The 230,686-nt window shown below is 71.9% G+C and carries 187 protein-coding genes and 6 pseudogenes (2 of these 193 running past the window's edge); 105 read left to right on the forward strand and 88 right to left on the reverse strand.

The features are described 5' to 3' along the window. From ACFYNL_RS04475 to ACFYNL_RS04490, 4 genes are all read left to right on the forward strand, one after another. Window positions 1–4,757: the final stretch of an SDR family NAD(P)-dependent oxidoreductase gene (locus ACFYNL_RS04475; RefSeq protein WP_388796240.1), read on the forward strand. The gene continues 9,169 nt to the left of window position 1, outside the view; the window shows 4,757 of its 13,926 coding nt (coding positions 9,170–13,926); its start codon lies beyond the left edge, outside the window; the stop codon is at window positions 4,755–4,757. A 72-nt stretch (window positions 4,758–4,829) separates the two neighbouring features. Then, entirely contained in the window at window positions 4,830–7,499 is a 2,670-nt protein-coding gene (locus tag ACFYNL_RS04480) for a thioester reductase domain-containing protein (protein WP_388796243.1), read from the forward strand. Next, window positions 7,496–8,635 carry an alpha/beta hydrolase gene (locus tag ACFYNL_RS04485; protein ID WP_388796246.1) on the forward strand — a complete coding sequence of 380 codons (1,140 nt, stop codon included), beginning with the start codon at window positions 7,496–7,498 and terminating at the stop codon, window positions 8,633–8,635. Before ACFYNL_RS04480 ends, ACFYNL_RS04485 begins: the two co-directional genes overlap by 4 nt. 66 nt (window positions 8,636–8,701) lie before the next feature. Further along, a complete protein-coding gene (locus tag ACFYNL_RS04490; protein ID WP_388796249.1) occupies window positions 8,702–9,481 on the forward strand; it encodes an alpha/beta fold hydrolase in 780 nt (259 codons plus the stop codon). Window positions 9,482–9,504: 23 nt separating this feature from the next. Here ACFYNL_RS04490 and ACFYNL_RS04495 read toward each other — a convergent pair whose 3' ends face one another. Then, window positions 9,505–10,215: a lipoprotein gene (locus ACFYNL_RS04495; protein ID WP_388796252.1), complete on the reverse strand. Its 711-nt coding sequence runs from the start codon at window positions 10,213–10,215 to the stop codon at window positions 9,505–9,507. 104 nt (window positions 10,216–10,319) lie between these two features. Between ACFYNL_RS04495 and ACFYNL_RS04500 the strand changes: the two genes are divergently transcribed. Then, a complete protein-coding gene (locus tag ACFYNL_RS04500) occupies window positions 10,320–11,108 on the forward strand; it encodes a maleylpyruvate isomerase family mycothiol-dependent enzyme (RefSeq protein WP_388796254.1) in 789 nt (262 codons plus the stop codon). Between the two features lie 69 nt (window positions 11,109–11,177). Here ACFYNL_RS04500 and ACFYNL_RS04505 read toward each other — a convergent pair whose 3' ends face one another. Next, window positions 11,178–11,795 carry an NADPH-dependent F420 reductase gene (locus ACFYNL_RS04505; RefSeq protein ID WP_388796257.1) on the reverse strand — a complete coding sequence of 206 codons (618 nt, stop codon included), beginning with the start codon at window positions 11,793–11,795 and terminating at the stop codon, window positions 11,178–11,180. Between the two features lie 224 nt (window positions 11,796–12,019). On the opposite strand from ACFYNL_RS04505, the gene ACFYNL_RS04510 reads away from it, so the two are divergent. After that, window positions 12,020–12,658 carry a class I SAM-dependent methyltransferase gene (locus tag ACFYNL_RS04510; RefSeq protein WP_388796260.1) on the forward strand — a complete coding sequence of 213 codons (639 nt, stop codon included), beginning with the start codon at window positions 12,020–12,022 and terminating at the stop codon, window positions 12,656–12,658. Window positions 12,659–12,678: 20 nt separating this feature from the next. Here ACFYNL_RS04510 and ACFYNL_RS04515 read toward each other — a convergent pair whose 3' ends face one another. Next, window positions 12,679–14,265: a glycerol-3-phosphate dehydrogenase/oxidase gene (locus ACFYNL_RS04515; RefSeq protein WP_388796263.1), complete on the reverse strand. Its 1,587-nt coding sequence runs from the start codon at window positions 14,263–14,265 to the stop codon at window positions 12,679–12,681. Then, window positions 14,262–14,861, reverse strand: a complete 600-nt coding sequence (locus ACFYNL_RS04520) for a TetR/AcrR family transcriptional regulator (protein ID WP_388796266.1) — start codon at window positions 14,859–14,861, stop codon at window positions 14,262–14,264. The genes ACFYNL_RS04515 and ACFYNL_RS04520 overlap by 4 nt, the downstream gene beginning before the upstream one ends. Before the next feature lie 72 nt (window positions 14,862–14,933). Here ACFYNL_RS04520 and ACFYNL_RS04525 point away from each other — a divergent pair, with 72 nt between their 5' ends. Both ACFYNL_RS04525 and ACFYNL_RS04530 read left to right on the forward strand, forming a co-directional pair. Next, a complete protein-coding gene (locus ACFYNL_RS04525; RefSeq protein ID WP_388796268.1) occupies window positions 14,934–16,532 on the forward strand; it encodes an FAD-binding oxidoreductase in 1,599 nt (532 codons plus the stop codon). A gap of 140 nt (window positions 16,533–16,672) precedes the next feature. Further along, window positions 16,673–17,554: a YegS/Rv2252/BmrU family lipid kinase gene (locus ACFYNL_RS04530; RefSeq protein ID WP_388796270.1), complete on the forward strand. Its 882-nt coding sequence runs from the start codon at window positions 16,673–16,675 to the stop codon at window positions 17,552–17,554. Window positions 17,555–17,614: 60 nt separating this feature from the next. Here the strand turns inward: ACFYNL_RS04530 and ACFYNL_RS04535 are convergent, their stop codons facing one another. Then, window positions 17,615–17,980, reverse strand: coding sequence for a helix-turn-helix transcriptional regulator (locus tag ACFYNL_RS04535; RefSeq protein WP_388796273.1), 366 nt, complete (start codon window positions 17,978–17,980; stop codon window positions 17,615–17,617). Between the two features lie 130 nt (window positions 17,981–18,110). On the opposite strand from ACFYNL_RS04535, the gene ACFYNL_RS04540 reads away from it, so the two are divergent. From ACFYNL_RS04540 to ACFYNL_RS04550, 3 genes are all read left to right on the forward strand, one after another. After that, the gene (locus tag ACFYNL_RS04540) at window positions 18,111–18,833 is read left to right on the forward strand and encodes an ANTAR domain-containing protein (RefSeq protein ID WP_388796276.1); all 723 of its coding nucleotides are present in this window, start codon (window positions 18,111–18,113) and stop codon (window positions 18,831–18,833) included. A 58-nt stretch (window positions 18,834–18,891) separates the two neighbouring features. Continuing rightward, window positions 18,892–19,344: a flavodoxin family protein gene (locus tag ACFYNL_RS04545; protein WP_388796279.1), complete on the forward strand. Its 453-nt coding sequence runs from the start codon at window positions 18,892–18,894 to the stop codon at window positions 19,342–19,344. A gap of 220 nt (window positions 19,345–19,564) precedes the next feature. Continuing rightward, window positions 19,565–21,580: a DUF1996 domain-containing protein gene (locus ACFYNL_RS04550; RefSeq protein WP_388797317.1), complete on the forward strand. Its 2,016-nt coding sequence runs from the start codon at window positions 19,565–19,567 to the stop codon at window positions 21,578–21,580. Window positions 21,581–21,690: 110 nt separating this feature from the next. Here ACFYNL_RS04550 and ACFYNL_RS04555 read toward each other — a convergent pair whose 3' ends face one another. Further along, entirely contained in the window at window positions 21,691–22,359 is a 669-nt protein-coding gene (locus tag ACFYNL_RS04555; RefSeq protein ID WP_388796282.1) for a TetR family transcriptional regulator, read from the reverse strand. Between the two features lie 69 nt (window positions 22,360–22,428). Between ACFYNL_RS04555 and ACFYNL_RS04560 the strand changes: the two genes are divergently transcribed. Then, window positions 22,429–23,115, forward strand: a complete 687-nt coding sequence (locus ACFYNL_RS04560; protein WP_388796285.1) for a class II aldolase/adducin family protein — start codon at window positions 22,429–22,431, stop codon at window positions 23,113–23,115. Further along, a complete protein-coding gene (locus tag ACFYNL_RS04565; protein ID WP_388796287.1) occupies window positions 23,112–24,041 on the forward strand; it encodes a carbohydrate kinase family protein in 930 nt (309 codons plus the stop codon). The genes ACFYNL_RS04560 and ACFYNL_RS04565 overlap by 4 nt, the downstream gene beginning before the upstream one ends. A gap of 43 nt (window positions 24,042–24,084) precedes the next feature. Here ACFYNL_RS04565 and ACFYNL_RS04570 read toward each other — a convergent pair whose 3' ends face one another. Together ACFYNL_RS04570 and ACFYNL_RS04575 are read right to left on the reverse strand one after the other, a co-directional pair. Further along, window positions 24,085–25,026, reverse strand: a complete 942-nt coding sequence (locus ACFYNL_RS04570) for a hypothetical protein (protein WP_388796289.1) — start codon at window positions 25,024–25,026, stop codon at window positions 24,085–24,087. Beyond that, window positions 25,014–25,226, reverse strand: coding sequence for a hypothetical protein (locus ACFYNL_RS04575; RefSeq protein WP_388796291.1), 213 nt, complete (start codon window positions 25,224–25,226; stop codon window positions 25,014–25,016). Before ACFYNL_RS04575 ends, ACFYNL_RS04570 begins: the two co-directional genes overlap by 13 nt. 73 nt (window positions 25,227–25,299) lie before the next feature. Here ACFYNL_RS04575 and ACFYNL_RS04580 point away from each other — a divergent pair, with 73 nt between their 5' ends. After that, window positions 25,300–26,490, forward strand: a complete 1,191-nt coding sequence (locus ACFYNL_RS04580; protein WP_388796294.1) for an MFS transporter — start codon at window positions 25,300–25,302, stop codon at window positions 26,488–26,490. Between the two features lie 35 nt (window positions 26,491–26,525). After that, window positions 26,526–26,902: pseudogene (locus tag ACFYNL_RS04585) on the forward strand (DUF1275 family protein). Window positions 26,903–27,233: 331 nt separating this feature from the next. Here ACFYNL_RS04585 and ACFYNL_RS04590 read toward each other — a convergent pair. The 5 genes from ACFYNL_RS04590 to ACFYNL_RS04610 all read right to left on the reverse strand — a co-directional run bounded on the left by ACFYNL_RS04590 (window position 27,234) and on the right by ACFYNL_RS04610 (window position 34,565). After that, window positions 27,234–29,279, reverse strand: a complete 2,046-nt coding sequence (locus ACFYNL_RS04590; protein WP_388796297.1) for a spermidine synthase — start codon at window positions 29,277–29,279, stop codon at window positions 27,234–27,236. 93 nt (window positions 29,280–29,372) lie between these two features. Then, window positions 29,373–29,996: a histidine phosphatase family protein gene (locus ACFYNL_RS04595; protein WP_388796300.1), complete on the reverse strand. Its 624-nt coding sequence runs from the start codon at window positions 29,994–29,996 to the stop codon at window positions 29,373–29,375. A gap of 149 nt (window positions 29,997–30,145) precedes the next feature. Then, window positions 30,146–32,158, reverse strand: a complete 2,013-nt coding sequence (locus ACFYNL_RS04600; protein ID WP_388796303.1) for an RICIN domain-containing protein — start codon at window positions 32,156–32,158, stop codon at window positions 30,146–30,148. A 290-nt stretch (window positions 32,159–32,448) separates the two neighbouring features. Continuing rightward, a complete protein-coding gene (locus tag ACFYNL_RS04605) occupies window positions 32,449–33,441 on the reverse strand; it encodes an alpha/beta fold hydrolase (RefSeq protein ID WP_388796306.1) in 993 nt (330 codons plus the stop codon). A gap of 173 nt (window positions 33,442–33,614) precedes the next feature. Next, entirely contained in the window at window positions 33,615–34,565 is a 951-nt protein-coding gene (locus ACFYNL_RS04610) for an alpha/beta fold hydrolase (protein ID WP_388796309.1), read from the reverse strand. Window positions 34,566–34,664: 99 nt separating this feature from the next. Between ACFYNL_RS04610 and ACFYNL_RS04615 the strand changes: the two genes are divergently transcribed. Continuing rightward, window positions 34,665–35,282 carry a TetR/AcrR family transcriptional regulator gene (locus tag ACFYNL_RS04615; RefSeq protein WP_388796312.1) on the forward strand — a complete coding sequence of 206 codons (618 nt, stop codon included), beginning with the start codon at window positions 34,665–34,667 and terminating at the stop codon, window positions 35,280–35,282. A 57-nt stretch (window positions 35,283–35,339) separates the two neighbouring features. Then, window positions 35,340–36,842, forward strand: coding sequence for a HEAT repeat domain-containing protein (locus ACFYNL_RS04620; protein ID WP_388796315.1), 1,503 nt, complete (start codon window positions 35,340–35,342; stop codon window positions 36,840–36,842). A 119-nt stretch (window positions 36,843–36,961) separates the two neighbouring features. On the opposite strand, the gene ACFYNL_RS04625 is transcribed toward ACFYNL_RS04620, so the two are convergent. Continuing rightward, on the reverse strand, window positions 36,962–37,849 hold the full coding sequence (locus ACFYNL_RS04625; protein WP_388797320.1) for a DMT family transporter: 888 nt from the start codon (window positions 37,847–37,849) through the stop codon (window positions 36,962–36,964). 518 nt (window positions 37,850–38,367) lie between these two features. Here ACFYNL_RS04625 and ACFYNL_RS04630 point away from each other — a divergent pair. Beyond that, window positions 38,368–39,462, forward strand: a complete 1,095-nt coding sequence (locus ACFYNL_RS04630) for a glutamate--cysteine ligase (RefSeq protein WP_388796318.1) — start codon at window positions 38,368–38,370, stop codon at window positions 39,460–39,462. Between the two features lie 60 nt (window positions 39,463–39,522). Here ACFYNL_RS04630 and ACFYNL_RS04635 read toward each other — a convergent pair whose 3' ends face one another. After that, the gene (locus tag ACFYNL_RS04635) at window positions 39,523–40,656 is read right to left on the reverse strand and encodes a hypothetical protein (RefSeq protein ID WP_388796321.1); all 1,134 of its coding nucleotides are present in this window, start codon (window positions 40,654–40,656) and stop codon (window positions 39,523–39,525) included. 197 nt (window positions 40,657–40,853) lie between these two features. Between ACFYNL_RS04635 and ACFYNL_RS04640 the strand changes: the two genes are divergently transcribed. From ACFYNL_RS04640 to ACFYNL_RS04680, 9 genes are all read left to right on the forward strand, one after another. Beyond that, a complete protein-coding gene (locus tag ACFYNL_RS04640) occupies window positions 40,854–41,354 on the forward strand; it encodes an SRPBCC family protein (protein WP_388796324.1) in 501 nt (166 codons plus the stop codon). Further along, window positions 41,347–42,966 carry a phytoene desaturase family protein gene (locus ACFYNL_RS04645; protein ID WP_388796327.1) on the forward strand — a complete coding sequence of 540 codons (1,620 nt, stop codon included), beginning with the start codon at window positions 41,347–41,349 and terminating at the stop codon, window positions 42,964–42,966. Before ACFYNL_RS04640 ends, ACFYNL_RS04645 begins: the two co-directional genes overlap by 8 nt. Window positions 42,967–43,017: 51 nt before the next feature. Continuing rightward, window positions 43,018–43,497 (forward strand): hypothetical protein, encoded by a 480-nt coding sequence (locus tag ACFYNL_RS04650; protein ID WP_388796330.1) that lies wholly within the window; start codon window positions 43,018–43,020, stop codon window positions 43,495–43,497. A 126-nt stretch (window positions 43,498–43,623) separates the two neighbouring features. Beyond that, entirely contained in the window at window positions 43,624–44,526 is a 903-nt protein-coding gene (locus ACFYNL_RS04655) for an SDR family oxidoreductase (protein WP_388796333.1), read from the forward strand. A 39-nt stretch (window positions 44,527–44,565) separates the two neighbouring features. Then, window positions 44,566–44,811: a DUF2945 domain-containing protein gene (locus tag ACFYNL_RS04660; protein ID WP_388796336.1), complete on the forward strand. Its 246-nt coding sequence runs from the start codon at window positions 44,566–44,568 to the stop codon at window positions 44,809–44,811. A gap of 11 nt (window positions 44,812–44,822) precedes the next feature. Beyond that, window positions 44,823–45,311, forward strand: coding sequence for an MSMEG_6728 family protein (locus ACFYNL_RS04665; protein WP_388796339.1), 489 nt, complete (start codon window positions 44,823–44,825; stop codon window positions 45,309–45,311). Between the two features lie 67 nt (window positions 45,312–45,378). Then, window positions 45,379–46,239 carry an oxygenase MpaB family protein gene (locus tag ACFYNL_RS04670; RefSeq protein WP_388796342.1) on the forward strand — a complete coding sequence of 287 codons (861 nt, stop codon included), beginning with the start codon at window positions 45,379–45,381 and terminating at the stop codon, window positions 46,237–46,239. Window positions 46,240–46,328: 89 nt separating this feature from the next. Further along, window positions 46,329–46,946: a TOPRIM nucleotidyl transferase/hydrolase domain-containing protein gene (locus tag ACFYNL_RS04675; RefSeq protein ID WP_388796345.1), complete on the forward strand. Its 618-nt coding sequence runs from the start codon at window positions 46,329–46,331 to the stop codon at window positions 46,944–46,946. Between the two features lie 227 nt (window positions 46,947–47,173). Then, the gene (locus ACFYNL_RS04680) at window positions 47,174–48,892 is read left to right on the forward strand and encodes a SpoIIE family protein phosphatase (protein WP_388796348.1); all 1,719 of its coding nucleotides are present in this window, start codon (window positions 47,174–47,176) and stop codon (window positions 48,890–48,892) included. A gap of 178 nt (window positions 48,893–49,070) precedes the next feature. On the opposite strand, the gene ACFYNL_RS04685 is transcribed toward ACFYNL_RS04680, so the two are convergent. Beyond that, window positions 49,071–49,820 carry a restriction endonuclease gene (locus ACFYNL_RS04685; RefSeq protein WP_388796351.1) on the reverse strand — a complete coding sequence of 250 codons (750 nt, stop codon included), beginning with the start codon at window positions 49,818–49,820 and terminating at the stop codon, window positions 49,071–49,073. A gap of 166 nt (window positions 49,821–49,986) precedes the next feature. Between ACFYNL_RS04685 and ACFYNL_RS04690 the strand changes: the two genes are divergently transcribed. The 3 genes from ACFYNL_RS04690 (at window position 49,987) to ACFYNL_RS04700 (ending at window position 52,014) form a co-directional block, all read left to right on the forward strand. Next, complete coding sequence (locus ACFYNL_RS04690) at window positions 49,987–50,532, forward strand: AAA family ATPase (protein WP_388797323.1); 546 nt, start codon at window positions 49,987–49,989, stop codon at window positions 50,530–50,532. Between the two features lie 86 nt (window positions 50,533–50,618). Then, window positions 50,619–51,299, forward strand: a complete 681-nt coding sequence (locus ACFYNL_RS04695; RefSeq protein WP_388796354.1) for a maleylpyruvate isomerase N-terminal domain-containing protein — start codon at window positions 50,619–50,621, stop codon at window positions 51,297–51,299. Between the two features lie 118 nt (window positions 51,300–51,417). Beyond that, window positions 51,418–52,014 carry a DinB family protein gene (locus ACFYNL_RS04700; protein ID WP_388796356.1) on the forward strand — a complete coding sequence of 199 codons (597 nt, stop codon included), beginning with the start codon at window positions 51,418–51,420 and terminating at the stop codon, window positions 52,012–52,014. Between the two features lie 263 nt (window positions 52,015–52,277). On the opposite strand, the gene ACFYNL_RS04705 is transcribed toward ACFYNL_RS04700, so the two are convergent. The 3 genes from ACFYNL_RS04705 to ACFYNL_RS04715 are packed head-to-tail and all read right to left on the reverse strand — an operon-like array spanning window position 52,278 to window position 55,401. After that, window positions 52,278–53,051 (reverse strand): hypothetical protein, encoded by a 774-nt coding sequence (locus ACFYNL_RS04705; RefSeq protein WP_388796359.1) that lies wholly within the window; start codon window positions 53,049–53,051, stop codon window positions 52,278–52,280. Window positions 53,052–53,101: 50 nt separating this feature from the next. Then, a complete protein-coding gene (locus tag ACFYNL_RS04710) occupies window positions 53,102–53,533 on the reverse strand; it encodes a hypothetical protein (RefSeq protein WP_388796362.1) in 432 nt (143 codons plus the stop codon). Continuing rightward, the gene (locus ACFYNL_RS04715) at window positions 53,530–55,401 is read right to left on the reverse strand and encodes a hypothetical protein (RefSeq protein WP_388796365.1); all 1,872 of its coding nucleotides are present in this window, start codon (window positions 55,399–55,401) and stop codon (window positions 53,530–53,532) included. Before ACFYNL_RS04715 ends, ACFYNL_RS04710 begins: the two co-directional genes overlap by 4 nt. Window positions 55,402–55,803: 402 nt before the next feature. Between ACFYNL_RS04715 and ACFYNL_RS04720 the strand changes: the two genes are divergently transcribed. The 4 genes from ACFYNL_RS04720 to ACFYNL_RS04735 all read left to right on the forward strand — a co-directional run bounded on the left by ACFYNL_RS04720 (window position 55,804) and on the right by ACFYNL_RS04735 (window position 61,199). After that, a complete protein-coding gene (locus ACFYNL_RS04720; RefSeq protein ID WP_388797366.1) occupies window positions 55,804–55,953 on the forward strand; it encodes a hypothetical protein in 150 nt (49 codons plus the stop codon). A gap of 248 nt (window positions 55,954–56,201) precedes the next feature. Continuing rightward, entirely contained in the window at window positions 56,202–56,666 is a 465-nt protein-coding gene (locus ACFYNL_RS04725) for a cell envelope biogenesis protein OmpA (RefSeq protein WP_388796368.1), read from the forward strand. A gap of 897 nt (window positions 56,667–57,563) precedes the next feature. After that, entirely contained in the window at window positions 57,564–58,016 is a 453-nt protein-coding gene (locus ACFYNL_RS04730; RefSeq protein ID WP_388796371.1) for a MarR family winged helix-turn-helix transcriptional regulator, read from the forward strand. Between the two features lie 168 nt (window positions 58,017–58,184). Continuing rightward, window positions 58,185–61,199 (forward strand): BTAD domain-containing putative transcriptional regulator, encoded by a 3,015-nt coding sequence (locus ACFYNL_RS04735; protein ID WP_388796374.1) that lies wholly within the window; start codon window positions 58,185–58,187, stop codon window positions 61,197–61,199. Between the two features lie 476 nt (window positions 61,200–61,675). On the opposite strand, the gene ACFYNL_RS04740 is transcribed toward ACFYNL_RS04735, so the two are convergent. Further along, window positions 61,676–61,870: a hypothetical protein gene (locus ACFYNL_RS04740; RefSeq protein ID WP_388796377.1), complete on the reverse strand. Its 195-nt coding sequence runs from the start codon at window positions 61,868–61,870 to the stop codon at window positions 61,676–61,678. Window positions 61,871–62,066: 196 nt separating this feature from the next. Here ACFYNL_RS04740 and ACFYNL_RS04745 point away from each other — a divergent pair, with 196 nt between their 5' ends. The 6 genes from ACFYNL_RS04745 to ACFYNL_RS04770 all read left to right on the forward strand — a co-directional run bounded on the left by ACFYNL_RS04745 (window position 62,067) and on the right by ACFYNL_RS04770 (window position 71,120). Continuing rightward, the gene (locus ACFYNL_RS04745) at window positions 62,067–63,950 is read left to right on the forward strand and encodes a BTAD domain-containing putative transcriptional regulator (protein WP_388796379.1); all 1,884 of its coding nucleotides are present in this window, start codon (window positions 62,067–62,069) and stop codon (window positions 63,948–63,950) included. 96 nt (window positions 63,951–64,046) lie between these two features. Beyond that, a complete protein-coding gene (locus tag ACFYNL_RS04750) occupies window positions 64,047–67,310 on the forward strand; it encodes an amino acid adenylation domain-containing protein (protein WP_388796382.1) in 3,264 nt (1,087 codons plus the stop codon). Window positions 67,311–67,370: 60 nt separating this feature from the next. Then, window positions 67,371–68,771, forward strand: a complete 1,401-nt coding sequence (gene glyA, locus ACFYNL_RS04755) for a serine hydroxymethyltransferase (RefSeq protein ID WP_388796385.1) — start codon at window positions 67,371–67,373, stop codon at window positions 68,769–68,771. Then, window positions 68,768–69,451 (forward strand): DUF2461 domain-containing protein, encoded by a 684-nt coding sequence (locus tag ACFYNL_RS04760; RefSeq protein WP_388796388.1) that lies wholly within the window; start codon window positions 68,768–68,770, stop codon window positions 69,449–69,451. The genes glyA and ACFYNL_RS04760 overlap by 4 nt, the downstream gene beginning before the upstream one ends. After that, window positions 69,448–70,539, forward strand: coding sequence for a threonine aldolase family protein (locus ACFYNL_RS04765; RefSeq protein ID WP_388796391.1), 1,092 nt, complete (start codon window positions 69,448–69,450; stop codon window positions 70,537–70,539). Before ACFYNL_RS04760 ends, ACFYNL_RS04765 begins: the two co-directional genes overlap by 4 nt. Next, complete coding sequence (locus tag ACFYNL_RS04770) at window positions 70,539–71,120, forward strand: GNAT family N-acetyltransferase (protein ID WP_388796394.1); 582 nt, start codon at window positions 70,539–70,541, stop codon at window positions 71,118–71,120. The genes ACFYNL_RS04765 and ACFYNL_RS04770 overlap by 1 nt, the downstream gene beginning before the upstream one ends. A 65-nt stretch (window positions 71,121–71,185) precedes the next feature. Here ACFYNL_RS04770 and ACFYNL_RS04775 read toward each other — a convergent pair whose 3' ends face one another. The 14 genes from ACFYNL_RS04775 to ACFYNL_RS04840 all read right to left on the reverse strand — a co-directional run bounded on the left by ACFYNL_RS04775 (window position 71,186) and on the right by ACFYNL_RS04840 (window position 96,892). Then, window positions 71,186–72,316 (reverse strand): acyl-CoA dehydrogenase family protein, encoded by a 1,131-nt coding sequence (locus ACFYNL_RS04775; RefSeq protein WP_388796397.1) that lies wholly within the window; start codon window positions 72,314–72,316, stop codon window positions 71,186–71,188. Continuing rightward, entirely contained in the window at window positions 72,313–73,503 is a 1,191-nt protein-coding gene (locus ACFYNL_RS04780) for an acyl-CoA dehydrogenase family protein (protein ID WP_388796399.1), read from the reverse strand. Before ACFYNL_RS04780 ends, ACFYNL_RS04775 begins: the two co-directional genes overlap by 4 nt. 15 nt (window positions 73,504–73,518) lie before the next feature. Then, window positions 73,519–74,934 carry a condensation domain-containing protein gene (locus ACFYNL_RS04785; protein ID WP_388796402.1) on the reverse strand — a complete coding sequence of 472 codons (1,416 nt, stop codon included), beginning with the start codon at window positions 74,932–74,934 and terminating at the stop codon, window positions 73,519–73,521. After that, window positions 74,934–78,287 (reverse strand): amino acid adenylation domain-containing protein, encoded by a 3,354-nt coding sequence (locus ACFYNL_RS04790; RefSeq protein ID WP_388796405.1) that lies wholly within the window; start codon window positions 78,285–78,287, stop codon window positions 74,934–74,936. The genes ACFYNL_RS04785 and ACFYNL_RS04790 overlap by 1 nt, the downstream gene beginning before the upstream one ends. Further along, on the reverse strand, window positions 78,280–82,362 hold the full coding sequence (locus ACFYNL_RS04795) for an amino acid adenylation domain-containing protein (RefSeq protein ID WP_388796408.1): 4,083 nt from the start codon (window positions 82,360–82,362) through the stop codon (window positions 78,280–78,282). The genes ACFYNL_RS04790 and ACFYNL_RS04795 overlap by 8 nt, the downstream gene beginning before the upstream one ends. A gap of 251 nt (window positions 82,363–82,613) precedes the next feature. Further along, window positions 82,614–83,921 carry an MFS transporter gene (locus ACFYNL_RS04800; protein ID WP_388796411.1) on the reverse strand — a complete coding sequence of 436 codons (1,308 nt, stop codon included), beginning with the start codon at window positions 83,919–83,921 and terminating at the stop codon, window positions 82,614–82,616. Window positions 83,922–83,984: 63 nt separating this feature from the next. After that, entirely contained in the window at window positions 83,985–85,082 is a 1,098-nt protein-coding gene (locus ACFYNL_RS04805) for a winged helix DNA-binding domain-containing protein (protein WP_388796414.1), read from the reverse strand. 214 nt (window positions 85,083–85,296) lie between these two features. Continuing rightward, window positions 85,297–89,244: an amino acid adenylation domain-containing protein gene (locus tag ACFYNL_RS04810; RefSeq protein ID WP_388796417.1), complete on the reverse strand. Its 3,948-nt coding sequence runs from the start codon at window positions 89,242–89,244 to the stop codon at window positions 85,297–85,299. Further along, on the reverse strand, window positions 89,241–90,470 hold the full coding sequence (locus ACFYNL_RS04815; protein ID WP_388796420.1) for a cytochrome P450: 1,230 nt from the start codon (window positions 90,468–90,470) through the stop codon (window positions 89,241–89,243). The genes ACFYNL_RS04810 and ACFYNL_RS04815 overlap by 4 nt, the downstream gene beginning before the upstream one ends. Before the next feature lies 1 nt (window position 90,471). After that, a complete protein-coding gene (locus ACFYNL_RS04820) occupies window positions 90,472–90,678 on the reverse strand; it encodes an MbtH family protein (RefSeq protein WP_388796423.1) in 207 nt (68 codons plus the stop codon). A gap of 129 nt (window positions 90,679–90,807) precedes the next feature. After that, window positions 90,808–91,557 (reverse strand): thioesterase II family protein, encoded by a 750-nt coding sequence (locus ACFYNL_RS04825; protein WP_388796425.1) that lies wholly within the window; start codon window positions 91,555–91,557, stop codon window positions 90,808–90,810. A 4-nt stretch (window positions 91,558–91,561) separates the two neighbouring features. Next, window positions 91,562–93,415 carry a non-ribosomal peptide synthetase gene (locus ACFYNL_RS04830; RefSeq protein WP_388796428.1) on the reverse strand — a complete coding sequence of 618 codons (1,854 nt, stop codon included), beginning with the start codon at window positions 93,413–93,415 and terminating at the stop codon, window positions 91,562–91,564. Continuing rightward, entirely contained in the window at window positions 93,412–94,965 is a 1,554-nt protein-coding gene (locus ACFYNL_RS04835; protein ID WP_388797326.1) for an aldehyde dehydrogenase family protein, read from the reverse strand. Before ACFYNL_RS04835 ends, ACFYNL_RS04830 begins: the two co-directional genes overlap by 4 nt. 88 nt (window positions 94,966–95,053) lie before the next feature. Beyond that, entirely contained in the window at window positions 95,054–96,892 is a 1,839-nt protein-coding gene (locus ACFYNL_RS04840) for a BTAD domain-containing putative transcriptional regulator (RefSeq protein WP_388796431.1), read from the reverse strand. A gap of 277 nt (window positions 96,893–97,169) precedes the next feature. On the opposite strand from ACFYNL_RS04840, the gene ACFYNL_RS04845 reads away from it, so the two are divergent. The 3 genes from ACFYNL_RS04845 to ACFYNL_RS04855 all read left to right on the forward strand — a co-directional run bounded on the left by ACFYNL_RS04845 (window position 97,170) and on the right by ACFYNL_RS04855 (window position 100,865). Next, on the forward strand, window positions 97,170–98,768 hold the full coding sequence (locus tag ACFYNL_RS04845; RefSeq protein ID WP_388796434.1) for a tryptophan halogenase family protein: 1,599 nt from the start codon (window positions 97,170–97,172) through the stop codon (window positions 98,766–98,768). 188 nt (window positions 98,769–98,956) lie between these two features. After that, on the forward strand, window positions 98,957–99,598 hold the full coding sequence (locus ACFYNL_RS04850) for a flavin reductase family protein (protein ID WP_388796437.1): 642 nt from the start codon (window positions 98,957–98,959) through the stop codon (window positions 99,596–99,598). Next, window positions 99,585–100,865, forward strand: a complete 1,281-nt coding sequence (locus tag ACFYNL_RS04855; RefSeq protein WP_388796440.1) for a cation:proton antiporter — start codon at window positions 99,585–99,587, stop codon at window positions 100,863–100,865. The genes ACFYNL_RS04850 and ACFYNL_RS04855 overlap by 14 nt, the downstream gene beginning before the upstream one ends. Window positions 100,866–101,057: 192 nt before the next feature. Here the strand turns inward: ACFYNL_RS04855 and ACFYNL_RS04860 are convergent, their stop codons facing one another. Together ACFYNL_RS04860 and ACFYNL_RS04865 are read right to left on the reverse strand one after the other, a co-directional pair. After that, window positions 101,058–101,879 carry a hypothetical protein gene (locus ACFYNL_RS04860; protein WP_388796443.1) on the reverse strand — a complete coding sequence of 274 codons (822 nt, stop codon included), beginning with the start codon at window positions 101,877–101,879 and terminating at the stop codon, window positions 101,058–101,060. Next, window positions 101,876–102,766 carry an alpha/beta fold hydrolase gene (locus tag ACFYNL_RS04865; protein ID WP_388796446.1) on the reverse strand — a complete coding sequence of 297 codons (891 nt, stop codon included), beginning with the start codon at window positions 102,764–102,766 and terminating at the stop codon, window positions 101,876–101,878. Before ACFYNL_RS04865 ends, ACFYNL_RS04860 begins: the two co-directional genes overlap by 4 nt. Window positions 102,767–103,040: 274 nt before the next feature. Between ACFYNL_RS04865 and ACFYNL_RS04870 the strand changes: the two genes are divergently transcribed. The 4 genes from ACFYNL_RS04870 to ACFYNL_RS04885 all read left to right on the forward strand — a co-directional run bounded on the left by ACFYNL_RS04870 (window position 103,041) and on the right by ACFYNL_RS04885 (window position 106,635). Further along, window positions 103,041–104,240 (forward strand): acetyl-CoA C-acyltransferase, encoded by a 1,200-nt coding sequence (locus ACFYNL_RS04870; RefSeq protein ID WP_388796449.1) that lies wholly within the window; start codon window positions 103,041–103,043, stop codon window positions 104,238–104,240. A gap of 97 nt (window positions 104,241–104,337) precedes the next feature. Then, window positions 104,338–105,003, forward strand: coding sequence for an HAD family hydrolase (locus ACFYNL_RS04875; RefSeq protein WP_388796452.1), 666 nt, complete (start codon window positions 104,338–104,340; stop codon window positions 105,001–105,003). Window positions 105,004–105,066: 63 nt separating this feature from the next. Continuing rightward, a complete protein-coding gene (locus tag ACFYNL_RS04880) occupies window positions 105,067–105,759 on the forward strand; it encodes a TetR/AcrR family transcriptional regulator (RefSeq protein ID WP_388796455.1) in 693 nt (230 codons plus the stop codon). Window positions 105,760–105,930: 171 nt separating this feature from the next. Beyond that, window positions 105,931–106,635 (forward strand): FAD binding domain-containing protein, encoded by a 705-nt coding sequence (locus ACFYNL_RS04885; RefSeq protein ID WP_388796458.1) that lies wholly within the window; start codon window positions 105,931–105,933, stop codon window positions 106,633–106,635. 81 nt (window positions 106,636–106,716) lie between these two features. Here ACFYNL_RS04885 and yidD read toward each other — a convergent pair whose 3' ends face one another. After that, window positions 106,717–107,157: a membrane protein insertion efficiency factor YidD gene (gene yidD, locus ACFYNL_RS04890; protein WP_388796461.1), complete on the reverse strand. Its 441-nt coding sequence runs from the start codon at window positions 107,155–107,157 to the stop codon at window positions 106,717–106,719. 217 nt (window positions 107,158–107,374) lie between these two features. On the opposite strand from yidD, the gene ACFYNL_RS04895 reads away from it, so the two are divergent. Both ACFYNL_RS04895 and ACFYNL_RS04900 read left to right on the forward strand, forming a co-directional pair. Beyond that, a complete protein-coding gene (locus tag ACFYNL_RS04895) occupies window positions 107,375–107,671 on the forward strand; it encodes a GlsB/YeaQ/YmgE family stress response membrane protein (protein ID WP_388796464.1) in 297 nt (98 codons plus the stop codon). Between the two features lie 303 nt (window positions 107,672–107,974). Further along, window positions 107,975–108,394 carry a hypothetical protein gene (locus ACFYNL_RS04900; RefSeq protein ID WP_388796466.1) on the forward strand — a complete coding sequence of 140 codons (420 nt, stop codon included), beginning with the start codon at window positions 107,975–107,977 and terminating at the stop codon, window positions 108,392–108,394. A 23-nt stretch (window positions 108,395–108,417) separates the two neighbouring features. Here the strand turns inward: ACFYNL_RS04900 and ACFYNL_RS04905 are convergent, their stop codons facing one another. The 4 genes from ACFYNL_RS04905 to ACFYNL_RS04920 all read right to left on the reverse strand — a co-directional run bounded on the left by ACFYNL_RS04905 (window position 108,418) and on the right by ACFYNL_RS04920 (window position 116,149). After that, window positions 108,418–113,040, reverse strand: a complete 4,623-nt coding sequence (locus ACFYNL_RS04905) for a trypsin-like peptidase domain-containing protein (protein ID WP_388796469.1) — start codon at window positions 113,038–113,040, stop codon at window positions 108,418–108,420. A gap of 3 nt (window positions 113,041–113,043) precedes the next feature. Further along, the gene (locus tag ACFYNL_RS04910) at window positions 113,044–113,460 is read right to left on the reverse strand and encodes a CU044_2847 family protein (RefSeq protein WP_388796472.1); all 417 of its coding nucleotides are present in this window, start codon (window positions 113,458–113,460) and stop codon (window positions 113,044–113,046) included. A 125-nt stretch (window positions 113,461–113,585) separates the two neighbouring features. Next, a complete protein-coding gene (locus ACFYNL_RS04915) occupies window positions 113,586–114,500 on the reverse strand; it encodes a hypothetical protein (protein WP_388796475.1) in 915 nt (304 codons plus the stop codon). Further along, complete coding sequence (locus ACFYNL_RS04920; RefSeq protein WP_388796478.1) at window positions 114,497–116,149, reverse strand: serine/threonine-protein kinase; 1,653 nt, start codon at window positions 116,147–116,149, stop codon at window positions 114,497–114,499. The genes ACFYNL_RS04915 and ACFYNL_RS04920 overlap by 4 nt, the downstream gene beginning before the upstream one ends. 693 nt (window positions 116,150–116,842) lie before the next feature. Here ACFYNL_RS04920 and ACFYNL_RS04925 point away from each other — a divergent pair. From ACFYNL_RS04925 to ACFYNL_RS04940, 4 genes are all read left to right on the forward strand, one after another. Continuing rightward, a complete protein-coding gene (locus ACFYNL_RS04925; RefSeq protein WP_388796481.1) occupies window positions 116,843–117,649 on the forward strand; it encodes a calcium-binding protein in 807 nt (268 codons plus the stop codon). Window positions 117,650–117,730: 81 nt separating this feature from the next. Beyond that, the gene (locus ACFYNL_RS04930) at window positions 117,731–118,510 is read left to right on the forward strand and encodes a calcium-binding protein (protein ID WP_388796484.1); all 780 of its coding nucleotides are present in this window, start codon (window positions 117,731–117,733) and stop codon (window positions 118,508–118,510) included. Window positions 118,511–118,665: 155 nt separating this feature from the next. Then, entirely contained in the window at window positions 118,666–119,232 is a 567-nt protein-coding gene (locus ACFYNL_RS04935) for a PadR family transcriptional regulator (protein WP_388796488.1), read from the forward strand. A gap of 80 nt (window positions 119,233–119,312) precedes the next feature. After that, on the forward strand, window positions 119,313–121,031 hold the full coding sequence (locus ACFYNL_RS04940) for an acyl-CoA dehydrogenase family protein (RefSeq protein WP_388796491.1): 1,719 nt from the start codon (window positions 119,313–119,315) through the stop codon (window positions 121,029–121,031). Between the two features lie 163 nt (window positions 121,032–121,194). On the opposite strand, the gene ACFYNL_RS04945 is transcribed toward ACFYNL_RS04940, so the two are convergent. The 3 genes from ACFYNL_RS04945 to ACFYNL_RS04955 form a co-directional block, all read right to left on the reverse strand. After that, window positions 121,195–122,166 (reverse strand): L-threonylcarbamoyladenylate synthase, encoded by a 972-nt coding sequence (locus tag ACFYNL_RS04945; protein WP_388796494.1) that lies wholly within the window; start codon window positions 122,164–122,166, stop codon window positions 121,195–121,197. A gap of 114 nt (window positions 122,167–122,280) precedes the next feature. Further along, window positions 122,281–122,910, reverse strand: a complete 630-nt coding sequence (locus ACFYNL_RS04950; RefSeq protein WP_388796497.1) for a GyrI-like domain-containing protein — start codon at window positions 122,908–122,910, stop codon at window positions 122,281–122,283. Between the two features lie 376 nt (window positions 122,911–123,286). Further along, window positions 123,287–124,444, reverse strand: a complete 1,158-nt coding sequence (locus ACFYNL_RS04955) for an FAD-dependent monooxygenase (RefSeq protein WP_388796500.1) — start codon at window positions 124,442–124,444, stop codon at window positions 123,287–123,289. 89 nt (window positions 124,445–124,533) lie between these two features. Between ACFYNL_RS04955 and ACFYNL_RS04960 the strand changes: the two genes are divergently transcribed. Continuing rightward, window positions 124,534–125,091, forward strand: coding sequence for a TetR/AcrR family transcriptional regulator (locus ACFYNL_RS04960; RefSeq protein ID WP_388796503.1), 558 nt, complete (start codon window positions 124,534–124,536; stop codon window positions 125,089–125,091). 120 nt (window positions 125,092–125,211) lie between these two features. On the opposite strand, the gene ACFYNL_RS04965 is transcribed toward ACFYNL_RS04960, so the two are convergent. Further along, window positions 125,212–125,946: an alpha/beta fold hydrolase gene (locus tag ACFYNL_RS04965; protein WP_388796506.1), complete on the reverse strand. Its 735-nt coding sequence runs from the start codon at window positions 125,944–125,946 to the stop codon at window positions 125,212–125,214. A gap of 424 nt (window positions 125,947–126,370) precedes the next feature. Here ACFYNL_RS04965 and ACFYNL_RS04970 point away from each other — a divergent pair, with 424 nt between their 5' ends. Further along, a complete protein-coding gene (locus tag ACFYNL_RS04970; protein ID WP_388796509.1) occupies window positions 126,371–127,717 on the forward strand; it encodes a PHB depolymerase family esterase in 1,347 nt (448 codons plus the stop codon). Window positions 127,718–127,962: 245 nt separating this feature from the next. On the opposite strand, the gene ACFYNL_RS04975 is transcribed toward ACFYNL_RS04970, so the two are convergent. Next, window positions 127,963–129,150, reverse strand: coding sequence for a PQQ-binding-like beta-propeller repeat protein (locus tag ACFYNL_RS04975; RefSeq protein WP_388796512.1), 1,188 nt, complete (start codon window positions 129,148–129,150; stop codon window positions 127,963–127,965). A 355-nt stretch (window positions 129,151–129,505) separates the two neighbouring features. On the opposite strand from ACFYNL_RS04975, the gene ACFYNL_RS04980 reads away from it, so the two are divergent. The 10 genes from ACFYNL_RS04980 (at window position 129,506) to ACFYNL_RS05025 (ending at window position 141,958) form a co-directional block, all read left to right on the forward strand. Further along, complete coding sequence (locus tag ACFYNL_RS04980) at window positions 129,506–131,014, forward strand: DUF4246 domain-containing protein (RefSeq protein WP_388796515.1); 1,509 nt, start codon at window positions 129,506–129,508, stop codon at window positions 131,012–131,014. An 827-nt stretch (window positions 131,015–131,841) separates the two neighbouring features. Next, complete coding sequence (locus tag ACFYNL_RS04985) at window positions 131,842–132,009, forward strand: hypothetical protein (protein ID WP_388796518.1); 168 nt, start codon at window positions 131,842–131,844, stop codon at window positions 132,007–132,009. Between the two features lie 130 nt (window positions 132,010–132,139). After that, complete coding sequence (locus ACFYNL_RS04990) at window positions 132,140–133,723, forward strand: radical SAM protein (RefSeq protein WP_388796521.1); 1,584 nt, start codon at window positions 132,140–132,142, stop codon at window positions 133,721–133,723. 109 nt (window positions 133,724–133,832) lie between these two features. Beyond that, window positions 133,833–135,716: a carbamoyltransferase C-terminal domain-containing protein gene (locus ACFYNL_RS04995; protein WP_388796524.1), complete on the forward strand. Its 1,884-nt coding sequence runs from the start codon at window positions 133,833–133,835 to the stop codon at window positions 135,714–135,716. A 50-nt stretch (window positions 135,717–135,766) separates the two neighbouring features. Continuing rightward, window positions 135,767–136,669 carry a phytanoyl-CoA dioxygenase family protein gene (locus ACFYNL_RS05000; RefSeq protein ID WP_388796527.1) on the forward strand — a complete coding sequence of 301 codons (903 nt, stop codon included), beginning with the start codon at window positions 135,767–135,769 and terminating at the stop codon, window positions 136,667–136,669. Beyond that, a complete protein-coding gene (locus ACFYNL_RS05005) occupies window positions 136,662–137,936 on the forward strand; it encodes an MFS transporter (protein WP_388796530.1) in 1,275 nt (424 codons plus the stop codon). The genes ACFYNL_RS05000 and ACFYNL_RS05005 overlap by 8 nt, the downstream gene beginning before the upstream one ends. Before the next feature lie 23 nt (window positions 137,937–137,959). Further along, window positions 137,960–138,895 carry an NAD(P)/FAD-dependent oxidoreductase gene (locus tag ACFYNL_RS05010; RefSeq protein ID WP_388796533.1) on the forward strand — a complete coding sequence of 312 codons (936 nt, stop codon included), beginning with the start codon at window positions 137,960–137,962 and terminating at the stop codon, window positions 138,893–138,895. 55 nt (window positions 138,896–138,950) lie between these two features. Then, the gene (locus ACFYNL_RS05015) at window positions 138,951–139,868 is read left to right on the forward strand and encodes an Inducer of phenazine A (RefSeq protein WP_388796536.1); all 918 of its coding nucleotides are present in this window, start codon (window positions 138,951–138,953) and stop codon (window positions 139,866–139,868) included. Between the two features lie 10 nt (window positions 139,869–139,878). Further along, complete coding sequence (locus ACFYNL_RS05020; RefSeq protein ID WP_388796539.1) at window positions 139,879–140,067, forward strand: hypothetical protein; 189 nt, start codon at window positions 139,879–139,881, stop codon at window positions 140,065–140,067. A 1-nt stretch (window position 140,068) separates the two neighbouring features. Beyond that, complete coding sequence (locus tag ACFYNL_RS05025; protein WP_388796542.1) at window positions 140,069–141,958, forward strand: carbamoyltransferase; 1,890 nt, start codon at window positions 140,069–140,071, stop codon at window positions 141,956–141,958. A 158-nt stretch (window positions 141,959–142,116) separates the two neighbouring features. Here the strand turns inward: ACFYNL_RS05025 and ACFYNL_RS05030 are convergent, their stop codons facing one another. After that, window positions 142,117–142,740, reverse strand: coding sequence for a class I SAM-dependent methyltransferase (locus ACFYNL_RS05030; protein WP_388796545.1), 624 nt, complete (start codon window positions 142,738–142,740; stop codon window positions 142,117–142,119). A 423-nt stretch (window positions 142,741–143,163) separates the two neighbouring features. Between ACFYNL_RS05030 and ACFYNL_RS05035 the strand changes: the two genes are divergently transcribed. From ACFYNL_RS05035 to ACFYNL_RS05050, 4 genes are all read left to right on the forward strand, one after another. After that, window positions 143,164–143,589 (forward strand): WXG100 family type VII secretion target, encoded by a 426-nt coding sequence (locus ACFYNL_RS05035; protein WP_388796548.1) that lies wholly within the window; start codon window positions 143,164–143,166, stop codon window positions 143,587–143,589. Window positions 143,590–143,652: 63 nt separating this feature from the next. Further along, the gene (locus ACFYNL_RS05040) at window positions 143,653–145,269 is read left to right on the forward strand and encodes a WXG100 family type VII secretion target (RefSeq protein WP_388796551.1); all 1,617 of its coding nucleotides are present in this window, start codon (window positions 143,653–143,655) and stop codon (window positions 145,267–145,269) included. Between the two features lie 17 nt (window positions 145,270–145,286). Beyond that, a complete protein-coding gene (locus ACFYNL_RS05045; RefSeq protein ID WP_388796554.1) occupies window positions 145,287–145,727 on the forward strand; it encodes a protease inhibitor I42 family protein in 441 nt (146 codons plus the stop codon). Window positions 145,728–145,744: 17 nt separating this feature from the next. Continuing rightward, complete coding sequence (locus ACFYNL_RS05050; RefSeq protein ID WP_388796557.1) at window positions 145,745–146,134, forward strand: hypothetical protein; 390 nt, start codon at window positions 145,745–145,747, stop codon at window positions 146,132–146,134. Window positions 146,135–146,245: 111 nt separating this feature from the next. Here the strand turns inward: ACFYNL_RS05050 and ACFYNL_RS05055 are convergent, their stop codons facing one another. The 3 genes from ACFYNL_RS05055 to ACFYNL_RS05065 form a co-directional block, all read right to left on the reverse strand. Next, the gene (locus ACFYNL_RS05055; RefSeq protein ID WP_388796560.1) at window positions 146,246–147,817 is read right to left on the reverse strand and encodes an oleate hydratase; all 1,572 of its coding nucleotides are present in this window, start codon (window positions 147,815–147,817) and stop codon (window positions 146,246–146,248) included. 197 nt (window positions 147,818–148,014) lie between these two features. After that, a complete protein-coding gene (locus tag ACFYNL_RS05060) occupies window positions 148,015–148,389 on the reverse strand; it encodes a hypothetical protein (RefSeq protein ID WP_388796562.1) in 375 nt (124 codons plus the stop codon). 44 nt (window positions 148,390–148,433) lie between these two features. Then, a complete protein-coding gene (locus ACFYNL_RS05065) occupies window positions 148,434–149,648 on the reverse strand; it encodes a globin domain-containing protein (RefSeq protein WP_388797330.1) in 1,215 nt (404 codons plus the stop codon). Between the two features lie 1,032 nt (window positions 149,649–150,680). Here ACFYNL_RS05065 and ACFYNL_RS05070 point away from each other — a divergent pair. After that, window positions 150,681–151,673 carry an Acg family FMN-binding oxidoreductase gene (locus tag ACFYNL_RS05070; RefSeq protein ID WP_388796565.1) on the forward strand — a complete coding sequence of 331 codons (993 nt, stop codon included), beginning with the start codon at window positions 150,681–150,683 and terminating at the stop codon, window positions 151,671–151,673. Between the two features lie 84 nt (window positions 151,674–151,757). Here ACFYNL_RS05070 and ACFYNL_RS05075 read toward each other — a convergent pair whose 3' ends face one another. Further along, a complete protein-coding gene (locus ACFYNL_RS05075) occupies window positions 151,758–153,473 on the reverse strand; it encodes a GAF domain-containing protein (protein WP_388796568.1) in 1,716 nt (571 codons plus the stop codon). 136 nt (window positions 153,474–153,609) lie between these two features. Continuing rightward, a pseudogene (gene gap, locus ACFYNL_RS05080) lies at window positions 153,610–154,651 on the reverse strand (type I glyceraldehyde-3-phosphate dehydrogenase). A gap of 371 nt (window positions 154,652–155,022) precedes the next feature. Between gap and ACFYNL_RS05085 the strand changes: the two are divergent. The 3 genes and pseudogenes from ACFYNL_RS05085 (at window position 155,023) to adhE (ending at window position 159,494) form a co-directional block, all read left to right on the forward strand. Next, the gene (locus ACFYNL_RS05085; protein WP_388796571.1) at window positions 155,023–155,931 is read left to right on the forward strand and encodes a universal stress protein; all 909 of its coding nucleotides are present in this window, start codon (window positions 155,023–155,025) and stop codon (window positions 155,929–155,931) included. Window positions 155,932–156,144: 213 nt separating this feature from the next. Continuing rightward, window positions 156,145–156,562: pseudogene (locus ACFYNL_RS05090) on the forward strand (putative PEP-binding protein); the annotation flags it as partial. A gap of 232 nt (window positions 156,563–156,794) precedes the next feature. Continuing rightward, window positions 156,795–159,494 (forward strand): bifunctional acetaldehyde-CoA/alcohol dehydrogenase, encoded by a 2,700-nt coding sequence (gene adhE, locus ACFYNL_RS05095; RefSeq protein WP_388796574.1) that lies wholly within the window; start codon window positions 156,795–156,797, stop codon window positions 159,492–159,494. Window positions 159,495–159,935: 441 nt separating this feature from the next. Here the strand turns inward: adhE and ACFYNL_RS05100 are convergent, their stop codons facing one another. From ACFYNL_RS05100 to pflB, 9 genes are all read right to left on the reverse strand, one after another. Next, window positions 159,936–160,574: a universal stress protein gene (locus ACFYNL_RS05100; protein WP_388796577.1), complete on the reverse strand. Its 639-nt coding sequence runs from the start codon at window positions 160,572–160,574 to the stop codon at window positions 159,936–159,938. A 263-nt stretch (window positions 160,575–160,837) separates the two neighbouring features. Next, window positions 160,838–161,107: a hypothetical protein gene (locus tag ACFYNL_RS05105; protein WP_388796580.1), complete on the reverse strand. Its 270-nt coding sequence runs from the start codon at window positions 161,105–161,107 to the stop codon at window positions 160,838–160,840. A 325-nt stretch (window positions 161,108–161,432) separates the two neighbouring features. Further along, complete coding sequence (locus ACFYNL_RS05110) at window positions 161,433–162,125, reverse strand: response regulator (RefSeq protein WP_388797333.1); 693 nt, start codon at window positions 162,123–162,125, stop codon at window positions 161,433–161,435. Window positions 162,126–162,492: 367 nt separating this feature from the next. Further along, on the reverse strand, window positions 162,493–163,386 hold the full coding sequence (locus ACFYNL_RS05115) for a universal stress protein (protein WP_388796583.1): 894 nt from the start codon (window positions 163,384–163,386) through the stop codon (window positions 162,493–162,495). A gap of 228 nt (window positions 163,387–163,614) precedes the next feature. After that, on the reverse strand, window positions 163,615–163,842 hold the full coding sequence (locus ACFYNL_RS05120; protein WP_388796586.1) for a hypothetical protein: 228 nt from the start codon (window positions 163,840–163,842) through the stop codon (window positions 163,615–163,617). Beyond that, entirely contained in the window at window positions 163,839–164,459 is a 621-nt protein-coding gene (locus ACFYNL_RS05125; protein ID WP_388796589.1) for a CBS domain-containing protein, read from the reverse strand. The genes ACFYNL_RS05120 and ACFYNL_RS05125 overlap by 4 nt, the downstream gene beginning before the upstream one ends. A 159-nt stretch (window positions 164,460–164,618) precedes the next feature. Continuing rightward, a complete protein-coding gene (locus ACFYNL_RS05130) occupies window positions 164,619–165,470 on the reverse strand; it encodes a universal stress protein (protein WP_388796591.1) in 852 nt (283 codons plus the stop codon). Between the two features lie 40 nt (window positions 165,471–165,510). Further along, window positions 165,511–166,308 (reverse strand): pyruvate formate-lyase-activating protein, encoded by a 798-nt coding sequence (gene pflA / locus ACFYNL_RS05135; RefSeq protein WP_388796594.1) that lies wholly within the window; start codon window positions 166,306–166,308, stop codon window positions 165,511–165,513. A 53-nt stretch (window positions 166,309–166,361) separates the two neighbouring features. Continuing rightward, window positions 166,362–168,632: a formate C-acetyltransferase gene (gene pflB / locus ACFYNL_RS05140; protein WP_388796597.1), complete on the reverse strand. Its 2,271-nt coding sequence runs from the start codon at window positions 168,630–168,632 to the stop codon at window positions 166,362–166,364. Between the two features lie 476 nt (window positions 168,633–169,108). Here pflB and ACFYNL_RS05145 point away from each other — a divergent pair, with 476 nt between their 5' ends. Together ACFYNL_RS05145 and ACFYNL_RS05150 are read left to right on the forward strand one after the other, a co-directional pair. Beyond that, window positions 169,109–169,732 (forward strand): hypothetical protein, encoded by a 624-nt coding sequence (locus tag ACFYNL_RS05145; protein WP_388796600.1) that lies wholly within the window; start codon window positions 169,109–169,111, stop codon window positions 169,730–169,732. A gap of 297 nt (window positions 169,733–170,029) precedes the next feature. Next, a pseudogene (locus tag ACFYNL_RS05150) lies at window positions 170,030–170,377 on the forward strand (universal stress protein); the annotation flags it as partial. A 151-nt stretch (window positions 170,378–170,528) separates the two neighbouring features. Here ACFYNL_RS05150 and ACFYNL_RS05155 read toward each other — a convergent pair. Further along, a complete protein-coding gene (locus tag ACFYNL_RS05155) occupies window positions 170,529–171,725 on the reverse strand; it encodes a cation:proton antiporter (RefSeq protein WP_388796602.1) in 1,197 nt (398 codons plus the stop codon). Between the two features lie 3 nt (window positions 171,726–171,728). Then, window positions 171,729–172,208 (reverse strand): cation:proton antiporter regulatory subunit, encoded by a 480-nt coding sequence (locus ACFYNL_RS05160; protein ID WP_388796605.1) that lies wholly within the window; start codon window positions 172,206–172,208, stop codon window positions 171,729–171,731. Window positions 172,209–172,354: 146 nt separating this feature from the next. Between ACFYNL_RS05160 and ACFYNL_RS05165 the strand changes: the two are divergent. The 4 genes and pseudogenes from ACFYNL_RS05165 to ACFYNL_RS05180 all read left to right on the forward strand — a co-directional run. Continuing rightward, a pseudogene (locus tag ACFYNL_RS05165) lies at window positions 172,355–172,786 on the forward strand (hypothetical protein); the annotation flags it as partial. A 234-nt stretch (window positions 172,787–173,020) separates the two neighbouring features. Continuing rightward, window positions 173,021–175,714, forward strand: a complete 2,694-nt coding sequence (locus ACFYNL_RS05170) for a GNAT family N-acetyltransferase (protein WP_388797337.1) — start codon at window positions 173,021–173,023, stop codon at window positions 175,712–175,714. A 15-nt stretch (window positions 175,715–175,729) separates the two neighbouring features. Further along, window positions 175,730–176,464, forward strand: coding sequence for a CBS domain-containing protein (locus tag ACFYNL_RS05175; protein WP_388796608.1), 735 nt, complete (start codon window positions 175,730–175,732; stop codon window positions 176,462–176,464). 16 nt (window positions 176,465–176,480) lie between these two features. Further along, on the forward strand, window positions 176,481–176,978 hold the full coding sequence (locus ACFYNL_RS05180; RefSeq protein WP_388796611.1) for a flavodoxin domain-containing protein: 498 nt from the start codon (window positions 176,481–176,483) through the stop codon (window positions 176,976–176,978). 348 nt (window positions 176,979–177,326) lie between these two features. Here ACFYNL_RS05180 and ACFYNL_RS05185 read toward each other — a convergent pair whose 3' ends face one another. Then, a complete protein-coding gene (locus ACFYNL_RS05185) occupies window positions 177,327–178,193 on the reverse strand; it encodes a GNAT family N-acetyltransferase (protein ID WP_388796613.1) in 867 nt (288 codons plus the stop codon). A gap of 284 nt (window positions 178,194–178,477) precedes the next feature. Between ACFYNL_RS05185 and ACFYNL_RS05190 the strand changes: the two genes are divergently transcribed. Together ACFYNL_RS05190 and ACFYNL_RS05195 are read left to right on the forward strand one after the other, a co-directional pair. Next, on the forward strand, window positions 178,478–179,557 hold the full coding sequence (locus ACFYNL_RS05190) for a MerR family transcriptional regulator (RefSeq protein WP_388796616.1): 1,080 nt from the start codon (window positions 178,478–178,480) through the stop codon (window positions 179,555–179,557). Window positions 179,558–179,928: 371 nt separating this feature from the next. After that, window positions 179,929–180,096 carry a hypothetical protein gene (locus ACFYNL_RS05195; RefSeq protein WP_388796619.1) on the forward strand — a complete coding sequence of 56 codons (168 nt, stop codon included), beginning with the start codon at window positions 179,929–179,931 and terminating at the stop codon, window positions 180,094–180,096. Window positions 180,097–180,527: 431 nt separating this feature from the next. Here the strand turns inward: ACFYNL_RS05195 and ACFYNL_RS05200 are convergent, their stop codons facing one another. Then, window positions 180,528–181,349 (reverse strand): NmrA family transcriptional regulator, encoded by an 822-nt coding sequence (locus ACFYNL_RS05200; protein WP_388796622.1) that lies wholly within the window; start codon window positions 181,347–181,349, stop codon window positions 180,528–180,530. Window positions 181,350–181,436: 87 nt separating this feature from the next. On the opposite strand from ACFYNL_RS05200, the gene ACFYNL_RS05205 reads away from it, so the two are divergent. Next, window positions 181,437–181,856, forward strand: coding sequence for a winged helix-turn-helix transcriptional regulator (locus ACFYNL_RS05205; protein ID WP_388796624.1), 420 nt, complete (start codon window positions 181,437–181,439; stop codon window positions 181,854–181,856). A 180-nt stretch (window positions 181,857–182,036) separates the two neighbouring features. Here ACFYNL_RS05205 and ACFYNL_RS05210 read toward each other — a convergent pair whose 3' ends face one another. The 6 genes from ACFYNL_RS05210 to ACFYNL_RS05235 all read right to left on the reverse strand — a co-directional run bounded on the left by ACFYNL_RS05210 (window position 182,037) and on the right by ACFYNL_RS05235 (window position 186,598). Beyond that, window positions 182,037–183,155, reverse strand: coding sequence for a Gfo/Idh/MocA family protein (locus tag ACFYNL_RS05210; protein ID WP_388796627.1), 1,119 nt, complete (start codon window positions 183,153–183,155; stop codon window positions 182,037–182,039). After that, window positions 183,152–184,168 (reverse strand): Gfo/Idh/MocA family protein, encoded by a 1,017-nt coding sequence (locus tag ACFYNL_RS05215; protein ID WP_388796630.1) that lies wholly within the window; start codon window positions 184,166–184,168, stop codon window positions 183,152–183,154. The genes ACFYNL_RS05210 and ACFYNL_RS05215 overlap by 4 nt, the downstream gene beginning before the upstream one ends. Further along, window positions 184,165–184,929, reverse strand: coding sequence for an HAD family hydrolase (locus ACFYNL_RS05220; protein ID WP_388796633.1), 765 nt, complete (start codon window positions 184,927–184,929; stop codon window positions 184,165–184,167). Before ACFYNL_RS05220 ends, ACFYNL_RS05215 begins: the two co-directional genes overlap by 4 nt. Beyond that, window positions 184,926–185,390, reverse strand: a complete 465-nt coding sequence (locus ACFYNL_RS05225; protein ID WP_388796635.1) for a PTS glucose transporter subunit IIA — start codon at window positions 185,388–185,390, stop codon at window positions 184,926–184,928. Before ACFYNL_RS05225 ends, ACFYNL_RS05220 begins: the two co-directional genes overlap by 4 nt. Beyond that, window positions 185,387–185,617, reverse strand: a complete 231-nt coding sequence (locus ACFYNL_RS05230) for a glucose PTS transporter subunit EIIB (protein WP_388796638.1) — start codon at window positions 185,615–185,617, stop codon at window positions 185,387–185,389. The genes ACFYNL_RS05225 and ACFYNL_RS05230 overlap by 4 nt, the downstream gene beginning before the upstream one ends. A gap of 252 nt (window positions 185,618–185,869) precedes the next feature. Further along, on the reverse strand, window positions 185,870–186,598 hold the full coding sequence (locus tag ACFYNL_RS05235) for a GntR family transcriptional regulator (RefSeq protein ID WP_388796641.1): 729 nt from the start codon (window positions 186,596–186,598) through the stop codon (window positions 185,870–185,872). 313 nt (window positions 186,599–186,911) lie between these two features. On the opposite strand from ACFYNL_RS05235, the gene ACFYNL_RS05240 reads away from it, so the two are divergent. From ACFYNL_RS05240 to ACFYNL_RS05270, 7 genes are all read left to right on the forward strand, one after another. Next, window positions 186,912–188,162, forward strand: a complete 1,251-nt coding sequence (locus tag ACFYNL_RS05240) for a PTS transporter subunit EIIC (protein ID WP_388796644.1) — start codon at window positions 186,912–186,914, stop codon at window positions 188,160–188,162. Window positions 188,163–188,211: 49 nt separating this feature from the next. Continuing rightward, a complete protein-coding gene (locus ACFYNL_RS05245; RefSeq protein ID WP_388796647.1) occupies window positions 188,212–188,478 on the forward strand; it encodes an HPr family phosphocarrier protein in 267 nt (88 codons plus the stop codon). Continuing rightward, on the forward strand, window positions 188,475–190,163 hold the full coding sequence (gene ptsP / locus ACFYNL_RS05250; protein WP_388796651.1) for a phosphoenolpyruvate--protein phosphotransferase: 1,689 nt from the start codon (window positions 188,475–188,477) through the stop codon (window positions 190,161–190,163). Before ACFYNL_RS05245 ends, ptsP begins: the two co-directional genes overlap by 4 nt. 1 nt (window position 190,164) lies before the next feature. Continuing rightward, window positions 190,165–190,944 carry a glucosamine-6-phosphate deaminase gene (locus ACFYNL_RS05255; RefSeq protein ID WP_388796654.1) on the forward strand — a complete coding sequence of 260 codons (780 nt, stop codon included), beginning with the start codon at window positions 190,165–190,167 and terminating at the stop codon, window positions 190,942–190,944. A 240-nt stretch (window positions 190,945–191,184) separates the two neighbouring features. Further along, window positions 191,185–192,180 (forward strand): hypothetical protein, encoded by a 996-nt coding sequence (locus ACFYNL_RS05260; protein WP_388796657.1) that lies wholly within the window; start codon window positions 191,185–191,187, stop codon window positions 192,178–192,180. Between the two features lie 353 nt (window positions 192,181–192,533). Continuing rightward, window positions 192,534–192,893 carry an ATP-binding protein gene (locus ACFYNL_RS05265; RefSeq protein WP_388796660.1) on the forward strand — a complete coding sequence of 120 codons (360 nt, stop codon included), beginning with the start codon at window positions 192,534–192,536 and terminating at the stop codon, window positions 192,891–192,893. Between the two features lie 433 nt (window positions 192,894–193,326). After that, window positions 193,327–193,878 (forward strand): hypothetical protein, encoded by a 552-nt coding sequence (locus ACFYNL_RS05270; protein WP_388796663.1) that lies wholly within the window; start codon window positions 193,327–193,329, stop codon window positions 193,876–193,878. Between the two features lie 176 nt (window positions 193,879–194,054). Here ACFYNL_RS05270 and ACFYNL_RS05275 read toward each other — a convergent pair whose 3' ends face one another. After that, window positions 194,055–194,639 carry a PIN domain-containing protein gene (locus ACFYNL_RS05275; RefSeq protein WP_388796666.1) on the reverse strand — a complete coding sequence of 195 codons (585 nt, stop codon included), beginning with the start codon at window positions 194,637–194,639 and terminating at the stop codon, window positions 194,055–194,057. 631 nt (window positions 194,640–195,270) lie between these two features. On the opposite strand from ACFYNL_RS05275, the gene ACFYNL_RS05280 reads away from it, so the two are divergent. After that, window positions 195,271–196,284 carry a terpene cyclase gene (locus ACFYNL_RS05280; protein WP_388796669.1) on the forward strand — a complete coding sequence of 338 codons (1,014 nt, stop codon included), beginning with the start codon at window positions 195,271–195,273 and terminating at the stop codon, window positions 196,282–196,284. 255 nt (window positions 196,285–196,539) lie between these two features. On the opposite strand, the gene ACFYNL_RS05285 is transcribed toward ACFYNL_RS05280, so the two are convergent. The 8 genes from ACFYNL_RS05285 to ACFYNL_RS05320 all read right to left on the reverse strand — a co-directional run bounded on the left by ACFYNL_RS05285 (window position 196,540) and on the right by ACFYNL_RS05320 (window position 205,820). Next, window positions 196,540–197,892: a tol-pal system YbgF family protein gene (locus ACFYNL_RS05285; RefSeq protein WP_388796672.1), complete on the reverse strand. Its 1,353-nt coding sequence runs from the start codon at window positions 197,890–197,892 to the stop codon at window positions 196,540–196,542. Window positions 197,893–198,352: 460 nt separating this feature from the next. After that, entirely contained in the window at window positions 198,353–199,591 is a 1,239-nt protein-coding gene (locus ACFYNL_RS05290; RefSeq protein ID WP_388796675.1) for a beta-ketoacyl-[acyl-carrier-protein] synthase family protein, read from the reverse strand. Further along, window positions 199,591–199,878, reverse strand: coding sequence for an acyl carrier protein (locus ACFYNL_RS05295; protein WP_388796678.1), 288 nt, complete (start codon window positions 199,876–199,878; stop codon window positions 199,591–199,593). The genes ACFYNL_RS05290 and ACFYNL_RS05295 overlap by 1 nt, the downstream gene beginning before the upstream one ends. Then, the gene (locus ACFYNL_RS05300; RefSeq protein ID WP_388796681.1) at window positions 199,824–200,999 is read right to left on the reverse strand and encodes a beta-ketoacyl-ACP synthase 3; all 1,176 of its coding nucleotides are present in this window, start codon (window positions 200,997–200,999) and stop codon (window positions 199,824–199,826) included. Before ACFYNL_RS05300 ends, ACFYNL_RS05295 begins: the two co-directional genes overlap by 55 nt. 43 nt (window positions 201,000–201,042) lie before the next feature. Further along, on the reverse strand, window positions 201,043–201,900 hold the full coding sequence (locus ACFYNL_RS05305; protein WP_388796684.1) for an SDR family NAD(P)-dependent oxidoreductase: 858 nt from the start codon (window positions 201,898–201,900) through the stop codon (window positions 201,043–201,045). Continuing rightward, a complete protein-coding gene (locus tag ACFYNL_RS05310) occupies window positions 201,897–202,982 on the reverse strand; it encodes a 3-oxoacyl-ACP synthase III family protein (protein ID WP_388796687.1) in 1,086 nt (361 codons plus the stop codon). Before ACFYNL_RS05310 ends, ACFYNL_RS05305 begins: the two co-directional genes overlap by 4 nt. Then, window positions 202,979–204,841 (reverse strand): acyl-CoA dehydrogenase, encoded by a 1,863-nt coding sequence (locus ACFYNL_RS05315; protein WP_388796690.1) that lies wholly within the window; start codon window positions 204,839–204,841, stop codon window positions 202,979–202,981. The genes ACFYNL_RS05310 and ACFYNL_RS05315 overlap by 4 nt, the downstream gene beginning before the upstream one ends. Before the next feature lie 52 nt (window positions 204,842–204,893). Then, complete coding sequence (locus ACFYNL_RS05320) at window positions 204,894–205,820, reverse strand: acyltransferase (RefSeq protein WP_388796694.1); 927 nt, start codon at window positions 205,818–205,820, stop codon at window positions 204,894–204,896. Between the two features lie 597 nt (window positions 205,821–206,417). Between ACFYNL_RS05320 and ACFYNL_RS05325 the strand changes: the two genes are divergently transcribed. Continuing rightward, entirely contained in the window at window positions 206,418–206,597 is a 180-nt protein-coding gene (locus ACFYNL_RS05325) for a hypothetical protein (protein ID WP_388796697.1), read from the forward strand. A 188-nt stretch (window positions 206,598–206,785) separates the two neighbouring features. On the opposite strand, the gene ACFYNL_RS05330 is transcribed toward ACFYNL_RS05325, so the two are convergent. Together ACFYNL_RS05330 and ACFYNL_RS05335 are read right to left on the reverse strand one after the other, a co-directional pair. Then, a complete protein-coding gene (locus tag ACFYNL_RS05330) occupies window positions 206,786–207,196 on the reverse strand; it encodes a hypothetical protein (RefSeq protein WP_388796700.1) in 411 nt (136 codons plus the stop codon). A 141-nt stretch (window positions 207,197–207,337) separates the two neighbouring features. Next, window positions 207,338–208,051, reverse strand: a complete 714-nt coding sequence (locus ACFYNL_RS05335) for a class I SAM-dependent methyltransferase (RefSeq protein ID WP_388796703.1) — start codon at window positions 208,049–208,051, stop codon at window positions 207,338–207,340. A gap of 791 nt (window positions 208,052–208,842) precedes the next feature. On the opposite strand from ACFYNL_RS05335, the gene ACFYNL_RS05340 reads away from it, so the two are divergent. The 5 genes from ACFYNL_RS05340 (at window position 208,843) to ACFYNL_RS05360 (ending at window position 214,691) form a co-directional block, all read left to right on the forward strand. Further along, a complete protein-coding gene (locus tag ACFYNL_RS05340; protein ID WP_388796706.1) occupies window positions 208,843–210,051 on the forward strand; it encodes a tol-pal system YbgF family protein in 1,209 nt (402 codons plus the stop codon). Between the two features lie 493 nt (window positions 210,052–210,544). Next, a complete protein-coding gene (locus ACFYNL_RS05345; RefSeq protein ID WP_388796709.1) occupies window positions 210,545–211,681 on the forward strand; it encodes a type III polyketide synthase in 1,137 nt (378 codons plus the stop codon). Further along, entirely contained in the window at window positions 211,678–212,622 is a 945-nt protein-coding gene (locus ACFYNL_RS05350; RefSeq protein ID WP_388796711.1) for an aldo/keto reductase, read from the forward strand. Before ACFYNL_RS05345 ends, ACFYNL_RS05350 begins: the two co-directional genes overlap by 4 nt. Continuing rightward, window positions 212,619–213,050: a nuclear transport factor 2 family protein gene (locus ACFYNL_RS05355; RefSeq protein WP_388796714.1), complete on the forward strand. Its 432-nt coding sequence runs from the start codon at window positions 212,619–212,621 to the stop codon at window positions 213,048–213,050. The genes ACFYNL_RS05350 and ACFYNL_RS05355 overlap by 4 nt, the downstream gene beginning before the upstream one ends. A gap of 285 nt (window positions 213,051–213,335) precedes the next feature. Continuing rightward, entirely contained in the window at window positions 213,336–214,691 is a 1,356-nt protein-coding gene (locus ACFYNL_RS05360; protein WP_388796716.1) for an FAD-binding oxidoreductase, read from the forward strand. An 855-nt stretch (window positions 214,692–215,546) separates the two neighbouring features. On the opposite strand, the gene ACFYNL_RS05365 is transcribed toward ACFYNL_RS05360, so the two are convergent. Then, on the reverse strand, window positions 215,547–215,771 hold the full coding sequence (locus tag ACFYNL_RS05365; protein ID WP_388797340.1) for a hypothetical protein: 225 nt from the start codon (window positions 215,769–215,771) through the stop codon (window positions 215,547–215,549). Between the two features lie 243 nt (window positions 215,772–216,014). Between ACFYNL_RS05365 and ACFYNL_RS05370 the strand changes: the two genes are divergently transcribed. Continuing rightward, window positions 216,015–216,554, forward strand: a complete 540-nt coding sequence (locus ACFYNL_RS05370) for a GNAT family N-acetyltransferase (protein ID WP_388797343.1) — start codon at window positions 216,015–216,017, stop codon at window positions 216,552–216,554. Between the two features lie 380 nt (window positions 216,555–216,934). Here the strand turns inward: ACFYNL_RS05370 and ACFYNL_RS05375 are convergent, their stop codons facing one another. Next, entirely contained in the window at window positions 216,935–217,288 is a 354-nt protein-coding gene (locus ACFYNL_RS05375) for a hypothetical protein (RefSeq protein ID WP_388796719.1), read from the reverse strand. Between the two features lie 429 nt (window positions 217,289–217,717). Between ACFYNL_RS05375 and ACFYNL_RS05380 the strand changes: the two genes are divergently transcribed. The 3 genes from ACFYNL_RS05380 to ACFYNL_RS05390 are packed head-to-tail and all read left to right on the forward strand — an operon-like array spanning window position 217,718 to window position 220,271. Beyond that, a complete protein-coding gene (locus tag ACFYNL_RS05380; protein WP_388796722.1) occupies window positions 217,718–217,999 on the forward strand; it encodes a polyprenyl synthetase in 282 nt (93 codons plus the stop codon). Further along, window positions 217,992–219,047: a polyprenyl synthetase family protein gene (locus ACFYNL_RS05385; protein ID WP_388796725.1), complete on the forward strand. Its 1,056-nt coding sequence runs from the start codon at window positions 217,992–217,994 to the stop codon at window positions 219,045–219,047. The genes ACFYNL_RS05380 and ACFYNL_RS05385 overlap by 8 nt, the downstream gene beginning before the upstream one ends. Window positions 219,048–219,107: 60 nt before the next feature. Beyond that, entirely contained in the window at window positions 219,108–220,271 is a 1,164-nt protein-coding gene (locus ACFYNL_RS05390; protein ID WP_388796728.1) for an oxygenase MpaB family protein, read from the forward strand. Window positions 220,272–220,488: 217 nt separating this feature from the next. On the opposite strand, the gene ACFYNL_RS05395 is transcribed toward ACFYNL_RS05390, so the two are convergent. Then, window positions 220,489–220,965: a hypothetical protein gene (locus tag ACFYNL_RS05395; protein WP_388796731.1), complete on the reverse strand. Its 477-nt coding sequence runs from the start codon at window positions 220,963–220,965 to the stop codon at window positions 220,489–220,491. Window positions 220,966–221,000: 35 nt separating this feature from the next. Between ACFYNL_RS05395 and ACFYNL_RS05400 the strand changes: the two are divergent. Then, window positions 221,001–221,748, forward strand: a pseudogene (locus ACFYNL_RS05400) (transposase); the annotation flags it as partial. Here the strand turns inward: ACFYNL_RS05400 and ACFYNL_RS05405 are convergent. Both ACFYNL_RS05405 and ACFYNL_RS05410 read right to left on the reverse strand, forming a co-directional pair. Then, window positions 221,748–222,152, reverse strand: a complete 405-nt coding sequence (locus ACFYNL_RS05405; protein WP_388796734.1) for a type II toxin-antitoxin system PemK/MazF family toxin — start codon at window positions 222,150–222,152, stop codon at window positions 221,748–221,750. The pseudogene ACFYNL_RS05400 and the gene ACFYNL_RS05405 overlap by 1 nt on opposite strands. Window positions 222,153–222,493: 341 nt before the next feature. Continuing rightward, window positions 222,494–223,654 (reverse strand): serine hydrolase domain-containing protein, encoded by a 1,161-nt coding sequence (locus ACFYNL_RS05410; protein ID WP_388796737.1) that lies wholly within the window; start codon window positions 223,652–223,654, stop codon window positions 222,494–222,496. A gap of 131 nt (window positions 223,655–223,785) precedes the next feature. On the opposite strand from ACFYNL_RS05410, the gene ACFYNL_RS05415 reads away from it, so the two are divergent. Continuing rightward, window positions 223,786–224,337, forward strand: a complete 552-nt coding sequence (locus ACFYNL_RS05415; protein WP_388796740.1) for a hypothetical protein — start codon at window positions 223,786–223,788, stop codon at window positions 224,335–224,337. A gap of 278 nt (window positions 224,338–224,615) precedes the next feature. Here ACFYNL_RS05415 and ACFYNL_RS05420 read toward each other — a convergent pair whose 3' ends face one another. Next, window positions 224,616–228,398, reverse strand: coding sequence for a helix-turn-helix domain-containing protein (locus tag ACFYNL_RS05420; protein ID WP_388796743.1), 3,783 nt, complete (start codon window positions 228,396–228,398; stop codon window positions 224,616–224,618). A 260-nt stretch (window positions 228,399–228,658) separates the two neighbouring features. On the opposite strand from ACFYNL_RS05420, the gene ACFYNL_RS05425 reads away from it, so the two are divergent. The 3 genes from ACFYNL_RS05425 to ACFYNL_RS05435 all read left to right on the forward strand — a co-directional run. After that, on the forward strand, window positions 228,659–229,123 hold the full coding sequence (locus ACFYNL_RS05425; protein ID WP_388796746.1) for a peptidase inhibitor family I36 protein: 465 nt from the start codon (window positions 228,659–228,661) through the stop codon (window positions 229,121–229,123). Between the two features lie 73 nt (window positions 229,124–229,196). Further along, window positions 229,197–230,249: a hypothetical protein gene (locus ACFYNL_RS05430; RefSeq protein WP_388796748.1), complete on the forward strand. Its 1,053-nt coding sequence runs from the start codon at window positions 229,197–229,199 to the stop codon at window positions 230,247–230,249. Continuing rightward, window positions 230,246–230,686, forward strand: the 5' portion of a protein-coding gene (locus ACFYNL_RS05435) for a hypothetical protein (RefSeq protein ID WP_388796751.1). Its footprint extends 333 nt past the window's final position; only the first 441 of its 774 coding nucleotides appear in the window; its start codon is at window positions 230,246–230,248; the stop codon falls past the right edge of the window. The genes ACFYNL_RS05430 and ACFYNL_RS05435 overlap by 4 nt, the downstream gene beginning before the upstream one ends.

Genomic DNA, 230,686 nt, shown 5'->3' on the forward strand with positions numbered 1-230,686 from the left:
GGGGCGAGGAGTTCGCCGCCGAGGGCGCCGGCCGCTACGTCCTCGACCCGGCCGATCCGAGGCATCTGACCCGTCTCCTCGACGAGGCCTTCGCCAACGAACCGCCCGAGCGGATCGTGCAGTTGTCCGCGCTCGACGCGCCCGCGATCGAGGACGCCGGCACCGCCGAGGAGGCGGCCCGGTTGTGCTGCCTGAGCACCCTGCACCTCGTGCATGCCCTCGCGGACCGGACCCACGGTCGCGCACCTCGCCTCTTCGTCGTCGTCCGGGGCAGCCAGGCAGCGGGCGACAGCGGCCAGGTGACTCGTCCTCAGCAGGCGCTGGCCTGGGGCTTCGGCCTCGCCCTGGCGCAGGAGCACCCGGAACTGCGGACCACCCTCGTCGACCTGCCGCCCACGGACGGCGGCGACGCCCTGTGGACCCAGCTGCGGCACGCCGACGACGAACGGCTCGTCGCCCTGCGCGGCACCGGCCGGCTGGTGCCCAGACTGACCCGGACCCGCCCCGACGACGGCGGTCACGGCGCGATCGCCGAGGACGGCGGGTACCTGATCACCGGCGGCCTGGGCGGACTCGGGCGGGTCGTCGCCGAGCGGCTGGTCCGCCGAGGCGCACGCCGACTCGCCCTGATGAGCCGGAGCGCGCCCACCGCGGACGCCCAGGAGTGGATCCGGGGGCTCGAAGAACGAGGCGTGACCGTGGCCGTGGCCCGCGCGGACGTCGCCGACCGCGCCGCTCTCACCGCAGCCCTGGACGCCGTACGCCGCACACTCGGCCCGATCGCCTCAGTCGTCCACGCGGCGGGTGTCCTCGACGACGCCACGATCGCCAATCTGACGGACGAGCGCGTCCTGCGCGTCCTCGCCCCCAAGGTCCTCGGCACCGCACTGCTCACCGAACTGATACCGGAGGCACGGGACTTCGTGCTGTTCGCGTCGGCGGCCGGTCTGCTCGGCTCGGCCGGGCAGAGCCCGTACTCGGCGGCGAACGCCTTCCTCGACGCCTGGGCCCACCACCTCTCCCACGACGACCGCCGGGCCCTGAGCCTGGACTGGGGCGCCTGGTCGGGAGTCGGCATGGTGGCCGAGTCCGGCACCCGCGAGACCCAGACGGCCCGCTCCGGGCTGGTCGCCTTCTCCGCCCAGGACGGCGGCGAACTCCTCGACCGCGTCTGGCCCACCGCCCGCCGTCAGCTCGCCCCCCTGGCCCTCGACCGGGAACTGCTGTCCCTCGACCCGGACGCGGCCCGCACCCGCCCGATCCTGGCCGAGCTGGTCACCGCCCCCACGGGCACGCCCGGCACGGACGACCTCGTCGCGAAGGTGTTCGCGGCGACGACCGACACCGAGCGGACCGTACGACTTCAGGCATACGTACGCGCCCGCGTCGGTGAGGTCTCCGGCGGCGCCGTCCAGGTCTCGGCGACCACGGCGCTGAAGGAACTCGGCCTCGACTCCCTGATGCTGGTGCGGTTGCGCAACGCCTTCGCCCGCGAACTCGGCGTCGAACTGCCCGCCGCGACCGTCTTCTCCGCCGCCGACGTCCGCGGCCTCGCCCAGAGCCTCGCCGCGGCGCTGCCCGAACGGCGGACCACCCGGCCGGACGAACCGCACGACGCCCCTGACGTACCGGCCACCGAACTGCACCCCGCCACCCGCGACGTCGTACGGCTCCTGCGCAGCGCCCCGCCCGGCATGCCCGGGGCCGCCCACGCCGTCGGCCTGGCCGTACGTCTGACCACGCCGACCACCCGGGAGACGCTCACCGGCATCCTCACCCGCCTCGGGGCACGTCACGCCGCCCTGCGCACCGCCGTCGTCACCGACGAGGGCGGCCGCCGACTGAGGGTGGAGCGCGAACTGCCCGAACCGCCGCTGCGCTGGACGGCCGTGGCCGACGACGCCGGTTTCGACGCCGCCCACCGGCTGCGCGAGCTGCTTGAGCCGCCGTTCGACCTGGCGACCGCGCCGCTGTGGCGTTTTGAGCTGCTGGACGGCGGCGGGCGCGGCCAGATCCTGGTCTACGGCGCCCACCACGTCGTCAGCGATCTGCAGTCGCTGCTGCTCGTGGCCGGCGAGATCGACGCCGAGCTGTCGGGTGCCACCCTCGACGACACGGTCGACAACCGGGACATCGCCCTGCTGATCCAGGCCCAGCAGGGCGGTGATCAGGCCGCCGGGGAAGCCGACGGCCCGGCCGGGGCGAGCCACTGGCGAGCGGCCTTCCAGGGCAGTGAGCGGCTCGACCTGACCCTGAGCCGGCCCCGCCCGCAGACCCGTTCGTACCGCGCGGGCAGCGTCACCGTCGCGATCCCCGACGGACTCATGGACCGCGTCTCGGCCGCGGCGAGCCGCCTCGCCGTGACACCCGCCGCGTTCTGCCTCGGCACCCTGACCGTCCTGCTGGCCAGGAAGCGCGAGCGTGAACGCTTCGTCCTGGCCGTGCCCGTGGACACCCGCATCCACGCCGACGCCTACGACGCGGTGGGCTTCTTCGGCGTGCCGGTGCCCTTCCCCGCCGAGGCGAACGCGGGGGAGCGGATCGACGAGGTGCTGCGCCGCACCGACGGGCGTCTGGAGAGGATCCTGACGAAGGGCGCCATGTTCTCCGACGTGCTGCCCGCGTTGGCCCGGGAGGGGCTGCACCGGGCGAACGCACCGCTGGTGGAGGTCTACTTCAACTATGTCCGAGCCGCGGGGCGGCTGTCCCGGCTGGAGGTGCTCCCGGCCGGTACGGGCTACTCCGACCTCGACCTGATGATCACCATGACGCCGGACGCGGGCCGGATCCGCCTCGACCACAACCTCGACATCCTGGACGCCGAGACGGTCGCAGGGCTGGGCGAGGAACTGCTCGGCCTGCTCGCCCGGACGGCGGACGACCCGACGGGACCGGTCCGTACGGAGCCGGTGGCGGCCGAGGTCGCGGATCCGACGGCGGCCGGGGTCAGGGAGCCGGTGGCGGCCGAGGTCGCGGATCCGGCGGCGGCCGCGGTCGCGGATCCGACGGCGGCCGGGGTTATGGAGCCGGTGGCGGCCGAGTTCGCGGAGCCGGCGACGGCCGGGGTCACGGATCCGAAGGCGGCCGGGGTCACGGATCCGAAGGCGGCCGAGGCCACCGAGCCGACGACGGCCGAGGACGCGGAGACGGACCCGACCGCCGTGCCGACCCGCTCCCTCGCCCTCGCGGCGACTTTCGCCCTCGGCAACCTGCCCCGGATGTGCGGGACGGCGGTCGACGAGTCCGCCGGGGACGGCAGCCGGACGACGGTTGCCGAGGCCCCCTACCACCACGTGCTCGCGAGCCTGCGCGACCCGTCCGGCGTGTTCGCCGACCGGGCCACGACGGTGGGCGTCGTCCTGCTGCGGGCGGCGGATCTGCAACGCTTCGGCCCGGTCGAGGACGCGCTGCTCGCCGAACTGCGCACCTCCTACCCGGCCGCCCTGCGCGCCGTGGCCGAACGCACCCGCACTCCGCTGATCGTCGGCTTCCTGCCCACTGCGCAGCCCGAGGACCGCTTCGAGCGATGGGAACAGCAGGTCGCCGCCGACCTGGCCGACACACCCGGCATCGCCGTCCTCGGCCCCGACGAATGGACCCGCCACCACGCCGTGGCGGACCGGTTCGACGCGCGGACCGAACGCCTGGCCCACCTCCCGTTCACCCCGCACTTCCAGGCGGCCGTGGCGCTGCGCCTCGCCGAGGTCGTCCGATCGGTGCTGCGGCCCGCGCCGAAGGTGATCGCGGTCGACGGTGACGAGACCCTGTGGGGCGGCGTGGCCGGTGAGAGCGGCCCCGAGGCCGTCGACCCGACCGGCCCGCGGGCCCTGCTCGCCGGCAGACTGCTGCGGTGGCGGGCGGCGGGCGCGCTGTTGATGCTGGTCAGCAACAACGACGAGGACACGGTCCGGGCCGTGCTGGAGCGCCCGGACAGCCCGTTGAAGGCGGAGCACTTCAGCGTGCTCTCCGCGGCCTGGGGCCCCAAACCGGACCGCCTGGCGGAGGCGGCGCGCACGCTCGGCCTCGGCCTGGACAGCTTCCTGTTCCTCGACGACAACCCGGCCGAGATCGCCAGGATGCGCGCCGCACTGCCGCAGGTGCTCTCGGTGACCTGCCCGCCCGCGCTCGAACTGCCCGACTTCCTGGACCGGTTGTGGCCGCTGGTCCCCGCGGCGACCACTGCCGAGGACGCGCTGCGCGCACGGTTCTACGAGCAGGAGCGGGAGCGGGACGCGATCCGTGAGCAGGCCGGTTTCGAGGAGTTCCTGGACCAGTTGGAACTGGAGGTCGACATCCGGCCGCTGTCCGATGCCGATGTCGAACGGGCGGAGCAACTCGTCCGCCGCACCAACCAGTTCACCCTCCGCGCCCGCTCCGCCGACGGCGGCGACGTCACCCGGTGGCGGGAAGGCGGGGAGGTCTGGACGGCCGCGGCCCGCGACCGGTTCGGCGACTACGGCCAGATCGGCCTGCTCGCCCTGTGCCGGGAGGGCGACCGGATCGACGTGCGGGCCTGGCTGATGAGCTGCCGGGCGCTCGGCCGAGGCGTCGAGGAACGCCTCCTCGGCTGGCTGGCCGACCGCGCCGAGGAACTCGACTGCGCGAAGGTCCGCCTCACGGCGGAACGCACCCCGCGCAACGCTCCGGCCCGCCGCCTGCTGGCGGCACTGGGTGGCGGCGACCAGGACGACGACCGGCTGGAGGCCGTGGTCACGCCGGAGCAGCTTCGGATGTTCCGTTCCTGGCGGCGGCCATGAGGCCATGGGCGCCGCCGGGGACCGTCCGGACGGCATCGACGAAGGGGCAGGGCAACACCGTGAAGGGCTCTCATGCGTGAGATGAACGACAACGTGGCAGCGGCCGCGGACCAGCGGGCGATCGCCGAGGCGATAGAGCGGGGCGGTGGCGGCCTGACCGTGACCGACCTGCTGGCCAAGGTGACGGGATCGGCGGAGCCGCCGTCCACGCGGCCGGAGTGCGCGCTCTCGGCCCCCGCCGAGGGGACCGGATCCAGCACGCCCGCGTCCGCCGGGCCCGCCGTCCTGCCTGCGTCGGACGACGTGGACGCACTCGCCGCCGCCGTCGCCGAGGTGGCGTCCCGGTACGTCCCGTCAGGGCAGTTGGCGCCCGACGCCGACTTCTTCGACGCCGGCGGCACCTCCGTCGGCGCGGTGGAACTGCTCGCGGCCCTTGAGGACGACCTGGGCATGGAGATCGACCTGGACGAGGTGTTCGCCGACGCCAGGCCGGTCAACCTGGCCAGGCGAGGGCTGGCGAGCGCTCGGGTCACGGCAGTCGCACCCCCGACACCCGCTCCGCACGCGAGCAGCGCCCCGGTCGACCGACCGGCCCCGCCGGGGACCGGAGCCCCGGGTGTCTCGTCGGTTCCGTCCGCGGTGGTCGGCCCGGCTGCCGCGTCGGTTGCGGCGGTGTCGGCTGCGCCCGGGGCACGGCAGGCTCCCTCGGGGACCAGCGTTCCGGGAGCCGCCTCGGTTCCGTCCGCGGTGGTCGGCCCGGCTGCCGCGTCGGTTGCGGCGGTTCCGACCGCGCCCACCACACGGCCGGCCCCGGGAGCTGCCACCGCCCCCGCCAGCTCCCCGACCTCCGCCCAGCCGACCACTCCGGCCGCCGCCGCCGTGGCCGCGCACTCCGTGGCCCGCCCCGAAGACCTCGCCCAGATCCTCGCCGACCTGGCCCTCGCCGACCGCCTCCCCTTCATCGCCTCGCCCGAACCCCTGCCGCCCCGCCGCGTCCTGCTGACCGGAGCCACCGGCTTCCTGGGCAGTCACATGCTCCTGGACCTGCTGCGCCACAGCGACGCCCATGTCCACTGCCTGGTCCGCGCCGCCGACGAGGAGGCGGCCGTCGCCCGGCTCGGCGAGGCGCTCAAGAGCTATGCGCTGCCGTGGTCCTCCGAGGTCCGCCGCCGCATCACCGTGCTTCCCGGCGACATCCGCCACCCGCGCCTGGGCCTGGCCGAGGACGTCTGGCACCGTCTCGCCCACGAGCTGGACAGCGTCGTCGGCGTCGCGGCGGCCGTGGACTTCCTGCGCGGATACCAGTCGCTGCGGGCCGGCAACGTCCTCGGCGCCCTCACCCTCGCCGAACTCGCCGCGACCGGCCGCCCCAAGCCGCTGCACCACATCTCCTCCATCGCCGTCTTCAACGAGGTCGGCATCCCCTCCATGGGCGAGGACGACCCGCTCGCCCACGTCGACCGCCTCGTCGCCGGCTACGACCAGACCAAGTGGGCAGCCGAGGTGGCCCTGCGCCGCGCCCGCGACCACGGCCTGGTCGTCACGGCCCTGCGCCCCGGCGGCATCGGCGGCCACACCAGAACCGGCGCCTACAACCCCCAGGACCTCAGCAGCGGCCTCATCTCCGCCTTCGGCCGGTTCCGTACCGTCCCCGCGTTCCGCCACCTCAACGCCGCCCCCGTCGACTGGGTCAGCCGCGTCGCGGTCGCCGCCGTCTGCGAACCGGACGCCTGGGGCTTCGACTACAACCTCACCGGCGTCCCCAACACCCTCGACGACGTCGTACAGGACATGGCCCTCGGCGGGATGCATGTGCGCGTGCAGGACTGGGACGAGTGGCGTGCCGACACCCTGGCCCGCCTCCAGGCCGACCCGGTCCCCGAACTCGCCTTCCTCACCCGCGTGTTGCACAGCCCCACCGCGCTGAAACTCTGCGAGGCGACCCTCACGGGCCCGGCCGCCACGTCCGACCGCACCACCGCCCTGGTCGAGGCCCTCGGCCTGCCGCCGGCCTCCCGCTACGACGCCCGCGCCCAGCTGAAGACGTTCGAACGCCTCGCCCAGGACGGTCTCGCCCGCCTCCCGGACAAGGAGGACCAGCCCTACCTGTGGTTCGCCGAGACCACCGAAGGCAGCGTCGGTCCCGTCGGCGCCGACCCGGCTCCCGGCGCTCCCGCCACGCCCTGCTCGATGTCCCTCACCCTCTCCATCGCGAGCATGCACCAGCTGGTCACGGACCGCCGCGTCGACGTCCGCGGCGAACTCACCTGTCCCGCCCTGCACCCCGAGCCGCTGACCGTGGAGCGCGGCGACATCTGGATCCGCCCCGAGGAGGGCATCCCGCACCAGCACGGCCTGCGCCACCCGCTGCTGCGCTACCGCCTCGAGCTGACCGACCGCGACGGCGGCCGCTGGTGGCTGGAGGGCCACAAGTACGCCCGCGCCCGCCGCGACGTCTGGCGCCAGACCCGCGCCCTGACCGTGGAACTGGGCAGGGAAGGCGAACCGGCGACCCTGGCCGGTGAGGTCGTCGTCCCCGCCGACTCCTACGTGCGCGACCAGATCGACGGCATCAAGGTCGACCCGCGGCTGACCGGCCAGGAGAAGCGCGCCGCGAAGCTGACCTGGCTCGCCTGGTTCGGCCTGGAGATGGGCCGCGGCCTGCTCGGCCCCTTCGCCCGGGCCGCCGCGGACCTCCTCGACCTGCGCCGCACCCCGACCCCCACGGAGTCCCGCCGATGATCTTCCGCACGACGAACCCCGCGACCACCCGGCCGACCCTGCGCAGGGTCAGGACCACCACGGCTCTGCGCCCGCTGCACCACCGCCTCGACCCGGCGACGGTCGAGGAGATCCCGTTCCACGCCCCCGACGGCGTACGCCTCGGCCTGACCCGCATCGCCACCGGCGACGACGACCGCCCCGCCGTCCTGCTCCTGCACGGACACACCGCGTCCGCCGACATGTTCCTGCTGCCCGAGACCCGCAACCTGGTCGACGTGCTGCTGGACGACGGGTACGAACCCTGGCTGCTCGACTGGCGCGGCAGCTGCCGACTTCCGTACAACGAGACGGGCCGCCGCTACACCTACGACGACGTCGCCCTGCACGACATCCCCGGAGCCGTCCGCCACATCCGCGAGCGCATCGGCGACCGCCCCCTGTTCGTGGTCGCCCACTGCATGGGCTCCCTCGCCCTCTCCCTGAGCATGACGGCGGGCCTGGTCCCCGGTCTGGCCGGCGTGGTGTCCCAGGGCGTGTTCCTGACCCCGCGACTCGCCGGGCGCACCTCCCTGCGGATGACCCTGGCGGGCGAACTGCTGAAGTCCCGCATCGACCACATCCCGGTCGACATCCGCAAGGTCGGCCTGTGGTCCAGGTACACCCCGCTGTTCGCCCTGGCCTCCCGCAAGGCGACCTGCCCGGACCCCACCTGCCAGATCCTGCACAATTCGGCCTGGGGGACCGGAGCCTCCCTCTTCGTCCACGAGCACCTGACCGAGACCACCCACGACCGCCTCGCCGAACTCCTCGGCCCCGCCCCGCTGTGGATCCTGCCGCACCTGCGCCGCATCGAACTGGCCCGCACCGTGGTGCGCTGGCACGACACCGACCGGCGCTACCGGGCCCTCCCGCAGAACGCCCTGGACGCGGCGGCCCGTATCGACACCCCGGTCCTGCTCCTCGCGGGCAGCGAGAACGGCCTGTGGCTCGACTCCCAGAAGCTCTGCCACGACGTCCTCGCCCGCCGCCAACCCCAACTGGACGTCCGATACACCGAGATCCCCGGCTACGGCCACCTCGACACGTTCCTCGGCAGGGGAGCGGCCCTGGACGTGTTCGGCCACATCCTCGACTTCCTGGGGGAACGCCGGTGACGGAGGTCGCCACGGCCGGATACCGTACCGATCAGTAACCCGTATGCGCACCCCAGGAGGCCCCTCATGCCGCAGCTCGAAGTCGACGGCGCCACGCTGACGTACGACGACGAGGGCCCCCGCGACGGCGGGGGTGTGCCCCTGGTGTTCGTCCACGGCTGGACGGCGAACCGGCACCGCTGGGACCACCAGATGGCGCACTTCGGCGAGCAGCGGCGGGTCGTCCGCCTCGACCTGCGCGGGCACGGCGAGAGCACGGGGTCGGGAGCGCGGGCGATCGACGACCTGGCAAGAGACGTCCTCACCCTGCTCGACCACCTGGGGATCGAGCGGTTCGTGATCATCGGCCACTCGATGGGCGGCATGATCGCCCAGACCGTCGCGCTCGCCCACCCGGAGCGGGTCGAGCGCATGGTGCTGGTGAACTCCATCGGCAGGATGGCCTACAACCGGGGCCGCGCCCTGCTGATGGCCGCCTCGACGCTGGCCCCCTTCAAACTGTTCGTCGCCGCCAACATCCAGCGTGCCTTCGCGCCCGGCTACCCCCGCGAGGAGATCCGCGAGTACATCCGCGCCTCGGCCGACACCCCCCGGGAAGTCGTCATGACGCTCTACGGCGCCATGCGAGCCTTCGACGTCCTGGACAAGGTCGGCGACATCCGTACGCCCACCCTGATGGTGCACGGCTACCACGACATCCAGCTGCCCGTCGCCCAGATGCTGCGCATGGCCAAGGCCTATCCGGACGCGGTGATCCGCATCCTGGACGCCGGCCACGAACTGCCCGTGGAGAAGCCGGCCGAGCTGACGACGGCACTCGACCGGTTCCTCACCGGCCCCGCGTAGCCAGGATCCGCCCGAACCTCGGCTCAGACGGCGCGCAGGGTCCGCTTGGCCAGTTCGTACGCCGGCAGCATCGCCCGGTGCTCCTCGGTGTCCATCCCGCCGAGGTGTATGACGACCGGACCCCGCTCGGTGACGACGGCCACGGCGGCCTCTTCCTTCGTCTCCTCCAGGAGCTCGCTCGTGTGGAGGTACCTCACCTCGGCGCCGGCGAGGCCGCCCGCCTCGAACGAGCTGTACTCGGCCTTGCTGGTGTTGTCCTCCGCGGCGACGAAGGCCTTCAGGACGGCGCGGGCGTCGTCGTCACCCCGCTCGCCCGTCCAGACGCGCAGGAAACCTATGTTGCCCGCCGGCTTGGCGTCGACCTCGCAGGCCGCCGTGACCGGTCCCTGACGCAGCAGCGCGTCGGCGATCTCCTGGGCCAACTCGCCCTCCCCGGGATCGGCTGAGCCGTCGCCGGCCGCCTTCTCCTTCGCCTTCCCGGCGTCCACGGCCTCCGCCTCCCAGTGCTCGGCGATGTCGAAGGCGACCGGAAGCTCGCAGGCCGATCCGGCGGCGCCGATGGTGCCGCCGCTCTTCACCGCCGTACCGCCGCCGGCGGCCTCCTCGGTCGCCTTGGAAGCGCTGCCCGACGGCTTCGCCTCGTCCTCGGCCGTCCCCGAACAGCCCGTCAGCACCACGACCAGCAAAGCGGCCTGGGCCACTGCGCGCCGTGCCCGACCCGCCCCCATCGGCATCGCTCACTCCCCACCCTGATCCCATTTCCCTGATCTTGCTCAGGCGGCACACAGTATCCGAGACCACTGACAAGCGGGCCCCGCGTCTGCGGCATCATGAGGCGATGACCTCGCTGACCTTCGAGCGCTACTGCGACGAGATCGTCTCCCAGACCGAGCTGCTCACGGCCCATGTGCGGGGCGCGGACCTGACCGCCCCGGTGCGCTCCTGCCCCGGCTGGGACCTCGGCCGGCTGCTGCGGCACGTGGGCGGCGACCACCGCTGGTCCGAGGAGGTCGTGCGGACCCGGGCCACCGGGCCGGTCCCCGGCGGCCTGGTGGACGACGTACCCGCCCACCCGCACGAGGACGAGTCGTTCCTGGTGCCCTGGCTCGTCGAAGGAGCCAAGGCCCTCAGCGTCACCCTGCGCGCCGCGGGCCCGGGCGCGCAGGCGTGGAACCCTTCCGTGGACCGGCCCGCCGCGGTGGCGTTCTGGGCCCGCCGCATGACGCACGAGACCGTCGTCCACCGAGCCGACGCGGCCGAAGCGACCGGTGCGCACTTCGCTGTGGAGACCGATCTCGCCGTCGACGCGGTCGAGGAGTGGCTGGAGTACTCGACCTTCCCCGAGGCCCACGAGCCCCGACCGGACCTGCCCGACCTGCTCGCCCCGGGCCGCACCCTCCGCTTCCACGCGACCGACGCCGGGAACTGGCTCGTCGACCTCACCGGCGAGCGCCCCGCCTGGCGTCCGGCCACGGACGAGGCGCCCGCCGGCGCAACCGTCCGGGGCCCGGTGAAGGACCTGCTCCTGTACTGCTACCGGCGACCCGCGCCGGCCGTCGAGACACAGGGGGACGAGGGCCTGCTCGACCTCTGGCGGACCCGCGCGGGCTTCTGGCTGGAGGCCTGACCTCACGACGGGCCGCGGCCACCACCCCCGGCAGCCGCCAGGTTGTGTCCGGCCCAGGTCGTGTCCGACCTAGGGGGTCACCACCCTGATGTTGAACGTGTGGCCGCCCAGCCCGCCCGCGATCCCCATGAAGAGCAGCGCGAAGTGCTCCTGCCCCCGCGCGGTGGTGATGCCGCCGATGTCCAGCTGGGACGACGGGGGCCAGCCGAGGTCGGTGAGGAGCCGGCCGGTGGTCCGCTTGGCGTCCGGGTCGTCACCGGAGAGGAAGACGGTGCTGGGACCGTCGAGACGCTGCGGGGCGATCATCACGGTGGAGTCCATCGTGCACAGCGTCTTGACGACGGGGGTCGACGGAAACGCCTCCTGGATCTGTTCGCCCAGGCTGCTGTTGGGGTGGGAGAGCTCGGCGTAGTCGTCGGAGAGACCCACCCCGACGTCGATCAGCAGTGTGCCGGCCAGCGCCGGGGCTCCGATGGAGCGCAACAGCTCGACCGAGACGGTGCCCGGCGTGGCGTTGACCAGTACCTCCGCGTGGTCCGCCGTCTCCCGCAGACCTGCCACGGGGAATTCGAGGTCCGTCCGCTCCTTCGGACGGCGCGAGCCGAGGAGCACGTCGTGCCCCGCGGCACTCCAGCCCTGGGCCAGTGCTCGTGCGACATTTCCGGTGCCGAGAAGTCCTATACGCATGGCTGTGACGCTAGCCGTGTGCCGGGGCGGCGCGGATCGGACCGCAGGCCCAGGGGGACCGGCTCCGAGGTCGTAGGACCGTGGTCCCACGCCACCAGCTGTTTGCCGAAACGGCAAGGTTGATTGCCTCAAGCGGGTCTCGCTCGCAGGCTCTTGAGCATGGACCGCGCGGCCCCGCACCCGCCCGAACCTTCCCACGACCCCCAGCATCCGGGAGGCATCACATGACCGAGAGCTCCGCCCTGAAGGCGGCCGACTTCTGGGAAACCCGCTACCGGGACGGCGGGCGCCTCTGGAGCGGTCGCCCCAACGCGCTGCTGGTACGCGAGGCCGGCGACCTCGCCCCGGGCACCGCCCTCGACCTCGGATGCGGAGAGGGCGCCGACGCGGTGTGGCTCGCCTCGCGGGGCTGGCGGGTCACCGGCGCCGACATCTCGTACACGGCCCTGGAACGCGCCGCCCGGCACGCCGCCGAGGCCGGCGTCGGCGAGCGTACGGCCTGGGAACGGCACGTACTGGGCGAGTCGTTCCCCGAAGGCTCCTACGACCTCGTGAACGTGCAGTATCTGCAGTCGCCGGTCCCGCTGGACCAGCAGCGCGTCCTGCGGCAGGCCGCGGCCGCGGTCGCGGTGGGCGGCACACTGCTGATCGTCCTGCACGCCGACTGGCCGTCCTGGCAGACCGAGCCGCCCTTCGAGGCGACGTTCCCGACGCAGCACAGCGTCCTGGACGAACTCGCGCTGCCGAAGCCGCAGTGGAGCCTGGAGACGCTGGACACGGTGCGCCGGGCGAGCGTGTCACCCGAGGGCGCGCAGGGGCACCGCGACGACCACGTGTGGCGGTTGCGGCGCACCGACGCCTGACGCGCGGATCCCGTGCGCAGTCACCCCCGCGGTGCCCACGCCTCCCCGAGCACCTCCCGCGCCGCACCCACCGCCGCCTCGCGGTCGGCCGGCACCAGCCCGATGCGGGTACGCCGGTCGAGCACGTCGGCCTCGTCCAGGGCGCCTTCGTGCCGTACGGCCCACAGCAGTTCGGCGGCGGTCACGGGATGGCCGGGCAGGACCGGTTCGCCCAGCCGGGGATCCCGCGCGGCGAGTTCCTGGACGGCCGCTGCCTCGACGCCGTAGCGCTGGACCAGGCGGCGGGGCGCCCGGACGGCCCCGAGCGCGGCGGGTGACGCCGCGCCGACCAGGGGGAGGGAGGCCGTGGGGGAGGGGCCGGCGGTGAGCCGGCGGGCGGTGACGGCGGCGTCCACCGCGTCCTCGGCCATGCGCCGGTAGGTGGTCAGCTTGCCGCCGACCACGGTGATCACGCCCTCCGGCGAGGTGAGGACCGCGTGCCGACGGGAGATGTCGGCGGTCCTGGGGGAAGCGCCGGACCCGTCGGCCGGTGCGGTGTCGAGCAGGGGGCGCAGTCCGGCGAACGCCCCGACGACGTCGTCGCGTCGGACGGGGGCGTCCAGGACGGAGCCGAGGACGTCGAGCAGGAAGCCGATGTCCGTCTCGGGCACCTCGGGGACGTCGGGGATGTCGCCCTCGACGGGCTCGTCGGTGAGCCCGACGTAGACCCGGCCGTCGCCCTGGGGCAGGACGAGGACGAAGCGGTTGGTCTCCCCGGGGACCGGCACGTGCAGCCCGGCCGGCAGCGGGCCGAGGTGGTCGGAGCGCAGGACGAGGTGGGTGCCGCGCGAGGGCCGGATCCGGATGCCGTCCACCAGGCCGCCGGCCCAGACGCCGGAGGCGTTGATCACCGCCCGCGCCCTGATCTCACCCTCCTCGCCGGTGAGTTCGTCGCGGACGTGGGCGCCGGTCCCGGTCAGCCGCAGGGCCCTGACCCGGGTCAGGATCCGTGCTCCGCGGGCGGCGGCGGTGCGGGCGATCGCGGTCACCAGCCGGGCGTCGTCGGTGAGGCGGCCGTCCCAGGACAGCAGGCCGCCGCGCAGCCCTTGGGTGCGCAGGCCCGGAGCCAGGTGCCGGGTCTCCACCGTGGAGAGGCGGCGCGGGGCCGGCAGGGTGGCGCGCGCCGTGCGGGCCGCGAGGCGCAGGGTGTCGCCGGCCCGGAAGCCGGCCCACGCCAGGGCCGACTGCCCGCGGGAGACCAAGGGCGTCAGCGGCAGCACGAAGGGCTGGGCCCGTACGAGATGGGGGGCCGTGCGCTCCATCAGCACCCCGCGTTCGACGGCGCTCTCGTGGGCCACGTCGAGTTGCGCCGAGGCGAGATAGCGCAGTCCGCCGTGGATGAGCTTGCTGCTGAAGCGGGAGGTCCCGAACGCCAGGTCGTGGGCGTCGACGGCGACGACGGACAGCCCGCGGGCCGCGGCGTCCAGGGCCACCCCGGCGCCGGTCGCGCCGAGCCCGACGACCAGGACGTCCACGGCGGGACCACCGACGGACTCGGCCAGTTCACGCGAGCGCCGGGCGGCGCAGAGCGACGATCCGGGGGCCGGTGCTGAAGGGGTGGGGCTCATGGCGTCAGGGTCCTCTCCAGGATGCCGCGCAGCTCCGCGAGGAACGCCTCGCCGCTCAGCTCGGCGTCGTCCTCGTCGGTCATGGTGCGCAGGGACAGCGTGAAGGACTGCACGATCAGCAGCAGGGCCCGTGCCTGCCTGTCGACATGGCCGGCGCGCACCGATCCGTCGGCGTGCCCCTCGCGCAGGGCGTCGGCGAGCAGGGCGAGGAGGGCCTCCTGGCTCGCACCGCGGCGGTCGAGGACGTAGGGGAGGAGCAGTTCCGGATCGACGTCCACGATCTTCCGGAAGAGCGGATGGGCGCGGAAGGACCTCGCCCCGGCCACCAGCCCCTCGACGATCAGGCCGCGGGTGTCCACGCCGGCGCGCCGCTCGGGCATGGCCGCGGTGGCCACCGCGACCCACTCCCGGGTCATCAGGTCGCCGACCAGTGAGCGCACATCGGGCCAGCGCCGGTACAGCGTCATGCGGGAGACACCCGCGCGGCGGGCCACGTCGGTCAGCGTCGTGCGGCGGACACCGACGGCCAGGACGCAGTCGCGTACCGCGTCGAGCACGGCGTCGCCGTCCGAGTGGTTGTGACGAATAGGCGTCATGTGTCACAGTGTAACGCCTGCGAGGCCGTCCGGACACGGCATCGCCCGAATCGACCGGTGAGGACGACAGTCATGGACATGCTGTGGAGCGGCTGGGGCGACCCGGCCAAGGCGGCCCCGCTGCCCGAGACCGTGACCGGGCTGCTGCGCGACCTGCTCGGCGTCAAGCCGCGCACCGCCGGACCCGTCGCCCTGGAGGACATCGCCGTGGCCGACCCGCGGCTCGAACCGGCCGCGCGCGAGGCGCTGTCCGCGGCCGTCGGCGGCGCGGAACACGTCCGCACCGACCCGGAGACCCGGGTCCGCCACACCCGCGGCAAGTCCACCCCCGACCTGCTGCGCATCCGTGACGGCGAGGTCGACGACATCCCCGCGGCCGTGGTGCTCCCCGCCGACCACGACGAGGTGCTCGCCGTGCTGCGCGCCTGCGCCGAACACGGCCTGCCCGTCGTCCCGTTCGGCGGCGGCACCTCCGTCGTGGGCGGTCTCGCCCCCGCCCGGCGCGACTCATTCGTCGCCCTGGACCTGCGCCGCATGGACCAACTGCTCGCTCTCGACCCGGTCTCGCGCACCGCCACCCTGCAACCGGGACTGCGCGCGCCCCGGGCCGAGGCACTGCTGGCCGAACACGGCTTCACCCTCGGCCACTTCCCGCAGTCCTACGAGTGGGCCACCATCGGTGGCTTCGCCGCGACCCGCTCCAGCGGCCAGGCGTCCGCCGGCTACGGCCGCTTCGACGAGATGGTCCTCGGCCTCACCCTCGCCACGCCCGAGGGCACCATCGACACGGGCCGCGCACCACGCTCGGCGGCCGGACCCGACCTGCGCCAGCTCCTGCTCGGCTCCGAAGGCGCGTTCGGCGTCATCACGTCCGTCACGGTGCGGATCCGGCCCGTCCCCGACACCCGCGTGTACGAGGGCTGGCGGTTCGCCTCCTTCGAGGAGGGCGCCGCCGCACTGCGCCGTCTCGCCCAGGACGGGCCGCGCCCTACGGTGCTGCGGCTGTCCGACGAGACCGAGACGCTCATCGGCCTCGCCCAGCCCGACGCCATCGGCGGCGACGGAGCGGGGCTCCGGTCCGCGGGCTGCACGGCGATCGCCGGCTACGAGGGCACCGACGAGGACACCGCGTACCGCAGGGAGCGGGCCGCCGCCGTCCTGCGCGAGTGCGGCGGAACCCCCCTCGGCGAGGAACCGGGACAACGCTGGGCGCACGGCCGCTACTCGGCTCCCTACCTGCGCGACTCCCTGCTGGACGCCGGGGCGTTCGCCGAGACGCTGGAGACGGCGACGTTCTGGTCACGGGTGCCCGAGCTGTACGCCTCCGTCCGCGACGCGCTCACCGGCACGCTCACCGAGGCGGGCACACCGCCCCTGGTCATGTGCCACATCTCCCACGTCTACGAGAACGGCGCCTCGCTGTACTTCACCGTCGTCTGCGCCCAGGGCGACGACCCGGTGCCGCACTGGGAGCGCGCCAAGCACGCCGCCAACGAGGCGATCCTCGCCGCGGGCGGCACCATCAGCCACCATCACGGCGTGGGCACCGACCACCGGGACTGGTACGTCCGCGAGGCGGGCCCCCTGGGCATCGAGGCGCTGCGCGCCGTGAAGCACCGACTCGACCCGACGGGCCTGCTCAACCCCGGCGTCCTCCTGCCCCTCGACTGAGGACCCCCACCGGGCCCCCCGAGCCCCCTGAGCCGCCCTGGGCACCCCGACCCGGGCCACAGAGAACCCCCTCGTAGCCTGCCCCACCACACCCACCCCGCCTCCGGCAGCATCCTTCCCTCGGCCCGAAAGGCACTGCGATGCGACAGTTCACCGCCATCGTCAACCCCACGGCGGGCGGATCCGCCTCAGCTGCCGCGCTGCTGACCGTGGCCCGGCCGCTGCGGGAGGCCGGGGCCGACCTGGAGACCGAGTACAGCCGCAGCCTGGAACACGCCCGGGAACTCGCCCGGGAGGCCGGAGAGCGCGGCCGGGTGGTGCTCGCGGTCGGCGGCGACGGGATGGCCGGCGGTGTCGGCGGGGCCCTCAGCGGCACCGACGCCGTGCTCGGTCTCGTCCCGGCCGGCCGCGGCAACGACTTCGCGCGGGCGCTGGACCTCCCCGCCGACCCGACCGCCCTCGCACAGGTCCTGCTCCACCACGAACCCCGCGAGGTCGACACCATCGAGGTCGAGTCGGCCGTGCACCCCCGCACGGTGGTCCTCGGCAGCGTGTACGCGGGCGTGGACGCGCTCGCCAACCGCCACGCCAACAACGCCAACCTGCTGCGCGGTGCCGCCTCCTACTACGCCGGCGGCCTGCGGGCCGTCACCACCTGGCGCGCCGCCCGTTACCGGGTCACCGTCGACGGCGTGGAACACCCGCACACCGGCTACACGGTCGTCGCGGCCAACTCCGGCTACTACGGCTCCGGCCGCCTCATCGCGCCCGACGCCAGGGTGGACGACGGCCTGCTGGACGTGGTGATGATCCGCGAGGCTCCGCGCCGGCTCTTCTTCGCCCTGATGAACGACCTCAGGACGGGCGCCCATGTGCACCGCCCCCAGGTGAGCATCCTGCGGGGCAGGGAGATCCGCATCGAGGCCGACCGCGAGGTGCCCTACGGCGCCGACGGTGAGGTCGAGGCGACCCTTCCGGTCACGGTCAGAGTGCTGCCCGGGGCGCTGCGTGTACTGAGCTGAGCCCGCACGGCGCGTGGAGCGCCGGCGGGGCCTGCTGTCCCGCACCGCCGCCCGCTCGCCTCACCCGCCGTCCACCGGTGTCGGCGCACGCGCGGCCCCCACCTGCTGCGGTGGGGTGTTGCGGTCCGCCTCGGCCTGGACCAGCAAAGAGAGCAGCTCGGCCACCTTCAGGCCGGCTTCGGCCGGGTGACGCAACACCTTGCCGGGGTCGATGCGGTAGGTGTTGGTACGTCCCTCGCGGGTGTGGCTCAGATAGCCGTCCCGCTCCAGGTCGGCGATGATTTTCTGGACGGCTCGTTCGGTGAGCCGGCAGTGCGCGGCGATGCTGCGAATGCGGACGTTGGGGTTGTCGGCGATCGACGCCAGCACGCGGGCATGGTTGGTGAGGAACGTCCATCCGGTGTGCGGCTCAGGGACTCCGTCCATGCCCCAAGACTACGACTCAGTTTTCACGTATACAAAAACACGCACGGCATTTCATGTATCTGTTGACGTGTCCCGCGGTTCGGGTTCAGTCTGATGACGGAGACGGGGAGCATCTGAGGGAGAGGCGGTCATGCCGGAGCTCACGTCCGTTGCACACGCCGCGGAGGCCGCCGCCGACCGGGTGGACACCGACCTCCCACCAGCGGTGAGCGCGCCGTGCCCGCTGGTCACCACCTTCCACCTCGACGGCGACCGGGCCGTGGTGAAGGTGCGCGGGGAACTCGACCTCGACAACAGTGAGCGGCTGGGAAGCGTCCTGCGTGAAGCGTTGAGCCGCTCGGCCCGCGGTGTCCACCTGGATCTGGCGGACGTCTCCTTCTGTGACTGCTCCATGCTCAACATCCTGCTCACCCTGCGCCGGCAGGCCCTGAAGCAGGCCAAGACGGTCACCGTCCACTCCGCCGGTACGGTGGTCGACCGGCTGCTCGCCCTGACCGGGACACGGACTCTGTTCGCCGGCTCCGGCCCGGACGGGGAGTGCGCCTGGGACCCGCACCCCCAGGACGCGGAGGTCGCCGAGGGACTGCGCATGGAAGTCGCCCAGCTGCGGCGGGCCATGCAGACCCGGCCGACCATCGACCTGGCCCGGGGCATCCTGATGGCCTCGTTCCGGCTGAACTCCGACGAGGCCTGGACCGTGCTGGTCTCGGCCTCGCAGAACACCAACACCAAACTGCACTGCCTGGCCGGCGAGCTGGTCACCGCGGTCAAGGGCGGTCCGCTGCCCGACGAGATGCAGGAGCATCTGTCCGCGGCGATCGACAAGGTCACGTCCGCCGCCCCTGAGCGTTGAGGACCACACCCCGAGCGGCGGGTTGCGTCGTGGACGGGCACGACGGCAGGGTGCGGGTGTGCCCACTTTGCTGATCGTGCATCACACGCCCTCACCCAACTGCCAGGCCATGCTCGAAGCCGTCGTCTCCGGAGCCACCGCGCCCGAGATCGAGGACGTCCAGGTCGTCCGGCGTCCCGCGCTGTCGGCCACGGCGTCCGACGTGCTCGACGCCGACGCCTACCTTCTCGGCACCCCGGCGAACCTCGGCTACGTGTCCGGCGCGCTCAAGCACTTCTTCGACCAGATCTACTACCCGTGCCTGGACGCGACGCAAGGCCGCCCCTTCGGCTACTACGTCCACGGCGGCAGCGATGTGACGGGAGCGGTACGGGCGATCGACTCCATCACGACGGGTCTGGGCTGGCGCCGCGCGGCGAAACCGGTGACCGTGACGGGCGAACCCGGCAAGGCCGACACCGAGGCGTGCTGGGAGCTCGGAGCCACGCTGGCGGCCGGCCTGATGGGCTGACCGGTCACGACTCCCGTGCGACGACGGTGCGTTCGCCCTGTTCATGAAAGATTTCTGTGAATCCGTGATGCCTTTGAACACGGAGGTGCCCGCGTCCGTATAGGGCCAGGGGATTTTCATGCCCTGACCGACCACGAGGCGTAGGAGTACTTCCTTGGGACGCAGCACGCGAAGACGCCCCACAGGCGCACGGCGCGCGACCTTTGCAGCGGTCGCGCTGATGTTGGGCGGCGGCGGCCTGGTCGCGGCCAACGTCTATGCCTCGGCCACCGAGGACGGCGGCGGGGAACCCGTCCAGACCCGATCCGGGCCGGCCGGCACCATCGACTGCCCGGACGTGGGCGCTCGGCTGACCGCGGTTCCGGAGGGTGCGACGGAGGACGTCGCCAAGGAACTCGCCCTGCTCGACCAGCAGATCGCCGAGGCCTACCAGCGACTGCAGAAGTCGGCGCAGGCCGTCCAGCAGGACGAGGGCTTCGCCGACAGCGCGATCATGACGCCGCTGAAGGACAAGCGCACGGCGACGATCGAGCGCGTCGCCATCGCCATCGACCGCGTGGGGGACCGGCCGCAAGGCCTTGAGTCCCTCGCCCCGTGCACGCTGCGCGCGGCCGACGACGACAACGGCGACGCGGGCAACGGCCAGGACGCGGGCGCCGAGAACCAGGAAGGCGCCGACCAGGGCGGCGCCGAACAGGCCGGCGGGCAGCCGGACAACGGGGGACAGCCCGGAAACGGCGGTCAGGCCGGCAACGGCCCCGTCGCCGCGGACTACGTGGACATCAAGTCCGTCCAGCCGAACGTGTCCGCGCCGGCCCTCCAGAAGGGCGCCTCCCGCGGCACCTTCGCCACCAGCTGCGGCGTCAACGACAACGGGCTGTTCAACTCGGACAACGTGATCGTGGCCCCGGGCGTCTCCAACGGCGCCCACCACTTCCACGACTACATCGGCAACCAGTCCAACGACGCCTTCGCCAGCGACGAGGACCTCGCGAACGCCGAGACGACCTGTGTCGACCAGGGCGACAAGTCCACGTACTACTGGCCCGTGCTGCGCCTGCAGAACGGAACGCAGGAACAGGACGCCAACAAGCCCGGTGGCGGCATCGAGGGCAACGCCGGTGAGATCGTCACGCCCAAGGACGTGACGCTGACGTTCGTGGGCAGCCCGCGCGGCAAGGTCACCGAGATGCCCCGGCTGCTGCGCATCATCACCGGTGACGCCAAGGCGTTCGTGAACGGCCCCGGCAACGCCAACGCCTCCTGGAGCTGCACCGGCTTCGAGGACCGGCAGCTGAAGGACAAGTACCCGCTGTGCCCGCAGGGCAGCGACGTGGTGCGCTCGTTCAAGTTCCAGAGCTGCTGGGACGGCCAGAACATCGACAGCGCCAACCACCGCACCCATGTGGCGTTCGCCGCGGCCGACGGCAGCTGCCCCAACGGCTTCCAGGCCATCCCGCAGCTGGTGCAGCGGATCGTGTACGACGTCGACGCGCCCAGCCTCCAGGACGGCGGCCGCACGACCCCGCTGTTCGCGGTGGACTCCTTCCCCGAGCAGCTGCACAAGCCGGTGACGGACCACGGCGACTTCATCAACGTCTTCGACGAGGACCTGATGAAGCAGATGGTCGACTGCATCAACGAGGGTCGCACCTGCGGTGCGGGCGCCGGTGACGGCGGCGAGGACCCGGCTGAGGAGGAGCCGACCGAGGAGCCCCGGCCGACGCAGCCCGCGGGCACGCCGCCGGCGGACAACGACGACCCGAAGCCCGGTGACGGGAAGGGCGACGAAGACGCCGACGCTGGCAAGGGCGACGGAGACGTCGACGGCGGCAAGGGCGACCAGCCGACCGGGGCACCGGCGACCGAGAAGCCCGCGACGCAGGAGCCCGAGACCGGCGAGCCCGAGCCGCAGGCGCCGGCGACCGGCCCGGCGAAGGACGACGAGCCCACCCTGTCGAGCACGGTGGCACCCAAGGCCGAGGGCACCCCGCCGTCCACCGGGTCGGCTCCGGGCGGCTCGGCGAACGACGACGCCGAAGCCATCGGCACTCCGGCGCAGACCGCGCCTCCCGCGGGCGGCGACGACTCCATCGGCGGGTCCGCGGCGCAGGCCCAGACCTCCGGCGGCAGCCTCGCCGAGACGGGTGCCAAGCTGTGGCCCGCCGCCGCCGGAGCGGTCCTGCTGATCGCCGGGTTCCTCCTGCTCATGCGCACGAGGCGACGTACCGGCTGACGGTGACGACACCCGGGAGCGGCGCCCGACACCGGGGTGTCGCCAAGGGGCCCGGACCGGTCAGCCGGTCCGGGCCCCGGGCATGAGAGGGCCGTCGCAGGGGCCCGGCCTCAGGCGCCGGTGCCTGGTGCCCCCTGGCGCGCGACCACAGCGCCGAGATATCCGCGGAGCATGATCTTGGCCTCGTCGAGGAAGCCCGGATCGCCCTGCGGGTCGCGCCGGAAGGCGTCCTGGGCGAGGGCGTCCGCGGCGAGCACGGCGGCGTGGCAGGCCCGGCGGAGGGCCTCGTCGTCGCCCTCGACCCCGAGGGCCCCGAGCACGCGCCGGACACCGTCCGCCATCCGCCGTTTGTGTTCGCGGTCCGCGGCGCGGGTCTGCTCGGTCAGGCTGCTGCCGAACCACAGGGCCCGAAAGCCGTGTTCGGCGCGGTAGATCGCGGCGTAGGCGTCGATGAGCACGCCGACGGGGTCCTCCCACCGCTCGGCCGCCGCCGCATGGACGAGCTGGTCCATGGCGCCTTCCAGGCGGGCGAAGTACCCGGCCGCGAGAGCGTCGATGATGGCGTCCCGGTCGGGCAGGTACTGGTACAGCGAGCCGATCGAGACCTTCGCCTCCGCCGCCACGCGGGTGGTGGTCAGCGCCTCGACGCCCTCATCCACCAGGATGCGCTCCGCGGCTTGGAGGACCCGGGCCAGCCGGGCCTTGCTGCGGGCCTGCCGGGGCGTGCGGCGCAGGGGGACGGGCCAGGAGCCGTCGGGCTGTTCGGTCGTATCGCCCATGGACGGCCTTTCGAACGGGGATCGAACCTGAAGGTGACTTTGATTCATGTTTAGGTTACCGTCGCGTCCATGACGGACTCAAGCTCGGAGCTGGGTCAGGAGCGCGCAGCCGTGGCCGAGGCGTGCCGTCGCCTGGGGGCGCAGGGGCTGCTCATCGGCACGTCCGGCAATGTCAGCGTGCGGGTCGACGACCGTGTCGCGGTCACGGCCACCGGCGCGGTGCTCGCCGAACTGACGGCCGACCAGGTGACCGTGGTCGATCTCGACGGACGCGTCGTGTCCGGAACCCTGCGCCCCACCTCGGAACTCGATCTGCACCTGGGCGTCTACCACCGCTACGGCACCGCGGCGGTCGTCCACACCCATGCCCCCATGGCCACCGCCCTGTCCTGCGTCCTCGACGAACTGCCCTGTATCCACTACCAGTTGCTGGCGCTGGGCGGCTCGGTACGGGTGGCGCCGTACGCCACGTTCGGTACGCCCGCCCTCGCCGAGTCCGTCCTGGACGCCCTGGAGGGCCGCGGCGCCGCCCTGATGGCCAGTCACGGCGCCCTCACCCACGCCCCGACGCTGGACAAGGCGGTCGAGCACGCGCTGCTGCTGGAGTGGGCGTGCGGCGTCCACCAGCGCGCGGCCGCCCTCGGAACGCCCCGCGTCCTGGACGAGGACCAGCAACTCGCGGTGATCGAGGCCGCCCTCGCCCGTGAGTACGGCACCACTCACCCCGTAACGCCTGCGCAGGAGGGAAACCGATGAAGGTCGTCACGCTGGGCGTGCATGTGCTGGACGTGCTGGTGCGACCGGTGGAGGCGATACCGGAGGGACAGGGCGCGACGCTGGTGGAGGACATCAGGATGACCGCCGCCGGGACGGCCGGCGGCACCGCCCTCACCCTCGCCAAGCTGGGCGCCCAGGTGCACAGCGCCGGCGCGATCGGCGCCGACCCCACCGGCGACATGCTGGTCGCACTGCTGCGACGGGCGGGCATCGACACCCGCCACCTCGTCCGCCGCGCGGACACCCCCACCTCCGCGAGCGTCCTGCCCATCCGCCCCGACGGAGGCCGCCCGTCCCTGCACCTGCTCGGCGCGAACATCACCTACGGCCCCGACGACGTGCCCTGGGACACGATCGCCGAAGCGAGCCATCTGCACCTCGGCGGCCCCGAGCTGATCGGCGTCGACACCGCCGCGCGCATCCTGAAGCACGCGAAGGAACACGGTGTCGTCACCTCGGTGGACCTTCTCGCGCCCGGCGCCCTCGGGAGCTTCGAGCAGCTCGCGGCGGCGCTGCCGTACGTCGACCACCTGCTGCCCAACGAGGACCAGGTCCTCGGATTCTCCGGCGAACCGGACCTGGTGGCGGGCGCGCGCAAGCTCCTGGACGCAGGGGCCGGCCTGGTCGCCGTCACCTGCGGCGCCGAGGGCGCGCTGCTCGTGACCCGCGAGGGCACCGACGAGGTACCCGCCTTCTCGATCGACGTGGTGGACACCACCGGCTGCGGCGACGCCTTCTCGGCCGGCTTCGTACGCGGCATGGGCCTCGGGCGCACCCCGTACGAGTCCGCCGTCCTCGGCAGCGCCGCGGCGGCCCTGGTGGCCCAGGGCCTCGGCAGCGATCACGGGGACTTCGACCTCGCCACCGCCGACTCCTTCGCCACCAGGGGCAAGCCGCGCTCGTGAACCGAGGGCACGGACGCGAGGAGCGGTCCGTCGTCGGTCCCGGCTACCCACGGCGTCCGCTCAGGCGTTTGACCTCCTGCGCGGCCTCCCGCGCCCGGCGCTCGGCCCGCGCGAGCGCGTCGGCTCTCCCGCGGCTGCGTTTCTCGGCCTCCTGCTGCTCCCGCTCCGCGGCCTGCAGCTCCTCCCGCACCCGACGCAGCTCCTCCTGCGCGGCGGACACCTCCTGCCGGGCCAGGTCGCACCGGTCACGGGCCCGCGTCAGCGCGTCCTCGGCGTCGGCCTGTTCGGCACGGGCGTCGCGCAGCAGCGCAGCGGCCTCGTCGGCTGCCGCGCGTGCCCGCGCGAGTTGCTCCTGCCGCAGGCGGCGCCGCTCGGCGACCTCGTCCTTCGCCCGTGTCCGGGCCGACGGCCGCGGTGTCCTGGGCGAGGTCCGCTCAGGCCCGGGGCCACTCGTCGTGGCGACGGCGCTCGGAAAGTCCGACGGCGGGGTGAGGGCGCTCTCCAGCCGGCCCTCGGCCCACAGGTCGGCCGCCCGCGGGTCGGCGAGTACGGCGCGCAGGGTGGATTCGACGTCCTGCCGCACACTGTCCGACAGCCGGTGCCCGGCCTCTTCGGCCAGCCGACCCGCCTCCCTGGACAAGGCCGAGACGATGCTCCGCCGCTGCCTGGACAGCTCGGCGACCTCGGAGGCGTCCAGGGTGCGGTAGGCCTCCCGCAGCGCCCGCCCCAGCTCCAGGAACCGCCGGCTCTCCTCCGGATCTGAGCGCAGCAGCAGGTTCGCCGCCCAGGCGGCCAGGGTGGGCCGGCGGGCGGCACCGATCCGTCGGGCGTCCTCCACATGGCCGGCCGTCTTCGCCGCGGCCGCCAGCACGGCCCGCCGGGCGACGAAGTCGGACGGGGGAGTGCCGTACAGCTCGTCGAGCACCGCCTCCACATCGTGCTCCGCGCCGGCCCGCCCGCGCTTGCGCCCGCTCAGGGTGCCCACACCTCCGGGCCGCCCTCGTGCCACTCGATCAGCCCGGACTCGGCGACGTCCAGCTCGTCCCAGTCGGTCAGCCCCGCGTTCTGCAGGAACACCGTCAGGTCGCGGAGGCTGTACGCGGTACCGAGCACCTCGTCGTCGACACGCACCTTGCGGCCGCCCCTCTCGGACGGCGGGTAGACGATCACTCGGCGCTCGGACATGACACCAGGGTCGCCCGCGGCGGGCGGCCCCGCATCCCGGCCGCCCCCTCCCGCGCGGGCTAACGTCGGTGGCATGGCCGGTGATCGCCGAGGATGGCGCGCGTGTCTGCTCAGCGGTGCGGTGTTCGCCGTCTGCATGGCCGGCACCACGCTGCCCACCCCCCTCTACCCCCTCTACCAGGAGAAGTTCGGCTTCTCCGAGTTGACGGTGACCGTCGTCTACGCCGTGTACGCCTTCGCGGTCATCGGCGTCCTGCTGCTGGCGGGCAACGCCTCGGACACCGTGGGCAGGCGTGCGGTGCTGCTGTGGGGCCTGGGCTGCGCCGCGGCGAGCGCGGTCTGCTTCCTGAGCGCGGACGGGCTGGAGTGGCTGTACGCGGGACGGCTGCTGTCGGGACTGTCCGCCGGCCTCTTCACCGGGGCCGCGACGGCCTACGTGATGGAGCTGGCACCTCCGGGCGGTGCCTCGCGGGCCACGTTCGTGGCGACGGCCGCCAACATGGGAGGGCTGGGCTGCGGTCCGCTGCTCGCGGGCGTCCTCGCCCAGTACGCCGACCATCCGCTGTACCTCCCCTTCGTCGTGCACCTCCTCCTGGTGGCCGGCTCGGCCGCCGTGCTGCTGCGCCTCCCGGAGACGGTGGGGGAGCGGCAGCCGCTGCGCGCCGTACGGCCGCGGCGCCCCGCGCTGCCGCCGCAGGTCCGGTCGGTGTTCGGGCCCGCGGCGACCGCCTCGTTCGTGGGGTTCGCGCTCTTCGGGGTGTTCACATCGGTCAGTCCGGAGTTCCTCGCCCAGTCCCTCGACGTCGACGACCACGCCGTGAGCGGACTGGTCGTCGCCTTGGCCTTCTTCTCCTCGACCGCCGGACAACTGGCCGTCGGCAAGGTCGGGGTGGGGCGTTCGCTGCCGCTGGGCTGCGCCGGGCTCCTCACCGGGCTGGCACTGCTCGCGGGGGCACTGCGAGGGGACCTGATGTCACTGGTGGTGCTGAGCGCGCTCGTCGGCGGCATCGGGCAGGGGCTGGCGTTTCGCGGGGCACTGTCCGCGGTGGCCGGGGTGTCCCCGGCCGACCGGCGCGCGGCGGTGATCTCGACACTGTTCGTGGTGGCCTACGCGGGCATCTCCGTGCCGGTGATCGGCGTGGGACTGCTGACGGGCCCGATCGGTCTGGAGAACGCGGGACTGGTGTTCATCGCCTGCATGGCCGTCCTGGTGTCGATCGCGGCCGCCTACCTGCTCCGGCGGCCGGTTCCGGCGCGGACGTGAACGGCCACGAAGGACGTCCCCGGAAACGACGGCCCATGCCCGTGCCGGACAGGCCCGATCCGCTGCCGAAGGCGCTGGTCGCCCTGACCCTGGTCACCGGGATCGTCGACGCGGTGGCCTTCACGGGACTCGGGCAGGTCTTCACCGCGTTCATGACGGGCGACATGGGTCGCTCACGGCACTCGCCGCTTTCGCGGTCGGCGCGGTGGCCGGCAGCCGCCTGGGCGTCGCCGAGGCCGGCCGCCACCGCCGCCGGCTGCCGGCCTCCGCCACGGTCGCGTCCCTCTTGCTGGTGACCGCCGCCCTGGCAGCGGTCGGACTGCGCACGACGACCGGTCATCTCGTGGCGAGGCATGACGCGGTGGTCGCGTCGACCGCGCTGGCGATGGGAGTGCGCAGCGCGACGATGTGACGGCTCGGGGCGATCCTCAACACCACGCCGGTGACCGGCACGCTCGTCACCTGGATCAGGAAGTCGGCACTGGGCGGCGGCACAGCCGACTCCGCCCAGCCGTTCCGTGCCGCCGCCGTCCTTGCGGTCTTCGGCGGCGCTGCCGTCGGCACACTTGCCGCGGGTGGGCCTGACCGCGGCGCTGCTGGTCGCCGCGGCCGGGGTCCTGGCCTCCATCGGCGGCTATGTGGCCCACCCTGCGTCCCGACGGGCACCCGGCCCCTGAGCGCCGCCGGCTCCGCCGACCACCCGGGCCGCCGTCCGGGCCGGGTGTGCTGTCCCGGGACGCGACCTAGGTCTTGGCGGCCAGCGTCTGGTCCGGTTCCGCAGTGGCCTGACCGCCCGGCCCCCGCCCGGCGTAGCGCATGGCGACGCACGCCCCCAGGTACAGGGCGGCGACGATCAGCAGCAGCGCCTGATAGCCCGTCAGCAGAGCCAGGTACTCCAGCGCGCCGCCGGTCAGCGCCCCCAGCAGGTTGGCGCCGAACGCCGATGTCGGGTCGGAGGCCTGCGCGAGGCGGTCGGAGAAGATGAGGTTGGCGCAGAAGATGGGCGCGAAGGCCAGGGCGATGGCCGCGGCGAGCCGCCCCGCGAACGGCAGCGAGAGCACGGCCTGCGTCGGCACGAGCCAGGCCACCGCGAGGGAGCCGAAGAGCATGAACTGCAGGAGCAGCATGTTGACCCGGCGCAGTCGGCGGCGCACCTCGACCGCGGCCAGGACCGAGAGCAGCACCCCGAAGAACACGAGGGCGTTGACCAGCCAGGTGGTACCGAAGTACAGCGCGAAGCCGATCACGTTCTTCGTTTCGAGCAGCATGAAGGCCGCGCCGAGCAGGAACATGTCGACATAGCGGAACGTGCTGCGGATCCGTACCCCGGTCAGCCGTACCGACAGCAGCGTCACCAGCAGGATCGCGCCCAACGCGCCCAGGTAGATGGTGGGGATCGTCCGGTGCAGCAGATACGGGAAGGGATGGTCGTCGGTCGCGGCTGCCGGAACCGGGCCGCTGGGCTTCCAGGTCTGCTTGCAGGACTGGTCGGCAGGTGTCATTCCGGCCACCAGGACGGCCGCGTTCCGCTTGAACGTCGTCATGCAGGGGGCGTGACCGTACAGTTCGTCGAGATCACCGGCGAAGCGGTCCACCAGCCAGGCCTGACGGTAGTAGTTGTACATGGCGAACGCGCCGTTCGGCGCCAGGTGGTCGCGGGCGGCCTCGAACGCCTGACGGGTGAACAGATAGCTCTCCAGCCGCAGATTGCTCGCGCCCGACACCAGGGTCAGGGAGTCCGGGAGCGCCAGGACGATGAGGTCGTACTTGGCGTTCGTCCGCTCCAGGAACGCTCGCCCGTCGTCGATGTACACGTGCACCCGGGGGTCGTCGTAGGGCCGGGCGGGGTGCAGGGTGGCGCCGATCTCCTGCAGCCGGGGGTCGATCTCGACGGCGTCCACGCGCTCCGCCCCCTGCGCCAGCGCGACCGCGACGTCGTTGCCGTTCCCGGCGCCGATGACCAGCACGCGCTTGTGGGGATTGCGGGGTGTCTGGTCGTACGCCTGCCGGTACGGCGAGTTCTCCCTCAGCAGCACCTGGAGCGGCGCGGTGCTCTGGTGCGGGACGCCGTTGGCGGAGATGTAGTACGTCCGGGTCGTCGTCGGCGAGGGCTTGAGCTCGATCTTGTAGTACGGCGACCAGGAGATGCCGGTCGTGGTCGTCTCCAGGAACAGCGCGGCGACCATCGCCGTGAGGGGGATGCCGTACAGCAGGGTGTTGCGGCGCCCGCCGAGGATCAGCAGCGCCACGGCGGCGAGGACGCCCCACACCACCGAAGGGGCCCGCAGCCAGGACAGCACGGCGAAGGAGACCGACCCGGTGATGCTGCCGAGCAGGTCGTAACGGTAGGCGTCGAGCGAGGGGAGCTGGCGGAAGAGGTCGGCGGTGATCTTCCCGATGCCGGCCATGATCACCGCGGTGAGCAGGAAGATGGCCGGCAGCGTCACCCACTGGGGCAGTCCCGTGGTCTTCACGGCGGTGAAGTAGATGACCTCGCTGCTGCTCTGACGCACCTGCACCGGGTACGCGCGGACGAGGACGACGAGGAGTGCGAGCGGGATCGGCGTCCAGCGTTTGAGCCACTGCCCGCGCGCGGCGGGGATCAGGAACCCGATGCCGATGCCGAGGAACGACCCCAGCAGGATGAAGTTCGAGAAGTAGCTGAGGTGGACGACGTTCGCTCCCGCCCATCTGATCAGCGCCAGCTCCACGAAGAGCATGGTGGTGCTGGCCAGCACGAGCCTCCAGCGCACCGAGCTTGCCTTTTGCCCGGTTTTGGTCAGATTCATGGGCGTTTACGGTGCCAGCTTCCGCCCGGTGAGTCGAGATGCCTTGCCGGTCGACCGGGACTTCAGCCGTGTGCCGGGGCTCGGCAGGGCCGGTCAGACGTGCATCTCGGGGGGAAAACCGGTCCAGCGCAGCTCGGCGGGAAGGTGCCGCATGTCGTTGGCGACCAGGACGGCGGCCGGGCGGCCGGGCGCGTAGCGGATGACGGTGAGTGCGGCGTTGGCGTGGTTGAGGCCGAGCCAGCGCCACTTCGGCGCGTGCATGGCGTCCCGGACGAGCCAGGCCACCAGGAAGTTGTGTGTGACGACCAGTTCGTGTCGGTCCTCCTCGCCTTCCACCGGTCCGGTGAACAGCTCCAGGGCGCGGCGGGCCAGCGCGGGTCCGTGCCGCCGTTCCTCCTCGGAGGCGTCGGCGAGAAAGCGGAGGTAAAAGTCGGCCGACTCCTCCGGGGGCTCGTCCCTGGCGGGCATGTGGGGGACGTAGTCACCGGCGACGTCCGAGACGTGCAGTGGAACGTCCTTCAGTTGATCACCGATCAGCCGTGCGGTCTGCTCGGCTCGGGGCAGCGGACCGTGGTGGACTGCGGCGAACGGGATGTCCTTGAGCCGCTCGCCGAGCAGCGTCGCCTGCCGACGGCCCGCATCGGTCAGGCCGCTCCCGTCCGCGGACGCCTCCGCGTGCCGGACCAGATGGAGGAAACGGGTGGCTGTGCCGGTCATCCCAGGACTCCTTCGCGTCAACCGACGATCTTGTGCGGATCGATGGACGCTGCCGTCCTGGGTGTCGGTTCCACTGCCCGGTCCACGGCCCGCCGCCTGCCGCGCCCCTGGGGGACGCGGCAGGCGGCACCGCGACGGCGCCCCGCGGTTCAGGTGCGCGGCGTCGTCTCGTCGGTCACGGCCCAGCGCTGGTTCGCGCCCGACGTGGGCGTCCATGTCGTCACCCGGGAGCCGTCCGCCGTGGCGTGTCCGGAGACGTCGAGCAGTCGGCCGGTGGCGGCGTTGACGAACGTCCATGTGCCGTCACCCGTCGTGGACATGATCCACTGCGCCTGCGGGCCGGGCGCCCCGGGGCCGGGGTCCTCCAGGACCGCTCCACCGTCCCGCACCGCGAGCTGCTTGCCCGTGGCGGCGTTGACGACGGCGTAGCGCGCACGGTTGTCGTGGCCGCGGGTCAGTTTGCGCACGGACCAGAGCTGGTCGTCGGCCGCGCTGTCGTCCGTGCGGATGACGAGCCCGGTGCCCGCGTCGTCCGGTGCCAGCGACCTGCCGCTCTGCACGCCCTGCAGCCGGTAGACATGCCCGGGCTCGACGAGGGCGGCGTCCCGCGCGATCCCGCCGACACCGGACACCCGGAAGGTCGTGACCGACTTCGCGGGGACGGTGAGCGTCGCGCCGCGGCCGGTCACCGGCACCGGATCGCCCTCCACGAGGGCGCCGTCGGCGCTGGTCACCACCGGTGTCACGGAGGCCCACGGGGTGACGTACCCGAAGCGGGAGAGGTCCAGGGTCACCGAGCGTGCCGTGGTGCCGTCGTTGACGTGCACGACCGTGGCCCCGGTGCCGGACTTCTTCACGGCGGCGACGCTGGAGGGGTCGTCGGTGGCGACGAAGCGGTCGCCGGGACGGATGTAGTGGGTGAAGTTGCGGATCGTGTGGAACTTGCTGTTGGCCTTGACGGGGCAGCTCTCCAGCGTGTCCTCGGCCGTGCAGTCGAACGGGACGTGGATGCTGCCCCAGTTCTTCCCTGCGGCCGCCTGCGGCACGGCGTCCTCGACGGGCTGCCAGAACACCCAGGCGGACGGCTCCAGTTCCCGGATGTCGCCGACCATGCGCGTGGCGATGCCCAGCCCGGGCTCCATGCTCGTGAAGTCGGTGCCGGTGCCCCAGGTGCCCTCGACCTCGCTCATCCACAGCTTCTTGCCCGCACCCTTGGCTCCGTCGCGGGCGCTGGTGCGCATGCCCGTGCCGTAGGTGTGCACGTTGAGCTGGTCCACGGCGGCCCGCGCCGTCGTGTCGTACGCGTTCCAGTTGTCCGTGAAGATCTTCGGGTTGGTCTCGTCCATCGCGGACACCGTGGCCCGGGTCCTGGCGTCATCGAGGGCGCGCCGCAGCGCCACAATCACCTTCTGCTGGAGTGCGGGACCGGCGTGCGCGCCCTCCTGGCGACCGCCCGTGGGCTGTCCGTCGGCACCCAACCGGGTCCCCCAGTACGGGGTGTTCGGCTCGTTGAGAGGGGCGATGGTGTCGAACCTGATGCGGTGCTTCTTCTCCAGATGGTCGGTCACCTTCACCAGGTAGGCGGCGAAGTCGTCGACGCGGTCGGCACGAATCTGGTCCGTGCTCGCGTCGAAGCCGCCGGAGACGTATCCGCTGACCGTCTGGAACCAGGGCGGCGAGTTGCTGAACGCCTCCCAGCGGGTCACCTTCTTCTTGACCTGGTCGACCCACCAGCGCTGGTTCGCGTCGGCGGCCCAGTCCCAGTGCGCCGGGTTCTGCGGGTCCCACCAGTCCATGTCGTCGCGGGTGGTTCCCTCGGGGGCCTTCCAGAAGCCCTCCATGGTCGCGCCGACCTTCATGTAGTCCTTGCGGACATCGGGTGCGTTGCCGCCGCCGATGTTGTAGCGCGCGATGTTCAGGCGCAGGCCGTCATGGCCGAACAACATCTCGACGAGCTTCTTGCGGATGGGGTCGGGGTAGCCGCCGGTGATGTTGGCGAACCAGACCAGACTCGTGCCCCACCCTTCGAACGCCTGCTGCTGATAGGAGGGATCGAGCCGTACGGTCACCGCGCTCGGCGGGTCGGCCGCGGTCGCGGCGGGTAAGGCGACGAGGCCCGCGCCGAGCGCCAGGGGAACGGTGAGCGCCAGGGCTCGGGACATGGGACGTCTGTGGGGCATGACCATCCGTTCGTGACGTGGGGGATGACACGAGGACATCTGCTCTGAACCCCGCCCGCCAACGAGAGCAAACAAAAGCAGGCAGAAGTGATCGGACGGAAGGGATGCTGGACGACAGTATCGAACACGTCAAGACATGGCGCAGGGTTCGATCTGATCGCCCGTCACAAGACGGTGGGGAAGGGGAATGCCGCCCGGGGGAACGGGACGCCCCCGCCGGTGAGCTGTGCACCGGCGAGGGCGTGCGGGCGGTCTGGAGGAAGGCCCCGTTCTCAGCCGCCGATCAGGGGTCCCGAGAAGCGGCAGTGCACGGGTTCGGCGTGGGCGGGGTCGAGTGCGTTGAGGACGAGTTGGTGGGCGTTGGAGTCGTAGGCGATCGAGATGTGTTCGGAGAGGTCCTGGGGGCAGATCTCCTGGATCGTGATGTTCCGCACGGTCGCGCCCCGCCCCGGGGTGAGGAACTGGTTGTGATACGGCGTGACGACCTCGTCGTATCTGGTGGCGATCACGGTGTAGGCGACTCCCGGCTGCGTGTCACCGCCCCGGTCGAGCGTGGTGTGCACCCTGGACCCGACCATCTGGTCCGCGTACGCCTGCCCCGCCACGAGGGACACCGTGGGATTGAGGCCCAGTTCTGTCGTGAGGGTGCCCAGGCCGGAGACGGTGGCGCCGTGGTTCGACGGCGCCAGCCCGATGAGTCGGCGCACCTTGTTGCGTGCCGGCTTCGCGGGGTTCGTGCCCCCCTCGAAGCGCAGGTACCACCGAGGCAGCACACCACCGCCCTGGGAGTGCCCCACCAGGTCGACCTGCCGGGCACCGGTGGCGGCGAGCACCCGGTCGACGTAACGGGCGATCTCGCGGGCGGAGTCGGGGATGTGCCGCGTGGCCTTGAACGGAACTCCCGGTTCCCCGCCGTAGTTCGGAGCGAAGACGCAGTATCCGGCCCGCTTCAGCAGGGGGGACAGCATGCTCCAGTTCATGTGGGCGTTCGTGTAGGTGGCGTGCAGCAGGACGACGGGGCGGGGGTGCGCGGCGCGCGGCCGGCACGTCCAGTCGTTCGCCCCGGCCGGCGGGGCGTCCGGCCGGAGGGTGCCCCGGACGAAGGCCGTGGGGGCGGAGAGGACCGTCCCCGCGGGCGGGTTCGGGGCGTCGGCCGCGACCGACTCACCCGGCAGGCCGAGCGTCAGGGCCGTCACCGCGCTGACGGTCGCCCACCAGGTGAGCAGTCGGGAACGCGGCGTGGGTCGGGCAAGGCGATGTGACATTCTTCCGCTCCTAGTCGGATCAGGTCACCAGCGGACGACCAAGATCCTCAAGGAGCGATCGCCGGGACTCCGGCCAACCCGCACCCGGCCCACCCGTTGGAGTAGTGCCTTTCAGCCGTGCGGGTCTGCCCGGTGGGCAACCGCAGTCTTCGCGGAGCCGGGGCTCTCCGGCCTCACTCCTCCCGCTCGGCGCGGGCCGCGGACGCCGTGTGACGCAGGATCTCGCCGGCCAGGCGGTCGTCCAGGGCCGCGGGCAGGGCGTGGCCCATGCCCTCGATCAGGACCAGACGGGCGCCCGGTACGGCGGCCGCGGTGGCCTTGGCGTGCGCGGGCGGGAACATCGGGTCCTCGGTGCCGTGCAGCACCAGCGTCGGCGCGGTGATCGAGGACAGCTGTGCCGTGTCGTCCCCGCCGGCGGCCCCGGCGAGCGTGTGGTTGAGCGCGGCCTGGAGGTCGGGCGCCCGCTCGTACACCCGCCGCTCCATCGCCCGGTACTCGTCCTCAGGGAACGGCAGCACCGGGCCGTGCAGCACACGCCACAGCGGCAGCCGGGCGGCGAGATACGCCTCCGGTCCGGCCTCCGGCTCGGGAAAGGCGCACGCGAGGGCTGCCAGCAACTCGGCTCGGGGCGGGGGAAGTTCGCCGGGAAGCGGCGGTGCTCCCGCCAGGGCGCGCTGCACCGCCGACGCCGTGTCCGTGCCCAGCGGCTGCGACGACAGGCTGGTCAGGGTCACCACCCGGTGCGGGTGGGTGACCGCCAGGCGCTGCGCGATGACACCGCCCAGGGACGCGCCGACCAGATGGGCTCGGCCCACGTCGAAGGCGTCCAGGACGGCGAGAGCGTCGGAGGCCATGTCGGCGACGGTGTACGGCCGGGCGGCGAAGTCGACCCTGGAAGATCGCCCCGTGTCCCGGTGGTCGTAGCGGATGACCCGCAGACCCCCCTCGACCAGGCGGCGGACGATGCCGTCGTTCCACTGGACGCCCTGCGCCTGGGCTCCCATCACCAGCAGTGCCGCGGGGTGACCGGTGTCCCCGAAGTCCTCCGCCCACAGCTGGAGTCCGTCCGTGCGGACGATCCGCTCGCGGCCCGTCAGGTATTCGTTCGTCTTATTTTGCTGCATGGTCGTTCAAGATAATGGCTCGGTGTGAACCTCGCACCCGATTTCCCGGCGCGACCGCCGAGTTGGACGTACCGGGGCCGCCCGGGCACCCTGATCCCCATGGCCGGAGTCAAGGGGCAGGTGCAGAAGCGGGGCGTGGAACGTCGCCGCGCCATGGTGGACGCCGCGATCGAGCTGTTCGCGCGCCAGGGGGTGCGGGGCACCGGGGTGGCGGCGATCGCCGAGCGGGCCGGTGCCACCCCTTCCGCCCTCATCCACCACTTCGGCAGCAAGGACGGACTCGTACGAGCCGTCCTGGAAGAGGCCGACCGGCGCGCCCTCGAACGGCTGTCCATCACGCCGGACACCGAACCCACCCTCGACCAGGCATTCGACTGGTTCGTGCGGGACGCCGCGCACACCGCCGCCGCCGAACGCGAACTGGCCGCCCTGCACACCACGCTCACCGCGGAGAACCTGGAGCCCGGTTCCGTGCTCCACACCTGGTTCCGGGACCGCGGCCGGGCGCTGCGGACCCATCTCGCCGCCCTGTTCACCCGCGCCGCGGCCGACGGCACGGCCCCCGCGGACCTGGACGCGGTCACGCTGGCCGCGGAGACGGCCGCGTTCATCGAGGGCGCCCACCTGCTGTGGCTGCTGGATCCCGAACAGGTGGACCTGATCGCGGTGCACCGCAGCTACTTCGAAGGGCTGGCCGCCAGGCTGCGGATGAAGTGACGACGGCCCCGCGTACAACCCCGGGCCCGCTCACCGGTCTGACTCACCGGGGTGCTCATGGGGTCGGAACAGCAGATCGCCTTCTTCCTGCGCGAGTTGAAGGACGGCGACACCTGGCGGCGCGCGGCCGCGGCCAAAGGGCTGAGCAGGGTCGGGCGCCACGAACACGCCGCGGTGCTCGTCGCCGCGGCGGACGACGGTGCCCCCGAGGTACGTGAAGCCGTGGCCACGGGGCTCGGCCGCCTCGCGGTCGCCGAGGTGGGCCGTGCGGTGCTGACCGCCCTGATGCGGGACGAGGATCCCTGGGTACGGCGCCGGGCCTCGCGCGCCGCGATCCTGCTCGGCCTCGACGGCCCGGAGGTCGTGGACGCCTTCTCCCGACTGCTCGGCGATCCCGACCACCACCTGCGGATCAACGCCCTGGACGGCCTGGAGGCCCTGGGCGTGCCGGGCGACGCACGTCAGCTCGTGGCACTCCTGGGCGACCCGGAAGGAGCAGTGTGGGGACGGGCCCGCGGCCGGGTGTACGGCCTGCGCGACGATCCGGCCGTGCACGCCGAACTGGTCCGAGCGGCCGAGCGGGGAGAGGGAGCCACCCGTGCGCAGGCTCTCGGACTGCTTCCCGGGGAATGGACCGAGCGCCTCATCGACTCGCTGGTCACGGGGCTCCGTGACGACTCGGCCCGGGTGCGGATCGCGGTGGCGCGCCGGTTGCTGGACGTGGAGGCGGCGCGGACGCGGGACGCCCTGGTCGAGGCTCTGGAGGCCGAAAGGGACGCGCAGGTCGCGTCCTGGCTGCTGGACGGGCTCGGCCGACGGGGCGAGGAACGCGTGCTGGAGCCGGCGACCCGCTGGCTCGACGATGCCGTCGTCGGTCCGTCGGCCGCGGACGCGCTGGGAGCCGTGGGGACGTGGGCCACCGTCCGGGTGCTGCGTACGGCCGTCGCCGACTCCTCGCTTCCGGGTCGTACCCGCGCGGCCGCCGCCAAGGCCATCGGGCGGGCGGGGCGCTGGGACGCCGTCTGGCTGCTGCTCCCGCTCCTGGACCACGGCGACGGCGATGTGCGCGCGGGAGCGGTGGACGGCCTGGACGCGCTGGTGGAGAACGGGCTCCGCCCCTGGGAACGCCGTCCCGTGGCCCGGGCGCTGGTGGCCCACCTCGCCGCCGACCCGAACACGACGTGGCGGACCCACAACGCGCTCATCGGCCTCGCGGAAGCGCTGCCCCTGCTGCGGCGGACGGCGGAGCGGACCCCGTCGCCCGCCGTCCGGGCCGCCGCGCTCTCGCTCCTCGACACGGACAACGCCATGGACGAGGACACCGAGCGGGACCTGCCCCGCTTCGCCCGTGCCCTGGACGACCCCGACGAGACGGTCCGCGAGCACGCCGCGGAGAGCCTCGCCCACTGGCTGGCGGCCACCGGGCAGCGACCGCGGGACGAGGAGCGGCTGCGCGCCCGGCTCACCGCCCTCGCCTCCAAGGACCCTGGGGCGGCGACCCGAGCGTCGGCCGAGGAGGCGCTGCGGGTGCTGGACGGAGACGGCCACGGCCCGTCGTGACGGTGGACGGTGCCAGGTCCCGCGGCGCCGGCAGGACGCGAACGACAGACCCCGCAGGGTGGTGCAGAACGCACCGATCACGGCGGGAAGTCGGCACTCGTCCCGTCGGGGAACGGCCATCAAGGCGCCTGGTGCACCTCCTCCGGCGCCACCACCGCCTGGGTGAGCGGAATCCGCGCCAGGGCGAGGACCCCGGCGGCGACCAGCGCGACACCGACGAGCTGCGGCACCAGCCACCACCCGGAGCGGATCTCCTCCTCGTACAGCGTGACGCCCAGGGCGAGACTGACCAGCGCGTCACCGAGGGTGAGGGCGGGCTGGGAGGCGACCAGCGGGCCGGCCTGCATCGCGTTCTCCAGCAGGAACAGGGCGCACACGCCGGTCGCCGCGAACGCGTAGGTCTGCCACGCGGAGAAGAAGGCGCCCAGCCCCTGCTCTTCGAGGATGTGCACGGCGGCCTTCATCAGCGCCGCGGTCACCGCGTAACTGATCGCCGTCGCGGCGCCCAGGAACGCCGCCCTGGCGCGTCCTTCGGGCCGCCGCAGCGCCGCGAGAGCGAGCATGACGACCAGTCCCGTGCACACGGCGAGCGCGGGGATCCACCGGTCCAGTGCCACATGGGTGCGATCGCCGGTGGGGGAGGCGGCGAAGAGCGCGAGCGCCAGCCCCGCCACGACCGCCGCCACTGCCCGCCAGCCCGCGCCCGCCAGTCGCCGGTGCATCAGCAGCGAGGCGACGATCAGGGTGAGCGGCAACTCCAGCACGAACAGCGGCTGCACGATCGTCAGCGGCCCCGTGGCCAGCGCCAGTGCCTGGCAGACGGCCGCGGCGATCACCGCGAGGATGCCGGCCAGCCAGACGGGGCGGCGCAGCAGATCGAGGATCAGCCCCGCCCGCAACCCCTCCGAGCGCGGCACGGTGAGCGCCGCCTTGCGCTGCAGCACCGTTGCGACGGCGTTGCTGAACGCCGCGCACAGCGCGAAGAGGACGGAGAGCGGGGTGTGCAGCGGACACCTCCGGGATCCACGGGCCTGTCACGTCGGCCGGCCGGCTTCCCCGCCGTGAACGATGCCCGGCAGGTCTTTCCTCGCAATGTCACTCCTGCGGTCGGACCGCGCAACTCACAGCCCGTCGCCACCTGCGGGCCCCGGTGCCCGCACCCCGATCCGCGGGCCTGCGGAACCGGGGCGGGTGCCTCCCGTGCGCCGCCGACGCGGCCGACGTGCCCGCACGGTCGGCTGCCGCATGCGGCCCGTTCCCGTACCCGCGGAGCGGACGCGACCCCGCCCGCGCCCGCCCGCGCCCGGCGCCGCGACGGCGGTCTGCCGGACCGTCTGCGCGACCGGCTCGCCGGGCGACTTCGGGTCAGCGGTCTTCTCCCGGCTGTCCCATGGTTTGTAGTGCGTCGGTTGCGGCACTCGGACACCCACATGCGAGACCCCTTCCGAGGAGGTCACCGCTGTATGTCGTGCGTCGAGCAGACGCGTCGGGGACCGGCGGTGCCGGGTGGAACAAAGGGCGGTCGATGACGACGATCGGCGTGGAAGAGGAGTACCTGTTGCTCGACCCGGCCACGGGTCTGCCGGTGCCACAGGCGGAGGAGGTACGTGCCGCGGCGGGGCTTGGGCCCCTGGTGGCCGACCAGGAGGTGCAGCACGAGCTGCTCCAGGCCCAGATCGAGGTGGCCACTCCCGTGTGCGACACGTTGGAGGAGGCGGGCGGTCACCTGCTGCGGCTGCGGCACGCCGTCGCGGTCGCCGCCGAGGAACGCGGCTGCCGACTCGCGGCCTGCGGCACCTGGCCGCTGCGGCGGGCCAGTCCCGTGGCCGTCACCGACGAGGCCCGCTACCGGGCCATGGTCGTCCAGGCGCCGCAGCTGGTGGCGGAACAGCTGGTGAACGGCATGCACGTGCACGTCGCCGTGCCGGACCCCGAGGCGGGCGTACAGGCCCTGAACCGGATCCGGTCCTGGCTGCCGACACTGACCGCCATGTCGGCCAACTCCCCGCTGTGGGAGGGCCATGACACCGGCTTCCGCAGCTGGCGCACCGTGGTCTTCAGCCGCTGGCCGGTCAGCGGCATGCCCCCGTCCTTCCAGGACGCCGGGGACTACGAGCGGCGCGTGAAACGGCTGTCGGACGCCGGTCTGATCGCCGACACCGGCCAGCTGTACTGGCAGGCCCGTCTTTCGCCCCGCTACCCCACCCTCGAGGTGCGGTGCTCCGACGTCCAACTGGGCGCCGACGAGGCGGTCATGCTCGCCGGGACCATCCGTGCGCTGGTGACGACCGCCCTGGCCGAGGCGGACGCCGGAACGCCGACCCTCGACCAAGACCCCGAACTGCTCCAGGCTGCCATGTGGCACGCCGCCCGCCACGGCCTCGGCGACACCCTCGTCGACCCCGGCGGCACCCTGCGTCCGGCAGGCGACGTGGTGAACCGGCTGCTGAGCCATGTGGGCGACGCGCTGGACGAAGCCGGCGACACCCGCCAGGTGACCGCGCTGGTGGACCGGCTGCTGCGCGACGGCACCGGCGCGGACCGCCAGCGCGCCGCTCTCGCCGACGGCGGCCTCCCGGCGGTGACCGACCTGATCAGCGTCCGGAGCACCGTGCCCTGACCTCCCCTGGGGCCTCGGCCGCACCGGCGTCGTGCTCGTCGCCCCGTGCGGAGCCCACCGTCACCGACCGATGTCGAGGCGTTCGGTGTAGGCCTCGGTCGGTGGCGCCGGGGCCGGGCTCGTCATGCCCGCCGACCAGAACCCCGAGGTGCCCGGAACGGGCGTCACGTCGTTGAGGTACGGCGCCGGTGCCGCACCGGCCGGGCCCCGGACGGCCGTCCAGGTGTCGCCGTCCCGGCGCAGGTACGTACTGCGGCTCTGGTCCTGGTGATTCCACCCCGAGATCCACGCCGCGCGCCCCTGCGTGTCACCTGCGATGCCGGTCAGGGACCCGGCGACGAAGCCCGCTTCCAGCCGGGTCCAGGCCGTGCCGTCCCAGTGGCTCAGGGATGGGTTGCCGGGGCGGCCGGGCGGCCCGCCGACACCGGCCTCGGTGCCCACCGCCCACACGTCGTCCGGACCGGCGGCGTGCACATCGGCCGTGCTCAGGCGCAGACCCGCAATCGGCGGGAGGACCGTCCACGCCCCGTCCCAGCGGGCCACGAGCCCCGACCAGCCGCCGCCGGTCGACCGGTCACCGCACACCCAGAGCTCACCCGGCGCGGTCACGACGATCCGGTACAGGTTCGCGCCCGTGACGGGCAGCGGGTCCAGCCAGCGCCAACGCCGCCCGTCGCCGTGCAGCAGCCGGACGGCGTCGCCCCGGGTGCCGCAGACCCACACCTGCCGGTCGGATCCGACCGCGACCGCGCTCAGTCGGACGCCGGGCTCACCCAGGCCCGGGAAGGTGGCCTCTCGCCAGGTGCTCCCGTCCCAGCGCAGCAGCGGGCTGCCGTTCCCGGCCGGCTGCGCCACGCTCCAGGCGGCGCCGGCGCAGACACCGGCGACATCGGTCAGCCGGGTGTGGTTCAGATGCGTCAGGTCGGTCTTCGTCCAGGCGCCGCCGTCCCACAGCATGCCCAGCCCTCGCCCCCGGGACGGTCCGGCGAGCCCCTCCTCACCCACGGCCCAGGCCAGGTCGGGCCCGGCGGCGGCGATGCGGCGCAACTGCGCCGCCGGAGTGCTGCCGGGCGCCGGGACGGCCTGCCAGCCCTCGGCCCGCAGCGCCGGCCCGTCGGCCCTGGACGGAACCGGGCCGAGCGCGATCCCCGAGGCCGCGCCGATCGCCCCTGCCAGTAATCGCCTTCGTCTCACTTCTGGTTCCCCCTCCAGGAGGATCGGGCGGACAGGAGGGACCACCGTGGACCAGCACGGCTCAGGGGTCCAGACACCCGCGTGACAAAACGGGAGGTCCGCGAGGACCCCGAGCATCCGGTCCGGTTGGATCAGCGCTGCGGGGGCACTCGGGGCCGGCCGACGGACAACCCCGGCCAGACACCCTGGAGGTCTCCGTGGCCGTACGCCACCGTCTGATCCGAGTCACCCCGAGCGTCGTGTGGGCCGTCCTCGCCGACGGCAGCCGTTACGCGGAGTGGGTGGTGGGAACCTCACGGTCCGAGCCGGTCCGCGGGCAGTGGCCGCACCTGGACGCGGCCATCCGCTACGAAGTGCGGCTCGGCCCCGCCAGGCTGACCAACGAGACCGTCGTACGCCACTGCGAGGAGGGCGTCCGCCTCGAACTGGAGGCCCAGGCCGGTCCCCTGGGCAGCGCGCGCGTCGCGTTCGAGCTGCGGCCGTGGGGCGAGCACTGCCTGGTGATCGTGGACGAACACCCCCTGCGGGGAGCGGGCGGCCGACTGCACAACGTCGGCTTCGAGGCACTGATCCAGCTGCGCCACCGCGCCATGCTCGCCCGGCTGGCCAGGCTGTGCGAGAACGAGGCCCCCGACGCCCGGCGCATCGAACCCGAGGAGCCCGCGGTGTCCGAGGCCTTCGGAGCCGGCCATGCCTGACGCCGTGGTGATCGGCGCGGGCCCCAACGGCCTGGTCGCCGCCAATGTGCTGGCGGACGCGGGGTGGAGCGTCGAGGTGCTGGAGGAGCAGCCGGAACCAGGGGGCGCGGTCCGCCACGACCGGGGTGTCGACCCCGCCTTCGTCAACGACGTCTTCAGCTCCTTCTATCCCCTCGCCGCCGCCTCACCGGTGCTGCGTGCCCTGCGCCTGCAGGACCACGGGCTGCGGTGGAGCCACGCGCCCAGCGTGCTGGCCCATCCCCTCACCGACGGCAGGTGTGCCGTGCTCGACCGTGACGTCGAGATCACCGCCGCGTCCCTCGACGCCTTCGCACCGGGTGACGGGGACGCCTGGCGGCGGCTGCACGACGTGTGGCAGCGCCTCCACTCCGACCTCCTGGGCACCTTGTTCACGCCCTTCCCGCCCGTCCGGGCCGGAGCCCGGCTGGCGCTGCGGCTGCGCGCCGCGGGCGGACTGCGTCTGGCACGCACCCTGATACTGCCCGTGCGCCGGCTGGGGGAGGAGGAGTTCCGCGGCCTGGGCGGCCGACTGCTGCTGGCCGGCAACGCCCTGCACGCCGACCTCGCCCCGGAATCGGCCGGCAGCGGTGGCTTCGGGTGGCTGATGGCCATGCTCGGCCAGACGTACGGATTCCCCGTCCCGGTCGGCGGCTCCGGCGCCCTGACCCACGCCCTGACCCGACGCCTGGAATCCCTGGGCGGCCGGGTGCGCTGCGGACAGCGCGTGGAGCGGGTCGTCGTGCGCGACGGGCGGGCCGCGGGCGTGCGGACGGCCGCCGGTGACGCGGTGACGGCACGCCGGGCGGTGCTGGCCGACGTGGCGGTGCCCGCCCTGTACGGCGACCTCCTCGAACCCGAGCACCTGCCCGCGCAGCTCCTTGACGATCTGCGGCGGTTCCAGTGGGACTTCGCCACCTTCAAGGTGGACTGGGCCCTCGACGGCCCGGTGCCCTGGCGGGCGGAGCAGGCGACCCGGGCCGGCACCGTGCACCTCGCCGACGGCATGGACGAACTCACCCGCTTCGCCGCGCAGATCGCCATGCGCCAGGTCCCGGACCGACCGTTCCTGCTGTTCGGGCAGATGACGACGGCCGACACCACCCGTTCGCCGCTGGGCACGGAATCGGCCTGGGCCTACACCCACGTGCCCCACGAGATCGGCGCCGACGCGGCCGACGAGGGCATCACCGGCAGCTGGGACACCAAGGACCAGGAACTCATGGCCGACCGGGTCGAACGCCAGGTGGAGCGCTTCGCGCCCGGCTTCCGCTCCCTGATACGCGCCCGCCGCATCCTGGCTCCCCCCACTCTGGAGGCGCTCGACGGCAACCTGCACGCCGGTGCCCTCAACGGCGGCACGACCGCCGTCCACCAGCAACTCGTCCTCCGCCCCGTGCCCGGCACCGGACGCCCCGAGACACCGGTCCCCGGCCTCTTCCTCGCCTCCGCCGGGGCGCACCCGGGCGGCGGTGTGCACGGCGCCCCCGGAGCCAACGCCGCCCGGGCCGCGCTGCACCGGCACCGGCCCCCCGGCCTCGCCGCCGCCCAGCGCCTGCTGACCCGACGCGACCGCACCGGAACCAGCCGCTGACCGCGCATCCGCCGCCGCGACGCGACGGGACACGAGCCGTCAAGGAGGCCCATGAACACCGATGAGCAAGCCCTCGACAACCCTGGCGGCGGCGACGGCCCCGACCGCCGCCACAGGCGCCCCGCCGGCGTCGACGACAAGACCGTCGAGGCCCTCGGGGCCCTGTCCAAGGCACTGGAGACCACCGAACGGGCCCGAGGGCGCCTGTACGACTTCCACCAGCTCACCGGCACCGCCGACCTGCAACTGGACCGCGCCGTCCACCTGCTGCACGAGGCCGGCCACCCCGAGTGGGCCGAGAAGGTCCGCACGGAGATCCTGGGCCGCAACGTCATCCCCGGGTACTGGACGTTCCAGCTGATCGAGGCCTACGACGCCACCTACTACCGGCCTTTCCGCGACGTGGAGGCCGGCGTGGTGCAGCAGCTCGCGCAGGGCCGCCCGCACCTGTACGAGGCGGAGATGAAAGAGGAGCGCCGTACGCCCGGCCACCCCGACCACACCGCGCGGCCCCCGACACCGGAGGTCTGACGCGCATCCGAACACCGCCCCCGCGAGGAAGTGGGTGACGAGGGCCCGACACGAGGCCGGGCCCGGCCCGAGCCGAATCCGCGGCCCGAGCCGACACTCCGATCCGAGCGAGAAGGAAGGGCCGCCGTGCGCAGCAGTCCGCTCGCCGACCGTACGGTCGTCGTCACCGGCGCCGCCCGGGGCGTGGGCGCGTCCCTGGCCCACGAGATCGCCCGGCGGGGCGCCAGGGTTGCACTGCTCGGCCACGAGAAGGCCGCCCTGGACGCGGTGGCCGCGTCTCTGCCGGGGCCGGCGATGGCCGTCGAGGCCGACATCACCGACCTCACCGGGCTGGCGGCGGCGGCGGACGCGGTGCGGGCCGGCCTCGGACGGCCCTCGGCCGTCGTGGCGAACGCGGGCATCGCCGAGGGCGGCCCGTTCCTCGCCTCGGACCCCGGCGCCTGGCGCCGTGTGATCGACGTCAACCTCGTCGGCAGCGCCCACACCGCCCGTGCCTTCCTCCCGGACCTCCTCGACACGGGGGGCTACTTCCTGCAGATCGCCTCCCTGGCGTCGATCGGCGCCGCCCCGCTGATGAGCGCCTACTGCGCCTCCAAGGCGGGCGTCGAGGCCTTCGCGCACTCCCTGCGGGCCGAGGTCGCGCACCGCGGCGTCGGCGTGGGCGTCGCCTACATCAACTGGACCGACACCGACATGATCCGTGACGCCGACCGGTACGCCGTACTGCGCGAGCTGCGCGGCCACATGCCCCCGCCCGCCCGCCGCGTGTACCCCGTGGACATCGTCGCCGCCCGCCTGGTCAGGGGCCTGGAGCGTCGGCGTACGGCCGTGTACGCGCCGGGGTGGCTGCGTCTGACGCAGCCGGTGCGCGCGGCCCTGCCGGCTGTGGTGCTGCGCGTGTCACGCCGCGCGCTGCCGCGCCTGGAGGCGGAGGAGCCCGTCATGTACACCGGCCCCCTCGGCGCCGGGGGCCTGGCCGACAGCGCCGCGTCCGGACGGCATGCGCAGGCACCGCGATCAGGGACGTAGACGGACGGGATCAGGAACGGAGCGAGAAAGGACACTGCCATGGCGAGGAAGACGAAGAAGACCGGCGACAGCGGCAAGGACACCGAGCTCGCCCGGGGCGACGAGGTCACCTGGAACAGCCACGGCACCACCACGGAGGGCACGGTCGAGCGGAAGATCACCCGCCGTACCGAGGCCGCGGGCCGCACCGTGGACGCCTCGCCCGAGGACCCCCAGTACGAGGTGCGCAGCGCCAAGTCCGGCAGGTCGGCGGTGCACAAGCCGTCCGCGCTGCGCAAGAAGTGAGCCGGTGACCGATGCAGACGTTCCTGCCCCACCCCGACTTCCGGCAGACGGCCCTAATCCTGGACCGGCGCCGGCTGGGCAAGCAGCGGGTCGAGGCGCTGCAGGTCCTGCGCGGTCTCACCGTCCCCGGCTACGGATGGCGCCGGCATCCGGCCGTACGGATGTGGACCGGGTACGAGGAGGCACTCGTGCGGTACGGCCTGGAGATCTGCCGGGTCTGGCGGGAGCAGGGCCACCAGGACAGCTGTGCGGCCTCCCTGGTCGCCGGACTGGCCGCTGAGCGACCCGGCGGCGCGGTGCGCGACCAGGCTGACCTGGCCGCGGCCGGCGAACTGCCGCCCTGGCTCGGTGACGCGGCCTTCCACGAAAGTCACCGCTCGGCCCTGGTCCGCAAGGACCGCGACGTCTACGCCGCCCTGTTCCCCGACGTACCCGACGACCTGCCCTACGTGTGGCCGCCGTCGGACCGCGAACCCCGGCACGCGCTCACCGGCCCCTGAACCCCACTGCCACGCCCGTACCCCCTCGGCATCGCGGACACTGGCAGGAGGAGAGGGGAGGCCGGCCATGCTGACCGTCGTCCGTGAACAACTGGGCCAAGCCCTGTTCCGCCGCGTCGCGGGCCCCGACGGCTCGGCCACGCGTGCCCGCATCCACTACACCCCCGGCCCGCGCTGGTTCGCACCGGACCGCCCGATCCGCACGGTCCACGGTGACGCCTCCATGTTCATCGGCGGACTGAGCGCCCTGCTCCTGCAGTCCCTGCACCCGCTCGCCATGGCTGCGGTGGCCGGGCACTCCGGCTACCGGGGCGACCCCTGGGGACGGCTGCAGCGCACCAGCACCTTCCTCGCCGTAACGACCTACGGCACCGCCGAGGACGCCCAGCAGGCCGTCGACCGCGTCCGCGCCATCCACGACCGTATCCGCGGGACCACGAGCGAGGGCGTCGAGTACCACGCGGCCGACCCGCACCTGCTCGGCTGGGTGCACGCCGCCGAGACCGACAGCTTCCTGCGCGCCCACGAACGCTTCGGAGCCCGTCCGCTGGACCCCGCGGGCTATGACGCGTACGTCGCCGACACCGCACGCGTCGCCGAAGCGCTGGGAGTGGCCTCGCCGCCCCGCGACCGCCGTGAGCTGTCCGAGCGCCTGGACGCCTACCGCCCCGAACTGCGGGCCACCCCCGAGGCCCGCTCCGCCGCCCGCTTCCTGCTCTTCCAGCCACCCCTGCCCCTGCCCGTACGCCCGTTCTACGGCGGCCTCGCCGTCAACGCCGTCGCACTGCTCCCGCCCTGGGCCCGCGGCATGCTGTGGCTGCCCCGCGTCCCGGTCGTGGAGGACCTCGCCGTGCTCCCCACCGGCCAGGCCCTGACCCGGACGATCCGCTGGGCGATGAGGCCGCCGCGCCAGGCCCGTCCGATGTGAGCGGCCGCGGCGAAGGCCCGCGCAGGGCTCGTGACGCGGCCGGTGAAAACCCCGTGCCCCGCGCGTCGGCCCAGGAGCAGAATCACCCCATGGCGGATATGGAAGCGTTCCGGAGCGCGGTCGCCGGCTGGGCCGCGGGAGAGCCGGGCGGCCCGGCCGGCGAGCTGGCCGAGCGGCTGAGCGTGCGGACCGCCGTGCTGCTGGAAGGGCCGAGCGACCTGGCCGCCGTGGAGTCGCTGGCCGCGCGCTACGGCCGGGATCTGCCCGCCGAGGGGGTGTGCGTGATGCCCATGGGCGGCGCGATGAGCGTCGGCCGCTACGCGAGCCTCCTCGGCCCACCGGGGCTGGGCCTGCGTCTGGCCGGCCTGTGCGACGAGGGCGAGCGGCGCTTCTACGACCGCGGTCTGGAGCGGGCTCGCGCCACGCCCCAGGGGGTCTTCGTGTGCGTGTCCGACCTGGAGGACGAGCTGATCCGCGCACTGGGTGTGGCGCGGGTCGAGGACATCGTGGCGGCCGAGGGCGAACTCCAGGCCTGGCAGACCTTCCTGCGCCAACCGGCACAGCAGGGCCGGCCCCCGCAGCAGCAGATGCGGCGCTTCCTCGGCACGAAGAAGGGCCGCAAGATCCGCTACGGCCGCCTGCTGGTCGAGGCCCTCGACTCCGAGCGGGTGCCCGCGCCCCTCGACGGCCTGCTCGCGAGCGTGTGACCGAGGAGCCGATCAGGGCCGGGAAGCGATGGGGCGGGCCCGCCACAGGTCACGCCCCACCGTACGGCGCAGCGGGGCGCCCGAGGGATCGTGGACGTCCCCGGCCGGACGTCCACGTGGATTCCTCGCGGTTGTGGGCATACGGGGAAGGCAAGCGAGCACATCAGGAACACCCGGCCAGGCGCGCCGGCCGGCGGGGCGTCGAACCCGATCAGCGAGGAGCCACGATGACGGGGCCAGAGCGTACGCGGACCGCCCCCGACCCGTCCGTGTCGATGCCGAGCCCCACCGCCGCGCTGGCGGCCATCGGCACCGGCGCCTACGTCGTGGACGAGCAGGGCATCATCATCGCGGTCAACGGCCACGCCGAGCGCCTGCTCGGCCGGTCCGCGGGCGACCTCCTCGGTCACGACGCGCACGACCTGCTGCACCGGGACCCGCAGGGGCAGCCGCTGCCGAGAACGCGGTGTGCCATGCGGCAGGCGTTCCACGCCGGACACCCGGCCCAGGCCGACGAGGACTTCTTCGCCCACGCCGACGGCTCCGTACTGCGCATATCCTGGCTGATCACCCCGTACGACATCGGCGACGGCGACCAGCAGCTCGGCACGCTCGTCCTCTTCCACACCCCCGTGCACCCGGACGCCACCGGTGAGCAACAGCAGCCGACGACCCAACCGCTGTCGGAACTGCAACGGCTGGCTCTGCTGGCCGACACCACCGGACAGCTGACCTCCACCCTCGACGTCGACGAGGCCCTGGAACGGCTGGTGTCCCTGGTCGTCCCGAGGCTGGCCGACTGGGCCGTCGTCGACCTCATCACCGAACGCGACGAGGTGTGGCGCAACGTCGTGGCCCACGCCGACGGGGGCACCCTCGTGCACCACGAGGACCTGCAAGGGCCGATGCCGCCGATTCCCGAGGAATCCCCGATGCCCCTGTCCAGCGCTCTGCGCGGCGTCGCGTCCACCGTGGCCGGACCGCAGACCTATCAAGGGCTGCCGGACTCCGGCATCGCGGTCGAGCAGCGTCGCCTGTTCGATGCCACGGGCATGCACTCCGCGGCCATCGCACCCATCCGCAGTACCCGCGCGGTCCTGGGAGCTCTGACCCTGGGCCGCAGCGAGAACCCGGCGGCCTTCACCCCCGCGGACCTCCCCCTGATCGAGGACATCGCACGCCGTGCCGGACTCGCCCTGGACAACGCCCGCCTCTACCAGCGCCAGCGCAAAGTGGCCGAGACCATGCAGAACCATCTGCTGCCCCAGATGCCCGGCCTCTCGGGCCTGCAGATGACCGTCCGCTATCTGCCCGCACCGGACGCCTCACAAGTGGGCGGTGACTGGTACGACGCGTTCCCGCTGTCCGACGAGTCCACCGCCCTGGCCATCGGAGACGTCGTCGGTCACGACCTGGAGGCGGCGGCCGGCATGGCGCAGGTCCGCAACATGCTCCGCGCCTACGCCTGGTCCCAGCACGAACCCCCCAGCCGGATCGTCGAACGGCTCGACGAGGCCATGCAGCACATCACCGACGTCACCATGGCCACCATGATCTTCGCCCGGGTCGAAGCGGCCGACGACGGCAACTGGCGGCTGTCCTGGACCAACGCCGGCCACCCTCCGCCGCTGCTGATCAGCAGGGACGGTCTTGCGGACTACCTCACCGACGGCCACGGCATCCTCCTGGGCTCCCACGCGGACCTGCGCCGACCCGACGCCACAGCACTGCTCCCGCCCGGGGCCACCCTGGTCCTGTACACCGACGGCCTCATCGAAGCGCGCGGCCGCACCATCGACGCGGGACTGCACCGACTGCGCCAGCACGCCGCGGCTCTCGCCCACCGGCCCCTGGGGTCGTTCACGGACCAGTTGCTCGACCGGGTCCGCCCCGTCGACAACGACGACGACGTCGCCCTCCTGGCGCTGCGCGTGCCCACAGGCTGACCGTTCGGGCGGGCGGGCGTGCACGCCGGCCGAGCCGTGGACGGCCCGCTCAGGACAGCGCCGCAGCCGCACCCTCGCGGCCCGCGCGGGCATGACCGCGGATCGGGGGCGCGCGGCGGTCGGGGTGCCGCCCACCGCACCTCACCGAGGCCAGGTGCGGTGCGACGGGTGCGTCTTCTCAGCGGCCCCACTGCCCTTCCCAGCCGTCCGGGGCGGGCTCCCAGGGCCGGGGACCGGTGCCGTCCGTCCACGCACGGAGTGTCTCCCGGTCCACGCACACGATGCCGCACTGCTCGGCGTACTCCACCGCGGGCGCGGTGAACTCACTCGTGGTCACCAGCACGGCCACATCGGCCTCGTGAACGGTGAAGCACGTGCCGCCGAAGCGCTGGAGATCCTGGGAGCCGACCCGGTGCGAGTCCCCGTACTGCTTGCACTGGATGACGACCCGGCTCCCTTCGGGTGACACGGCGAGGACATCCGCTCCCAAGTCCCCGGCGCCTCCCACGACTTCGACCGCCGAGCAGCCGTCCCGTTCGCACAGGGCCGCTATCGCCTCCTCGAACTCCTCGGGAGTCAGGGCGTCATAGTCGACGGCGACCTCGACAGCCGGGGGCTGACGGGGTGTCACGGGCGCTTCCAACGCGTCGGCCGCGGTCCTCGCCGCTTCGTCGAGCGCCGCCGCGGCCCGGCGTGCGGCCCTGGCCAGGTGCAGTCGGCGCCGCAGGCCCGCGATGCCCGCGACACCCACGACGACCAGGGCGAACATCCAGGCGGGGCGCCGCTCGACAGCACCGGCCATCATGCGGGCGGCGAGGCCCAGGACGCTCAGCGCCACGGCGACAAGGACGAAGAACAGGGCGGTCGAGCGAAGGTCGAACCCGTACCGACGGTTCGCAGGCGGTGTGGGACGCGTGGGTATGGTCACGGCATGCCCCTCTCATGGGACCGAAGGAAGATCACTTCCGCCGTCTGCCCAAGATCGTGAGCTTCACCGTCGGGTTCGCCGTCGGGATAACTTCACCCGTACCCGGAGGTCGGGGACAGTATCGCGGCACGCAACCGCGCCGGTTGCAGGGGTGCTTGTCGGTAATCTGAGTCAGGTGTGGCTGGGCACCGCGGAAACCAGGCTGGTCGTGCTGCGTGGCAATTCGGCTTCCGGGAAGTCGTCCGTCGCAGCCGGAATCCGTGAGAGGTTCGGCCGCGGCCTGGCCCTGGTCGGCCAGGACAACCTCCGCCGCACCGTGCTGCGCGAACGGGACCGACCCGGCGCGGCGAACATCGGCCTGATCGACGCCGTCGCCCGGTACGCCCTCGATGCCGGATACCACGTTCTCGTCGAGGGGATCCTGTACGCCGACCGCTACGGCGAGATGCTCGCCCGGCTACGGGCCGACCACCGCGGGCCGACGCACGCCTACTACCTGCACGTGCCGTTCGAGCTCACCCTCGCCCGTCACGCCACCAAGGCCATCGCCGACGAAGTCGGCGAGCCTCAACTGCGGGACTCGTACCGGGAGTTCGACCTGCTGCCCGGTGCCGTCGAGACCGTGATCGGCGCGGAAAGCACCCTGGATGAGACGGTCGACCACATCATGCGCGACAGCGGCCTGGCCGGTCTGCCCGCCGTGGACCGCTGACGGCACGGGTATGTCTGCCGCATCGGGGTAACCGCGCCCGACGGGGCGGCAGACACGCCGCCTGCGGACGGGCGGGCAGGGGACGCATGGGCACAGCACATGTCATGGCACCGGCGCGGGTGCTGCGTGCGGCGTACGAGGCGGCGTCGGCGGTCGTCGCCGGACTGGGGGAGGAGGACTCGTGGCTGCCGACCGGCTGCACGGGCTGGGCGGTGCGTGATCTCGTCCACCACTGCCTGACGGACGCCCAGCGGGCCCTGGTCGCTCTGCACACGCCGGCCCGTCAACCGGCGGACCGGGACGCCGTGACCTACTGGCGGGACTGGCGACCGCACACCGAGGGGGCCGCCGACGGCCGGCGTTGGGCGCGTGTGAACGGCAGCATGGTCCTGGATTTCGGCCGGCTGCAGGACCTGTACCTGGAGACGCTGGCGGCGGTCACGCACGCGGCGGGCGAAGCGGACCCCGCACAGCGCGTCCGCACACAGGGGCACGTGCTGACGGCCGGGGACCTGCTGGTCACCCTGGCGGTGGAGGCGACGATCCACCAGCTGGACCTCACGGTCGAACTTCCGCACCCGCCACCTCCGGCGCCCGAAGGCCTGGCCGCGGTGCGTGCCACGCTCGACGGCCTCCTCGGCCGACCCGCCCTGCCGGACTGGACGGACGAGCACTACGCACGCGTGGGCACCGGCCGGAACACGCTCACGGCCGCGGAACGTGCTGCGCTGGGCCCCGCCGCCGACCTGTTTCCGCTGTTCGGCTGAGCAACAGCCCGCACGGCACGACGGGTTCGAAGCCCTGAGGACCGTACGATCCGCCCTCCTCGCCGAGAGTCGAGCGGAGCGGGCCCGGTTGTCAGGGCCGGGTGGAAGACTGCCCGGCATGATCGAACGCAACCCGAAAGCGGACCTGCTCCGATATCTGCAGGAAGGGCGCGACGCCCTGGTGTGGAAGCTCGATGGGCTCTCGGAGTACGACATCCGCCGCCCGCTGACCCCCACGGGCACGAACCTGCTGGGGCTGGTCAAGCATGTCGCGGGAGTGGAGCTGGGCTACTTCGGCGACACCTTCGGCCGGCCGTTCTTCGACGCGGACCCGCCGCCCTGGTGGTACACGAGGGACGCGGAACCCAACGCGGACATGTGGGCCACGGCGGACGAGTCGCGCGAGGACATCGTCGCGCTGTACCGGCAGGCGTGGGAACACTCCGACAGCACGATCGCGACGCTCGCGCTGGACGCGGTCGGCCATGTGCCGTGGTGGCCCGAGGAACGTCGAGAAGTGACGCTGCACCACATCCTGGTGCGCGTGATCTCCGACACCCAACGGCACGCCGGGCACGCCGACATCGTTCGAGAACTCATCGACGGGGCCGTCGGGTTCGGGCCGGGCAAGGACGACATGGCAGCAGGCGATCAGGCATGGTGGGAGGGTCACCGCGACCGGCTGGAGCGTGTGGCGCGGGAAGTCGGCCGCTGATCCCCCCGCCTGCAGGTCGTGAACTCGCGTCGCTCGTGCGGGTGGTTCGGGGAGTGGTCGGCCCGGCCGCGGGCATGCCCATCCGGAGAGGCGGCCGCGGCGGTGGTTCGTTCCCCCACGGCGCTGCCGCGGCCGCCCTCGACGCCCCTTCTCGGCAGACGTCGAGGCCGAGCGCCGCGCCTCGGGGGTGTCCCCGGAGGCCGACGCCGTGGACCGGGTCCCGGCACGTCGCTGCCCCGTGGTTGGCCCGCGGCCCCGCGGCGTCAGCCCGCCGGCGGAGTGCCGCAGGTGCGCTCCGGCGGGCAGAACCAGGTGACCGCGGTGTCGACGAGTTCACGTTCGGCCCGGTCCGCGTTGTCGGGTCCGTACGCGACGAGCGCGTAGCGGTTGCCGTCGACCGCCTCGAAGCGGTGGTCGATCACGTGCCGGACACCGGAGGTCGACTCGCCCACGATCTCGCTGGCCCGGTACTCGTGTTCGGCCGCCGCGTCGGGGGAAGAAGGGAGCTCGGTCAGCTCGATCAGTTCGTAGCCGTCCAGCTTGGCACTCTCCAGCTGGGCGGCCTGGAGCGATCCGTACGGCGAGTCCTCCATCAGCTGGAACACCTGGAGCCGGCGCAGGCCGTCGGGGCTGCGGTAGTTGACGATGTCGATGCCGTACTGCGACGGGCTGCTCTGTCTCGACCAGCCCACCGGGACCGCGATCCGGAACCCCTCCTCGTCGGGCACCTCGTGATAGCCGTCCGGCAGGGCCGCGGACGCGTAGTCGTTCCCCGTGGGGGATGTCTGCGGGGTGGGGCCGCTCGGGTCGGCCGGCGCGCTGTCGTCCTGCCCCGAGCTGGTGGGGCGCGGCGGTTCGGGCTCGTCCTTCCAGGCCAGGGCCCAGACGCCGAAGCACAGCCCCACCACCGCCAGCACCACGCCGGTTCTCTCCAGAATGCGCCGCTGACGCGGCAGATCCAGGTACTGGTCCGGGTGGTACAGGCGCTCACGGCGCCCGCCCGCCCACTCCTGCTGTTCCCTGTCGTACACCCTCATCGCCGTCGTCCTCCCAGGCTGCCGGCTCGTCTGCGCTGTCCGGTCGGCTGTCAGGTGAGGAGCTGGGCGATCGCCTGCACCACGGCGGTCGCCGAGGCCACCGCGCCCACGGCGGCGGCCTGCGAACCGAGCCAGCGCCGGACGGTGCCGAGCACCTGGGTGAGGCGGCCGGAGTCGGCCGTGCCCGTGCGGGTGATCTCGGCCTCCAGACCGACGAGCTCGTCGTGCAGAGCGCAGTCCTCCGCCTCACGCACGTCGGCTCCGGGCAGTTCCGCCAGCAACTCCCCGACAGCCGCGAGCAGTTCTCGGTGGCGGGCGTCGGGAGCCGGGCCGCCCGTGGTGTTCACCGAGACCGCCCGTCCGTGACTGCCGGTGGCGATGGATCCGCCGGACATCCGGCCGATGCTGACACCGCCCTGCGCGGCGGCCCCGCCGTCGGCGGTGCTCCGGGACGGCTGTGACGAGAAGCCGTTCTCGCTCATGAGGGATTTCCTTCCTGGCGCGGCAGTCCCGTGCCGGGCGCGGGGGAGGTGCGCGAGGACGCCTGACCGTGGCTGCCGGTGGCGATCGCGCCGCCCGACATGTCCTGGATGAAGACGCCTCCGCCACTGACCTGGTAGATGTGCTGTTCGAACTCTTCGGTCCGGTAGCCGTGCTCGCGCAGCGCCACCCGGACGCCGCCCACGATCCGTTCCTGGACGGTCTTGATGTACCGCTCGGCGTCCATCTCCTGGAAGCGCGACAAGTCCTTCTGCGCGGCGAACGCGCGCAGTGAGACGCGGGGGACGTCCGGTACCTCCTCGCCGGCGGACCAGCCGGAGGTGATCTCGCGGTACAGGCCGCCGAGCGCGCCGATCGCGCAGTCCACACCGACAGCGGGAGCATGCCGCAGGGCACGCAGCGCGGCGCTGGGCCACTTCTCCGGCAGCTGGTCCACGAGCGCGTCCACGCCCCGGAACTCCTTGCGGATCGGTCCCAGCACGTAGGACTCGACCTCCAGCACGAGCATGCCGCCCTGGGTGTGCACGCGCACGAGCACCGTCACGACGAGCTGTTCGTGCCATCCGCCGATACGGACCCGCAGGAAGACCCGCCGCGCCTCGCCGCCCTCGTCCATCGCCTCGTCGAGATGGGCGGCGATCTGCGCGGGGTCGTACACGGGGTGTCCCCCCTGTCCGCGGCCCCGCGCCGTCGCGGCGAACGCTGCCGCGTCGTCGACGCCGCCGACCTCCACCTTCTCGTCGCGTCCGACACCGCCCGGGAGGTAGAGGAACCGCTCGATCTCCAGGTTCCGCAAGCGGTCCCGTCCGGTGCGCGCCGCGGACTCCCGCAGCTCGACCAGCTGCGGCTCGATCATGTCGAGTGCGGCACGGGCCGTCAGACGCTCCGTGCTCCGCCGCGCAGGCTTGGCTCCGGCTCCCTCGCTCGCGCCGCGGACCGCTTTGTCACTCTGGGCCGGGATCCGGTCCCCCAGCCCCTCGGACGCCTTGCGCAGTTCCATGGCGAACGACCAGCTCTGCCTGCGCGTGCCCATGCCGATGAACGGCCGCTCCAGGTCGTACAGGGTGACGGGGGCCTGCTGCTCCCTGCGGATGTCGCGCACCAGGTCGTCGTACGGCAGACCCGCGGGCAGCCCGGGCTGGGTGGCTGTGGAGAACGTCCACTTCGAGAGCCACTCGCACAGCGCCTTGCGGTGGGCCGCCTGGTGCCGCCAGCCGATGAGGACGATCGCCAGAGGGAAGAGCGCCGGGTAGGGCGTTTGCGCTGTGCCGTCCAGGAGCCCGGCGAAGTAGAGGTACCAGTAGGCGGCGACGAACAGCAGACTGCCCGCACCGGCGAGGCGGCCGAGGCCGTCGGCAGCGCGGGCCACCGTGTCGGGCAGGCCCAACTCCTTCACGGCCGCGCCCCGTTGACCGAGGGCGGCAGCCAGCCACTGCGCGAAGGTGACCATCGCGAAGAGCTGCGACCAGGGCATCGGGACCCCGCCGGTGACGTTCACCTGGCCTTCGTAGAGCGCGGTGAACACCTCACCGAAACCGACCTCGGCGCCGTGACCCCAGCTGTCGGACAGGCTGTCCCACACCATGACGAAGTCGGAGAGCACGAATCCGGCCCAGGCCGCGAGCATCAGCAGTGCCGTACGGGTCTCCCAGCGGGTCACTCGTACGGCGTGGGCGAGCACCGGCAGGACGTCCACGCCGAGGCTGGGTGCGACGGGCCGTTCCGGGTGGCCGACCAGTTCGTCCATGACCCGGCGACGGAAGGCGGTGTCCTGATAGACGCCGGCGCACAACAGCCGGGTGGCCTCGGTGCGGCTGTAGCGGTCTTCGGGAAGGCTGGTGCCCGGCACGGTGCTCCCATGGTGGTCGGCGGTGGTCCTGTCCAGGTGTCGCGGTACGGCTCGTCGCACGCGAAAGCCGGGTCGTGGGCCGCAGATGCGGGCGCCGGACGGGCGACACGGGACAGAAGCGCGACAGTAGGGGCCGGTGGTGCCCGGCACGCACGGTCCGGCGGGTCTCTCCTCCGATCCGGTGAACATGCCAGGAGGGGCTGGACACGGGGCCCGCCCGAGTGGACCGGACGTTCGCCCGCTGTCCGTACCGATGGCTTTCGGATGACACGCACGCTCGGCCCGTCGACGGGACATCCGGATGCCGGGCGGCAGGGATGAGACGGCGAGGCGAGGGTAACCGCGTCCGTACGAAGCCTTGGTCGCAAGGGAGTTGTCGTCGAACGTCTCGGGAGGACAGTCGTGCCAGGCATGTTGGACAAGATCAGGCAGTTCAGCAGGAGTCCGCAGGGGCGCCGGGCCCTGGCGGAGGTGCGCCGTGCCTCCGCCGACCCGCGGCGCCGGGCCCAGGCCCAGCGGCTGATCGGCAAGCTGCGGGGGCGGCGCCGCTGACGCGCCGGCGCCTTTCGCCCGGCGGCCGGAGGGCCCTGCGGGGCGTTCGCCGGAAGGCGTGAGGTTCAGCGTGAGCGCGGGTCGTGTCGGTGGCGCCCTGCGGCGCGCCGAGCGGCCCGCACTCGCATCCGGGCGACAGGAGGGGCGCACTGTCAGTGGCAGGCGCAAGAATGCGGATCAGCAAGATCGACGAAAGTCAGGAACGAGGCGGGCGGTGTCCGTTCCTCCCTCGTGGAAAGGACGTACCGATGCCCCTGGCACCCTCCCGCACCCCGCGCCTCGTGGCGGACGCCGTGGTTCCCGCACCCGTTCCCGCCGAGCGCCGCGGCGCACGCGACCTGGCCGGGTACGTGGCACACACGCAGTTCGCCCGCCCGAGCGCGCGCGCCGTTCCGCACCCGCCCAGATCCACGCAGCCGCTCGGCGCCCCCGCGTCGGATGTGCTGCGCATCGTGTCCGACTCCCGAACCCCCGTCTTCGTCACCGTCCACGACGGAGGCCGAATCCGCTACGGATACTGGCGCCCGGTCGGCACCGCCACAGGCAGGGGCGGCTGCTACGTAGCCCTGCCGACCGACGTGTGCGAGGAACTGCGCTCCGGCGGGCGCATAGCCCTGGGCGATCCCGTCACCGACCCGTCGAAGACCACCTACCGGGTCAGGCCGGCCCGGCCAGAGGGGAAGACGGGACGCGAAGAACGCCGTGCGGCATGAGAGAAGACTGCATGGCATCAGAGAAGACGGCGTGGCATGAGAGAAGACGGCGCGGCATGAGTGGCTGACGCCCCGCTGCGTCGGTCGCGCAGCCGATCCGGCGTCGGGAACAACGTCCGCCGTCGACGCGGACACCCCGCAGAACGGCCGGCGTCGACACGGCGGGCGACGGAGTGTCTCTCCGAATCTGCGACACGCCGGAACAGCGCATCAGCAACGGCTTCTTCGAAGGCGCCGCCTGCTGGCCGAGGCTTCGCAGTCCCGACGGCGTACGACGCTCGTGCAGCGCGGCTCGGACATGTGGACAGCCGGTCGGTCAGGGATGGACCGACCCGGCTCCGCGTGGACCGTGACAGCACCGTCCGTCCGGCCGGTCCGGAAGCAGGGGTGTGCGGCGGAAACGGGCCGGTGCGGTGCAAGCGCGGTCCATGACGGAGGGGAGACGGGCGGCGCCGCCCGGCCGTCGGCCTCCGGGCGGCGCTCGGTCGGCCACCTGCGGCGACGTCACGTTCATGAGCGAGGCGGCGTGGCCGTGTCGCCGGCCTGCGGCCCGAGCCACCGATCGGCCCGGGCCGGTGCCGGCGGAGCGGGAAAGCAGATTCCCTCCCGACGCACCGGACGGACGGTGGCCGCGGTGGAAGGCCAGGTCGCCGTGCGAGGACGGCGCCGCCACCCCTGCGGAAGCGCGCCGAGGCCAACACCGCACCCCCGCAAGGCGGTAGCTCTCATTCCACTCATGGGAGACAACATAGACAGGGGTGTCGCTCACCTGTACGGTGCAGCAACGCGTGGCCGGGAAGCGCCGTCTGCGGCACACAACGTCGATCAGTGTGCCGATTTCTGCCTGAGGGGGACGTTGTGCGAGCTGCGACATCCGGTGTGGACAGCCGTGACCGCATGAGCGCCGTCGACGCCCTCAGTCGCTCCGCCGTCGCCGTGCTCCATCTGAACGGCCGGTTCGTAGCACTGTTCAACGAGTTGACCCAGGCATCAGGACTGAGCGCCGCGCAATGGCAGGTCCTCGACGCCGTCGGGGTCAGGCCGCGGACCGTGTCCGACGTCGCGCGGCTGCTGGGCACCACCCGTCAGAGCGTGCAGCGGCTCGCCGACCTCCTGGTGGAGCAGGGGCTGGCCGCCTACCGCGACAACCCCGCGCACCGCCGCGCCCGACTGCTCGCGGTCACCGGGGCGGGAGAGGTGGCGCTGCGCGACGTCGGCCCCGGCCACGCCGAACTGGCCCAGCAACTGTGCGAGAAGCTCGGTGGGGAGGCCGAACTCCGGCGCACCGTCGAGACCTTGAGCGGACTGTCGCGGGCCCTGTGCTCCGTCGCTCCGCGCGTCCCGTCCTGAGAAGGAGCCGGGCGGCAGCCTGCGACCGCTCCGACCAAGGGGCCGCACACGGCGTCACACCGCTTCGCCCACCCGCCGGTCGCTGTCCGACCGGCACCCCAGTTCGCCTTGATATAGCGTTACCGACCTGTCGCATGCCGCAGTCCGGGGGGACTTTTGAATCAGTTGGTGTTCAGACTGCTGGGTCCCCTGCTGGTCGAGGCCGACGGGGTCCCTCTGCGCATCAAGGGCAGACGGCAGTCCACCGCGCTGGCGATGCTGCTGCTGTCCGCCGACCGGATCGTCTCGGTCGACACCCTGGTCGACGCCGTCTGGCCGGAATCGCCCCCGGCGACCGCCCGCAACCAGATCGCCATCTGCGTGGCCACCCTGCGCAAGACGTTCAAGGAGGCCGGTGAGAGCGAACTGCTGCTCACCTCCCCGCCCGGTTACGTCCTGGCCCGCGGTGAACACCGCATCGACGTCCTGGAGTTCCTGCAGCAGGCCGAACGCGGCCGTGACGCCGCCCGGCTCGGACGGGCCGAGGAGGCGTGCAGCCTGCTGGAGGAGGCGCTCAGCACATGGCGCGGCCCGGCCCTCGACGAACTGACCGGGGAACGGATCGAGGCCGAGGCCGCCCGGCTCGAACAACTGCGCCTCGACCTGATCGAGGAACGCGCCAGCCTGATGCTGCAGCTGGGCCGGCACCGGGTGCTCACCGGTGAGCTCGGCGAACTGGTCGCCCGGCACCCGCTGCGGGAGCAGTCACGCGAGCACCTGATGCTGGCGCTGTACCGCTCCGGGCAGCGCGCCGAGGCCCTGGAGGTCTTCCGGCAGGGCCGCCGGCTGCTGAACGAGGAACTCGGCATCGAACCCGGCCCGCCGCTGCAGCAGTTGCACGACCTGATCCTGCACGACTCACCGGAACTGACCAGGCCGCCCGCCGCGGCCCCGGCCGCCTCCGTCACCGTCCAGACGGTCCCCGCCCAACTCCCGGCGGACGTACGGCGTTTCACGGGACGGCAGCAGGAGCTCGCCGCGCTCGACAGACTGCTCAAGGAGCCGTACCACCCGCACGCGCCCGCCGTCGCGACGATCGTCGGGGTGGGCGGCGTGGGCAAGACCGCGCTCGCCGTCCACTGGGCGAGCCAGGCGGCCGAGCGCTTCCCCGACGGGCAGCTCTTCGCGGACCTGCGGGGCTTCGACGAGGAGAACCCGCCGGTGTCCCCGTCCGCCGTACTGGACCGCTTCCTGCGAGCCCTGGGAACACCCGCCCCGCAGATACCCGAGGAGCCCGACGAACGCGCGGCGCACTTCCGCAGCCTGCTGAGTACCCGCAGGGTGCTGATCCTCCTCGACAACGTACGGTCCTTCGCCCAGTTACGGCCCTTGCTCCCGGGCGGCGGGCGCAGTGTCGTCCTGGCCACCGGGCGCGAGGCCCTCGACGACGTCACCGGCGACTACACCGCTGTACGCATCCGGCTGCGCGTCCTGCCGCAGTCCGAAGCCACCACCCTGCTCACCAAGATCGCCGGCGCCGACCGGTTCGGCAGCGACCCGGTGGCGCTGGAGCAGCTGAGCGCCCTGTGCGACCGGCTGCCGCTGGCGCTGCGGATCGCCGGTGCCCGGCTCGCCGCCAAACCCGGGCTGAGCGTACGAGGGCTGGTCGAGCGGCTGCGCGACCAGCGACGGCGGCTCGACGAACTCAGCCCTGAGGAGGGCGGGGTGCGGGCGGGCTTCCGCCTGACCTACCGCGACCTGTCCCCGGACGCCGCCCGCATGTACCGCCGGCTCGGGTTGCTGCGCACCGCGGACTTCGCGGCATGGGTCGCCGCGGCCACCGTGGAGACCGACCTGTGGCACGCCGAGGAGCTGCTGGACCAGCTCGTCGACGCCCAACTGCTGGAGGCCGTGGATCCGGTGCCGGGACGGGCGGCCCGTTACCGCTTCCAGGATCTGCTTCAGCTGTTCGCCCGCGAACGCGCGGAGGCCGACGAGACGCAGCAGGAGTGCGACGCCGTACTGGAGCGGACCTTCGCGGCCTGGCTCTGGCTCGCGGAGGAGGCCCACCGGCGCCTGGCCGGGCGCGAGTTCCCGGTCGGCCGCCCCGCGGAGCCGGCGCCCAGGTTCCTACGGGGCGAGACGGACGAGCTGCTGGCTTCACCGCTCGACTGGTTCGACTCCGAGCGCGCCGCCGTCACCGACGTGGTGGTGCACGCGGCCGAGCTGGACCGGGCCCGGTACGCCTGTGCCCTCACCGAGAGCGCTGTGCTGCACCTGGAGACCCGCAACTACCTGGAGGACTGGCAGCGGTGCGCCGAGGCGTCCCTGTCGTCGGCCCGCCGCACCGGCGACCGGTCCGGCGAGGCCACCATGCTGCGGCTGCTCGGCTCCCTCGCCATCTACCAGCGCCGCTATGAGCTGGCCGAGGGCCGCAACATGGCGGCGCTGCGGCTGCTGCGGGAGACGGGCGACCCGCACGGGGCGGCGCTGGCCCAGCGCAACCTGGCCATGTGCGCCCGGTTGCAAGGCGACTGGGAGCGGGCGCTGGAGCACTGCCGGGCGGCGCTGGAGGGTTTCGCCACGTCAGGGGATGTCGGCAACCAGGCCCACCTGCTGGGCTACCTGGCTCAGATCGAGCTCGACCGCGGCCAGGTGGACCAGGCGCTGCCGCTGGCCGTGGAGGCGGTCGCGCTGAGCCGTCGGTCCGGATCGGTCCGCGCGGAGACCCAGAGCGTGTACCGGCTCGCAGAGGTACGGCTGCACGCCGGCGAACTGGACCTGGCCGCCGAGTCCTTCCACGACGTGCTGCAACTGGCCCGCAAGGAGGGCGACCGCGTCGGTGAGGCCCACGCCCTGCGGGGGCTGGGCGAGACCCAGTGGAGCCAGGGCCTCCTCCCGACGGCCGAGCGCACGCTGGAGCAGGCCCTGGAGATCACTGAGGAACTGGGCGACCGCTTCCTGTACGCCCGGGTCCAGACGGACCTCGGCTGCGTCGGCGCCCTCGGTGGCGACCGTGCGGCGGCGGAGCGCAGGTTCGAGCGGGCCTACGCCGCGCTCGGGGAGGTCGGAGCGCAACCCTGGCGGGCCGGGGTGCTGCGGCTGATGGCCGCGGTACGGGACGGCGCCGTGACCGACACCCAGGCGGAACGATGCTTCACGCCGCAGGCCTTGCGCCGGCTGCTGTCGGACGGTAAAGGCTGAACGCCGGTCTCGGCCGCGCGTCCGCCGCGGACGCGCACAGGGCCCGCACCGGCATGTGCGGGCCCTGCGGTGGGGATGCCTCCGAAGCCGCACGCACCGCGGCCTCGGCTGCGGCCGACGGGGCGGCGCGGGTGAGGGATGCGGGTGGCGCGGCTTCCGGCTCCGTCGGCGGACCCGAGTGATCTCTCGGGAGGACGGACGCGGTGCGGCTGCCGAGTGTGCGCCCGACTTGGTGCGGACGCGGCGCCGGCCGAAGAAGGAGACCCGGCCGCGGGTGTCACGGGCCCGCGTGGCGTGGACGCCGACGGCGGGCCCCCGCGGGCTGCGGATGCCGGCCTTGCGGGGTGCGGTACGGGCGGTGCGGTCGGCCCCGGCGTGAGTGCCGGGTTCGTCGCAAGTGGTGCGAGAAGAGTGTGCGGTCGCCCCTGTCACGGGCTCCGCGGGAGCGCGGCTCACCCAAGTGAGCCGTCAGCGGGTCACCCCCAGGGCATGTCGTCGTCCGCCATGGCCGGCTGCTCGACCGGCCTGACGACGCCCCAGGGCATGTCGCCCGCCGTCACGGTGGTCGAGTGCGCGGTGGTGGCCGGCCCGGCGCCGGTGCCTGTGACGAGTCCGGCCAGAACGACCAGACCTGCTATCGCCGCCCGCTTCGCCGTCCGAGTGCTGCGCATGGAGACTCCCTCTGCCGGTGGACCGTACAGCCGCTCTCTGCGGTGTGAACGGACACTAGGGACGGCTCCTTTCGAATCATTGTCCCGCCGCTTTCACGCTTCGGGGCACCCGTGAAATCGACACGATATCGAGAAAATAACGGAACCCTCTAGCTTCGTTCGCAGATTCTTCGCATGAATCACGAACGGGGATGTCATGGAATTCCGAGTGCTCGGGCCGGTAGAGGTGCGCCATGGGGGACACCGGGTGCCGATCTCCGGGACGAAGCTGCACACCGTGCTCGCGGCACTCCTGCTGGCGCGCGGCGAGGTGGTGTCCGACGACCGGTTGAGCCGGCTGTTGTGGGGATGGACGCCGCCGGCCACCGCCGGCGCCCAGCTGTACACCTATGTGTCCAGGCTCCGGAAGATGCTCGGCGATGACATACTCATCGACCGCAGGCCACCCGGATATGCCATGGCCATAGGAAATTCACTGGTCGACCTGTTCGCATTCGAGGAACTCGCGCGCGCGGGCCGGGAAGCACTGTTCGCACAGGACCACGAAAAGGCCGCCGACCTTCTCAGGGACGCGCTGGCACGGTGGAGCGGCCCGCCCCTGGCGAACGCCACCGAGCATCTGGAGGAGGCCGAGGCGCCGAGTCTGCTGGAGGCCCGCGCCGCCACGTTGGAGTACCGGATCGCGGCCGATCTGGCGCTGGGCCGACACGAGCAGATCACCGCCGAGCTCACCGGGCTGGTGGCCGAGTTCCCGCTGCGCGAGCGCATCCGCGGTCAGTTGATGACCGCGCTGTGCCGCAGCGGCCGTCAGGCCGACGCCATCCACGTCTACCACCACGGCCGCGCGGAGCTGGCCGAGGAACTCGGCGTGGACCCTTGTGAGGAACTGCAGGCGACCTACCGGGCCCTGCTGGAGGGCACCCTCGCCCGGCTGCCGCAGACCGACACCGCGCCCAGGTCCGCACACCAGGCCGGTCCGGCCGCGAGCGACGCCCCCGACGGCGCAAGCCCGCCGCACGGCGTCCCGGCGACGCTGCCCCCGGACACGGCCGACTTCACCGGCCGGGAACGCGAACTCGACCTGCTGCAACGCGCGTTGGCGCCGAACACCGCCACCGCCGACCGCCCGCGACGGGTCCTGGTGACCGGGATGGCCGGGGTCGGCAAGACCGCGCTGGCCGTGCACGCCGCCCACCGCTGCAAGCGCTGGTTCCCCGACGGGCAGCTGTACGCCGACCTGCGCGCCCCGGACGGCACGGTGCGGCCCGCCGGCCGGGTGCTGCTGCACCTGCTGAGGGCTCTCGGGCTGCCCATGGACGCGCACGACGCCGACGACACCGACGAACTGGTCCGCCTGTACCGGGAACGCACCGGCGGCCAGCGGCTGCTGATCCTGCTGGACAACGCGGCGGGCGCCGCACAACTCGGCCCCCTGCTGCCCAACACCCCCGAACCGGCCGTCCTCGTCACCGGCCGCACCGCTCTGCCCACCATCGCCGGAGCGCACACCGTGGCCCTGGACCCGCTGGAGGACGGGCCGGCACTGCAGTTGCTCGCGGCCGCCGCGGGACCGGACCGGATGGCCGCCGCACCCGGTGCGGCCGGTGCCATCGTGGAGCACTGCGCGGGCCTTCCGCTGGCCCTGCGGATCGTCGGCACCAGGATCGCCGCCCGCCCGCACTACACCCCGGACCGGCTCGCCCGCCGACTCGCGGACCCGGCCCTGCGCCTGCGTGAACTGCACTTGGGCGACCTCGACGTGCACGGCGCCCTGCTGCCGTCGTGGCGGGGCCTGCCACCGGCGGCCCGCCGGGCCTTCCCCGCGCTCGCCGGCCTGGGGCTGCGTCCGTTCCCCGCGGTCGAGGCGGCGGCGCTGCTCGGGCTGCCCGAGCAGGACGCCGAACTGCTGCTGGAGGCCATGGCGGACGAGGCACTGCTGGAGGTCAGCGGCGCGGACCGGTGCGGCCGGCCCTGCTACCTGTTCCACCCGCTGGTACGGCTGTTCGCCCTCTCCCTGCCGGGCGAACGGGCGAGAGGCGAACCGGCGAAACGATCACCGAACAGCGTAACCGGTGGCTAACCGGCCCGCCCTAGCCTCGCCCCTGCCCCGTGGCGCGACGCCCCGAGCAACCGGCCCGATGCCCCCTTTTTTCGTCACTGCGAGTGGAGTTGGACCATGACCGAGCTCTTGCACGGCCCCGCCGACAGCGCCGCGCCCTTCCCGATGACCGAGACGCAGCAGGCGCTGATGATCGGCCGGGGCGAGGGCGTCGAGCTGGGCAGCATCGGCTGCTACGGCTACTTCGAGTGGGAGCGCGCCGATCTGGACCCGGAGCGTTTCGCGACGGCCTGGCGCCGGGTCGTCGCCCGCCACGACATGCTGCGCGCGGTCGGCCGCTCCGACGGCACCCAGCACGTGCTCGCCGAGCCCCCGCCCTACGACATACCGGTCGTGGACCTGCGGGACACCGATCCGGCGGACGCGGAGCGCCGGCTCGCGCGGCTGCGGACGCAGATGAGCCACCAGGTGTTCCCGGTGGGCAGCTGGCCGCTGTTCGACCTGCGGATCATCCGGCTGCCGGGGGAGGGGAACCTCAGCAGGATCCATCTGGGCATCGACCTGCAGGTGCTGGACGCGTCCAGCGCCTTCCAGGTGCTCTTTCCCGACCTGATCGACCTGTACGACAACCCCGCGGCGCAGCTGCCCGAGCCGGGCATCACCTTCGCCGAGTACGCCCGCTGGCGCGCCGACGTCCTGCCCGGCACCGCCGCCTTCGCGGCGGCGCGCGACTACTGGGTCCAGCGGGTGCCGCAACTGCCGCCCGCCCCCTCCCTGCCGGCCGGGCCCGCCCGGGACGACGGCGAGGTCCGCTTCGAGCGGCACGAGCACCGCCTCGCCGCCGACGACTGGCAGCGCTTGCAGCAGGTGGCACGGGAGGCGGAGGTGACCCCGTCGGTCCTGCTCACCGCCGCGTTCGCCGAGGTGGTGCGCTGCTGGGCGGAGGAAGCCGACTTCACCCTCAACTACCCGGTGTTCCAGCGGCCCCCGGTGCACGAGGACATCGGCGGCGTCCTCGGCGACTTCACCAATGCCGTCATGCTCACGGCGGACAGCTCCGGCGCCACCTTCCTTGACCGGGCGCACGCCCTGCGCGACCAGCTGCACCGGGACATGGAGCACGGCAGCTTCAACGGCGTCCGGGTGCTGCGCGAGCTCACCCGGCTGCACGGCGCGGGCGCCCAGGCCGGGATGCCGGTGGTCGTCACCAGCCTGCTCGACTACCCCGCCCGCCGCCCGGTCACCGACCTGGGGCACGAGGTGTACTCCATCTCGCAGACCCCGCAGGTCTCCCTGGACGTGCAGCTGCGCGAACTCGGTGGTGAACTGCGCGTCATCTGGGACTACGTGGACGGCGCCTTCGCACCCGGCTTCACCGAGGCCGCCTTCGGCGCCTACACCGCCCTGCTGCGGCGCCTCCTGGACGAACCCGGCAGCCTGCACACCCGGCGCTTCGACCTGATCCCGCCCGCCGAACGGGAACTGCGCCGCCGCATCAACGACACCGCCGGCCAGATCCCGTACACCACCCTGCACGAGCTGTTCGCCGAGCAGGCCGCCCGCACCCCAGGCGCCGAGGCCCTCGTCGACGCCGGCCGCCGGCTCACGTACGCCGAACTCGCCGCGTACGCCTGGCGCATCGGGCGGCGGCTGCGCGCGGACGGCGCGCGGCCCGGTGAGCTGATCGCCGTCGTGATGGAGAAGGGCTGGGAGCAGTACGCGGCGGTGTACGGCATCCTGGCGTCCGGCGCGGCCTACCTGCCGCTGGACGCTTCCGTGCCGCCGGAGCGGCTGCGCCGGCTGCTCGACCAGGCCGGCGTGGACACGGTCCTCACCCAGTCGGCGCTGGACACCCGGATCGAGTGGCCGCGGCACCTGCGGCGCCACCTCGTCGACCGGGACTTCGAGACCGGCGACGCCACCCGGCCCGAGACCGCGCAGACCCCCGCGGACCTCGCGTACACCATCTTCACCTCCGGTTCGACCGGCGAGCCCAAGGGCGTCATGGTGGACCACATCGGCGTGGTCAACCTGATCCGTGACGTCGCCCAGCGGTTCGGGGTGAACGCCTCGGACCGGCTCCTGGCCATCTCCGGGCTGCACTTCGACGCCAGCATCTACGACGTGTTCGGCGTGCTCACCCAGGGCGGCACGGTGGTGATCCCGCCGCCGTTCGGCCATGCGGAACCGGACGTCTGGGCCGACCTGGTCGCCGCCGAACACGTGACGCTGTGGAACTCCGTACCGGTGCTGATGGAACTGCTCGTCGGCGAGGCCGAGGTGCGCGAGCGGCGGGGCGGCGACCGGCCGCTGCGGTCGCTGCGGCTGTCGGTGCTCTCCGGCGACTGGATCCCGCTGACCCTGCCGGACCGGCTGCGCGCCCAGAGCCCCGGCATCCAGGTCGTGGGGTCCGGCGGCCCGACGGAGACCATCTGCTGGTCGCTGTTCCAGCCCATCGGCGCGGTCGACCCGACCTGGACGAGCATCCCGTACGGCACGCCCATCACCAACCAGCGCTACTACGTCGTCGACGGCACCGCCCACGAGCGTCCACTCGGCGTCGTCGGCGAGATGGCCGTGGCCAGCGACGTCGGCCTGGCGCTCGGCTACCTCGGCGACGAGGAGCGCACCCGCGACCGCTTCGTCCACCTCCCGGAGACCGGTGAACGCGCCTACCTGACCGGCGACCTGGGCCGCTACCTGCCCGACGGCAGCATCGAGATCCTCGGCCGCGACGACTTCCAGGTGAAGGTCCAGGGCCACCGCATCGAACTCGGCGAGATAGAGGCGGCACTGCGCCAGGACGAGCAGGTCGACGCCGCCGTGGTCGTCGCCCCGGCCAGCGCCCACGGCGTCCGGCGGCTGCACGCCTACGTCGTCGCAGGGCCGGGCGGCTCGGGCGAGCAGATCCTGGCGCGGCTCTGCGAGCAGCTGCCGACGTACATGGTGCCCGCCGCGCTCACCGTGCTGGACGAACTGCCACTCACCCGCAACGGCAAGGTCGACCGTCTGCTGCTGGCCTCCCGGGCCGGAACCCAGCAGTCGGCCGAGGACCTGGCCGCGGACCGGGACACGGAACCCGGCGACGCGCTGGAGCTGGTGCTCTGCGCGGCCATAGGCGACATCCTCGGCCTGGACCACGTGGGACCCGCGGACAACTTCTTCAAACTGGGCGGCGACTCGCTCAGCGGCACCCGCCTGGCCGGCCTCCTGCAGGAGCTGCTGGGAGTGCCCGTACCGGTCAGGACCGTGTTCCGCACCCCGGTCGTCGCCGAACTCGCCGCGAAGATCGCCGCCGACGAGGAGCACGGCGCCGAAGCGGTCGCGACCGCGGAGGCGCTCAGCGAGCTGTCCCCGGACGACGCGGACGCCCCGCACTGACGGCGGCACCGGCCCGTCGCACGGCACCAGCCGATTCACCCACTCCAGGAGGGGACAGCCATGACGTTCACCATGCCAGCGCCGGTCGACGCACCGGCCGGCGACCACGTCGCCCCGCACGCCGGGCCGGGACCGCACGCACCCGACCCGATCACCTTCGCCGGCCTCGCCGCCGCCCGGCTCCGGCAGACCGACACCACGCTGTACGAGCTGCTCGACCGGGAGGCGGCCCGGCAGAACAACACCCTGATGATGGTCGCCGCCTCCAGCGTCGCCGACCCGTCGGTGCTGGCCTGCGGCGGCAGCACCCTCGGCAACCTCACCGCCGAGGGCTACCCGGGCGCCCGCTACCACGCGGGCTGCGGCGTCGCCGACGAGATCGAGCGGCTCGCGATCGAGCGGGCCCGCACCGCGTTCGGCGCCCGCGACGCCATCGTCCAGCCGCACTCCGGTTCGTCCGCCAACCTCGCGGTGCTCACCGCCCTGCTCAGCCCCGGCGACACCCTGCTCGGCCTCGACCTCGACTGCGGCGGCCACCTCACCCACGGCTCGCCCGCCTCGGTCAGCGGCCGCTACTACAACGCCAAGGGCTACCGCCTCACCCCTGAGGGCCTGCTCGACTACGACCAGATCCGCGAACTCGCCCTCGCCCACCGGCCCAAGCTCATCGTGTGCGGGGCGAGCGCCTACCCCCGCAGGATCGACTTCGCCCGGTTCCGGGAGATCGCCGACGAGGCCAACGCCTACCTCCTCGCCGACATCTCGCACATCGCGGGCCTGGTCGCCGCCGGCCTGCACCCCAGCCCCGTCGACCACGCCCACATCACGACCACGAGCACCTACAAGCAGCTGTACGGGCCGCGCGGCGGCCTGATCCTGCTCGGCCGCGACGCCCGGCGGGCCGGCCCCGAACGCGGCACCCTCGCCGCCACCATGCGCCGCGCGGTCTTCCCCTTCACCCAGGGCACCCCGGACCTGGCGTCCGTCGCCGCCAAGGCACGCGCCCTGCACTACGTGGCCGGGCCCGAGTTCGCCGCGCTCGCCCAGCGGCTCGCCGACGGCGCCCAGGCCATCGCCGAACGACTCGTGCAGCGGGGCATGCGCCTGGTCACCGGCGGCACCGACACCCACATGGTCCTCATCGACCTGCGCGGCACCCGACTGACCGGCGACATCGCCGAGGAGGCCCTGGAGTCCTGCGGGATCATCGTCAACCGCAACCGCGTCCCCGGCGACATGACCCCCGTGCGCACCACGAGCGGCCTGCGCCTGGGCAGCAACACCCTCGCCGCCCGAGGCATGGACCGCGCTGCCGCCGCCTCGTGCGCGGACCTGGTCGCCGACGTGCTCGACGCCCTGCGGGCCGGTTCCGGAGTACTCCCCGAGGCGGCGCGGGCGGCGGCACGGGCCCGGGTCGTCGAGCTCTGCGCCCGCCACCCCCTCCCGGGTTACCTGTCGTGACGTTCAGCGGTTTCCCGCCCTCCGCCCCTCGCCTGTACGCGCAACTCGCCGCCGACAACACCAAGGAGGCCTGGCGGCTGCGCCACCGCGCGGTCTACGAGAGCGACGTGCGGTCCCCCATGGAGGAGCTCGCCGCGGAACTGTCCGCCCACTTCGCCCCGGACGGCGACGGGGTGCGGCTGCTCGGGCCCGTCCGCGACACCCGGATGTCGAACGACAAGTCGCCGTACAAGACGTACCAGGGCGCCTACCTCGACGTACTGCCCGCCCTCGGCTTCTGGGTCCACCTGGACCGGGACGGGCTGTACGCCTCCGGGCGCTACTACCCGTACGCGACGGCCGAGATCACCCGGTACCGCGCCGCCGTCCAGGACGAGGACGGCGGCGCGCAACTCGCCGCGATCACCGCCCGGCTGACCGGGCAGGGCTTCACGATCGGCGGCGACCGGCTCGCCTCCCGGCCGCGCGGCGTGCCCGCCGACCACCCCCGGCTGGACCTGCTGCGGCACCGCAGGATCGACGCCGGCCGCCGCCTCGGTCCCGGCCCCGCCCTGCGGTCCGCCCGCGCCGCCGACTTCGTACGGCGGACGTGGGAGCAGGTGCGCCCGCTGCTCGACTGGGCCGCGGCCCGCGGGATCACCCCCCGACCACCCCTGCGAGGAGCTGACCCGACGCCATGACCACGCACCCCGTCGACCTGCGCAGCGACACCGTCACCCGGCCCACCCCCGGTATGCGCAGAGCCATGGCGACCGCCGAGGTCGGCGACGACCTGTTCGGCGAGGACCCCACCGTCCGCGCGCTGGAGGACCGCCTGGCGGACCTGTTCGGCTTCCCCGGCGCGCTGTTCGTGCCCTCCGGGGTGATGGCCAACCAGATCGCGCTGCGCCTGCTCGCCGCACCCGGCCAGGAGATCGTCTGCGACGCCGAAGCGCACATCCTCGCCCACGAGGAGGGCTCGCCCGCCCGCTACGGCGGCATCCAGACCCGCACCGTGTCCGGCGAACGGGGACTGCTGTCCCCCGAAGCGGTGAGGCGGATCCTGCGGCCCGGCAACGCCTACACCGTCGGCACCCGGGCGCTGGCGCTCGAACAGACCCACACCCGGGCGGGCGGCACCGTGTACCCGCTGGAGACCCTGCGCGCCCTGCGGCGGCTGACCGCACGGTCGGGTGTCGCGGTGCACATCGACGGGGCGCGGATCTGGAACGCGCACGCCGCCACCGGCACGCCCCTGTCCGCGTACGGCGCACCGGTCGCGGACACCCTCGCGGTCTGCCTGTCGAAGGGGCTGGGCGCGCCGGCCGGGTCCGTCCTCCTCACGCCCGCCGAACACCTGGCGCGGGCCCGGAGGTTGCGGCACGGTCTCGGGGGCGGCATGCGGCAGGCCGGCATCCTCGCGGCCGCCGGCCTGCACGCCCTGGACCACCACCTGGAGCGCCTCACCGAGGACCACGACCACGCGCGGCTGCTCGCCGAGGGCCTGCGCGAAGCGGGCTGCTCGGTACGGGACCCGGAGACCAACATCGTCCTCGTCGACACGCCCGGCGCCGAGGACCTCGTGAGACGGGCGGCTCAGGAGGGAGTTCTGGTGACCGCGCCCGGACCGGACGTGCTCCGGCTGGTCACCCATCTGGATGTCGGACGACGCGCGTGCCGTCGAGCCGTCGACGTGCTGGCGGCGGCCCTCCGCGCCGACCGCCGGGTGAAGAGCGGGTCCGCCCAGCCGGAACCCGCACCGCAAGGGAAAGAGAGCGAAGCAGCCTGATGACTCTGGAAGTTCTGCCGGCGACCGCCGAGCGATGGAACGATCTGCGGGCGGTACTGCAGCCCCGCAAGAGCGCCCACACCTGCTGGTGCATGGCCTGGCGGCTGACCACGGGCGACTACGGGCGGATGACCGCCGACGAGCGGGGCGAGCACCTGCGCTCCCTCGTCGAGGCGGCCGACCCGCCCCCCGGCGTCCTCGGCTACCTCGACGGACAGGTGGCCGGCTGGTGCAACGTCGCCCCCCGCAAGCAACTCGACCGCCTGACCTCGTCCAAGACCATCCCGGAGGTCGACGGCCTGCCGGTGTGGTCCGTGACCTGCTTCGTCGTCCGCAAGGAGTTCCGCGGCCGGGGCGTCGCCTCGGGGTTGCTGGACGGTGCCGTCGAGCACGCGCGGGCCCACGGCGCTCCGGCCGTCGAGGGGTACCCCGTCGACCCCGAGGGCGGCCGGGTCAACCCGACGCTCGCCTACGTCGGCACCATGGAGATGTTCGAGCGGTCCGGGTTCCGCCGGGTGCGCAGGACCGAGGCCAAGAGCGACAAGCGCTACCGCTGGGTGATGCGCCGCGACCTCGACTGACCCGGCGTTCGCCGGAACGGGCCAGGGGCTTCCGCCGGTCGGGAGCCCCTGGCCCGTCGCTTCTCTCAGGTGCCGTGCGCGGCGATGTCCCACAGATGCGCCGGCCGCCCGCAGCGCAGCGCCTCCCAGGCCGCCCGCCGGTAGCATCCGGCCACCAGCCCGTCGCGCACCAGCCCCGACGCGCCGTGCAGATGGACCGCGTCCCGCGTCACGTCCAGGGCGGTCTCCGCGGTCAACGCGATCAGACCGGCGGCCTCCCCGCAGGTGAGCCGCCCCTCGTCGAGGTCCTTCGCGGCGTCTCCCACCGCCCAGCGCACCGCGTCGAGCCGGGCCAGGAGACCGGCCACGCGCAGCCGGGGAGCCTGGTGCTTGACCAGGGCCTGCCCGAACTGCCGTCGGCTCCTGATCCGGGAGACCACGGCCGTCAACGCGGCGGCCGTGATGCCCGCGAGGAGTGACGCCTGGTGCACGGCGGCCCGCAACCCCACCCGGGCCAGGGCCTGTTCGGCGGCGACACCTTGCAGCAGCACCGCGCCCGCGGGTACGCGGGCCTGCTCGAACACCGCACCGGCGACGGCGCCGCCACCGTGGTCGGTCAGCGGGCGCAGCACCACCCCGGTGGCCGGCAGCTCCACGAGCGCCACGCACGGACCGTCCGGACCGGAGGCCAGGACCAGCAGCGACCCCGGTTCGACCCCGGCGGCGAAGGGACCGCCGGTGCCGTCGAGGACGATGCCGCCGTGGTCCCCGTCGGGCTTCCACGTGATGCCCGGCGGCACCGCACCGCGCGGGTCGGGCAGCCGGCCCGGTACCGCGACGGGGTGCATGCCCTCCCGCACCCGGTCCAGGAGCCCTTCCAGGCCGTCCCGCGCCGGCGGGCCGAGCGCGGACAGCACATCGAGGGCGAGCAGGGTGTCGGTCAGCGGCACGGGGCGCATCGCGTTGCCGCCCTCCTCGCACACCATCGCGACGACGGCCTGGCCGAGATCGAGGCCGTCCATGTCGATGGGCAGCGGGAACTCCCAGGCGCCCACCTGCGTCAGGGCCTCCCAGGCGTGCCCGGGAGTGCCGGCGGTCTCCAGGCCCTGGCGCACGGTGAGCCGCAGCTGCCGGAAGAGGGCGTCCTCCTCCTCGCGCTCGCGCCACCGCTCGGCGGGCACCCCGCCGACGGCCTCCCGCTGTGTTCCGTGTGTCACGGCCGTACCTCCGCCCCTGAGTCCAGACGCAGGCGGGCCAGCGTCTCCAGCATCATCTCGGCGGTGCCGCCGGATATCCGCATCCCGGGCGCCTCCCGCAGCGCCGAGTCCAGTGGATGTGCCACCCCGTCGGCACCCGGGGCGTCGAGCGTCATGCTGTGGTCGCCGTCCAGCTCTGCCGCCCACCAGGCCACCTCGGCGGCGAGTTCGGTGGTGTACCACTTCGCCGCGGCGGCCTCGTCCTCGTTGAGCTCGCCGCGGTCGAGCCGGGTCAGCACCCGCCGTACGAGCGTGCCGGCGGCGAGCAGCCGGGCGTTGAGCTTGGCCAGGCCGATGTGGTCGTGCTGGCCGGCCTCCAGCCGGTCGGTGTGACCCTCCAGCCGTTCCACGGCGGCGCGGTACCAGCGCAGCGCCTTGACGTAGTAGTCCAGCCCGGTCCGCTCGAACGCGAGGGTCTTGACGACGATGGCCCAGCCCTGGCCGACGGAGCCGACCACGTCGTCGGCGGTGACGACGACACCGTCCAGGGTCACCTCGTGGAAGGCGTCGTCACCGATCCCGGGAATCGCCTTGATCGTGACGCCCTTCTGGGCGAGTGGCACCAGGAACAGACTGAGGGCGTCGTTCTCGCCGCGCGCCAGGCACAGCCCGTAGTCGGCCAGTCCGGCGAACAGCGAGTGCACCTTGGTGCCGTACAGCTTGTAGCCGCCGCAGCCGTCGGAAACGGCGCGGGTGGACAGGATGTTCAGGTCGGATCCGGCCTGCGGTTCGCTGAAGAGCACGCAGCCGAACGCCGTACCGGCCGCGAAGCCCGGCAGGTGCCGGGCCTTCATCGCGTCACCGGCCACGTTCAGCAGGGTCGAGCCGACGATCTGCACGGTCAGGGTGTGCAGCAGATCGGGTACGTCGTGCATCGCCAGTTCCTCGACGAGGACCGCGGCGGCGACCTGGCTCACGCCACGGCCGCCGTACTCCTTCGGCCACTGCGGAGCCAGCAGCCCCGCCTCGCCGAGGGCCCGGTGGACCGGGCGGGGGTCCCGGGTGCGCCGGGCGGCGGCGACCGGCGCGGACACCAGGACGTCGTGGATCTCCTCGCGCAGGACGCGCATCGGCGTCCGGGGCACGCCGTCGCCGCTGCGGACGAGACCGCAGTCGGCGGGCGCGCGGAAGAACTCGGTGGTGAGCAATGGAACTCCCAGGGGCTAGCGGGTGATCCCGGGGGCGGCGGGGGAGGCGACGGCGCGTCGCAGGACGTCCTCGATGCCGGTGAGCAGCGCCGTGACGTCCTCGGGTGCGGCGGCCCGCCGGTTGAACTCGGCGGTGCCGCCGATCTCGCCGTCGCGTTCGACCAGGCCGACGCAGGCGAAGGTCCTGGCGGGGTCGGGACTGTACAGCTGAAGGTGGCGTGCGGGCGGTCCGGGCAGCTGGCTCACCTCGATTCCGGGCAGGGCGAAGGGCACGGCGGGGTAGTTGTGGAGGGCGAACAGCACGCTGTACGGCTGCCTGTCCCCGGCGCACAGCTCGTCGACGGGCAGCCGCTGGTGGCTCAGCGCCTCGGCGACCGCCGCCCGGGTGCGGTGCAGCAGCTCCGTGAACGACGGTTTCCCGGACAGGTCGACCTCCACCGGCACCACGTTGGTGAACTGCCCGACCGAGCCTTCCAGCGGGGTGGCGAAGCGGCCGGCGGCCGGGGTGCCGACGACGGTGTCCGTGCGTCCGTCGCGGCGGGCCAGCACCACCGCGAGGGCGGCGAGCAGCGTCATGAACGGCGTGGCGCCCTGCGCGGCACCGAGCGCCAGCCCCGCCTTGAGCGCGCTGCCCGTCCCGTGGCCCAGCCGCACCGGCAGATGTCCCCGCTCGAACCCGCCCGGTGCGGGTGCCGCCATCGGCCTGCGGGCCAACCCCACCCGCAGGCGGGCCAGTTCGGCCTGCCCGTCGGGCGCGGCCAGCCAGCGCCGCTGCCAGTCGGCGTAGTCGGTGAACTGCAGTTCCGGCGGGGCGAGGCTGTCCGGGCCGTGCAGGTACCCGGCCGCCAGGTCGGTCAGGAACACCCCGGACGACCAGCCGTCGAAGACGGCCAGGTGCGAGGCGAGGACGAGGACGTGCTCGTCGGGGGCGAGGGTCAGCAGCCGGAACCAGCTGGTGCGACCGTGTTCCAGGGACAGCGCCGTTCGCGCGCTCTCGTCGAGGTGGCGCCGCACCGCGTCCCGCCGCGCCACCGCCGAGTGGTCCGAGAGGTCCGCCCGGGTCAGCCGCAGGCAGGGAGCGTCGTCCACAGTCAGGAGCGGTCCCGTGCCGTCCGGGTCGTCGTCGATCCGGGTGCGCAGCGCCTCGTGCCGGGCGAGGACGCCGGTGAGCGCCTCACGCAACCGCCCGTGGTCGAGGCGCCCGGTGAGCCGTACGGCGTGCGACCCGGTGCCGGTGCCCGGCTGCCGCCGTTCACCCTGCAGCAGCCGGGCCTGCAGGGCGGTCGCGGGGACCGGCCCCGCGCCGGAGCGCGGGGCCGGACGGGCGGGGACGGGCTGCCGGGCGGACAGCAGCATCCTGGCCAGTTCGCGCTTGGCCTCCGGCAGCGCGGCCAGCGCCCGGTCGACACCGGCGCCGGTGGGCGCGGCCATCACGGGCCGTCCGGGTTCTGCAGGGAGCCCAGCAGCGCCGCGGCCTCTTCGTCGCTCATGTTCTCGATCTGGTCGAAGACCGCCAGCAGCCGGTCCTGCTCGCCGGCCGCTTCGGCCTGCGCGGTGCGCACCAGGTCGGCGAGGCCCGCGACCGTGGGCCGCCCGAAGAAGTCGGCGAGCGCGATGTCGATGCCGAACACCGCACGGACCCGCGACACCACGATCGTGGCCTGCAGCGAACTGCCGCCCAGGGCGAAGAAGTCGCCCTCGACGTCGGGGTTCTGCCACTCCAGCAGCGGTGTGAGGATGTCGCGGCAGATCTGCTCCTCGACGGCGTCGCGCGGCGCCGTGCCGTCGGCCGCCTGGTCGACGGGCAGCGGCAGCGCGGCGGTGTCGACCTTGCCGTGCGGGGTCAGGGGCAGCTCGTCCAGGACGACCACGACCGGCACCATGTAGCCCGGCAGCCGGGCGGCCGCGTAGGCGCGCAGGCCTTCGGCGTCGGCGACTTCCGAGGCGTACGCCCCGACCTGCTCGACGGTGACGTACGCGACGAGCATCCGCTCGCCGCCCGCGGCCGGCTGGGCGAGGGCGACGGCCTGCTGGACCGAGGGGTGCCCGACGAGGACGGCCTCCACCTCACCCGGTTCGATGCGGTGGCCGCGCAGTTTCAGCTGGCGGTCGGTGCGGCCGAGGAACTCCAGGTTCCCGCCCGGCAGCCAGCGCACCAGGTCCCCGGTGCGGTAGAGCCGCTCGGTCTCGGGGCCGTCGGCGAACGGGTTGGTGACGAAGCGTTCGGCGGTCAGGTCGGGCCGGCCCAGGTAGCCGCGGGCGATGCCGGGGCCGGCCACGCACAGTTCGGCGGGCACCCCGGGCGGTACCGGGCGCAGCCGCTCGTCCAGGACGAACGCCTGGTGGCCGGGCATGGGGCGGCCGATCGGCGGGTTGCGGTCGTAGGCGCCCGTGCAGTCCATGAGCGTGACGGCGACGGTGGCCTCGGTCGGGCCGTAGCCGTTGACGAACCGGCGCTCTCCGGCGGTCCACTCGGCGACCAGCTTGCCGGGGAACGCCTCGCCGCCGACGGACACCAGCCGCAGGTCCGGCAGCCGGGCCGGGTCGAGCAGCGGCAGCAGCGCGGGCGGCAGCTCCGCCACGGTCACCGCGTCGTCCCGCATCCGGGCCTGCAGCAGGGCCGGGTCCCGGCGCTCGTCGTCGGTGGCGATGACCAGTTCGGCGCCGGCCAGCAACGTGGTGAAGACCTCGAAGACGGAGACGTCGAAGGTGAGCGGGGCGAAGTGCAGCACCCGGTCGCCGACGCCGATCTCGTAGGCCCGGGCGATGGTCCGGGAGAAGTGGGTGACCGAGCGGTGCTCGATCATCACGCCCTTGGGGGTCCCGCTGCTGCCGGAGGTGTACAGCACGTAGGCCAGGTCGGCGGGGGACGACGTCGGCGTCAGGGACGGCACCTCGCGCACCGGGGCGGCCGAGCCGGCGGGGACCAGCTCCAGCGGCACGGGCAGCCGCGCCCCGTCGTCGACCAGGGCGTGCCGGACGCCCGCGTCGGCGAGGACGGTCTTCGTGCGCTCGGCGGGCGCGGCCGGGTCGACGGGCACGTAGTGGGCACCGGACTTGAGGATGCCGAGGAGTGCCGCGACCGCCGCGGGGCCGCGCCCGAGGCAGACGGCGACCGGATCGCCGTGCCGCACGCCGCGGTCGCGCAGGCGGTGGGCGATCGCCTCCGACCAGCGGTCCAGGGCCGCGTAGTCCAGCGTCGTCGCGCCGTGCCGGACGGCGACGGCGTCCGGTTCGATGGTGGCCCGCTCGCGGAAGGCCCGGTCGAGCGTGGTCGTCCAGGCGCTCTCGTCGACGGGTCCGCCCCGGGACAGCTCCCGGGCGTGCCGGGAGGCGGCCGGCTCCTCCACCAGGCTCAGTTCGCCGATACGGATGTCGGGGTTCTGCGCGACCTGCTCGATGACCCGCCGGAACGCGGCGAGCAGCGCGGAGGCGGTGCCGTGCCGGTACAGCGAGGTGTTGTACTCCAGCGACAGCTCCAGCCCGTCGTTCTCACCGACGAGGAAGCTCATGTCGAACTTGGCCGCCCCGTCGTGGAGTTGTTCCACGGCGAATCCGACCCCGGCGGCCTCGGTGGTGTGCGTGCCCCAGCGGCCCAGCGAGGTGAACTCGATCTGGAACAGCGGGTGGCGCAGCGGGTCGCGGACCGGCCGTACGGCCTCGACGACCTGCTCGAAGGGCAGCTCGCTGTTGGTGAAGGCGTCCATCACGGTGCCCGAGGTGCGCGCGACCAGCTCGCGGAAGGTGAGCCCGTCGCCGACCTCGGTGCGCAGGGTGATCATCTGCACGAAGCAGCCGATGACCCGCTCCAGGTCCGGGTGCGGACGCGACGCGCTCGCCGTGCCCACGACGACGTCCTCGGTGTGCGTCCAGTGCCGCAGCAGCGCGTTGAACGCGGCGAGCACGGTGGTGAAGACGGTGGTGTCGCAGCCCTCGGCCACCACCTTCAGCTTCTCCAGCAGCTCCTGCTCCAGCGTCAGCGTCAGACCGCGGCCGTCACCGCGGGTCTCGGGGCTGCGCGGATGGTCGGGCATCACCTCGGTGGCCGCGGCGCCGGCGAGCAGCTGCCGCCACTTGTCGGCCAGCGCCCTGCGGTGCTCGGCGTTGTCGAGCTTGGCGCGCTGCCAGGCGGCGAAGTCGGCGTACTCGACGGGCGGTTCACCGGCCTGCGGGCGGCGGCCCTGGGCGGCCTCGGCGTAGCAGGACGTCAGCTCCTCGGTGAAGATCCGCGTGGAGCCCGGGTCCCAGACCACGTGGTGGACCACCCACAGCAGGACGTGCCGCTCCTCGCCCAGGCGCACCAGATGGGCCCGCACGGGCGGGGCGGCGGCCAGGTCGAAGGGTGCCGCCGCGCAGGAGGCGACGAGCTCGGCGAGGTCCCGGTCCGGGTCGTCGCTGCCGGCGAAGTCGCTGGTCTGCACGCCGAGGACGAAGGCGGGCACGGGCTCCTGCCACGGCACACCGTCCACCTCGACGAGCCTGCTGTGCAGCACCTGGTGGCCGGCGACGACGGCGTTGAGCGCCTCGTGCAGTGCGGCCCGGTCGAGCGGACCGTCCAGGCGTATCGCCAGGGCTATGTTGTTGCGGGCCTTGCCCGCGCCCAGCCGGTCGACGAACCACATCTGCTCCTGCTGGAAGGAGGCGCGGGAGCGCGGCCCGTGGTCGGCCCGCTTGAGTTCGTTGCGGTGACCGACACCGGCGGTCATCTGGTTGCGCATCCGGCCCAGCAGTCGGGAGCGCTGTCCCTGGGGCAGCCGGCCGAGACGTTCGGCGAGGTCAGACATGGGTTCCTCCGTTGCGGTGCAGTTCGGCCAGCAGCGCGGCGAGCCGGTCCGGCAGATGCTTGGCGAAGTAGTGGCGGCCGCCGGGGATCACGGCGAGCCGCAGGTCGCGGGCGTACCGGCCCCAGGCGCGATAGCCCTCCTCGTAGCCCCGGGTGGCGTCGTCGGCGTCGCCGATGACGCAGGTCAGCGGGGTGAGGAGAGGCTGGGCGTAGCCGTCGGGGGTCCGGGCGAAGAAGCGGGCGGCCTCCGTCATGTCGTGCCGGACCATGCGCAGCACGGCCGACAGGTCGCTGTCGTCGAGGACGCCGTCGAAGCCGTCCATGGTGGTCAGGTAGCCGACCAGGTCGTCGTCGGTGGAGATACGTTCCATCTCCAGGGCGAAGTCGGGGTCGTCCTCCGGCAGGGCGGCCGCGAGGTGCAGGGCGAGGGGCCGCAGTCCGTCGCGTTCCAGGACCCGGGTGGTCTCCAGGGCGGTGACGACCCCGGCGCAGTGCCCGTACACCGCGAACGGCCCGGTGACGGTGCGGGCGATCTCGCGGGCGGCGAGCTCGGCGAACTCGGCGACCGGCAGCATCGGCCCCGGGTTCAGCGGGTCGTGGCCGGGCGGGGACACGGCCACCAGTTCGATGTGCGGCGGGAGTTGGGCGGCCAGCGGCTGGTAGGCGATCGCGTCACCGCCGCCGTGCGGGAAGCACACCAGGGTGAGCGCGGCCGACGCGCCGGCGGGCGGGGGAGTGAGCCGGTGCAGCAGCCGGTGCGCCGTCGGATCGCCGCCGTGCCCGGTCAGTTCGGCGGCGCGGGCGGCAAGGCCGGCGGGGGTCGGGTTGCTGAACAGGTCCACCACCCGCAGGGCGCCCGCTCCCGGCAGCGCCTCGGCGACGGCCCGCACCGCCCGGACGGCCGCGAAGGAGTCGCCGCCCAGGGCGAAGAAGTCGTCGCCGGGCCCGACGGCGGGCAGGCCGAGGACCTCCGCCCAGACGGCCGCGATCCGCTGCGCCGCGGGGTCACCAGCGGCTACCCGGGTGGGGGCCGCCGACGGGACCTGCGGCGCGGGCAGGGCCTTGCGGTCGACCTTGCCGTTGGGGCTGAGCGGCAACCGGTCCAGCACGACGAGTTCGGCCGGTACGCAGTGCGGCGGCAGCACGGCCCCCAGGGCGGCGCGCAGCGCGGCCGGGTCCGGGCTCGCGCCCTCGTCCGGGACCACGTACCCGGTCAGGCGGGCCGAACCGGCGGCCTGCCGGGCGACGACCACGGCCTCACGGACCTGGTCCTGCTCCCGCAGGGCGCTCTCCACCTCGCCGGGCTCGATGCGCAGTCCGTTCAGCTTGATACGGAAGTCGGTGCGGCCGAGGAGCTCGATCGTGCCGTCGGGCCGGTAGCGGGCCAGGTCCCCGGTGCGGTAGAGCCGCTCGGTGCGCCCGGGTTCCAGCTCGACGTGCACGAACTTCTCGGCGGTCAGCTCCGGCCGGTTGAGGTACCCGCGCGCCAGGCCCGTCCCGCCGAGGTGCAGTTCGCCGGGCACGCCGACCGGGACGAGCCGGTCGGCGGCGTCGAGGATGTAGGCGCGCTGGTTCGCCATGGGGCGGCCGTACGGCAGCTTCGTCCAGTCGGGGGCGACGCGGCCGACGCGGTACTCCACGGAGTGGATGGACGCCTCCGTCGCCCCGCCCAGCGCGGCGAACGCCACCGCGGGGGCGAACGCCCGCAGCCGGTCCGGCTGGGTGACGGGGATCCAGTCACCGCCGAGGAACGCGGCCCGCAGACCGGGCAGCGCCGGTCCGTCGGCGTGCTCCAGCTGGTCGAGGAGGAGGCCGAGCAGCGCGGGCGCGGAGTTCCACACGCTGACGCGGTGCCGTTCGATCAGGTCGGCCCAGTGCGCCGGGTCCTTCGCGGCGGCCGGGTCGGGCAGCACGATCGTGCCGCCGGCGGCGAGCATGCCGAGCGTCTCGTACACGCTCATGTCGAAGCTCGGCGACGACAGCGCCAGCACCGCGTCACCGGGCCCGATGCCGTACGAGCGGTTCAGATCGAGCAGGTTGTTGACGACTCCGCGGTGCTCCAGCGCGATGCCCTTGGGCGTACCGGTGGAGCCCGACGTGAAGATGACGTACGCCAGGTTCCGGGACGTGACCGCGACCGCGGGCCGGGTCGCGGGCAGCGACTCCAGCTCCCTGCGGTCGGCGTCCAGCAGGATCCGGGTGGTGCCGGGGTCGAGCGGCAGCCGGCCCACCAGCTCCGCGTCGCTGACCACGATCGGCGGTGCCGCGTCCCGCAGCAGCAGGCCCAGGCGCTCGGCCGGGTACTCGGGGTCGAGCGGCACATAGGCCGCGCCCGCCTTGAGCACCGCCAGGATCGCGGTCACCAGCCCGGGGCCGCGCCGCAGGCACAGGGCCACGGTCCGGTCGGGTCCCGCGCCCGCCTCGGTGAGCCGGTGTGCGAGCCGGTTGGCGCGCTGCTCCAGCTCCCGGTAGGTGACGCTCCAGCCGCCCAGCCCGCCGCAGACGACGGCCGCGGCGTCGGGCCGCCGGTCGGCGTGCTCCTCGAACAGCTGGTGCAGACAGGCGTCCTGGGGGAACGGCGCGCGGGTGGCGTTCCAGTCGTCCAGGGCGGCGCGGCGCTCGGCCTCGGTGAGCAGCGGCAGCGCCGACAGCGGCTCGGTCGGCCGCTCCACGGCCGCTTCCAGGGTGGTGAGGAAGTGGCCCAGCAGCCGGTCGACGGTCGTGGCGTCGAAGAGGTCGGTGGGGTACTCCACGAGGGCGCGCACCGCGCTGCCGGTGTCGTGGACGCTGATCATCAGGTCGTACTTGGTGGCGCGGGAGGAGAAGTCGATGGGCTCGGTGGCCAGTCCGGCGAGGCCGGGCGCGGTGTCCGGGGTCTCGTCCAGCAGGAACATCACCGAGGTCAGCGGCGGCCGGCTCGGGTCGCGCGGCAGACCGAGCGCGTCGACGATCAGGTCGAACGGCAGCTCCTGGTGGGCGTACGCCTGGAGCGTGGTGTGCCGCGTGGCGCGGACCAGCTCCGCGAAGCCCGGGTCGCCGCCCGTCCTGATGCGCAGCGGCAGGGTGTTGACGAAGAAGCCGATCAGGTCGCTGAAGGCCGGGTGGTCGCGGCCGGAGACGGAGGTGCCGACGACGATGTCCTCCTGCCCGGTCCAGCGCCGCAGGGTCGCGGCGAAGCCGGCCAGCAACGTCATGTAGAGGGTGGCGCCCTCCGACTTGCCGAACTCCCGCAGCCGGGCGATGAGTTGCGACGGCAGTTCGATGTACCGGGAGGCCCCGGCGTGGCCGAACACCGGCGGGCGCGGACGGTCGGTGGGCAGGTCCACCGGGGCGGCGCCGGCGAGTTCCTCGCGCCAGAAACCGGTCAGCGACCGCAGCCGCTCGCCGCCGATGCGGTCGCGCTGCCAGGCCGCGAAGTCCGCGTACTGCAGGGCGAGCGGGGGCGGCGGCCCCCCGAGGTCCGCGCTGCCCGCTCCGGTGCGGTCCGCGTACGCGCGTTCCAGTTCCGTCGCCAGCAGCCGCATCGACCAGCCGTCGGTGACGATGTGATGGAGGTTCAGCACGAGGACGTGGTCGTCGGGGGAGAGCCGGGCCAGCGAGGCGCGCAGCGGGACCGTGCCCGCGAGGTCGAAGGGTGCGGAGGCGTCCGCGTCGTAGAAGGCCCGCACGGCCTCCTCGTCGGGCAGGTCGGTCACCGGCAGCGGCAGCCGGTAGCCGTCGATCACGCGTGGCACGGCCTCGGCGGCGCCGGGCACGTCCTGGTAGACGGTCCGCAGCACCTCGTGCCGGTCCACCACGTCCTGGAGGGCGCCGTGCAGGGCGGCGACGTCCAGCGAGCCGCGGATACGGGTCGCGACCGGCACGTTGTACGCCGGGCTGCCGGGCTGGAGCTGGTCGATGAACCACAGGCGGCGCTGGGCGAAGGAGAGCACCGGTTCCGCGTCGGGGTCCCGGGGCGCCGGCTCGGGGTCCTCCCGTACGCCGGCCCGCCCTCCGGTGCGGCCCGCGAGGGCCTGGAACAGTGCCCGGCGGGACTTCGGCAGTGCGGCTATGCGTTCGGCGAGGGACTCGCTCACCTTGTGCCTCCGTGCGTCTGGTGAAGAGGGATACAGCAAGGGGTGCGGGGGAGTGCCGGACGGCGCGGGACGCGGGTACGGCGTGTGGGGGCCGGGGAGGGCGAGGCGGCCCGTCGGGGTGGCGGTGCCGGCTCTTGGCGGTGCGGCGGCTGCCGCCGGGGCGGCCGCGGTGGGGGGACGGATCCGCCGGTGCACGGGTGCGGAGCGGGTGCCGGACCGGCCGGCACCCCCTCCGACGTGCTGGGGTCGCGCTACGCGCCGACCTTCGTGCTGTCCGCGGAGGACTGCGCCGGATCGACGCCCGGGGTGTCGGAGGTGCCCGCGTCGGTGGGGGCGTCCCCGCCCGGCATCTCCTTGATCGCGGCGACCGGGCCCCCGAGGAGCGTCAGGCCGCCGATGATGCTGAGCGCTCCGGCGATGGCCAGGCCCCCGGTCAGACCGAGCAGCTCCCCGAGCGCGCCGCCCGCGAAGTACCCGATGGACAGGGCGCCGTAGACCGCCGACAGCGCGCTCCCGCTGACCCGGCCCATCTGCTCGTTGGGCGTGACGCCCTGCACCAGGCTCAGGACGTGGATGTCGAACATCGGGGAGACGAAGCCGATGACGGCCTGGACCACGATCAGGCCGGCGAAACCGGCGACCGCACCGCCCGTCGGCACCAGGATGTACCCGGCGCCCAGCACGACCGCGGTCAGGACCAGCGTGCGGCCGACGGTGAGCACCTTGGTGACGACCTCGGACAGGACCGCGCCGACGATCACGAACACCGACATCACGGCGAACGCGGCACCGACCTGGCCGGGGCTCAGGTCGAGGACCTTGTACGCGTAGACGATGAGCAGCGCGTCACCCATCGCGGCACCGAGGTTGACCACGACGTTGGCGGTGAACAGGCCCCGCAGGACGGGGTTGCCGAAGAGGGTCTTCAGGCCCTCCTTCATCTCCGCCTTGGCGGACGCCTTCGTCTCCTCCACCTTCGCCCGCGTGTCACGGTGCCGGATGAGCAGCAGCGCGACCAGGGAGACCAGGAAGGTGAAGGCGTCAGCCGTGATGGCGCGAGCCGCGCCGAGCAGCTGGATCAGCGCACCACCCGCGCCGGCGCCGACGGCCTCGGCGACGCTGCGGCTGATCTGGAGCTTGGTGTTGCCCTCGACGAGGTTCTCCGTGCCGATGAGCTGCGGCAGCCAGGACTGGTAGGAGACCTCGAAGAACGCGGTCAGGATGCCGGCGAGGCCGGCCACGACGTAGACGTGCGCCATCGTGACGGAGTCCAGCGCGAACGCCAGCGGGATGGAACCCAGGGCCAGGAAGCGGCCCAGGTCCGCCACGATCATGATGCTGCGGCGCGAGAACCTGTCGGCGACGAGACCGGCGACCGGCGCCAACAGGAGGAAGGGCAGGAAACGCAGCGCGCCGAGGACACCGACCTCGAACGCTCCCCCGTCGAGGAAGACGACCGCGAGGGTCGGCAGCGCGAGCAGGGAGATCTTGTCGCCGAAGTTGCTGACGGTCTGCCCGAACCACAGGCGGTTGAAATCGGAATGCCGACCGAGTGCCATGTCGACGCCCTTTTCTGATTGGGGACGGATTTGTCGGACGGCACTGACCGTAGGGAGGGCGGGTTAGGGGCCGGTTACGAATCCGGGCGGCCGCAGATCCGGTGTAGAGAGCGTATGAGAACTTTCATAGGCGCCGAAGAAGCGCTCGATGTCGGCGCTCTCCCGGGCGATCCCCGACGCCGTCGCGTCGTCGAAGGCCCCGCTCCCGGGGAAGGGCTCGACCACCGGTGGGCCGCCGCGCCGACCGCCCGACCAGGTGCCGACGGCCCAGCCGTCGACCACGACCGTCGGCCGGATCACCCCGCCTCCCGGCCACACCAGGCGCTCGTGCTCGGCGGGCACCGACAGTTCCCTGCGACGGTATCCGAGAAGGTAGTTGTCGTACGCGGGGAGCAGCCGCACATCACCTCGCGCAATGCCTTCCGCGTCCTGAGCGGGCATTTCACCGGCGGACGCCCAGGCCTTTTTGCACGCGCTCGCGCGCAGCCCCGACCAGTGCGCGAAATCCACGGCGTCCGCGGGCCCGTGGGCCGCGCGGTAACGGCGGGCGAGCTCGATCTGCGCGGCATCCCCCGTGAACGGCAGCGGACCGGCGGCCGGCACCCAGTCGTCGAGCAGGGCGAAGGTGGCCTCACCGGCCCGCTGAGGGCCGTGGCAGATCAGCCCGGACAGCGCGGCGCGCCGGATGAGATGGAACGCCGACTGGCCCTTGGGCTCCACGCCCAGCGTGGTGAGCCGCTCGGTGAGTTCGGCCCGGGTCAGCGGGCCCTCGCCGTCGACGGCCCGCACGATCAGCCGCGCCGCCCGTTCGCACAGGTCCTCCTCCAGGCCGAGTTCACGCAGCCGGCGCGCCCCGAGCGCCAGGTACACCGGGCCGAACAGGCCCAGCAGCCAGCGGACGTCGGCGGCGGGGACCAGCTGGAGGGTGCCGCGCATGAACCAGCCGCGTACGGCGGTCCGCTCGACGTCGGTGGCCCTGCGTACGTCGTCGGCGGTCAGGCCCGCCACCCGGGCGCGCAGGCCGAGGCCCGCCGCCGCGAGGTCCTGCGCCTGCACGGCGAGGACTCGGTCCAGGGCGGCGGCGACCGTCGTCTCACGGGCCCGCCCCCCGATCGCCTGTGCGCGTGCCCTCAGCAGCCGGTCGGCAGTTCGTCGTTCCACGGTCTCCAGTCTTTCACCGAGAAAGGGGCATGCGGCCGCGGGACACCGCCCGCGGCCGCATGCTGTTCGAATATCTCCGCGTACCGGCCCGGCGGCCGGTCATGGACCGCACGCCCGTCAGGCTCCGTGCCGCGCGAGCCCTTCTGGGCCCGCGGCACGGAGCCTGACCTGTGTGCTGTCCGGTGCGCCGGCCGCGTGGCCGGCGCACCCCACCTCAGCGCCTGCGGCGCAGGACCGCGTAGTAGCCCGGCAGCAGCAGTGCCTCCGCGTCGGACTGCGGGTCGATGGCGTGCAACTGGATCGGCTGGTCCTGAAGGACCTCCCAGTCGTCCGCGGGGAAGGCGGCGCTCAGCTCCGGCCGGGTGAAGCGGTGGGAGTGCCGTACACCGGCGGCCTCCAGCGGCGCGACCAGGTCCTCGGCGCGACCGCGCTTGCCGCCGACGAAGCCCAGGTAGCCGAAGGAGTTCCCGGAGTAGTCCGGCTCGTGGACGATCAGCACCCCGTCGGGTCCGAGCAGCCGCCCGGCGACGGCCGCGAGCCGGGCCCGGGCCGCGCCGTCGAGGACGTGGAAGACACCGCGGACGAAGATGTTGTACGGGCCCTCGCCGAGGACGCCGGCCTGTTCGGCGTCGGTCATGTCGACGGCGTGGTACTCGACGTTCGCGACGCCCTCCGCCCGAGCCTCCCGCTCGGCGTGCTCGATGGCGCTGACGGACACGTCCACCCCGACCACCCGCGGGTAGTGCGGGGCGAGTTCGCGGCTGTAGCGGCCGTTGCCGCACCCGAGGTCGATGACGGGCAGGTCGTCGCGGAAGTGCCGGCGGGCCTGCCCGAGCAGCCACTGGAACTCCTCGCCGCTGGCCGCGTCCCAGATGACGTCGCCGCCGCGGCCGGTGCGCCGGACGCCCGCCCAGTAGCGCTCCCACGCGTCGCCGGTGTCCCGCTCCTCGACGGGCGCGGCGGCCTCCTCCTCCTGGTCGCCGGGCGGCGGCGAGAAGCGCTCCCAGGTCTCCTCCTCGCCGAGCGCCTCCAGCAGGGCGACGAAGTCCTCGAACATGGATCGCACCAGCCCGTCCGGGTAGACGGCGGGCAGGTGGTCCCAGTTGAAGGTCAGCCCACCGGCCTTCTCGAACACCTGGAAGTCCAGCGAGACCTGCGGCGTCTGGGAGATGCCATACACCGGCACGCCCAGCTCGGTCTCCTCGTACTGCGGTGGATGGCCGGCCAGGCTCGTCATCACCACCGGCATCGCGGGCGCGAGGGTTCCGCGCATCTTCGTCAGCTCGCGCAGCACCTGGACGCCGCTGAAGTAGCGGTGCTCCAGATCGGCCCACAGCCGGCGCTGCACGGCCTGGGCACGGCCGGCGAAGGTCGTCTCCCGCTGCTCCACGGCCAGCAGCAACGTGGTCGTGGTGTCCGCGAGCAGGGCGTTGACCTGCGGGTGCAGCGGAAGCCGATTGAACAGCGGGAAGTTGATGGTGAACCGCGACTGCCCACTGGCCCGGCCGAGGATCTCGGCATAGGCGGCGGCCAGCACCCCGGACGGGGTCACCTTGCGCTCCCCGGCCCGCTCCTGGATGCGGTCCCACAGCTCCGCGGGCACGACGTGGCTGAGCCGCTCGAAGCGCACGGGCAGCGCCGGGGCGTCGTCCGGGCGTTCGGGCAGGGCAGGGGCGGGCGGCAGGGTGGCGAGCCGGTCCCGCCAGTACCACTCCGAGCGGCGGTACAGCTCGCTGTCGCGCAGGGAACTGCCGACGGCCAGGACGTAGTCGCGGAACGACAGCTCCAGCGGCGGAAGTTCGGCGTCCGGATCGGCGTAGTAGGTCACCAGGTCCGGGACCAGCACCTGGAAGTAGCTCCAGGCGTCGGCCACGAGGAAGTCCAGGCACAGGTGGATCCGGGCGCGGCCGCCGCCGAGCAGGCTGATCCGCACGTCGAACAACGGCCAGCCGTCGGCGTCGAGGACCTGGTGGGACAGCTGCTCGCGCAGCGCGTCCAGCTCGGCCTGCCGCCGCGCCGCGTCCAGCCCGCCGAGGTCGGTGACCGGGATGTCGTACGCGGGGATCTCCTCGTACACCTGCTGGGTGCCGTCGGGCAGGATGCGGGTGCGCAGCGCGTCGTGGCGCTCGACGAGCCGGCGCCACGCGGCCTCGAACCGCTCCACGTCGAGCTGCTCGCTCTCCCACTCGAAGTAGCCGTGGCAGCCCACGTTGCCCAGGTCCACCAGGCCGCCGCGACCGATCCACAGCGCCTGCTGGCTCTCGGTCAGCGGGAACGGCTCGAAGCGGGCCGCCGGGTCCGGGACGATGGCGGCCAGACCGCCGAACTCGCCGCGCCCGCCGGTGCGTTCGGTCACGATGAGGGTGCCGAGTTCGGCGACGGTCGGGCAGGACGACAGGTCGGACAGGCTCAGTTCGACGCCGTAGCGGCGGCGGATCTCGTCGATGAGCTGGAACGCGAGCAGCGAGTGCCCGCCCAGGTCGAAGAAGTTGTCGTGGATGCCGACGGTCTCGGTGCGGAACGCCTCGCCCCACAGCCGCACCAGGCCGTCCTCGACCTCGTTGCGCGGCGGCTCGTACCCGGCGCTGACGCCCTCGCGGGGCTCCGGCGGCTCCGGCAGGCTCTGCCGGTCGACCTTCCCGTTGGGCAGCCGGGGCAGCGCGGGCAGGACGACGACCGTGCCGGGGACCATGTAGTACGGCAGGGTGCGGGCCACGGCCGCCCGGATCGCGCCGGGGTCCGCGCTCGCGTCGCCGTCCGCGGAGACGTACGCCACGAGGCGCTTGTCGTTGGGTCCGCGCTCCTGGGTGACGACCACGGCCTCGGCGACGGTGTCGACGCGGGCGACGTGCGTCTCGACCTCGCCGAGCTCCACGCGGAAACCCCGGATCTTCACCTGCGCGTCGGACCGGCCGAGCAGCTCCAGCGCGCCGTCCTCCCGGCGGCGGGCCAGGTCACCGGTGTCGTACAGCACCGGATACGGGTCGCCCTCGACGACCCCGGACCGGAACTTCGCCGCCGTCAGCTCCGGGCGGCCGTGGTACCCGGCGGCCACGCCGGCGCCCGAGACGTGCAGTCGGCCCACCTCGCCGTGGGGGACCGGCCGGTCCTCCCCGTCGAGCAGGTGGACGCGCATGTTGGCGATGGGTACCCCGACGGGCACCTGCCGTTCGGCGCGGACCTCGGCGGGCGTGGCCTGGCTGGTGAAGTCGACACCCGCCCCGAGATCCAGGCAGGTCAGCACGTTCGTCGTCTCGGTGGTGCCGTACGTCATGACCACCCGGAACGGCGTGTCGACCGGCGGCCAGCTGTGCACCCGCTCCGCCGTCGTCACCAGGATGCGCAGAGCCGTGTCCTGCGGCCAGTCCAGCGCCCAGACGGGTTCCGCGAGCGCGGCCACCAGCATGGTGTGGGTGATGCGCTGCTCGCTCAGCCAGTCCCGGATCTGCTCGGGGGTCTGCGCCCGGCCCGCCTCCGGTATGTGGATCGCCGCGCCCAGCGGCAGATACGGCAGCCACTCCATGATCTGCACAGCGAAGCCGGGCGTGGACATCCACGACGCCCGGTCGCCGGGGCGCACCCCGTAGGCCCGCCCGGTCCAGTGCACCAGGTTGGTCAGGGCGCCGTGCCGCTCCAGGACGGCCTTGGGCGTGCCGGTGGACCCCGAGGTGTAGATGAGGTGGCTGACGGTGTCCGGGCCGGTGGGCACCCCGGTCGGGGTGTCCGGCCGGCCGTCCCCGGCGGTGGCGGCGTCGGCGCATGCCACGCCCTCGGGCAGCCGCGGGACGGTCGCGGGCGCGGTCAGCACGAGCAGCGGGCCGGCGTCGGCGATCATCGCGGCGAGCCGTTCGTCCGGGTTGACGGGGTCCAGCGCCACGATCGCGGCCCCGGTCTTGAGGACGGCGAGGGACCCGATGACGTACTCGGCGCCGCGCGGGTAGCACAGCCCGATCCGCTCACCGGGGGCCGCGCCCTCGGCGATCAGCGCGTGGGCCAGCCGGTTGGTGACGGCCTCCAGTTCCGCGTACGTCCAGGAACGCTCACCCTGCACGAGGGCGGGGGCGCCGGGGGTGCGGGCGGCCTGCTCGGCGAGGAGCCCGGCATAGCCGGTGGCGGGGAAGTCGGTGTCGGTCCGGTTGAAATCGACGAGTGCGGTGGTCACAGCGAGGCCCTTTCTCGGCGTGCGAAAGCCCGGCTGCGCAGCAGCCGCACCGGGAGACTCTTGATCCCCCACGTGAAGTTGGACGAGTTGAACTGGACGGGCCCGGTCGTCTCGAAACCGTCCAGCGTGGCGAGCATCTCGGTCAGCAGCGCACCGAGTTCGAAGCGGGCGAGCCGGGCGCCCAGGCAGAGATGGCGCCCGTGGCCGAAGGCGACGTGGCGGTTGGGACGCCGGTCGACCCGGAAGGCGTGCGGGTCGGTGAACACGTCCTCGTCGCGGTTGGCGGAGACGTTCCACAGCGTGACCCGGTCCCCGGCGGCGATACGCGTGCCGGCGATCTCCGTGTCGCGCACCGCGGTGCGCAGTGCGTGCACCCCGGGCGTGGTCCAGCGCAGGATCTCCTCGACCGCCGGCGCGATGCCGGCGGGGCCGAGGGAGCGCAGCAGCTCCCACTGCTGCGGCAGTTCGGCGAACATGTGCACCGCACCGGCGGCGGAGTAGCGGGTGGTCTCGTTGGCGCCGGACAGCACCCCGTTGCAGTTGAAGACGATCTCCTCGTCGCTCAGGGGGCGTTCGGTGCCGTCCCCCTCGTCGACCAGGGTGTCGTGCGCGATGTGGCTGACCAGGTCGTCGCCGGGGCGGGCCCGGCGCTGACCGAGCAGCTCGATGAAGTAGAGGAAGATCTCCGAGTGCGCGTTGCTGCGCACGGTCTCGTCGGGGGAGTCGAACGCGTCGGTGGTCAGCGCCCCGATCCACGCCCAGTCGGCGCGCGGGATGCCCATCATGGCGCAGACCACGCGGTTGGGCAGCTGCTTGGCCAGGTCGATGAAGTCCAGCTCGTCGAGGTCGGCGGCCTCGGCCACCAGCTCGCCGACGACCCTCTCGACGAGGGCCTCCAGACGGGGCATCTGCTGCGGCCCGAACGCCTGGTACAGCGCCCGCTTGAGCCGGGTGTGCTGGGGCGCGTCGGAGACGATCAGCATCCGCTGGCTGACGGCGGCGACGGCCGCCGGGTCACTGCCGAGCCGCATGCCCCGCGCCGAGCTGAAGGTGTCGCTGTCGGCGTACACGGCCATGATGTCGCGGTGCTTGCTCAACACCCAGAAGCCGTCGTCGCCACCGGGTTCGGGGTGCCGGTACACCGGCGCGTTGGCGCGCAGCCAGCTGAACGTGGACCAGAAGTCGTTGCGGGCGAAAGGCGCCGGGTCGAGCAGGTCGATGTGCATCTCAACTGCCCCCGATCCGGGCCGCGGTGGCCGCGGTACGCACGCTGCGCGGGCGGGTGTCGCTCCAGCGGGCGTCCACATGGGCGACGCACTCGTCCTCGGTGCCGCTGAACCCGGTCGGCGTCCAGCCGTCGGGCAGCTCGCGTGCCACGGGATACAGCGCGTACTGCTCCTCGTGGTTGACGAGGACCTGATAAATGGTGGGCACGACGTCCTCCGGGCTCGGTCGTGTGGGCTTGTGGCTCGGGCACACGGGTCTCGGGCAGGGGTGGCTCTACGGGCTCTTCGTGACATGACGCGATGTCACGTGATCGTTGAACTGTTGGGATGTGTGGCGTCAGGTGGTGCCGGCCGGTGCCACGGCGGCGTGCCGCAGCAGTCCGGCCAGGTGCTCCAGAAGCGCCTCCGGGCGGCGCAGCACGGCGTGGTGGCCGCCCCGGACGCGGTGGACGTGGAAGGCACCCGTGGTGACCGCGGCCCACCCGGCCAGGTCCTCCTCACTGACGGTGTCGTCGCCCGTGGCCCGCCAGGTATGCACGGGAACGGACAGCGCGATGCCGGGGGAGTGGGTGTAACTCAGCGAGAGCACCGCGTCCTTGCGGAGCATCGCGACCATCAGCGCACGGGTGTCCTCGTCGAGGAAGGAGGGGTCGAGGCCGGCGGTGTCGAACAGCTTGTCCAGCTCGTCGTCGTCCTCGACGATGCCCCGCCCGGCGCCGTCCCAGTGGCCGGGCGCCCGGCAGGCACTGACCACCAGCGCGGCGGGCCGCACCCGGCGGGCGACCTCGTAGCCGAGGAGCCCGCCGAAGCTGTGGCCGAACACGACCAGGGGGCGCCCGTCGGCGACGACCGGCCGCAACTCGTCGGCGATCGCCTCCACGGCCTCACCGAACGTCTGCGGCATCGGCTCGCGCCAGCGGTTCTCACGGCCCGGCAGCTGCACGCCGTACACCTGCCCGATCCCGGCGAGGGCCGGCGTCCAGGCGCGGAACTGCTGGCAGCCCGCGCCGGCGGGTGGCAGGCACAGCAGCGCCGGGAGCGCCTCGTCGCCGGGGCGGGACGGCCAGGTGGAGAGCCAGCGGCCCATGGCGTCAGGCCCCCTCGGCTGCGAGGGCGGGCTCGGCCGCCGCGGAGCCGCTGCCGAGGACGGGTCCGGCGGCCTCGGCGGCCGCGGCAAGCCGGTCCAGTTCGGCGGCGAGGTCCCCGACCGTGGGCCGGGCGAGCAGCTTGCCGAGGGTGAGGGGCAAGCCGGTGACCCGGCGCAGCTCCGCCACGACCCGGGCCGCTGCCAGGGAGTGGCCGCCCAGCTCGAAGAAGTCGGCGTCCGGCCCGGGGACCTCGCACTCCAGTACCTCGGCCCAGACCGCCATCACCTCGCGTTCCCACGCCGTGGCGGCAACCGGCTCGCGCGTCGGCGCGGGCGCGGTGAAGGCGGCGGCGAGCGCCGCACGGTCCGCCTTGCCGGTGCCCAGGGTGGGGATGCGGTCCACCACCCGGACCGTGGCGGGCACCGCCGCCTCGGGCAGCAGCGCGGCGCAGTGCGCGGCGACCTCGGCGGCCAGCCGCTCGGACGTACCCGCGTCCGGGGCGGCGACGACCGCCAGGCCCAGCGACTGGCCCGAGGCGAGCGGGCAGCAGGCCGCGGCGACCACGCCGGGCACCTCCGCGGCGATCCGCTCCACCTCGCCGAGTTCCACGCGGTGGCCCCGCACCTTGACCTGGTCGTCGCGCCGCCCCCGGTACTCCAGCTCGCCGCTCGCCAGCCGGACCACCACGTCCCCGGTGCGGTACATCCGCGCCCCGCCGCCCTGGAACGGGTCGGGCAGGAACCGGGCGGCGGTCAGGCCCGCGCGGTTGCGGTAGCCCCGGGCCACGGCAGGGCCGCCGAGGTAGAGCTCGCCCTCGGTCCCCGCGGGCAGCGGGCGCAGGTCGTCGTCCAGGACGTACGCCCGGTAGTCGGGCAACGGCCGTCCGATGCTGCTCACGTCGTCCCCCCGTTCGCTGTCGGCCCAGGTCGCCGCGATCGTGGCCTCCGTCGGCCCGTACACGTTCAGCAGCCGCCGGCCCCGGGCGTAGCGCGCGGCGAGCGCCGCCGGGCAGGTCTCGCCGGCCACGACGACCACCTCCGCCGCGTCGAGCGCGCCGCCGTGGGCGGCCAGCAACGACGGGGTCAGGGAGGCCGTGCGCAGGCCCGCGGGCAGCGGCTCTCGGCCCTGTGCGTCGGCGCGGCGCAGTCCGTCCAGGGACAGGTCCACCAGGGCCACGCCCTGACCGTGGACGAGGTAGAGCAGCGTGCACCACAGCCAGCCGTCGAAGGCGGGCGAGACGGCGTTGAGGCCGAGACCGCCGGACGGCAGGCCCACTCGGGCCAGCGCGCCGAGGAAGGTGTCCAGGCCGCGGTAGGTGACCTCGACGCCCTTGGGGCGGCCCGTGGTGCCGGAGGTGTAGATGACGTACGCGCACGTGTCGGGCGCGGGGACGGTCACGGCGAGCTCCCCGCTTCCGGCACCGGCCGGGGAGACCGTACGGATGCCCGCGAGGTCGAGCCCTTCGGGGACGTCCGCGGCGACCAGCAGCGAAGCCCGGGCGTCGAGCAGGACCGAAGCGAGCCGCTCCACCGGATGGCCGGGGTCCAGCGGCACGGCCGTGGCACCGAGGCTCCACACCGCGAGGAGCGCGGGCACGCTCTCACGGGAACGCCCGAGGAGCAGTCCGACGGCGCTCTCGGGCCCGGCTCCGGCGGCGGCCAGGGCCGCCGCGGTGGCGGCGGTGCGCGCGGTGAGATCCGCGTAGTCGAAGGTGCCGTCCTCGGCCGTCACGGCGGGCGCGTCCGGCTGCTCACGGGTCCAGCGCGCCAGCGCGGCGAACAGCGGGGGGACAGCTCCCCCCGACGGCCCGTGGGCGGGCCGCGGGGCCGGTACGGAACCGGCGTGCTGGGCCGTCATCCGTCGTTCCTCTCCTCGTCGGGGACAGCGGTGGGTGCGGCCGTGGCGGCCGCCGGGGGTGTCGTGGCCGGTGCGGTGGCGCGCAGGCGCGGGCCGACCACCGGTCCGCCGCCCCCGCCGCGCTGCGGCAGCTGCATCGACTTGGTCTCCAGGAAGGCCTCCAGCCCGGCGGTCCCGCACTCCCGGCCGATGCCGGACTGCTTGAAACCGCCGAACGGCGCCGCCGGGTTGAACGACCCGCCGTTGACGTCGACCAGGCCGGTACGGAACCGGCGTGCGACGCGCTCGGCCCGGCCGTCGTCCCCGGACCAGACCGCGCCGTGCAGCCCGTACCGGGTGCCGTTGACGATCCGGACCGCCTCGTCCTCGTCGTCGTACGGGATGACGGACAGCACCGGTCCGAAGATCTCCTCCTGGGCGATGGTCGTCAGCGGGTCGACGTCGGCGAAGACGGTCGGCCGGACGTAGTAGCCGGTGGTGAGGCCGGCGGGACGGCCGGTGCCGCCGTGCGCCAGACGGGCGCCGCCCTCGGAGGCGCCCCGCGCGATGTAGTCGGTGACCCGTGCGTGAGCGGCGGCCGACACCAGCGGGCCCAGGTCGGTCGCGGGATCGCGGGGATCGCCCGTGACGTATCCGTCCATGATCCGTCCGGCCAGCTCCACCGCCTCGTCCTGGCGGCCGCGGGGGACCAGCAGCCGGCTCCACTGCAGACACGTCTGGCCCGTGTTGAACAGCACCTGGTCGACGGTGGCGCCCACCGCCGCGTGCAGGTCGGCGTCGGGCAGGACCAAGGAGGCGTTCTTGCCGCCGAGTTCGAGGTGGATCCGCTTGACGCCGTCGGCGCCCAGGGCCGCGACCCGGCGTCCGGCGCGGGTGGACCCGGTGAGCGACACCACATCGACCAGCGGGTGGGTGACCAGCGCCGTGCCGACGGTGTCACCGGTGCCGACGACCATGTTGACCACGCCGGGCGGCAGATCGGCCTGCGCGAACACCTCGGCGAGGAGCCTGGCGTGCAGCGGTGTCAGTTCGCTCGGCTTGTGCACGACGGTGCAGCCGGCCGCGAGCGCGGGCAGCAGCTTCTGCACGGTCAGGAGCAGGGGCACGTTCCACGGCGTGATGCACGCGGCGACACCGGCGGCCTCACGGACCACCAGGGAGTGGCCGACCCGCTCCTCGAACCCGTAGGACGCGGCGGTCTCCACGCAGTGCGCCGCCATGCCGACGGCCAGACCGACGTGGGTCTGCAGCGCCATCCGCGACGGCGCCCCCACCTCGGCCGTGATGATCCCGGCGAACCGGGTGGCGTTGCGCTCCAGCCCCTCGACCACCCTCCGCAACAGGGCCGCCCGCTGCCGGGCGGGGGTGACGGACCAGCCGGGGAAGGCGGTGGCGGCGGCGCGTACGGCCAGGTCGGCGTCGCGGGCGGTCCCCGCGGGCACCGCGGCGAGCGGCGCTTCGGTACTGGGGTCGGTGACGACCAGTCGGCGATCGGCGTCGGACGCCGTCCAGCGGCCCCCGATGAAGTGGTCGTCGTAGCGGGGCGGCACAGCGCCCGGGGACGGCTCGGCCGTCGGTACGGCGGAGCCCTGCGGCTCGGTCAGCACGGTCACGGTGGTTCCTCACTGGGTCGCTCGGTCACGGTATGCGCGGAGGCGGGACGAGCCCCGGGACCGGCCCGGGGCGGGGGGCGACGGCCCAGGGGCCGACCGCCGGACCGGTGAGACGGGGCCCGGGACGGGTGTCGGCGCGGGCAGCGGCGGTGCGACCCGCGGTGTCCGCCGGGCCGGAGGCGGCGGCGCGTACTTCGGGTGGGACGCCGTGGTGGTTCTCGGGCGGCCGGGTGGCGGGAGCGAGCGGCAGCTGGGCGTCGGCACCGATGCCGGTACGGCCTTCGCGCCGGGTCTCGGGACCGACACTGCCACGGCTTTCGCGCCGGGCGTCGGTGCGGCCACCGGTACCGACGTCGGGGCCGGCGTCGGTACCGATGCCGGTACGGCCTTCGCGCCGGGTCTCGGGACCCACACCACCACGGCTTTCGCGCCGGGCGTCGGTGCGGCCACCGGTACCGACTGCGGGCCCGGCGTCGGTACGGCTACCGCTACGACCGTCGGGCCGCAGGCCGGTACGGACCTCGAACCGGGCTGGAGCGCGGTCACCGGGCCGGGCTGCGGCGCGAACCTCGGGCCGGGCATCGGCACCGGCCTCGGGCCGAGTGCCGACAGGCGCACCGTTACCGACGTCGCGTCGGTTGCCGCCACGGGCGTCGGACCGGGCGGCGCGCAGGACTTCGGGCCGGAGGTCTCCACGAGGGTCGGGTCGGACGTCGCGATGAGGGTCGGGTCGGAGGCCGCCACGGGGGTCGGGTCGGAGGTCGCCACGGGCGTCGGACCGGGTGGCAGGCAGGACTTCGGGCCGGACGTCTCCACGAAGGTCGGGCCGGACGTCGCCACGCGGGTCGGGTCGGAGGCCGCCACGGGGGTCGGAACGGACTTCGCCATGAGGGTCGGGTCGCACGTCGCCACGAAGGTCGGGCCGGGCGACGTCCGCGAGGACGCCGGGCCGGGCGCCGCCACGGGCGTCGGGCCGGGCGCGGCGTAAGGGACGCGGACGCAGTCCCGTGGCGGACCAGCCGGGCGCGGCGGGCACTCGGGCCGACCGCTCGGCGGGCGCCGTCGCGGGCGGCAGAGCGGCGGGCAGGATCGCGTGCAGCAGCCGGTCGGTCTCCCGGGACGGCGCCACCGCAAGGTCCTCGCGCAGGCGACGCGCGCACAGGTCGTACCAGCGGCGCACGCAGGCGTGTTCGCCGAGCCGGCCGTGCGCCGTCATCAGCGCCCGGTACGTCTCCTCGTGGTGCCGGTCGATGCCGAGGGTGCTGCGGCAGACCTCGATGAGCTCGGGAAAGTCCTCGCGCTCGACGGCGTCCGCGCGCAGCACCTGCAGCGCCCGCAACGCCAGCGACCGCAGGTACTCGCGCTGCTCCACCACCCAGTCCGCGCTCTCGCCCCGCAGGAACTCCCCTGCGTACAGCGCCACGGCGGACCGCAGCCGTTCACGGGCGGCACCCCGGTCGCCGGCGCCGGCCGCCCGGAGCCCGCTGTGCACCAGCTCCCGGAAGCGGTCCACGTCCGACCACAGATCGGCGACATCCAGCACGTAGCCGAAGTCGCGGTAGGACAGCCTGATCCCGGACGCGCACGGGCTGTCGGGGTGCGCGTCCAGGACCCGGCGCAGCGCGTGCGCGGCCACCTTCAGCGAGCTGTCCCCGGCACAACGGTCGGAGCCCGGCCACAGCGCCTCGTACAGCCGCTCGCGGGTGAGGGTCTGGCCGCGGTGGATCACCAGGAACTGGAACAGCCCGCGCGCCTTGCCGGCCCGCCAGCGCCGCACCGGGGCGCCGTTCACGGTCAGTTCGAAGTCGCCGAAGAAGCGGATGCGTACCGCCTGCCGTGCGATTCCGGTCACCGCGGTCGTCATCGCGTCCTCCCGGGGGCCGTCGTATGCCGTTCTGCCTGCGGCGAGTCTGTTCCCCGGCTCTACACGCGTCCTATACCGGCCGGATTCCGTCGCTGTAGGTCCGTCATAGAGCCGCTCCCCAGACTGAGTCTCCGATGGCCCGGGCCGCCGCCACCTGAGGTGCACGGCCCCGGTCCGGACACGGCCGGCCCCAGCCCGGTCCCCCCACCGCACATCGCCCCTCCCCAGCTCCTCGGCTTCCGGCCGTGATTCCCGACTCCGAAATGAGGGCTGCTCCATGACCAGCACCGACACCCGACTGAAGAAGGTCGTCATCCTGGGCGGTGGCACGGCCGGCTGGATGACCGCCGCGTATCTCGGCAAGGCCCTCCAGGGCACGGTCGACATCACCGTGCTGGAAGCCCCGGCGATTCCGCGGATCGGGGTCGGCGAGGCGACGGTGCCCAACCTGCAGCGCGCCTTCTTCGACTACCTCGGCATCGCCGAGGACGAGTGGATGCGCGAGTGCAACGCCAGCTTCAAGATGGCGGTGCGCTTCGTGAACTGGCGCACCGAGGGCACGGGCGAGGCCACGGCCCGGGAGCTGCCCGACGGCCGGCCCGACCACTTCTACCACCCGTTCGGTCTGCTGCCCGACTACGACCAGACGCCGCTGTCGCACTACTGGTTCAAGCGCAAGTACGAGGGCAGCACCACGGAGCCCTTCGACTACGCCTGCTTCCGCGAGCCTCCCATCATGGACGCGATGAAGGCGCCGCGCTGGCTCGACGGCCGCTCCGCCACCCGCTACGCGTGGCACTTCGACGCCCAGCTCGTCGCCGACTTCCTGCGCCGCTTCGCCACCGAGAAGCAGGGCGTCCACCACGTCCAGGACGAGATGACGGAGGTCCGCCAGGACGCCCGCGGCTACGTCACCGCGCTGCGGACCCGTGGCGGCCAGGAACTCGACGCCGACCTGTTCGTCGACTGCTCGGGCTTCCGCGGGCTGCTGATCAACAAGGCGATGGCCGAGCCGTTCATCGACATGAGCGACCACCTGCTGTGCGACAGCGCGGTCGCCACCGCCGTCCCGCACGACGACGAGGCCGGCGGCGTGGAGCCGTACACCTCGGCCATCGCCATGTCCTCCGGCTGGGCCTGGAAGATCCCCATGCTGGGGCGGTTCGGCACCGGCTACGTGTACTCCAGCAAGTTCACCGAGAAGGACGAGGCCACCGCCGAGTTCGCGGCGATGTGGGGCCTCGACCCCGAGACGACGGCGTTCAACCACATCCGCTTCCGGGTCGGCCGCAACCGCCGCGCCTGGGTGAAGAACGTGGTCAGCATCGGCCTGTCGTCCTGCTTCCTGGAGCCGCTGGAGTCGACCGGCATCTACTTCATCACCGCGGCGATCTACCAGTTGGCCAAGCACTTCCCCGACAAGACCTTCAACGAGGGTCTGATCGACAGCTTCAACCACGAGATCGAGGTGATGTTCGACGACACCCGCGACTTCATCCAGGCCCACTTCTTCTACGCGCCCCGCAACGACACCCCGTTCTGGCAGGCCAACAAGAAGCTGAACCTCCCCGAGAACATCCAGCGCAAGATCTCCGCCTACCGGGCGGGTCTGCCCATCAACTCGCCGATCACCGACGAGTCGACGTACTACGGCAACTTCGAGGCCGAGTTCCGCAACTTCTGGACCAACGGCAGCTACTACTGCATCTTCGCGGGCCTGGGCCTGGAGCCCGACGCACCCCTGCCGGCCCTTGCGTACAAGCCGGAGTCGGTGGCGGCCGCCGAGCCGCTGTTCGAGACGGTCAAGCGTCAGCAGCAGAACCTGCTGGAGACGCTGCCCACGGCCTACGAGTACCTCAAGAAGCTGCACGGGTAGCGAGGGCGGGGCCGGGCGTCGTCCGGCCCTCTCCCTCGCGTCTCCCCGGCACCGCAGCACTCCGGCGCGGAAACCGGCGGTCACCCCCCGGGCCGTTCCGGCTTCCGCCGCCGCTCCCACGGCCCGGCGCCCGGCGCAGTCCGCCGGGTGCCGGGCCGCACTGCATCGTCCTCCACAGGGAGTCAGACATGCCCAACTCAGCTTCGCACCCGGTCGCCCCGGACGGCGACGGCACCGAATCGGCCGCCGCCGCGGCGGACCGCGCGGCATCCCGGGCGACGGACCTGCGGCCCTTCATGGCCGCCTTCCCCTCCGGCGTCACCGTCGTCACCGCCCTGGACGCCGACGGCCTGCCTCGCGGCATGACGTGCAGCTCGATGACGAGCGTCGCCCTGGACCCGCCCACCCTGGTGGTGTGCGTGCGCACGGCGAGCCCGACCCTGCGGGCCCTCCTCGACCAGGGGCAGTTCGCCGTCAACCTGCTCCACGAGCAGGCCCGTTCGACCTCCGACCTCTTCGCCTCCGGGGCGCCTGACCGCTTCGACCGCGTCGGATGGCGGCTTCCGCTCGGCGCCGGCGGCCCGCACCTGACGTCGTCGGCCCACGCCATAGCCGACTGCACCGTCGTGGAGACCGCCGCCTTCGGCGACCACACGGCCGTTTTCGCGCAGGCCCGCCGCATCAGCGTGCGCTCCACCGCACAGCCCCTCCTGTACGGACTGCGCCGCTATGCCGAGTGGTCCGCCGCCACCTCCGGCCCTCCGCCGGTCGCGCTGCCGCTCCCGCCCCGCACCGTCCCGGCCGAAGGAGGCGCCCGTGTCCGCAGCTGAGGCCATGCCCGCCCTGCTCGTCGCCGTTCCCGCCGCCGTCCTCGCCTGCCAGGCCGGCGCGAGCCTGCTCAGACGCCTCGGCCAGCCACCCGTGATCGGCGAGATCACCATGGGCATCGTCCTCGGACCGTCCCTGCTCGGCTGGCTGTGGCCCGCGGCGCAGCACTGGCTGTTCCCCGAGTCCGTCCTGCCGTACACCTCGGTGCTGGGCCAGCTCGGTCTGCTCGCGTTCATGTTCCTCGTCGGACTGGAGCTCGACCTGGGCGCACTGCGCGGCAACTCGCGCACCGCCGTCGCCGTCAGCCAGGCCGGCATCCTGCTCCCGCTGGGCCTGGGCGCGCTGCTCGCCTTCCCGATGTACGACCACCTGGCCCCCGACGGCGTCGAGTTCACACCGTTCATGTTGTTCGTCGCGGTGGCCATGGCCATCACGGCCTTCCCGGTGCTGGCCCGGATTCTGGTCGACCGCGGCCTGTACGGGACCCCGCTCGGAGCCCTGGCGATGGCCTGCGCGGCGGTCGACGACGTGGCCGCCTGGTGCCTGCTGGCGCTGGTGGTCGCGTTCAGCACGGCGGGTTCCCCGCTCGACGCCCTGACGGCGGCGGGGTCCACCGTCGCCTTCGGCGCCGCCATGCTGCTGCTGGTACGCCCGCTGCTCGCCCGGTGGGCCCGGGGGCGGGCGGACCGGGTGAGCGACGGGGTGGTGATGGTCCTGCTGTTCAGCGGGCTGAGCGTCTCCGCGCTGGCGACCGACATGATCGGGGTGCACACGCTGTTCGGCGCGTTCCTGTTCGGCGTGGCCACACCGCGCGGCCACCGCCGCATCGAGGCGTCGGCCGCCCGGCTGCGCGCCGTGGTGGTGCCGGTGCTGCTGCCGCTGTTCTTCGTGCACACCGGTCTCAGCACCGAGATCGGGACCCTGGCCGCCGACCCGGTGCAGTGGCTGTGGACCGGGGCGCTGCTGGCGGTCGCGGTGCTCGGCAAGTGGGGCGGAGCGGCGGGCGCCGCCCGGGCCTGCGGGCAGCCGTGGCGGCAGGCCATGTCGATCGGCGCCCTGATGAACTGCCGTGGCCTGACCGAACTCGTGGTGCTGTCCATCGGTCTGGAACTCGGCGTGATCGGCCCCGAACTGTTCACCATGCTGGTCCTGGTGGCCCTGATCACCACGGCGGTCACGTCCCCGGCGGTCTCCCGCTTCGTGTCGGCCGGGCCGGCGACCCCGCTACCCGAACCGGCTGCCACGGCGCCGGCCGAGCCCCGCCCCTGAGAGCCGGGCCGGAACCCGCGACGCTGGGATGATCCAAACGACAGGGCGTGGGCCCCGCCGCCACCGTCGCTGCCGTACGCCCGCTGTGCGATCGACCGGATTCGCCTGCGTACCGATGCCGAGTCGGATCGACCCGGCATCGGCCGGGGGACACGGTGCCCGCGGCACGCGCGAGGAAGGGAGGTGGCCGGATCAGCCGGGCTTGAGCAGGCCCGCTCGGACCACGGCCCGGCCGAAGGCGCTCGCGAGTTCCGCGAGACGCTCGCAGCCGGCATCGCCCAGAGCGGCGTAAGCGGGGAGGGCCAGTCGGTCCGTACGGTCCTCGATGTGCCGCCGCAACGCGACACCGTCCGCACTGAGGGAGTCGCCGTCGAGGAGGCCCCGCTCGCGCAGCCGCTGCTGGGCGTCGGCCCACTCCACCTCCGGCCAGGCGCGGCTGGCCTTGAGGAAGTCGACGGGAACCTCCCCGGTGGCGGCGTGCAGGATCAGGGCCTCCAACCCCCCGACGCCCTCGCTCAGCAGGCACGCGACATGGCCGTCCCCCCGGAACTCCCTGAGCAGCGTCTGGGCGTGCCACAGACGCAGTACCGGCTCCTGGGGCCAGGGCAGCGCGGCGTGCGCGGCGAAGAGCGCGCGGCCCTGCGCATGTTCGCAGGCACTCTCGGCGGCCCGGCGGGTCAGCGCGACGACCTCGTCCAGGGCGGGAAGCTCGTGGAGTCCCGCCCGTCGCAGGGCCTCGTCCGCCGCCGCGTACCGGGCGTCCAGCACGTGCTGCGGTGTCGTCACGTCCCAGGCGCCGTCCAGTGCCCGCCGTACGAGGTCGGGGTTGAAGTTGTAGAAGGTCGAGACCACCAACTCGACGGATGCGCGGCCGAACGCGGCGCTGCGGGAGGTGAAGTACCCGGCGCGTCCGCTCAGTCCCAGCTCCGCGTACCGTCGCCTTGCCTCGGGGACGAAATAGATCATCCCGTGGACCGGTTCGAGTCCGCGCCAGGCCGCGTGCGCTGCCTTCATGAGTCACCTCTGTCGGGAGTCGTGGAACGGGGAGTACGCGCCGCGGTGGAGAACTCGCCGTGCTCTCCCAGGTGTTCGAGCAGCACGCGGCTCAGGGTGTCGGGAGCCTCCTCGGGCACCCAGTGGCTGACGCCGTGCAAGGTCTCGAAGCGGTACGGTCCCTTGACCCACCGCCCGGTCTCCTGTGCGGCCGCGGCACCGAAGGCGCTGTCCTGCGTGCTCCAGACGTACAGCGTGGGCACGTCGACGGCGCCGATCGGGCCGTCGGGGCGGCCGGCCCGGTACCAGTTCAACGCGGCGGTGAGAGCGCCTGGCCGGGACAGGTGCCGGACGTAGGCGTCGGCACTGTCCTGCGGGACCTTGCCGGCGAAGACGGCGCGCAGCTCTCGCGCGTCGTGGGCCAGCATGCGCTGCTCGGTCGCGGGCGTCTCACGCCAGTCGATCATGTACTGCGAACGCTCGCGCTGGTCGTCGTCGGTACGCAGGGCGTTGGCCAGTGCGCCGGGATGAGGCGTCGAGACGACGGTCAGGGTGCGGACGCGCTCAGGGTGGGCATCGGCGGTCCACCAGGCCACCGCGCCGCCCCAGTCGTGGCCCACGAGGTCGAACGCCGCCCAGCCCAGTTCCTCCGTGATCGCGAGGACGTCCCCGACGAGAAGGTCCATGCGATAGTCCTCGGGCCGCTGCGGGCGGGCACCGGGGGAGTATCCGCGCTGGTCGGGCGCCACGACCCGGTGGCCCCGGGCGGCCAACGCCGCGATCTGGCGCCGCCAGACCAGACCGGTCTGTGGGAAGCCGTGCAGCAGCAGCACCGGGCGGCCCTCCGGTGGCCCCGCCGTGATCGCATCGAACACGCCCGCACCGGTGATGATGCTCAGCTCGGTCACGCGGTCCACCCCTTCATACCGACTGGTCGGTAGACTCCCGGCAGGGGAGTGCACCTGTCAAGGCGGCGAGCGGGTGCGGTCCCGCGCGGCCGGCGCTCACTGAGGCGCTCACTGGAGGGGTGGGGGAGTCGAGGCCGGTGAGGCGGGCTATTGAACCTGACGTCGGATTCAACTATAACCATCCGGAAGTCGGCTCCCGTCGACTCACGGAAAGCGCACTCCCGGCCCCGGCCCCGGGACGACCCGGGCCACCCCAGGACACAGTGAGGCGACATTGAGGGAAGCAGTCATCGTTTCGACGGCACGCACGCCGATCGGAAAGGCCTACCGCGGCGCGTTCAACGACACCCAGGCGCAGGAACTCGCCGCCCACGCCCTCTCCCACGCCGTACGGCGCGCGGGACTTGAGGGAGGCGAGGTCGAGGATGTGATCTTCGGTTGCGCCGTGCAGCAGGGGTCTGCCGGATTCAACGTCGCGCGTCAGGCCGCCCTGCGTGCCGGACTTCCGGACACCGTGCCGGGGATGTCGATCGACCGGCAGTGCTCGTCGGGCCTGATGGCGATCGCGACGGCAGCCAAGCAGATCGTCGCCGACGGCATGCAGGTCGCCGTCGGTGGTGGCGTCGAGTCGATCTCCCTGGTGCAGAACGAGCACATGAACACCCACCGCATGACCGATCCCTGGCTCGTCGAGCACAAGCCGGGCATCTACCTGCCGATGCTGCAGACCGCGGAGATCGTCGCGGAACGGTACGGCGTCAGCCGGGAACGCCAGGACGAGTTCGCCCTGCTGTCCCAGCAGCGCACCGCGGCGGCCCAGGAAGCCGGCCGGTTCGACCAGGAGATCGTCGCGCTCAAGAGCGTCAAGAAGGTGACCGACAAGCAGTCCGGGGCGGTACGGGACGAGGAGGTGACCCTGACCCGGGACGAGGGCAACCGCGCGTCGACGACCCTCGAAGGTCTGGCCGGGCTGGCGCCGGTCCTGCCCGACGGTCAGGTGAGCGCCCGCTCCAGCGTGACCGCGGGCAACTCCTCGCAGCTGTCGGACGGGGCATCGGCGTCGGTGCTGATGGAGGCGAGAGAGGCCGAGCGCCGCGGACTGCAACCCCTGGGCAGTTATCGCGGCATGGCGGTCGCCGGTTGCGCCCCGGACGAGATGGGCATCGGCCCGGTGCTCGCCATCCCGAAGCTGCTCAAGCAGCACCACCTCACCGTCGACGACATCGGCCTGTGGGAGCTCAACGAGGCCTTCGCCTCTCAGGCGTTGTACTGCCGCGACGAACTGCACATCGACCCTGAGCGGTTCAACGTCGACGGCGGCGCGATCGCGGTCGGTCATCCCTACGGAATGACCGGTGCCCGCCTGGTGGGGCATGCCCTCATCGAGGGCAAGCGGCGCGGTGTTCGGTATGTCGTGATCTCGATGTGCGTCGGGGGTGGCATGGGCGCGGCCGGACTGTTCGAGGTCGCCTGAGCCCGGCCTCGCCACTACGGAACCGGTCCCGGAGAAAGCACCGCTGCCGTCGCACGGGGCGACGGTGAGCCGATCACGAGAGAGAGGTGTGGTCACCGTGCCGCACACGGTTGCTGAGGCCCGAAGCGCGGTCCTGGTGGACTTCGGTGGAGTGATCACCTCCAGTGTGCTGCGGGCGTTCACCGACTTCGGCGCCTCCCTCGGCGTCGATCCGCGCCTGCCACTGGACCTCCTGCGCCGGGACCAGCCGTCGCGCACCCTCTTGGCCGACCACGAGTGCGGCCGTATCGGCACCGAAGCCTTCGAACGGGGATTCGCCGAACGGCTCCGGGTCCACGGCGCCGAGGTAGCGGCCGAAGGACTGACGGCCCGGATGCAGGCGGGGATGTCGATCGACCAGGAGATGGTCGCGCTGCTCGGTGATCTCCGGGCCGTCGGCCACCCCGTCGCACTCGTGTCCAACTCGTTCGGCACCGGCACCTACGACGGCGTCGACCTCGCGGCCGTCGCCGACGTGGTCGTCATCTCCGCCGAGGTCGGCATCCGCAAGCCCTCCCGGCGGATCTACGCGCTCGCGTGCGAACGTCTCGGCGTAGACCCCGAACAGGCCGTCATGATCGACGACTTGCAGCAGAACCTCGACGGAGCCGCTCGCATCGGCATCCGGGGCGTCCTGCACACCAGCGCCGCCGAGACCCGCCGCCGGCTCGCCGAACGCTTCGGAATCAGCGGGCCGCCCCGTCACCGTGCCCGCCCTCGCTGAGCAGCCGTTCCTCCGCGTACGCAGCAGGTGAGGACGGCCTCGGATTCCAGTACAGTCACCGCGATGGACAGCACCGCGCCCGAGGAGACCGACGACGAGCAGGCACCCCCCGTGGCGCCCCTCTCACTCCTTCGCGAGCCGCCCGCGACGCAGCGCGGAGCACGGACGCGGGCCGCTTTGGTGAAAGCGGCCCGCAAGGTCTTCGAACGGGACGGCTACCTGGACGCCCGCCTGACCGACATCACGAAAGAGGCCCGGTGTGCGGCGGGCTCGTTCTACACCTACTTCACCAACAAGGAAGAGGTACTCGCCGCCGTCCTCCTGGAGGCGCAGGAGGACATGATGCACCCCGGCATGGCCCGGGTGGAGGACGCCGACGACCCGTATGCGGTGCTTGAGGCCGGCAACCGCGCGTATCTCCAGGCCTACCGGCGCAACGCCAAGCTGATGGCGCTGCTGGAGCAGGTCGCGCAGGTGGAACCGGAGTTCCGCAGGTTCCGGAGCCGACGCGCCGACGCGTTCGTCCGCCGCAACGCCCGCGGCATCGCCGATCTGCAGGCGCGGGGTGTCGCGGACCGCGAGGTCGATCCGATGTTGGCCTCCCGTGCGCTGTCGGGCATGGTCAGCGTCATGGCGTACAACGCCTTCGTACTCGGCGAACCGCTGGGAGAAGGCACGCCGGTGGACTTCGAGGAACTGGTGTCGACGGTGACCCGGCTCTGGGCGAACGCCCTGCGGTTCCCCGGCTGCTGCTGACGGGCGGAGCCACGCTGGCTCCGGCGGCATGTGCTGACTCGCCACCCGGGTCCCGTGCTCGTGTGAGCCCTTCATGCGCCCCCCGTCGGAACGATTGTCTTACTGCGAGGCGGGTGGCTGAAAACCACCATGTGCTGCCCGTCCGGCTCTTGAGGAAGGCAGGGTGTCACTGTGCTGTTGCGTCTCCCCACATCCGTGTCCGATGCGCAGGAGTGTCTGGCCGAGGGGGCTGTGCCCATCGGCGGGGCGACCCTGCTGTGGGCCACCTGGCAGCGGGAGGGCTTCCCGGCCCTGGCCATGTCACTGCGTGAGCTGCCCGAGGCCAACGTCCTCGAACGCGGCGCCGTGGGCGGCGCCGTGGTGCTGCATCAGATGGACGAGCGCATGCCGGACGCCCTGCGCCTGGCCGCCGCCCAGGTGGGCACCGGGGCCGTACGACGCAGCGCCACCGTCGGCGGCAACCTCGTCGGCAGTGCCCTTCGCTGTCTGCTCCCCGCTGCCCTCGTCCTGGACGCACGCGCCACGGTCCTGGAACCCGAAGGCGTCCGCGAGACGGATCTGTCCGAGGTGGTGGCCAAGCGTGCGCTCCTGCTCAGCCTCCACTGGCCCGAGCCGATCGCCAGCACGTTCACCAAACTGCCTGCCGAGCCGTCCGGACCGCCGCCCCTCGTGGTCGCTTCGGCGGTCCACGCCGCCGGCGACGGGCTGCGTACCTTCCGGGTCGCCGTCCGCGACGGCTATGAAGTACTGAGCGCGACGGCCACGGGCACCGACTCCGCCGATACTGTCCCCGCACTGCGGGGGACGGCCCTGGGCGATCTGCCGCCCGCGGCCTGGGACGTGATCGGCTCGCAAGCCGCCGCCCTCCTGCCCTGAGAGCCTGCGCCTCGCCCGGACCGCGCCGCTCCGGGCGAGGCGCAGCCGCAGGAGACGATCCGGCAGTCGGGGTCGGGGTGGTCAGCCGCGACCAGGTGGCACCGGATCGCGAAAGTTCCGGCGCACAGCCGCCCCCGGCCGGCACCGCAGCAGGCGCCCCAGGATCAGTCGGCCGCCGCGCAGGGCGCCGTGGCGGTGGAGCGCCTGCACCGCGTAGGTGGAGCAGCTCGGAATGTACGGGCAGCACGCCGGCCGGGTCGGGCTGACCGTGACGCGGTAGTGCCGTACGGACCGGTACATCGCGGCGGCCACCCTCCCGCCCGGTGGGGGCGCGGCGGGGTCCGGGCCGTGGCCGCCGGTCACGAGCGAGGGGCGCAGGACCGCCAGCAGCATGGCGGCCTGCGCCCCCACACCACCGCAGCAGCAGGGATGCGCCAACGTGTCGAGCGTGGCCGCGCAGCAGCCCTCCCCCTCCTCGCCGTCCGCGTTCTTCCTCCGGCCGCGCCCGCTGCTTCCCGCCACTGTCCGCCCTCCCCGTCGCACCACGGAAAGATCATACGGAGGAACGGAGCGGGCCCGGCCGCGCGTTGAGGCCCGCGAACAGCGACGGACGGGGCGCCGGTCCGACAGGCCGCGCCCTCACCGACGGGCTTCGGAGGAGCCGCCGGCTCCACCGCGCAGTTTGGCGACCCCTTATGTGGAAACACGTCCGGCGAACCGAAAGCAAGGGAGACTTGTCATGGGCATCATTGCGTGGATAGTCATCGGTCTGCTCGCCGGGGCAATTGCCAAGGCGCTCATGCCGGGCAGGGACCCGGGCGGAATCATTGTCACCATGCTCATCGGCATCGCCGGAGGTCTGCTCGGAGGCTTCCTCGGCAAGGTGATCTTCGGCGTCGACTCGATCGACGGCTTCTTCGATCTGTCCACCTGGATCGCGGCGATCGTCGGATCCGTCATTCTCCTCGCGCTGTACCGGGTCTTCACCAACCGCGGGCACGGGCGCGGCCACCGGCGGGGCCACGCTCACGCCTGACCCCGCGCTCCCGGCCGACAGGCCCCACCTTCGGGTGGGGCCTTCGTGCGGTGCGGGACGGGTGGTGTCGCTCCGCGCCCGGTGTCCGTCAGTGAGGTGCCATGTCCACCGGCGGTGTGCCGCGGCGGTCCTCTCGGAGGAATTCCGGTGCGGTCGCGTGCGAACCGGCCGCGCGCTGGTCAGTAAGCAGACGAAAGGAACGCCATCGACTCGGAACCGGGCGTACGGGGCGGTGCCAGAAGGCGCCTCGAACGAACCGGGTGAAAGGCAGTCACCGTGACCACACAGCGGGAAACCCGTCGGGTGAGCGACGCAGTCTTCCAGGCCGTCTACGACTCGCCGGCCGCGCTGCCCGGCCGCCACCGCTGGACCACCAGGACGGAGGACGTACGCAAGGTCGAGGAACTCCTCGGCATGGAGTCCGGGACCATCGGGGCTCCGCTCTGGGTGAGCGGCGACTCGCGCGCGTGCGGATCATGCGGCCGCGAACCGAGCTGGCTGGACATCGTGTCCTCGGCGCTGACCCGGACGCACGACCCGGCCATGATCGCGGAAGTGATCCTGGGCGACCAGAAGTACGTGAACACCGAGGCGCCCGAGGCCATCGCCGGGCTGACGTGCCACGGCTGCGGCAGCGCGATCACGGATCTGCGCAGCTTCAAGTGCCACAACTGGGCCTACGCCTTCGAGGATCTCCAGGTCGTGCTGGAGCGGATCCGCTGACCCGACGCCCCGGGGCGCCGGGCTCAGGGACACAGTCCGGAGATCTCCGACGGGTCGAGGAACTGCTCGAGGTCCGACGCGTCGAAGGCGTCGAAGACGACCACCTCGTCCTGCGCGTCGTCCGGCCGGGAGATCGACCGGTCCAGACGCAGCACCCGGCACACCCGCCGCAACGCCCGCTCGGGAACCGCGGACTCCACGTCGACCAGCCGGACACTCCTGCCGGACGACATCGCGAGCAGGGCCCCGTCCGGACTGAACGCCACCTTCGCGTCGCCCTCCTCGGGGAAGGCGCGCATACCTTTCAACGCGGCCACCTGCTTCCTGGCCCGGGTGTCCCACAGCCGAACGGTGCCGTGGGCGTCGGAGGAGGCGAGGAGCGTGCCGTCCGGGCTGAATGCCAGACCCTGGATGCTCACGCGGGTGTCCGGCACACGCCGCCACAACTCCTCTCCCGTGTCGGCGCTGCGCACCACGACCGAGCCGTCGGCCCCCGCACTGGCCAGCGTCCGCCCGTCCGGGCCGAAGACCAGGGCCCTGCCCTCCAACTGGTCGGCGTCGCGCATCGCACGCAGCGTGCCGTCCCCCGTGTCCCAGAGCCGCAGCTGATCGCTGATGTCGTATGTGCTCACCGTGCGGGAATCCGGGCTGACGGCGAACGCGGCCACGTGCTCACCGGAGCCTCGCAGGGTGTGCAGTGCCCGGCCGGTCGCGGTGTCCCAGAGACGTACGGTCCCGTCCCAGCCACTCGACACGAGGATCCTGCCGTCCGGGCCGAACTCCACATGGACCACGGCACCCCGGTGCCCGCGCAGCACGGCGCGCTCGGGTTCGATGACGCCCGCGTCGGGATGCGGGCCGAACCAGAGCCGTACCGTGCCGTCCTCTCCCGCCGTTGCGACGCTCTCGCCGTCCGGGGTGACGGCCAGGTCGTTGACGGCGTCCTCGTGCCCCGTGAGGACGCCCTTCCAACTGCCGTCCGTGCGGTCCCAGTAGGTGACGTCGGTACCGTCGGTCACGGTGATGACGGTGTCCTTCACCGAGCTCACGATCGCGTCGTCGGGGTAGCTCCCGCTCTCCTCACCGTCCCAGCGCCGTACCGGCACACCGGTCCGGGTGTCCCACAGCAAGGTGCGACGGTCGTCGGCCGTGGTGACGAGGTCCTTTCCGTCCTGGCTGAATTCCATCGACCGGATGGGCCAGCTGTGCCCGTCGAGCTGGGGAAGGGGCCGCACACGGCCCGTCGCCCAGATCCTGACCCGGCCGTCGCGGTCGGCCGTGGCCAGCAGGGTGCTGTCCGGGCTGAAGGCCAGCAGTTCCTGCGCGGCGGCGGAGCCTCGCAGCACCATCCGGTCCGCGTGCTTCGTCGCCTCGTACAGCCGTGTCGTGCCGTCGTCCCCCGCCGTGGCGAGCAGGTTGCCGTCGGGGCTGTAGGACACCGCGTTGACGGTGTGGGCATGGGCTGACAGGTACGTGTTCAGTACGCCCGTGTCCGCATGGTTGACGAAGGTGAACCCGTCGTCGGACGCGGTGGCGAGCCGCTTGCCGGGACGGTCGAAGGCCAGAGCGTTGACGGCGCCCGTGTGTTCCCGCACCGTCGCCGTCAACCGGCCGTTGCCCACCTCCCAGACGCGGGCGGTGTGTTCTCGGCCGCCGACTGTGGCCACCCGCTTGCCGTCCCGGCTGAAGGCAATGGCGGTGACCTCGCTCCCGTGCCCGGGCAGCGTCGCCTTGTGGCGTCCGGTGCGGGTGTCCCACAGACGTACCGTCCCGTCATCGCTGCCGGTTGCGACGGTGCGGCCGTCCGAGCTGTAGGCGACGAGGCCGACAGGCTCGCGATGGCCGCGCAGGCGGAACCGGGCCTTGCCGGAGGCCGGGTCGAGCAGGAGGACGTCGCCCTGGACGGTGCTGACGGTCGTGGAGCGCCAGTCCGGGCTGACCGCGGCGGAGCCGGGGGCTTGCGGCTCGCCCCTGAAGGTACGCAGCACCCGGCTGGTGGCGGTGTCCCACAGGCGTTTGACTCCGTTCGCGTCGCCCGTCATCAGCCGCACACCGTCACGCGCGGGAACGACCGAGACGACCGCCGGCTCCGTCTCCCCTTTCCCTGCCCGGGGCGCGAGCGTGGCGATGCGGCGTGCCGCCGAGGGGTGCCAGAGCTGGGTTCGGCCGTCCTCCAGTCCGAGCGCGAGGACTTCGGTGTTGGGCGCGAACGCCATCGCGGTGACCGGGGAGACACCGGACTCGGTCCGCAGAACCCGCAACAGGGGCCGGTCGGACGCCTGGTAGAGGCTGTCCGCGGCCTCCTGCGTGGGACTGCGCCGGTAGGCGGCGACGGCGAGGACAGCGGCGAGCTCGGGATCCGTGGCCGCGAGCGCGAACGACGCAGACGCCAACTGACGTGCCTGCGCGACATTTTGGGCCTCTTGCGTCCGGGTGCGCTGCCACTGGGCCAGACCCGCTGCGGTGAGGACGAGTACGAGCAGGAAGGCCAGGGTGACGTTCAGACGCCGTGCACGGCGCACGGCACGGCGCGCGTGCCGTTCACTCGCCGCGACGAACTCGCCCATCTCGAAGGGCAACCGGCGCTGTCGCCGCCAGACGCGGCCGTCCTCCAGTGCCGTGCCGGAGAGCAGGTCCCGGGCATCGCCGTGGGGCTCCCAGCGGGCGTACTGGCGGCGCGCGGTGTCCAGCCACGCGGTGAACCGCCGGTCGCGCTCCACCCATCTGCCCAGGTTGTCCCAAGCGGGGACGAGTGCGTCGTGGACGAGTTCGGCCATCGGCTCCCCGGGCCCGTCGGGCTCGCCGGCCCGGTTCCCGGCGGCGGCCCCGCCGCTGACCAGCGGGCTGCCGGTGAGCACCTTGAGCACCGTGTCGAAGTCGGCGTCGTCCTGGGCGTCGGGTGCCTGCGGAGCACGTGATCGGGACCTCCTCGTCAGGAACCCGACGGATCGGCCCCACGCCGCACGCACGCCCCGAGCCCGCTCCGGCGCGGGAGCCGCCTCCAGCGACAGCGCCCGCAACTCGGCGTAGGTGCGCCGACGCCGGGTCGCCGGGGTCTTCCGCTCGACGTCGGCGGGCTCGACCAGGGCTGCCAGGAATCGCTGGGCCGCCAGATGCAGCCGGGGGTCCAGACGGGCGAACAGCGCCTCCTCCGCACGCACCAGGATCCTGGTGACCTCGCCCGCGCTGTGGTAGGCGTCGTGGGTCAGCACACCGCCGGTCCTGTTCTCCCAGAGCTGTCGCAGGGTGAGCTGGAGCAAGGGCAGCAGGGTCACGGGGAAACGGTCGGCGTGGCCCGGGTCCTGCCCGCCGGAATCCGGGGAGAGCCGGGGCAACTGGTCGATGATCCGGCCCCGCAGACCCTCCTGAAGGCTGTGGTTGGCCTTCCTGGCGGGCTCTTCGATGATCTCCGCGATCTCGTCCCGTGTCAGCGCCGCCGGCACGTTGACCACGTGCAGATCCGGGGCGTCCAGGAAGTCCGGCACGGCGGACGCGAGCCGGGAGTAGAAGTCGTCGCGCATGACGAGCAGCAGGGTCAGGCCCGGATGGTGCGTGCGCAGGCAAGCGGTGAGCTGCCGCAGCGCCCTGCCGGCGGCGGGCGTGCCTGCCACGAGCAGTTCCTCAAGGGGGTCCACGACGAGCAGCAGCCGGTCGTGACGCGGATCGTCCCGCAACGCCTGCGCCACCGCTCCGGCGAGTCCGCTCTCCTCGACGCCCGTGACACCGTCCGCCGCCAGTGGACCGTCGAGGCCGTCGGTCGGGCGTACGCACACCTGCCGCTGCCGCTCCCGCTTCGCCACCTCGGGCAGCACTCCCGCGTGTACCAGCGACGTCTTGCCCGCACCCGAGGGCCCGAGCAGGAGCAGCGCGCCTCGTCCCGCGCACATGTCGAGCGCGTGCACCAGACGTTCCACCGCGGCGGAACGCCCGTGGAAGTAAAGATCGTCCTGCGTCGAGTACGGCTCCAGGCCCGGGTAGGGCCGGTCCTCGGCGAGGGCGAGTTCGGGGCAGGCGCGGCGCAGCGCCTCACTGGTCGTGGCGTACGCGATGTGCTGCCCCCGGGCCATGCGGTCGGGTACGACGAGCCTGGTCACCATGCCGATGACGCGTCCCGTTCGGTCGTCGGCGACGGGCCCTCCACTGAAGCCCTTCGTGATGTCGTTGGCGTGGGTCAGCTGCAGGAAGTCGTCCGCTTCGCCGTCCTGTTCGCCGTTCTGGGAGAGCCGCGGCAGGAAGTGCGCGGCGACCGCACCGCCGAAGTGGCCGCCTGGCCCGGCCTGCGCCGGATAGCCGTACGCGTGCACCGGGCCGCCGAGGGAATCCGCGGCGGCTCCGAGCGTGACCGGAGTGATCACCGTCGTGTCGACGGGACGATCCAGTTCGACCACGGCGACGTCCTGCGCGTCCTCGCCCTGCCAGCCTTCGGCGCGCACTCGGCCGGTCCGTACCGAGTCGTGGCCCTGTCCTGCGTGCGGGAAGTCCAGACGCACCGCGTCGCCAGGCCCGGCCCCGGCGGCCACCGCCACATGGGCGCAGGTCAGCACAAGGGTGTCGGTCACCAGCACCCCTGCTCCGGCCACGGCCCCGCCGACCTTCAACAGCCGTGCCGCGCTCGTCTGCAGGGAGGAGCCGTGCGACGGTGACACGGCTCAGCCCGTCCGGGGCACGCCACCTGAAGCGGGCGGCAGGTCCGGCTCAGTGCCTGACTGCTCGTCCCCGTCCTGCGTGACCGGATCGGGCTCCGCGTCGGATCTGCGCCACACCAGCCGCACGGCGAGGTTCGACCTGACGGCCGTGTTGGTGATGACGACGCCCGCCGACGTGGACAGATCCACTCCGAACTGGACCTCGACCTCGTGCGGCCGGGCCGCCCGCAGCTGGTCCAGGACCGCTTGTACCGTTTCCCGTACCGGCGCCAGGGCCGACTGCAGTGTGCCCGGCATGTCCCGCACCGCATCACCGATGCGGCTCGCACCCACGGGACTTTCGTCGTGCCGAACGCCCTCCGGCGCTTCGAACAGGATGAACCCCCCACCCTCCAGCGGTACCCGCGTGAAATCGCCCATGCCCCACCCCGTCGGGTCACCGTCGCCCCGGCTCCCCTGCCTGGGACGATCGCACCCGAATTGTGCCTCAACGGACGCAGGCCCGTACGGCGGAAACCCGGATTCACATACGCCGTGGCGGGCCGTCAGCGGCAGTCGTACGTGAACCGGGTGGCGACCGTGCGGTGGGCGGGGGAGAGGATCCGCAGTTCGGCCCGCGCCGTGCGGTGACCCTCGCCGCGGAAGGTCCACAGCAGGTGCAGCCGCGCCTGCCGCTGGCCGCGGACCACTTCTTCACGCAGGACTCCGGAGGAGGTGCCGTCGCTGCGGATCCAGCGGTAGGAGAGCGTTCCCGGACGGCCGTTCGTGCGAACGACGGCGACGATGTCCGCGGTGCCCTCACATCCCAGCACCGTCGGCCGCGATGTCACAGCCACCGTGCTCACCTCGACGGACGGCCCGAGGCGCTGCCAGGCGAGGAACGCAAGGACGCAGAGCAGCACCACCGCGGGCAGCGTGTGTCTGCGCAGGTTCCGGCGCGGGCGAACCGGTTGCACCGGCAGGGTCGGGAGCGTCCGGTGGGTGCGCTGTGCGACGGCGGCGGTCACGCCCGGACCGAACCGCAACACGGTGTCCTCGCCGGGGTCGGTCGGGGGCGTCGGCCACGTCGTCGGGGCCGACGGTGCGGGGAGCGTGTCGTCCCGTTCGGGCCCCTGTATCCACTGGCTGCCCAGCACGGTGGCGCTGTACTCGGGGCCGGCGGGCTCGTGCCCGCCGCCCGCGCCGCGCCGCCCCTCGGCCGGGCCCAGGGGGAGGGTGATGGCGTGCTCGTCGGTGGAGGCGAGGACTTGAGTGGGCTCCTGCCTCTCGTCGGCGGGGGCGAGGACTTGAGTGGGCTCCTGCCTCTCGTCGGCGGGGGCGAGGACTTGAGTGGGCTCCTGCCTCTCGTCGGCGGGGGCGAGGACCTGAGTCGGCTCCTGCCTCTCGTCGGTGGAGGCGAGGACCTGAGTCGGCTCGTGGTCGTCGGCGGGCCCGGGCGCGCGGTCTTTTTGAAGGGTCATCGAATGTCACACTGCCTGGTCAGAAGCTGCTGAGAGGCACCTCCGTCGGCCGAGCCGGGGTTGGTCGTGGCCTGGACCGACCAATAGCAGCCGGTGTTCTGGAAGGTGTGGTCGACGGTGATCGAGTACTGCGTGGCTCCGCTGCGCGTGACGGTCACCGGCGCGCCGTCGGGAGTACCGAGCGGCCCCGCGACGGGGCCCGTGAACCACGAGACGGAGAGGGAGAAGGGCCCGGTACCGTCCGTGGTGACGCTGAAGGTTGCCGTCGCGGTGGTGGGACCCGTCTGCCGGAACCCCGACACCGCGACGTCCTTGACGGCGGGCGCGGCAGGCGGTGCGGGGGAGGCGGTCGTCGGCGTGGCCGTGCTCTCCGCGCCGCCGGGCGGCGTCGTCTCGGGGCCACCGGCCGAGGTGGCGGAGGTCGAGGGCGCACCGGTACCCGTGGTCACCGGGGCCGAGGGCGACTCGCCGGGCGACGACGACGGGCCGGCCGACTCGGTGGGCGTGGAGGACAGGGACGGGGAGGGCGAGGCGGTCGGCGCGGTGGTCCCGGCCGGCTCCGCGCCGGGCTGGGCACCGGTGGTGGCCAGGGCGTGCCCCGCCCGTTGCGAGGCGGTCCCCGGCGTGTTCGGGATGCCGTAGGTCAGGAGAACGCCGAGGACGACGGCGGCACCGGACACGAGCAGCCCGGGTCGGCCGGGCAGCCACGACCGGGCCGGGGCGGGATGCGGCCCTTGACTCAGGACCGTGCGTGCGGTGTCCGTGGTGGTCCGGGGGGAGCTGCGGGCCGAGGGCAGCAGCAGCGGCAGCAGTGCCACCAGCGCGGCGAGGCGACCGCGGCCGCGTTCCTCCCAGTCGGGCCCGTAGGCGGCGCCGGCGACCCTTTCCAGTTCCGCGACGAACTCCGCCTGCCCGGGCCGCTCCGCCGGATCCTTGGCCAGACCGCGGCGAACCAGCTCCCGCACCTCCTCGGGCGCCTCGTCGCTGGGGACGGGTGCCTCGATGTGCTTCAGCGCCAGCTCGGCGAGGTTGTCGCCCGCGAACGGCTTGTGGCCCGTCAGGCACTCGAAGAAGGTGGCCGTGGCCGCGTAGACGTCGGCGGCGGGGGAGGCGGGCGCGCCGGTCCACTGCTCCGGGGCCATGTAGGACGGCGTCCCCGCCACACCGGCGGTCGTGCCCGCGTCCACCGCGATCCCGAAGTCGACGAGCTTGGACCACCCGTCGGGCATGACCAGGACGTTCTCCGGCTTGTAGTCGCGGTGGACGACGCCGACACGGTGCGCGTCGACCAGTCCCAGCAGTGATCCCTTGAGGATGACGAGTGCGGATTCGGGGTCGAGCGGACCTCGACGGGTCAGCAGACCGCGCAGGGAGACACCGTCCACCAGTTCCATGACGATGGCGGCGCCGTGCGCGCTCTCGACGTACTCGTACAAGCCGGTGACGTAGGGGCTCTCCAGGCCGCCGAGCAGTCGCGCCTCCGCCCGGAAGCCGTGTACGAAGCCCGGCCGGGTGCGCAGTGAGTCGCTGAGGTACTTCACCGCGACCGGAGTACCGGTCTCCTCGTGGACGGCCAGGACGACCCGCCCGCTCGCCCCCGACCCGAGTTCGAGCGACTCGGTGTATCCGGGCACTTCCCATACGCTCATTTCGTCCCCCCGAGACCGGCTGGTGCAGTGCCGCGGTGTCGTCGGAGCCTGACGACTCCGCCGCGACCATGCCACGCGCTCAGAGACACATTTTCGGCCACTGCGGTTGCGTGACCAGACGTATCCGCGAGGCGTACTCCGACCGTGACACAGCGACCGCGGGAGAAGTGGACCCGACAGTGCGCGAGAAGAAGCCCTCCGGGCACGGCGGTCCCGAGCGGAAGTTCTCGGCGCGGGGTCCGGACACGTGCCCGGTGGGCGACCGGGGTGTGGCCGGAACGACTGCGCACCCCTGACGGAATCCATGGCACCGTTGCGCACAATCCCGCCACATGCGTTCGAACGGCGTTCGCGCAGGGTGCTGCGGTCGGAGAACGCCGAGCAGCCGAGGCGGTGCAGCGCCACCTCCGGTCCGAGGCGCCGGGGATTGGCGCTAATCACGCTTCAAGGCGGCGCGACGGCACGGCATGCTCGCAGTGCTCAGCCGCGTGCTGGGCCACTCACGGCACTTCGCTCATCGCATGCGGCCGAGCAGCTGGGCGGACCGGCGCCGCGAAGTACAGCGGATGGACGACGCGTCACCGCACCGGCACCACGACGGGCACGGACTGCCGACGTTCCCCACCGGGATCCCCGGTGCTTCACAGCTCGGAAGCGAGTCACCGAACGGTCTCCACTTCCTCAGGAGCAAGCATGGTCAGAACGACTCTGCGAGCCACCGCACTTGTGACGACGGTCTGCGGCTTCGCATTCCACCTCAGCGGCATGGCGGGTGCCGCCGGTGCCGCCACAGGCGAAGCGCCCCGGGCCGAAGCGCCCCGGGCCGAGGCCCTCGCCACCACCCTCGTCAACAAGACCGGCACCACCGTGACCGTCACCGCGGGTGTGGGTTACGGCAACACGATCTCCGTATGGCAGGTGGGTGACGGCATCAGGATCAGGGACACCGGCGACTACATCGCCGCGTCCGGCGGTTGCACCTCGGTCAGCGCCAACGAGGCCGTCTGCCCCGGCGCCGCCACGACGACGGAGCTGGTGGTCGCCGCCGGCGACCAGAACGACAGCGTCACGTCGTCCCTGAGCGGGCTCGGGGTCACCCTGCTCGGCGGTGGGGGTGACGACAGCCTCGTCGGCGGGGGAGCCAACGACACTCTCGAAGGGGAGGAAGGCGCCGACTCACTGTCCGGCGCGGGCGGGAACGACACGCTGATCGGTGGATCGGGCGCCGACAGGATCACCGGCGGCTCCGGGAACGACTCCGTCGAGGGACGTGACGGTGCGGACGTCGTCGGATCCGGTTCCGGCAACGATGTCGTCGAAGGAGGCAACGGCGCCGACCACATCGTCGCCGCGGAAGGGTCCGACCACGTCGCCGGAGGAAACGGCAGAGACACCATCGACGTGGTGGACGACATCGGTGGCAACGACTACGCCGACGGCGGCGCGGGAGCCGACAGGTGCAGCTACGACCTCGGCGACTCCGTGACGGGTTGCCCCTGACGGCCGACGAGCGTGACCGCACACCGCACACCGCATCGCACACCGCACACCCCATCCGACGGGACGACAGGGGAGTACGTGATGACGAACACCAGACGCGCGCGGGCCACGCTGTGCGTCGCTGTACTCGTTTGCCTATCGGCCGGCTCATCGGCCTGGGCCGGTGCGCACACCGCCGCAGCCGGCCGGCTCGCGGACACGACCGTCGTGTCCTTCTCGAACGACAGTGTCATCGTCACCGCGAGCACCGGCGTGGCGAACGACATCACCGTCCGGCGGCAGGGAGACCTCCTCGTGGTCTCGGACGCCGGGGACGCCGTATCGGCTGTGAGCCCGTGCCAGGTGCGATCGGAGCACTCGGCGACCTGTCCGTTGCCCGGGACCTCCGTCCACGTCACCGCTCAGGACAGCGACGACCAGATCACGGTCTCGGCGAACGTGGAGACGCCCTCGACGGTGTTCGGAGGCGACGGTGACGACCGCCTCGTCGGAGGCCCCAGGGCGGACCGGCTCTTCGGTGACGACACGGCCCTCGGCATCAGAGCCGCGACGCCGGGAAACGACACCATCAACGGCGGGCCGGGCAACGACACACTCTCGGGCCTGGGCGGAAACGACACGATCAACGGCAACGCCGGGAACGACACGCTGAACGGCAACGAGGGCAACGACACCCTGAACGGAAACATCGGCAACGACACCCTCAGGGGAGGCACCGGCAACGACAGTCACAACGGCCAGGAAGGCATCGACACCCTGGAAGCCGTCGACGGCATCGCGATGAACGACTCGCTCGACGGCGGTCTGGCCATCGACACCTGCAACCGCGACCCCGGGGACTCGGCGGTCAACTGCCCCTGAGTCCGACATCAACGGTGCCCCACGGTGCACCGGGCAGGACCGGCGTCCCCCGGGCTCTCCGGCCCGGGGGACGCCGTACGCCGCACCACGTGAGCCCCGTCTCACTCGGGCGGCACCCCTTGGCTATGCAACTAGTTGCATAGCAGGATCGAGGCATGGCGCTCGAGCACGCGATCCTCGTCTCCCTGCTGGAGAAGCCGGGCTCCGGCTACGAGCTGGCCCGGCGGTTCGAACGGTCCATCGGATACTTCTGGACCGCCACGCACCAGCAGATCTACCGGGTCCTCAAGCGCATGGAGAGCGACGGCCTGCTCGCCGTCCGATCGCTTCCGCAGCAGAGCCGGCCGGACAAGAAGGAGTACTCCGTCGTGGGCCCCGGCCGCGCAGCGCTCTCCCGATGGCTGCACGAACCGATCGAGCCCGAGAGCATCCGGCACGACCTCGCCGTGAAGATCCGCGGTGCCGCCTTCGACGATCCGTCCGCGCTGATCCACGAGGTCGAACGGCACCGACAGGTGCACAGTGACCGGCTCGCGCACTATCTCGCCGGCGAACTGCGTGACTTCACCGGCCCGACGGCCCCCACCCCGCTCGACGCCGGTCAGGAGCTGCAGCATGCCGTGCTGCGCGGTGGCATCGCGTTCGAGCGGATGACGATCGCCTGGCTCGACGACGTGCTCGCCACCCTCCGCAGGCTCGGCGCAGCACGCGCGCACACCTGAACCGCCGGCCCCACCGCCCGCGGCCTTCAGCCTCGCACCACCTCACCCTCAAACCCTCAACCCTCGGAAGGCGGACCTCCATGGCCGACCCGCTCCTGTTCAACCCGCGCACGTACGACCCGGCGCAGTTCGACCCCGAGACCCGCAGGTTGCTGCGTGCCACCGTCGACTGGTTCGAGGACCGCGGCAAGCGCAGGCTGATCGAGGACTACCGCTCCCGCGCCTGGCTGGCCGACTTCCTCGCTTTCGCCGCCAAGGAAGGACTGTTCGCCACCTTCCTCACCCCGCAGTCCGCCGCCGGACACAAGGACCAGCGCTGGGACACGGCCAGGATCGCCGCGCTCAACGAGATCTTCGGGTTCTACGGTCTCGACTACTGGTACGCGTGGCAGGTGACCATCCTCGGTCTCGGCCCGGTCTGGCAGAGCGACAACACCGCGGCCCGCAGCCGCGCGGCGGAACTCCTCGCCCAGGGTGAGGTGTTCGCTTTCGGTCTCTCCGAGAAGACCCATGGCGCCGACATCTACTCCACCGACATGCTGCTGACGCCGGACGGCAACGGCGGCTTCAGGGCGACGGGTTCCAAGTACTACATCGGCAACGGCAACGCCGCCGGCCTCGTCTCGGTCTTCGGCCGACGCACCGACGTCGAGGGCCCGGACGGCTACGTCTTCTTCGCCGCCGACAGCCGCCACCCGGCCTACCACCTCGTGAAGAACGTCGTCGACTCCTCGAAGTACGTCAGCGAGTTCCGCCTCGACGACTACCCGGTGGGCCCGGAGGACATCCTGCACACGGGCCGCGCCGCCTTCGACGCCGCCCTCAACACCGTCAACGTCGGCAAGTTCAACCTCTGCACCGCCTCGATCGGCATCTGCGAGCACGCGATGTACGAGGCGGTCACCCACGCCCACAACCGCATCCTGTACGGCCGCCCCGTCACCGCCTTCCCGCACGTGCGCCGCGAGCTGGCCGACGCGTACGTCCGCCTCGTCGGCATGAAGCTGTTCAGCGACCGCGCCGTCGACTACTTCCGCTCCGCCTCGCCGGAGGACCGCCGTTACCTGCTCTTCAACCCGATGACGAAGATGAAGGTGACCACGGAGGGCGAGAAGGTCATCGACCTCATGTGGGACGTCATCGCCGCCAAGGGCTTCGAGAAGGACACCTACTTCGCCCAGGCCGCCGTCGAGATCCGCAGCCTGCCCAAGCTGGAGGGCACGGTCCACGTCAACCTCGCGCTGATCCTCAAGTTCATGCGCAACCACCTCCTGAACCCGGCCGAGTTCCCGGCCGTGCCGACCCGCCTCGACGCGGCCGACGACACGTTCCTCTTCGAGCAGGGACCGGCCCGCGGCCTCGGCTCGGTGCGCTTCCACGACTGGCGCCCCGCCTACGACACGTACGCCGGCGTGCCGAACGTCGCCCGCTTCCGGGAGCAGGCCGACGCCCTGTGCGAGTTCGTCGCCACCGCGGCCCCCGACGAGGAGCAGAGCCGCGACCTCGATCTCCTTCTCGCCGTCGGCCAGCTGTTCGCGCTGGTCGTGCACGGCCAGCTGATCCTGGAGCAGGCCCGCCTGACGAACCTGGACGAGGACGTGCTCGACGAGCTGTTCTCCGTACTCGTCCGCGACTTCTCCGCCTACGCGGTCGAGCTGCACGGCAAGGACTCCGCCACCGCGGACCAGCAGCGCTGGGCGCTCGGTGCCGTCCGTCGCCCCGTCGTCGACGAAGCGCGTTCGGGGCGCGTCTGGGAGCGGGTGGTGGCACTGTCCGGGGCGTACGAGATGGCTCTGTGACAGCCTGCCCGCACCCAGGGGACGCGTCGACACCTGACGGTCGTCCCCCCTGGACGCGGTGACACCGCCACCGTGGCCCTCCGCGCGACCTCCCGCGCGGAGGGCCACGGTGCGCGGCACCGCCGGGGCAGCAGGCGCAGCCGCTGCCCCGGCGAGGGTCCTCTCAAGTGGACCGGGGTCCCGCGGCGCGGCGGAGTCGGTTGGCGATCGCCAGCCCCAGTCCGTCCTCCACCGGCAGCGAGGCGACGATGAGGTCGCAGCCCTGCAGGTCGAGCTCGCGCAGGTACCCGTACAGCCCGCGAGCGTAGGCGGCCGTCGACCCGGGGACCGCCACCACGGCGTTCGCCTTCACCGCAGTGCCGGCGTATGCCGGGGGAAGCAGGACACCCACCTGGTGCCCGATCTCTTGTGCCCGCTCCGCCTCGGTGACGACGTCCTCCGGCTCGACGAGAACGACCGTGGCCCGCGGCGCGTAGTGGGACGGGTGCTGGCCGGGCACCCGCACACGGCTCGTGGAGGGGACCGCAACCGGGCGCCCCAGCACCGCTTCGAGCTCCTCGCGCGTTACTCCGCCGGGCCGCAGGACGCTGGGGAACTCGCCCGTGGCGTCGACGATGGTCGACTCGACGCCGACCTGGCAGGGGCCGCCGTCCAGCACGAAGTCGACCGCGTCACCGAGCTCCGCACGGACATGGTCGGCCGTGGTGGGGCTGACCGAACCGAAGCGGTTGGCGGACGGTGCCGCGACACCGCCGCCGAAGGCCGACAGCAGCGCGAGCGCTAGGGGGTGGTCGGGCACGCGCACGGCCACGGTCTCAAGACCACCCGTCGCTGCGAGCGGCACGCGTCGCCCGCGTTTCAGCACCAGTGTCAGCGGCCCCGGCCAGAAGCGTTCCGCCAACAGCCGTGCCGTCTCGGGCACGTCCTCGACCCAGTCGCCGAGGTGCTCGGCGCCGCCGATGTGGACGATCAGCGGATGAGTGGGCGGGCGCCCCTTGACCTGGAAGACGCGTCCGACGGCGGCGGGGTCCTCGGCGTTGGCGGCCAGCCCGTACACGGTTTCGGTCGGCAGGGCCACCAGGCCCCCGGCACGCAGCACACCGGCCGCCTTTTCGATGTCACTGGTTGTTGCCATCACGTGCCCAATCCTCCCACTGATCCGCTAGCCCCACGGCCGACGGCAGACCGGTGAGCCCGACCGGCTCGGGTGCAGGCAGCCGGTGCGGGTGGCAGCAGACGCAGCCGTCCCTCAACCGGACTGCGCTTCTACGGGTTGCCGCAGAATCGTCCTGAGCTTGGCGGGGTCGGTCCGGCGTGGGTCGCTGAGGTAGATCTCATGGTGCAACCCCGCCTCCCGCAGGTTGTTGGCGGGGAGATAGTCGTGGTGCAGCCTGGTCAGGATCGGTGTCTCGTCGTCGTAGGGGCCGATGTGCAGAACCTGGGCGCTGGTGCCCTCGTGCAGCGTCTCCGAACGAACGTCCGCGGCAGCCGCAAGATTCTTCTTCTTGCCCAGGACGGTGCGCTTGGCGTCTTCGATCATCTCGCCGGGGAGCCAGTCGGGCACGTTGATGAGCAGTCTCCAATACCAGTTGTCCTTGAGCCTGGCCAGGAAGTCGCCCATGTCGTCCGCCCACCACAGTCCCTCCAGCGGGCCCACGACGAAGTCCTTGCCGAGGTCGCCTTTGCCCGCGAACTTGGCGGTGTAGGCGACCGCGTACAGCGCCTCGACCGCCTGGCGGTACGAGGCGCTGGTGTTCGGGTCGCCGTGCCCGTCGATCGCGAGGAAACGGAGCTCGGGGATGTCGACGATTTCCCAGTCGGTGTTCTTGGGCGCGTAGCACTGCTTGAACCGGCGCTTGACGTCGTACTTGGTGGTCATACCGAGGAACCTTCCTGCGCGGAACTGTCAAAGGGGAAGCTGTCCTGCTCCGCCCTCGGCACCGGGCGGCGGAACCTCTCGCCCGGCAGCGCCGTCGCGGCACCGTCCGACTCGCGCCACCTCCCGACGCGCCGACCGATCATCTCGCCCCTCTCGGATTCCGGTGCGGGATACATGAACCAGGCTGTGGAACGCAGGTGTGAGTGCATCTCGTCATCCTCGCGGTGATCACCGTTCCACGTCCGCCGTACCGGAGATCAGGTCAGTGCCGCGGATTTGTCTCCCCTCGTCCGGGCTGGGTCAGTGGGCCGAAGGTCATTGCGAAGCGGTGCTCGAACAGTGTCATTGACGGGCTGCGGGGTGGTTGCCGGAGTGGTCAGCCCAGGATCGGAGGTGTCCAGTCGGCATGTCGCACAAGGGCGCGGACGGTCATGCGGGAGGGGGCCAGCCGCAGAGCGGTGTTCCGTAGGGCGATGGGCAGCGGGTGCGTCAGTTGTTGACCCATCCGGCCGGCTCGGCGGGCGGCGCGAGCGACGGCCTGGCTGCGCGGGCGGCGCTCCATGTCGTAACGGGCCAGCGCCGATTCGATGGTGGTCTCGGTGGTGAGCGCGGCGGCCAGCGCGGCCGCGTCCTCCAGGGCCTGGCAGGCACCCTGACCGAGGTTCGGGGTCATGGCGTGGGCCGCGTCACCGAGCAGGGCGATCCGGCCTGCGGTGAAGGCGGGCAGAGGCGTCGCCAGCTCGTACATGTCGTGGTGCAGGACCGCCTCGGGCCGGGTGGCGTCCAACAGCGTGGGGATCGGATCGTGCCACTCCCCGAACAGGTCGCGCATCGTGCCGAGGGCGTCCGGATACCGCACACCGGGCGGCGAGTTGAGGACCGCGTGCCACTCGGCCCTGCCGTCGGCGAAGGCGATGTGGCCGAACTCGGCGCCCCTTCCCCAGGTCAGCGCGAAGTCGGTGTCCAACTGCACCGGACGCTCGGTGATGGCACGCAGCACGGTCGACCCGCTGTAGGCCGGGCCGGGGTGCTCGGGAAACAGCTGGGCGCGCAACCGGCTGCCCACTCCGTCGGCGGCCACGACCAGATCCGCTTCCAGGACGTCGTCTTGCAGCGGTATGCGCACCCGGCTGGGATCGGAGCGGTCGGCGGAGGCCACCTCGGCCCCGACCACCAGACATTCGGACGGCAGCGCCGCACGCAGCAAGCGGTGCAGCACGGCCCGGGGGACACCGACGATCGGCGTGCCCAGCTCGCGCTCGAGAGCGGTCCCGTCCATCCGGGCCAGCCAGCCGCCACCGGGGACACGGGTGCCCCCGGTGTACTGGGGCCGCGCGGCCTCGCGCACCGCCTGACCGACGCCGAGGGCGTCCAGGGCCCGGATGCCGTTGGAGTGCAGGGAGATGCCCGCGCCCATGTCGGCCAGTACGGGGGCGCGTTCGATCACTGTCACCTCCCAGCCGATCAGGCGCAGACCGATCGCCGCAGCCAATCCGCCGATACCTCCGCCCACCACCACGGCGCTGCCGCCCATACCGGTTCTCCTTCGTCCGCCCCGCCGAGATCCTTCTACGGATGTAGAAGAAGAGTACTCCGCTCTCTCTACAGATGTAGAAAGGGGAGATGCCCACAGACCGACGCACTGTCCTCGCCGATGCGGCCATCGACGTTCTTGCCGGGGCCGGAATGCGAGGACTGACTCATCGCGCAGTGGACCGTGCAGCACACATGCCGGCCGGGACCACGTCCGCCTACTACCGCACCCGCCACGCATTGCTCACCGCACTGGTCAGTCGCCTGGTCGCCCTCGACCAGGAGGAACTCCAGGCGATCGGAGAACGGACGCCGGTGCCGCGCGACGCGGAGGAACTGGTGGCCCAGATCGCCGCCTTCGCCGAGCAACGCCTCACCGGGGACGCGCGGCGACGCTCCCTCGCGCGCTATGCGTGCGTCATCGAGAGCGTGCACCAGTCGGAGCTACGGGAGATCCTGACCCCCCGTCAGAACGCGGGACGCCAGGTCGTGCACGACTTCCTGGCCGCACAGGGCGTCGCTGATGCCGAGGAGCGTACGGTCACGCTGCTGACCTGTGTGGACGGACTGATTTTCGACCGTCTGGTCGGGGGTGGAGTCGTGTCGGAACAGGAGATCCGCGGGCTTGTGCTGGCGGCGCTCCGATAGCCCGCATCGGCTGACGCCGGGCGGGCCCGGCTCACCGGGGTCGGCCACGGCCACGGAGCGGGCACAGGGGAGCGCAATCTGCGCCGCCGGCGCCGCCGGGCGGTCTCGGTGCCGGCGCGATCAGTCGACGCCGGACAGGAGTTGGCGGGCGAAGCGGCGGACGGCATCGGTGAAGGCCTCCGGGGCGTCGAAGTTCGCGAGATGTCCCGCTCTCGGGATCAGCTCTGTCCGAGCCCGGGGGTGCGCGCGGGCGAAGTCCGCCTCGCCGGCCCGGAAGACGGTGTCCTTCTCGCCGTTGAGTATCAGTACCGGAGCTTTCACACAACGCATCGCGTCCGCGTCGAAGCGTCCCAGTACCTCGTCCCAGGCTGCGGGCAGAGTATGGAAGGCGTAGCCCGAACGGATCGTCGCCTCCACCACTTCCGGCTCGTAGAGCCGCCGTAGCAGCCAGTCGTTCCACTGGGTCAGCCGATGTGCCGGAATGCGAGGGATCAGCCTGGCGATCGATCGATAGGGCGCAGCCCACAGGCCGCGGGTGGATGCGCTGGCTCCGGCGAGGATCAGTCCGCGCAGTCTCTCCGGATGATGTCGCGCGAACTCCAGGGAGGCGTATCCGCCGAGCGAGTGTCCGACAACCAGCGCCGGCCCGCGGTCGAGCGAGTCCACCGCGGAAGCGATGATCTCGGTCGCCCGGCTCAGGCTCCAGGGATGAGCCGAGCGCTTCCCGTGGCCGGGCAAGTCGACGGCGGCTACCGGAAATTCGTCCCGGAGTGCAGCGAGCTGCACGCTCCACTGTCCCGCACTGAAGCGCGTCCCATGAACGAAGACGATGGGCACTGCATCCGCTGCCGTCATCGGATTCCCCCAGGTTCTGATGTGCGGCCGACTCTACCGGCGCGCTCTCACCCGTGATCGAGGGAGCTGGTGGAAGGGGCTCAAGCGGCCGACCACGACGCTCGGTCAGCGGAGTTCATCGGTGAACCGCCATGGCAGTCGTGAACGGGCCCGCGGGCCCTTCCGCACGCTGTCGAAGCGCTTCACCTACGGGATCAAGTCGGGAAGATTTCGCCGGCGAACCAGAGGGGTGAAGGTGTTGCACCTTTGCTTCCACCAGGCATTGACACCGCATCTGGCGAAATGGGAGTGTCGAAGCGCTTCACCATCGGGTGTCGCTTCCTCCTCGTTGACCACTGCGACCGCCGTGCCTGCCACCTCGGTTCGGCGGGCGCGGCCGGGAGTGTCGCCTCGGTCGCGCCGGATTTCCTGAAAGGACAGCGTCATGTCCCGGAAGCCCAAGAAGAGACGCGTCAGAGATGTCCTGGTGGCGCTGCTGATGGGGATCTCACCGCTGTTCGCGGCGTTCGTACTGACCGGAGCCTCGGCCGCCACCGCGTCGGCCGCGTCACTGACCGAGGTGTCCAACTTCGGCAGCAACCCCGGCAACCTGCGGATGTACGTCTACAAGCCCGACAGCGCTCCGGCACGTCCGGCGGTGGTGGTGGCGGTGCACTACTGCACGGGCACGGGGCCCACCTTCTACGCCAACACGGAGTTCGCCCGCCTGGCCGACCAGCACGGGTTCATCGTCGTCTACCCGGACGCGAACGTCAGCGGGCAGTGCTTCGACGTCTCCTCGCCCCAGGCGCTCAAGCACGACGGGGGCAGTGACCCCACGAGCATCGCCCAGATGGTCCGTTACACCCTGCAGAACATGAACGCCGACCCCAACCGGGTCTACGTCACCGGCGCCTCGTCCGGCGCGATGACGACCAACGTGATGCTCGGCGCGTACCCGGACCTGTTCAAGGCCGGGGCGGCCTTCATGGGCGTGCCGTTCGGCTGCTTCGCCACCACCGACGGCTCCGGCTGGAACACCGACTGCGCCACCGGCAAGATCAGCAAGACCCCGCAGGAGTGGGGCGACCTCGTCCGCAACGCCTACCCGGGGTACACCGGCCCCCGGCCGCGGATGCAGCTGTGGCACGGTACCGAGGACGAAGCGCTGTACTACGCGAACTTCGGTGAAGAGATCAAGCAGTGGACCAACGTGCTCGGGGTGAGCCAGACCCCGGTCTTCACCGACTCCCCGCAGTCCAACTGGACCCGCACCCGATACGGATCCACCGGCGCCCAGGCGCCGGTCGAGGCGAACAGCTTCCAGGGGGTCGGGCACAGCCTGCCGGAGAGCGGTATGGCGGCCCGGGCCATCGCCTTCTTCGGACTCGACGGCTCCGGTGGCACCACCACGGGTCCGATCCGGGCCACCGGTTCCGGCAAGTGCCTGGACGTACCCGGCTCTTCGCAGACCAACGGCACCCAGACGCACATCTGGGACTGCAACGGCCAGACGAACCAGACCTGGACCAGGACGTCGAACAAGCAGCTCACCGTCTACGGCGGTGCCAAGTGCCTCGACGCGGCCGGCACCGCGGCCGGCGCCAAGGTCGTGCTGTGGGTCTGCAACGGCGGCACCAACCAGCAGTGGAACATCAACTCCAACGGCACCATCACCGGCGTCCAGTCGGGCCTGTGCCTGGATGTGACCGGTGCCTCCACCGCCAACGGCGCACTGGTCGGACTGTGGGACTGCAACGGCGGCAGCAACCAGCGGTGGGCCCTCGGCTGACACCACGGGCCCGAGTCCGGGAGGGCTTGTCGGACACCGCACTCGGTTTCCGACAAGCCCTCAAATCGCTGGGCAGGCAGCAGCCGTCCCCCGCCCGTACACGTGCGGCCACCGGCCGGGTCCCGAGGTCTGCACCCCGTGCGACCACTTCCAGCCGGTCCGGACCGCTGCGAGGTCGGCGGCGAGCGGGCAACGGTGATCGGGGCCGAAGGGTGGCCGCCCAACCCGGCGGCCACCCCCACCACTCACTGCCCGTACGCGACCAGGAGGTTGGTGGCCGGAACCACTACGAGCCCACCGCCTGCGCCGAGACCGGTCAGCGGCTCGGAGACGTTGTGCTCGTCGGGTTCGTTGATGGGCGCGCCGACATCGGTGGACCACACGGGCTGACCCGTAGCGCCGTTGAGCGCCCACAACCGGCCGCTTTGTGAGCCGACGTAGACGTATCCGTTGACGACGATCGGCGCACTGCTGATCTGGCCGTCGCCCTCGAACTTCCAGCGGGTGGCCAAAGTGCGGCTGTGCCGCTCCTGAAGGACGCCGTCATCGACGAAGTAGCCCTGACGTCCGTCGAAGGCCGGTGCCGGCGACCAGCCCCTGGCCTCGTATGTACCGCGGACCTTCCCGTCGGCGGCGTTGAGGACCGTGGGGGCCATTCCGGCGTCGTCACGAACCCAGACTCCGCCGTCGGCGAGCACCGGGGTCCGGCCGCCGCCGCCCGAGCAGTCCGTTTCGTGGCGCCAGAGCAGGCTGCCCGACTTGGGGGCGAAGGCGTACGTCTGCTCGCAGGCGTACGAGACGTACACCCCCTTGGCCGTGACGGCAGGTGAGCTGTTGTCCCCGTTCGTGACAGGCTGCGTCCACAGCACCGCACCGCTGACGGCGTCCACCGCGTACAAGGTGCCGCCCGATCCCGCGCCGGCTGTGTAGACCACGCCACCGGCGAACGTGGGCGGCGAGGTGAAGGAGGACTGCCCGGGCAGCTTGACGCTCCAGATCACCTTCCCGTCGGCCGGGTTGAACGCTGTCAGCACGCCGTCGTAGTTCTGGGCGTAAAGCCGACCCCCGCCGTAGGCGAGCGCGGACCACCAGTAGGTGCCGCCGAGGTCCACGGGCGCCCAGGCGTCCTGCCCCGTTGCCGCGTCCATGGCGTACAGGACGGTGCCGTAGCCGTTCGGCGAGGCAGCGGTGGCGAAGACGCGTCCGTTGGCCACGATGGGATAGGACACCTCCCCGCCCAGGTCGCGCGACCATTTCCTGCCGAGCGGCGGCGCACCCACAGCGGTGTCGACGAGACTGCCATCGTGCCGTGCGTTGATCTGGTAGGTGGTCGAGACCCCGGTCTGCAGCGGTTGCGCGCCGACCGGCATCACGAGCGCGAGAAGCGCCAGTCCCGCGCCTAAGAGGACAGCAATGGTTCTTCGAAAATTCACTCGGACATCCCTTTGTCCTTCGGCATCGCCCAGGCGATGCGTGCGCGGACCTGCCCCGGGTTCGGTGGCCGGCCCGCTTCCGTTTCTGATGAACCGCAAGAACATCCCAACTGCCGTGTGCATGTGCCCAGTTGAAATGCTCACGATCACCTTCTCTACCCGCAACAGGGCGTGTGACGCTTTGTCGCGGCGGTCATCACCGATCGACGCCCGAGTGCCATGCGGCCGACGACGGCCGCGCAGAGTCGTGGAGGAGTGCGCACCCCAGGCCGGTGTGACAGGGACCGCGGCTGCGGTGTCAGTGTGCTCACGTATTCTTCCCGCCACCGCACACCGACTGGGAGGATCAAGAGAATTGACCGGCCTGCCCGCTTTCCCGCTGCCCTTTCACGCTTCCCGGGTCATGTCGTTCGCGACCCCCCGAACGCTGCGGGAACTTCAGATGATGCAGTGCAGCGCAGTCATCCGGGCGAAGCCGGGGTGGTTCGAGAAGATGAACGATGAGGACGTCGTTGCCAGGTGGACGCAAGAAGCGGTCGCCCAGGTCCTCACCGAAGCACAGGTTCGTTACGTGCTCGCCGAACTCCAGCACTACGCCGCGCTGCGGGACGGACGAACCGGCATCGAGGTGTCCGCCGTCGACGGGGTGTGGCAGTCGGACACCCTCATCGACGACGACCTGAGATCCCGGCTGCGCGACGCGGTCCGGGTTCTGGAGCAGGTACCCGAAGCGGAACAGGACTGGCATCCCGGATCCGACGGCCAGGTGCTGGATCTGGTTCATCCCTCACTGTTCTGTCTGGTGAGAGAGGTCAGCGACGCGCCCGAGAGAGCGTGGCGGAACCCGACGGACCGCTACTCCAAGTACGAGTTCTCGGAGAGATTCCAGTGGCTTCCCACGGATGTCGACGTCAGTGACGACGGAGAGGTGTCCTTCTGCTCGTACGTCAACAACGTCCACCCCGAGACGCATCGCGCGCTGGCCTGCGTTCTGCCGGACCTGTTCGCGTGCATGCGCCCGCTGCTGGAGAACGTGCTCACCGATCTGCGGCATCCGAGGCCTTTGCGGATCGAGGCCGATGCTTTCGGGTGGTACGACTCGAAGCCCGAGTATCCGGCCAAATTCGCCTACAGCGATGACGGGGCCTACGCGGAAGCCGTCCGCGCATGGGGAGTGGCCCAGGACGACTGGTGGGAGAACCGCCGCCCCGTCGTCCCGGACGCCCCGGACTTCACCCCGCCCGATTTGCCCGACGAATCCGCCCGAGTCGACCTGCGCGGCCGCCGACTGCAGGTCATCGTCAAGCTCGCCACCATTCATCTCACCTCGGACAAGCCCGAGTACCCCGGCGGTTCCTGGCATGTCGAGGGGATGATGAACGAGCGGATCGTCTCGACCTGCATCTACTACTGGGACAGCGAGAACATCACCGAGAGCCGGCTGAGTTTCAGGGCTGCACTCGACGACCCGTACTACGAGCAGAACGACGACAACGGCGTGCGTGAGGTCTACGGTCTGGAGGATGAAGACGCGTTGAACCAGGTGCTGGGATCGGCATCGACGCCGGCGGGCCGCTGCCTGGCGTTCCCCAACGTCCTGCAACACCGCGTCGGTTCATTCCGCCTCGCGGACCCTTCTCGGCCGGGCCATCGCAAGATCCTCGCGTTCTTCCTGGTCGATCCGTCGGAAGAGATCGTCTCGACATCCGATGTGCCACCCCAGCAACCATGGTCCGACACCTCGACCATGACGCTTGAACAGGCCAAGGACTACCGTGAACAACTCATGCAGGAACGCAAGTTCTTCATCGACGAACACAACGAGCAGCTCTACGAACGGGAGTTCTCGCTCTGCGAGCACTGACCCTCTTCACCCGTGAACCCGTTCAGGTCAGCGTGGTCCGGACGGCCGCCCGGGCGACGGTCCGATACGGGTGGGTGGAGCGCCTGCCCTCTCGGAGCGGTCGCGGCTCGCCCCGCGGCGTGAACCGCTCCAGCGACACACAGTGCGGCGGGGCGGCCGACCCGGCCGCGGACCGGCCGGATCGCGGGAGTTGACGGTGCAACTCGTCGTGGGGACAGGCCGTGGGTCGCTTCGGGCGAGCTGTGGGATCGCCCGGAGTCGCTGGTGCCGCCGCGTGAGCGGCGACGCATTCTGCGATCGGCGCCGAGCCACCTCGTTGTGTCACCCCTTGTAGGAGCACGGCGAAGGACCGGCGCCTGCGGTGCCGTCGCGAAGTCACGCGGACCGGCCGGTTGCCGCGGTCGGCATCGCCCCTGGCCGTGTGCTGGGGCACGGCGGCGCACCGAGCCGACAGACCCGGTGGCGGAATTCGGACCGGCCCGAGATCCTCGCTCGTACCGCCGCAGCGTCTCGCGGCCTGTGAGTCGCCGTACCCGGCGGGCAGCACCCTCCGCGGCACCGCATCCACCGTACCCATGGCCGGAACACACACCGCACGCAGGTATTTCCAGGGTGTCCGGCGTGGCCCCGGGCGGCGTGCACCACGCGGTTATCGCGGGCCAATCGGCAGATGGCGGGGAGCACCCCGGGAGCTGAATGATCAATTCAATCCGGGGCGTCGATGATAAACGTGACTCTTCCACAGTGGCCGGTTGAAGTCTCATTCGGGGGACTTACCTTCTGCTTCAGTGGGACGCGTTGTGTGTCGCACCTATGGAGGAGGCCACATGGCCGAAGTCAAGAAGGTCGCCCGCCCCGCGGTCACCGCGTCGTCCCGTCCCTGCGCGTTCGTGTCGCCGGACAAGGGCAACGCCCCGACCATCACGCCCGCGCGCAAGCAGGCGGAGGTCGTCTCGGCCCCCGCTGAGCAGCGGAAAGAGCGTGCGTCGGCCTAAGGGCTGAGGTTCCCCCCGGGGCCCGCCCGCAGGCCGGGCCCCGGTCTGTCGCGCGAACCGGACCCAAGGCCGAAGAGCGCGAGGTAGGTCCGCATCGGAAGTCGTGAGACGCAGGGAGAAAACGTCAGCCATGCAGAATTCCGTCTACCAGTCCTCGCGTTACGTCCGTACCCTGCGCGCCGCGGGCGACCGTGATTTCACGTCATTCGGGGGTCGGCTCGATTCCTACCGGGGCGACGACCGGACCATGGCCTTCCATTCGCTCTTCGGTAATGCGCGGCTGATCGACCGGGACATCGTCGAAATACTCAAGGAAGCCTCCCAGGGCATCAGCTGGGACCGGCTTCGGGAACGGATCGACGAGGACTCACTGCGCGACCTCGTCGAGGCTCGCTTCCTCGTCGAGGCGGGGCACGACGAGGCCAGGGAGATCGACAGCCTGCTGCAGAGCCGGCAGGACGCGCTCAGCAGCGGCGTGTTCCACTCCTCCATCCAGCTCGTGCTCACCAACGCCTGCAACTTCTCCTGCCAGGGCTGCTTCGCGTACAACTTCGACGGGGGCGTCGAGGAGCGCAACACCTCCGGTGAGTCGGTGAAACCCGGGCCGGTCCTGGTCGAGCTGCGCCGATCCCGCGAGGACACGGGCACCCAGCACCAGGACTCGGGCCCCACTCTCGCCGCAGGCGACTGGAACCACGGCTCGGACACGGCCCGCAACCCCTCCATGCACATGTCCCGCGAGGTCGCCGAGAAGACCATCAGGGAGGCCATCGAGCTGCGCAAGGCCAACGGCGGCGGCCATCTGACGGTGTCGTTCTTCGGCGGCGAGCCCACCCTCGCACGCGGCACCATCCTGCACGTGCTGCGCACCTTCGGCGACAGCCACGACGGGGTCACCCTCTCCTACGACCTCACCAGCAACGGCTCCCGCATCGACGACGAGCTGCTGGCGGCACTCGCCAGGCACCGCGTCGACACCACCGTGTCCATCGACTACCTGGTCCCGGAGACCGGCGAGTTCCGCGGCGGGCAGCAGCAGCGCACCCCCTGGGCCGTCGTCCGCAAGGCGATCCTCGACATGAAGGCCGCAGGCGTCCCGGTCAGCATCACCACGGTGCTGTCCCAGTACACCTGGGACAAGTGGGGCACCCCGCTGATCGACTTCGTCGCCGAGGCCGGCCTGGACACCCTCGACGTCATCGTGTCGTTCCAGGCGAAGGAGTTCTTCGACCGGCACAGCCCGCACGACGTGGCGCAGCGGCTGCTGGCCGCCGTCGACTACGGGCGCGAGCGCGGAGTACAGCTCAGCGGCTACTGGTACCAGACCTTCCAGATGATCATCGACGAGGCCAAGTGGGCGGAACAGGCCGACTACAAGACCTGCCCGGCGGTCGGCCGCCAGCTCTCCATCGAACCCAACGGCAGCGTCTTCGCCTGCAAGGCCACCGCCCGCAAGCTGGGCACCATCGACGACTGGCGCGGCGTCTTCTCCTCGCCCGCCTACCAGGACTACGGCATGCGGGCCTACACCAACGGACCCGGCTGCCAGGGCTGCGAACTGCAGGGCACCTGCTCGGGCGGCTCCGCCGGGGCGCTGGAGGAGGAGAACGGATCGATCCAGGTGATGTCCCCCGGCTACTGCGCCTACATGCGTGAGGTGGTCCAGGGCCTCCTGGAGCGCCATCACGCCCAGAGCCTCGCCACCCTCTCCTGACCCAGGCCCCTCGACGACCCCGCACCGGCCCGCTCCGCAGCGCAGCGGGCCATCGAGCCACGACCCGGACCCGTCGCACCGGTCCGGGTCAGGAAGGGTGACTGGATCCATGGCAACGATCGGTTTGCACTTCGGCCATGACGCGGGCGCCGCGCTCACCGACGCGACGGGCTACCGCGTGATCGAGGCCGAGCGCCGCCTGGGGCTGCGCCATGTGTGTGGTGGCAACGGCGGTTTCCCGCAGGCCGCCGCCGACTGGCTGGCGGAACTGAGGGAGCGGGCGGCGAGCCCGGTGACCCGGATCGCCGTGGCCGACTGGTACACCCCCGTGTGCCAGGTGCTGCCCCCGTCCCTGGTCGAGCTCGTCAACGAGGACGCCCGCTGGGCGGCCACCGGCGGCACGGGTCTCGCCGACGCGGTGACCCGGGTGATCAAACCCCTGGACTGGCCGCTGGCCGCGGGCTTCGGCGACATCACCCTGACCGCCGTGCGCCACCACTACGCGCACGCCGCCCTCGCCTACTACACCTCCGGCGCCCGTAAGGCCCTGGTGCTGGCCCTGGACGGTACCGGCAACTACGCCGAGTGCGGCATGGTGTGCCTCGGCGACGGCAACCAGCTCACCCCGGTGATGTCCTTCACCAACCGCACCGGACCGCGCTTCGGCCTGGTCTACGAGGCACTCGCCCGGCGTATCCACGGCAGCCAGTTCGACACCGGAAAGCTGCTCGGGCTGACCGCCACGGGGGAGACCGACGCCACGCTGCTGCCGGTGCTGCGCGCCATGCTCGTCCCGCAGTCCACCCGGCGCACCTCGCCGGACCTGTACGAGCGGCTCGACGAGCGCCTACTCGCCGGCACCGCGTTGCGCTACGCCGACACCTGGTGGGAGTACGACCTGCACAGCGGCGGCTACCTGGACGCGGGCCTGGCCGACTCATCGGACGAAGACGTCGTGCACTCCTTCGGCTCCGTCTTCCCCGACGAGATCCGCACCGCGGCCGGTCACACCGTCGAGGTCGGGACCTCCCCCGACGAGCGGGTGTGCAGGGACCTCGCGGCCACCCTGCAGACCGCCGTGGAGCAGGACCTGACACGGCTGGTCATCGGCATCAGCCGACGCTTCCCCAGCTACTCCACCCTCTGCTACGCCGGCGGCTGCGCGCTCAACATCACCGCGAACAGCCGCTTGGCCGAGTGCGGCCAGTTCACCCGGGTGCCCGTCCCCACCTGCTGCGACGACTCGGGGATCGCGCTCGGCGCCGCGCTGGCCGCCGCCGAACCGGCCGACCGCCCCGCCATGGCGAGTCGCTCGGGATGGGCGTCGCTGGCCTACGCCGGACCGCCGCTGGCGGGCCTGGAGCCGGTGGAACGCGCTGACACCCCACCGCTCGACGCCCTGGCACGGCGACTGGACGACCTCGGGTTGTCCCTGCGCAGCCCGGCCGACGACGAGGAGTTCCTCGGGGCGGTCGCCGAGCTGCTCGCCGACCGGCGGTGCGTGGCCTGGCTGGAGGGAGGCATGGAGACCGGACCGCGGGCACTGGGCCACCGCTCACTGCTGGTCTCGGCCCACTGGAGCGGAGCCCGCCGGTACGTCTCCCAGACGATCAAACAGCGGGAGTGGTTCCGACCGGTCGCTCCGATCTGTCCCGAGGAGGTCGCCGACCAGTACTTCACCGGACCCCTCGACCACACCGAGACCATGCTGTTCGCGGTGCGGGTGCGGCCCGAGCGGGCCCGGCAGCTCGCCGAGGCGCGGCACATCGACGGTACGGCCCGCCTGCAGACCGTACGGCCCGACACCCAGCCCCTGTTGCACGGGCTGTGCCACGCGGTCGCCGCCCGCACACAGCTGCCCGTGCTCATCAACACCAGCGCCAACGGGGGCGGCCGGCCCATTCTCAACCACCTCGACGAGGCACTGGAGTTGCTCACCGGGACCGAACTCGACGCCGTGGTGCTGCCCGAACGCCGCCTGATCATCGAGTGACGCCCGCCGTCCACCCCGCATCCGCTCCCCGCCCGCACAGGAGAGTGCCCGTGGCCGCCACCCAACTGCGAGACATCCACAAGACGCAACCGCTGCGTGTCCTGTCCGCCGCCGACTGGGACCACTGGATCGACCGAGGCTATGTGATCGTCCGTCAGGCCGTCGCGCCGCAGACCGTCTCCGCGCTCACCGAGGCCCTGTTCTCCTTCCTCGACATGCGCCCGGACGACCCCTCGACCTGGAGCTCGCCGCACACCGGCAACGACCGGCTGCCGGGTCACAGCGGGCTGGTCGAGATGTACAACCACCAAGCCCAGTGGGACATCCGGCAGACCCCGCGGGTGTACGAGGCATTCGCCGACATCTGGGACCGCGCCGACCTGTGGGTCACCATCGACTTCGCCAACGTCAACCCGCCCAACCGGGGGCCGCGCGCCTTCGACGGCTTCATCCACTGGGACGTGGACACCTGCGCCGACCCGCTCCCGGTGAGCTGCCAGGCGGTGCTCTCGCTGACCCACGGCGACGAGGAGATCGGCGGTTTCCAGTGCGTGCCGGAGATCTTCACCGAGTGGGACAAGTGGGTCAGCGGCCAGCCCGCCGACCGCGACCCCTTCACCCCGGACATCACCGGCTACTCGATCACCACCCCTCAGGTCGCCCCCGGCGACCTGATCATCTTCAACAGTCTGCTGCCGCACGGCGTGCACCCGAACGACTCCGAGTCCCGGGTGCGCATGGCGCAGTACCTGACCATGGCACCCGCCTGGGAGGACCACACGGAGCTGCGTGAGGCCCGAGTGCGGTTCTGGCAGGACCGCATCCCCCCGCATCCCCCCGAGGGCGGGGCGCGCAAGGACGAAGCCGAACTGTACGGGCCGGCCGAGCTGACGGACCTGGGCGAACGGCTGCTGGGGCTGCGCACGTGGAGTGAGGGGAGCGTTGTTGCCTAGCACCATCCGCTCCGGGACCCGCCCGGCCCGCCGGGTGGACCTGGGACGCCCCTTCCGCTGGCTGTGGGCCTCGGCGGTCGCCTCCAACGCCGGCGACGGCATCACCCGCACGCTGCTGCCGCTGCTGGTGGTGGCACACCACCCCGACCCGGCGGCGGTCGCCGGACTCACCGCCGTCAACATGCTGCCCTGGCTGCTGTTCGCGCTCCCCGCGGGCGTCCTCGTGGACCGGACGGACCGGCGCCTGATCGTGCTGGGCAGCAACCTGGTCCGCGCGGCCGCGCTGCTGGGCGCGGCCCTGGTGCTCGCCGACGACCGCCCACTGGTCCTGCTGTACGTGCTGGCGTTCGTGCTGGGCATCGCCGAGACCCTCGCCGACACCGCCGCCCCCGCGATTCTCCCGCGGCTGGTGCAGGAGCGGCACCTGGAGCGCGCCAACGGCCGCCTGTCGGCAGCGCAGATCGTCCTCAACGAAACGGTCGGACCCCCCGTGGCAGGCCTGCTCATGGGCCTGACCGCCGCCGTGGCGCTGGCCACCGGGGGAGTGCTGTACGCCGTGGCCGCGCTGCTGCTGCTCGGCCTGGCGCCGCTCGCCCGTACCGCCCGTACCGCCCGCGAGACGGAACCCGGCGAGCCACCCGGCGGAGTGCTGCGCGACATCCGAACGGGACTGCGCTTCGTCCTCGGCCATCGCACCCTGCGCCTCACCCTGGCGGCCAGCGCCCTGTACGGCGTGGTGTTCTCAGCCACCTTCTCGATGCTGGTGCTGCTCAGCGACCGCACCCTTGGACTGGACGAGACCGGGTACGGACTGCTGCTGGCGGCCGGTTCGCTGGGCGCCGTCACCGGAAGCCGGCTGGCCCCCTGGGCCGCCGACCGGCTGCCCACCCTCCGACTGGCCCGGTGGTCCCTGGTGGCGTCCGGCGCCGCGTACGCCGCACTGGGCCTGATCAGCCACCCGGTCCTGGCCGCTCTGGCGCTCGCCGTCAACGGCGTCTTCATGATGGGCTGGAACATCCCCGTGATGTCGCTGCGCCAGCGGCTCACCCCGGAACACCTCCAAGGCCGGGTGATGAGCGTGTCCCGGCTGTGCGCGTGGGGCGGCATGCCGGTCGGCGCGACACTCGGTGGACTGCTCGCCGAGGCCCTGTCCGTACCCGCGGTGTTCCTCGTGTGCGGGAGCGTCCTTGCCGTGGGCGCCCTCCTGCTGCTCGCGCCGCTGCGCGAGACCCCCGCTCCTCCCGCCGACCAGCCGACAGCGCAGTGAACCTTCTCGACAAGGGGTGACCATTGGACGCACAGCTCTACGACACGGTGATCGTCGGAGGCGGCCCGGCCGGCCTCAACGGAGCCCTCTACCTGGGCCGTTCACGCCGCCGTGTGCTGCTCATCGACTCGGGCGACGCCCGCAACATGGCGGCGGGCGTCATGCACAACGTCCTCACCAACGACGGGGCGTCCATCGCCGACTTCCGTGCCCGCTCCCGTGCTCAACTCGCCGCCTACGACGTGACGTTCCGTGACGACGAAGTGGTGTCGGCCGCGAGCGACGGCGATCACGTGGTCGTCACCACCAAGGAGTCCGGCACCTTCCACGCCCGCACCCTGCTGTACGCGGCCGGAGTGCGCTCGGTGCTGCCTTCCGTGCCGGGCCTGGCCGACCTGTGGGGCAGGTCGGTCTTCGAGTGCCCGTACTGCCATGGCTGGGAGGTACGCGAACGCAGCTTCGCCGTCTACGGCGGGAGCGTCCCCGGTGAATGCCTGGCCGCGACCCTGACGGTGTGGTCCGACGACATCACCTACCTCACCGATCGGCGCGAACTGCCCCAGGACGAGCGGGACCGGCTCGCCGCGGCCAAGGTTTCCGTCCGCACCGACACGGTCAGCGAGTTCAAGCCGCACCCCGAAGGCGTCGAGGTCGTCTTCGGGGACGGGCGGTCCACGACCTACGGCGCGCTCTTCCTGCACCTGGACATCGAGCCCCGGGTGGCCCCGCTGCGCCCCTGGCTGCAGGCCCCTGACCTGGAGTCCGTCCAGACCGACGACCGTGGCCGCACCAGCCTGCCCCGCTTGTACGTGGCCGGGGACCTCGGCCGGAACATGCAGCAGGCCGCGATGGCCGCCGCCAGCGGAGGGCTGGCCGGCATGGCCATCAACGCCGACCTCATCCGCGAGGACCGCCCCGGCTCCCTGCCCGAGCCGCCGCCTCCGTTTCCTGCCCGCTGAGCTATACGCCCCCCCAGACAGTCCACCGCAGCGCACCAACGGGAGCCCCTTCGCGATGACGTCACCCCGCGCCGAGTTCACCCCGCACATGGAGCACTACACCTTCGTCCTGGAGGACCAGCCCTATCTGGGCTACTTCCAGTACGGCAACGAGAAGACACCCGTGTACACCACCGACCGGCACGGCTTCCGGGTCACCCCGGGCACCGGCGGCCTGCGGGCGACGGTCGGCGACGACCGCCCCGACGGCCCGGCACGCGTGCTCGCGGGCAGCTCCGCGGTCTTCGGGGTGGGCGCCACCAGTGACGCGGCCACGATCACCGCGCGCCTGTGGAACGAACACGCGCCCCGGCTGCCCTGGCTGAACATGGCGGGGCAGAGCCACAACTCCGCCCAGGAGCTGCTGCTGTTCACCCTCTTCCGGCACGAACTCCCGCCGATCGAGGACATCGTGCTGCTCTCCGGGGTCAACAACCTGGTGCTCAGCAGGCTGCCCGAGGAGAAGCAGGGCCGCCACGGCGCCTTCTTCGACTGCGGCCCCGCCCCCGACGTGGTACCCCCGCCGGATCAGCGCGTCGCACATGCCACGGAGTTGACGGTCCGTCACCTCAGCGGGTGGAAGCTGCTGGCGGACGCCCTCGGCGCCCGACTGACCTTCGTGCTCCAGCCGCTCGCGCCCTGGGTGCGCGAAGAACCGCTGCCCCGCGAGAAGCAGCTCTTCGAGGAGCTGGACGAGGTGTCCAACTTCCGCCGATTCCACAACGACATCTCCACCATGGCGGTCGGCCGCGACTACGCCCGCCGGCTGGCCGACGGATGCGCGCGCCTCGACGTGCCGTTCCTGGACATGAACGTGGCCATGGGCGAGGCCGCAGGGCCGCAGGACTGGCTGTTCATCGACCGCGTGCACTGCACCGACCTCGGGTACGACCTGGAGGCCCGGCAGCTGGCGGACCGACTCGACCTGGCGTGAGGAGACCCCGATGCGTGACGACAGCAAACCGACACCCGCGCCGGCGGTCCGCCGCCTGGCCTCCTGGCTCCGCGACCGGGCCCGCCCAGGTGCTGCTCCCAGCGCACCGCCGGACGACCCGGCGGTCGATGAGACACCGCCGCCGCCCAGGCTGCGGCCCCAGCCCGAGGACGACGCCTCCGTCTACCCGCTGTTCTGACATGCGGCCCGCCAGGGGCACCGCGCGTGCCGACCGTCACGGCACCGGCGGGCCCGACCGACCGGTCCTGGGCATCTCCGCCTACTACCACGACAGCGCCGCGGCCCTGGTGGCCGACGGCACCCCGCTCGCGGCGGTGCAGGAGGAGCGCTTCACCCGGCGCCGCCATGACTCCCGGTTCCCCGCGCACGCGGTCGCCTCCTGCCTGCGCGAGGCAGGACTGCGCCTCGACGACGTGGCGACCGTGGCGTTCTACGAGGACCCCGCGCTGAAGTTCCGCCGGGTGCTGGCCACCTGGCTCGCCACGGCCCCCTACGGCTTCCCGGTGTTCCGCCGGGCGTTTCCGCAGTGGGCCGGCTGGAAGCGGCGCGCCCTGGACGACGTACGGGCGCGGCTGCGGGAGCTGGCGCCGGGGCGGACACTGCCGCCGGTGGTGCCCTACCGGCACCACGCCTCACACGCCGCCTCGGCGTTCTTCCCCAGCCCCTACCCGTCGGCTGCGGTGCTGTGCGTCGACGGTGTGGGGGAGTGGGCGACGACCACGCTGTGGCACGGCCGGGGCACCGATCTCGTCCCGCTCGCGCAGCTGAGCTTCCCGCACTCGCTCGGCATGCTGTACTCGGCGTTCACGTACTTCTGCGGCTTCAAGGTCGACTCGGGGGAGTACAAGCTGATGGGCCTCGCGCCCTACGGGACGCCGCGCTATGCGCCGCTCATCCGGGAGCGGCTGATCGACGTCAAGCCGGACGGCTCGTTCCGCCTGGATCTGCGGCACTTCACCTTCCAGTACGGGCAGACCATGGTCGGCCGGGCCTTCGAGGAGCTGTTCGACGGCCCGCGCCGAACTCCGGAAAGCCCGCTCACCGAAAGGGAGTTCGACCTGGCGGCGTCCGTGCAGCAGGTGACCGAGGAGGTGATGCTGAGGCTGGCCCGGACGGCGCTGGAGCGCACCGGGGAGCGCCGGTTGTGCCTGGCCGGTGGCGTGGCGCTCAACTGCGTGGCCAACGGCAGGATCCTGGCCGACGGCGGCTGCGACGAGGTGTGGGTCCAGCCGGCGGCCGGAGACGCGGGCGGAGCCCTCGGAGCGGCCCTGGCCGAGTCTCACCGCCGGGGAGCGCCCCGCGCCCATGTCGCCCGCGGCACGGACGCGATGGCGGGAGCGCTGCTCGGCCCCGCCTTCTCCGACCGCGACATCGAACAGTTCCTGACCGGACGCGGATGCCCCGCCGTACGGCTGGCGGAGCGCGAGCTCGTGGAGCGCGTCGCGGCGGAGCTCGCTCAGGGCCGGGTGGTCGGCTGGTTCCAGGGGCGGATGGAGTTCGGGCCTCGCGCTTTGGGCAACCGGTCGATCCTCGCCGACCCCCGTGATCCCGCCATGCAGTCCACGCTCAACCTCAAGACCAAGTTCCGGGAGTCGTTCCGCCCCTTCGCGCCCGCGGTGCTCGCCGAGGACGCCAAGGACTGGTTCGACCTGGCGCAGGACAGCCCGTACATGCTGCTGACCGCGCAGGTGGCCGCGGCCCGGCGGCAGGAGTGCGCGCCGGCCGACGGCGTGACGGGCCTGGATCTGTTGCGCGTCCCGCGTTCCACGATCCCGGCGGTCACCCACGTCGACGGTTCGGCCCGGGTGCAGACGGTGACGGCCGAGCACAACCCGCGGTTCCACGCTCTGCTCACCGCCTTCCGGGACCGCACGGGCTGCCCCGTCCTGGTGAACACCTCCTTCAACGTGCGCGGCGAGCCGATCGTTCGCACCCCGCAGGAGGCGTACGCCTGCTTCATGCGCACCCGGATCGACCTCCTGGTCCTCGGCGACCATCTGCTGGACAAGCGGGACCAGCCCGAGTGGCGGGAGGAGGCCGACTGGCGTGCCGAGATCCCGATGGACTGAGCGGCTGCGCCACTTGGGCCTGGGCGCGCTGTACTTCACGGTCGTCACTCCGGCGGGGCTGTGCGCACGGGCGGTGCGGGACCCGCTGACGCGCTCCTGGGAAGCCCGCCGGGCGAGCTACCTCGAACCGGCTCGTTCCCACGGCCGCTCCGCGTCGCTCAGGGGCCGTCCGGGCTCGTCGCCGAGGTGAGCACCACCCGCCGTGTGCCGAGGACGTGGACTCGCGAATCGGCCTCGGTGAACCCGCAGGCCGTCGCCCAGGCGCTCGCCTCTTGAGCGGTGCGGGGCAGCGGTACGTCGGCTGCGAGGAGACGCGAGAAGCGTTCCGAAGGCCGGAAGTGCGTGGCCAGTGGCAGGGTGAAGCCCACCCGGCCACCGGGACGCAGGACGCGCCGCCAGTCGGCCGGCGCCCGGCTCCCCAGGAAGTGCAGCGACGAGGCGCACAGCACGACGTCCAGCGAGTGCTCGGCGACGGGCAGCGGCACGGCATCACCGGCCCGCCAGTCGATCGCCGCGTCAGGAATCAGGCCGGCGGCCCGGCTCCTGCCCACCGAGATCATCCGGGTGGACAGGTCGACGGCCAGGACCGGAGGGGCGGTGGAGGGCCGGCTTCGCGCGAGGTGCAGGGAGACGGCACCCGCCCCGCACGCCACGTCGGCGACCGCGTCGTCGGGGCCGGGCCCCACCCACGCGATCAGGGCTCGCGCGATCTCGTCGTGGTGCCGGTGATCGTAGCTGTCGGCCAGATCGTCGAAGGCCCCGGCCGGCGTTGCGCTCTGCATGCGGCCCGATCCTAGTGGGACTCAACTGCCGTGTGCCGCCCGGTCGGTGGTGGGGGTCGGCGCCGGCCGCCGGATGGCACCCGCGGTGGCGGCGGCGCTGGTCCGGGCTGGGCGGCAGGCCCTTCGGTGCGGGAGCGGGGGCGCCAGGGGGTGACCGCCGCCGCCGAGTACGCCGCGAACAGCTCTGGGGGAGTCGGCACTGCCGGGCGTCGCGCATCCGGGGACGACCGTCACCGTGCTCGCGGCTCGACATCGGCCGCTGGGACGATGACGTCGCAGGGGTGAGTCGGGCAGCCACCGTGTCCGCCAGGTGGTCGTGGTCGTCAACCCGCTGTTGTGGGTAGAGGCGGTGAAGGTCGTTGCGTTCATGTCATCGCCCCCTGCTACATTGCGCGCTCAAGATCAGGAAAACGGGGGCTGGACATGACCGTGCAGGGGCACGCCGGGGGCTATCGCCTTCAGACGAGCGCGATGGACAGCGAGGCGCGGACACTCGACACGGCGGGCGACGACGTCGGCGCCATCGCCCGAGCGGTCAAGGACACCGCCTGCTACACCTCGGACGCGCTCGGCGGCTCCGACGCGGGCCCCGCCTACAACAACTTCGCCGGTGACTGGCAGGCGGAGGCCAAGGTCCTGGAGAGCGCCCTGCACGAACTGGCCGACAAGGTGCGGACGTCCAAGGCGACCTACCAGGGCGCCGAGCACGCCACCGTCCGGGGCATGAGCGCGGCCGGCGGCGAGGGCGTGACGACGATGCCCGCGCCCGCAGGGGATGCTCCCGCGCCGGGCCACCGCACCATGCCCGCGCCCGGCACGCCGCCGCGCGGCCTGTCCGACTTCGGCTGAGCGTCCTTCGTACCCGTACGAGTCCACACCCCTGCCCTCACCACGACAGAAGGCCGCACCGTCATGCCCGACGCAGGCGAATCCACCACCGACCGCCGCCAGAAGCTCGCCGAGTATCACCAGTCCATCTCCTCGGCCGACAGCAAGAACGATCTGATCGGGGCCATCGACAACGCCCTGGGCGTCTCGGCGCCGGTCGGTGAGCCGGGGATCCTCGAAGGGCTCGCCAAGACCTACCGCAAACAGATCGACGACGTCGCCGACGTGCACCGGCGGGTGCAGAAGGTCGCGAGCGAGGGCCTGCCCGACGCCTGGGTGGGCAGCACCGGGGCGCGGGCGTCGGAGGTGGTGATGGCGGCGGCCCGCTCCGCCGAGCAGATGGAGCAGGCGTTCAGCGGTGCGGCCGGCGCCCTGTACCGCTTGGCCGACGCCCTGACCGACGCCAAGGCCAAGGACAAGGGCGGACGCGAGCAGTTGCGCGAGGCGCTCGGCATGCTCGGCGGGGAAGACGGCTTCTTCGACGACATGGTGGAGAAGGACGCCGAGGAGGCGGAGCGGCTGCGGGCCCGCAGCATCGCGGCCGCGGGCGCCAAGGCGATGCACACCGCGGCGGAGGTGGCCGACGACGCGGCGCGGGCCGCGGCGCGTGACCTCAACAAGCTGGCCTCCGAGGCCCGTGCGGGCCAGATGAAGACCGACAACATCTCCGCAGCGGACCGCCTCGTGCTCGCCGACATCGCGGGTCCCGGCGGCCCGGCGGAGATGAACGAGTTGCTCACCGCGAACGACCTGGAGCGCTCCGGCCGCGCGATGGAGCGCCTCGACGCCCGCGAGGAGGCCGAGTTCGAGCGGATGCTCGCCGAGGCGAAGACCCCTCAGGAACGGGCCTACCTGGTCAAGGCGTTGGCCGCCGGGTACGACGTCAAGGAGGTCGGCGAGTTCCGCGACAAGATCCACGGCAAGGACCCGGACTGGCTGCAGCGGCACTTGACGCCGGTCACCACGGCCGGGGACAGCATGAAGGACGAGGGGATCAACACCAGCGGCCCCAACAAGGGTTCCAACCACAACACGGACCAGCAGGCGTTCAAGGGCGAGAGATGGTCGCAGGAAGGCAACACCTGCGTGCCGTCGACCGTCGTCACCGGGCGCGCCATGGTCGATCCGGTGTACGCCCTCGAACTCACCGGCGGCCCGTCCGGGCAGGAGGACGACCCTGCTGCCTTCCGGGAGCGGCTGCGCGACGAGCAGCTGCGGATGCACGACGAAGGCGACGGCAACGACGAGTACGACTTCCCCTTCGGTACGACACCCGACGGCATGGACAACGAAGGCAAGACCGAGATCTCCAACAAGGAGATCAGCCCGCACACGGGCGGCGAGTACGAGTTCCAGGAGATCCGGAGCGCGGACGACCGGCGGGACGCGCTGCCCGACATCCAGCGGGCCGTCGCCGAGGGCAGACCGGTGCCGATCGGCGTCGAGGGCAAGGACGAGAACGGCGACCGGGTCGGCCACTCCATGATGATCGTCGGTCAGGAGGGCGACATGCTGCAGGTCTACAACCCGTGGGGAACGACAACATGGGTCAGCGAGGACGACTTCGTCAACGGCAACATGGGCAAGGCCTCCGACAAGGATCTGCCCGACGCCTACGGCGTCCACCTGCCCGCCCAGTGAACGGAAGGCCGATCCCCGTGAAGTCCAGCCACCGCCTGTCCACCGCCCTGGCCCTGCCGCTGACGGCGGTGATGCTGTCCGGGTGCGGCCTCGTCGGCCCCGAGACGTTCGAGGCCGACGAGCAGTCCATCGAAGTGGACGCGGGCGACACGTTCGAGCTGACGCTCCCGGCCAACCCCTCGATGGGCCAGGACTGGAGCATCGTGGACCCCGGTCCCGACCGTGCCACGGTGCGCCAGGAGGGCCACCGGGAGGAGGACTTCGGGGGCGACAGCGGTGTCGACGGGGGTGGTGACGGTACGCAGACCTTCACCTTCGAGGCCGTTGCCGCCGGCACCACGAAGATCAAAATGAGCTACTGCGTGCTGGGCGTCTGCCCCGACGGCGACGACCGCACCGCGACGGGCAGCCCCGGCAACGACCCGGCGTACTTCATCTACACGGTCACCGTGCGCTGACCGGAACGGAAACACCGATGAATCCCAGCAAGACCGACGAAGAAGCGGCGCAGACCGACGTCGCCATGCTCCTGCGCTACGGCATCGGCGCCCTCGGCCCCCGTCGCAACGCCCTGTTCGGCGACGGAGCCGTGGGCGCCGCGGTCACGCTCGACCGACTCGGGGTCCGGCCCCGCTCGGTGGCGTTCCTCGGCAAAACCGTCCGCAGCGGTGGCACCGGCTACACCGCCCGGCTGCCCGAGCTGCTGCCCGAGCCGACGGCCTCGGATCTGGTGCGCGGCTGGCTCGATGCGGCCGCGTCCGTGGCCCGGCCCGTGGAGGGCGACGAGGTCGTGGCCCGCTGGCTGGAGGCGGTCGCCGAACTCATCGGGCTGCGCCGCACCACGCGGGAGCGCGCCGCCCGCTGAGCTCGGCTCCCCAGAGGGCGTCCCGCGCGGCACCTCGTCCGCATGGCGGCGCCAGGGCTCGAAGGAGCGGCCGCGGCGGCGCGGCCGGCCGTCACCTGATCACGCTTCGGGTCACCGACGGTGCATGGTCTCCAGAGCGGCGGCCAGGACGTGGGGATCGTGGTGGCCCCGGTAGACGTGGGGCGGCTGCCTGTCGAGGTGGAGGAGGCGGGCCACCGCTGTCCAGGCGGTGCGCACCGCATACTCGACGGTGAAGACGACGTCGTCGGGCACCTCGGCGAACTGGCCGATGAAGGCCAGGTTCACCGACCCCTCGGGTACGACCTTCGGCCGGTCATCGCGGCGGCGGGCCAGGAACTGGCTGGTGATGTACGGCATCAGGCAGGGCACGACCGTGGACGTCTTCAGCACGCGGTCCGCGAGCGACTCGTCGAAGGGGAGATGGTGCAGGACCTCGTCGAGGATCTCCCGGCCGGAGCACATCGTCATCGGCTTCGGCGTGTGGTTGCCCGCGCGGCCGGGGTGCAGGGCATAGCCCCACCAGACCGAGACGTCCTCGGGCTGGTCGCGGTGGACGGGCTGGCGGTCGGCCACGATGGTGAGCAGCCAGTTGGAGTCGGTGAAGGTCATCAGACCGCCCTTGCCGGTCTCGCGCCCGCTGAACTCCTCCAGCGCGCGGAGAAACGCCGGGTCCCTCGTCGTCACGGTGAACGACTCCCCGCGTGACTCCTTGACGCGCTTGTCGAAGGCCGCCGGGTCACCGAAGTCGTCGCGCCCGCGTGCGAGGCGGTGCCAGAGCAGCCAGGCGTCCGAGCGGTGGGGACGCGGGGGCGGTGCGGTGGTGTGTGAGCCGAGGGTTGCGGCGTCGGTCATGGAGCCGTTGGTGACCAGGACCAGGTCTTCGGGTGCCACCTCGATCTGCTCGTCACGGCCGCTGCGGGACAGGTGGATGCGCTCGACCCGCGTACTGCGGCGGCCCGGTGCGAGTCCGAGGTCGGTGACGTGGCATCTGGTGTGGACGGTGACGCCCCGTTCGCGCAACCAGACGGTCAGGGGCCGCACGATCGAGTCGTACTGGTTGTAGCGGGTGTGGTGGATGCCGGACAGGGACGACAGGTCGGGGAGGAGGTGGACGAAGCGCTTGAGGTAGCGGCGGAACTCGATGGCGCTGTGCCAGGGCTGGAAGGCGAACGTGGTGCACCACAGGAACCAAAAGTTCGTCGTGAAGAAGTGTTCGCCGAAGCAGTCGGTGATCCGCTTGCCGTCCAGATGTCCCTCAGGGGTGGCCAGGCAGCGGACCAGCTCCAGCCGGTCGCGCTCGGAGAACCCCATCGAGCGGGTGTCACGGATCTTCCCGTCGCCGTCGACGAGGCGGGCGATGTCGTCCCAGGCGAAGTCCTCGTGATCGGCGAGTATCTCCTGCGTCACGGACACCGAAGGGTCGTCGAGGGTGGGGATGCCGGACAACAGGTCGTACGTGCAGCGGTACTCGGCCTCGAACATCCGTCCACCGCGCATGGTGTAGCCGGCGTCGGCCGTACCGCCCGCGTCCAGGCTGCCACCGATCCGCCGCTGCTCCTCGAAGAGATGGATGTCCGCTCCGTCGAATCCGCCGTCGCGGATCAGGAACGTGGCCGCGGCAAGCGCCGCGATTCCGCTGCCCACCAGGTACGCCTTCGCCATCACACAACTCCTCGTTCCATACGGTCGGTCGTCAACCGCAGGTCTCACTGTTTCCGGTGCCCGGGGCGCCGTCAGTGGGCCGTTGGTCACCTGCCTGGGCCGGACGGCCCCATGGGAGACGCCGCGACATGCGCGGGCAGGGGCTGACGGCCCGTTGGATGGACCGTCACCGACGGGGGCCGTCTGTCCTCGTACACCTATGCGGACTGCCGACCGCCACGCCACGGCGGCGCCGCAGCCCGGTGTCCGTCGTCCCAGGCGTGGGCGGCCTTGCGGGTCTGGTGGCGCAGCCGGTCATGCAGTGCGTCGACGACCTCCCGGCCGGTGGCCTCCTCGGCGTGCACGACCACCTGTCGGCCACCGACGCGCAGATCGGCCGTGGCCGACCAGGGGTGCGCCGCGGGGTGGGAGGCCGCCCACACGATCCGGACCTCGCCGGTGACGGCGGGCAGCCCCGGGCGGTTGACAACGGCGTCGATCTTCGTACGGGCGTAGTCGAGCGTGTCCTTGTCCACCGGGCCGTCGCAACGCAGCCGCACGGTGGGCGCGGCCTGGGCCTTGTCGCTGGTCATGGTGATTCCCTTTCCGGAGGGTGGTGCTGGACGGTGGAGGTCGTTCAGGCGGTAGGGCCGGGCAGCCAGAGATCGGGGCCGAAGACCTCGTAGCGGATGCTGCGCGCCGGGACGCCGGCCCTCAGCAGCTGTGCGCGGATGTCGCGCATGAACGGCAGCGGGCCGCAAAGGAACACGGTGGCGTTCTCGGGCAGTTCGATGCCGTGGAGGTTCATCAGGCCCTCGCGGGCGTCGGGTTCCTTCGGGCCGGGCCGCTCGTACCAGAAGACCCCGCGCGCGCCCGGCAGTCGACCGAGCAGCTCACGTGTCTCGGTGCGCAGGGCGTGGTCGGCGGGGGAGCGGTCGGCGTGCAGGGCCAGTACCGGCCGGGGCGAACCGAGGGCGGCCAGATGGGCCAGCATGCCCGTCATGGGGGTGCCGCCGATGCCCGCGGAGACGAGTACGACCGGAGTGGCGGCGTCGGCCGGGTCATCGAGGAAGACATCGCCGAAGGGCGCGGAGAGCGTCAGGGCGTCGCCCTCCCGCACCTGGTCGTGCAGCAGGTTGGAGACCTCGCCGTCCGGCAGGCCGGACGTGCCGGTGACCCGTTTGACGGTGATGCGCCGCAGATCCCCGCCCGGGTCGCAGGACAGGCTGTACTGGCGCAGTTGGTGCACCCCGTCGGCCATCAGCACCCGTACGCTCACGTACTGGCCCGCCCGCGCCCGCGGTGCCGGCCGGCCGTCCGCCGGGCGGAGCAGGAAGGACACCACGTCGGCGGTCTCGCCGCGGCGCTCGACGACCGTCCACTGCCGCCAGATGTCGCCGGGCTGCACACCCGACTCCTGGTAGAGGCGCGCCTCCTTGCCGATCAACGCGCCCGCCATCAACCAGTACACCTCGTCCCAGGCGGCCGCCACCTGCGGGGTGAGCGCGTCACCGAGGACCTCGGCTATCGCTGCGAACAGGTACTTGTGCACGATCGTGTACTGGTCGTCGGTGACGCCGACCGCGGCGTGCTTGTGCGCGATCCGGTCCAGCAGCGCGTCCGGGCGGGTGTCCGGATCGTCGAGAAGCGCGGTCGCGAACCCGGCGATGGAGCCGGCGAGCGCCCGGCGCTGCGTCCCGCCGGCCTGGTTGCCGCGGTTGAACATCCCGTCGAGCAGCTCCGGCCGGTCGCGGAACATCGCGCCGTAGAAGCGCGTCGTGATCTCGTCGAGCGCGTCGGCCACGACAGGCAGCGTGGCGCGGACCACGGCGGCGGATTCTGCGGACAGTATGAAGCCTCCCGGGCAGGGGGTGGGGTGGGAAGGGCGCCGCATCGCATCGGGCGGCAGCTTCTGTGTAGCAGGCGTCCGACCACGTTTCGGCGCTGTTTCACGGCGATCGACGAGGTAAGGCCGAAGGGCCCCGTCGGTTCAGGACCACCGGTCCCACGACCTGGTCCGCCGAGGGGCCGCACGGCACCGGGACGATCTCCTGTCGGCCCTGTCGGCCCTGTCGGCCCTGTCGGCCCTGTCGGCCCTGTCCGCCCCGGGTGCCGGGACGCAGCAGCATTGGCGCGCGGGCGGATCCCGCGCAAGACGGCTGAGGGACGCCGCCCGTGTCCCTGGGCGGACAGGGCCAGGGGAGCCGATCCGGGGAAGGCCGAAGGCCGAGGGGCGCGTCGGCCGAGGCGGCGAAGGACTCCGAGTCGCTGCTCCTCGGCTCGCGAGGGCCGGGCGGGGCCGAGGTGTCTTCGTCGGGTCCGGACGAGCGTGGGCAGGGCCCCGCGGGCTTCTCGTCAGCCGCCACCGCATTCCGACCCGTGGTGCTCCGCGTCGACGCCGACCACTCCGGGCGATGCGGTGATCGCTTGCGCCTTCGGGGAGGCCCGCCCACCGCGGGACCGTGCCGAACGCCGTGCCCGGCCGGAACCGAACGCCCTCCATCGCCTACGGCCTGCCCGCCGACCCCGAGCTCGACGCCGCTCCGAGTCGACAGGAGGCTGCAGCCCTGGGCGATGCCTCCCGGGAGGCGTCGATGATGTGGTCGGCGGTCGGGACCGCCGCGGGGAGCTGCCTGGTCACGGACGGCACCGCCGCGATGCCCGTGCCCGATCGGAGGCGCACCGCGATGCCAGCGCGAGAGGGGCCGGTCGGCCCCCGGGCCAGGGACGATGGGGACCTTGCAGGTCTCCTCGCGGCGTGATGTGTGGAGGTAGGGACATCAGCGGAGAGCGGGAACGGGAGCGGGAGCGCGGGCCGGTTCGCCGGTCGGGTCACCCGGCGGTTCGCATCCGTGTCCCACCGGCGCCGTGCGAGGAGGATGCCATGGCAGAGCGACCACTCGACGAGAAGACCGTGACCCTGTTGGTGGCCGAGGCCACCGCAGCGCCGTCCATGCACAACGCGCAGCCGTGGCGCTTTCGCCACCTGAGCAGCGAGCGTGTGCTGCTGCTGCGGGCCGACCCCGGGCGGGCCATGCCGCGGTCCGATCCCGACAACCGGGCGCTGCACATCGGGTGCGGGGCGGCACTGTTCAACCTGCGCGTCGCGGCCGCGCACGCGGGCCTCGTCCCGGAGACGACGCTGCTGCCCGAGCCCGACGACCCGCTGCTGCTCGCCGCCGTCCATCTGGCCGATCCGCCCGGAAACACACGGGACGAGGCCCTGACGCGGCTGCACCCGGCGATCCGGCACCGGCACACCAGTCGGCATCCCTTCTCCGAGAAGGACATCCCCGATGACGTGCGGGCCTCCTTGCGGAACGCCGCGGCGCAGGAAGGAGCCGTGCTGCTCTTCCCCGGTGCCTGGCATGCCGAGACCGTGCTCGACCTGGTCAGCGACGCCGAGAGCCGGGACACGCTGGACACCGACGCCAACGAGGACCTGGTTCGCTGGACCCGGCTCGGGCCGGAGGCGGACACCGCGGTCGACGGCGTCCCCGAATACGCCTTCGGTCCGCGCAAACGGGACGGCAAGGCTCCCGTACGGGACTTCGCCGGGCGCCGACCGGTAGCCGACCGTGGCACCACCACCTTTGAGCACACACCGCACCTCGCCCTGCTGAGCACCCCCGGCGACGGCCGCGCCGACTGGCTGCGCGCCGGTCAGGCCCTGGAGCGAGTCCTGCTGGAGGCCACCCTGGTCGACCTGGCCACCTCGCTGACCTCCCACGCCCTGGAGAACCGCGAGCTGCGCCTACTGGCCCGCGACCCGGCATGGGGCACCGGGCAGGTCCAGATGGTGCTGCGGCTCGGCTACGGACCGAGAGGCCCTGCCACACCCCGCCGTCCGGTGAGGGACGTACTGGAGATCGCTTGACGCGCACGGCTGTCCGGGGGCCCCTGGACTGAGCGATACGTCGCCGGCGCGCACGGTGTGCGGCAGCCGTGCGGGCAGGGTGGATCAGTGCGTCCCGACCGGGGCCCGCCAGGTCAGCGTGGTTCCACCGCCCGGCGGGCTGGTGAGTTCGAACGCGCCCCCCAACTGCTCGGCGCGCTCGGCGAGGTTGCGCAGGCCGCTACGGCGCCCTTCGGGAGGGACACCGACGCCGTCGTCCGTGACAGTGAGGGTCACTTCGACGGCGTTCGTCTTCAAACTCACGTCCACTCGGCTCGCCCGGGCGTGGCGGGCCACATTCGTGAGCGCCTCGGACAGCACGGCCACCACGTGGTCGGCGATCTCCGGGGGCACGTTGGTGTCCAGCAGGCCCTCCATCCGGAGGCCGGGGGCGAAACCGAGAACCGGGGCCGCTTCCCCGGCGGCGCGTGCCGCGCGGGAGCGCAGCGTCTCCTTGCCGCTGGTCTCCCTCGCGCGCAGCCCGAAGATCGTCGACCGGATGATCTTGATGGTCTCGTCCAGGTCGTCGACCGCCCGCAGGACCCGCTCGGACGCGTCGGGGTGGTCGATGAGGCGTCCGGCGCTCTGCAGCGTCATCCCGGTGGCGAAGAGCCGTTGGATGGCCAGGTCGTGCAGGTCCCGGGCGATGCGGTCCCGGTCGGCGAGCAGCGCGATCTGTTCGGCGTCGGCCCGTCGCTCGGCCAGTTCCATGGCCACGGCCGCCTGTCCGGCGAAGACCATCAGTGGCGCGGTCTCCGCCTCGGTGAAGACGGTGCGCCCTGCTGCCCGTACCAGCAGCAGCACACCCCGCACTCCGTCCCGGGTGCCGATGGGTACGGCCACGGCGGGGCCGAGCCCCGTGAACCGCGGCGGACCGGCCGAGACACGCGCGTCGCTCGTGACGTCCGCGCTCGTCACGGGCTCTGCGGCGGAGAACGCCGCGCCGATCAGGCTGCCTTCGACCGGCAGCACCAGGCCGCGGTGCGTCTCCGCCTCCTGTCCGATGGCCAGCTCCACGGCCAGGGTGTCGGTGTTCGGTACCGGCACGGCGACCGCGGCCAGTTCGGCACCGGCGATCTCCCGCGCCCGCTCGGCGATGACCCCGAGGACCTCGGTGCCCGGGCTGCCGGACATCAGACTGTGGGTGATCTCCCCGCTCGCGCGCAGCCAGCGCTCGCGCCGGGTGGACTCCTCGTACAGGCGGGCGTTGTCGATCGCCACACCGGCCGCCACGGCCAGGGTCGCCAGGACCGACTCGTCCTCCTCGTCGAACTGCGCGCCACCGCGCTTCTCGGTGAGGTAGAGATTGCCGAAGACGTGATCACGGACTCGGATCGGAACGCCGAGGAAGGTGTTCATCGGCGGGTGGTGCGGTGGGAACCCGTATGAAGCAGGGTGGTCGGAGAGTTTCGCCAGCCGCAGCGGCTCCGGGTTTTTGATCAACTCGCCCAGGATGCCGTGCCCGGACGGAAAGGGCCCGATCTCGGCGATCTGCTCCTCGGTCACACCGACGGTGAGGAATTCCGACAGCCGTTTGCCGTCCGGCCCGATGACCCCGAGGGCCGCGTACTGGGCTTCGACCAGCGTGGCCGCGGCTTCCACGATGCTGCGCAGGGCCTGCTCCAGGTCCAGTTCGCGGCCCACCGACAGGACCGCCTCCAGCAGACTGTGCACCCGGTCCCGCGTGCCACGAGCCGCGTCCAGCCGTGCCTGGAGCTCTTCCAGGAGCTCGTCCAGCCTGAGCTGGGGCAACCGAACCTGGCCGTCCTTGGCGCTCTCCACCGCTTCCTCCGTGTGCGCTTCCCCGTGACGGGGGCGGGAACGGCAGATCGTTCCCGTGACCTCACCGTATCCGGACGCGGCCGTCCGGTGGAACGGAACGGCAGTCAGACCCCGGTGATCGCACGTGGGGTGAACCTCACCTCTCCGGGAGCCTCTCCGGGAGCCGGACGGCGACGTACTCGGTGAGGTCGAGCAGGCGGTTGGTGTAGCCCCATTCGTTGTCGTACCAGCCGAACACCTTGACCAGGCTGCCGTGCGCCTGGGTGAGCGGCGCGTCGAACACGCAGGACGCGGGGTCGCCGACGATGTCACGCGAGACGATGGGGGCGTCGGACACCCGCAGTACGCCCTTCAGGGAGCCGGCGGCGGCCTCGCGGAAGGCGGTGTTGACCTCCTCGGCGGTCACCTCCCGGTCGAGGACGACGGTCAGGTCCGTGAGGGAGCCGTCCTCGACGGGGACGCGGACGGCGAGTCCGTCGAGGGTGCCGGCCAGCTCCGGCAGGACCAGGCCGACGGCGCGGGCGGCGCCGGTGGAGGTGGGGATGATGTTCACGGCGGCGGTGCGGCCACGGCGGATGTCCTTGTGCGGACCGTCGAGGACGACCTGGTCGTTGGTGTAGCCGTGGATGGTGGTCATCAGGCCCTTGTCGATGCCGAAGGCCTCGTCCAGCACCTTCACCATCGGGGCCACGCAGTTGGTGGTGCACGAGGCGTTGGACACGACGTGGTCGCCGTCCGGGTCGTACGTGCCCTCGTTGACGCCCATCACGACGGTGGCGTCGACATTCTTGCCGGGCACCGACAGCAGCACCTTGCGGGCCCCGCCCTTGAGATGCAGTCCGGCGGCCTCGCGGGTGCGGAAGCGGCCGGTGGCCTCGATGACGACGTCCACGCCGAAGCCGGCCCAGTCCAGGGCGGCGGGGTCGCGCTCGGCGGTCACGGCGATGCGGTGGCCGTCGACCGTGATCGAGGAGTCGTCGTGCTCGAAGCGTGCGGCCCAGCCTGCCGTACGTCGAGTCGAAGGCGAGCAGGTGGGCGAGTGCCGCCGGGGAGGTGAGGTCGTTGACCGCCACCACCTCGACCTGCGTGCCGGTGCCCGCCTCCGCGCGCTCCTGCGCCAAGCGCAGATAGTTGCGCCCGATACGTCCGAATCCGTTGATTCCGACCCGCACGGTCATCTTCGTCGTCCTTCCCCTCGACCGGCCCTGTCCGTACCAGCCTGCGAGCGGGGGCGCGGGGCGGGCATGGGCCGTACGGGGCGCGCGGCGGGACCTTCGTCCCGGCTGCTGGGGCCGGGTGGGCCGATAGGCCGATCAGGGGACGGGGCGGGGCGGCGGTGGGGCCGGGCGGGTCCCGGCCGGAGGGCCGAGTGGCCGTGGGACAGGACCAGCGGTCCCTGGGCTCGCGGACCGTTTCGTCGCGACCATCGGAAGCGGGGGGCCGGTGGATCCGCGTGGTCGCCAGGAGGTGGCGCGCGGATCCACCGGACCCCCGGGCCGCCGGTGGTGCCGAGGCCCGCGCGGACGTGACCGCATACGGAGGTGTCTCCATGCTTTCCCCCATCGTCGTCGGCTTCGACGGTTCCGCCGAGAGTCGTGCCGCTGCTGACTGGGCTGCCCGCGAGGCTCAGCGTCGAGGTCTGCCGTTGCGCCTGGTCACCGCTTGGATCTGGCGGCCGGTGGACGTTCCCTCCGCCCAGGAGTCGGAAGCCCAGAAGCGGTGGGCGCAGCAGCTGCTGAGCGAGGCAGGGCAGGATCTCGTGGCGAGGTATCCGGATGTGCCGGTCGCCGTCGAGCAGGTAGCCGATATGGCGACCGGGGCGCTGCTGAAGAGGGCGAAGGGCGCCGAGATGCTGGTCCTGGGCTCGCGCGGGCAGGGCGCCGTCACCGGGTTCCTCCTCGGCTCCGTCGGTCAGCAGGTGCTCGCCCGGGCGCACGTTCCGGTGGTGCTCGTACGCGCGCCCGAGCCCGACGCCGCACAGGGCGCCGAAGCAGACGGCGAGAGGGGCGCCGAAGCAGACGGCGAGAGGGGCGGCGAAGTGGTCGTCGGGATCCAGGACCGGGACGACCCGGCCGAGGAACTGCTGGCCTTCGCCTTCGCCGTCGCGGCCGCCCGCGGGGCCACGCTGCGCGTCGTCCACGCCTGGAGCCGTCCGCCGGTGTTCACGTACAGGGCCGTGGTCATGGGCGACGAGGACGGTGGCACGCGGGCTCGGGTCGAGAAGGAGCTCCTGGAGGCCCTCGTGCCCTGGCGGCAGCGTTCGCCGCAGGTTCAGGTGGTGCACACGATCGGCCTCGCGACCGCCGCGGACCTCGTCCTCCAGGCCGCCCGGAACGCAGCGATCGTGGTCGTGGGCCGTAAGACCCACCGTCCCGCACTCGGCATGCACATCGGGCCCGTCACCCACGGCGTGATCCACCATGCCGCCGCGCCCGTCGCCGTCGTACCGCACGACTGAGCGCCGGCCGGGCCGCCGGCTGGGCCGCCGGCCGGGTACCCGGGACCTGGCACCGGAGCACCGGAGCACCCCGGAGAGGTCTGTTCAGCGGGCGCGCCGGACGCCTGACACCGGCACATGGAACACCAGGACGTGAGCCGTGCCCGGGCCTGAGCGGACACGGCGCATCACGCGCACAAGGCACGACAAAGGCCCGAGGGAAGAGCCGAGAGAATCGCCGAAGCGGTCGCGCAGCGCAGGCGTGCGGGCGGGGACCCTCAGGCGGAGATCATGGTGCCGCTGATCGACGCGGTCGAGGAACTCCCCATCGTCCGCGCGGAGGTGGAGCGGGTCCTGGCCGAGGTCTCCGCCGAGTCCGGTGTCGCCGTCGCCTGCCCGGCGGGCACGATGATCGAACTGCCGAGGGCAGCGTTGACGGCCGGCCGGATCGTGCGGGAGGCCGCGTTCTTCTCCTTCGGCACCAACGACCTCACCCGGACCACGTGGGGCTTCTCCCGTGACGACGTCGAGGCGGCGTTCTTCTCCGCATACCGCGACAAGGGCATCTTCAAGCCCGTTCCGCATCCCGATCGCTCGCCTGGAAGCGGGCCGGGCGGCACTTCCGGACACCGAGGGCAGCGACAACCGGTGAGACCCGGTGGCCGCTCCGGGCGTCGCCGGCCGTGGAACCTCCGCGGCCCCCTGGGCCGACCGGCCCTGGATCTCCGGGCCGGTCGGACCCGAGGGGGGACTCTCGGCACCTGGGGGCGAGCGCCTCACCGAGAGACCGTTGCATGGGGAGCGGTACCGATCCCCCGCGGTGCCGCTCCTCCACGAACGCCGGAGCCACCGCTTCGGCATTCCTGTCAAGGAGGCGTATTTCCATGGCCCGTGAGGACGATCGCAATCGGCCCACCGCCCGGCGGGACGGACCTTCCGACACCGCGATCACCGTGGACCGGCTGGTCACGAACGGGCTCAAGGCGCTGGCCGACTACGAGCCGCTGACCCAGGAGCAGGTCGACCACATCGTCAAGAAGGCTTCTGTCGCCGCCCTGGACCAGCACACCGCGCTGGCCCGGCTCGCGGTGGAGGAGACCGGACGAGGGGTCTTCGAGGACAAGGCCGCGAAGAACATGTTCGCCTGCGAGCACGTCACCCACAGCATGGGCCACATGAAGACCGTCGGCGTGATCGCCCGCGACGACATCGAGGACATGGTCGAGATCGCGGAACCGGTGGGTGTGGTCGCCGCCGTCACCCCGGTCACCAACCCGACCTCCACCACGATCTTCAAGGCGCTGATGGCGCTGAAGACCCGCAACCCGGTCGTCTTCGCCTTCCACCCCTCCGCCCAGCGCTGCAGCGCGGAGGCCGCCCGCATCGTGCGGGACGCCGCCGTGGCCGCGGGCGCGCCCGAGCACTGCGTCCAGTGGATCGAGACCCCGTCCGTGGAGGCGACCAGGACGCTCATGCACCACCCCGGTGTCTCCCTCATCCTCGCCACCGGCGGCAACGCCATGGTCAAGGCCGCCTACTCGGCCGGAAAGCCCGCCCTGGGCGTGGGCGCCGGCAATGTTCCCGCCTACGTGCACAAGAGCGCGAAGCTGGGCCGGGCCGTCAACGACCTGGTGCTGTCCAAGTCGTTCGACAACGGGATGATCTGCGCCTCCGAGCAGGCCGTCGTCCTCGACGACGAGATCTACGACGCCGCCCTGGCCGAGTTCCGCGCTCTGCACGCCCACCTGGCGACCGCCGAGGAGAAGGCCAAGCTGGAAGCCTTCCTCTTCCCGGCCGGCAAGGCCGAGGGCGGCGGCTGCGAGCCCAAGGTGAACTCCGCGGCCGTCGGGCGGAGTGCGGCGTGGATAGCCGAACAGGCCGGGTTCACCGTCCCCACCGACACCTCGATCATCCTGGTCGAGGCCGGGCGGGTCGGCCCCGACGAGCCGCTGACCCGCGAGAAGCTCTGCCCCGTGCTCGCCGTGCTGCGCGCCGGATCCGAGCAGCAGGGCTTCGACCTGGCCGCCGACATGGTCGCCTTCCACGGCCAGGGCCACAGCTCCGTCATCCACACCGAGGACCGCGCGCTCGCGGAGGCGTACGGCCGTCGTATGAAGACCGTCCGCGTCATCGTCAACTCGCCCTCCTCGCAAGGCGCCATCGGCGGCATCTACAACGGCCTGCTGCCGTCGCTCACGCTCGGCTGCGGCTCCTGGGGGAGTACCTCGGTGTCCAACAACGTCTCCGCCGCCCAGCTGCTCAACGTCAAGCGGGTCGGCACCCGTCGCAACAACCTGCAGTGGTTCAAGGTCCCGCCGAAGATCTACTTCGAGCCGCAGGCCATCCGCTACCTGCAGTCCATGCCGGACGTCCACCGCGTCACCATCGTGACCGACGCGACCATGACCCGCCTCGGATTCGTCGACCGCGTCAGCCGCGTCCTGCAGCGTCGCGGTGAGCCGGTGACCGTGCAGATCATCGACAACGTCGAGCCCGAGCCGAGCATCGACTCCGTCCAGCGCGGCGCCGGCCTCATGCGGGACTTCCGACCGGACACGATCATCGCGCTGGGCGGCGGCTCGCCGATGGACGCGGCGAAGGTGATGTGGTTGCTGTACGAGCAGCCGGACATCGACTTCGCGGACATGCGGCAGAAGTTCTCCGACATCCGCAAGCGCGCCTTCCGTTTCCCGACGCTGGGCAGCCGGGCCCGCCTGGTGTGCGTGCCCACCACGTCGGGCACCGGAGCGGAGGTCACGCCGTTCGCGGTCATCTCCGACCCGGCGACCGGCAAGAAGTACCCGCTGGCCGACTACGCGCTCACCCCGAGCGTGGCCATCGTCGACCCGCTCCTCACCACCGAGCTGCCCCCGGCGCTGGCCGCCGACAGCGGCTTCGACGCCCTCACCCACGCCATCGAGGCGTACGTGTCCGTGTACGCCAACGACTTCACCGACGGCCTCGCGCTGCACGCGATCCGGCTGATCTTCGCGCACATCGAAGGGGCCGTGAACGACCGCGACGGCTCGGCTCAGGCCCGGGAGAAGATGCACAACGCCGGCACCATCGCGGGCATGGCCTTCGGCAACGCCTTCCTCGGCATCGTCCACGCCATGTCCCACACCCTCGGAGCCACCTTCCACATCGCCCACGGCCGCACCAACGCGGTCCTGCTGCCGCACGTCATCCGCTACAACGGAACCGTCCCGACCAAGCTCACGGGCTGGCCCAAGTACGAGAACTACCGGGCTCCCGAACGCTTCCAGGACATCGCCCGCACCCTCGGCCTGCCCGCCACCACGGCGCAGGAGGGCGTGGAGTCCCTCGCCCAGGCCGTGGAGCGGCTGCGCGACGCGGTGGGTATCGAGCCGTCGTTCCAGGCCCTCGGCGTAGACGAGCGCGCCTTCCTCGACGCCCTGCCCCAGCAGTCCCTCAACGCCTACGAGGATCAGTGCGCGCCCGCGAATCCTCGGATGCCGATGCTCGACGACATGCAGGACATCATGCGCACGGCCTACTACGGCCCGGCGCACCGCCGACCGGACGCGGGCGAGACGGACCGGGGTGGGTCTAAGCCGGAATGAGGGCTGAACGGCTCCGGTCGGAGGAGCCGGGCGCCGTCGCCATGGTCTGATCCCGTCCGACCCGATCCGACCCGGCCCCCGCCGCGACACCGATCGGGTTCTGACCGCCTCGACGCGCGGTCCCGAGGCACACAGCAGGAAGTGGCCGAGGACGCAGGGAAGTTCGCCGGCCATCGACAACGCCCCTGCGCCCCTTCTGTTCCGGCCAAGGCGTGCCAGAGCTCAGAACTCGACAGCGAGGAGCGCCCCGGTCCTGTGCTCGGTGCTGACGGGCACGTCGACACAACCGACCCGGACGACCACGTCCCTGCATCGCCTGCCCCACGGTGATCCAGTACGACCACGCGGCGAGGCTCCCGGTGAACTCACCGGGAGCCTCGCCGCGTGGTCGTACGGCCCGCCACCAGCCGGCACGCGCGACGGTGCCCTAACGGGTCGGCGTCACGCGTGCGGTACGACGGCGACCGGGCAGCCGGTGTGGTGGAGCACAGCGTGGGCCACGGGCCCGATGTGGGCGCCGAAGTGGCCGTCTCGCGCGCGCCGCCCCACGACGACGAGCGGGGCGCCGGTCGACGCACGTACGAGTTCGCCGGCGGCCCGCCCTTCGGCGACGGTCCCGGTCACGGCGACCTCGGGGAACTTCTCGCACCACGGGCGGAGCGCCGCGACGACGGTGCGTTCGTGGGCCGCGAGCACTTCAGGCCCCGAGACCGGCTCCTGACCGCCCTCCGGGGCGTCGGCCGACGCGGCGCGGAACGCGTGGATCACGTGCAGTGGGGCGCCACAGCGCCGGGCGGACGCGAACGCGAACTCGATCAGTTCGTCACAGGGGCGCCGCGTGTCCAGCCCGAGGACGACATCGCGGTACGGAGACTCGGGTATCTCCTCCGGCGACACACCGTCGGCGGAGGTCTCGCCGGCACGGACGAGCACCACGGGCCGCGAGGACCTGGCGACGACCCGTTGGGAAACCGAGCCGAGCGGGAACCCCGCGACACCGGTGAGACCGCGGAAGCCGAGCACCAGCAACTCGGCGTCGTCGGCCGCCGTGAGAAGGCCGGCGGTCGCGGAGTCGGGCACCAGCCGGCCACGATCTGCAGCCCGGCATGCGCGGCACGGACACTGGCCACAGCCTGGTCCAGGGCCTGCTCGGCCCACTCGCGCTGGGTCCTGTCCATGGGCACGGAGGCGGCGGGTTGCGGGTGCCACTTCCATGAGTGCACGATCCGCAGCGGGGCTCCTCGACGCAGGGCCTGTACGGGTCTGGCCGCTCACTCGTGGCCTCGTGCGGGGACCGCCTGGTGCGCAGGGACCGCAGCGCCCTTCCAAGGGCCCGGCCGGCCCTACGGTCCGGCGACCGCTGCCTCGACCGGCGGACGCACTCCGAGCCCGACCTGCTCCTGCATCGCCTGCTGTCCGAGCGTCGACGTTTCCCCGGCCGACGTCACCTCGCTCGTCGAACCGAACGACGCTCGCCGACGGGCGAGGCGGTCTTGCGCCGCCCGCTCCGCCAGCAGGTCGAGCACGGCGCTGATCACGAACGTGACCGCAGCGGAACTCACCAGAAGAACGGCGGACAGCCGCCACAAGCCCGGAGTCGGTGACGTGCTCACGGTGTGCCTCCTTCCGTGGTGCTCTTGCCTCTTCATCGAACCTCGGCTCCGGTGAGGACACAGGATGCCGAAGGGCTCCGACCTGCTGCCGTACGGCCCGCTCGTGGGGCCGCACGGCCCCTGGTCAAGGCCTGCGCACGGGGACCACGCCGGAGCCGACAGGCCCGTACGCCTTCCCCTCGGACTGGCAGCCGACCATGCGCCGGCCAAGACCGGCACCCCTCGCCGCCGGCCGATGTTCGGCAGCAGGGTTTGTACGGCGGAGCACAGGCTGAAGCCCTACGCCGCTCCCCGCACGACCGCCGATGGGCCGGGCCGCCGGCGATCAGCGCCCTTCCTGCTTGAGCCGGTCCTTGGCCTGCGTCGCGATCACCGCTGCCTGGATGCGCCGCTCGACACCGAGTTTGGCCAGCAGGCGGGAGATGTGGTTCTTGACCGTCTTCTCCGCGAGGTAGAGGCGCTGACCGATCTGCCGGTTGGTCAGGCCCTCGCCGATCAGGGCGAGAATCTCCCGCTCGCGGTCGGTCAGGCCCGGCAGCGCGTCCGGTTCCTGCTCCTGCTCCTGGCCTCCGCGGAGTCGGGCCATCAGCTTGGTCGTGGCGCTGGGGTCGAGCAGGGACTGCCCTCGGGCCACCGTGCGGACGGCCGACACCAGGTCCGAACCCTGGATCTGCTTCAGGACGTACCCGGACGCGCCCGCCATGATCGAGTCGAGCAGGGCCTCCTCGTCGTCGAACGAGGTCAGCATCAGGCAGGCCAGCTCCGGCATGCGCGAGCGCAGCTCACGGCACACGGTCACGCCGTCGCCGTCGGGCAGTCGGACATCCAGCACGGCCACCTGCGGGCGGAGCGCCGGCACCCGCGCCAAGGCCTGCTCGACCGTGCCGGCCTCGCCGATCACGGTGATGTCCGGTTCGTCGTTCAGCAGGTCGTGCACCCCCCGGCGTACCACCTCGTGGTCGTCCAGCAGGAAGACCCGGATGGGGGCATCGGGACCGGGCTGCTCGCTGACCGCCATCAAATACTCCTCGCTCATGCGCTCCGTGCCGACGCCCACTCCAGGACAGGGTCGGCCTTCATGAGGAGATCCTTCTCGCATCCGGGCGCGACGAACAGGGCCGACCGGCCTAATTTCCTTTGGGGTCCGCGAAGGCCGGCAACCGTCGTTGCCGTCCCTGCGTCCGTCGGCGCAGGTCGGCGCAGGTGGGCGCAGGTGGGCGCAGGTGGGCGCAGGTGGCGGTCGGCTGTGTCAGGTACCCGCATCGGGTGCGCTGCCCGGGTCCTGCCGGTCAGCGTCTTGGTGGACTCGGTCGGAGCGCTGCTGCTGCGGACCCGGCCGCCTCTCCGTAGGGAGCGGGCCGATCAGGCGCCGCCGGATGCGTGGCTCACTCGTGCGGCACGATCGCGACAGGACAACGGACGTGGTGGATCACGGCGTGCGCGACCGGGCCGGTGTGCACACCGATCCTGGCCGGACGGATCCGACGGCCGACGGCGAGGAGACCCGCATCCTGCGCGGCGTTCAGGAGCTGCTGCGCCGGACGCCCCTCCTCGACCCGTTCGTGGACCTCCACCGAGGGAAACTTCGCCCGCCACGGCGCGAGCACGGCGTCCAGCGCCCGCACGGCGGCCGGCCCGACTTCCTTGCGCGCCTTCGCCTCCAGCGCACGGGGAACGTACGGGAGCTGCCACGTGTGCACGACCCACAGTGGAGCGGCACGCAGCGCCGCACTCTCGAAGGCGAACCCGAGCAGTTCCTCACACGGACCCGCCGGATCCACGCCGACCACGACGGCTCGGTACGGCGTGTGCGCCGACGCCCGGTGCTCGGCATCCTGCTCGTGCTCGTCCTCCAGCGTCTGGCCGGACCTCACGAGCACGACAGGCCGCGTGACATGAGCCACCGTCGCCAGCGCCACCGAGCCGGCCAGGAACCCGGCGAAGCCACTGAACGCCCGGCTCCCCAGGACCAGCAGCTCGGCCTCGTCGCCCGCCGCGACCAAGGCGTCGGCCGCGGGCCGGGACATCTGGTCGGCGCTCACCGACACCTGCGGATAGCGTTCGTCGAGCCGGTCCGTCGCTTCGCGCAGGATCCGCCGCGCCCAGTAGCGCGGCGCCTCCAGCTCCGGCAGTTCCGACTCGTCGGGCGGCACGCCGCCCTCCCAGGCGTGCACCAGGCGCAGCGGCAGCCCGCGCCTGAGTGCCTCGCGGGCCGCCCAGTCGGCGGCAGCGAGGCTCTCACGCGAACCGTCCAGACCCACGACCACAGGACGAAGCACGGTCGACACCTCCCTGGTCGATCCCCGGCCTCCGATGCGGAGCTCTCCACTACCAGGATCGTCGGGCGGGCAGGGGCACGGCAGGGGCCGACGGGGTGCGCACCGGGGCCGAACGGCCCTTCTGTCACTGCTCGCGCGGCCACGCGGCCACGCAGCCGTGAGGTGGAGACCGTGTGGCAGAGCGCACCCGATGCGGGTGGAGAGCGGCGACGCGACACGGCCGGGGCGTCAGCCCCGCCGACAGCAGGTCGGTGTCGGTGCCGGCACGCTCAGCATGTCGCCGAAGTCGGCGAGGATCAGGTCGGGACGGGCGTCGATGCCCTGACGGACGAGGGCATGGGTCCGGCCGCCTCCACACACCTCCATGACTCGCCAGGGACGCGTGGTCGTCTGCCGCGACTCGTCCAGCGGGTGCCGGGCGAGGAGGGGATCGCGGAACTCGTCGAGGGACTTCATCGGTGCGTCAGATCCAGCCGGATGTCGACGACGCCCTCCACCGCACGCACGGCGCGTGTCACGAGGGGCACGAACGCACGGTCGGCCAGGGGACCGCCGAGGGTGACCACGCCGTCGGACACGGTCACGCTCACATCCTGCGTGATCGGCAGCTGGGTGAGGACGTCGTGCCGGATCTCCTCGGCGATCTCCTCGTCGGAGCGCAGGAAGACCTTCAGCAGATCGCTGCGGCTGACCACGCCTTGCAGGATGCCGACGGCATCCACCACGGGCAGGCGCTTGACGTGCCGACGGGCCATGATGCGCGCAGCCTCGGCCAGGGAGGCGTCGGCGTGCACGGTCACGGCCGGGGTGCTCATCAGCTCGCCCGCGGTCACTCCGGCGGCCTTCTCCATCTCCTTCAGATCGCCCGTGTCGGTGTCCCGGAACTCCTCCTTGGGCAGCAGGTCGGCCTCGGAGACCACGCCGACGACCCGTCCCTCGCCCTCCAGCACGGGCAGCGCGCTGACCTTCCACTGGTCGAACAACTCGACGATCTCCTTGAAGAGCGCCTGGCGACCGACGGCGACGACGGTGTGCGTCATCACATCGCTCACGGTGTACGGAGTTTCAGTCATCGCAACCTCCAGCATGTCGTTCCTCGGGTGCTGACAGCCATCAGGCGCCGCTGCCACCCGGCGCGGGTACCGACCGGCCCCGGCAGCCCGCCGCCGAGACGGTTCCTCCTCGGGCAGCGCCGGGCCGGACCGACGACGTCGCCCGCTCGCGCAAGGCCCTCAGGTGAGAGACCCCTTGTCCCATCCGGCCGGCACGATCACGACCGGGCAGTGGGAGTGATGCAGCAGGGTGTGGGTGACCGGCCCCAGGTGCACCCCGGGCCGATGGGGGTCACGGTGTGCGGCGATGACGACGATGTCGGCCTCACGGGTGGCCGTCAGGAGTGCCTGCGCCGGCCCGGTCCGCACCGTGCGGGTCTCGACGCCGACGTGCGGGTATCGCTCCGCCAGCTCGGCCAGAGTGAAGCGGGGTACCGCCTCCTCGCTGCGGGTGCGCCGCGCGTGCTCCTGCTGGCCGGGGCTCGTCGCGGGCACCAGTGACGGCAGTTCGGGGGACAGGTGCCTGTGCGTCCAGGCATGCACGACGCTCAGCCGTGCCGCGCGGCGTTCCGCCTCGGCGAAGGCATAGGCCGCCGCGTCGGCGTCGGCGTCGCTCTCGATGCCGAGCAGCACCGTTCCGGACTCCCCGGACGGCTGGTCGCCCCGTACGACGAGCAGGGGGCTGCGGGTGTGCGCGGCCAGGCGCAGGCTCACCGAACCGAACAACCTGCCGGTGACGCCGCCGAGCCCCCGGGTTCCGACCACGGTGAGATCGGCGTCGCTTCCTTCGCGCACCAGAGCCTGCGCGGGGCTCCCCTCGACGGCCGCGGCCACGATCGGCAGACCGGGGCGCCGGGCGCGCACCCGGGAGGCGGCCGAGGCCAGGACCGGTCCGGCTTCGTCCCGGTCGGGCACGGCGTACACGATGTGCAGCGCGGTGCCGCGTCGCTCCGCCTCCTCGGCGGCTCGGTCCAGCGCCCAGGTGGCGGCCAGGGAACCGTCCACTCCGACGGTCACATGACGAGTGGTCATTTCTTCTGCGCTCCCTCGTGGATTCTTGGTGCCCTCCAGGTCAAAGAGCCCGCAGGCCGTGCTCCCGGAACTGCTCGCGCACCCGCTCGGTGAGCTCCGAGGTCGGGGTCGGCGTGTCGCGCAGGGGGAAGGGGATCCCGAGGGCGTCGTACTTGTGGGCACCGAGCTTGTGGAACGGCAGGACGTCCACGCGGTCGACGCTGCCGAGGCCGGCGAGGAATGCGCCGAGTCCGTCGACGGCCGCCGGGTCGTCGGTCCAGCCGGGGACGAGGACGTAGCGGATCCACATCGGGATGCCGAGCCGGTCCAGTCGGGTGGCGAAGCCGAGGGTGGGGGCGAGTTCGCCGCCGGTCAGCTTGCGATAGGTGGTGACGTCGAAGGACTTGATGTCCAGCAGCACCAGGTCGGTGTCGGCGAGGAGTTCGTCCGTGGCGCGGGCCCCGAGGAAGCCGGAGGTGTCCAGGGCGGTGTGCAGCCCGGCTTCCTTGCAGCGGCGCAGGAGGGAGGCGGTGAAGGCGGGCTGGAGCAGCGCTTCCCCGCCGGTGAGGGTGACTCCACCGCCCGCCGTGGCGATGAACGCGCGGTACTTGTCGATCTCCGCCATGACCTCGTCGACGCCGGTCTCCCGCCCGTCGCGCATGTGCCAGGTGTCCGGGTTGGCGCAGTACAGGCAGCGCAGCGGGCAGCCGCTGAGGAAGAGCACGAACCGGGTCCCGGGACCGTCCACTCCGGTGGACAGGTCCCAGGAGTGGATCCGGCCCGTAGCCCTGCCGGCCCCGGTCACAGTGCCCGCTCCGGTCACCCGGGAGGCCCCGGCCACCGGGTCGGCCTCGGCCATGCGGCCGGGTCCTGCCGCTCGGTCTGTCGTCATCGCCATCACGGCCCGCTCGCTCACAGAGATCCGTGGAAGGTGCGGCTGATGACGTCGAGCTGCTGCTCACGGGTCAGCCGGACGAAGTTCACGGCGTACCCGGAGACCCGGATGGTCAACTCCGGGTACTTCTCCGGGTGATCCATCGCGTCCTCCAGCACCGCCCGGTTCAGCACGTTGACGTTCATGTGGAAGCCGCCGGCCGCCATGTAGGCGTCGAGGATGCCGACGAGGTGGCCCGCGCGCTCCTCGGGGGCGTGGCCGAGCCCCTCGGGGGTGATGGTGGTGGTCAGCGAGATACCGTCGCGCGCCGCCTCGTACGGCAGCTTGGCCACCGACAGGGCGGAGGCGGCCACCCCGTGCCGGTCGCGGCCGTTCATGGGGTTGGCGCCGGGCGCGAAGGGCTGTCCGGCACGCCTGCCGTCGGGGGTGTTGCCGGTGTGCTTGCCGTAGACCACGTTGGAGGTGATGGTCAGCACCGACTGGGTGTGCTCGGCGTCGCGGTAGGTGGGGTGCTTGCGCACCTTGGCCATGAACGACTCCACGAGGTCGACGGCGATGGCGTCGGCGCGGTCGTCGTTGTTGCCGTACGCCGGGAAGTCGCCCTGGGTCTCGAAGTCCACGGCCAGCCCGGTCGCGTCACGGAACACCCGAACGCGCGCGTGCTTCACCGCGGACAGACTGTCCACCGCCACCGACAGCCCGGCGATCCCGCACGCCATGAAGCGGTGCACGGGGTGGTCGTGCAGCGCCATCTCGATGCGTTCGTAGGCGTACTTGTCGTGCATGTAGTGGATGACGTTGAGCGTGTTGACGTACGCCTCCGCCAGCCAGTCCAGGACCCGGTCGTACGCCGCCGACAGCTCGTCGTAATCCAGGTACTCGCCGGTCAGCGGCGGTGTCTCGGGCCCGATCTGCTCGCCGGTCATCTCGTCCCGGCCGCCGTTGACCGCGTACAGCAGCGCCTTGGCGAGGTTGACGCGCGCTCCGAAGAACTGCATCTGCTTTCCCACCGCCATGGCGGACACGCAGCAGGCGATGGCGGTGTCGTCGCCGGTGCGCGGCCGCATCTGCTCATCGGACTCGTACTGGACGGCGCTGGTGTCGATGGAGACCTGCGCGCAGAACTCCTTGAATCCGGACGGCAGCCGCGGCGACCACAGCACGGTCAGGTTCGGCTCGGGGGCCGGGCCGAGGTTGTACAGGGTCTGCAGGAAGCGGAAGGAGGTGCGGGTGACCAGCGGGCGACCGTCGGTGCCGATGCCGCCGATGGACTCCGTCACCCAGGTCGGGTCGCCGGAGAACAGGGCGTCGTACTCGGGGGTGCGCAGGAACCGTACGATCCGCAGCTTGATCACGAAGTCGTCGATCAGCTCCTGCGCCCGGGTCTCGTCGATGGTCCGCTCCTCCAGGTCCCGCTGGAGGTAGACGTCAAGGAAGGTGGAGGTGCGGCCCAGCGACATCGCGGCGCCGTTCTGCTCCTTCACCGCGGCCAGGAAGCCGAGATAGAGCCACTGGACGGCCTCGTGTGCCGTGACGGCGGGGCGGGAGACGTCGCAGCCGTAGGAGGCGGCCATCTCGGTCAGCTCGCCCAGCGCCTTGATCTGCTCGGCCAGTTCCTCGCGGTCGCGGATGACGTCCGGGCCGGAGGGCCGCGCGTCCAGCAGGGCCCGCTCGGCCCGCTTGGCCTCGATCAGCCGGGCGGTGCCGTACAGCGCGACGCGCCGGTAGTCGCCGATGATCCGGCCCCGGCCGTAGGCGTCCGGCAGTCCGGTGATGATCCCGGCCTTGCGGGCGGCCCGCATCTCGGGGGTGTAGGCGTCGAAGACTCCGTCGTTGTGGGTCTTGCGGTAGGTGCCGAACACCTTCGTCACGAAGGGGTCGGGCTCGTAGCCGTACGCCCGCAGCCCGTTCTCCACCATCCGCAGGCCGCCGTTGGGCATGATCGCCCGCCGCAGCGGGGCGTCGGTCTGAAGGCCGACGATCAACTCCCGGTCCCGGTCGATGTAGCCGGGCTCATGCGACGTGATCGTCGACGGGGTCGCGGCATCGACGTCGTAGACACCCTTCGCGCGCTCCTCCGGGAACAGTGCGCTGACCTTCTCCCAGACGGCGCGGGTACGGTCCGTAGGACCCGCCAGAAATTCCGAACCGCCCTCGTAGGGCGTGTAGTTGGCCTGGATGAAGTCACGCACATCGATGTTCTCGCGCCAGCCTCGCCCCGCGAAGCCACGCCACGCGTTCGACGCACTCACGGTGGTTTCCACGCCTGTCGGGGCCACGGTCGCCATTACTGCCTCCGGATCGCTCGCGACGCCGTCCGCAGATGGTCGCGGACGGGCTCTGCTGTCGATGTTCGTCCCACGCCGGTACGCCGGACAGGGTCTGCGGGAGCCCTCCGCGCTGCCGTCCGGCCCTCGTCCGGCCCGGCCGCCGGGACCGATGCGCCCGATGTGACGGGGCCGTTCGGCCCTTCTTCGCCCCGGGCGGCGGACCGGCGGCGCCATGCGGGTTCTGCCTGCCGGAGGGAGATCACCACCGTGCGCCGGAGTCTCCCGAGGAGGAACCCCCGGCACGTCCACGACGGCACCGCGCTGCCCGAGCAGTGGACCGGAATTGCCCGCCGAACGGTCCCTGCCCCGAGGACCTTCAGCCCCGTAGTCCGGGCCTCGCAGCCCCTGCGACGCCTGAAGGGTGAAGCGGGACATTGAAGGCGCAACGAGAGCCGACAAGGTTCCGCGCATCACCCCTGGAAGGGATGAGCATCATGGCAGTGCACGACCATTCCCACCGGCATGTGGGGCTCCGCTTCCCGTCGTCGCGCAAGGCGGGGACGGCGTCCGCGTCCGGCGAGGCGTCGGCCGCGGTGGCGACGGCGACCAGCGCGTACGTCTTCGCCGGTCTGCGTCTGCTGACCGGCTTCGTCTTCCTGTGGGCGTTCCTCGACAAGACCTTCGGCTTCGGCTACGCCACACCGTCCGGCAAGGGCTGGATCGACGGCGGTTCGCCGACCCAGGGCTTCCTCAGCGGCGTCGCCGTCGGGCCCATGGAATCGACCTTCCACGACTGGGCCGGGGCCGCCTGGGCGGACTGGCTGTTCATGCTCGGTCTGCTCGGTATCGGCCTCGCCCTGATCGCCGGCATCGCGCTGCGGCTCGCCGCGGTCGCCGGCACGGCCATGATGGCACTGATGTGGATCGCGGAGTGGCCGCCGGCCAAGCACCTGTCCGACGGCTCGGCGAGCATGTCCACGAACCCGTTCGTCGACTACCACCTCATCTACGCCGTCGTCCTCATCGCCCTCGCCGCCGCGGGCGCCGGCGCGACCTGGGGTCTGGGTGAGGCGTGGGCACGTCTGCCGTTCGTCAGCCGCCACCGCTGGCTGCGCTGACCGACTCGGGGACACCATCCGGGGCACCTCCGCCACTTCGGCGGGAGTGCCCCGGAGCATTGCCGAAGGAGGCCCGTGGGCGTTCCACGGGCCTCCTGCCATTTCCCGCACGGCGGGGGCGGGTCCGTGTGTGTTCAGGACGCGCGTCTCGCGCTGAGGGCGGGGCGGGTGTCAGTCCCGCAGAGGGCTCGGCATGTACCGGTCGGCCGTTCGCAGTGGCCGCGCGGTCCGAGTCGGCGGAGGGCGACAGGGGTGAACCCGGAGGTGACAGCCGACGGCATCGGTAGGAGGGGCGGCATGGCGGGGGAAGGCTCGGCGTCGAGTCTTGCCGCGGCGGAGATGGCCTCGGGGGAGATGGCCGCGGGGGAGGCCGGATGCGCGGAGCGGGGCTGCGGATCGTGCATGCGTGCGTCTGGCCCGCGATGCATGTGCCGTTGGGGATGCCCGCCGCTGGGTCCGGCTGAGGGCGGGCGGCGGAACATGGTCGATCGCCTGGTGACCGGGGCGGTCGAGCGGGCGCGGGCGATGGCGCCGGATGCCGAGGTCTGTCATGCCGTCGTGACGGGTGAAGCGCTGACGGGCCTGGAGGCGCAGTCGCCTGCCGCGGAGCTGGTGGTCGTCGGATCCCGGGATTGTGGCGGGTTCGAGCGCACCGATGCCGGCCCCGCAGGATCCGTCGCGGGCGCGGCGGTTGCGCCGGGCCCCTCCTCACGTCGGTCGGCCGGGCCCGCGCATCACGCACACCGCCGCCCGATCGCCGCGGAGCGGGGAGCGGGGAGCGGGAAGCGGACGAGGGTCACTGAGGACGCCGGTCGCGGGGCCCGGCGCCGGGTCCGGCGACCGGGACGGGCAGCCGGGCGGCAGGGCGGGCAGGGGCGAACCGGGTGAGGATGGGCCCGCTGACGGCGAGGAGCATCACATACGTGGTGACCAGGGCCCCGAGCCGGTCCTGCGCGGGACCGGCCAGGCCGATGATGACGACGGAGAACTCGCCTCGGGCGATGAGCGCGGTCCCGGCCCGCACCCGGCCGCGGCGGCCCGCGCCGTCGCGGCCGGCGGCGTACCAGCCTGCGGCCAGCTTGGTCACCACCCCCACCAGGGCCAGCGCCGCCGCGGCGGGCAGCATCGGCACCAGATCACCGGGGTCGACGGACAGGCCGAGGGCAAGGAAGAAGACCGCCGCGAACAGGTCGCGCAACGGGCTGAGGACGGCCCGGGCACGGTCCGCTGCGGTGCCGGTCAGCGCAAGCCCGATCAGGAAGGCCCCCACGGCCGCGGAGACGTGGATGGTCTCGGCCAGCGCGGCGACGATGAGGGTGATGCCGAGAACCCGGAGCAGCACCTGCTCCTTGTCGGGGTGGGACAGGATCCGACCGACGTGATGCGACCACCGTCCGGAGGCTGCGATCGCCGTGACGACCGCGCCCGTGGCCACCAGGACGGCGAGCAGCGCCTGCCACCAGGTCCCGCCCGAGGTGATGACGGCGAGCAGGGGCAGGTAGGCGGCCATGGCGAAGTCCTCCACCACCAGCACGGACAGCACCGCCGGGGTCTCCCGGTTGCCCAGCCGGCGCAGGTCCGCCAAGAGGCGGGCGACGATGCCGGAGGAAGAGACGTAGGTGGCGCCCGCGAGCGCGAGAATCCCCGAGGCGTCCAGGCCGAGCAGCCATCCCGCCACGGCCCCGGGTGCCGCGTTGAGGACGAGGTCGACGACGGCGGACGCCCGGTGGCGGTGAAGGCTGGCGGTGAACTCCCGGACGGTGAAGTCCAGGCCGAGGACCAGCAACAGCAGGATCACACCGATCGAGGCGCCCGTGTCGACGAACTCCCGGGCCGCCGGAACCGCGGCGAAGCCGCCGTCGCCCAGTGCCAGACCGGCGACCAGATACAGCGGCACGGGGGAGAGACCGAAACGCCGTGCGGCGGCGCCGAGCACGCTCAGCGCGGTCAGGATGACCCCGAGCTCCAGCAGCAGGGCGACGGGGGTGTGCACCGGTCAACCCTGGACGATGCGCCGGACTCCGGCGATGCCCTCACGGGTGCCGATGACCACCAGCACGTCTTCGACCTGCAGAGGCTGCTCCGGCCCGGGCGAGGCGATCACATCCTCGCCGCGGACGACGGCCACGATGGAGGCGCCGGTGCGGGTACGGGCCCGGGTGTCCCCCAGCGCACGGCCGGCGAACGGGCTGCCGGGGCGCACCTCGACCTGCTCGGCCCCGAGTCCGGGGACCTCGCGGGTCAGGTCGGCGAACCGCTCGGCGATACGCGGGGCACCGAGGATCTCGGCGAGGGTGTCGGCTTCCTCGCTGGTGAGCCGGAGCACCGGGCGGGCTTCGTCGGGATCGTCACCGGGATACAGCACCAGCTCGAAGTCACCCGAGCGCTGGGCGACGACCCCGACCCTGTCACCGTCGTGGTTGACGAACTCGTACCGCATCCCCACTCCGGGCAGCAGCACCTCGTCGACGTCCATTGGGATCACCCCGTCAGCCATGAATCCGATACCGGTGCGGTCCGTACGCACGGCCCGCCGTGCAGAGATGTTCGCCAGGCGCCGTCAGGTCCAGCGGCACCGGCGCGCCGCCGCTGCCCGGCCTGCTCCATACGGCCTCACGGCAAGTGTCCCGATCACCGGGACGGCGCCGGCAGGGCCGATCGGCCCCTCAGACAGTCCGAAGGTCATCCGGCGGTGGACCGCAGGGGCGGTGCCAGGGGCCCTTCGGCCCTGCGGTAACAGGCTCGGACGGCGGTGCGTCGGCACGACGGGCTGACACCGGTCCGCCGCGTCGCCGAGACCCCCTGACGGTTTCGTCGGCGATCCGACGGAGACCACCAGAGCGGCCGGCCTCCGTCGGATCGCCGACGGAGGCCGCTCCGGTGGTCCTCGCGGCGAAGGCCGGAGCGGACGCCGACGGGCAGCGCGCCGAGCTCCCGCGCGTGGGCGAGCTGCCTTTCGACGCCGCCACCGAGTACACGGCCATCTTCCCCACCGAACCCGACTGCCGCACCCGTATCCACGTCAAGGGCGGCGTCGACGCGCTCCTGGACCTGTGCACCGATGTCCGCACCGAGGACGGCGTGCGGGGCCTCGACGACCAACGGAGCCCGGCGACGGGCGGCAGCCCGGCCACACCCGCGCACTCCGGGCCCCACTCCGAGTCAGGCTCGGGCGCAGGGCCCCGAATCAGGGCCGACCGGCCCGGGGTTCGCCCCCGAACAGCCCATGGGGCGGCCCGCTCGTCCGCCGGATCCTCGAAGTGTCACGAGGTTGGGAGGAGACCCGTCATGACGAACGACGTCCTCGGCCCACGCACCGCCCACGCCCTGCTGGCGGACGGCACGACCGTGTGCATCCGCGCCGTGGAGCCCGGCGACCACGAGCAGGTGCAAGGGCTGTACGAGGAGATGTCCACGGAGAACCTGAGGCTGAGGTTCTTCGCGGCGAGCCGACGTTCCGCAGCCATGGCAGCCGACCGTGCCTGTGCTCCGCCCCGCCCCGGCTACCGGGCACTGCTGGCCGAGACACACGGTCGGCTGATCGGCCTCGCCGAGTACGCCGTCGTCGACGGCACGACCACGGCGGACATCTCCGTGGCCGTGGCCGACGGACTGCACCACCGCGGCGTCGGCACCCTCCTCGTCGAGCACCTGGTCTCGGCGGCCCGCGCGGAGGGCGTAGCCACGTTCACCGCCGACGCGCTCAGCGAGAACCACGAGGTGCTGAAGCTCTTCGCCGATCTGGGCCTGCGCACGACCCGCCGCTTCGAGGGCCCGGAGGTACGGTGCACCGTCGAACTCGGCGAGGACGACACCTACCTCGCAGCCGTCGAGGCCCGCGGACGGGCAGCCGACGTGGCCAGCCTCGTCCCGCTGTTGCGGCCGGACACCGTCGCCGTGGTCGGCGCCGGGCGCAAGCCCGGTTCGGTGGGGCGGGCCATCCTCCACCACCTGCACACCGGCGGTTTCACCGGGCGGCTGTTCGCCGTGAACCCCCGCACCTCCTCGATTCTCGCTGTGCGTTCCTACCCATCGGTGAGTGCGCTGCCCAAGACGCCTGATCTCGTGGTCGTCGCGGTGCCCGGCGCAGCCGTCCCGGCCACCGCCGAGGAGTGCGGCAAGGCGGGCGTACGAGCCCTCCTCGTCGTCACCGCCGGCCTCGACGGCGACCAGGCCGCCGCACTCATGGCGGCGTGCCGTACGCACGGCATGCGGCTCGTCGGGCCGAACTGCCTCGGCATCTCCAACACCGACCCGAGGATCGCCCTGGACGCCACGTTCGCGGCCGACCACCCGCGTCCCGGCACGGCCGGCGTGGCCGTACAGTCCGGAGGCGTCGGTATCGCGCTGCTCGACGGGCTGTCCCGACTCGGCATCGGCGTGTCGTCCTTCGCCTCGCTCGGCGACAAGTACGACGTCAGCGGCAACGACATGCTCCAGTGGTGGGAGAGCGACGGCACGACCGACCTCGCCCTGCTGCACCTGGAGTCCTTCGGCAACCCGCGGGCGTTCTCTCGTACCGCTCGCCGCGTCACCCGCCACATGCCGGTGCTCACCGTCGACGCGGGCCGCACCGAGGCGGGCCGTCGTGCCGCCGCCTCGCACACCGCGGCCGCCGCCACCCGCACCATGACGCGCCAGGCCCTGTTCACCCAGGCGGGCATCACCGCGACCCGTTCCGTCGGCGAACTCCTCGAAACGGCCGCGCTGATGCACTCCCAGCCGCTACCGGCCGGCACCCGGGTCGCGATCGTCACCAACGCGGGCGGCGCAGGCGTCCTGACTGCCGACGCCTGCGCGGAGGCGGGCCTCGTCCTCCCGCCGTTCCCGCCCGAACTGGTCGACGACCTGCGTGCCGCGCTGCCCGCCGGTGCCGCCGTCGGCAACCCCGTCGACGCGACCGCCGCCGTCACGGAGGAGCAGCTCAGGACCTGCGTGGACAGGATTGCCGGCCACGGCGGAATCGACGCCCTGCTGCTGGTCCTCGTCCCGACCGCCGTGGCCGCGGCGACCGGCGACAACCTCGTCGAGGCCCTCACCGGCGGCCCGGGCCGCCGGACACGACCGGTCGCGGCGATACGGCTCGCACAGGACCTGCCCGTCACGCTGCTGCCCGCCGCCGACGGCGGCACCATTCCGTCGTACGCCGAGCCCCAGGCGGCCGCACGGGCCCTGGCCCACGCCGCCCGCCGCGCCTCCTGGCTGAGCCGCCCGCCAGGGACGAAACCCGACCTCGACGAGGTCGACACGGCTCGCGCCCACCAGATCGCCGAGACCTTCCTGGCCGAGAACCCGGACGGCGGCTGGCTCGACCCGCGCACCTGCGCCGCCCTCCTGTCCTGCTACGGCATCCCGCAGCTCGGGTGGGCCTGGGCCGAGACCGAGGACGACGCCGTCATCGCCGCAGAGCGGCTGCGCGGCCCCGACGGCCGGGTGGTGATGAAGGCCCACTGGCCGGGTCTGGTCCACAAGAGCGAGCAGCGCGCCGTTCACCTCGACCTGCAGGGCGATGCCCAAGTGCGGGCCGCCTTCCGGGACTTCGACACCAGGTTCGCGGGCCTGCTGACCGGCGTGGTCGTGCAGCCGCTCGCGGCGCGCGGTACCGAACTGTTCGCCGGAGTCGTCCAGGACGAGGTCTTCGGTCCGCTGGTGCTGTTCGGGCTGGGCGGCACCGCGACCGAGGTACTGGGCGATCACGCCGCCCGGCTCGCCCCGCTCACCGACCACGACGTGCACGACCTGATCACCGCACCGCGCTGCGCGCCGCTGCTCTTCGGCGCGCGTGGCAGCGGTCCGGTCGACCTGGAAGGCCTGGAGCAACTGCTGCTGCGGCTGTCCCGGATGGCGGCCGACCTGCCGCAGCTCGCCGAGGCCGACTTCAACCCCGTACTCGCGACACCGGCCGGGGTGTCCGTGCTCGACGCGCGCGTACGCCTGCTGCCGCGCAGGCCGCAGGACCCGTATCTGCGCCGACTCCGCTGAGAAGGGAAGATGGACATGAAGCACAACAAGGTCGGCTCCGTGATGACCCTGGAGGTCGTCCGTGCCGAGTACGGCACCCCGTTCAAGGAGGTGGCCCGTATGCTGGCCGACCACCACATCAGCGGGCTGCCGGTCGTCGACGAGGACCACAAGGTCCTCGGAGTGATCTCCGAGACGGACCTCATGGTCCGGCAGGCGCGGACCCCGGACCCGTTCGAGCCGCCGAAGCGTCGCTTCCGCTTCTCCGGGCTGACGCGTACCGCACGCAGGCAAGCCGCGAAGGCCCGAGCTCGCACTGCCGGACAGCTGATGACGGAACCGGCCGTCACGGTGCGCGCCGACGCCACCATCGTGGAGGCCGCCCGGACCATGGCCCAGCGGCGCATCGAGCGGCTGCCCGTGGTGGACGAGGAGGAGCGGCTCGTCGGGATCGTGACTCGGCGCGACCTGCTCCAGGTCTTCCTGCGACCGGACCGGGAAGTCCGCCAGGAGGTGATCGACGAGGTGCTGGTCCGCACGCTCTGGCTGGCGCCCCGGACGGTCGACGTCTCCGTGGTCGAAGGAGTCGTCACGCTCACCGGCCCGATGGAGCGCAAGAGCGAGACCGAGATCGCCGTGTCCATGACCCGCCAGATCGACGGCGTGGTCGGCGTGGTCGACAAGCTCACCTACCGGCTGGACGACGCGCGCCTCCAGCCCCAAGCCCAGGCCTTGCACGGCGTCGCCGAAGACTGGCTGCGCAAACTGTGAGAGGAGGCGGACCGTCATGCCCACCAGCGTGCTGGTCGCCTACGGGTCGACGAACGGATCAACCGCGGAGATCGCCGAGGCTGTCGGCGAGGTCCTGCGCAAGGAAGGGCTGACGGCCGAGGTCCGGCCCGCCCCGTCCGTGGCGAGCCTCGCATCGTACGACGCCGTAGTGGTCGGAGGCGGACTGTACGCCGGGCGCTGGCAGAAGGACGCCCGCCGCTTCGTCCGCCGCCACCGCGGGGAGCTGGTCGAACGCCCGCTGTGGCTCTTCAGCAGCGGCCCGCTCGACGCCTCGGCTTCGGAACGGGACATCCCGCCGGTGCCCGGCGTGAAGAAGGCGATGGACCGGCTCGACGCCCGGGAGCACATCACCTTCGGCGGCTGCCTGCGAGAGGGCGCGAAAGGATGGGTCGCCCGGATGATCATCCGCAATGGAAAAGGCGGTGACTTCCGGGACTTCGCGCAGATCGAGGAGTGGGCGGGGCGCATCGGGAGGGAGCTCACCGGAAAATGAGCCGACCGGCCCGGCAACCGGCCCGGCAACCGGCCCGGCAAGCGGTGCGGCTACTCGCCGCGCCGCCCGCCGGGCCGCACCCGACGGTTTGCCTGCCCCGTGCCTTACTCGGACCCGGCTTGCACGCAGGAGACCTCCACGGCACCGGGACGGCACGCACCGTCCGGAACCTCAACGGCGTCGAACAGCAGGTCCTTGCCGCCCTGGAAGCAGCCCACGACCGGCACGAGCCCCCAAGTAGTCGCATCACGCAGTCGCCTGTGGCCGGACCTCGGACGGCCCAGGCCCGGTGCCCGCATCTCGACGATCACCGGGAACCGGGGCCCGCCCTGCCGAGCCGCCACCGTGTCAGGCGGTACGAATCCGGTCCCGCACCTCCGGCCGCGCCTCGAACCCGGCCGCTTTGTACGTGGCGATGCCCCCGGCATTGGAACTCGGCGTGCACACGCGCACGCTCGACGAGCCCATCGCCCGCAGCGTGGCCGCCCCGGCCACGGTGATGCCCCGGCCGTAGCCGCGACCACGGTGGTCCTCGTGCACGCCCATCGGCTCGACCAGCCCCGGCTTCCCCGGGCCGGCCGACCACACCGTCACCACCGCCGCCACGTTGCCCTGGTCGTCATAGGCACCAAGGCAGCGGGCGTCCTCGTAGAACGGTCCCGCCGACATGGCGTGCCAGTACTCGCGTGTCGGCTTCGAGGTGTTGAACGCCGACCGCAGGACGTCCGCGAAGTCCTGCGCCTGCTCCGCGCCGATCTCCCTGATCCGCACGCCGGGCTCCTCCACCGGCTCCGCGAGTCCGCGGAAGAGAGGCGTCCACGGCTCGTCGACACCCCAGCCCTCCTTGGTCAACAGGTCGTGGAGCAGCAGGCCCTGCGGCGCCTCGACGGACACCGTTCCTTCCGGCAGCAGGCCGCGCTCAGGCAACGAGAAGTCCTCGACGAGCCGCCGAGCCAAGGCCTCGTCCTGGAAAGCGTCCGGAGCGACCGTCATCCGCACCAGCGTCGGCGAATCCAGCATCCCGACCGCGAGGATCCGCCCGTCCCGGCTCCAGGTGCGGACCACCGCGGCCGTCTCGGCCGAGCCGAGCCGGTGATTCCAGCCGATGTCGCCCGAATGCAATTGCATCGGCGCTGCGTCGTACTGCCACTCCCGCAGCGCGGCCATGGCCTCGCGCACGCCGTCGTTCGCCGGAGTTCCCAGGACTATCGTCATGGCCGGGATCAGACACCCCTGCCCGAAGGCCCGCAACCGATTAACGAGTTGTCGCGTGAGGGCGGATGAGACGTGTGGTCCCTTCCAGGGGGTCACTTCCCCGTAGGCGCTCCGGCAGAGCAGACCGAACGTCCCCGTAGGGCTGGTTCGTGGCCGATCGCGTTGTCAAAGTCCACGGAGTCGATCGGGCGGCCCCCGCCTCACCCTGGTTTTGACCTTCACCTTGGGGGAGGCCACAGCATCAGTGGGGCCGGGTGATGCGCTCGGCATGAGGAGGAGTGAGCATGGGGTTGCTGACCATCGGGGCGTTCGCGAAGGCGTCGCGGCTGTCACCGAAAGCGCTGCGTCTGTACGACGAGCTCGGCCTGCTGACCCCCGCCCGCGTCGACGCGGTGACCGGCTACCGCCTCTACGCACCGGAGCAGTTGGACCAAGCCCGCCTGGTCGCGTGGCTCCGGCGCTTGGGCATGCCGCTGGCCCGCATCCAGCACGTCTGCGCGCTGGATGCGGGCCCGGCGGGCCAAGAGGTTCGCGCGTTCTGGGCCCAGGTCGAGGCGGACACTGCCGCACGGCGGGATCTGGCCACCTTCCTCATCGACCACCTGTCACGGAAGGACCCCGCCATGTCCCCGACCGCCAAGTCCCTCGGAATCCGTTACGCCGCTCTGTCCGACAAGGGTCTCGTCCGCGAGAGCAACCAGGACACCGCGTACGCGGGATCTCGGCTCCTCGCTGTCGCCGACGGCTGCGGAAGCCAAGGAGCCCCTGCCAGCGCAGCCGCCATCGACGCGCTCAGGCACCTCGAATCCGACAGCATCCCAGCCGGCAACCTCCTCAATGTCCTCGAAGACATCGTCGAACAGGCCAAGCAGGCCGTGGACGACGTCGCCGGGACGGGCTCTGCATCCGAAGGCACCGGGACGACCCTCACCGCGATGCTCTGGACCGGATCGCAGCTGGCCCTCGTCCACATCGGCGACTCCCGCGTCTACCTCCTGCGCGGCGAAGAGCTGTTCCAGATCACCAACGACCACACCTTGGTCCAGTCGATGGTCCACGAAGGGCGCCTCAGCCCGGAAGAAGCCGTCTCCCACCCCCAACGGTCGATTCTGGTCAGGGCCCTGGGCCCAGGAGCCGACACCACCCCCGACATGCGCCTCCACGACGCCCAGGCGGATGACCGATACCTGCTCTGCTCCGACGGCCTGTCAACTGTCGTGGCGACCGGAGACATCCACCGAATGCTCACCGAGATCAGCGAGCCCGAGCAGGCCGTCCGCGAACTCATCGCCCTCGCCCACGCCTCCGGTGGCCCCGACAACGTCAGCTGCGTAGTCGCCGACGTCATCGAGCTCCAGCAGTAGGAGCGAGCGGCATGCACTTCGACTTGCACTTCGACTTGCACCACATCCGCTCTCAGGAACTCATTCGCGAAGCTGACGAGTACCGACTCGCCCGACAAGCCCTCTGCTTTGTGTTGGTAGTGCCTGTGCAGTCGGCGGAAGGTGTTCGACAAGGTGGTCGTGGAACGCCACGCGCAGTGCCCGGTGATCGAGCGCAGGAGGCCATTTGAGGCGTGAGAGGGGGCGTCGTCCAAGCTGGCTTCACGCGCCCTTTCACACTGAAGCAACCGTTTGATTCGTCACTCAAAAGGCTGGTTTTCCGGTGATGGGATTTTCCGCGATCGCGCAGTCGCCGATGCTCGACAAGTCAACCGGAACCTCTGGGAGGTCACATGCGATTTCATCGCGTCCTCACCCTGGTCACCGCCGTGCTGCTCGCCGTCCTGGCGCCCGCTGGGATGGCGCAGACGGCAAGTGCTGACCCGCTCATCCCGAATCCGAACCAGGCCAAGTGCATCTTGGAGAACCCCGACAGGGTGCTCGAGTGTCTGCACCTCTAGCGACGTACCGACCAGGCAGACCGGCCCGACAGGAGGAGTCGTCGACGGCCGCTGCTGCCGTCCGCAGTAGCGTTTCGCCCGTGCGGCCAGTTCCTAGCCGCACGCAATGACGACCGACCGTCGGTCGGTTCAACGCTGATGGCAGGCGATGGCCCTCCGACGAAAAGGCGCTGTTCCAGGTCGCCAACCGCAGCGAACTGCGCCACCGCAGGTCCGATGCGCGGACCTTCCTGATGTCCATGTGTCCCATGTGTTCGGGCCGACAAGCGGTGATCCGGTGATGTTCACGGCTGGCCCGACTGCGGTCGATGAATCTGATCAGAGCGGATGCGGATCGATCTGCGAGCTGAGTGGCTTGTCGACGCAAAATGAGTCCTCCCGAGGCCATCACAGGGAGGACTCATTCCGCTGCTCGGCGCGCGGCGTCGCTGCTAGGCGCTGGTGTCCGGTCGTGTGGCGGACGCGGCTGCGACAGCCGTAGCCAGGGGGTCGCGGGCCGGGCGTCCGAGGAGGTCTGCGAGGTCGGAGGCGGCGCCGCCCAGAAAGCCGTGTCGGACGCCAGTGGCGATCGAGGCGAGCATGGGCGGCTGGAATGGCAGGAGCCCTGGTATTTCCTCGAGCAGCCTGCGCCGGTACTCGCCCAGGCCGATGGTGTGGTGGGGGACTCCGAGTCGGTCAGCCACCTGCCCCGCCGTGATCGGCGTGCCGACGAGGTCGTAGACGCACCCGCTGTGTGCTGCCGGATTCGCCGCAACGAGCGCCGCGGTCTCGGCGAGATCTTCCCGCGCGACCGCGGCCAGGGCACCATCCCCGAACGCGGACTCCACCCCGTGTTCGGCCCACATCAGCAAGCCGCCGAAGAGTTCGGCGTACAGTCCGTTGCGCAGGATCGTCCACGACAATCCGCTCGCCTGCACAAGACGTTCCGTGGCTCGGTGCGCGAGGGCGAAACCGAGATGGTCGCCGGCGGTGGTCAGGCTCGTGTAGACGACGTGGCCGACGCCGTCGCGGACGGCCGCCTCCAGGGCCGCCGCGTGCCGCTCGACGACCTGGTCGTCCTCGGCATAACCGGCAGAGATCAGCACCAGCGTCGACACCTCGGCGAGATCAATGCTCATGCGGTCGTCGAAGTCGAGACGTTGCATCCCCTCGCCCGGCGTGCGGCTACCGCCCCTCGTGGCGACGCCGCGGGAACGCAGCGCCGCAAGGGTGGCCGAGCCGAGGTTCCCGTTTGCTCCGGTCACCAAGATCATGTCAATCGCAGTCTTCCGTCGTGGTTCTCATCAGTAACTACGCTTGATCCTCGATCCCACGCCCACTGGCCACAAGAAGGCAGTTTCATGTCACTCACGCACACTGGAGTAACCGCCCCCGCCGACCTCGACCCCTGCGGACGCGAGGACCACCCCGACTGCGGTATTCGCGACGTCCTGGACCGCATCGGCGACAAATGGTCGGTGCTCGTGATCGTTGAACTTGCCAGCGGGCCGCGTCGGTTCCGTGAACTGCAGCGCGCCATCGACGGCATCTCCCAGCGCATGCTCACCCTCACGGTGCGCAGGCTCGAACGCGATGGCCTCGTGCTGCGCACCGTGTACCCGACCGTCCCGGCCCAGGTCGACTACCGCCTGACCGAGACAGGGACTGGCCTGACCCACCTGGTCAAGGCACTCGCCGACTGGTCGCTGGCCCACCGTGCCGTCATCGCCGAGGCGCGACGCGCGTACGACGAGACGCACCCCGACCACGAAATCCGCTGACGAAAAACTTTAGAGAACGCGGGTTTTCGGCGACGCGGACAAAGCGACGCGGGCATGCAACCGGGTGCGCAACTCGTAGTCTTCCGCAGTCCTCCGCCCGTACCCGATGAAGGAACCCATCGGAATCGGCGGCGGAAGATGGGCGGCACGCTCTGCCGGAAGAGCGCGCACGCCGAAGGCTCATGAGGTTCGGTGTGGAGTACGAGCGTCGCCGGTGACCGGAGAACGAACTGCGGTAAGGGCATCTCTGGCAGCCGCGTCCACGATGGCGGGTTGGCCGGTGCGCAGGGATGTGTACGCGGCCAGGGCGGTTCGGAGTGTACGCAGTCCTGTCCGACCGTCGGGCTGTGCGCGCTGTCCGGTGCGGGCGGCGGTGAGGAAGGCGTCGAGCATGGCGGCGTCGAGGTCGATGGCGGAGGGTTCCCAGCGGGGCGTGGAGCGCGGGGTGTCGTAGCCGGTGAGCAGTGGCGGGAAGGCGTCGAACTCGGTGAGGGCGCGCTGGCTGACGCACGTGAGGGTGAGGCCGCCCCAGGTGGGATGTGACGCGGGGTGGCTCCAGCTGCAGTCGATGGTGGCGACGAGGCCGCTCGGATAGGTGAGGGTCACCAGGCCGGCCGACTCGACGGCCGGTTCGTCGTCGTCAGCGTCAGCGTCAGCGTCGGCGTCGGCGTCGGGGGAGAGGTGGGTGTTGGCGACGGCGTAGACGTGGGTCGGCTGTTCCCCGTCCAGGAGGACGTCGAGGAGGTCGGCGATGTGCAGCGTGTGGTCCATGACCGCGCCACCGCCTGCGAGGGTCGGATCGGTGAACCAGGGGCGGATCAGGCCGGGAGGACGGGAGTTGTTGACGCCGTGGACGCTGAGCAGCGGCCCCACAGCGCCGTCGGCCAGCGCCTGCCGGAGGGCCGCGAATGCCGGGTGGAACCGGACCGGGTACGCCGTCATGAGACTGACTCCGGCCTGATCGCAGGCGGCGATCATGGCCTGCGCGTCGTCCTCCGTGGTGGCGAGGGGCTTCTCGCACAGGATGTGCGCGCCCGCGGCGGCGGCCAGTTCGGCGAGTTCGCGGTGGCGGGCGTTCTCGCTGGTGATGATGACAGCCTGCGGGCGTTCGGCGAGCGCCTCTTCATAGCCGGCCACATAGCTGACGCCGAGCTCGTCGGCCAGGGCCTTGCCGCGCGTGGGGTCGCCGGGTTCGGCGTCGGGATCGGTCACGACGAGTTCGACGTCGTCCTGCTCGCGCAGCAGCTGGATGTAGGTGGCCGCATGAACGTGGGCGAAGGAAAGGAGGGCGACCTTCATCGGGGGTTTCCTTCCGTGAACGCGTGCCGGACCGGGTCCTGCAGGGTGACGGCGCGGCCGGTGGCTGCGGAGCGGCGGGCAGCTGCGGCGATCTCGACGGCCGCGACCCCGTCGCGGGCGGTCACCCGTGGCACGGGACCCCCCTCGAAGGCCGCGGCGAACTCGCGGATCTGCGCGGCGAAGGGGTCCTCGCCGAAGTCACCCGTCGGCACGCCGTCGCCGGACCCGCGCGATGCGCCGGTCACCCGCAGCGAGGGGTGGGCGAGGGAGTCGTGGGTGAGGGTGCCGTGGGAACCGGCGACGTGGAACGTATAGCGGAACGGAGTCGCGGCCGGGCCCCATGCACCCAGTATCTGGGAGATCACGCCGGATTCGTGGGTGAGGGTGGCGCTTCCGGTGGCCACGGGGCCGTCGTCGGCGCCGGGATTGCCGCGCTGGGTGGCGTGGATGGTGACGACCTCGCCGAAGAGCCACCTGGCGATGTCCATGTCGTGAAGCATCTGGTCGGTGACGATGCCTCCGGAAAGGGCGGGGTCGGCGAACCAGCTGCTCCAGGTCGGAAAGCGGCCGGCACGGGTGAAGCGGGCCACGGCCACCCGGCCGAGCGCGCCGGAATCGACGGCGTCGCGGAGGCGGACGTAGGCGGGGAAGAACCGCACGACGTGTCCGGGACAGAGCAGACGTCCCGCCTCCAGGGCGGCGTCGGCCATCTCGCGGGCGTCCCGCGGCGTCAGAGCCAGCGGCTTCTCGCACAGGACGTGCGCTCCCGCCTCGAACGCCAAGAGGGCGATGTCGTGGTGAGTGGTGGTGGGGGTGCATATGTCGGCGACCACCGCGCCGTCCAGTGCCTCCTCGAGTGAGGCGGCCTCTGTCAGGCCGAACTCCTCGGCGAGCACGGCGGCTTGGCCGTCGGTGGAATGGATGCGGATCCGTGCCCCGAGGGCGATCCAAGCCGGCAGATGGGTGCGGGCGATGAACCCGGCACCGATCACGGCGACATCAAGTCTGCTCATACTCGGTTCTCCTCATCGGTGCCGGCCTCTGTGGCTGTGCGTCCTCGGAGGGCGCGACGGACGTCGCGCACGCTGGCGGAGGTGAGATCGGGAACGGTCCAGCGCGCTCCCGCGCCGGTGAGGTCGGCCTCGGCGGCGGTGGTGGTGACGCCGACGATGTCCCGCACTCCGGCGGCGACCAGGGCACGGATTCCCGACGGCGAATCCTCGAAGGCCAGGCAGCGCCCGGGGCGTGCGCGCAAGGCCGCGCAGGCTCTCAGATAGCCCTCGGGGGAGGGCTTGCCCGCGGTGGTGTCCTCGGCGGTGACGACCACGTCGACCAGGTGCCGTACGTCCAGGACCTTGCCGAGGAGATGGTCCGCCCACCCGGCGCCGGCGCTGGTGATGACGGCCACCGGATACTTCACGCGCAGCCGCCGGATGAGGCCGGCAGCGCCGGGCACGGCTTGGACGCGGTCGGCGCGTTCCAGCGTGAAGGCGGTCATGGTGGACAGCACGGCCGCCGAGTCGGTGCCCGTCCAGGGCCCGGGAACGCCGGCGATGACATCGCCGGGCCGTCGCCCCATGTAGTGCTGCTCGTAATCGGCGTCGGTCACCGTAACGCCCCACGTCTCGAAGAACGCCTGCCAGGCGAGGCGGTGGACCTCTTCGCTGAGCACGAGGGTTCCGTCCAGATCAAGCAGGACCGCCTCGCACCGCGGCCGAGTGCCGGACGCCCGTACGTCCCACTGCCCGGGGGCGTCGCGGCCGGCGGCCGTCACGACGCCGCCCAGCTGAACATCAAGGCCCCGGACCGCACCGACCCGGTGACCGACGGCGCCTGCGCGGATCCGGGCGCGCTGTCGAGGACGACGACCGGACAGACCGCGGACAGACCGCGCGTACGAACCGCGCCGGGGTCGAAGGTGATCACACGGCGACCGACTTCGATGTGTTCTCCTTCGAGGACATGGGTGCGAAAGCCTTCTCCGTTCAGCCGAACGGTGTCGATGCCCAGGTGCACCAGGACGGCCGCCCCGCTGACGGTTCGGATGACGAACGCGTGCGGGCGCACCGTGGCGACCTGGCCGGTGACAGGAGCGGCGACATCCACGGGCCCGGCGTCCGCGGTGGGCTCCACCGCGATTCCCGAGCCCACCATCTGGGCGGCGAAGACCGGGTCCGGTACCTTGCCGAGCGCCGTGAGCGTCCCGGACAGCGGGGCGTAGACCGCAAGGCTCACAGCAGCTCCTTGATGTCCTCGGCCAGTGCGTCGGCCTCCGGACCTACGACGACTTGTACGACACCGACGGAGACAAGGACTCCCAGAGCCCCCGCCTGCTTGAGAGCGCCGACGTCGACGGCGTCCGCGTCGTTCACCTCGGTGCGAAGCCGGGTGATACAGGCTTCTATGTCGCAGATGTTCCCGGCACCGCCGAGCCCCTCGACGATCAACCGTGCTTTGGACATGACAGTGCCCCTCGATGGATGAGCGTGGTGAGCGGCGCATTCCCTGCGCCATCCTCGGTACTGGTCATTACCAGTACTGACCACACGGTAGAGGCTGAAACTTCCAGTGGCAAGGCGAAGGGGGAGGGCTTGCGTGGCCCGAGCCGGCCGAACCGGCCCACCCCGCCGGTGAAGGATGGCGGAGAATGTTGTGTGCATGACAAACGAGCGCCGGGCGGCGGCGAACCGGCTCGCTCGGGGCGCGCGACGAGGTCAGCGGTCGGACAGTGTCATGTGCAGCTGGTAGCGGTCGGCGCGGAACCATGAGTACGCGTGCTCGACGGGCCGTTCGCCACTGAAGGCGATGCGGTCGAAGGTCATGACGGGAGTGCCCTTGCGGATACCCAGCAGCGCCGCCGTCTCCGTGGAGGCCGGGCCGGCTCCGACGGTCTGTTCCGCACGGTCGACGGGGTACCCGAAGCGGGAGTTCAGGGTGTCGTAGACGGATGCCGTGAAGTCGACCGAGTCCAGTTCGGGCAGGAGCGTAGCGTCGTACCACGCGTCCTCCACGGAGATGGGGGTCCCGTCGGCCAGCCGCAGGCGGCGGACGTGCCATGCCTGTTGCTCCTCGGGCATTCGCAGGGCTCCGGCGGTCGCAGGGGAGGGGGGTTCCTTGTCGATGGACAGGACCACGGTTCCCGGCTCCAGGCCGAGTCGGCGCATGTCCTCGTGGAAGGAGGCCAGGCCGAGTTCTGAGCGGTGGGTCCGCTCGGCGACGAAGGTGCCGCGCCCGTGCACCCGCACGGCCAGCCCTTCCGTCACGAGTTGACTCAGGGCCTCGCGCACCGTCACCCGGCTCACCCCATGGTCGATGCACAGCTGCCGCTCGCTCGGCAGCGCGTCCCCGGGGGAGAGCTGGTTGGTGCACATGTCGACCAGGATCGCTCGCAGCTGGGCGTGCTTGGGCACCATGCCTTTGCCGGCGATCTGCTGTGCAGTCACTGCGACCCCACTCTCGGTTCTCGGAGGTCCCGTCGCACCTCCTGGCTGGTCACTACCAGTATGCGCCATGCGTGACCACCGGTGTGGCCGCACTTGTCGCGGCCTCGCGTGACGGCGCATCGCCGGCCCGCTTGTGCAGGCTGCGGTTCCGCTGCGCAAGGCATTGACACGTCGAGTGCTCAGGGTCATTCTGAGGGCAACTGGTTATTACCAGACGTTACCAGCGGAGCCCCGCTCATTCAGCAGTTCTGCGCTGCTGCGCGTCTGCCCGGCTCTCCGCGCCTCCCGCCTCCGCTCACCTCCGAGGTTCGTCATGAGCACCGTCACGTCCACATCCGCCGGCCGCCGCCCGGGCTTGGCCGGCCTGCAGAAACTCGGCCGCAGCCTGATGCTGCCGATCGCCACGCTTCCCGCCGCGGGCCTGCTGCTTCGACTGGGACAGGACGATGTCCTGGGCCGGTTCACCGCCCTGAAGGACACCGCACACGTGATCTCCGCCGCCGGCGGAGCCCTGTTCACCCATCTGCCGCTGATCTTCGCCGTCGGCATCGCCATCGGGTTCGCCAAGAAGGCGGACGGCTCCACGGCCCTGGCGGCAGTGGTCGGCTATCTCGTCCTCGACGGTGTTTTCACCGCGATGTCCCCGGTCGTGCTTGAGGGGAAGAAGGACCTCGCGGGCGAACAGGCCGTGGTCAACTTCGGCGTGCTCGGCGGCATCGTCATCGGCCTGCTCGCCGCCCTGCTCTGGCAACGCTTCTATCGCACCGTGCTCCCGCCCTACCTGGGCTTCTTCAGCGGCCGCAGGCTGGTCCCGATCCTCACCGCTGTCACCGCACTGGTGATCGGCGTCCTGATGAGCCTGGTGTACCCGCTGTTCGACAACGGTCTCACCGCCGTCGGCGAGGCCGTCGACGACAACAGCGTCATCGGCGGCGGCATCTACGGAACGGCGAACAAGCTGCTCATCCCGCTCGGCCTGCACCACATCCTCAACTCCGTCGTCTGGTTCATCCTCGGCGACTTCACCGATTCCGCCGGCCAGGTCGTCCACGGTGACCTGAACCGCTTCTTCGCCGGCGACCCCGAGGCCGGCCTCTTCATGACCGGCTTCTTCCCGATCATGATGTTCGCCCTGCCGGCCGCAGCGCTGGCCATCTGGCGCGAAGCCCGCCCCGAACACCGCAAGGCCGTCGGCGGGATCATGCTCTCGGCCGGCCTCACCAGCTTCCTCACCGGCATCACCGAGCCGATCGAGTTCGCCTTCCTCTTCGTCGCCTGGCCCCTGTACCTCGTCCATGCCGTGCTGACCGGAACGTCGCTCGCCCTGGTCAACGCCCTCGACATCCACCACGGCTTCACCTTCTCCTCCGGGCTCATCGACTACCTCCTCAACTGGGGCAAGGCCACCGACCCGTGGCTGCTGATCCCCATCGGCCTGGCCTACGCCGCCGTCTACTACGTCCTGTTCCGCCTCGTCATCCGCCGCTGGAACCTGCGCACCCCGGGCCGCGAGGAGGACACCCCGGACCCCGGCCAGGAACGCCAGGTCCAGCCCGCGGCCTGACACGGCCCTCTACGCCCACACCTCCCTCCAGCGAAAGGAAGTCCGTTCCATGGCGCAGCGCGTCGTCTCCATCGGCTCCCGCAGCGGCCTGCACGCAAGGCCCGCCGCCACCTTCGTCCAGGCCGCCTCCCAGGCGCCCCTGCCGGTCACGATCACCGTCGAGGGCAGGCCGCCGGTGGCCGCCGACAGCATGCTGGGCGTCATGACGCTCGGCGTCGGCTACGGCGACCAGGTCACGTTGACCGCGGAAGGTGAGCAGGCCGAGGCCGTCCTGGACGGACTGGCGGATCTGCTGGGCAAGGAGCTCGACGCGTGAGCCCCACCTCCCTCACGGTGACCGGGTACGGCGTGAGCCCCGGGCTGGCGTGCGCACCGCTGATCCGCATGACGCCACCGGTCGTCACCGACCCCGACGAAGCACCGGGCGACGATCCCGGTCACGAAGTGCAGCGGATACGTCGAGCGCTCGCGGAGGTGGCCGCGCAACTCCGCGCCCTGGCCACCGGCAAAACCGCGGGCGCGATCCTCGAAGCGGGCGCTGCCATGGCCGGCGACCCCGCACTCGTCCGCGCCGCCGCCGGCCACATAGGCCGGGGCACGCCCACTGCCCACAGCCTCTCCCTCGCGATCGAGGCCTACTGCGCCCCGCTCGAGGCCACGGGGGGCTACATGGCAGAACGCGCCGCCGATCTGCGTGACATACGTGACCGGGCCGTCGCGCTCCTGACGGGGGTGCCGATGCCCGGCATCCCCCGGCCCGGACATCCGTTCATCCTCGCCGCCGCGGACCTGTCCCCGGCCGACACCGCCCAGCTGGCCGACAGCGACGCGGTCGGGCTGCTCACCGAACGAGGCGGCCCCACCGGCCACACCGCCATCCTCGCCCGCAGTCTCGGCCTGCCCTCCGTGGTCGGATGCCCACAGGCCCTCGACCTGCCGGACGGCACACCCCTTCTGTTGGACGGGCGGGCCGGGACCGTCGAGACCCATCCGTCACCCGAACGCCGTCGGCGCGCCCTCGAACGGGCCGGTACCCGCACGCGCCCGAGCACCCAGGGCCCGGGCCGTACCGCGGACGAGCACGCCGTCCGCCTCCTCGCCAACATCGGCACACCGGCGGACGCCACGCGTGCGGCGCAGGCGGACAACGAAGGCGTGGGGCTCTTCCGCACCGAGTTCCTGTTCCTGGACCGCCGCGAACCCCCCAGCCTCGACGAGCAGGTGGAGGCCTACTCCCGCGTCTTCACTCACTTCGAAGGGCGTGAGGTGACCGCGCGGACCCTTGACGCCGGCTCCGACAAGCCGCTGCCCTTCCTGCGGCTGCCACGGGAGGACAACCCTGCACTCGGTATCAGGGGCCTGCGCACGGCCGTGCTTCGGCCGGGCATCCTCGAAACCCAACTGGAGGCCCTCGTCGCGGCGCAGCGCCGTACCGGCGCACGGCTGAGGATCATGGCGCCGATGGTGTCCACGGCGGACGAAGCCGCCGCCTTCGCCGGCCTCGCCCGCAGCCTCGGCGCGGAAAGCGTCGGAATCATGATCGAAGTGCCCTCCGCCGCTCTCGTCGCCCACCAGCTGCTCGAGTACGTCGACTTCGCCAGCATCGGCACCAATGACCTGGCCCAGTACACCCTGGCCGCCGACCGGACGTCCGATGCCCTGGGAGCCTTCCTGGATCCGTGGCAGCCCGCCCTGCTCATGCTGGTCGCCGGTGTCTGCGGCGCGGCCCGTGCCCTGGGGCGGCCGGTCGGCGTGTGTGGCGAGGCCGCGGCCGACCCGCTCCTGGCCGCGGTCCTGGTCGGTCTGGGGGTGAGCAGCCTGTCCATGGCCGCCCCGGCCGTCGCCGATGTCCGCGACACCCTGGCCCAGGTCACGCTGGAGCAGTGCCGCAGGCTGACCACCGCCGTACGGGACACCACCGGGCCGGCCGCGGCTCGTGCCGCCGTGCGGGAGCTGAGCGAGGCCTTCGGCGCCGACGTGCCCGACGGCGATGGGCTGTGACATGGAGGTGGTGATCCGCCCTGACGCGCAGGACGCCGCCCGCACCGTGGCCGGCATCGTCCAGCAGGCGCTGGACGAAGGGCTCGGAACCCTGGGCCTGGCCACGGGCTCCTCGCTCCTCGGTGTCTACCGGGACCTGGCCCGCCGCCATCGCCACGAGGGCCTCAGCTGCACCGATGTGCATGCCTTCCTGCTCCACGAATACGTCGGAATCCCGGCTGATCACCCGCAGTCCCTCGCCGCGGTGATCCGACGCGAGCTGGCCGACCATGTCGGCCTCGATCCCGCACGGTTCCACCCACCCTCCGGTACGGCCCACGACCCCGCAGCGGAGGCACGCAGCTTCGAACACCGCTTGGCCGAGGCAGGGCCTGTCGGCCTGCAGCTGCTCGGCATCGGGGCCAACGGTCACATCGGATTCAACGAGCCGGGTTCCTCCTTGGCGTCCCGTACCCGGCTCAAGACCCTCACCGACGACACCCGCCGCGCCAACGCACGCTTCTTCGGCAGCATCGACGCCGTTCCCCGCCACGTCATCACCCAAGGGCTCGCGACGATCGGTGAGGCGTCCCACCTCGTGCTGATCGCCACCGGCCCGCACAAGGCCCACGCCGTGGCCGCCGCCGCGGAAGGCCCCGTCACGGCTGCCTGCCCCGCCTCCGTCCTGCAACTGCACCCGCACGTCACCGTCGTGGTGGACGAACTCGCCGCCGCACGGCTGGAACAACGGGCCTACTACCGCTGCGTCGCCCGCCACAAGCCCGTCGGGCACAGGTACTGAGGACACCCACGCCCGCGTGGGGCCGTGGCCGGGGCCGGCGGCGGTCCCATCCGCGGCGCGGGTGGAATCGCCGGGAAGGTCTGCGAGGGTACGCGATCACGCCGGTCACGCTGGTCACGCCGGTGACGCCGGTCGTGCCGATCACGCGAGTGTCAGTCATGCGGTCACCCCGCCGCGAGGCAGCGGCCGTCAGGCTCCGCCGCCACCTCGGACGACCAGACGGAAGGAGCAAACGAACAGATGACCATGTGGCCGCGCAGACGCTGCCAGAGACCGCCCCGCCGACTCTGCCCGGAGCTGGACGACGGCCAGCTCGCCCGCACCCTGGCGCAGCTCGCGGCCCACATCGCTGCCCAGGGCAACAACCTGGAGGAATCCAACGACCGTGGGGCGCTGACGTACCCCATCGAACAGGCGCTGCGTGATGCGGGAGGCGACTGGGACCGGCGTCTGCACCGCCTGCTCGTGCTCAGCACCGTCCCTGAGGCCCCCGTGCTCGCCCGCCAGTGGCGAAGCCGGGACCCGGAGGCCGCCGACGCGCTGCTCCTTCAGATATTCGCGGACATCCACCGGGCCAAGAGAACCGGCACGGTTCTCGATATCGAGGACATCATGCGTCTGTCCCGGCGTGCGGCGGTGCTCGCCCCTGCGGACCCTGCCCCCTGGGTCGCCATGCTCGACTGTCACCGGATGCAGCGGGCGCCCGGGGTGGTGGTGCAGCCGGTCTGGGAGGCCGTCAAGCAGCGGGACCCCTGGAACCGGGAAGCGCACCGACACATGCTGCACTACGTCTCTGCGGAGGAGTGCGGATCAAGTTCCCTGACCGTGCAGTTCCTCGACTCCGTCACCATCGCCGCACCTCCCGGCGCTCCCGTGGCGGCGCTGAGTCTCACCTACTCACTCACGCGCTACCGCAGGGATGTGGCAGCCGGCGGGATCACTGCGCTGACCGCACACCGGCACTGGAACCAGCAGCACGAGCGCGCCCTCGTCGACCAAGCCCTCGCGACCTGGCCACAGCCCGGTTTTCTCGCCCACGCCACCGCGCTCGCCGACCTCAACCTCCTTGCCTACGTCCTGGCCAAGGCCTCCCGTTTCGGCGATGCGCGGCAGGTTTTCGAGGCCATGTCCGCGGTGGCCACCGCCTGGCCGTGGGAACTCGACGGTGATCCACTGCACGAGCTCCAGAAGACGCACCGCCGGGCGTTCAGGGCCAGGGGCCGCAGCAGTCGCTGACACATGCGCGTCGTCGGCGCTCTTCCTGTGAGTCAGGGCCGATCGGGCGAGGTTGACAGCTTCGTCAGCTGGATTCAAACTGGTAATGTCTGGTAATAACCAGTCGAACCGGCCAGAAGGAACCGGCCAGTACGAACCGGTCGACGCACGCGTCGAAGACGCGCCGATGACGCGAGGTTGCCATGACTGACCACGCACTACCCGAACCGACCGGGCTGGTCCGGCTGCTCGACGCGGACCACGGCGTTGCGTTCCCTGGACCGGGGGAGGTCCCGCAGCAAGAGGCCCGGCCGAGGCTGCGGACGGCGAGCACCACGACGCCGCCCTCGCAGGACCAGGAGGCTCGGCGTCTCGTGGTGGTGACCACCGAGGCCGAAGACGTCAGACGGGTCCGCCACCTCGCGCAGGACTTCCTCGTGCGTCATCGCCTTTCAGCGTCGACGTGCGAGGACGCCCTGCTCATCATCTCCGAACTCGTCACCAACGCGCTGACGCACGCCTTGCCGCCCGCTGTTCTGCGCCTGCGCTGCGCTCAGCGCAGCACGCTTCGCATCGAGGTCGAGGACGGCGGCTCGCAGCCTCATCGTCAACAGCGCTCCGAACCGTCGGAGGAACACGGTCGCGGGATGTTCATCGTGGCCGCACTCGCCGCACAGCACGGCACCGTGACGCACACCAAAGGCGTGACAAGGTGGGCCGAACTTCGTCCGTGACGGCTCTTGTTCCTGCCCCTGCACACCAGAGCGGCGTCGACGCATGCGGCAAGTCCGTGCAGCAACCCGCCTGTTGGCCGACCAACGGCCCTGCCTCACTGCCCGGGCAGGGCCACCCGGGGGTCCCGAGCCGGACACATCGTCACCGACTGCGGCGTGCGCCGACAGGAATGCGCTGTCCGGTTGCTGCGAGCGCCCCTCGAAACACCCTGGCTCTCACGAGGTCGGCCCCTGACGGTGGTCTTGAGCCTCCGCTCCGGCGTGGGTCGCTGTAGGCCACGAGACTCGCCGAACTCGCCACCGCCCCCGCCGCGGGGCGCGGGGCCACCCCCCGTCCGAACACCCGCAGCCCTGCCACGCATCTGCGGCAGGACACCACCCTCGCCCCACCTCTCACCGGACTCGGTCGGCCTTCCGGCCAGGAGGGATCCACATGCTCCCAGCCAACGTCACCTGCAGGCCCGTGCTCACCGCCGCCGCCACGGTGGCCGGGCTCCTCGGCATCCTCGTCTTCCCAGGCCCGGCGGCAGCGGCCGAGGTCGCCGCCCTCACCTGCGTCTCGTCGACGGACGTCCACTACAAACCCGGCCTGCACGCCACGCCCCGGACGGTTCAGGTCAAGGTGGACGGCAAGCTCGCACCGTGCACCGGCATCGGCGGTGCGGGTATTTCGGCAGGTTCGTACGGCGCGCAGTTCCGTGCGGTTCGCTCGTGCGCCGACCTCCTCACGCCGGCTACGGGCGTGTTCACCGTCGAATGGAACGGTGGCACTCACGGGTTCAGCACGATCAGCTACAGCCGGACCGCCACGATCGTGGGCGGCAACATCGTCACGACAGAGGTGGGCACGGTGACCGCCGGCGACTTCGCCGGACACAGCACTCTTTTCGAGACCGTCGGCCCCCACAATCCTGCGGAATGTCTGACCACCGAGGGAGTGAGCCACGTGCACACCAACGGCAACCTGACCATCACCCCTGTGTGACGTGGACGGCGCAGGGTCCGGCGACTCGCAGCGGACCGTCGGACCCGGCCGTCCGTCGTGGGCGGGAGCAGGCCACTCGTTGAGCTGGACTCGCCGACGCCCCGTACACGCCTGACCGACGCAGATCGCCGACCAACTGTGCGCCCGGTCCACCGGCATGATCCAAACGGCAGACCCTAGCCGTCCCCGTCTTCGTCGGGAACGTCGAACGTGATGGCCTGCTCGTCGGCGGCCTTCTCCGCGGCACTCAACCGCTCGATCTTGTACTTCTCGTCCAACACGCGCGCCTTCAGCCCCCAGGACAGCGCTCGAGCTCGCATCCCGTTGTCCCCGGTGACCACCGTGACCGGGGACGGCGCCACGGCCTGCTGCAGATAGCAGGCGCGCGCGACGATCTCATCGTCGTTGTTGGGCAGGCGCACGTGCCCGGGTTCGTCCAGCAGGACGTCGACGACGGTGTCCCCGTTCACCACCGCGTGGCCGACGGTCTCGATCTGGGACAGGGTCTGCTCCAGGAACGCGAAGGCGCCGCGTGCCCGCTTCCGGACGCTGGTGTCGTGGGTCTCGTACGACTTCTTGTCGATCTCGTCGAGCACGACGTGCGGGATCATCACGGACGTTCCGCGGCCGAAGACTCGCTGCCATGGGATTTTGTCGAAGCGCATGTAGTGCAGCAGGTCGTTGGTGTCCAGCACCACCGTCCGCACCAGGTGGCGCGTGAACCGCTCCTGCGTCCGTCGCAGTTCGTTGGCCAGTTCCATGCATGCATGTGCTCCTCACGGTACGGGCCGGCGGTCCGCAACACCGGACGGAGCCGAGCTCAGGCCCCGTCCGGGGGAGGCGTTCCGGATCGTCACGGCGGCGACATAGGTCCGAGGCCGCACACCATCGCCGCCGACGGGGCTGTCGGCCGTGCCCTCCTGGCGGCCGCCGCGGGCACTCGCCCCGAACCGGCGGTCCGGCTGCTGCTCACCCCGGTCGCCGTGCTGCTCGCTGTCCTCGATTTCGCACCGCACCGCCTGCCCGACGTGCGTCCTGGGCACTGCCGCCTCACGCGTCGTGCTGTCGAGGTCTCATCCGGTGCACGTCTCATCGGTGAGCGTTTGTCCGTACCCGGCACCGTGCACAGCGCGGCAGAGGCCCCGGGCGGCCCCGATGCAACGCGTTCAACACGACCGGCGCGCACCAGCGGTGTGAAGGCGCACTCGCCGAGCACGCGGTAACGCACCGGTCGGGGCCGAATGCGCGGCCAGCGCCCGTCGCGCACCGCATCCGACGGCGGACCCGACGCAGACCGAGACACAGCGGAACTCACAGCGCACAGATCACAGGAGCGGCCCTCACCCAGCACCACCGGCCAGGGCCACAGCTACGCCGAGGAGAGGTGCACCGATGCCACAGAGCGTGACCTTCGACATCCCTGTTCCCGCCAGGGTTTCCCGTCACCGAGACCGCGTACGCGAGGCGAACATGCGATGGGTCGTCACCCACGGACTGGCCCCGTCCGCCGAGGGACGGGAAGCGTATCGGTCCTGGGACCTCGCCGACGCGGCCGCGCGGATCTATCACGCGGCGGAATGCGATGCCCTCGTCGACACCCTCAACTTCTTCTCCATCGGCTTCCTCTTCGACGACCAGTTCGACCCCACGGAGCCCGATCGGCTGGACGCGGTCGCGCGGGCAGCCGCCGAGATGGCGGCGATCCCGTTCCGTCCCCTCGGTGCCCCGACCGAGTTCACCACACCGATCACAGTCGCCTGGGCCGGTCTGTGGCCCCGTATGGCGGCCGCGACCTCACCCGTGTGGCAGGCCCGGTTCGCCGGCCATTTCGCGCAGTGGCTGACCGCGCACGTGTGGGAGACCCGGCTGACGGCGGAGCGGCGAGTCCCGGATCCGGACGAGTACGTGAGGTTGCGCCGCCGATCGGTCGGCCTCGACCACAGTTACGACGTCGCTGAGTGGACCTATGGATTCGAACTGCCCGTCACCGTGGCCGCCCATCCGCTTCTCCGCCGGCTGCGCCTCGCTGCCACCGACGCCATCGCCTTCATGAACGACATCCACTCCTACGAGCGGGAGATGAGCCGTCGTGAAGCACACAACCTCGTCTCCGTGTTGCGCCGGCACGAGGGGCTCTCCTCCCGGGCGGCCGTCGCCAAGGCGAGCGGGATGGCACGCGAGGCGCTGGACCGCTTCCTGCGCCTGCGGGGGGACGTGCCGGCGGTCTGTGACGCGTTGCCTCTGAGTCATGCCGAAGCGGCGGCGGCCTTTCGTTTCGTCGAGGGAATCGGCGACTGGATCCGCGGCAATCACGACTGGGCGGTCAGGTCGGGTCGCTACCGAGTATCCGAGGCCGCCCCAGAAGTCTTCGCGGACGATCTCCTCGTCGCAGGGGCTCGCCGCTGACCGTCGCCGTTTCGTCCAGGACGGCCGGTTCTGCCCGGTGCGTCCGTTGCCCAGCGCCGCGGGGAGGTCATCGCGACGCCGACCCGTCCGTACCTGGACCGCGTCCGGACCATGGCCGCCTCCGTACCAGGGCCGCGTCCGTACCAGGACCGCCTCCGTCCAGGACCGACGCGGTCCGCACGGGGTCCAGGCAAACCCAGCGTTTCCTCCGTGACGGGCGGAGGCGATCACCCGTAACCCGCGCGCACCGTCCACTCAACCTGCCACCCGGGCAGCCCGGTGCAGCAACGATCGCGCCAGGGCGTTCTTGGAGTACACCCGTAGCTGTCGGCGTAAGGAACGCAACTCGCGATCCGCTCGGGGCGAGTTCAAGCGGGGATAGTCCTCAAGGAAGCCCTGCCATGCGGCGCACGCCTCCTCCAGGTAGCCCTGTCTCAGCAGCAGCGCGCCGAGCCGGGCACGGGTCAGCGCTCGCGGCAGTCGCTCCTCCGGGCCGCGTTCCGCCGCGACGCGCAACTCGCGGATGGCGGAGCCCGGTTCGCCCGACGCCTCATGGAACCGCGCCTTCTGGAACCGCAGTCCGTTCGGCGGGTAGAAGTCGAACGGATCACCCGGGTCGTGATCGTACGGCGCCCCGCCCCAGTGTTCCGCGCTCCGCAACGAGGCCGATGCCAGGGAGCGGTCGCCGGCATCGGCGCGTGAGACGGCGAGCTGTGCGTGTACGAAGGAACGGACGGGCGGCGCCGCCCCGCCGTCGAGGTGATCCACCGCGGCCTGCGCGTAATCCAGTGCCTGCCGCCGATGGTCGAGTTCGCGGGCCTGCGCGCTGAGCGCTCTGAGCCCCAGGGCGTACATGACCCGGTCGTCGGCCTCCCTGGCCAGGTCGAGGCAGAGGAAGAAGTACTGCTGCGCCGGGCCGTGGCTCCATTCGTCCAAGCGCATCCGCCCCAACAGGTAGGACAGGCGGGCCGCTTGGGAGAGCAGGCGCCGGTGGACGTCATCGGTGCTGAGCGCCGACAACCACACGGTCGCCACCTGACTGACGCAGGAGGCCAGAATCACGGCGCCGCCGCCGTACCCCTGCCCGAAAGAGGAGAAGACCTTGACGAAATCCCCGAGTGTGCGCACCTCGTCGTCGCCCACCCGCCGTCGCGACAGGACACGTCGTACGCCGGGTGACACCGGACCCGACGACCACGGGGACGCCCCGACCGGACGAACGCTGTAGACGGGCCGGGACAGTTCCGTGTGCCGCCCGGTCTCGGCGTCCGCTCGGGAAAGAGCGGCCAGACGGCCTACCGCGTCCTGCTGCGGCCCGGCGAACCAGGTACCTGGCGTCTGCCCGGGCCGGTCGGACCAGCCCAGATCGGCTGCGTCGACGGCGCGGCGCAGCCTGCGCGTGAACACCTCGGCTATCAGCGGGCCGACTTCGGGACGGGGGCGGGTGCCTCGGATCCAGTGGGCCACTGAGGAACGGTCGTAACGCAGCGCGAGACCGTTCTCCGCCCCGGCCGCGTTGACGGCCCGTGCCAGTTCCGCATGAGTCCATCCGGCCTCGGCCAGAAGCGTGCGGAGGGTGTGGTTCGAGTCGGCTGGGCGTTGTCCCATGTGACGCTCCGATGGCCACAGCTCTGCCAGGGGCCCGACGCGGGGCGCGCGCGGCGTGCGCGTGCGACAAAGCGGCACCGGTCGGTAATAGAAACATACACAAAACGTGTCCAGCCGGGACCCTGCATGGTCGAAGCGGAGGCGCCCCGTCCCGGACAGCGTCGAGTGCGAGTCGACTCGCAGGCCGGCAGTCGCGCACTGCGGTGGGTGCAAGCGACAGATGTATGCGCGGTGCCGCAGGTTGCGCAGGCGGAGCCAGGCGCCGCAGATCGCGCAGGCGGAGCCAGGCGCCGCGGTGCAGCGAGGGAGACGGCTGCTGCTGTTCGAACAGGGCCGCGGGGCGTGGTCGGTGAGGAGGGCGTCGGCTGCCTCCGCCCCGCCTGGCCGCTGCTCGGCGGCGGCACCCTGCCGCCATGCGTGGCCTGCGACCGTGCCCGGCCCGTCACGGCCCGCCGCCCCGTCAGACGGAGCGGAAGGCAAGGACGGTGTTGTGGCCGCCGAAGCCGAGGGAGTGGCTGAGGGCGAGCCGGACGGCGTGGTGGCGCGGTGTGTCGGTGACCAGGTCGATGCCGTCGGTGCAGTCGTCGAACGCGGTGAAGTTGGCGGTGGGCGGGACGGCGCCGCGCGCGATGGAGAGCACGGTGAGCGCCGCCTCGATGGCCCCGGCCGCGCCCATGGTGTGGCCGAGGACGCCCTTCGCCGAGGTCACCGACGGGGGGCGACGGTCGTACAGACGGCGGATCACCGCGGCCTCCACACGATCGTTCAGCGCGGTGCCGGTGCCGTGCGCGTTGACGTGGTCGACGTCCCTCGTCCCGGCGCCGGCTCGGGTCAACGCTTCCCTCACGGCCCGTTCGAGGCCGGTGCCGTCCGGGTCGGGGGCGACCGGGTGGTGTGCGTCGGTGGTCGTGGCGTGCCCCGCGAGCAGGGCCAGCGGACGGGCCCGCCGTGCTCGCGCGTCCTCCTCGCGTTCCAGCACCAGCACCGCGGAGCCTTCGGCGAGGACGAAGCCGTCCCGCTCCCTGTCGAACGGCCGCGAGGCGCGGGCCGGGTCGTGCGTACGCCGGGAGAGGGCGCCCATCTTGGCGAAGGCCGCCGCGCAGAGCGGTGTCACCATGGCGTCGCTCCCGGCCGCCAGGGCGATGTCGCATTGCCCGGCGGTGAGCAGCAGAGCGGCGGTGATGACAGCGCTCGCGCCCGACGCGCACGCGGTGGACGTGTGCAGCGCGGGGCCTTTGACACCGAGTTCCAGCGCGGCGTGTCCGGCGGCCATGTTGGGCAGGTACGCGGGCAGGGTGTGCGGTGAGAGCCGGTCCGGCCCGGTGGCCAGCAGGCTGCGGTGCTGCGCCTCCAGAGTGCCGATCCCGCCTGCGGCCGAGCCGGTCACCAGGGCGATGCGCTCGGGTGGGCAGGCGGTGCTGTCGCAGCCGGCGCTGTCGAGGGCTTCGCGGGCGGCGCCCAGCAGCAGGTGCGTGGCGCGGTCGAAACGCCAGGACTGGTGCAGCCGGGCGTGGGTGCGCGGGTCGAAATCCGGTACGCGGCAGGCGATCGGGACCGGGAGCCCGGCCAGTTCGGGGTCGTCTGCCGCGGTGGAGCGCCCCGCGCACACCCCCTCCCAGGTGGGCTCCGTGCCGGTGCCGGCCGGGGTGACCAGGCCGACACCGGTGACCGCGAGGCTCGGCGGGGGCGTCGCGGGCACTACGCCGTACCTCCGTCGGCGTCGGAGTGGGCACGCAGACGGCGGACCGTGTCGGTGATCTGATGCGCGGTCAGCCCGGTGCCGGCCTCGGAGTCGTCGAGCGGGATCTGCCACTGCTCCTGCAGGGTCACGTACAGCTCGACGGCGGCCAGCGAGTCCAGGCCGAGGTCTTCCAGGGTCGCCTCGGGCCGGATGTGCTCGGGCGGCACCTCGAACTTGTCGTGGAGCACGGTCACGAGGTGCCGGTCGACGGGATCCGAGGAGTGGACGAGTGTTTCGCAAGCCATGATGCTTTGCTCCTTGGTGAGTTGCCGGTGGGTTCGGGTGGTGCGATGCGGGGTTCGCAGGCGGGCCAGGTCAGCGCCGCCGATCCCCAGGTAAGTCCGCCGCCGAACGCGGTGAGCAGGGTGCGCGCTCCCGGTTCGGTGCCGTGGTGGGCCGAGGTGTCCGCCAGGACCAGCGGGATGGACGCGGCGGCGGTGTTGCCGAGCTCGCCCAGGTTGCCGAGCCGCCGCTGCGGCGGGATGCCGAGGCGGTCGGCGACGGCGTCCAGGATCCGCTGGTTCGCCTGATGGGCCACGAACGCGCGGACGTCGTCGGCGGGCCAGCCGAGCCGCTCAAGGACCGCCCGGCTGGAGGCGGTCATACGGCGCACGGCATGGGCGTACACTTCGCGGCCGCGCATCCGGAAGTGATGGTCGCGGCGTACGTCGAAGTGATGGTCGCGGCGTACGTCGTCATCGGGTGCCCGGGGGTCGCGGGAGCCGCCACCGGGGACGGTGATCAGGTCGCGTCCCGCGCCGTCCGCTCCGAGGTCGGCGGCGAGGACGGCGCCGGGCTCGTCCGCGCTGCCGCGGCGCAGCTGTACCGCGCCCGCCCCGTCGCCGAAGAGGGGGGCGGTCTCCCGGTCCGCGGGGTCGAGGATGCTGGAGAAGGTGTCGGCGCCGATCACCAGGGGCGCCGAGCAGACCCCGCCGCGCACGAGGGCGGTGGCGACGGTGAGTGCGTAGACGAAACCCGAGCAGACCGCGGCGAGGTCGAACGCGGGAACGCCGTTCAGCCCCAGCCGGTGTGCGACTTCGGGTGCGCTCGCCGGGCAGGGGTGGTCGGGGGTGGTGGTGGCCAGCAGGACGAGGTCCGGGCTGGGCGTGCCGCCGGGCGCCGCGGCCGCGGAGCGCAGCGCCGCGCGGCCCGCCCCGGCGGCGAGGGCGCCGGTGCCGGTCCCGGGTGCGGCGCGCCGACGGCGTGCGATGCCGGTGCGGGCGCGCAGCCACTCGTCGGTGGTGTGCAGCGCGCCGACGGTGATCACGTCGTCGTTCTCCAGGACGAGTTCCGGCAGGCAACCGCCCGTTCCGGCGATCACGGCCGTGGTGCCGGCACCGGGTGGGCCGAAGGTGACAGGGAACATGGCAGCGGTTCTCTCCAAGGCATGCGGTCAGGGGTGACAGCGGTCAGGCCGCGAACGGTGAGGGCGGCTTGGGGATGCCCGCGAGACCGCCGTCCGGGACGGCCAGACCGCCGTCGACCGCGAGGGCCTGCCCGGTGACGAAGGAGGACGCCGGGGAGGCCAGGAACAGCGTCGCGGTGGCCACTTCCGCCGGCTCCGCCCAGCGGCCCAGGGGGACGTGCGCCATCAGCCAGTCGGAGACGGCAGCGGTGCCGTAGGCGAACGACGTCATGTCGGTGTGCGTCCAGCCGGGGCACAGGGCGTTGACGCGGATGCCCTGTCGGGCCCAGCCGGCCGCGAGGCTGCGGGCGAGTGAGATCTGCGCGGCCTTCGACGCCGCGTAGGACTCCATCAGCGGAGTGCCCACCAGTCCCGCGACGGACGACATCAGCACCACGCTCGCCTGCCTCGACTCCGTCAGGTACGGGTACGAGGCACGGCACAGCGCCGCGGTGGCGTTGACGTTGACCGAGATGACGGAGTCCCATGCCTGCTGCGGCAGTTGCTGGAGCGGCAGCAGCGCCGTGGTGCCGTCCTCGGCGACGGGCAGCACGCCCGCGTTGTGCACCAGCACGTCGAGCCCGCCGAGCGCCGAGGCGGCGGCGTCGACGATCCGCTGCGCGGAGCCGGACCGGGCCAGGTCGGCAGGTACGAGGACCGCTTTGCGGCCGTGCGCCTCCACGGCCCGTGCCGTCTCCTCCAGAGCCGCCTCGGTGCGGGCGGACAGCGCCAGGTCCGCGCCCGCCTCGGCCAGGGCCTCGGCGACGGCGCGGCCGATGCCCCGGGAAGCGCCCGTGACCAGGGCTCGTGTGCCGGTGAGACGGAAGGCGTCCAGGATGCTTCCGTGGCGGGGTGCGTTCATGAGCTGACGTGCCTTTCGTGGTCGGTGTCCACTGGAGTGCGGGCGATGTCGATGCCGACGGAACGGGCCCCGCTCCAGTGCAGCAGGGCCGTGCCCCAGGTCATGCCGGCGCCGAAGACGGTGAGGAGCACCCGGTCGCCGGGGCGCAGCCGGTCCTGGGCGGCGGCCGTGGCCAGCGCGTACGGGGCGCTGGCGGCGCCGATGTTGCCGACCCGGTCGCCGATGATCACCAGGCGGTCCTCCGGCACGCCCACACGCGCGGCGAGCCGGCGCAGAGCGGCGGGATTGGGCTGATGGGAGGCCAGGCAGGCGAGGTCGTCGAGGGTGAGGCCGTTGCGGTCGAGCGCGTCCGCGACGATCCTCGGGAAGATCTGGTCCATGAAGTGGCTCACGGCTCGCCCGTCCATCCGGATGCGGTGATCACCGCCGCGCAGGGTCCCGGGGTCGGCGGGCATGCGGCTGCCGCCGGCCGGGATGAGCACGTAGTCGGCGCGGGTGCCGTCGGAGCCGAGGGCGAAGTCCGTGAAGCCGTACGGGTGGGGCACCGGGCCGAGCACGGTGGCGGCCGCGCCGTCGGCGAACAGCACCGAGGTGGCCCGGTCCGTGGGGTCGAGGAACTTGGAGTACGCCTCGACGCCCACCACGGCCGCGTAGCCGGGCCGCTCCGATCCGGCCAGCCAGTCGTGCGCGACCTTGGTGCCGAACAGCCAGCCGGAGCAGGCCGCGCTGACGTCCAGCGCGACGGCTTCTCGGGCTCCGAGCGCCGCCTGGATACGGCAGGCGGTGGCGGGGCCCAGTTCGTCGGGGGTGGAGGTGGCGCAGATCAGCAGCGAGAGGTCGCCGGGCTCGATCCCGGCAGCCCGGGTGGCGGAACGCACCGCGGCCGCCGCCAGGTCGGAGGCTGCCTCACCGGGAGCGGCGACGTGCCGGGCGTGTACGCCGGTGCGCTCGCTGATCCACTCGGGGCTGACCCCGGCGGCGCGCGCGACCTCGCTGTTGGCGCGGACCCGCCGCGGGAGGTGTCCGCCGAGACCGAGGACGCCGATACGGTGCCGGGACATGCCGTTCGGACGGGTGCTCATGCCGGATCCCCTCCCGTCCGCCAGCTCAGGGTTTCGGCGAGTGCCCGGTGGTAGTCGGGTTCGCCGAGCGGAGCGGCCACCACTTCCCGGGGATGGCCGAACGCCTCCTCCAGCAGCGGCAGTCGGGGCAGCAGCGCGTCACAGAGCCGGTCGGCGGACTCGGGCAGCCCGGCGACCTGCTCCCGGTCGAGCACTCCGCAGGCCAGGAGCGAACCGGCCGCCCGTCCTGCCGCCAGCACCCCGTGCAGGGCGGCCAGCGGCTCCAGGGCGGCCCGCAGCTGCGGGTCTCGTACGTCGGCCACCACGCGGGCGGTGTCCTCGGCCGCCAGCCGTTGCGCGTATGCCTCGCCGAGTTGGCCCGCCCGGCCCAGCAGCGGGTTCCAGCGGTCGAACTCATCGCCCCCCAGGCGTGTGTGACGTTCCTTCAGCTGGTGGGCCAGTGCGTGCTCGCGGGCTCGGCACACCGCTGCCCACCAGTCGGCGCCGCCGTGCCCACCGGGGACTTCCCCCGCGTCGGGATGCTCCTCGGCGGCCAGGGCGCGGCCCAGGTCGAACAGGATCAGCTTGCAGTCGCCGCCGGCGGCCTCGAAGGCGCGGAAGAAACCGTGATAGCCCGGCAGCCGGTTCACATCCAGGTGCCCGGAGAAGCCGCAGTGGTCCTGGCAGTCACCGATGACACGGGCGGCCGTACGCACGGCGTGGACCTTGTAGGCGGCCAGTGGGCGGCTGACGGCGGCCCAGGGGCCGAAGGACATCGCGTCGCCCGCCGCGCAGTCGCCCTCCGTCCCGTGTGCCTCCTGGCGCATCGAGGCGGCCCACAGCTCCCGCGCCCGTCCTGCCGCGCAGCTCAGCGCGAAGGCGTCGGCGAACGCACCGAGAACGGCGTGCTGCTGGGTGCGGTACCGCAGCAGCGGCACACCGGGCGCCAGGCGCCCCTGAGTGGGGCGGTGCCGGGCGTAGCGCAGGGCCAGCAGCGCGGACTGGCGGCTGACGGCCGCCGCTGCGGAGGGCAGGGTCCCCCACAGACTCTGACCGACGCACAAGGTGCGCTGGAGTCGGCGCTGCGGGGCGCCCAGCGGGTCGTGGAAGATACCGTCCTCGTCGATCCTGGCCGAGTCGCTCAGCCAGCGCCGGGCGGGCAGCCGGAGCCGGTCGAAGCACACCTGGGCGTGGTCGAGGGGGAGCGTGCCGGTCTGCAGCGCGGAGGACATCCGCACGCCGGGCAGTGGCGCACCGCGCTCGTCCGTCAGGTCGACGGCGAACGCGAACACCCCGCAGTCGGTGCCGCGCACGGTCAGGCGGGCCAGGATGACGGCGATCTGGGCGCCGCCGGACGGGCCCGTGCTGCCGAACTTCGCGGCACCCGGGTCCGGGGTGTGGAGCACGAAGTCCCCGGTCCGCGGATCCCAGGCGGCCTCGGTACGGGTGGCCAGGTGGCTGTTGGCCGAGCCGACCTCCGTGATCAGGTAGCAGCCCTTCGCACGACCGCTCTCCAAGGCCTCGAAGACGTCCTTGAGCCGGTCGGGGTCGGGGCCGAGCATCACCAACGAGCCGAGGCACAGCTGGTAGTGGATGAGCGCGGCCATGCTGAGGGCCGGGTCGGCGACGGCCGCCCACGCCTGCAGGGCGGCGAGCTTCGCCGGCTCCTGGTACAGGTCACGGGCGGGCGGCAGCAGACGGACCAGTCGGCGCAGCCGCCGGACCGGCGCCGAGGTCGAGCGTTCCGCGGGTTCGTCGGCCGGGACCAGTGCGACGCGCAGCTGCTCCATGAAGGCCGCGTCGCATGGGCCTTGGACGATGTGGTCGAGTTCCGATCGGGCGGAGGGCGCGGTGCGCCGCCCCGCTGGGGACACGTTCATGCCATGACTCCGGATGACTTGATGCCGTAGGGGTTGCGGTGCTGCACACCGCTCACCAGGGGAAGGCCTCGTCGGCCAGCGGGGCGTGCACCTGGGGTGCCGTCCGCCCCAGCACGGCGCGGACGCTGCGAGCGAGGGAGCCGCCGGTACCGGCCTCGTAGAGCGCCGCCGGACGCGCGGCGGCGACCTGGCGTACGGCCTGCGGGAGGTGTGCGGGCCGGATGAGGCAGTCGGCCAGTCGCAGCGCGAGGTCGTCGTCGGCGCGGTAGGCCCGCCCGGCGACGGCGGAATGGACCGGGCGGCGCGAAGCGTGCCGCGGGTAGCGGCGCACCGCGGCGGCGAAGCGCTCCGCCTGCGCGCTCAGGTCCGGATGGTGGGCCGCGAACGGCAGAGGCAGCCGCACCGCCCGCACCCGCGCGGCGGCCGCCACTTCCTGGACCGCTGCCAGGTGTGCCGGCGAGCCGCTGACGACGATTTCGGCGTCGTGGTTGACACAGGCCACGACCGCCCCGCCGCCCGCGGCCCGGATCAGTGCCTGTCCCGCGTGCTCCCCGCAGGCGAGCAGTGTCAGCCCGCCGGGGCAGACGGACTGCACCGCGGCCAGGTCGAGTGCGATCCGGGCTCCGTCCCCGAGGTCGTAGACGCCGGCGGCGGCCAGCGCGGGGATCTCCCCGAAGCTCACCCCCAGTACGGCGCGGGGTTCACCGTGCCGGAGCACCAAGGCCCGATGCGCCGTCAGGCACGCCCCGTACAGGCACAGTTGCAGCAGACCGGGCTCGGCGCGCGCCAGGTCGCGGCCACGCGGTGGCTCGGGGCCGAAGAGCCAGGGCCCCGGCGGTCGCAGCCCCCGCTCGGCCGCCACGGCGTCGACGGCCGTGAAGACCTCGTCCGCGGCAGCCCGTACCCCCTTGTGCTCCGTGGCCGCGCGCAGCAGCGGCGCCACCGGGAAGTCACCCTGGCCGGGGAAAAGATGCACCACCCCCCACTCCGCACGAGACCGTTCGTCCCACTCTCCTCGCGTGTGTGCCGTTCCTTTGCTCATGTCTGCCCGACTGCCCTGCCGACCAGAGTGCGTGGCGCGCTGCAGGGCCGTATGTGTTGAAAATATGCGGCGGTTCAACTTCCGTATCGCCTGCCGCGCCCCCTCCGCAGCACCTCCGGAGGGCCGCCGCGAGGTGCTCCGCCAGGTCGAGTGCCTCCCGCAGCCGCCGCGTCCGCTGGATGCGGCGCATCCCACGCCGGGCTACGACGCAACGGCGGTAGGGCAGCAGTGCGGCGTCAGGCGCTCCAGCGCGCGGCGCGGCTGCGCGCGGACGACAGCACGCGTCCCCGGCCAGTCCGAGTCCGCGCGCATTCGTGGCTGGAGGGCGAACCACCGCGCGCCCGCACAGGGCCTGCTGCGTCCAGCCGGCTTCGCAGAGCAATCCCGCAGGTGTGTGCAAGGGCGCACACGGGACATCACCTGTGGACGTCGCGGAAGTGCCGTACCGGCAGGCGGACGCGCGGCTTGCTCCGCACGGAGGAAAACACCTGGCGCGCCCGCCGCGGACGGCGATGGCCAGGGGAGAAGTCCAGCATGAACGATCCCTTCGACCACGTCATCGCCGAAGCCGCACGCACGGCGCTCACCCGGATGACGGGAGACCGCGGTCACTTCCCAGCGGAGCGAGCGGTCGCGGACGCGGCAGTCCCGCCGGCCGGCGGCGGCTGCCACCCGGGCCGGCTGTCCGTCTCGAGGATCGAGCCCGAGACGTAGGCACGGGACGCCATCCTTCCGGTGGCGGTGGCGGTGGCGGTGGCGGTGGCGGCGGTGGCCTTGGCCGTGGCCGTCGTCCGGCCGAGGCGCAGCGGAGTGCCACCGACCACCCGCCACCCCTCACCTACCACCGGTGAGGTTGTCGATCGCTTGTCAACGAGGGTCGATCGGGTTGAGTGGGCGGTGGATCACGAGTAATACGCGGCGTACGCGGCAGACTGCTCAGCTGGCGAGAAGCCGTCGAAGTCCCCGGCTTCTTCGCAGTACAGCAGGCGTGCCAATGCTGCTTGACTCTCCTTCGCCGGGTGCGCCGCAAGGTACGCCTTGGTCCGTTCCAACCCGCCACCGCACAGGAGCTGGATGTCGATGGAACAGTCGGCGTCAAAGCTGGCCGTCTTGGCCTTCCAGATCAGGAGGACATCGTCGGGGACAGCGGCGTGGAACAACTGGACGCAGCAGAGCTTCATCAAAGGTGTGTCGCCATACCCCTGGCTTTGGCGTTCGAGCCGGGTCTGCTCACCCAGAAGCACCCGTACCTCGTCAATGCCGGAGCCATCCGGATGCAGCCCATGCCGCAGCAGCCACTGGTCTTCGTCCACCGCTCTGTCCCCCGCACCTGTATCACTCGATCCTCGATGGCACGAAACTACGGGTGATCAAACTTCGACGGCAATGCGTGAAGGTGCTTGGCAGGGCGCTCACTGGCGAATCCGACCTCCCGATGGTTCGCCGCGTCCCGTTCACGCGTGGCGCAGCGCCATGAAGTAGGCGGGTACCTCAGCGCGCCGACCGGTCGGCAGGGTGTAGGTGGTGTGGACGGTGGTGTCGGATTCGGCAAGAACGATGAACTCGTCCGCGCCCAAGAGGGCAAGTGCCTCGTCACGATCGACGCTGCCGGGGCGGACACCGGTGTCGAGGACTCGGGTGAGGTCGGGGAGAGGACCGTATTCTTTCACGAGCTGATGCAGGTACTCCTCGGCGCCTGGAGCAAGTTCGACGAAGGCGAGGATCCCGTTGGTGCCCAGCAGGGTGCGCAAAGAGGCCGCGAAGACGGGACGGTGCTCCGGTCGTATCTGGTGAAGGACGGCGCGCATGTAAATACCGGCGTCTCCGAGCCTTGCGTGCAGAGCTTGCACAGCTGAAGGGTCGAGAAGATCGAGCACCAGGTAGGTGTTGTCGGGATCCTGGGCACGCGCCGTCCTGATGGCGGAGGCGGAAACGTCGGTCCCGATGACCCGCCGGTGGTGCTGGGCGAGGTGGCGGGTCTGGGTCCCGTTGCCGCAACCGATGTCGATCAGCGTCTGCTCGGGGTCGAGGTGGGGCGCGAAGCGCGGCAGGTCGCGTGCACTGGCGAACTCAGGGTCGCAGTCCCACAGCGACCGTTGCCTGTTGGACGCTGTGGCGGCCCAGTAGGCCTCCCAACTGTCGGCGTAGCTGGACATGTCGGTGTCCATGTGCGGCTCCTCCCTGACTGTCGGAGCGTACGGGCATCCGGCCGATGAGGTCGGTCCTGGTCGTGGGACCGGACGAGGGCCTCGAAGATGAATGGATCTTGCATGATCCGCACTCTGCAGAACCTTCGTCGTGGGTGGCTGCCGGGACAACCTGGGACGCGTCGGCGTGCACCCGTACGCACGCGCTTACCCTTCCCCTGGACGCCGGCGGCACCCACGGTGCCGACGCCTGACGGGCGGCGCCGGCGGGCCGAACCTGGGGCCTTTCGGCAGGGCTTTGCCTTGGGCATCGATGCGGCACCGGCGCGGTGACTCTCCATTACAGCGCCGTACGGAGCGGCAAGAGAAGCTGCACAAGGCCGCGGATGCGTGAATGCGTTGAACGGCTTCGGATATGCGCCCGGAACGGCTTCGGATATACACCTGCGTACCCGGCAGTCCGTTGGCCCGCGGTAGCGGGTGTCGTCCGCCGGGTAGGTATGTCGGTACCGGTTGCGCGGTAAGCGTTTCCTATGCGGAAAGCGGACGTCGGCCAACGGCGGTGTTCTGGGCGGACGTCCGCGGGTCACACACGCGCGCACTACTGGAACGCTCAATTCCGTGACGCCGGAGAGTGGATGTCCCCTAAACAGCCGAACGCACGACTCGCCGCCCTTCTCGCAGAAGCCGACTGGAACGGAGCTCAACTTGCCAGGGCTGTGAATGCGTTGGGGAGCCAGCAGGGTTATCTGCTTCGTTACGACCGTACAGCTGTGGCGCACTGGTTGAAGGGGTCCCGCCCTCGTCGCCCCGTGGCCGATCTGGTGGGCCAGGCACTGAGTCACCGATGTGGTCGGCTGATCACTGCCGAGGACACCGGACTCGTGGCCGCCCCCGGCGAACGGCGGCACGGGACACGTGACTCCGTGCCGCCACCACAGGAGGAGCCGGACCCCGTGCGGCGCCTCGTCCGCATGTGCAGGGCGCAAGTCGATCCCGAACGCCGCGTCTTGCTGACCCAGACCGTGTTCGACCTCTCAGGTGCGTCCGTGCCCCCGTGGCACACCCCCTCGTATTCTCGCGGCTCGCCCGTGGGACGTCCGGTCGTTCGCGCCGACCTGGCAATACTCCGAGCGGCCACACGGCTTTTCGCGGCCGGCGTCGACGCGCACGGCGGCAACCATGCGCGGAGCGCGCTCGCGGCCTACCTCGCCGACGACGGAGCGGGCTTCATCTCCGGACCGGCGCCGGACGAGCTGCACCGGCAGGCTCTGACGGCAGTCGCTCAACTGACCCATCTGCTCGCCGTCATGACGGTGGACGCGGGACATCAGGGACTCGCTCAGAGCTACTTCAGAACCAGCCTCGGTCTGGCGCACGCAGCCGGTGATCGGCTGATGTGTGCCATCGTGCTACGGGCCATGAGCACCCAGGCCGCAAACCTCGGGCACATCCGGCAGGCGGCAGATCTCGCCTCGGCGGCCGCCAGGCACGCGCCACCCGGCTCACCTGCGGGCATCCGTGCGTACGTGCTGAGCCAGCGCGCCCTGACTCGCGCCCTGCTGCGCGATTCCCGTCGGGCAGACGCCGATCTCGCCGATGCCGAGGACGCACTCCGGCAGTCGTCCGGCGACGGGGGGCCGTTCACCTCCTATCCGGCTGCGGCCTTCGCATACCAGCGGGGCCGGGCCCTGTATGCCCTGGGGCGGCGCGACCAGGCAGTCACCGCTTTCCAGGACGCGGTCCATGCGCGCTCGCCGAGGGAGCGCCGGCCGGCGGCGCTCACCCACGCGCGTCTCGCCCATCTGCTGCTCGAAGCCGGGCGCCTGGAGGAGGCGTGCAGTCATTGGCAGCACTGCCTCGACCTCTACCCTTTCCTGCGCTCCGCTCAGGCGGATCGCGCCCTCGCGGACCTCATCCACACCCTCAGTGCGTTCCCACGCCACCCCAGAGCGGTCGGCTTGTGCGAGCAGGCACGCGGTCTCATGGCGCCGGTCAGAAAGCCTCCGCACGGCTCGTGAGCGTCACTGTGCACCGTCGATCCAAGAGGACGCCGACACGAGACGCTGGCCCGTCGTGCCGAGACGACGGGCCGACACGAGACGACAGGCCGGCGCGAGACGACGGGCCGGCGCGAGACGCCGACACGAGAGGCCGGCCTGGCTGAGGCGGCCGCTCCTTGCCGCGCAGGAAGGAAAGCGGTTGACACCTGGGGTGCCGGGTGGGCCTCTAAGGGGCTCCGTCTGCCTGCCTCTCACCGAACGGCGGCGACCTCGTTCCGGGCCGTTCAACGCGTTCACGGCACGAGCCCTCAACGGCCGTTAGACCTTGCCCGGTTGCGGCTAACCGATGATGTGCCCCCCGGTGCCGAACTGAGAAGCAGCACCTCGGCGGCGCCTTCACAGCCGTGAGGCACGGCTGCCGGCGGCGGCCGACCAGCAGGTCACGCAACGGCGTTGCCTGCCCGAGTCGAAATCCGCGCCGAACTCGAACCCGAAACACCAAAGGAGTGCCATGGCTGTCCTTTGTTGCCCTGCGGTAAGCGTTCCCGAGCACACCCTCACCATGGAGGACACCCTGCACCTCGCGGAGCGTCTGCACGGTGACCACGATCAGCTGCCCCTGGCGCTGAAACTCATCTCCAACACAGGCGTGCGCACGCGACATCTGATCCAGCCCCTTGAGCGCACCCTTCGTCACCCCGGCGTCGAGGAGCGCACCAAGGTCTACGTGCGTGAGGCGAAGGCCCGCATCCCCACAGTGGTCAACCGTGCCCTGAACAACGCAGGAGTCACCGCGGCGGACATCGACGCCATCGTCCTGGTGTCCTGTACCGCGTTCACCATGCCGTCCCTCACCGCGTGGATGATCAACGAGCTGGGCTTTCGGTACGACACGTGCCAGATTCCGATCGCACAGCTCGGTTGTGCGGCCGGAGGCGCGGCGCTCAACCGCGCCCATGACTTCTGCGCGTCCCACGCCGGCTCCAACGTTCTGATCGTCTCCTGCGAATTCTGCTCGCTGTGCTACCAGCCCGACGACCTGGACGTGGGCAATCTGCTGTCGAACGGCCTGTTCGGCGACGCGGTCGCCGCCGCCGTGGTCAAGTCGCACTCCGCGCATGGCCTGCGTCTGGAGGGCCACGGCTCCCGGCTGGTCCCGGAGACCGAGGACTGGATCTGCTACGCCGTGAAAGACACCGGGTTCCACTTCCGCCTCGACCGCCGGGTACCCCGCACGATGGAACAACTCGCGCCCGCCCTGCGGGACGTGGCAGCCGCCCACGGCTGGAACGCCTCGGCACTCGACTTCTACGTCATTCACGCCGGCGGCCCCCGCATTCTCGATGACCTGTCCCGCTTCCTGGGCGTGGCGCCGGACCGCTTCTCCTTCAGCCGCGCCACGCTCACACACTGCGGCAACATCGCCTCCGCAGTCGTCCTGGACGTGCTCCGGCGGCTGATCGCCTCGGGAACCCTGCGACCCGGGCACCGCGGCATCGTCGCCGGGTTCGGGCCCGGGATCACCGCGGAGATCAGTATCGGCACCTGGCTGGGCGACGGCGACAGGCATCTGGACGGCGGATCGGCAACCGCCTCCAGCGACGAACAGACCCCCGCCCGCCCCGTCGAGAGGAGCGCTACGTCATGAGCACCCTGACCGTCACACCTGCCACGCACTTCACCTTCGCCGACGGCCTGCGCGTTCACCGCATGGGCTACGGCGCCATGCATCTGACCGGCCCCGGCATGTGGGGGCCCTCCGACGATCCGGACAACGCGGTGGCGGTCCTGCGACGCGCCGTGCAACTCGGCATCGACTTCATCGACACGGCGGACTCCTACGGGCCCGGATACAACGAGGAACTCATCCGCACCGCCCTGCACCCCTACCCGGAGGGGCTGGTCATCGCCACGAAGGGCGGGATGCTGCGCAGCGGACCCGACGACTGGGTCAGGGCGGAGAACCGCTCCCCGTACATCGTCGCGCTCGGACAGCCCGCGTACCTGCGCCAGCAGGTCGAGGTCAGCCTCCTCCGGCTGGGCTTGGACCGCATCGACCTCTACATGCTGCATCGCATCGACGACGCGGTACCGCTGGAGGACCAGCTCGGAACGCTCGCGGATCTGCGAAGGGAGGGAAAGATCCGTCACATCGGACTCTCGGGCCAGCCCGGAGTGAGCGTGCAACAGCTGGAACAGGCACGGCGGATCACCGAGATAGCCGCGGTGGAGAACCTGTACAACATCGCGGACCGAGCAGGCGAAGACGTCCTCGACTACGCGGAGAAGCACGGCATCGCCTTCATTCCCTGGTTCCCGCTGGGACACGGCGACCTGGTCGGCCCGGAGGGCGTGCTCACCACCGTAGCCGGAAGCTACGGTGCCACCGGTGCCCAACTCGGTCTGGCCTGGCTGCTGCACCGCTCCCCGAACACCTTGCTGATCCCCGGGACCACGTCGGTCTCCCACCTCGAGGAGAACGTCGCGGCGGCCGGACTCCGGCTCAGCGACAGGGAGTGGAGCGAGATCGAGAAGCTGTGTGCCAAGGCCACGCCCTGGCGCCCCGAGGCGCAGGGGGCCACCCGATGACCGCCCCCGCGACCTCCGGGTCCGCTTCCGTCCACCCGCATGTACGCATCCTGGAAGTGGTCTACGCCGATCTTCTGCGCCTGGCGGATTTCGCGGACCCGGACATCGTCCTGCACCCGGCGAACCGGGGCACCGACGAGGGCCGGGTGCTCCGGGGAAAGGACGCCGTCCTGGCCCATGAGCGCGACCTCGTCCGGGCCACTGACGACACCCTCGTGATGGACACCGAACGTATCGTCGCCAACGACTATTTCGGTGCCGTCCTCGGCACGCTGCGGGCCTCCCGTCCCCGAACCGTGGCCATGCCCTTTTGCGGACTCTGGCGGTTCGCCGACGGACTGATCATCGAACACTGGGAGAACGCTCATGCCCCTCATGCGCTCCAGCAACTCCTCGCACCGCCCCGCCCGGCCGACTTCCACGGATGAGACGTACGTCCCCGCCGCAACGGGCGGCGCCGGCCGCCCAGATCGGCATCCGGGGTCCCGACGCGAGGAACGGCTCGTCGCCTTCCTCTCGGGGTTCGGACCGCCTGCCGCGACCAGTTGGGAGACGAACCCGACGGCTCAGGAACTGCTGATGGCCGTCTACCGGATGGCAGGTGCCGACCAAGGCGGCCGGACCTCGCGTCGGCCGGGTTCGGCGCGTTGAAGGCGGTCGGCGCACGTCGGGTGCTGGCCGCCCTCGCTCCCGAGTTCGGAGGAAGGCTGCTGGTGCCGGGAGACAGCGACTACGACAAGCAGCGCGCTGTCTGGAACGCCATGGTGGACCGTCGGCCCGCGGCGATCGCCGTGTGCACCTCGGCCCACGATGTGGTCCGCGCCGTAAGCGCCGCCCGGGCGGAAGGCCTGCCCCTGTCGGTGCGTGGAGGGGGACACTCCGTCTCGGGCCAGGCGCTGTGCGAGGGCGGACTCACCGTCGACCTTTCCGGTATGCGCCGGGTGACGGTGCATACCGGCCAGGGCCTGGTCGAGGCCGAGGGCGGCTGCCGCCTCGCCGACGTGGACCGGGCCACCGCCGCGCACGGCTTGGTGGTGCCGGCCGGAACGGTGTCCGAGACGGGACTGGGCGGCCTGGCGCTGGGCGGCGGCACCGGCTGGCTGACCCGCTCTTACGGGCTGACCTGTGAGAACTTCGAGGCGTGCGAAGTCGTACTCGCCGACGGCCGGATCGTCGAAGCCTCCTCCACCGAGCGAGCGGATCTCTACTGGGCGTTGCGGGGCCGGGGGGCGGCAACTTCGGGGTCGTCACCCGGTTCACCCTCCGAGCGCACCGATTCGGTCCCGGCATGCTTGTCGCTCTACCGGCCCGAGGAGGCGCATGAGGCGCTCGCCGCATACGCGGACCTCGCCCCGGGACTGCCCAGGACGATCGGCTGGCACGCGTCACTGAAAAAGCGGTTGCCGCCCTATCCCTTCGTGCCCGCCGATCGCGTGGGTCAGCCCGGGCTGCTGCTGATCGCCATGTGGCTCGGCGACGTCGACGACCCCGCGGCCGCACAGTTGCGGAGCCTCACTCAGGTGGGCAGACCTTGTGCGCGGGAGTGCCTCGTGCTGCCGTTCGCGGACCGTGTGCAGCGGCTCATGGACGCCGAGTTTCCCGAGGGAAGGCGTTACTACACCAAGGAGGCGCATCTTCGGGGGCTGGACGAAGGGGCGATATCCGAGATCGTGCGTTTCTGGGGAGAGATGCCGATGGGCGGGGAGATCGTGCTTCTGAGCCTCGGCGGGGCACTGTGCGACGTCCGGGAGCCGGACAGCGCCTTCTCCCACCGTGAGTATCCGTGGTGGCTGGAGTTCCTGTTGCACTGGCAGGACCCGCGGTGGGACGCCGCGTACGCACGACAGGCACGGGAGGCCGTCGGCCGGCTCGGGGCGTGCGTGGCACCGGGGACCTACCTGAACATGCTCAACGCCGGGGAGGGCGACGACGTCCGTGCGCTGACCGAAGCGTACGGAGGACCGCAGAAGTACGCCCGGCTGCGGCAGGTGAAGTCCCGCTACGACCTGGAGAACATCTTTCGGTCCAACTGGAACATCCCACCGGCCGATCCCCGCACCAGGCCTTGAGGATCGCTGCGTCCTGCCGCCGGCCAGGACGAGGACGGGCCGCGCGACCTCCGGGCCCCCGCCGGTCGTGGGGGAGGGCGGCCGAACCTCTGGGCTTGCTCAAGAGGGGATTGAAGCCGCCGGTGCGGCGGGCATCGTCCCGACACCCCGGGCGCCCGGCCCGGTGGAAGGGGGAAACCGATCATGACTGCTGTGGTGGTAGTGGCCGCTGCCGTGCTGGGGATGGCCGTGCTGTGTACGTGGCTCGTGCGTCGGGCCTGGCGGCGTGCCTGGGACGACCTGGGCCGGCAGGCATCCGGGTACGGCTGGGGGAGCGGCCAGGGACACCGGACCTGGGGCCCCTCCAGCAGCGGCCCGGGTGCGGCGTCGGCGACGGGAGCCGCTGGGGCTTCGTTCAGCGGTTCGTCCTGGTACGCCGCGGGCGACGCCTGCGACGGCTCGGGGTCCGACTCCTCCTGCGGCGGTTCCTCATCCTGCTCCGGAAGCTCGTCCTGCAGCAGTAGCTCATCTTCCTGCAGCAGTAGTTCGTCGTCCTGCGGGAGCAGCTCGTCGTCCTGCGGCAGTTCCTGCTGACGGTTGCGGCGTCCGGACGCGGGGTGAGGGCCACCGCGGTGGGACGGCCGATGTGACCCCGCCACCCGGGCGCCGGGCTCCCGCCGGCGCCGTGGCTCAGCGGTCGGAGCGGCTCAGGCGAGGCGGATCGTCTCTGCCCCCGGAACAGGGTCGGCCAGGGCACGCGGAGATGGCATCCGGCCCCGTCCCCGTCGACGTCCGCTCGACTCGTCCTGGTGCGTGTCCTTTGAAGCGGACGGCCGGGCTGCTCTGAATCACTGCCTGGCAGGGGAAAGGAGCGGGTTACTTCCATCCGGCGTTGAACAGCGCGCATTCGAGCAGGTCGGGGGCGGCACCAGGCGGCCAGGCGCCGGTGGAGGCCAGCTGACGGGCGGCTGCGTGCATGAACGAGAGGTAGACCTCGTAGCGGTGGGGCGACCAGTTCCAGTCCGCCCACACCCAGGCAGCGACCGAGCCGTCGGGGTCGTGGCCTGTCTCCTTGCCGATCTTGGTGGCCAGGGAACGCATCCGCAAGGACAGAACACGGTCGAGGACAAGGGGGCTCGCGCCCTGCGCGGAATTCAGTGCTGCGTCGGCGGACGCCGAGCGCCCCTGGATGGCTACCAGGTGGGTCGAGTGGCTCGGTTTTAGCCGGTACGTGGCCGTGTTTTCCCTTGGTCACGGCCTGTGTGAAGCCATCTCGAAGGGATTGGTAGCCAAGAGGGACCGCGAGTCTTGATCGCTACTGAGGCCGCTGATTGGCTGGCTGACATGAATGATCTCGGACCTGTTGCGTGGCCGCCTGCACCGATCAAAACCGAGAGGCTCGTGTTGCGTGAGCCTGAGGCCCGGGACCGTGCGGTGTTCATCGAACTGCACGCTTCGTCGAAGGTGTACACCTATCTCGGTGGCCCCCGCTCGCGTGACGAGCTTGAGCGCGAGATGCCCGAGGCGCCGGGGCGGCGACCCGGGAGCTTCGTCGTCGATCTCGGCGGGGCGATGATCGGCCAGGTACTTCTCGGGAGAGTAACGGAGCACCTTTGCCCCACGGCCGTTGGGAAGGTCGATCTCGGCTACCTGTTCCTGCCGCGGGCGTGGGGATTCGGCTATGCCACAGAGGCGTGCGCGGCGGCACTGGACTGGCTCGAAGACGTCCTTCCGGGTGAGCCGGTGGTGCTCGCCACCCAGACCGCCAACATCCCTTCGATGCGCCTCGCAACAAAGCTGGGGTTCACCGAAGTGGAGCGGTATCGGGCCTGGGACGCCGAACAGTGGCTCGGCCTGCGATCCGCGGTAGGGCCTCGCGGCTGAGCCCGACGACTCGGCGAGGTGCTGTTGAAGGAGCCGTGCGGGGGCGCGGGACATACAGTTGTCTGGAGGAGTGCGCGAAGGCGCCTCGCCCGCCCAGCGCACCATGTCAACCGATCTCTGCGCCCACCTCGCCCCTCGCCTGCGCATCGTGCTGTCCGACGCGGTGGCCGCCTGCGGGCGATGACCGGCCGTACGACGTGCTGTACAGCGTCATCGGCACCGTGAACTTCCCAGGCCCTTGGCTGCACCACAGGCACGGCTGGGCGGCTCACCTGCCCGCTCGATGCTGGAGTAGGTCGGCGGAGCGCTGCAGTCGACCTGCGTGACCCCCAGGCCGCGTTCCCAGGAGGCGATGGCTGGAGCGGAGTTCGGTCCGCCGCTCAGCGGCCAGGCGGGATCCGGTCCTGCGGCCCGTCGGTCACCCCTGCCGCGCCGTCACCCATCTCCGCCCGCTGGGCCACGGCCGGGTCGGTCGAGTCCGAGACCAGCTCCGCGATGCGCAGCGTGCACTCCCACTCCGTCAACTTGCCTTTGATCACCACCAGGTAAGTCTCCTGGTCGGTGAAGCGGTACACGTGGCGCCGCTTTTCGACGATGTGTTTGCTCGGTGAGTAAGTGTGGACGGCGGCACGGAGTGCCTTCAACGCCTCGTCCTTGGTTTCCAACTCACGGCAGAGGAACTCGGTCCTGTACACGTCGCTGTAGTACTCCGCGATCACGACCCAGTGACCCATGGCCCCACTCCTTCGACGCCGCTGCCAGTCAGCCACAGCTCAGCGTTCGGGGCAAGACTCATGCAGACCGAGAGCTGGTCCTTACGCTCGTCATTCGGCCCGGCCATGATCTACGTCTGCGTCCTGCTTCAGCCGGGAGCGGCGGTCCGCGTCCGAGACGCCTCCGTCGACCTGGCCTGCCTCCCGTGGCGGCGCCTTGCACGAGCACTTTGTTGCCGTCGAGCGGCCATCGGCCGGGTCGGCGCCGAATTTGCCTGCGTGGCGGCCAGCCTCACCGCCGCACTCCTTGCAGACCGCACGTGAGTTCGCACTCGTCACTCGATGCGGTCGCGCAGGCATCCCGAGCGGGTCGGGTGGTCATGCTGTGATCGGCACAAGGCCCTGACCTGCCTGTGTCGACAAAGGCCGTCGGAAGTGGGGGAGTCTGGCATGTCATCTGTGCACGGCAGCCGGGGTTGGGACGAGCAGGCGGTACTGCTGGCAGCGGGGGTGGCGGATCTGGCCGTCACCACTGTCAGCTCGGCTCTGGGAAGCCTGCAGGGGCTGATGCGCCGTTCCGACGGTGCCGAGATCGTGGCCGATGCCCAGCAGGACCTCATGTCTCGTGGGCGTATCGCTCTGGACCGCTGTGCTGCCGGGCCTGTCGCTCACCTCGAGGTTCTGGCCCAGCATGCGAAAGCCCGGCGAACCGTTCACGGCGCCGATGTCTGAGCGCTGGAACCCCGCTGAGTTCAAGGGCCGAATCGACACCGTTCTGACCGCATTCCTCGCGGAAGAAGCCGAGCAACTCGTCGGAATCGACGACGCGCTCGAGCCGGTGGCCGAGCAGTTGCAGGCAGCGGCCCGGCACGGCAAGCGGCTGCGCGCGGCGTTCTGCTACTGGGGATGGCGTGCCGCCGGTCAGCCCGACAGCGACCTCCTCGTGCGTGCGGCGGCCGCGATGGAACTGGTCCATGCCGCCGCAGTGGTGCACGACGATCTGATCGACGACAGCCCGCTGCGCCACAACCTGCCCACCGCCCATGTCGCTCTCCAGACAGCCGTCACAGGCCGCTCCCCGACAGCCCGCTCTGCCGCCCGCTCGCTGGCCATGCTGGTCGGGGACCATCTGATGGCACTGGCGGGACAGTTGTTCGCCACCAGCGGCCTGCCCGCCGCCTTCCTCGCACGGGCGCGGCCGATGTGGGCCGAGCTAGCTCGCGAGCTGATCGCGGGGGAGTGCCTGGAAATCCTGAGCACTGGCACCAGCCCGGACGCGGACGTGTCACTGAAGGTGGTGCGCTACAAGACCGCGAAGTACACCGTCGAGCAGCCGCTGCTCATCGGCGGCCTGCTCGCCGGAGCAACTCCCGACCTACGGGCCGGACTTTCCGCGTACGGGATCCCGCTGGGGGAGGCGTTCCAACTGCGCGACGACCTGCTCGGCCTGTTCGGCGAGCCCAGCCGCACGGGCAAGGCGAGCCTGGACGACATCCGCGGACAGCGGCCCACGGCCCTGCTCGCCGCCACCTGGCACGCCGCGCTGCCCGCCCAACGTGAGCACCTCACCGCGGTACTGGGACGCGCTGACCTCACCGACGAGCACCTGTACGAGGTACGTGAGCTGATGAGCGCACTTCGTGCGCCCGACCAGGTGGAAGACATGATCGCTTCCCGGGCCCGGGAAGCGGTCGGCCACCTGGACGCGCTCGACATCCCCCACCCGGCCCGGCGCGCCCTGACCGACCTCGCCCGCCTGGCGACCGACCGCCACCACTGACCCTGCTGCTTCGGACGCCTCAGCGTCGAAGTCGTGCGCTCACCGAGAGGGACTGCCGACATGACCTACACCGACGCCTCCATGGACGCTCTGCGCGTGTCGGGAGACGAACTCGCCGACGCGGTCGTGGCCGAGTTGTTCGAACGGGGGGAGGTGGGCAAGTTCAACACCCTCATGCGGTACGTCTCCACTGCAGGCGCACCCCTGCCCGACGGGCTCCCCGACGTGGCCCGCGCATACCTCCAGGCCACCAGCGTGCCCCCTGCCTGGGTGGACTGGACCGAGATGGAGAAAGCCCGGCTGTTCTTCATCGACAACAACGTGCACATCTCTACCGCCCTGTCCTTCGCCTCCATGCCCGCCTGCTACGTCGTTCCGCACGTGGCGAAGCTCCTGTCAGCCACCCACGGGTTGAGCTACCCGTCCAAACGGATGGCGGAGACGGGGCAGTTCACCGTCTACCTCATGCAGCCCGACGCCTTCGAAGCCGGCAGCCGCTTCCTTCCGGCCGCGCAGAAGGTCCGCCTGCTCCACGCCTCGATCCGGCACCACCTCAAGCGGGAGGGCCGTTGGGACACCGATGCCCTGGGCACACCGATCTGTCAGGAAGACATGATCGGCGGGCAGATGTTCTTCTCGCTGCTCGTGCTGGACAGCCTGCACCGCCTCGGCATCCACATGAGCGTCGAAGGAGCGGAGGCGTACTTCTACGCCTGGCGCGTGGTCGGTGCCATGCTCGGCGTCGACCAGGACGCCGTCCCCGAAACACTGGACGAGGCCCGACAGTTCCTCGACCTGTACATGATCCGCCACATGGGCCCGTCCGGTGAAGGGGCCCACCTGACACGGCAGCTCATCGACCTCTACGAAGAGGTCGTCCCCGGAACCTTCTTCGACCCCATCGTCTCCGCCCTGATCCGCTACCTGATCGGCGACACCTGCGCCGACTGGCTCGAGGTGTCCCGTACTCCCTGGGACAGCGTGGTCAAGGTCGTCCCGAGCCTGCTCGGCGTCCTGGAGACCATCGAGGACCGCTCGCCGCTGGGAGCCTGGGCCCTGGACCGTCTCGGCCACCTCACCACCATCCTCGAACTGTCCTCCCTCACCCGTGGCCGCGTCATGCACTACGCCATCCCCGAGCAGCTCAAGAAGGACTTCGGAGTCACCGGCAACGTCCCCCGCACCCACCGCTGGGCACCGCCCGCACCCACGGTGTCGACCTGACAGGAGCACCGCATCTCGCCTTCTCGGACGCGCGTGAAATCTGAAGACCCGGCCTCGGACAGCCCGGCCTTCCGGCACGATCCACGAAGGTGGGCCTGGAGCCGGTGGACAGCAACTCGGCGCGCCCACCCGCCCACCAGGCAGCAAGCTGACGGACCCTCATGCAAGATCGAGGCGAAGGGCTGTCCCGTAGAAGAGCTTCGGAGGCTGGCGGTTGCTATCCCATGACCGCACGAGCCGCGTCGAGGAACGCCAGTCGGTTGTTTTCCAGGTAGTCCCGCACGCTCTCGCCGTCGGGCAGCCCTTCCCACACGGTCCGGTTGAGGTCGAGGAAGTATGCGCGTGCCGAGTCGTGTACGGGCAGGGGGAATTGGACGCGGATGAGTCGTTCCGCGACCCACAGCCTGTTCATGACGTCCTGGGTCGTCAGGTACCAGTCGTGGGTGTCGTCCCACTCCTCAGGCCGGCTGAACGCGGCGCGTTCGGCTTCGGCCCCCACCTCGATGAACCGCTCCAGCAACGCCAGCCGTTCCGCGCGCCTGGCTTCCGACAAGGAGATCTGCTGTCGTTGCTGTTCTGCGCGTTCTGCCGCAAGCTGAGTCCTGTGCTGGACGAGGTAGGACAACAGACCGCCGAGGACAACGCCGCCCACGGATATGAGTGACACCCACACCTGACCTGACATGGCGGTCATCGTTTCATGCTGTCGATCTTTGGGACGATACAGCTGTGGCTGCTGTGATCACGGCGTCGGAGCCGTCCTGGACAGTCCCCCTTTACCGGGCTGAACCCGCGTCGGTTCGGCAAGCTGGTCACTGCGCTACAGCGCCAGGGGATGGAGCCGGTCCGCAAGGGGCCGACCGTGGAGCCTGCCGCTGGAAGACAGGGTGTTGATGGTGGCGTGTACTGGCGGACGAGCCTGACCTTGCGGCAGCCGGCGCCACTGTTCGGAGTGCCGAAGTCAGCCGCCGACCGGATCACCGACCGCCTCGCGCCGCCGCTCGTTCGGCAGCCGAGACGGTGGTTCCGCAAGGGCACCGTGCTGATCGTGTATGGACGGAACCTTGGTGCCCACCCGTGACCACACGGTCGCCGAGCAATCGAGGAACTACCGGTACTCGACCAATCATCAGGTCGTCATCGATGCCGACACCCGACGGGGCGTCGCCGACGGCCGACCCGTGCCCAGCAACCGCAACGACTGCAAGGCGTAGGAGCTGTCCGGTGCGAAGGACACCGTCGGCAAGGCGACGGTCATTGCGGACGGTGGCTACCGGGGCACCGGCTTGCTCATCCCGCACCCCGCCGCGAGCGCGGCCGGTGCGAGTTGCCAGCTCGGAAGGAGGAACACAACACCTCGCACCGCAAAGTCCGCGCCCGCGTTGAGCACGTCTTCGCGCGGATGAGGGGATCGAGGATCCGCCGCGACTGCCGCCCGGGAAGGCGACGGGTCCATCACGCGATGCTCGGCATGGCCTACGCGAGTCCGCCGAGACGGAGGGCGTCCCTCATCTCGCTGAGCTTCGCGGTCGTCGCCGGGGTCCACTCCTTCTCCTGTTCACCGAGTCGGAGGGCATCCTCGATCTCGCTGAGCTTCGCTGGGGACAGGGCGCCCGCCGGCTCGATCAGGTCGTCTCGGGACACGGTGGTCAGCCACGTGCAAGGGGTGAAGCCTGGACGCGGGAACGCGAACCGCAGCACGCCTTCAAAGGGCAGTCCTTCCATGGCGCCTACTGCCACTTCGACGCCCAGACCGCTGATGTGGACGCCCGCCGGAGCGACGACCTGCATCACCCGGATCCCGGCCGCGTCGTCTCCCGACAGCAGTACGACCAGCTGCCGCTCGTCGAACTCGACCCACCAGACTTCGCCACGTTGCACATGTCCTCCTGACACGGGACGGCTGGCGGACGCTGCGCGACCCTGACGCGCTGTGGATGGTGCGGCCACCGTTGATCATCGGTGTGTGAAGACTGAAGATCATGCGGTGGCCGCAGGTCACAGCGTAGACGCTGCCCGCGGGCAGGAGGCGGTCTGTCGGCAACTGACCTCTACCTCATCGGGCCGGGCGGCTTGCCGCAGCAGGCGACGGTCTCGGTCTGGCCGGCGCCGGTGAGTGGCCCTACGGCGAGCACGGCCGCCACTGCCACCAACAAACCCCATACGGCTTTGCGCACTGTCTCCTCCTGTGTCGTTCGGGGCCGCTCGGAGCGGTCACTGGTTCAGCGGTCCTCGGAGCGGACGCGGTCGGCGACACCTTGGGTCAGCTCCTCTGCCTGGTCCTCCAGGTTCCACTTGCCGTTCCGGTGGGCGTGGTTGCTCACCCAGGAGACCAGGACGCCGTCGTGCAGCGATCTCGTGAGGTATGCCAGCGACCAGTCGTTGCCGCCGTTGTGCCAGACGATCCGTCCGTCGAGGGTTTCGCGGACGGCCCAGCCGTATCCGTACGAGTCGTCCAGGCCGGGCACCCGCACGCGCGGCGCGAACAGTTTCTGTCTGGCCCGTTCCGGCAGCACCTCGTTGCCCGCGAGGGCACGGTGCCAGCGGAACATGTCCTCGGCGGTGGAGAGCATGCCGCCGTTGCCGCGCAAGTTCCAGTACGGCCCGTCGGTGGCCCAGGGGTGGTCGACCGGCCTGCCCTTGCTCCGCCCTTCGCTGTCGTACTCCACGGCGATCAGGTGCCGCGGCCACCGGGGCAGCACGTATCCGGTCCGGTCCATCCCGGCGGGGCCGAAGAGGTGCCGGGCCAGGAACCGCTCGTAGCCCTCCCCGGACACCTCTTCCACGATCACGGCGAGCAGGCTGTACCCGGTGTTGGAGTAGTGGAACTCGTCCCCCGGGGCCGACTGGGGCCTCGACGCGAGGGCCCGCCGCACCAACTCGTCGCGCGAGACGCGGTCGTAGTCGTCGCCGAGCCCCTCGACCAGACCCGACGTGTGCGTGAGCAACTGCTCGATCGTGATGTCACGCTTGTCCTCGGGCACCGGCCCGAGGAACCGGCCGATCCGGTCGCTCACTCGCAGCCGGCCCATCACCTCCAGCTTCAGGATCGCGGCGGCGGTGAACTGTTTCGTGATCGACATGACGTCGTACACGGTGCGGCAGCTCGCGGGAGTTCCGGCGGCTCGGTCCGCTGCCCCGAAGCCTCCGCAGTACGCGAGTTCGTCGCCGCGTGCGGCGATCACGGTGCCGCCCGCCCCAGCGGGCAGGACACGGTGGAGGAAGTCGGCGACCGACTCCCCGTCGCGCGCCTTCGGGCCGGCCGGGGCGGATCCGGTGGTCGGCGGCCCGGCGTCGCCCTTCTCATCGCACGCGCCCAGTATCAGAAGGACCGCCAGGGCGGTGACGGCGGCACGGGTGCGGTGACAGCGGGGCAGATCCATATGACCTGTGACCTCCAACATCGGGAATCCGCACCGAGGTTGACCGTCGCACCTGCCGTTCCTCAAGCTGTCAGGGTGTTCGAGCTTGTGCGAAGCCGTGTACGTCCAGCTCACCAGGGGGGACCACCGTCATGACCACCGCACCGCCCACACCGCCGGACACCGACGCGGCCGCTTTCGTGGCGGCGCTGCGGCGCCTGAAGACCTGGTCGGGTCTGAGCTACCGCCGACTGGAACGCCACGCGGCGGACGCCGGCCACTGTCTGCCGTACTCCACGGCGGCGACCATGCTCGGCCGGGACCGGCTCCCCCGCGCGGAACTCGTCGCCGCGTTCGTCGCGGCGTGCGGACTACGCGGCGACGAGGCGGAGGCGTGGCTGGACGCCCGCACCGGCATCGCGTGCGGTCCCGCACCGGCGGACGCCATACCTGCGCCCGCGACGGATACGGACGCCACACCCGCGCCCACGACGGCTACGAAGGCCACACCCACGCACGCCACGCCCGCGAACAACGCCCCCGCCGCCGACGCACCGGCGCGCACCAGGCCATGGCGGACGCGGTGGACACTGGTCGGCGCGGCGGCGCTCCTCACCGCGCTCCTCGGCGGGGCGACGGCGTCCGGTCTTTTAACCGACGACGAAGAAGAGGTGCTGCAGACGCCGACGTCGGCCCGCCTGTGACACATCACGGGTGAACCGACGTCTCGGCGTCCATACGTCTCAGCATCCATACGTCTCGGCCTCTTCGAGGGCGTACGGAACCGTCCGCCCGAGCTCCTGCGACGGCTACCGCATCACCGGTGACCTGACGATCCTCGGTACCAAAGGCCCCTCACCGTCGACCTCGGGTGCAGCGGCAAGGCGAAGGACCCCTTCGACTGCGACAAAAGCGCGGCGCGCGGCCCTAGCAAGATCAAGCCGAACCTCGGCACCACGGCGATCAGGCGCGGCCTGACGGGTCAGCAGGTGCGACGGTAGGGGACGTCCGGGAGGTAGGTCTTCCAGTCGGTCCTGGAGAGGCCGGTGCCGGTGCGGTCGCAGACCTGGGTGATCAGGTGCGCGGGGGTCAGGTCGTATTTCTGTACGGGTGTGTTGAGGCCCGCCGCGTACAGCGTCGTGTCGTCCTGGCCGAAGGCGAGTGCCTGCACCTCGTCGCCCGGGGTCGGCAGGGTCGAGCCGAGAAGGCGTGAGGAGGTGACGTCCCAGAGCTGGACGGTGCCCGCGGCGTCCCCTGCGACCGCGAGGGTGCTGCCGTCGTGGGAGAAGGCCAGGGCGGTCACCCCGCCGATCGTGTCCGTCTCGGTGTCGGACACGTTCCCGTCCAGCACGCCCAGGCGTTTGCGCAGGGCACCGTCCCAGAGCGTGACACGGCCCAGGTGATCGCCCGCGGCCAGATACCGGCCGTCGGGGCTGAAGGCCGCGATGCTGTTCATGTCCTCGTTCAGCAGGCGGGGTTCGACCTTTCCTCCTGGCCGGACCTCGGCTACGAAGCCTTCCTTGGTCACCAGTCTGTCGCCGCGGGGGTTGGCGACCGGGCTCACGCCGACGGAGTCGTAGCTGGTCGAGGCGGTGGCCCGGCCTCGCACGGTCAGCAGGCGCTTCCTGCGGCTCAGGTCCCAGGCCTCGACGGACGGCTGGTCCGAGGCCCGGTACACCAGCAGGGTGCGGGCTCGGGCGTCGAAAGCCAGTCCGTTGACGCCGAGGGTGTCCGTGCGGTCGGCGCGGATGTCGACGGCGGCGTGCACCCTGCGGGTTCTTGTGTCCCATACGGTGATCCGCGTCCGGTCCGGCAGCCCCTGCGCAACATGGTTCCAGCTACGACTGTGCGCGACGTACCTGCCGTCGGCGCTGAGCGCCATGAGGTCGGCGCAGCTCGCCCCGTCCTCGCGCTCCTCGGCCGGGTCCGGGCACCCGTCTCCCGGAGGCTGGAAGACGACCCGCCCGCTGCGGACGTCCACCACGTGGAGCCGCACCACGCCGTCCGCCCTGCGCATGCGGGCCAGGAGCCGGCCGTCACCGGACAGCTGCGCCGCGTAGGTGAGGCGACTGTCCCACTGACTCGTCGTCGACCGGCCCAGGGCCAGTGAACGGACAACGGTTCCGGAGCCGTTGAGATACCGCACGACCCCAGCTGTGGTGTCGACGCTGACATCGCTGACCGATCCGGCTGACCGCTGGCGCAGCACGGGCGCGTAGTCGTACGTCGTACGCCACATGAAGAGCTGTTCGTCTCCCCGGGCCAGGAGAAAGGCACCGCGCCCGGCGAACCACACATCGTTCACCCCGGTCGGCGATTCGAGGGTCGGCAGCTTTCGTCCGGTGCCCAGGTCCCATCTGCGGATGCCCTCTTCGGTGAGGAACGTCAGCGTCCGGCCGTCCGGGGTGATGTCGAGCGCTTCCGGCACGCAGTCCCCGCGTGGCACCCGCGCCGCCCACGGCGCGGAGGCCTTGCGGCGGCCGGCGACGTCCCAGATCTCCAGTCCGCGTTCGGACGTGCACAAGGCGAGTGTCCGGCCGTCCGGGCTGATGGCGGAGGACTGCAGGATCTCGTCGTCACGTTCCTGGACCCGCAGGAGGCGGCGGTGGCTGCGCAGATCCCAGACGGTGACGGAATTGTCCGATTCGGTGGGCCAGTCCTCCGCCACGAGGGTGCGCCCGTCGAGGCTGAAGCGAACATCGTCCAGCGGGGACACCCCGAGCGTCCCCGTCACCCGCGCGTTTCGTATGTCCCACAGCTTGAGCGCGTCGCCCGTCGGCACCGCCAGTGTCCGGCCGTCCGGGCTGAGGTACGGCTCGCCGCCGTTGTCCATCAGGCGTCCGGGTCCTCGTCGGGAGAGCGTGAGCCGGTGCGTGCGCAGATCCCAGACCCGGACGCGGTCCGCCGTCACGGACACCACGGAGCTGCCGTCGGCCGTGAGCCGGCGCACCTCGGTGCTCGACTGGTCGTTCGGCCCCGAGTCCGCCCCGGGTACCGCGAACACGTCCTCCTCCCGCTGCGCCATCGCCCCGATCAGCGCCGACCGCGTCTCCGTCGTGTCGGCCAGCTGCCACGCCGCCACGCTCAGCCGCATCGCCGTGACCGGATCGGAGAACCGCATGCTGTCCGCGACGGCGGCGACCCGGCGGGCCTCGGCCTCCACACGGCGGCGGTCGCCCGCGCGGTTCTGCTGCCAGGCGACGGCTCCGGCGACCAGCGCGAGGACCAGCAGGACCGCCAGAGTGCCGACGAGGCCGCGTCGGCGTCGGCGTTCGCCCTGGTGGGCGGTGCCGCTCGCGGTCAGGAATGTGCGCTCCAATGCGGTGAGCGAGGCCCCGGCGAGCTGCTCCTGCGCGGCTGCGAGCCGGGTGCCTCGGTACAACGCGCCCGGATCCCGGCCGAGTTCGTCCCAGGTACGGGCCGCCTCGGTCAGCCGCCGATGCGTCCGCAGATGCTCGCGCTCCTCGTCGATCCAGCCGGACAACCTCGGCCAGGCGGTGATCAGCGCCTCGTGGGCCAGGTCGGCCGTGTCGTGGTCGAGGGTGATCAGCCGGGCGCGGGCGAGGCGGTCCAGGACCCGGGTGACGTCCGCCGACCCCGCTGCCGGGTCGGCGAAGTCGAGTTCGGAGCGGTCGACCGGGCGGCGCGTGTCCTGGGAGCCCTCGCCGGGGGTGATCAGTCTGAGGAGGATGAGGCGCGCGAGGTGCGCGTGCTCGGTGGAGAGTTCGGCGTAGAGCTCTTCCGCGGTCTGGGCGATCGCGCCGTGGACGCCGCCCGCCGCCTCGTACGCCTCCATGGTCAGCGCTCGTCCGCGGCGGCGGCGCCAGGTCTCGCGCAGGACGTGGGAGAGGAGCGGCAGGCCGCCCGGCTCGCCCGCGATCTCCTCGACCAGGCGGGCGGTCAGGGTGCGTTCCACGATGAGGCCCGCGGCCTGGGCGGGTTTGACGATCACCTCGCGCAGTTCGGCGGAATCCATCGGGCCGACCAGCAGACCGGCCTCGCCGAGGGCGTCGGCGAGGCCGCGGTGTTCGGCACAGCGGCCGTAGAAGTCCGCGCGTACGGCGATGACGACCCGCAACCCTGAGCCCGGTCGCCGGGCACCGAGCAGCAAGTCGATGAACTCTCGGCGCTCCTGCGGATCCCGGCAGAGGGTGAAGACCTCCTCGAACTGGTCGACGACGATGACCGTGTCGTCCGTCGGCCCTGGCTTCAGGGCGTCGGCGTGCGTGCGGACCGGGTGTTCCCCCGGGGTGAGGATGCGGATCGCGGCCAGGTCGGGCTCGGTGCGCAGGGCGGGGACCAGTCCGGCGCGCAGGAGCGAGGACTTGCCGCTGCCGGAAGGGCCGAAGAGCGCGGTGAACCTGCGGTCGCTCACCAGCTGCCGTAGCGCGGTGACGAGCCGGTCGCGGCCGAAGTACCGGTCGTGGTCACCGGGTTCGAAACGGGCCAGGCCCTGGTACGGCGGTTCGGCGCCGTCGTCCTCCCGGGCAGCAGCGTCGCGGACCTCGCGCTCCGTCTCCTGCCAGCGGCGCTCCCAGCTGTCCTCGTCACCGCCGCAGGCGCGGACGTAGGCCAGAGCCACCTGAAGGGAGGGCAGTTGCTCGCCGGCCGCGGCCTGGGAGAGCGCGGTCACCGAGTAGTGCGCCCGGCGGGCGAGTTCCCGATAGGTGATGCCGCCCGCTTCCTGCCGGAGCTTGCGCAGTTCGTAGGCGAAGCGCTGCACCGGTCCGGCGGCCGGATCGACCGGAGTCTCCCGACGGCCCATCGCCTTGCGTCTCCCCTCGTCTCCACCCCGCCCCGTGCGCGCACAGCGCGGGAGCCTCGGCCGCCGCCACCCTAGGGAGCCGCCAGGACCGACCACAAGGTTGATCCCTGCCAACCACCAGGCGTTTTCGGTTTGTTCAGTGTGACGATCGGTGCCTGCTGAACAACGCGCCGACCGCTGAACTCGTTCTCGCGGGCCTCGCTCCGAGGGCCGCACCGCACCCTGCGGTTCCCGACAGCAGAAACCAGGAGAGGGCGAACATGACGATCACGAAGAGGACTTCGACCCGGGCCGGTGTGCTCATGGCGACGGCGGCGCTGGCCCTGGGCGGGCTGGCCACACACGCCGAGGCCCGCAGCGCGAACATCTCCGGCTGGAACAGCAAGTCCGACTGCGACGCGGCGAGCCCGTACACCTTCTGCCTGTACTACTCGCCGAACGCCAAGAACGCCCCGTACCGCACCACGGCGGAGAAGATCGGCGACCTGGGCACCAAGAGGTTCAGCGGCAGCAGGCCGGGGGGCGGCCAGAAGGTCCGCAACAACGCCGCCTCCGCCCAGAACGGCACCGGCTGCAACGTGGGTATCTGGTACTCCCCGAACTACCGCGGAGACTCCAACTGGCTCTCGCCGTTCAAGGGCGGGAACCTCACCTCCTGGCTGCGCAACAACGAGGCGTCCATCGCCATCTCGGACCACACCCGCTGCCCTGGCATCGGTCACTGAGCCGATCCGCTCCGTAGTTCACCGCGGTGCCCCGTCATGGGTTGGGGCACCGCCTCCCGAGGAAGCGATGGCCATGGTGCACGTCTCCACTTCCGCATCCGTACGGCACATGAGGCGCACGGCGACCGCCGTCGGCACGCTGCTCCTGGCGGCCGTGACCGCCTGCTCGCCCCAGTCGCCCCAGCGGGCGGAGCCCCCTGAGCTCGGGGAGATCCCCCGCACGGTCGGGGTCGAGCGCCTCCATCTGCCCATCGAGCGCCACATGCTGACTCCTCGTCAGGCCCTGGACTTCGACCAGGCCAGTGACACGGCCGTACGGGCGTGCATGCGGCGGCTGTCGGTGCCGTACCCGGCCGCAACCCGCCCGCCGGCCGGATCGGCGGCGGAGCGGGAGGCGCTGGACGCGTACACGGTGCTGTACCGGCGGTACGGGCTCACGGACGCCGCGAGCGCCCGGACCTGGGGATACCACACGCCCACCGCCGCGTCCTCCGCCGCCGCGGCCAAGGCCGTGAAGCCGAAGGCCCCCTCGACGGCCGCCCGACGTGTCCTCACGGGGGTGGACACCTCGGGCACGCCCCTCACCTCGTACCGCGGCCGACCTGTCCCGCAGGGCGGGTGTCTGGGCGAGGCCGAGCGGCTGCTCGGGGCGCGTGGCCCGCTGGGGCCGGGCACCGACCCGGACGGGATCGCGGCCCGCATCAAGGCCGACAGCTTCGAGCGGTCCATGGCGGATCCCCGGGTCACGAAGGTCTTCTCGGCATGGTCGGCGTGCATGGACGCGCGTGGTTTCCGGATGCTCACGCCGATGGACGAGGTGCCCTCGGCGAACGCCGCGGCCCCGTCCCGGCAGGAGATCGCCCAGGCACGGGCGGACGTCGCCTGCAAGGCGCGCACCAACCTCGTGGGCGTCTGGTTCGCGGTCGAGTCGGCCTACCAGAAGGCCGCGATCACCGAGCACGGCGAAGAGCTCGACCGGGTGACGGCGGCCCGTGACACCACGCTCCGCGCGATCGACCGGCTGTCGCACAGCCATGACGCGTCGCACAGCCATGACGCGTCGCACAGCCATGACGAGTCACACAACCACGACGAGTCGCGCAACCACGACAAGGGGGAATCATGAAAGTCACCGCACGGCGGCTGCTCGGCGGCGCCGCGATCGCAGTGACCGCCACGGCGGCGATGGTCGCCGTCACCGTACCGCTGGACGCCACCGGGGCCGACCGGCCCGCGGCCGCTTCGTCGTCGGCCGCCGCACCATCCTCGACGTCGCCCGCCGCTTCGTCCTCGCCGAACGGCTCGGGCCCGGCGAGCGGCCACGGCACCGGTCACGACCCGCTCACGCCCGACGAGGAGGACCGCGCGGCCCGGCTCGCCCTGTCCGGCGACCGCACGCTGCGCAGCACGAGCGAGGACGTACACGGCCGTACCGGCGCTCCGCAGCTGCTGGGCACCCATCTCGCCGACGGCTCGGGGAGCGGCGGCCGGCGGGTGGAGGTGCTCTTCTACGACTACCGCCGCGACACGCTCCTCCACTCCACGGTGGACCTCAAGTCGAAC

It is taken from the genome of Streptomyces sp. NPDC007808 (assembly GCF_042868655.1).
Lineage (GTDB): Bacteria > Actinomycetota > Actinomycetes > Streptomycetales > Streptomycetaceae > Streptomyces.

Bases quoted from the DNA above. Each gene is read 5' to 3' on its own strand.
- ACFYNL_RS05425 (WP_388796746.1), top strand. From the start codon at position 228,659: ATGACGATCACGAAGAGGACTTCGACCCGGGCCGGTGTGCTCATGGCG.
- ACFYNL_RS05050 (WP_388796557.1), top strand. From the start codon at position 145,745: ATGAATCCCAGCAAGACCGACGAAGAAGCGGCGCAGACCGACGTCGCC.
- ACFYNL_RS05275 (WP_388796666.1), bottom strand. From the start codon at position 194,639: ATGGAACTGGCCAACGAACTGCGACGGACGCAGGAGCGGTTCACGCGC.
- ACFYNL_RS04645 (WP_388796327.1), top strand. From the start codon at position 41,347: ATGCCTGACGCCGTGGTGATCGGCGCGGGCCCCAACGGCCTGGTCGCC.
- ACFYNL_RS05325 (WP_388796697.1), top strand. From the start codon at position 206,418: ATGAACGATCCCTTCGACCACGTCATCGCCGAAGCCGCACGCACGGCG.
- ACFYNL_RS04825 (WP_388796425.1), bottom strand. From the start codon at position 91,557: ATGGGCCGCTGGCTCTCCACCTGGCCGTCCCGCCCCGGCGACGAGGCG.
- ACFYNL_RS05310 (WP_388796687.1), bottom strand. From the start codon at position 202,982: ATGAGCACCCGTCCGAACGGCATGTCCCGGCACCGTATCGGCGTCCTC.
- ACFYNL_RS05365 (WP_388797340.1), bottom strand. From the start codon at position 215,771: ATGCGTTCCCTGGCCACCAAGATCGGCAAGGAGACAGGCCACGACCCC.
- ACFYNL_RS04515 (WP_388796263.1), bottom strand. From the start codon at position 14,265: ATGAGCCCCACCCCTTCAGCACCGGCCCCCGGATCGTCGCTCTGCGCC.
- ACFYNL_RS04915 (WP_388796475.1), bottom strand. From the start codon at position 114,500: ATGACCCTTCAAAAAGACCGCGCGCCCGGGCCCGCCGACGACCACGAG.
- ACFYNL_RS05315 (WP_388796690.1), bottom strand. From the start codon at position 204,841: ATGAACGTGTCCCCAGCGGGGCGGCGCACCGCGCCCTCCGCCCGATCG.
- ACFYNL_RS05350 (WP_388796711.1), top strand. From the start codon at position 211,678: ATGAGCACCCTGACCGTCACACCTGCCACGCACTTCACCTTCGCCGAC.
- ACFYNL_RS05420 (WP_388796743.1), bottom strand. From the start codon at position 228,398: ATGGGCCGTCGGGAGACTCCGGTCGATCCGGCCGCCGGACCGGTGCAG.
- ACFYNL_RS04770 (WP_388796394.1), top strand. From the start codon at position 70,539: ATGACTCTGGAAGTTCTGCCGGCGACCGCCGAGCGATGGAACGATCTG.
- ACFYNL_RS04750 (WP_388796382.1), top strand. From the start codon at position 64,047: ATGACCGAGCTCTTGCACGGCCCCGCCGACAGCGCCGCGCCCTTCCCG.
- ACFYNL_RS04850 (WP_388796437.1), top strand. From the start codon at position 98,957: ATGCCCAACTCAGCTTCGCACCCGGTCGCCCCGGACGGCGACGGCACC.
- ACFYNL_RS05260 (WP_388796657.1), top strand. From the start codon at position 191,185: ATGACCATGTGGCCGCGCAGACGCTGCCAGAGACCGCCCCGCCGACTC.
- ACFYNL_RS05270 (WP_388796663.1), top strand. From the start codon at position 193,327: ATGCTCCCAGCCAACGTCACCTGCAGGCCCGTGCTCACCGCCGCCGCC.
- ACFYNL_RS04480 (WP_388796243.1), top strand. From the start codon at position 4,830: ATGCGTGAGATGAACGACAACGTGGCAGCGGCCGCGGACCAGCGGGCG.
- ACFYNL_RS05305 (WP_388796684.1), bottom strand. From the start codon at position 201,900: ATGAACGCACCCCGCCACGGAAGCATCCTGGACGCCTTCCGTCTCACC.
- ACFYNL_RS04490 (WP_388796249.1), top strand. From the start codon at position 8,702: ATGCCGCAGCTCGAAGTCGACGGCGCCACGCTGACGTACGACGACGAG.
- ACFYNL_RS04930 (WP_388796484.1), top strand. From the start codon at position 117,731: ATGACGAACACCAGACGCGCGCGGGCCACGCTGTGCGTCGCTGTACTC.
- ACFYNL_RS04860 (WP_388796443.1), bottom strand. From the start codon at position 101,879: ATGAAGGCAGCGCACGCGGCCTGGCGCGGACTCGAACCGGTCCACGGG.
- ACFYNL_RS05395 (WP_388796731.1), bottom strand. From the start codon at position 220,965: ATGACCGCCATGTCAGGTCAGGTGTGGGTGTCACTCATATCCGTGGGC.
- ACFYNL_RS05415 (WP_388796740.1), top strand. From the start codon at position 223,786: ATGACCACCGCACCGCCCACACCGCCGGACACCGACGCGGCCGCTTTC.
- ACFYNL_RS05280 (WP_388796669.1), top strand. From the start codon at position 195,271: ATGCCACAGAGCGTGACCTTCGACATCCCTGTTCCCGCCAGGGTTTCC.
- ACFYNL_RS04590 (WP_388796297.1), bottom strand. From the start codon at position 29,279: ATGAATCTGACCAAAACCGGGCAAAAGGCAAGCTCGGTGCGCTGGAGG.
- ACFYNL_RS05055 (WP_388796560.1), bottom strand. From the start codon at position 147,817: ATGGCGAAGGCGTACCTGGTGGGCAGCGGAATCGCGGCGCTTGCCGCG.
- ACFYNL_RS04970 (WP_388796509.1), top strand. From the start codon at position 126,371: ATGTCCCGGAAGCCCAAGAAGAGACGCGTCAGAGATGTCCTGGTGGCG.
- ACFYNL_RS04790 (WP_388796405.1), bottom strand. From the start codon at position 78,287: ATGTCTGACCTCGCCGAACGTCTCGGCCGGCTGCCCCAGGGACAGCGC.
- ACFYNL_RS04650 (WP_388796330.1), top strand. From the start codon at position 43,018: ATGAACACCGATGAGCAAGCCCTCGACAACCCTGGCGGCGGCGACGGC.
- ACFYNL_RS05380 (WP_388796722.1), top strand. From the start codon at position 217,718: ATGTCATCTGTGCACGGCAGCCGGGGTTGGGACGAGCAGGCGGTACTG.
- ACFYNL_RS05210 (WP_388796627.1), bottom strand. From the start codon at position 183,155: ATGAAGGTCGCCCTCCTTTCCTTCGCCCACGTTCATGCGGCCACCTAC.
- ACFYNL_RS04920 (WP_388796478.1), bottom strand. From the start codon at position 116,149: ATGAGCGTATGGGAAGTGCCCGGATACACCGAGTCGCTCGAACTCGGG.
- ACFYNL_RS04815 (WP_388796420.1), bottom strand. From the start codon at position 90,470: ATGCACATCGACCTGCTCGACCCGGCGCCTTTCGCCCGCAACGACTTC.
- ACFYNL_RS04500 (WP_388796254.1), top strand. From the start codon at position 10,320: ATGACCTCGCTGACCTTCGAGCGCTACTGCGACGAGATCGTCTCCCAG.
- ACFYNL_RS04965 (WP_388796506.1), bottom strand. From the start codon at position 125,946: ATGACGGCAGCGGATGCAGTGCCCATCGTCTTCGTTCATGGGACGCGC.
- ACFYNL_RS04740 (WP_388796377.1), bottom strand. From the start codon at position 61,870: ATGCGCAGCACTCGGACGGCGAAGCGGGCGGCGATAGCAGGTCTGGTC.
- ACFYNL_RS05215 (WP_388796630.1), bottom strand. From the start codon at position 184,168: ATGAGCAGACTTGATGTCGCCGTGATCGGTGCCGGGTTCATCGCCCGC.
- ACFYNL_RS05040 (WP_388796551.1), top strand. From the start codon at position 143,653: ATGCCCGACGCAGGCGAATCCACCACCGACCGCCGCCAGAAGCTCGCC.
- ACFYNL_RS04610 (WP_388796309.1), bottom strand. From the start codon at position 34,565: ATGCAGCAAAATAAGACGAACGAATACCTGACGGGCCGCGAGCGGATC.
- glyA (WP_388796385.1), top strand. From the start codon at position 67,371: ATGACGTTCACCATGCCAGCGCCGGTCGACGCACCGGCCGGCGACCAC.
- ACFYNL_RS04950 (WP_388796497.1), bottom strand. From the start codon at position 122,910: ATGACCACCAAGTACGACGTCAAGCGCCGGTTCAAGCAGTGCTACGCG.
- ACFYNL_RS04840 (WP_388796431.1), bottom strand. From the start codon at position 96,892: ATGACGACCGCGGTGACCGGAATCGCACGGCAGGCGGTACGCATCCGC.
- ACFYNL_RS04725 (WP_388796368.1), top strand. From the start codon at position 56,202: ATGCCCCTGGCACCCTCCCGCACCCCGCGCCTCGTGGCGGACGCCGTG.
- ACFYNL_RS04495 (WP_388796252.1), bottom strand. From the start codon at position 10,215: ATGCCGATGGGGGCGGGTCGGGCACGGCGCGCAGTGGCCCAGGCCGCT.
- ACFYNL_RS04600 (WP_388796303.1), bottom strand. From the start codon at position 32,158: ATGTCCCGAGCCCTGGCGCTCACCGTTCCCCTGGCGCTCGGCGCGGGC.
- ACFYNL_RS05015 (WP_388796536.1), top strand. From the start codon at position 138,951: ATGACGTCACCCCGCGCCGAGTTCACCCCGCACATGGAGCACTACACC.
- ACFYNL_RS04580 (WP_388796294.1), top strand. From the start codon at position 25,300: ATGGCCGGTGATCGCCGAGGATGGCGCGCGTGTCTGCTCAGCGGTGCG.
- ACFYNL_RS04665 (WP_388796339.1), top strand. From the start codon at position 44,823: ATGCAGACGTTCCTGCCCCACCCCGACTTCCGGCAGACGGCCCTAATC.
- ACFYNL_RS04565 (WP_388796287.1), top strand. From the start codon at position 23,112: ATGAAGGTCGTCACGCTGGGCGTGCATGTGCTGGACGTGCTGGTGCGA.
- ACFYNL_RS05130 (WP_388796591.1), bottom strand. From the start codon at position 165,470: ATGACCACTCGTCATGTGACCGTCGGAGTGGACGGTTCCCTGGCCGCC.
- ACFYNL_RS04830 (WP_388796428.1), bottom strand. From the start codon at position 93,415: ATGACGGCCCAGCACGCCGGTTCCGTACCGGCCCCGCGGCCCGCCCAC.
- ACFYNL_RS04535 (WP_388796273.1), bottom strand. From the start codon at position 17,980: ATGGACGGAGTCCCTGAGCCGCACACCGGATGGACGTTCCTCACCAAC.
- ACFYNL_RS04560 (WP_388796285.1), top strand. From the start codon at position 22,429: ATGACGGACTCAAGCTCGGAGCTGGGTCAGGAGCGCGCAGCCGTGGCC.
- ACFYNL_RS05120 (WP_388796586.1), bottom strand. From the start codon at position 163,842: ATGAAGTCCCTCGACGAGTTCCGCGATCCCCTCCTCGCCCGGCACCCG.
- ACFYNL_RS04575 (WP_388796291.1), bottom strand. From the start codon at position 25,226: ATGTCCGAGCGCCGAGTGATCGTCTACCCGCCGTCCGAGAGGGGCGGC.
- ACFYNL_RS04960 (WP_388796503.1), top strand. From the start codon at position 124,534: ATGCCCACAGACCGACGCACTGTCCTCGCCGATGCGGCCATCGACGTT.
- ACFYNL_RS05025 (WP_388796542.1), top strand. From the start codon at position 140,069: ATGCGGCCCGCCAGGGGCACCGCGCGTGCCGACCGTCACGGCACCGGC.
- ACFYNL_RS04630 (WP_388796318.1), top strand. From the start codon at position 38,368: ATGACGACGATCGGCGTGGAAGAGGAGTACCTGTTGCTCGACCCGGCC.
- ACFYNL_RS05255 (WP_388796654.1), top strand. From the start codon at position 190,165: ATGGAGGTGGTGATCCGCCCTGACGCGCAGGACGCCGCCCGCACCGTG.
- pflB (WP_388796597.1), bottom strand. From the start codon at position 168,632: ATGGCGACCGTGGCCCCGACAGGCGTGGAAACCACCGTGAGTGCGTCG.
- ACFYNL_RS05035 (WP_388796548.1), top strand. From the start codon at position 143,164: ATGACCGTGCAGGGGCACGCCGGGGGCTATCGCCTTCAGACGAGCGCG.
- ACFYNL_RS05175 (WP_388796608.1), top strand. From the start codon at position 175,730: ATGAAGCACAACAAGGTCGGCTCCGTGATGACCCTGGAGGTCGTCCGT.
- ACFYNL_RS04540 (WP_388796276.1), top strand. From the start codon at position 18,111: ATGCCGGAGCTCACGTCCGTTGCACACGCCGCGGAGGCCGCCGCCGAC.
- ACFYNL_RS05190 (WP_388796616.1), top strand. From the start codon at position 178,478: ATGGGGTTGCTGACCATCGGGGCGTTCGCGAAGGCGTCGCGGCTGTCA.
- ACFYNL_RS05410 (WP_388796737.1), bottom strand. From the start codon at position 223,654: ATGGATCTGCCCCGCTGTCACCGCACCCGTGCCGCCGTCACCGCCCTG.
- ACFYNL_RS05345 (WP_388796709.1), top strand. From the start codon at position 210,545: ATGGCTGTCCTTTGTTGCCCTGCGGTAAGCGTTCCCGAGCACACCCTC.
- ACFYNL_RS04700 (WP_388796356.1), top strand. From the start codon at position 51,418: ATGATCGAACGCAACCCGAAAGCGGACCTGCTCCGATATCTGCAGGAA.
- ACFYNL_RS05335 (WP_388796703.1), bottom strand. From the start codon at position 208,051: ATGGACACCGACATGTCCAGCTACGCCGACAGTTGGGAGGCCTACTGG.
- ACFYNL_RS05390 (WP_388796728.1), top strand. From the start codon at position 219,108: ATGACCTACACCGACGCCTCCATGGACGCTCTGCGCGTGTCGGGAGAC.
- ACFYNL_RS04945 (WP_388796494.1), bottom strand. From the start codon at position 122,166: ATGGCAACAACCAGTGACATCGAAAAGGCGGCCGGTGTGCTGCGTGCC.
- ACFYNL_RS05230 (WP_388796638.1), bottom strand. From the start codon at position 185,617: ATGTCCAAAGCACGGTTGATCGTCGAGGGGCTCGGCGGTGCCGGGAAC.
- ACFYNL_RS04705 (WP_388796359.1), bottom strand. From the start codon at position 53,051: ATGAGGGTGTACGACAGGGAACAGCAGGAGTGGGCGGGCGGGCGCCGT.
- ACFYNL_RS04695 (WP_388796354.1), top strand. From the start codon at position 50,619: ATGGGCACAGCACATGTCATGGCACCGGCGCGGGTGCTGCGTGCGGCG.
- ACFYNL_RS05170 (WP_388797337.1), top strand. From the start codon at position 173,021: ATGACGAACGACGTCCTCGGCCCACGCACCGCCCACGCCCTGCTGGCG.
- ACFYNL_RS05370 (WP_388797343.1), top strand. From the start codon at position 216,015: ATGAATGATCTCGGACCTGTTGCGTGGCCGCCTGCACCGATCAAAACC.
- ACFYNL_RS05385 (WP_388796725.1), top strand. From the start codon at position 217,992: ATGTCTGAGCGCTGGAACCCCGCTGAGTTCAAGGGCCGAATCGACACC.
- ACFYNL_RS04940 (WP_388796491.1), top strand. From the start codon at position 119,313: ATGGCCGACCCGCTCCTGTTCAACCCGCGCACGTACGACCCGGCGCAG.
- ACFYNL_RS05200 (WP_388796622.1), bottom strand. From the start codon at position 181,349: ATGATCTTGGTGACCGGAGCAAACGGGAACCTCGGCTCGGCCACCCTT.
- pflA (WP_388796594.1), bottom strand. From the start codon at position 166,308: ATGGCCGAGGCCGACCCGGTGGCCGGGGCCTCCCGGGTGACCGGAGCG.
- ACFYNL_RS05205 (WP_388796624.1), top strand. From the start codon at position 181,437: ATGTCACTCACGCACACTGGAGTAACCGCCCCCGCCGACCTCGACCCC.
- ACFYNL_RS04555 (WP_388796282.1), bottom strand. From the start codon at position 22,359: ATGGGCGATACGACCGAACAGCCCGACGGCTCCTGGCCCGTCCCCCTG.
- ACFYNL_RS04485 (WP_388796246.1), top strand. From the start codon at position 7,496: ATGATCTTCCGCACGACGAACCCCGCGACCACCCGGCCGACCCTGCGC.
- adhE (WP_388796574.1), top strand. From the start codon at position 156,795: ATGGCCCGTGAGGACGATCGCAATCGGCCCACCGCCCGGCGGGACGGA.
- ACFYNL_RS04530 (WP_388796270.1), top strand. From the start codon at position 16,673: ATGCGACAGTTCACCGCCATCGTCAACCCCACGGCGGGCGGATCCGCC.
- ACFYNL_RS05285 (WP_388796672.1), bottom strand. From the start codon at position 197,892: ATGGGACAACGCCCAGCCGACTCGAACCACACCCTCCGCACGCTTCTG.
- ACFYNL_RS04925 (WP_388796481.1), top strand. From the start codon at position 116,843: ATGGTCAGAACGACTCTGCGAGCCACCGCACTTGTGACGACGGTCTGC.
- ACFYNL_RS04615 (WP_388796312.1), top strand. From the start codon at position 34,665: ATGGCCGGAGTCAAGGGGCAGGTGCAGAAGCGGGGCGTGGAACGTCGC.
- ACFYNL_RS04710 (WP_388796362.1), bottom strand. From the start codon at position 53,533: ATGAGCGAGAACGGCTTCTCGTCACAGCCGTCCCGGAGCACCGCCGAC.
- ACFYNL_RS05295 (WP_388796678.1), bottom strand. From the start codon at position 199,878: ATGGCTTGCGAAACACTCGTCCACTCCTCGGATCCCGTCGACCGGCAC.
- ACFYNL_RS05240 (WP_388796644.1), top strand. From the start codon at position 186,912: ATGAGCACCGTCACGTCCACATCCGCCGGCCGCCGCCCGGGCTTGGCC.
- ACFYNL_RS04510 (WP_388796260.1), top strand. From the start codon at position 12,020: ATGACCGAGAGCTCCGCCCTGAAGGCGGCCGACTTCTGGGAAACCCGC.
- ACFYNL_RS04620 (WP_388796315.1), top strand. From the start codon at position 35,340: ATGGGGTCGGAACAGCAGATCGCCTTCTTCCTGCGCGAGTTGAAGGAC.
- ACFYNL_RS04520 (WP_388796266.1), bottom strand. From the start codon at position 14,861: ATGACGCCTATTCGTCACAACCACTCGGACGGCGACGCCGTGCTCGAC.
- ACFYNL_RS05375 (WP_388796719.1), bottom strand. From the start codon at position 217,288: ATGGGTCACTGGGTCGTGATCGCGGAGTACTACAGCGACGTGTACAGG.
- ACFYNL_RS04800 (WP_388796411.1), bottom strand. From the start codon at position 83,921: ATGGCACTCGGTCGGCATTCCGATTTCAACCGCCTGTGGTTCGGGCAG.
- ACFYNL_RS05160 (WP_388796605.1), bottom strand. From the start codon at position 172,208: ATGGACGTCGACGAGGTGCTGCTGCCCGGAGTGGGGATGCGGTACGAG.
- ACFYNL_RS05180 (WP_388796611.1), top strand. From the start codon at position 176,481: ATGCCCACCAGCGTGCTGGTCGCCTACGGGTCGACGAACGGATCAACC.
- ACFYNL_RS04785 (WP_388796402.1), bottom strand. From the start codon at position 74,934: ATGGCCGCGCCCACCGGCGCCGGTGTCGACCGGGCGCTGGCCGCGCTG.
- ACFYNL_RS05125 (WP_388796589.1), bottom strand. From the start codon at position 164,459: ATGACTGAAACTCCGTACACCGTGAGCGATGTGATGACGCACACCGTC.
- ACFYNL_RS05145 (WP_388796600.1), top strand. From the start codon at position 169,109: ATGGCAGTGCACGACCATTCCCACCGGCATGTGGGGCTCCGCTTCCCG.
- ACFYNL_RS04985 (WP_388796518.1), top strand. From the start codon at position 131,842: ATGGCCGAAGTCAAGAAGGTCGCCCGCCCCGCGGTCACCGCGTCGTCC.
- ACFYNL_RS05245 (WP_388796647.1), top strand. From the start codon at position 188,212: ATGGCGCAGCGCGTCGTCTCCATCGGCTCCCGCAGCGGCCTGCACGCA.
- ACFYNL_RS04895 (WP_388796464.1), top strand. From the start codon at position 107,375: ATGGGCATCATTGCGTGGATAGTCATCGGTCTGCTCGCCGGGGCAATT.
- ACFYNL_RS04595 (WP_388796300.1), bottom strand. From the start codon at position 29,996: ATGACCGGCACAGCCACCCGTTTCCTCCATCTGGTCCGGCACGCGGAG.
- ACFYNL_RS04550 (WP_388797317.1), top strand. From the start codon at position 19,565: ATGTTGGGCGGCGGCGGCCTGGTCGCGGCCAACGTCTATGCCTCGGCC.
- ACFYNL_RS05300 (WP_388796681.1), bottom strand. From the start codon at position 200,999: ATGTTCCCTGTCACCTTCGGCCCACCCGGTGCCGGCACCACGGCCGTG.
- ACFYNL_RS04910 (WP_388796472.1), bottom strand. From the start codon at position 113,460: ATGGGCGATTTCACGCGGGTACCGCTGGAGGGTGGGGGGTTCATCCTG.
- ACFYNL_RS04745 (WP_388796379.1), top strand. From the start codon at position 62,067: ATGGAATTCCGAGTGCTCGGGCCGGTAGAGGTGCGCCATGGGGGACAC.
- ACFYNL_RS05020 (WP_388796539.1), top strand. From the start codon at position 139,879: ATGCGTGACGACAGCAAACCGACACCCGCGCCGGCGGTCCGCCGCCTG.
- ACFYNL_RS05355 (WP_388796714.1), top strand. From the start codon at position 212,619: ATGACCGCCCCCGCGACCTCCGGGTCCGCTTCCGTCCACCCGCATGTA.
- ACFYNL_RS04990 (WP_388796521.1), top strand. From the start codon at position 132,140: ATGCAGAATTCCGTCTACCAGTCCTCGCGTTACGTCCGTACCCTGCGC.
- ACFYNL_RS05085 (WP_388796571.1), top strand. From the start codon at position 155,023: ATGCTTTCCCCCATCGTCGTCGGCTTCGACGGTTCCGCCGAGAGTCGT.
- ACFYNL_RS05185 (WP_388796613.1), bottom strand. From the start codon at position 178,193: ATGACGATAGTCCTGGGAACTCCGGCGAACGACGGCGTGCGCGAGGCC.
- ACFYNL_RS04730 (WP_388796371.1), top strand. From the start codon at position 57,564: ATGAGCGCCGTCGACGCCCTCAGTCGCTCCGCCGTCGCCGTGCTCCAT.
- ACFYNL_RS04675 (WP_388796345.1), top strand. From the start codon at position 46,329: ATGGCGGATATGGAAGCGTTCCGGAGCGCGGTCGCCGGCTGGGCCGCG.
- ACFYNL_RS05030 (WP_388796545.1), bottom strand. From the start codon at position 142,740: ATGCAGAGCGCAACGCCGGCCGGGGCCTTCGACGATCTGGCCGACAGC.
- ACFYNL_RS04660 (WP_388796336.1), top strand. From the start codon at position 44,566: ATGGCGAGGAAGACGAAGAAGACCGGCGACAGCGGCAAGGACACCGAG.
- ACFYNL_RS04955 (WP_388796500.1), bottom strand. From the start codon at position 124,444: ATGGGCGGCAGCGCCGTGGTGGTGGGCGGAGGTATCGGCGGATTGGCT.
- ACFYNL_RS04505 (WP_388796257.1), bottom strand. From the start codon at position 11,795: ATGCGTATAGGACTTCTCGGCACCGGAAATGTCGCACGAGCACTGGCC.
- ACFYNL_RS04765 (WP_388796391.1), top strand. From the start codon at position 69,448: ATGACCACGCACCCCGTCGACCTGCGCAGCGACACCGTCACCCGGCCC.
- ACFYNL_RS05060 (WP_388796562.1), bottom strand. From the start codon at position 148,389: ATGACCAGCGACAAGGCCCAGGCCGCGCCCACCGTGCGGCTGCGTTGC.
- ACFYNL_RS05110 (WP_388797333.1), bottom strand. From the start codon at position 162,125: ATGGCGGTCAGCGAGCAGCCCGGTCCCGATGCCCCCATCCGGGTCTTC.
- ACFYNL_RS05070 (WP_388796565.1), top strand. From the start codon at position 150,681: ATGGCAGAGCGACCACTCGACGAGAAGACCGTGACCCTGTTGGTGGCC.
- ACFYNL_RS04605 (WP_388796306.1), bottom strand. From the start codon at position 33,441: ATGTCACATCGCCTTGCCCGACCCACGCCGCGTTCCCGACTGCTCACC.
- ACFYNL_RS04995 (WP_388796524.1), top strand. From the start codon at position 133,833: ATGGCAACGATCGGTTTGCACTTCGGCCATGACGCGGGCGCCGCGCTC.
- ACFYNL_RS04680 (WP_388796348.1), top strand. From the start codon at position 47,174: ATGACGGGGCCAGAGCGTACGCGGACCGCCCCCGACCCGTCCGTGTCG.
- ACFYNL_RS04935 (WP_388796488.1), top strand. From the start codon at position 118,666: ATGGCGCTCGAGCACGCGATCCTCGTCTCCCTGCTGGAGAAGCCGGGC.
- ACFYNL_RS05195 (WP_388796619.1), top strand. From the start codon at position 179,929: ATGCGATTTCATCGCGTCCTCACCCTGGTCACCGCCGTGCTGCTCGCC.
- ACFYNL_RS04880 (WP_388796455.1), top strand. From the start codon at position 105,067: ATGGACAGCACCGCGCCCGAGGAGACCGACGACGAGCAGGCACCCCCC.
- ACFYNL_RS04845 (WP_388796434.1), top strand. From the start codon at position 97,170: ATGACCAGCACCGACACCCGACTGAAGAAGGTCGTCATCCTGGGCGGT.
- ACFYNL_RS04525 (WP_388796268.1), top strand. From the start codon at position 14,934: ATGGACATGCTGTGGAGCGGCTGGGGCGACCCGGCCAAGGCGGCCCCG.
- ACFYNL_RS05430 (WP_388796748.1), top strand. From the start codon at position 229,197: ATGGTGCACGTCTCCACTTCCGCATCCGTACGGCACATGAGGCGCACG.
- ACFYNL_RS04670 (WP_388796342.1), top strand. From the start codon at position 45,379: ATGCTGACCGTCGTCCGTGAACAACTGGGCCAAGCCCTGTTCCGCCGC.